This window comes from Halovenus carboxidivorans, from assembly GCF_009831575.1.
Classification (GTDB): domain Archaea; phylum Halobacteriota; class Halobacteria; order Halobacteriales; family Haloarculaceae; genus Halovenus; species Halovenus carboxidivorans.
Window position 1 is genome coordinate 111,847 of sequence record NZ_WUUT01000002.1, and the last position, 224,761, is coordinate 336,607.

The 224,761-nt window shown below is 63.2% G+C and carries 212 protein-coding genes, 3 tRNA genes and 4 pseudogenes (1 of these 219 cut by a window edge); 114 read left to right on the plus strand and 105 right to left on the minus strand.

Going from position 1 to position 224,761, the window contains the following annotated elements; genetic code table 11:
* The 8 genes and pseudogenes from GRX03_RS06050 to GRX03_RS06085 form a co-directional block, all read right to left on the minus strand.
* Nucleotides 1-1,681 (minus strand): annotated as a pseudogene (locus GRX03_RS06050) (phosphate acyltransferase); it reaches 431 nt to the left of the window's first position.
* Between the two features lie 78 nt (nucleotides 1,682-1,759).
* Nucleotides 1,760-3,613 carry an asparagine synthase (glutamine-hydrolyzing) gene (gene asnB / locus GRX03_RS06055; RefSeq protein ID WP_159763315.1) on the minus strand — a complete coding sequence of 618 codons (1,854 nt, stop codon included), beginning with the start codon at nucleotides 3,611-3,613 and terminating at the stop codon, nucleotides 1,760-1,762.
* Nucleotides 3,614-3,895: 282 nt separating this feature from the next.
* Nucleotides 3,896-5,110 carry a hypothetical protein gene (locus GRX03_RS06060; protein WP_159763316.1) on the minus strand — a complete coding sequence of 405 codons (1,215 nt, stop codon included), beginning with the start codon at nucleotides 5,108-5,110 and terminating at the stop codon, nucleotides 3,896-3,898.
* A 69-nt stretch (nucleotides 5,111-5,179) separates the two neighbouring features.
* Nucleotides 5,180-6,142 carry an NAD-dependent epimerase/dehydratase family protein gene (locus GRX03_RS06065; protein ID WP_159763317.1) on the minus strand — a complete coding sequence of 321 codons (963 nt, stop codon included), beginning with the start codon at nucleotides 6,140-6,142 and terminating at the stop codon, nucleotides 5,180-5,182.
* Between the two features lie 53 nt (nucleotides 6,143-6,195).
* A complete protein-coding gene (locus tag GRX03_RS06070) occupies nucleotides 6,196-7,476 on the minus strand; it encodes a nucleotide sugar dehydrogenase (protein WP_159763318.1) in 1,281 nt (426 codons plus the stop codon).
* Nucleotides 7,477-7,552: 76 nt separating this feature from the next.
* Nucleotides 7,553-9,124: an alkaline phosphatase family protein gene (locus tag GRX03_RS06075; protein ID WP_159763319.1), complete on the minus strand. Its 1,572-nt coding sequence runs from the start codon at nucleotides 9,122-9,124 to the stop codon at nucleotides 7,553-7,555.
* A 109-nt stretch (nucleotides 9,125-9,233) separates the two neighbouring features.
* Nucleotides 9,234-10,163 carry a hypothetical protein gene (locus tag GRX03_RS06080; RefSeq protein WP_159763320.1) on the minus strand — a complete coding sequence of 310 codons (930 nt, stop codon included), beginning with the start codon at nucleotides 10,161-10,163 and terminating at the stop codon, nucleotides 9,234-9,236.
* A 57-nt stretch (nucleotides 10,164-10,220) separates the two neighbouring features.
* A complete protein-coding gene (locus GRX03_RS06085) occupies nucleotides 10,221-11,630 on the minus strand; it encodes a flippase (RefSeq protein WP_159763321.1) in 1,410 nt (469 codons plus the stop codon).
* A 173-nt stretch (nucleotides 11,631-11,803) separates the two neighbouring features.
* Between GRX03_RS06085 and GRX03_RS06090 the strand changes: the two genes are divergently transcribed.
* On the plus strand, nucleotides 11,804-12,766 hold the full coding sequence (locus tag GRX03_RS06090) for a UDP-glucuronic acid decarboxylase family protein (protein WP_159763322.1): 963 nt from the start codon (nucleotides 11,804-11,806) through the stop codon (nucleotides 12,764-12,766).
* Nucleotides 12,767-12,776: 10 nt separating this feature from the next.
* On the opposite strand, the gene GRX03_RS06095 is transcribed toward GRX03_RS06090, so the two are convergent.
* From GRX03_RS06095 to GRX03_RS06120, 6 genes and pseudogenes are all read right to left on the minus strand, one after another.
* Nucleotides 12,777-13,868, minus strand: a complete 1,092-nt coding sequence (locus GRX03_RS06095; RefSeq protein WP_159763323.1) for a glycosyltransferase family 61 protein — start codon at nucleotides 13,866-13,868, stop codon at nucleotides 12,777-12,779.
* A gap of 179 nt (nucleotides 13,869-14,047) precedes the next feature.
* On the minus strand, nucleotides 14,048-15,412 hold the full coding sequence (locus GRX03_RS06100; protein WP_159763324.1) for a sulfatase-like hydrolase/transferase: 1,365 nt from the start codon (nucleotides 15,410-15,412) through the stop codon (nucleotides 14,048-14,050).
* Between the two features lie 174 nt (nucleotides 15,413-15,586).
* A complete protein-coding gene (locus tag GRX03_RS06105; protein ID WP_159763325.1) occupies nucleotides 15,587-16,867 on the minus strand; it encodes a sulfatase-like hydrolase/transferase in 1,281 nt (426 codons plus the stop codon).
* 52 nt (nucleotides 16,868-16,919) lie between these two features.
* Nucleotides 16,920-17,846, minus strand: coding sequence for a hypothetical protein (locus GRX03_RS06110; protein WP_159763326.1), 927 nt, complete (start codon nucleotides 17,844-17,846; stop codon nucleotides 16,920-16,922).
* 205 nt (nucleotides 17,847-18,051) lie between these two features.
* Nucleotides 18,052-18,345: pseudogene (locus GRX03_RS06115) on the minus strand (IS6 family transposase); the annotation flags it as partial.
* Nucleotides 18,339-18,408, minus strand: a tRNA-Gly gene (locus GRX03_RS06120). The pseudogene GRX03_RS06115 and the gene GRX03_RS06120, both read right to left, overlap by 7 nt.
* Nucleotides 18,409-18,871: 463 nt before the next feature.
* Between GRX03_RS06120 and GRX03_RS06125 the strand changes: the two genes are divergently transcribed.
* The 3 genes from GRX03_RS06125 (at nucleotide 18,872) to GRX03_RS06135 (ending at nucleotide 24,856) form a co-directional block, all read left to right on the plus strand.
* The gene (locus GRX03_RS06125; protein ID WP_233739858.1) at nucleotides 18,872-20,770 is read left to right on the plus strand and encodes an L-lactate permease; all 1,899 of its coding nucleotides are present in this window, start codon (nucleotides 18,872-18,874) and stop codon (nucleotides 20,768-20,770) included.
* A gap of 142 nt (nucleotides 20,771-20,912) precedes the next feature.
* Nucleotides 20,913-23,963, plus strand: coding sequence for an FAD-binding and (Fe-S)-binding domain-containing protein (locus GRX03_RS06130; protein ID WP_159763327.1), 3,051 nt, complete (start codon nucleotides 20,913-20,915; stop codon nucleotides 23,961-23,963).
* Nucleotides 23,964-24,010: 47 nt separating this feature from the next.
* Nucleotides 24,011-24,856 (plus strand): NAD+ synthase, encoded by an 846-nt coding sequence (locus tag GRX03_RS06135; protein WP_159763328.1) that lies wholly within the window; start codon nucleotides 24,011-24,013, stop codon nucleotides 24,854-24,856.
* A 42-nt stretch (nucleotides 24,857-24,898) separates the two neighbouring features.
* Here the strand turns inward: GRX03_RS06135 and GRX03_RS06140 are convergent, their stop codons facing one another.
* Genes GRX03_RS06140 through GRX03_RS06150 form a run of 3 tightly spaced genes read right to left on the minus strand, consistent with a single transcriptional unit; the run spans nucleotide 24,899 to nucleotide 26,305 of the window.
* Nucleotides 24,899-25,165 (minus strand): elongation factor 1-beta, encoded by a 267-nt coding sequence (locus GRX03_RS06140; RefSeq protein WP_159763329.1) that lies wholly within the window; start codon nucleotides 25,163-25,165, stop codon nucleotides 24,899-24,901.
* A gap of 2 nt (nucleotides 25,166-25,167) precedes the next feature.
* Nucleotides 25,168-25,341 carry an HVO_2753 family zinc finger protein gene (locus GRX03_RS06145; RefSeq protein ID WP_159763330.1) on the minus strand — a complete coding sequence of 58 codons (174 nt, stop codon included), beginning with the start codon at nucleotides 25,339-25,341 and terminating at the stop codon, nucleotides 25,168-25,170.
* A 58-nt stretch (nucleotides 25,342-25,399) separates the two neighbouring features.
* Entirely contained in the window at nucleotides 25,400-26,305 is a 906-nt protein-coding gene (locus tag GRX03_RS06150) for a 3-hydroxyacyl-CoA dehydrogenase family protein (protein WP_159763331.1), read from the minus strand.
* 208 nt (nucleotides 26,306-26,513) lie between these two features.
* Here GRX03_RS06150 and GRX03_RS06155 point away from each other — a divergent pair, with 208 nt between their 5' ends.
* The 3 genes from GRX03_RS06155 to GRX03_RS06165 all read left to right on the plus strand — a co-directional run bounded on the left by GRX03_RS06155 (nucleotide 26,514) and on the right by GRX03_RS06165 (nucleotide 33,083).
* Nucleotides 26,514-27,260, plus strand: a complete 747-nt coding sequence (locus GRX03_RS06155; protein ID WP_159763332.1) for a hypothetical protein — start codon at nucleotides 26,514-26,516, stop codon at nucleotides 27,258-27,260.
* Nucleotides 27,261-27,494: 234 nt separating this feature from the next.
* Nucleotides 27,495-32,042 (plus strand): glutamate synthase large subunit, encoded by a 4,548-nt coding sequence (gene gltB / locus GRX03_RS06160; RefSeq protein ID WP_159763333.1) that lies wholly within the window; start codon nucleotides 27,495-27,497, stop codon nucleotides 32,040-32,042.
* 69 nt (nucleotides 32,043-32,111) lie between these two features.
* Nucleotides 32,112-33,083: an NAD-dependent epimerase/dehydratase family protein gene (locus GRX03_RS06165; protein ID WP_159763334.1), complete on the plus strand. Its 972-nt coding sequence runs from the start codon at nucleotides 32,112-32,114 to the stop codon at nucleotides 33,081-33,083.
* A gap of 48 nt (nucleotides 33,084-33,131) precedes the next feature.
* On the opposite strand, the gene GRX03_RS06170 is transcribed toward GRX03_RS06165, so the two are convergent.
* Nucleotides 33,132-34,181 (minus strand): SMP-30/gluconolactonase/LRE family protein, encoded by a 1,050-nt coding sequence (locus GRX03_RS06170; protein WP_159763335.1) that lies wholly within the window; start codon nucleotides 34,179-34,181, stop codon nucleotides 33,132-33,134.
* A gap of 1,649 nt (nucleotides 34,182-35,830) precedes the next feature.
* Here GRX03_RS06170 and GRX03_RS06175 point away from each other — a divergent pair.
* Entirely contained in the window at nucleotides 35,831-36,238 is a 408-nt protein-coding gene (locus GRX03_RS06175) for a DUF5805 domain-containing protein (RefSeq protein WP_159763336.1), read from the plus strand.
* Complete coding sequence (locus tag GRX03_RS06180; RefSeq protein WP_159763337.1) at nucleotides 36,235-37,245, plus strand: tyrosine-type recombinase/integrase; 1,011 nt, start codon at nucleotides 36,235-36,237, stop codon at nucleotides 37,243-37,245. Before GRX03_RS06175 ends, GRX03_RS06180 begins: the two co-directional genes overlap by 4 nt.
* 13 nt (nucleotides 37,246-37,258) lie before the next feature.
* On the opposite strand, the gene GRX03_RS06185 is transcribed toward GRX03_RS06180, so the two are convergent.
* Nucleotides 37,259-39,697: a DUF5059 domain-containing protein gene (locus GRX03_RS06185; protein ID WP_159763338.1), complete on the minus strand. Its 2,439-nt coding sequence runs from the start codon at nucleotides 39,695-39,697 to the stop codon at nucleotides 37,259-37,261.
* 292 nt (nucleotides 39,698-39,989) lie between these two features.
* Nucleotides 39,990-40,385 (minus strand): CBS domain-containing protein, encoded by a 396-nt coding sequence (locus GRX03_RS06190; protein ID WP_159763339.1) that lies wholly within the window; start codon nucleotides 40,383-40,385, stop codon nucleotides 39,990-39,992.
* A 106-nt stretch (nucleotides 40,386-40,491) separates the two neighbouring features.
* Between GRX03_RS06190 and GRX03_RS06195 the strand changes: the two genes are divergently transcribed.
* Nucleotides 40,492-41,508, plus strand: coding sequence for an amidohydrolase family protein (locus tag GRX03_RS06195; protein WP_159763340.1), 1,017 nt, complete (start codon nucleotides 40,492-40,494; stop codon nucleotides 41,506-41,508).
* A 56-nt stretch (nucleotides 41,509-41,564) separates the two neighbouring features.
* The gene (locus GRX03_RS06200) at nucleotides 41,565-42,002 is read left to right on the plus strand and encodes a universal stress protein (protein WP_159763341.1); all 438 of its coding nucleotides are present in this window, start codon (nucleotides 41,565-41,567) and stop codon (nucleotides 42,000-42,002) included.
* Here GRX03_RS06200 and GRX03_RS06205 read toward each other — a convergent pair.
* Nucleotides 41,999-42,934 carry a biotin--[acetyl-CoA-carboxylase] ligase gene (locus tag GRX03_RS06205; protein ID WP_159763342.1) on the minus strand — a complete coding sequence of 312 codons (936 nt, stop codon included), beginning with the start codon at nucleotides 42,932-42,934 and terminating at the stop codon, nucleotides 41,999-42,001. The two genes, GRX03_RS06200 and GRX03_RS06205, sit on opposite strands and share 4 nt — an antisense overlap.
* 139 nt (nucleotides 42,935-43,073) lie before the next feature.
* Between GRX03_RS06205 and GRX03_RS06210 the strand changes: the two genes are divergently transcribed.
* Nucleotides 43,074-43,158: transfer RNA gene (locus tag GRX03_RS06210), tRNA-Leu, on the plus strand.
* Between the two features lie 127 nt (nucleotides 43,159-43,285).
* Here the strand turns inward: GRX03_RS06210 and GRX03_RS06215 are convergent.
* On the minus strand, nucleotides 43,286-43,666 hold the full coding sequence (locus GRX03_RS06215) for a hypothetical protein (protein WP_159763343.1): 381 nt from the start codon (nucleotides 43,664-43,666) through the stop codon (nucleotides 43,286-43,288).
* Nucleotides 43,667-43,713: 47 nt separating this feature from the next.
* Nucleotides 43,714-44,265 (minus strand): RNA 2',3'-cyclic phosphodiesterase, encoded by a 552-nt coding sequence (gene thpR / locus GRX03_RS06220; protein ID WP_159763344.1) that lies wholly within the window; start codon nucleotides 44,263-44,265, stop codon nucleotides 43,714-43,716.
* A 53-nt stretch (nucleotides 44,266-44,318) separates the two neighbouring features.
* Here thpR and GRX03_RS06225 point away from each other — a divergent pair, with 53 nt between their 5' ends.
* Together GRX03_RS06225 and GRX03_RS06230 are read left to right on the plus strand one after the other, a co-directional pair.
* Nucleotides 44,319-45,062 (plus strand): tetratricopeptide repeat protein, encoded by a 744-nt coding sequence (locus GRX03_RS06225; protein ID WP_159763345.1) that lies wholly within the window; start codon nucleotides 44,319-44,321, stop codon nucleotides 45,060-45,062.
* Nucleotides 45,063-45,065: 3 nt separating this feature from the next.
* Nucleotides 45,066-45,365 carry a DUF424 domain-containing protein gene (locus GRX03_RS06230; RefSeq protein ID WP_159763346.1) on the plus strand — a complete coding sequence of 100 codons (300 nt, stop codon included), beginning with the start codon at nucleotides 45,066-45,068 and terminating at the stop codon, nucleotides 45,363-45,365.
* Here GRX03_RS06230 and GRX03_RS06235 read toward each other — a convergent pair whose 3' ends face one another.
* Nucleotides 45,366-46,076, minus strand: coding sequence for an SDR family oxidoreductase (locus GRX03_RS06235; RefSeq protein ID WP_159763347.1), 711 nt, complete (start codon nucleotides 46,074-46,076; stop codon nucleotides 45,366-45,368).
* Nucleotides 46,077-46,182: 106 nt separating this feature from the next.
* Nucleotides 46,183-47,469: a 3-phosphoshikimate 1-carboxyvinyltransferase gene (gene aroA, locus GRX03_RS06240; RefSeq protein ID WP_159763348.1), complete on the minus strand. Its 1,287-nt coding sequence runs from the start codon at nucleotides 47,467-47,469 to the stop codon at nucleotides 46,183-46,185.
* An 88-nt stretch (nucleotides 47,470-47,557) separates the two neighbouring features.
* On the opposite strand from aroA, the gene GRX03_RS06245 reads away from it, so the two are divergent.
* Entirely contained in the window at nucleotides 47,558-48,064 is a 507-nt protein-coding gene (locus tag GRX03_RS06245; RefSeq protein ID WP_159763349.1) for a CinA family protein, read from the plus strand.
* 5 nt (nucleotides 48,065-48,069) lie between these two features.
* Here GRX03_RS06245 and GRX03_RS06250 read toward each other — a convergent pair whose 3' ends face one another.
* Nucleotides 48,070-49,431: a restriction endonuclease gene (locus GRX03_RS06250; protein ID WP_159763350.1), complete on the minus strand. Its 1,362-nt coding sequence runs from the start codon at nucleotides 49,429-49,431 to the stop codon at nucleotides 48,070-48,072.
* A 55-nt stretch (nucleotides 49,432-49,486) separates the two neighbouring features.
* On the opposite strand from GRX03_RS06250, the gene GRX03_RS06255 reads away from it, so the two are divergent.
* From GRX03_RS06255 to GRX03_RS06270, 4 genes are all read left to right on the plus strand, one after another.
* Complete coding sequence (locus tag GRX03_RS06255) at nucleotides 49,487-50,005, plus strand: DUF309 domain-containing protein (protein WP_159763351.1); 519 nt, start codon at nucleotides 49,487-49,489, stop codon at nucleotides 50,003-50,005.
* A 168-nt stretch (nucleotides 50,006-50,173) separates the two neighbouring features.
* On the plus strand, nucleotides 50,174-50,917 hold the full coding sequence (gene fabG, locus GRX03_RS06260) for a 3-oxoacyl-ACP reductase FabG (protein WP_159763352.1): 744 nt from the start codon (nucleotides 50,174-50,176) through the stop codon (nucleotides 50,915-50,917).
* Nucleotides 50,914-52,083: a thiolase domain-containing protein gene (locus GRX03_RS06265; protein WP_368278098.1), complete on the plus strand. Its 1,170-nt coding sequence runs from the start codon at nucleotides 50,914-50,916 to the stop codon at nucleotides 52,081-52,083. The genes fabG and GRX03_RS06265 overlap by 4 nt, the downstream gene beginning before the upstream one ends.
* Nucleotides 52,080-52,463, plus strand: coding sequence for a Zn-ribbon domain-containing OB-fold protein (locus GRX03_RS06270; RefSeq protein ID WP_159763353.1), 384 nt, complete (start codon nucleotides 52,080-52,082; stop codon nucleotides 52,461-52,463). The genes GRX03_RS06265 and GRX03_RS06270 overlap by 4 nt, the downstream gene beginning before the upstream one ends.
* Nucleotides 52,464-52,477: 14 nt before the next feature.
* Here GRX03_RS06270 and GRX03_RS06275 read toward each other — a convergent pair whose 3' ends face one another.
* From GRX03_RS06275 to GRX03_RS06295, 5 genes are all read right to left on the minus strand, one after another.
* On the minus strand, nucleotides 52,478-53,134 hold the full coding sequence (locus GRX03_RS06275) for a DUF6517 family protein (RefSeq protein ID WP_159763354.1): 657 nt from the start codon (nucleotides 53,132-53,134) through the stop codon (nucleotides 52,478-52,480).
* Between the two features lie 55 nt (nucleotides 53,135-53,189).
* Nucleotides 53,190-53,951 carry a fumarylacetoacetate hydrolase family protein gene (locus GRX03_RS06280; RefSeq protein ID WP_159763355.1) on the minus strand — a complete coding sequence of 254 codons (762 nt, stop codon included), beginning with the start codon at nucleotides 53,949-53,951 and terminating at the stop codon, nucleotides 53,190-53,192.
* A gap of 44 nt (nucleotides 53,952-53,995) precedes the next feature.
* On the minus strand, nucleotides 53,996-54,625 hold the full coding sequence (locus tag GRX03_RS06285; RefSeq protein ID WP_159763356.1) for an RAD55 family ATPase: 630 nt from the start codon (nucleotides 54,623-54,625) through the stop codon (nucleotides 53,996-53,998).
* A gap of 94 nt (nucleotides 54,626-54,719) precedes the next feature.
* On the minus strand, nucleotides 54,720-55,382 hold the full coding sequence (locus GRX03_RS06290) for a MinD/ParA family ATP-binding protein (protein WP_159763357.1): 663 nt from the start codon (nucleotides 55,380-55,382) through the stop codon (nucleotides 54,720-54,722).
* Nucleotides 55,383-55,415: 33 nt separating this feature from the next.
* Nucleotides 55,416-57,269, minus strand: a complete 1,854-nt coding sequence (locus tag GRX03_RS06295; RefSeq protein ID WP_159763358.1) for an ATP-binding protein — start codon at nucleotides 57,267-57,269, stop codon at nucleotides 55,416-55,418.
* 358 nt (nucleotides 57,270-57,627) lie between these two features.
* On the opposite strand from GRX03_RS06295, the gene GRX03_RS06300 reads away from it, so the two are divergent.
* The gene (locus GRX03_RS06300) at nucleotides 57,628-58,431 is read left to right on the plus strand and encodes a sulfite exporter TauE/SafE family protein (protein ID WP_159763359.1); all 804 of its coding nucleotides are present in this window, start codon (nucleotides 57,628-57,630) and stop codon (nucleotides 58,429-58,431) included.
* A gap of 42 nt (nucleotides 58,432-58,473) precedes the next feature.
* Here GRX03_RS06300 and GRX03_RS06305 read toward each other — a convergent pair whose 3' ends face one another.
* The 6 genes from GRX03_RS06305 to GRX03_RS06330 all read right to left on the minus strand — a co-directional run bounded on the left by GRX03_RS06305 (nucleotide 58,474) and on the right by GRX03_RS06330 (nucleotide 63,329).
* Nucleotides 58,474-59,025 carry a hypothetical protein gene (locus GRX03_RS06305; protein ID WP_159763360.1) on the minus strand — a complete coding sequence of 184 codons (552 nt, stop codon included), beginning with the start codon at nucleotides 59,023-59,025 and terminating at the stop codon, nucleotides 58,474-58,476.
* A 370-nt stretch (nucleotides 59,026-59,395) separates the two neighbouring features.
* Nucleotides 59,396-60,256: a translation initiation factor eIF-2B gene (locus GRX03_RS06310; RefSeq protein ID WP_159763361.1), complete on the minus strand. Its 861-nt coding sequence runs from the start codon at nucleotides 60,254-60,256 to the stop codon at nucleotides 59,396-59,398.
* A gap of 113 nt (nucleotides 60,257-60,369) precedes the next feature.
* Nucleotides 60,370-60,654, minus strand: a complete 285-nt coding sequence (locus tag GRX03_RS06315) for a translation initiation factor eIF-1A (RefSeq protein ID WP_368278101.1) — start codon at nucleotides 60,652-60,654, stop codon at nucleotides 60,370-60,372.
* A gap of 94 nt (nucleotides 60,655-60,748) precedes the next feature.
* Nucleotides 60,749-61,684, minus strand: coding sequence for a mechanosensitive ion channel family protein (locus tag GRX03_RS06320; protein WP_394351727.1), 936 nt, complete (start codon nucleotides 61,682-61,684; stop codon nucleotides 60,749-60,751).
* A 159-nt stretch (nucleotides 61,685-61,843) separates the two neighbouring features.
* Nucleotides 61,844-62,935 carry a 60S ribosomal export protein NMD3 gene (locus GRX03_RS06325; RefSeq protein WP_159763363.1) on the minus strand — a complete coding sequence of 364 codons (1,092 nt, stop codon included), beginning with the start codon at nucleotides 62,933-62,935 and terminating at the stop codon, nucleotides 61,844-61,846.
* 37 nt (nucleotides 62,936-62,972) lie between these two features.
* Nucleotides 62,973-63,329, minus strand: coding sequence for a hypothetical protein (locus tag GRX03_RS06330; protein ID WP_159763364.1), 357 nt, complete (start codon nucleotides 63,327-63,329; stop codon nucleotides 62,973-62,975).
* A gap of 91 nt (nucleotides 63,330-63,420) precedes the next feature.
* Here GRX03_RS06330 and pspAB point away from each other — a divergent pair, with 91 nt between their 5' ends.
* Both pspAB and GRX03_RS06340 read left to right on the plus strand, forming a co-directional pair.
* The gene (gene pspAB, locus GRX03_RS06335; protein ID WP_159763365.1) at nucleotides 63,421-64,041 is read left to right on the plus strand and encodes a PspA-associated protein PspAB; all 621 of its coding nucleotides are present in this window, start codon (nucleotides 63,421-63,423) and stop codon (nucleotides 64,039-64,041) included.
* Nucleotides 64,042-64,137: 96 nt separating this feature from the next.
* A complete protein-coding gene (locus GRX03_RS06340) occupies nucleotides 64,138-66,465 on the plus strand; it encodes a methyl-accepting chemotaxis protein (protein WP_159763366.1) in 2,328 nt (775 codons plus the stop codon).
* A gap of 29 nt (nucleotides 66,466-66,494) precedes the next feature.
* Here GRX03_RS06340 and GRX03_RS06345 read toward each other — a convergent pair whose 3' ends face one another.
* From GRX03_RS06345 to GRX03_RS06360, 4 genes are all read right to left on the minus strand, one after another.
* On the minus strand, nucleotides 66,495-67,460 hold the full coding sequence (locus tag GRX03_RS06345) for a hypothetical protein (protein ID WP_159763367.1): 966 nt from the start codon (nucleotides 67,458-67,460) through the stop codon (nucleotides 66,495-66,497).
* A gap of 169 nt (nucleotides 67,461-67,629) precedes the next feature.
* Nucleotides 67,630-68,586: an electron transfer flavoprotein subunit alpha/FixB family protein gene (locus tag GRX03_RS06350; protein ID WP_159763368.1), complete on the minus strand. Its 957-nt coding sequence runs from the start codon at nucleotides 68,584-68,586 to the stop codon at nucleotides 67,630-67,632.
* Complete coding sequence (locus GRX03_RS06355; protein WP_159763369.1) at nucleotides 68,583-69,368, minus strand: electron transfer flavoprotein subunit beta/FixA family protein; 786 nt, start codon at nucleotides 69,366-69,368, stop codon at nucleotides 68,583-68,585. The genes GRX03_RS06350 and GRX03_RS06355 overlap by 4 nt, the downstream gene beginning before the upstream one ends.
* 197 nt (nucleotides 69,369-69,565) lie before the next feature.
* Nucleotides 69,566-70,735 (minus strand): helix-turn-helix transcriptional regulator, encoded by a 1,170-nt coding sequence (locus GRX03_RS06360; RefSeq protein WP_159763370.1) that lies wholly within the window; start codon nucleotides 70,733-70,735, stop codon nucleotides 69,566-69,568.
* A gap of 175 nt (nucleotides 70,736-70,910) precedes the next feature.
* Between GRX03_RS06360 and GRX03_RS06365 the strand changes: the two genes are divergently transcribed.
* Nucleotides 70,911-71,570 (plus strand): DUF7096 domain-containing protein, encoded by a 660-nt coding sequence (locus GRX03_RS06365; RefSeq protein WP_159763371.1) that lies wholly within the window; start codon nucleotides 70,911-70,913, stop codon nucleotides 71,568-71,570.
* Nucleotides 71,571-71,601: 31 nt separating this feature from the next.
* The gene (locus GRX03_RS06370; protein ID WP_159763372.1) at nucleotides 71,602-72,057 is read left to right on the plus strand and encodes a type IV pilin N-terminal domain-containing protein; all 456 of its coding nucleotides are present in this window, start codon (nucleotides 71,602-71,604) and stop codon (nucleotides 72,055-72,057) included.
* 8 nt (nucleotides 72,058-72,065) lie between these two features.
* On the opposite strand, the gene GRX03_RS06375 is transcribed toward GRX03_RS06370, so the two are convergent.
* Together GRX03_RS06375 and GRX03_RS06380 are read right to left on the minus strand one after the other, a co-directional pair.
* Nucleotides 72,066-73,565 (minus strand): carboxypeptidase M32, encoded by a 1,500-nt coding sequence (locus tag GRX03_RS06375; RefSeq protein ID WP_159763373.1) that lies wholly within the window; start codon nucleotides 73,563-73,565, stop codon nucleotides 72,066-72,068.
* 63 nt (nucleotides 73,566-73,628) lie between these two features.
* Nucleotides 73,629-74,710 (minus strand): annotated as a pseudogene (locus GRX03_RS06380) (M20 family metallopeptidase).
* Between the two features lie 118 nt (nucleotides 74,711-74,828).
* Here GRX03_RS06380 and GRX03_RS06385 point away from each other — a divergent pair.
* From GRX03_RS06385 to GRX03_RS06395, 3 genes are read left to right on the plus strand one after another with little or no spacing between them, the layout of a single operon-like run.
* Nucleotides 74,829-76,319, plus strand: a complete 1,491-nt coding sequence (locus tag GRX03_RS06385) for a sensor histidine kinase (protein WP_159763374.1) — start codon at nucleotides 74,829-74,831, stop codon at nucleotides 76,317-76,319.
* 42 nt (nucleotides 76,320-76,361) lie between these two features.
* Nucleotides 76,362-77,105, plus strand: a complete 744-nt coding sequence (locus GRX03_RS06390; RefSeq protein ID WP_159763375.1) for a DNA polymerase sliding clamp — start codon at nucleotides 76,362-76,364, stop codon at nucleotides 77,103-77,105.
* 60 nt (nucleotides 77,106-77,165) lie between these two features.
* Nucleotides 77,166-77,729, plus strand: coding sequence for a DUF7139 domain-containing protein (locus tag GRX03_RS06395; RefSeq protein WP_159763376.1), 564 nt, complete (start codon nucleotides 77,166-77,168; stop codon nucleotides 77,727-77,729).
* A gap of 40 nt (nucleotides 77,730-77,769) precedes the next feature.
* On the opposite strand, the gene GRX03_RS06400 is transcribed toward GRX03_RS06395, so the two are convergent.
* Nucleotides 77,770-78,393 carry a hypothetical protein gene (locus GRX03_RS06400; RefSeq protein WP_159763377.1) on the minus strand — a complete coding sequence of 208 codons (624 nt, stop codon included), beginning with the start codon at nucleotides 78,391-78,393 and terminating at the stop codon, nucleotides 77,770-77,772.
* Between the two features lie 121 nt (nucleotides 78,394-78,514).
* Here GRX03_RS06400 and GRX03_RS06405 point away from each other — a divergent pair, with 121 nt between their 5' ends.
* From GRX03_RS06405 to GRX03_RS06430, 6 genes are all read left to right on the plus strand, one after another.
* Nucleotides 78,515-79,702, plus strand: a complete 1,188-nt coding sequence (locus tag GRX03_RS06405; RefSeq protein WP_159763378.1) for a redox-regulated ATPase YchF — start codon at nucleotides 78,515-78,517, stop codon at nucleotides 79,700-79,702.
* A 90-nt stretch (nucleotides 79,703-79,792) separates the two neighbouring features.
* On the plus strand, nucleotides 79,793-80,218 hold the full coding sequence (locus GRX03_RS06410) for a hypothetical protein (protein WP_159763379.1): 426 nt from the start codon (nucleotides 79,793-79,795) through the stop codon (nucleotides 80,216-80,218).
* Nucleotides 80,219-80,299: 81 nt separating this feature from the next.
* Complete coding sequence (locus tag GRX03_RS06415; protein WP_159763380.1) at nucleotides 80,300-80,986, plus strand: VOC family protein; 687 nt, start codon at nucleotides 80,300-80,302, stop codon at nucleotides 80,984-80,986.
* Between the two features lie 42 nt (nucleotides 80,987-81,028).
* Nucleotides 81,029-81,961 (plus strand): methenyltetrahydromethanopterin cyclohydrolase, encoded by a 933-nt coding sequence (gene mch, locus GRX03_RS06420; protein WP_159763381.1) that lies wholly within the window; start codon nucleotides 81,029-81,031, stop codon nucleotides 81,959-81,961.
* A 220-nt stretch (nucleotides 81,962-82,181) separates the two neighbouring features.
* Nucleotides 82,182-83,483 carry an MFS transporter gene (locus GRX03_RS06425; RefSeq protein WP_159763382.1) on the plus strand — a complete coding sequence of 434 codons (1,302 nt, stop codon included), beginning with the start codon at nucleotides 82,182-82,184 and terminating at the stop codon, nucleotides 83,481-83,483.
* Between the two features lie 70 nt (nucleotides 83,484-83,553).
* Nucleotides 83,554-85,278: a PAS domain-containing sensor histidine kinase gene (locus GRX03_RS06430; RefSeq protein WP_159763383.1), complete on the plus strand. Its 1,725-nt coding sequence runs from the start codon at nucleotides 83,554-83,556 to the stop codon at nucleotides 85,276-85,278.
* Nucleotides 85,279-85,296: 18 nt separating this feature from the next.
* On the opposite strand, the gene GRX03_RS06435 is transcribed toward GRX03_RS06430, so the two are convergent.
* Nucleotides 85,297-86,388 (minus strand): DNA topoisomerase IV subunit A, encoded by a 1,092-nt coding sequence (locus GRX03_RS06435; protein WP_159763384.1) that lies wholly within the window; start codon nucleotides 86,386-86,388, stop codon nucleotides 85,297-85,299.
* 2 nt (nucleotides 86,389-86,390) lie between these two features.
* A complete protein-coding gene (locus GRX03_RS06440) occupies nucleotides 86,391-88,772 on the minus strand; it encodes a DNA topoisomerase VI subunit B (protein ID WP_159763385.1) in 2,382 nt (793 codons plus the stop codon).
* A 163-nt stretch (nucleotides 88,773-88,935) separates the two neighbouring features.
* On the opposite strand from GRX03_RS06440, the gene GRX03_RS06445 reads away from it, so the two are divergent.
* Both GRX03_RS06445 and GRX03_RS06450 read left to right on the plus strand, forming a co-directional pair.
* On the plus strand, nucleotides 88,936-89,997 hold the full coding sequence (locus tag GRX03_RS06445) for a phosphotransferase family protein (protein ID WP_159763386.1): 1,062 nt from the start codon (nucleotides 88,936-88,938) through the stop codon (nucleotides 89,995-89,997).
* Complete coding sequence (locus tag GRX03_RS06450; protein WP_159763387.1) at nucleotides 89,978-90,667, plus strand: 2-phosphosulfolactate phosphatase; 690 nt, start codon at nucleotides 89,978-89,980, stop codon at nucleotides 90,665-90,667. The genes GRX03_RS06445 and GRX03_RS06450 overlap by 20 nt, the downstream gene beginning before the upstream one ends.
* Here GRX03_RS06450 and GRX03_RS06455 read toward each other — a convergent pair.
* Nucleotides 90,655-91,962, minus strand: a complete 1,308-nt coding sequence (locus tag GRX03_RS06455) for a M28 family peptidase (protein WP_159763388.1) — start codon at nucleotides 91,960-91,962, stop codon at nucleotides 90,655-90,657. The genes GRX03_RS06450 and GRX03_RS06455 overlap by 13 nt on opposite strands.
* A 126-nt stretch (nucleotides 91,963-92,088) precedes the next feature.
* On the opposite strand from GRX03_RS06455, the gene gyrB reads away from it, so the two are divergent.
* Nucleotides 92,089-94,029, plus strand: coding sequence for a DNA topoisomerase (ATP-hydrolyzing) subunit B (gyrB, locus tag GRX03_RS06460; protein ID WP_159763389.1), 1,941 nt, complete (start codon nucleotides 92,089-92,091; stop codon nucleotides 94,027-94,029).
* A gap of 3 nt (nucleotides 94,030-94,032) precedes the next feature.
* Entirely contained in the window at nucleotides 94,033-96,558 is a 2,526-nt protein-coding gene (gene gyrA / locus GRX03_RS06465) for a DNA gyrase subunit A (RefSeq protein WP_159763390.1), read from the plus strand.
* 7 nt (nucleotides 96,559-96,565) lie between these two features.
* Here gyrA and GRX03_RS06470 read toward each other — a convergent pair whose 3' ends face one another.
* Complete coding sequence (locus GRX03_RS06470; protein ID WP_159763391.1) at nucleotides 96,566-98,227, minus strand: ATP-binding protein; 1,662 nt, start codon at nucleotides 98,225-98,227, stop codon at nucleotides 96,566-96,568.
* A gap of 125 nt (nucleotides 98,228-98,352) precedes the next feature.
* Here GRX03_RS06470 and GRX03_RS06475 point away from each other — a divergent pair, with 125 nt between their 5' ends.
* Nucleotides 98,353-98,655 (plus strand): hypothetical protein, encoded by a 303-nt coding sequence (locus GRX03_RS06475; protein ID WP_159763392.1) that lies wholly within the window; start codon nucleotides 98,353-98,355, stop codon nucleotides 98,653-98,655.
* Nucleotides 98,656-98,657: 2 nt separating this feature from the next.
* On the opposite strand, the gene GRX03_RS06480 is transcribed toward GRX03_RS06475, so the two are convergent.
* From GRX03_RS06480 to rpl18a, 4 genes are read right to left on the minus strand one after another with little or no spacing between them, the layout of a single operon-like run.
* Nucleotides 98,658-99,095 carry a universal stress protein gene (locus tag GRX03_RS06480; RefSeq protein WP_159763393.1) on the minus strand — a complete coding sequence of 146 codons (438 nt, stop codon included), beginning with the start codon at nucleotides 99,093-99,095 and terminating at the stop codon, nucleotides 98,658-98,660.
* Between the two features lie 44 nt (nucleotides 99,096-99,139).
* Nucleotides 99,140-100,282, minus strand: a complete 1,143-nt coding sequence (gene ftsY / locus GRX03_RS06485) for a signal recognition particle-docking protein FtsY (RefSeq protein WP_159763394.1) — start codon at nucleotides 100,280-100,282, stop codon at nucleotides 99,140-99,142.
* A gap of 6 nt (nucleotides 100,283-100,288) precedes the next feature.
* Nucleotides 100,289-100,735: a prefoldin subunit alpha gene (pfdA, locus tag GRX03_RS06490; RefSeq protein ID WP_159763395.1), complete on the minus strand. Its 447-nt coding sequence runs from the start codon at nucleotides 100,733-100,735 to the stop codon at nucleotides 100,289-100,291.
* Nucleotides 100,732-100,905, minus strand: a complete 174-nt coding sequence (rpl18a, locus tag GRX03_RS06495; RefSeq protein WP_159763396.1) for a 50S ribosomal protein L18Ae — start codon at nucleotides 100,903-100,905, stop codon at nucleotides 100,732-100,734. Before rpl18a ends, pfdA begins: the two co-directional genes overlap by 4 nt.
* Before the next feature lie 117 nt (nucleotides 100,906-101,022).
* On the opposite strand from rpl18a, the gene GRX03_RS06500 reads away from it, so the two are divergent.
* Complete coding sequence (locus GRX03_RS06500; RefSeq protein WP_159763397.1) at nucleotides 101,023-102,402, plus strand: FAD-binding oxidoreductase; 1,380 nt, start codon at nucleotides 101,023-101,025, stop codon at nucleotides 102,400-102,402.
* A gap of 1 nt (nucleotide 102,403) precedes the next feature.
* On the opposite strand, the gene GRX03_RS06505 is transcribed toward GRX03_RS06500, so the two are convergent.
* Both GRX03_RS06505 and GRX03_RS06510 read right to left on the minus strand, forming a co-directional pair.
* Nucleotides 102,404-103,687 carry a hypothetical protein gene (locus GRX03_RS06505; RefSeq protein WP_159763398.1) on the minus strand — a complete coding sequence of 428 codons (1,284 nt, stop codon included), beginning with the start codon at nucleotides 103,685-103,687 and terminating at the stop codon, nucleotides 102,404-102,406.
* Between the two features lie 14 nt (nucleotides 103,688-103,701).
* Entirely contained in the window at nucleotides 103,702-104,616 is a 915-nt protein-coding gene (locus tag GRX03_RS06510; RefSeq protein ID WP_159763399.1) for an LppX_LprAFG lipoprotein, read from the minus strand.
* A gap of 111 nt (nucleotides 104,617-104,727) precedes the next feature.
* Between GRX03_RS06510 and GRX03_RS06515 the strand changes: the two genes are divergently transcribed.
* From GRX03_RS06515 to GRX03_RS06535, 5 genes are all read left to right on the plus strand, one after another.
* Nucleotides 104,728-106,113 carry an LVIVD repeat-containing protein gene (locus GRX03_RS06515; RefSeq protein WP_159763400.1) on the plus strand — a complete coding sequence of 462 codons (1,386 nt, stop codon included), beginning with the start codon at nucleotides 104,728-104,730 and terminating at the stop codon, nucleotides 106,111-106,113.
* A gap of 54 nt (nucleotides 106,114-106,167) precedes the next feature.
* Nucleotides 106,168-106,692: a Holliday junction resolvase Hjc gene (gene hjc, locus GRX03_RS06520; RefSeq protein WP_159763401.1), complete on the plus strand. Its 525-nt coding sequence runs from the start codon at nucleotides 106,168-106,170 to the stop codon at nucleotides 106,690-106,692.
* A 63-nt stretch (nucleotides 106,693-106,755) separates the two neighbouring features.
* The gene (locus GRX03_RS06525; RefSeq protein ID WP_159763402.1) at nucleotides 106,756-107,463 is read left to right on the plus strand and encodes a DUF1028 domain-containing protein; all 708 of its coding nucleotides are present in this window, start codon (nucleotides 106,756-106,758) and stop codon (nucleotides 107,461-107,463) included.
* 42 nt (nucleotides 107,464-107,505) lie between these two features.
* A complete protein-coding gene (locus GRX03_RS06530; protein ID WP_159763403.1) occupies nucleotides 107,506-107,883 on the plus strand; it encodes a DUF2237 family protein in 378 nt (125 codons plus the stop codon).
* A 96-nt stretch (nucleotides 107,884-107,979) separates the two neighbouring features.
* The gene (locus tag GRX03_RS06535) at nucleotides 107,980-108,789 is read left to right on the plus strand and encodes a succinylglutamate desuccinylase/aspartoacylase domain-containing protein (RefSeq protein WP_159763404.1); all 810 of its coding nucleotides are present in this window, start codon (nucleotides 107,980-107,982) and stop codon (nucleotides 108,787-108,789) included.
* Between the two features lie 115 nt (nucleotides 108,790-108,904).
* Here GRX03_RS06535 and GRX03_RS06540 read toward each other — a convergent pair whose 3' ends face one another.
* Nucleotides 108,905-109,351, minus strand: a complete 447-nt coding sequence (locus GRX03_RS06540) for a UPF0179 family protein (protein ID WP_159763405.1) — start codon at nucleotides 109,349-109,351, stop codon at nucleotides 108,905-108,907.
* An 81-nt stretch (nucleotides 109,352-109,432) separates the two neighbouring features.
* Here GRX03_RS06540 and purB point away from each other — a divergent pair, with 81 nt between their 5' ends.
* Complete coding sequence (gene purB, locus GRX03_RS06545; RefSeq protein ID WP_159763406.1) at nucleotides 109,433-110,818, plus strand: adenylosuccinate lyase; 1,386 nt, start codon at nucleotides 109,433-109,435, stop codon at nucleotides 110,816-110,818.
* Nucleotides 110,819-110,844: 26 nt separating this feature from the next.
* On the opposite strand, the gene GRX03_RS06550 is transcribed toward purB, so the two are convergent.
* On the minus strand, nucleotides 110,845-112,356 hold the full coding sequence (locus GRX03_RS06550) for a PH domain-containing protein (protein ID WP_159763407.1): 1,512 nt from the start codon (nucleotides 112,354-112,356) through the stop codon (nucleotides 110,845-110,847).
* A complete protein-coding gene (locus GRX03_RS17110; RefSeq protein WP_159763408.1) occupies nucleotides 112,353-113,108 on the minus strand; it encodes a PH domain-containing protein in 756 nt (251 codons plus the stop codon). The genes GRX03_RS06550 and GRX03_RS17110 overlap by 4 nt, the downstream gene beginning before the upstream one ends.
* Before the next feature lie 149 nt (nucleotides 113,109-113,257).
* On the opposite strand from GRX03_RS17110, the gene GRX03_RS06560 reads away from it, so the two are divergent.
* The 5 genes from GRX03_RS06560 (at nucleotide 113,258) to GRX03_RS06580 (ending at nucleotide 118,091) form a co-directional block, all read left to right on the plus strand.
* Nucleotides 113,258-113,527, plus strand: coding sequence for a DUF7553 family protein (locus GRX03_RS06560; RefSeq protein WP_159763409.1), 270 nt, complete (start codon nucleotides 113,258-113,260; stop codon nucleotides 113,525-113,527).
* Between the two features lie 99 nt (nucleotides 113,528-113,626).
* Entirely contained in the window at nucleotides 113,627-114,460 is an 834-nt protein-coding gene (locus GRX03_RS06565; RefSeq protein ID WP_159763410.1) for a proline dehydrogenase family protein, read from the plus strand.
* Nucleotides 114,461-114,537: 77 nt separating this feature from the next.
* A complete protein-coding gene (locus GRX03_RS06570) occupies nucleotides 114,538-116,061 on the plus strand; it encodes an aldehyde dehydrogenase family protein (protein WP_159763411.1) in 1,524 nt (507 codons plus the stop codon).
* 105 nt (nucleotides 116,062-116,166) lie between these two features.
* Entirely contained in the window at nucleotides 116,167-116,868 is a 702-nt protein-coding gene (locus GRX03_RS06575; RefSeq protein ID WP_159763412.1) for a TMEM165/GDT1 family protein, read from the plus strand.
* 269 nt (nucleotides 116,869-117,137) lie between these two features.
* A complete protein-coding gene (locus GRX03_RS06580; protein WP_368278112.1) occupies nucleotides 117,138-118,091 on the plus strand; it encodes an acetamidase/formamidase family protein in 954 nt (317 codons plus the stop codon).
* A 4-nt stretch (nucleotides 118,092-118,095) separates the two neighbouring features.
* On the opposite strand, the gene GRX03_RS06585 is transcribed toward GRX03_RS06580, so the two are convergent.
* The 3 genes from GRX03_RS06585 to GRX03_RS06595 all read right to left on the minus strand — a co-directional run bounded on the left by GRX03_RS06585 (nucleotide 118,096) and on the right by GRX03_RS06595 (nucleotide 122,019).
* Nucleotides 118,096-119,175 (minus strand): DUF2891 domain-containing protein, encoded by a 1,080-nt coding sequence (locus GRX03_RS06585; RefSeq protein WP_159763413.1) that lies wholly within the window; start codon nucleotides 119,173-119,175, stop codon nucleotides 118,096-118,098.
* A 46-nt stretch (nucleotides 119,176-119,221) separates the two neighbouring features.
* The gene (locus GRX03_RS06590) at nucleotides 119,222-121,339 is read right to left on the minus strand and encodes a hypothetical protein (RefSeq protein ID WP_159763414.1); all 2,118 of its coding nucleotides are present in this window, start codon (nucleotides 121,337-121,339) and stop codon (nucleotides 119,222-119,224) included.
* A 122-nt stretch (nucleotides 121,340-121,461) separates the two neighbouring features.
* Complete coding sequence (locus tag GRX03_RS06595) at nucleotides 121,462-122,019, minus strand: MaoC family dehydratase (protein ID WP_159763415.1); 558 nt, start codon at nucleotides 122,017-122,019, stop codon at nucleotides 121,462-121,464.
* 178 nt (nucleotides 122,020-122,197) lie between these two features.
* Here GRX03_RS06595 and GRX03_RS06600 point away from each other — a divergent pair, with 178 nt between their 5' ends.
* The 6 genes from GRX03_RS06600 to GRX03_RS06625 all read left to right on the plus strand — a co-directional run bounded on the left by GRX03_RS06600 (nucleotide 122,198) and on the right by GRX03_RS06625 (nucleotide 127,467).
* The gene (locus GRX03_RS06600) at nucleotides 122,198-123,523 is read left to right on the plus strand and encodes a hemolysin family protein (RefSeq protein WP_159763416.1); all 1,326 of its coding nucleotides are present in this window, start codon (nucleotides 122,198-122,200) and stop codon (nucleotides 123,521-123,523) included.
* 107 nt (nucleotides 123,524-123,630) lie between these two features.
* The gene (locus GRX03_RS06605) at nucleotides 123,631-123,819 is read left to right on the plus strand and encodes a hypothetical protein (protein WP_159763417.1); all 189 of its coding nucleotides are present in this window, start codon (nucleotides 123,631-123,633) and stop codon (nucleotides 123,817-123,819) included.
* 2 nt (nucleotides 123,820-123,821) lie between these two features.
* The gene (locus GRX03_RS06610; RefSeq protein ID WP_159763418.1) at nucleotides 123,822-124,610 is read left to right on the plus strand and encodes an acetoacetate decarboxylase family protein; all 789 of its coding nucleotides are present in this window, start codon (nucleotides 123,822-123,824) and stop codon (nucleotides 124,608-124,610) included.
* A gap of 49 nt (nucleotides 124,611-124,659) precedes the next feature.
* Nucleotides 124,660-125,742: an ABC transporter ATP-binding protein gene (locus GRX03_RS06615; protein ID WP_159763419.1), complete on the plus strand. Its 1,083-nt coding sequence runs from the start codon at nucleotides 124,660-124,662 to the stop codon at nucleotides 125,740-125,742.
* A complete protein-coding gene (locus GRX03_RS06620) occupies nucleotides 125,739-126,563 on the plus strand; it encodes an ABC transporter permease (RefSeq protein ID WP_368278116.1) in 825 nt (274 codons plus the stop codon). Before GRX03_RS06615 ends, GRX03_RS06620 begins: the two co-directional genes overlap by 4 nt.
* Nucleotides 126,564-126,705: 142 nt before the next feature.
* The gene (locus GRX03_RS06625; RefSeq protein ID WP_159763420.1) at nucleotides 126,706-127,467 is read left to right on the plus strand and encodes a DUF7001 family protein; all 762 of its coding nucleotides are present in this window, start codon (nucleotides 126,706-126,708) and stop codon (nucleotides 127,465-127,467) included.
* Here GRX03_RS06625 and GRX03_RS06630 read toward each other — a convergent pair.
* Genes GRX03_RS06630 through dcd form a run of 3 tightly spaced genes read right to left on the minus strand, consistent with a single transcriptional unit; the run spans nucleotide 127,458 to nucleotide 129,599 of the window.
* Nucleotides 127,458-128,123: a class I SAM-dependent methyltransferase gene (locus GRX03_RS06630; protein WP_159763421.1), complete on the minus strand. Its 666-nt coding sequence runs from the start codon at nucleotides 128,121-128,123 to the stop codon at nucleotides 127,458-127,460. The two genes, GRX03_RS06625 and GRX03_RS06630, sit on opposite strands and share 10 nt — an antisense overlap.
* Nucleotides 128,116-129,015, minus strand: a complete 900-nt coding sequence (locus GRX03_RS06635; protein ID WP_159763422.1) for a thiamine-phosphate synthase family protein — start codon at nucleotides 129,013-129,015, stop codon at nucleotides 128,116-128,118. Before GRX03_RS06635 ends, GRX03_RS06630 begins: the two co-directional genes overlap by 8 nt.
* A complete protein-coding gene (gene dcd, locus GRX03_RS06640) occupies nucleotides 129,012-129,599 on the minus strand; it encodes a dCTP deaminase (protein WP_159763423.1) in 588 nt (195 codons plus the stop codon). Before dcd ends, GRX03_RS06635 begins: the two co-directional genes overlap by 4 nt.
* Nucleotides 129,600-129,684: 85 nt before the next feature.
* Here dcd and pth2 point away from each other — a divergent pair, with 85 nt between their 5' ends.
* On the plus strand, nucleotides 129,685-130,023 hold the full coding sequence (gene pth2 / locus GRX03_RS06645) for a peptidyl-tRNA hydrolase Pth2 (RefSeq protein ID WP_159763424.1): 339 nt from the start codon (nucleotides 129,685-129,687) through the stop codon (nucleotides 130,021-130,023).
* A 3-nt stretch (nucleotides 130,024-130,026) separates the two neighbouring features.
* Here pth2 and GRX03_RS06650 read toward each other — a convergent pair whose 3' ends face one another.
* A complete protein-coding gene (locus tag GRX03_RS06650; RefSeq protein ID WP_159763425.1) occupies nucleotides 130,027-131,952 on the minus strand; it encodes a CheF family chemotaxis protein in 1,926 nt (641 codons plus the stop codon).
* A 114-nt stretch (nucleotides 131,953-132,066) separates the two neighbouring features.
* On the opposite strand from GRX03_RS06650, the gene GRX03_RS06655 reads away from it, so the two are divergent.
* Nucleotides 132,067-132,342 carry a hypothetical protein gene (locus GRX03_RS06655; RefSeq protein WP_159763426.1) on the plus strand — a complete coding sequence of 92 codons (276 nt, stop codon included), beginning with the start codon at nucleotides 132,067-132,069 and terminating at the stop codon, nucleotides 132,340-132,342.
* Between the two features lie 31 nt (nucleotides 132,343-132,373).
* Here the strand turns inward: GRX03_RS06655 and GRX03_RS06660 are convergent, their stop codons facing one another.
* Nucleotides 132,374-133,300 carry a CheF family chemotaxis protein gene (locus tag GRX03_RS06660; RefSeq protein ID WP_159763427.1) on the minus strand — a complete coding sequence of 309 codons (927 nt, stop codon included), beginning with the start codon at nucleotides 133,298-133,300 and terminating at the stop codon, nucleotides 132,374-132,376.
* Between the two features lie 366 nt (nucleotides 133,301-133,666).
* Here GRX03_RS06660 and psmA point away from each other — a divergent pair, with 366 nt between their 5' ends.
* The 7 genes from psmA to GRX03_RS06695 all read left to right on the plus strand — a co-directional run bounded on the left by psmA (nucleotide 133,667) and on the right by GRX03_RS06695 (nucleotide 139,895).
* Nucleotides 133,667-134,407 carry an archaeal proteasome endopeptidase complex subunit alpha gene (gene psmA / locus GRX03_RS06665; RefSeq protein ID WP_159763428.1) on the plus strand — a complete coding sequence of 247 codons (741 nt, stop codon included), beginning with the start codon at nucleotides 133,667-133,669 and terminating at the stop codon, nucleotides 134,405-134,407.
* Nucleotides 134,400-135,089, plus strand: a complete 690-nt coding sequence (locus tag GRX03_RS06670) for a proteasome subunit beta (RefSeq protein WP_159763429.1) — start codon at nucleotides 134,400-134,402, stop codon at nucleotides 135,087-135,089. Before psmA ends, GRX03_RS06670 begins: the two co-directional genes overlap by 8 nt.
* 74 nt (nucleotides 135,090-135,163) lie before the next feature.
* Nucleotides 135,164-136,501, plus strand: a complete 1,338-nt coding sequence (gene truD, locus GRX03_RS06675) for a tRNA pseudouridine(13) synthase TruD (protein WP_159763430.1) — start codon at nucleotides 135,164-135,166, stop codon at nucleotides 136,499-136,501.
* Between the two features lie 111 nt (nucleotides 136,502-136,612).
* On the plus strand, nucleotides 136,613-138,547 hold the full coding sequence (locus tag GRX03_RS06680; RefSeq protein ID WP_159763431.1) for an aldehyde ferredoxin oxidoreductase family protein: 1,935 nt from the start codon (nucleotides 136,613-136,615) through the stop codon (nucleotides 138,545-138,547).
* 24 nt (nucleotides 138,548-138,571) lie between these two features.
* A complete protein-coding gene (locus GRX03_RS06685) occupies nucleotides 138,572-138,949 on the plus strand; it encodes a hypothetical protein (RefSeq protein ID WP_159763432.1) in 378 nt (125 codons plus the stop codon).
* Between the two features lie 147 nt (nucleotides 138,950-139,096).
* Complete coding sequence (locus GRX03_RS06690) at nucleotides 139,097-139,684, plus strand: hypothetical protein (RefSeq protein ID WP_159763433.1); 588 nt, start codon at nucleotides 139,097-139,099, stop codon at nucleotides 139,682-139,684.
* A gap of 7 nt (nucleotides 139,685-139,691) precedes the next feature.
* Complete coding sequence (locus GRX03_RS06695; RefSeq protein WP_159763434.1) at nucleotides 139,692-139,895, plus strand: helix-turn-helix transcriptional regulator; 204 nt, start codon at nucleotides 139,692-139,694, stop codon at nucleotides 139,893-139,895.
* Nucleotides 139,896-139,965: 70 nt separating this feature from the next.
* On the opposite strand, the gene GRX03_RS06700 is transcribed toward GRX03_RS06695, so the two are convergent.
* The 3 genes from GRX03_RS06700 to GRX03_RS06710 are packed head-to-tail and all read right to left on the minus strand — an operon-like array spanning nucleotide 139,966 to nucleotide 141,026.
* Nucleotides 139,966-140,337 carry a hypothetical protein gene (locus tag GRX03_RS06700; RefSeq protein WP_159763435.1) on the minus strand — a complete coding sequence of 124 codons (372 nt, stop codon included), beginning with the start codon at nucleotides 140,335-140,337 and terminating at the stop codon, nucleotides 139,966-139,968.
* Between the two features lies 1 nt (nucleotide 140,338).
* Nucleotides 140,339-140,605 carry a hypothetical protein gene (locus GRX03_RS06705; RefSeq protein ID WP_368278121.1) on the minus strand — a complete coding sequence of 89 codons (267 nt, stop codon included), beginning with the start codon at nucleotides 140,603-140,605 and terminating at the stop codon, nucleotides 140,339-140,341.
* 34 nt (nucleotides 140,606-140,639) lie between these two features.
* The gene (locus tag GRX03_RS06710) at nucleotides 140,640-141,026 is read right to left on the minus strand and encodes a hypothetical protein (protein ID WP_368278124.1); all 387 of its coding nucleotides are present in this window, start codon (nucleotides 141,024-141,026) and stop codon (nucleotides 140,640-140,642) included.
* A gap of 110 nt (nucleotides 141,027-141,136) precedes the next feature.
* Here GRX03_RS06710 and GRX03_RS06715 point away from each other — a divergent pair, with 110 nt between their 5' ends.
* Nucleotides 141,137-141,553: a MoaD/ThiS family protein gene (locus GRX03_RS06715; protein WP_159763436.1), complete on the plus strand. Its 417-nt coding sequence runs from the start codon at nucleotides 141,137-141,139 to the stop codon at nucleotides 141,551-141,553.
* Between the two features lie 7 nt (nucleotides 141,554-141,560).
* Here the strand turns inward: GRX03_RS06715 and GRX03_RS06720 are convergent, their stop codons facing one another.
* Nucleotides 141,561-141,836 (minus strand): ubiquitin-like small modifier protein 1, encoded by a 276-nt coding sequence (locus GRX03_RS06720; RefSeq protein ID WP_159763437.1) that lies wholly within the window; start codon nucleotides 141,834-141,836, stop codon nucleotides 141,561-141,563.
* Nucleotides 141,837-141,976: 140 nt separating this feature from the next.
* Between GRX03_RS06720 and GRX03_RS06725 the strand changes: the two genes are divergently transcribed.
* A complete protein-coding gene (locus GRX03_RS06725) occupies nucleotides 141,977-142,831 on the plus strand; it encodes a hypothetical protein (RefSeq protein ID WP_159763438.1) in 855 nt (284 codons plus the stop codon).
* An 85-nt stretch (nucleotides 142,832-142,916) separates the two neighbouring features.
* Here GRX03_RS06725 and GRX03_RS06730 read toward each other — a convergent pair whose 3' ends face one another.
* From GRX03_RS06730 to GRX03_RS06750, 5 genes are all read right to left on the minus strand, one after another.
* Complete coding sequence (locus GRX03_RS06730; RefSeq protein WP_368278126.1) at nucleotides 142,917-144,809, minus strand: molybdopterin biosynthesis protein; 1,893 nt, start codon at nucleotides 144,807-144,809, stop codon at nucleotides 142,917-142,919.
* The gene (locus GRX03_RS06735; protein WP_159763439.1) at nucleotides 144,797-146,011 is read right to left on the minus strand and encodes a molybdopterin molybdotransferase MoeA; all 1,215 of its coding nucleotides are present in this window, start codon (nucleotides 146,009-146,011) and stop codon (nucleotides 144,797-144,799) included. Before GRX03_RS06735 ends, GRX03_RS06730 begins: the two co-directional genes overlap by 13 nt.
* Nucleotides 146,012-146,206: 195 nt before the next feature.
* The gene (locus GRX03_RS06740) at nucleotides 146,207-146,788 is read right to left on the minus strand and encodes a DUF2150 family protein (RefSeq protein WP_159763440.1); all 582 of its coding nucleotides are present in this window, start codon (nucleotides 146,786-146,788) and stop codon (nucleotides 146,207-146,209) included.
* A 55-nt stretch (nucleotides 146,789-146,843) separates the two neighbouring features.
* Nucleotides 146,844-147,881 (minus strand): saccharopine dehydrogenase family protein, encoded by a 1,038-nt coding sequence (locus GRX03_RS06745; RefSeq protein ID WP_159763441.1) that lies wholly within the window; start codon nucleotides 147,879-147,881, stop codon nucleotides 146,844-146,846.
* 63 nt (nucleotides 147,882-147,944) lie between these two features.
* Nucleotides 147,945-148,409, minus strand: coding sequence for a YbaK/EbsC family protein (locus GRX03_RS06750; RefSeq protein WP_159763442.1), 465 nt, complete (start codon nucleotides 148,407-148,409; stop codon nucleotides 147,945-147,947).
* A gap of 239 nt (nucleotides 148,410-148,648) precedes the next feature.
* Between GRX03_RS06750 and GRX03_RS06755 the strand changes: the two genes are divergently transcribed.
* Together GRX03_RS06755 and GRX03_RS06760 are read left to right on the plus strand one after the other, a co-directional pair.
* A complete protein-coding gene (locus GRX03_RS06755; RefSeq protein ID WP_159763443.1) occupies nucleotides 148,649-148,891 on the plus strand; it encodes a hypothetical protein in 243 nt (80 codons plus the stop codon).
* Nucleotides 148,888-151,152 carry a CDC48 family AAA ATPase gene (locus GRX03_RS06760; protein ID WP_159763444.1) on the plus strand — a complete coding sequence of 755 codons (2,265 nt, stop codon included), beginning with the start codon at nucleotides 148,888-148,890 and terminating at the stop codon, nucleotides 151,150-151,152. The genes GRX03_RS06755 and GRX03_RS06760 overlap by 4 nt, the downstream gene beginning before the upstream one ends.
* Here the strand turns inward: GRX03_RS06760 and GRX03_RS06765 are convergent, their stop codons facing one another.
* The 4 genes from GRX03_RS06765 to GRX03_RS06780 all read right to left on the minus strand — a co-directional run bounded on the left by GRX03_RS06765 (nucleotide 151,153) and on the right by GRX03_RS06780 (nucleotide 152,639).
* Nucleotides 151,153-151,332 (minus strand): hypothetical protein, encoded by a 180-nt coding sequence (locus GRX03_RS06765; protein WP_159763445.1) that lies wholly within the window; start codon nucleotides 151,330-151,332, stop codon nucleotides 151,153-151,155.
* Nucleotides 151,333-151,407: 75 nt separating this feature from the next.
* Complete coding sequence (locus GRX03_RS06770) at nucleotides 151,408-151,872, minus strand: GNAT family N-acetyltransferase (protein ID WP_159763446.1); 465 nt, start codon at nucleotides 151,870-151,872, stop codon at nucleotides 151,408-151,410.
* A gap of 27 nt (nucleotides 151,873-151,899) precedes the next feature.
* On the minus strand, nucleotides 151,900-152,097 hold the full coding sequence (locus tag GRX03_RS06775; RefSeq protein ID WP_159763447.1) for a hypothetical protein: 198 nt from the start codon (nucleotides 152,095-152,097) through the stop codon (nucleotides 151,900-151,902).
* Between the two features lie 131 nt (nucleotides 152,098-152,228).
* Nucleotides 152,229-152,639, minus strand: a complete 411-nt coding sequence (locus GRX03_RS06780) for a hypothetical protein (protein WP_159763448.1) — start codon at nucleotides 152,637-152,639, stop codon at nucleotides 152,229-152,231.
* 256 nt (nucleotides 152,640-152,895) lie between these two features.
* Between GRX03_RS06780 and GRX03_RS06785 the strand changes: the two genes are divergently transcribed.
* A complete protein-coding gene (locus tag GRX03_RS06785; protein ID WP_159763449.1) occupies nucleotides 152,896-153,090 on the plus strand; it encodes a cold-shock protein in 195 nt (64 codons plus the stop codon).
* A 41-nt stretch (nucleotides 153,091-153,131) separates the two neighbouring features.
* Here GRX03_RS06785 and GRX03_RS06790 read toward each other — a convergent pair whose 3' ends face one another.
* Together GRX03_RS06790 and GRX03_RS06795 are read right to left on the minus strand one after the other, a co-directional pair.
* On the minus strand, nucleotides 153,132-154,262 hold the full coding sequence (locus tag GRX03_RS06790) for a serine hydrolase domain-containing protein (protein WP_159763450.1): 1,131 nt from the start codon (nucleotides 154,260-154,262) through the stop codon (nucleotides 153,132-153,134).
* A 46-nt stretch (nucleotides 154,263-154,308) separates the two neighbouring features.
* A complete protein-coding gene (locus tag GRX03_RS06795; RefSeq protein WP_368278130.1) occupies nucleotides 154,309-154,764 on the minus strand; it encodes a DUF5814 domain-containing protein in 456 nt (151 codons plus the stop codon).
* An 84-nt stretch (nucleotides 154,765-154,848) separates the two neighbouring features.
* Between GRX03_RS06795 and GRX03_RS06800 the strand changes: the two genes are divergently transcribed.
* On the plus strand, nucleotides 154,849-155,583 hold the full coding sequence (locus GRX03_RS06800; protein ID WP_159763451.1) for an SDR family oxidoreductase: 735 nt from the start codon (nucleotides 154,849-154,851) through the stop codon (nucleotides 155,581-155,583).
* 16 nt (nucleotides 155,584-155,599) lie between these two features.
* Here the strand turns inward: GRX03_RS06800 and GRX03_RS06805 are convergent, their stop codons facing one another.
* From GRX03_RS06805 to GRX03_RS06815, 3 genes are all read right to left on the minus strand, one after another.
* A complete protein-coding gene (locus GRX03_RS06805) occupies nucleotides 155,600-156,739 on the minus strand; it encodes an acyl-CoA dehydrogenase family protein (RefSeq protein ID WP_159763452.1) in 1,140 nt (379 codons plus the stop codon).
* A 47-nt stretch (nucleotides 156,740-156,786) separates the two neighbouring features.
* The gene (locus tag GRX03_RS06810; RefSeq protein WP_368278132.1) at nucleotides 156,787-157,431 is read right to left on the minus strand and encodes a ribonuclease HI family protein; all 645 of its coding nucleotides are present in this window, start codon (nucleotides 157,429-157,431) and stop codon (nucleotides 156,787-156,789) included.
* 114 nt (nucleotides 157,432-157,545) lie between these two features.
* On the minus strand, nucleotides 157,546-158,193 hold the full coding sequence (locus GRX03_RS06815) for a class I SAM-dependent methyltransferase (RefSeq protein WP_368278134.1): 648 nt from the start codon (nucleotides 158,191-158,193) through the stop codon (nucleotides 157,546-157,548).
* 135 nt (nucleotides 158,194-158,328) lie between these two features.
* On the opposite strand from GRX03_RS06815, the gene GRX03_RS06820 reads away from it, so the two are divergent.
* From GRX03_RS06820 to GRX03_RS06840, 5 genes are all read left to right on the plus strand, one after another.
* Complete coding sequence (locus GRX03_RS06820; protein ID WP_159763453.1) at nucleotides 158,329-159,636, plus strand: acetamidase/formamidase family protein; 1,308 nt, start codon at nucleotides 158,329-158,331, stop codon at nucleotides 159,634-159,636.
* 101 nt (nucleotides 159,637-159,737) lie between these two features.
* A complete protein-coding gene (locus tag GRX03_RS06825) occupies nucleotides 159,738-160,766 on the plus strand; it encodes an LLM class flavin-dependent oxidoreductase (protein ID WP_159763454.1) in 1,029 nt (342 codons plus the stop codon).
* 48 nt (nucleotides 160,767-160,814) lie between these two features.
* Nucleotides 160,815-163,490: a DNA mismatch repair protein MutS gene (gene mutS / locus GRX03_RS06830; protein ID WP_159763455.1), complete on the plus strand. Its 2,676-nt coding sequence runs from the start codon at nucleotides 160,815-160,817 to the stop codon at nucleotides 163,488-163,490.
* 50 nt (nucleotides 163,491-163,540) lie between these two features.
* Nucleotides 163,541-164,206, plus strand: coding sequence for a hypothetical protein (locus tag GRX03_RS06835; protein ID WP_159763456.1), 666 nt, complete (start codon nucleotides 163,541-163,543; stop codon nucleotides 164,204-164,206).
* 62 nt (nucleotides 164,207-164,268) lie between these two features.
* Nucleotides 164,269-165,222: an alpha/beta fold hydrolase gene (locus GRX03_RS06840; protein ID WP_159763457.1), complete on the plus strand. Its 954-nt coding sequence runs from the start codon at nucleotides 164,269-164,271 to the stop codon at nucleotides 165,220-165,222.
* A gap of 46 nt (nucleotides 165,223-165,268) precedes the next feature.
* Here GRX03_RS06840 and GRX03_RS06845 read toward each other — a convergent pair whose 3' ends face one another.
* Nucleotides 165,269-165,907 (minus strand): HD domain-containing protein, encoded by a 639-nt coding sequence (locus GRX03_RS06845; RefSeq protein ID WP_201289193.1) that lies wholly within the window; start codon nucleotides 165,905-165,907, stop codon nucleotides 165,269-165,271.
* Nucleotides 165,908-166,004: 97 nt separating this feature from the next.
* Between GRX03_RS06845 and GRX03_RS06850 the strand changes: the two genes are divergently transcribed.
* Nucleotides 166,005-167,045 (plus strand): NAD(P)-dependent alcohol dehydrogenase, encoded by a 1,041-nt coding sequence (locus GRX03_RS06850; protein ID WP_159763458.1) that lies wholly within the window; start codon nucleotides 166,005-166,007, stop codon nucleotides 167,043-167,045.
* A gap of 4 nt (nucleotides 167,046-167,049) precedes the next feature.
* Here the strand turns inward: GRX03_RS06850 and epsC are convergent, their stop codons facing one another.
* A complete protein-coding gene (gene epsC / locus GRX03_RS06855) occupies nucleotides 167,050-167,922 on the minus strand; it encodes a serine O-acetyltransferase EpsC (RefSeq protein ID WP_159763459.1) in 873 nt (290 codons plus the stop codon).
* Between the two features lie 232 nt (nucleotides 167,923-168,154).
* On the minus strand, nucleotides 168,155-168,967 hold the full coding sequence (locus GRX03_RS06860; RefSeq protein WP_159763460.1) for a carbon-nitrogen family hydrolase: 813 nt from the start codon (nucleotides 168,965-168,967) through the stop codon (nucleotides 168,155-168,157).
* Nucleotides 168,968-169,121: 154 nt separating this feature from the next.
* Here GRX03_RS06860 and GRX03_RS06865 point away from each other — a divergent pair, with 154 nt between their 5' ends.
* From GRX03_RS06865 to GRX03_RS06880, 4 genes are read left to right on the plus strand one after another with little or no spacing between them, the layout of a single operon-like run.
* Complete coding sequence (locus GRX03_RS06865; RefSeq protein ID WP_201289194.1) at nucleotides 169,122-170,036, plus strand: DMT family transporter; 915 nt, start codon at nucleotides 169,122-169,124, stop codon at nucleotides 170,034-170,036.
* 44 nt (nucleotides 170,037-170,080) lie between these two features.
* A complete protein-coding gene (locus GRX03_RS06870; RefSeq protein ID WP_159763462.1) occupies nucleotides 170,081-170,518 on the plus strand; it encodes a DUF5810 domain-containing protein in 438 nt (145 codons plus the stop codon).
* A 23-nt stretch (nucleotides 170,519-170,541) separates the two neighbouring features.
* A complete protein-coding gene (locus GRX03_RS06875) occupies nucleotides 170,542-170,973 on the plus strand; it encodes a DUF5809 family protein (RefSeq protein ID WP_159763463.1) in 432 nt (143 codons plus the stop codon).
* Nucleotides 170,970-171,515, plus strand: coding sequence for an NUDIX hydrolase (locus GRX03_RS06880; protein ID WP_159763464.1), 546 nt, complete (start codon nucleotides 170,970-170,972; stop codon nucleotides 171,513-171,515). Before GRX03_RS06875 ends, GRX03_RS06880 begins: the two co-directional genes overlap by 4 nt.
* Here GRX03_RS06880 and GRX03_RS06885 read toward each other — a convergent pair.
* From GRX03_RS06885 to GRX03_RS06895, 3 genes are read right to left on the minus strand one after another with little or no spacing between them, the layout of a single operon-like run.
* Entirely contained in the window at nucleotides 171,512-172,567 is a 1,056-nt protein-coding gene (locus GRX03_RS06885; RefSeq protein ID WP_159763465.1) for a sensor histidine kinase, read from the minus strand. The two genes, GRX03_RS06880 and GRX03_RS06885, sit on opposite strands and share 4 nt — an antisense overlap.
* 7 nt (nucleotides 172,568-172,574) lie before the next feature.
* Nucleotides 172,575-172,934 carry a hypothetical protein gene (locus GRX03_RS06890; RefSeq protein WP_159763466.1) on the minus strand — a complete coding sequence of 120 codons (360 nt, stop codon included), beginning with the start codon at nucleotides 172,932-172,934 and terminating at the stop codon, nucleotides 172,575-172,577.
* Nucleotides 172,927-174,384, minus strand: a complete 1,458-nt coding sequence (locus GRX03_RS06895) for an ATPase domain-containing protein (RefSeq protein WP_159763467.1) — start codon at nucleotides 174,382-174,384, stop codon at nucleotides 172,927-172,929. Before GRX03_RS06895 ends, GRX03_RS06890 begins: the two co-directional genes overlap by 8 nt.
* Before the next feature lie 99 nt (nucleotides 174,385-174,483).
* Here GRX03_RS06895 and GRX03_RS06900 point away from each other — a divergent pair, with 99 nt between their 5' ends.
* The 3 genes from GRX03_RS06900 to GRX03_RS06910 all read left to right on the plus strand — a co-directional run bounded on the left by GRX03_RS06900 (nucleotide 174,484) and on the right by GRX03_RS06910 (nucleotide 178,333).
* Nucleotides 174,484-174,834 (plus strand): rhodanese-like domain-containing protein, encoded by a 351-nt coding sequence (locus GRX03_RS06900; protein WP_159763468.1) that lies wholly within the window; start codon nucleotides 174,484-174,486, stop codon nucleotides 174,832-174,834.
* A 189-nt stretch (nucleotides 174,835-175,023) separates the two neighbouring features.
* A complete protein-coding gene (locus GRX03_RS06905; protein ID WP_159763469.1) occupies nucleotides 175,024-177,225 on the plus strand; it encodes a heterodisulfide reductase-related iron-sulfur binding cluster in 2,202 nt (733 codons plus the stop codon).
* 109 nt (nucleotides 177,226-177,334) lie between these two features.
* The gene (locus GRX03_RS06910; RefSeq protein WP_159763470.1) at nucleotides 177,335-178,333 is read left to right on the plus strand and encodes a phosphate uptake regulator PhoU; all 999 of its coding nucleotides are present in this window, start codon (nucleotides 177,335-177,337) and stop codon (nucleotides 178,331-178,333) included.
* Here GRX03_RS06910 and GRX03_RS06915 read toward each other — a convergent pair.
* A complete protein-coding gene (locus GRX03_RS06915) occupies nucleotides 178,330-178,701 on the minus strand; it encodes a 30S ribosomal protein S8e (RefSeq protein ID WP_159763471.1) in 372 nt (123 codons plus the stop codon). The genes GRX03_RS06910 and GRX03_RS06915 overlap by 4 nt on opposite strands.
* Nucleotides 178,702-178,843: 142 nt before the next feature.
* On the opposite strand from GRX03_RS06915, the gene GRX03_RS06920 reads away from it, so the two are divergent.
* Genes GRX03_RS06920 through pyrF form a run of 3 tightly spaced genes read left to right on the plus strand, consistent with a single transcriptional unit; the run spans nucleotide 178,844 to nucleotide 180,475 of the window.
* Nucleotides 178,844-179,293: a DUF2240 family protein gene (locus GRX03_RS06920; protein WP_159763472.1), complete on the plus strand. Its 450-nt coding sequence runs from the start codon at nucleotides 178,844-178,846 to the stop codon at nucleotides 179,291-179,293.
* Nucleotides 179,286-179,636, plus strand: coding sequence for a hypothetical protein (locus GRX03_RS06925; RefSeq protein WP_159763473.1), 351 nt, complete (start codon nucleotides 179,286-179,288; stop codon nucleotides 179,634-179,636). The genes GRX03_RS06920 and GRX03_RS06925 overlap by 8 nt, the downstream gene beginning before the upstream one ends.
* A 35-nt stretch (nucleotides 179,637-179,671) precedes the next feature.
* Nucleotides 179,672-180,475, plus strand: a complete 804-nt coding sequence (pyrF, locus tag GRX03_RS06930; RefSeq protein WP_159763474.1) for an orotidine-5'-phosphate decarboxylase — start codon at nucleotides 179,672-179,674, stop codon at nucleotides 180,473-180,475.
* Here the strand turns inward: pyrF and GRX03_RS06935 are convergent.
* The gene (locus GRX03_RS06935) at nucleotides 180,472-180,669 is read right to left on the minus strand and encodes a hypothetical protein (RefSeq protein WP_159763475.1); all 198 of its coding nucleotides are present in this window, start codon (nucleotides 180,667-180,669) and stop codon (nucleotides 180,472-180,474) included. The genes pyrF and GRX03_RS06935 overlap by 4 nt on opposite strands.
* A 98-nt stretch (nucleotides 180,670-180,767) precedes the next feature.
* On the opposite strand from GRX03_RS06935, the gene GRX03_RS06940 reads away from it, so the two are divergent.
* The gene (locus GRX03_RS06940; RefSeq protein WP_159763476.1) at nucleotides 180,768-181,556 is read left to right on the plus strand and encodes an enoyl-CoA hydratase/isomerase family protein; all 789 of its coding nucleotides are present in this window, start codon (nucleotides 180,768-180,770) and stop codon (nucleotides 181,554-181,556) included.
* A gap of 47 nt (nucleotides 181,557-181,603) precedes the next feature.
* On the opposite strand, the gene GRX03_RS06945 is transcribed toward GRX03_RS06940, so the two are convergent.
* Together GRX03_RS06945 and GRX03_RS06950 are read right to left on the minus strand one after the other, a co-directional pair.
* A complete protein-coding gene (locus tag GRX03_RS06945) occupies nucleotides 181,604-181,882 on the minus strand; it encodes a UPF0058 family protein (RefSeq protein ID WP_159763477.1) in 279 nt (92 codons plus the stop codon).
* Between the two features lie 123 nt (nucleotides 181,883-182,005).
* Complete coding sequence (locus GRX03_RS06950; protein ID WP_159763478.1) at nucleotides 182,006-182,224, minus strand: ribbon-helix-helix domain-containing protein; 219 nt, start codon at nucleotides 182,222-182,224, stop codon at nucleotides 182,006-182,008.
* A 205-nt stretch (nucleotides 182,225-182,429) separates the two neighbouring features.
* On the opposite strand from GRX03_RS06950, the gene GRX03_RS06955 reads away from it, so the two are divergent.
* Nucleotides 182,430-183,764 (plus strand): isochorismate synthase, encoded by a 1,335-nt coding sequence (locus tag GRX03_RS06955; RefSeq protein WP_159763479.1) that lies wholly within the window; start codon nucleotides 182,430-182,432, stop codon nucleotides 183,762-183,764.
* Nucleotides 183,761-185,509, plus strand: coding sequence for a 2-succinyl-5-enolpyruvyl-6-hydroxy-3-cyclohexene-1-carboxylic-acid synthase (gene menD / locus GRX03_RS06960; protein WP_159763480.1), 1,749 nt, complete (start codon nucleotides 183,761-183,763; stop codon nucleotides 185,507-185,509). The genes GRX03_RS06955 and menD overlap by 4 nt, the downstream gene beginning before the upstream one ends.
* Before the next feature lies 1 nt (nucleotide 185,510).
* Here the strand turns inward: menD and GRX03_RS06965 are convergent, their stop codons facing one another.
* Nucleotides 185,511-186,389: a DnaJ domain-containing protein gene (locus GRX03_RS06965; RefSeq protein WP_159763481.1), complete on the minus strand. Its 879-nt coding sequence runs from the start codon at nucleotides 186,387-186,389 to the stop codon at nucleotides 185,511-185,513.
* 42 nt (nucleotides 186,390-186,431) lie between these two features.
* Nucleotides 186,432-186,788, minus strand: a complete 357-nt coding sequence (locus GRX03_RS06970; protein WP_159763482.1) for a hypothetical protein — start codon at nucleotides 186,786-186,788, stop codon at nucleotides 186,432-186,434.
* Between the two features lie 346 nt (nucleotides 186,789-187,134).
* Here GRX03_RS06970 and dinB point away from each other — a divergent pair, with 346 nt between their 5' ends.
* The 3 genes from dinB to GRX03_RS06985 all read left to right on the plus strand — a co-directional run bounded on the left by dinB (nucleotide 187,135) and on the right by GRX03_RS06985 (nucleotide 189,469).
* The gene (gene dinB / locus GRX03_RS06975) at nucleotides 187,135-188,340 is read left to right on the plus strand and encodes a DNA polymerase IV (RefSeq protein ID WP_159763483.1); all 1,206 of its coding nucleotides are present in this window, start codon (nucleotides 187,135-187,137) and stop codon (nucleotides 188,338-188,340) included.
* 71 nt (nucleotides 188,341-188,411) lie between these two features.
* Complete coding sequence (locus GRX03_RS06980) at nucleotides 188,412-188,933, plus strand: helix-turn-helix domain-containing protein (protein WP_159763484.1); 522 nt, start codon at nucleotides 188,412-188,414, stop codon at nucleotides 188,931-188,933.
* Between the two features lie 41 nt (nucleotides 188,934-188,974).
* Nucleotides 188,975-189,469, plus strand: coding sequence for a phosphopantetheine adenylyltransferase (locus GRX03_RS06985; RefSeq protein WP_159763485.1), 495 nt, complete (start codon nucleotides 188,975-188,977; stop codon nucleotides 189,467-189,469).
* Here GRX03_RS06985 and GRX03_RS06990 read toward each other — a convergent pair whose 3' ends face one another.
* Nucleotides 189,470-189,778: a transcription initiation factor IIB family protein gene (locus tag GRX03_RS06990; RefSeq protein ID WP_368278141.1), complete on the minus strand. Its 309-nt coding sequence runs from the start codon at nucleotides 189,776-189,778 to the stop codon at nucleotides 189,470-189,472.
* A gap of 84 nt (nucleotides 189,779-189,862) precedes the next feature.
* Between GRX03_RS06990 and GRX03_RS06995 the strand changes: the two genes are divergently transcribed.
* From GRX03_RS06995 to GRX03_RS07015, 5 genes are all read left to right on the plus strand, one after another.
* Nucleotides 189,863-189,947, plus strand: a tRNA-Leu gene (locus GRX03_RS06995).
* A gap of 98 nt (nucleotides 189,948-190,045) precedes the next feature.
* Nucleotides 190,046-191,170: a tyrosine-type recombinase/integrase gene (locus tag GRX03_RS07000; protein ID WP_233739861.1), complete on the plus strand. Its 1,125-nt coding sequence runs from the start codon at nucleotides 190,046-190,048 to the stop codon at nucleotides 191,168-191,170.
* 163 nt (nucleotides 191,171-191,333) lie between these two features.
* On the plus strand, nucleotides 191,334-191,801 hold the full coding sequence (locus GRX03_RS07005) for a hypothetical protein (protein ID WP_159763488.1): 468 nt from the start codon (nucleotides 191,334-191,336) through the stop codon (nucleotides 191,799-191,801).
* 136 nt (nucleotides 191,802-191,937) lie between these two features.
* Nucleotides 191,938-192,663: a hypothetical protein gene (locus GRX03_RS07010; RefSeq protein WP_159763489.1), complete on the plus strand. Its 726-nt coding sequence runs from the start codon at nucleotides 191,938-191,940 to the stop codon at nucleotides 192,661-192,663.
* A gap of 582 nt (nucleotides 192,664-193,245) precedes the next feature.
* Entirely contained in the window at nucleotides 193,246-196,104 is a 2,859-nt protein-coding gene (locus tag GRX03_RS07015) for a hypothetical protein (RefSeq protein ID WP_159763490.1), read from the plus strand.
* 263 nt (nucleotides 196,105-196,367) lie between these two features.
* On the opposite strand, the gene GRX03_RS16530 is transcribed toward GRX03_RS07015, so the two are convergent.
* Complete coding sequence (locus GRX03_RS16530; RefSeq protein ID WP_201289195.1) at nucleotides 196,368-200,252, minus strand: PAS domain S-box protein; 3,885 nt, start codon at nucleotides 200,250-200,252, stop codon at nucleotides 196,368-196,370.
* 510 nt (nucleotides 200,253-200,762) lie between these two features.
* Here GRX03_RS16530 and GRX03_RS07045 point away from each other — a divergent pair.
* The 7 genes from GRX03_RS07045 (at nucleotide 200,763) to GRX03_RS07070 (ending at nucleotide 203,197) form a co-directional block, all read left to right on the plus strand.
* Entirely contained in the window at nucleotides 200,763-201,011 is a 249-nt protein-coding gene (locus GRX03_RS07045; protein WP_159763491.1) for a hypothetical protein, read from the plus strand.
* Entirely contained in the window at nucleotides 201,008-201,499 is a 492-nt protein-coding gene (locus tag GRX03_RS07050) for a hypothetical protein (protein ID WP_159763492.1), read from the plus strand. The genes GRX03_RS07045 and GRX03_RS07050 overlap by 4 nt, the downstream gene beginning before the upstream one ends.
* A complete protein-coding gene (locus tag GRX03_RS07055) occupies nucleotides 201,499-201,900 on the plus strand; it encodes an SWIM zinc finger family protein (protein WP_159763493.1) in 402 nt (133 codons plus the stop codon). The genes GRX03_RS07050 and GRX03_RS07055 overlap by 1 nt, the downstream gene beginning before the upstream one ends.
* Before the next feature lie 147 nt (nucleotides 201,901-202,047).
* Nucleotides 202,048-202,209: a hypothetical protein gene (locus tag GRX03_RS07060; RefSeq protein WP_159763494.1), complete on the plus strand. Its 162-nt coding sequence runs from the start codon at nucleotides 202,048-202,050 to the stop codon at nucleotides 202,207-202,209.
* Between the two features lie 277 nt (nucleotides 202,210-202,486).
* Nucleotides 202,487-202,711: a hypothetical protein gene (locus GRX03_RS16735; protein ID WP_233739863.1), complete on the plus strand. Its 225-nt coding sequence runs from the start codon at nucleotides 202,487-202,489 to the stop codon at nucleotides 202,709-202,711.
* Between the two features lie 34 nt (nucleotides 202,712-202,745).
* Nucleotides 202,746-202,970 (plus strand): hypothetical protein, encoded by a 225-nt coding sequence (locus GRX03_RS07065; RefSeq protein WP_159763495.1) that lies wholly within the window; start codon nucleotides 202,746-202,748, stop codon nucleotides 202,968-202,970.
* Nucleotides 202,971-202,972: 2 nt separating this feature from the next.
* Complete coding sequence (locus GRX03_RS07070) at nucleotides 202,973-203,197, plus strand: hypothetical protein (protein ID WP_159763496.1); 225 nt, start codon at nucleotides 202,973-202,975, stop codon at nucleotides 203,195-203,197.
* Here GRX03_RS07070 and GRX03_RS07075 read toward each other — a convergent pair whose 3' ends face one another.
* On the minus strand, nucleotides 203,198-203,461 hold the full coding sequence (locus GRX03_RS07075; protein ID WP_159763497.1) for a helix-turn-helix transcriptional regulator: 264 nt from the start codon (nucleotides 203,459-203,461) through the stop codon (nucleotides 203,198-203,200).
* 112 nt (nucleotides 203,462-203,573) lie between these two features.
* Between GRX03_RS07075 and GRX03_RS07080 the strand changes: the two genes are divergently transcribed.
* The 4 genes from GRX03_RS07080 (at nucleotide 203,574) to GRX03_RS07095 (ending at nucleotide 212,956) form a co-directional block, all read left to right on the plus strand.
* Nucleotides 203,574-204,671 (plus strand): endonuclease NucS domain-containing protein, encoded by a 1,098-nt coding sequence (locus GRX03_RS07080; protein WP_159763498.1) that lies wholly within the window; start codon nucleotides 203,574-203,576, stop codon nucleotides 204,669-204,671.
* Nucleotides 204,672-204,799: 128 nt separating this feature from the next.
* Entirely contained in the window at nucleotides 204,800-205,345 is a 546-nt protein-coding gene (locus GRX03_RS07085; RefSeq protein ID WP_159763499.1) for a hypothetical protein, read from the plus strand.
* Nucleotides 205,346-205,464: 119 nt separating this feature from the next.
* The gene (locus GRX03_RS07090; RefSeq protein ID WP_159763500.1) at nucleotides 205,465-209,601 is read left to right on the plus strand and encodes an Eco57I restriction-modification methylase domain-containing protein; all 4,137 of its coding nucleotides are present in this window, start codon (nucleotides 205,465-205,467) and stop codon (nucleotides 209,599-209,601) included.
* Entirely contained in the window at nucleotides 209,594-212,956 is a 3,363-nt protein-coding gene (locus tag GRX03_RS07095) for a helicase-related protein (protein ID WP_159763501.1), read from the plus strand. The genes GRX03_RS07090 and GRX03_RS07095 overlap by 8 nt, the downstream gene beginning before the upstream one ends.
* Nucleotides 212,957-213,291: 335 nt before the next feature.
* On the opposite strand, the gene GRX03_RS07100 is transcribed toward GRX03_RS07095, so the two are convergent.
* From GRX03_RS07100 to GRX03_RS07115, 4 genes are read right to left on the minus strand one after another with little or no spacing between them, the layout of a single operon-like run.
* Nucleotides 213,292-214,002 (minus strand): hypothetical protein, encoded by a 711-nt coding sequence (locus GRX03_RS07100; RefSeq protein WP_159763502.1) that lies wholly within the window; start codon nucleotides 214,000-214,002, stop codon nucleotides 213,292-213,294.
* A gap of 42 nt (nucleotides 214,003-214,044) precedes the next feature.
* Nucleotides 214,045-214,485, minus strand: a complete 441-nt coding sequence (locus GRX03_RS07105) for a DUF6884 domain-containing protein (RefSeq protein ID WP_159763503.1) — start codon at nucleotides 214,483-214,485, stop codon at nucleotides 214,045-214,047.
* A 22-nt stretch (nucleotides 214,486-214,507) separates the two neighbouring features.
* Complete coding sequence (locus GRX03_RS07110; protein ID WP_159763504.1) at nucleotides 214,508-215,047, minus strand: hypothetical protein; 540 nt, start codon at nucleotides 215,045-215,047, stop codon at nucleotides 214,508-214,510.
* A complete protein-coding gene (locus GRX03_RS07115; protein ID WP_159763505.1) occupies nucleotides 215,034-215,924 on the minus strand; it encodes a hypothetical protein in 891 nt (296 codons plus the stop codon). The genes GRX03_RS07110 and GRX03_RS07115 overlap by 14 nt, the downstream gene beginning before the upstream one ends.
* A 365-nt stretch (nucleotides 215,925-216,289) precedes the next feature.
* Here GRX03_RS07115 and GRX03_RS07120 point away from each other — a divergent pair.
* The 4 genes and pseudogenes from GRX03_RS07120 to GRX03_RS07135 all read left to right on the plus strand — a co-directional run bounded on the left by GRX03_RS07120 (nucleotide 216,290) and on the right by GRX03_RS07135 (nucleotide 219,526).
* Nucleotides 216,290-217,288: pseudogene (locus GRX03_RS07120) on the plus strand (hypothetical protein).
* 50 nt (nucleotides 217,289-217,338) lie between these two features.
* Nucleotides 217,339-217,857, plus strand: a complete 519-nt coding sequence (locus GRX03_RS07125) for a hypothetical protein (RefSeq protein WP_159763506.1) — start codon at nucleotides 217,339-217,341, stop codon at nucleotides 217,855-217,857.
* 620 nt (nucleotides 217,858-218,477) lie between these two features.
* Entirely contained in the window at nucleotides 218,478-219,203 is a 726-nt protein-coding gene (locus GRX03_RS07130) for an AzlC family ABC transporter permease (protein ID WP_159763507.1), read from the plus strand.
* The gene (locus GRX03_RS07135; RefSeq protein ID WP_159763508.1) at nucleotides 219,200-219,526 is read left to right on the plus strand and encodes an AzlD domain-containing protein; all 327 of its coding nucleotides are present in this window, start codon (nucleotides 219,200-219,202) and stop codon (nucleotides 219,524-219,526) included. The genes GRX03_RS07130 and GRX03_RS07135 overlap by 4 nt, the downstream gene beginning before the upstream one ends.
* A gap of 68 nt (nucleotides 219,527-219,594) precedes the next feature.
* Here GRX03_RS07135 and GRX03_RS07140 read toward each other — a convergent pair whose 3' ends face one another.
* The 3 genes from GRX03_RS07140 to GRX03_RS07150 all read right to left on the minus strand — a co-directional run bounded on the left by GRX03_RS07140 (nucleotide 219,595) and on the right by GRX03_RS07150 (nucleotide 223,199).
* Entirely contained in the window at nucleotides 219,595-220,842 is a 1,248-nt protein-coding gene (locus GRX03_RS07140; RefSeq protein WP_159763509.1) for an MFS transporter, read from the minus strand.
* Between the two features lie 227 nt (nucleotides 220,843-221,069).
* Nucleotides 221,070-222,785, minus strand: coding sequence for a methyl-accepting chemotaxis protein (locus GRX03_RS07145; RefSeq protein WP_159763510.1), 1,716 nt, complete (start codon nucleotides 222,783-222,785; stop codon nucleotides 221,070-221,072).
* A 147-nt stretch (nucleotides 222,786-222,932) separates the two neighbouring features.
* A complete protein-coding gene (locus GRX03_RS07150; protein WP_159763511.1) occupies nucleotides 222,933-223,199 on the minus strand; it encodes an MCP four helix bundle domain-containing protein in 267 nt (88 codons plus the stop codon).
* A gap of 180 nt (nucleotides 223,200-223,379) precedes the next feature.
* Between GRX03_RS07150 and GRX03_RS07155 the strand changes: the two genes are divergently transcribed.
* A complete protein-coding gene (locus GRX03_RS07155; RefSeq protein WP_159763512.1) occupies nucleotides 223,380-224,750 on the plus strand; it encodes a cryptochrome/photolyase family protein in 1,371 nt (456 codons plus the stop codon).
* Nucleotides 224,751-224,761 lie beyond the last annotated feature (11 nt).

The following is a 224,761-nucleotide window of genomic DNA, read 5'->3' on the forward strand; positions in this document are numbered from 1 at the left end:
CTTCGTCCAACACGTCTGCCGTTGGGTTCTGGTTCACAGTGGCGTCGGCACAGAACACCACGCGGTTTTGGAAAGTGAGCATGTAGACGCCGGCCGCGTAATTGTCGTCAGGAGCGGTTCCGATCACCTGCAGCGGCGGCCGGAGTGCGGAGGGGTAGTGATGAGTCAGGGCGGTCAGCAGCGCGTCGGCGTCAGCGGTCTCCACCATCGCACTGCCGAGGTAGTTGCTGGCCTGAATCAGATCGTCGGCTTCACGGCGGGTCACACCCTTTCGCTTGCGGAGTTCGTACAAGCGGTCGGTGTACGCATCGAAGTTGTCTTCACCCGGATCGACGATTTCGGGGTTGTAACTCAGCCCGAGTCGCTCCATCTGCGCACATATTTCCCTCCGCTCGCCGACGAGCACAGCCGATGAGCACAGGGTCGGCGATGCCTATCAACTGGTAGGCGGCCCGGATCATCTTCTCGTCGTCGCCCTCCGCGAGCACGACTTGCTTCGGATCACTTTTCGCTTTGTTGAGGAAGACGCGTTTCATCTCGCGGGATTTGCCGAGGCGAGCTTCGAGTTCCTCGACCTAAGCATCGATGTTGATCGATCTGCGGGCGGCGCCGGGAACGTCTTTCATAGGGAGTTTGGCCAGCGCCTCGGTCCTGGCGACTTTCATCTCTTCGTTGATCTCGGTGGCTCGAACGTCCAGCGCACCGCAGGACGGAACGGAAAGCCCACACGTTGTTGACTTGATTCGGGTAATCTGACCGACCCGTCGCCGTGATCACGCCGTCGCGGGCCGCCTTCGCCTGCCCGTAGCCAATCTCCGGTTCAGGGTTCGCCATCGCGAAGATGATCGGATTGTCGGCCATCGAGCGGACCATCTCCTCGTCGACGATCTTACCGACGGTCCAACGAAGACGTTTGCGCCCGATATGGCGTCGGCGAGATCACTGGGCGGTCGATTACTGGCGAACTCGCGGGTGAATTCGTTCAGATCTCCCGTCTCAGCCCGCTGCTCTGTCAGGATCCTGTCGATGTCACACGTCGTGATGTTCTCCCGTTGGACCCCCAGCGAGACGTAGAATCTGGCGGTAGCGGTCGCGGCAGCACCGGCCCCGGCGAAGGCCACATCGAGATTCGACACATCCTTCTCAGCGAGATCGACCGCGTTGAGCAGCGCGGCGTCGGAGATGATTGCAGTGTCGTGCTGATCATCGTGGGACACGAGGATATCTAACTGGTCGGAGAGACACCGTTCGACTTCGAAACACTCGGGGGGCGCGGTGTCCTTGAGGTTGATTCCGCCGAACGTCGGCTCCGACGTCGCAGTCAAACGGACCATTTCGTCAGCGTCGTCCGCTTCTATTTCTACTCGAACATGTCGATATCGGCGAATTATTTGAAGAGCACGCCTTTACCCTCCATCATAGGCTTAGATGCTTCGGGTCCGATGTCGCCCAGCCCCAACACTGCTGAACCGTTCGAGACGACGCCGACGGGGTCGCCTCTGGCAGTATACGTGAACGCCTGTTCCGTGTCGTCGGCGATTCGCTCACAGGGGGCGGCGACGCCGGAGGAATACGTCAGCGAGAGGTCTCACTGGGTGTCCGTCGGCTTGGTCGTCGAAATCTCTATCTTTCCTGGTAGATCACTGCTATGAAACCCTAACGCGCCTTCTTTCAGTTCCATAGCGGAGTATCCACTCCTGTGATAATAAAGCGACACCCGTTTTGCTTGAGTGGAGCCGCTGAGTTCGTTCTGGGAGATTCACTCGGAAAAAAACTGCCGGAACCATTCGTCGAGCACGAACAGATCCCAGAGGACGAACCCTCGGTCCCGCTCACCGGAAGCGTGCTCATCGTGGAGTCGGCGAAGCGCTGTGGTGTCAAAAATTTCGCGGGTCCCGAGCCGCTCCAGCGCGTCCCGTGCATCTTCACGTAACTCTCCACGGAACCACTCGTCGACAGGCACGGAGAACCCCTGCTTCGAGCGCCCCCAGACGCGCTCGGGAATCTGCTCTCGGAAGGCGCGTTTCAGGAGCCACTTTTTCGTTCCGCGTCGCCACTTGTACTTCGCCGGGATCCGGGCGGCAAACTCGACGAACTCGTGGTCGAGAAACGGCGAGCGTACCTCCAGCGAGTGAGCCATACTGGCCCGGTCGACTTTCAGGAGCACGTCCTCGGGCAAGTACGTCTGCATATCGACGTCCATCAGCCGATCCATACGCGTCGGGCCGTCGGCACGGTCGAACGCCGCCCGCAGGTGTTTCAGTTCGTCGTCTGGTTCTGGCCCGTCCCACAGTGCTGTGGCATCGTCGCCGAGGGTGTGACAGATATACGTGGCATACCGCTCGACTGCGTCGCCGTCGGCGTTTGCTAACAGCCGCTTCCCCCGACGGAGCGTCTCCTCGCGAGGGGCCACTGAGGCGGCCTGAGCCAGGACCTGCTTGCCGAGCGAGCGCGCCGGACGGGGGATTCGGGCGGCGAGTTCGGTCGCGCGGTCGAACGTGTATCGGTCGTACCCCGCGAAGTTCTCGTCGCCGGCGTCACCGCCGACCGCGACGGTGACATCTTCGGCGGCGGCCTGCGAGACGTAGTAGGTCGGCACCGCGGACGGATCACCGAAGGGCATCTCGTAGTGACGGACGAGTTCGGGAAGCACGTCCATTGCGTCCGGCGTCACGGTGTACTCATGGTGGTTCGTCCCGTACTCTTCGGCGACGGCGTTTGCGAACTCCAGTTCGTCGTACTCGTCGAAACCGATAGAGTAGGTGTTGACTGGTTCGTCTGCGATGTCGGCCATCAGTGCCGTCACGATTGTCGAGTCGATGCCGCCGGAGAGGAACACGCCGACGGGGACATCGCTGCGCATACGCAGTCGCGTCGATTCGCGCAGTTTTGAGCAGAGGCGGTCGGCAAGCGTCGATGGCCCGGCCTCGAACTGGTCTCGATACGAGAGGTCCCAGTAGGAATCAATCGTTAACTCGCCGTCCTCGACGAGAGCGTACTCCGCCGGTCCCAGTCTCCGAATGTCCTCGAAGCCGGTTTTCGGGTGGGGGACGTACTGGTAGGTCAGATACGATCGCAACGCTTCGTAATCGGGGGCCGTGTCGACGGCGTCGTCAGTGAGGATGGCGGCGATAGTCGAGGCGAACCAGAAGCCCTCGTCGGTGTGGTGATAGTACAGCGGCTTCTGTCCGAGACGGTCTCGTGCGAGGAACAGGCGATCTTTTCGTTCGTCGTAGATGGCGAACGCGTACATCCCTCGGAGGTAGTCGAGGCAGTCGACACCGTACTCTTCGTAGAGGTGCAACAGAACCTCGGTGTCCGTCTCTGACCGAAACGAGTAGTCGTCGACGCGCCGACGGAGTTCCCGGTAGTTGTATATCTCGCCGTTGAACACGATTCGGACCGACCCGTCCTCGTTGGGCATCGGTTGACGGCCCGCGTCCGAGAGGTCGATGATACTGAGTCTCCGGTGGGACAGCATCGCGTCCCCGTCGACGTACACGTCGTGGGCGTCCGGGCCGCGGTGGGCCATCTGTTCGACCATCGCCTCGCCTACATCTGCCGCGGAGGTCCCCACTCCACTCGACAGACGCCCGCCGATTCCACACATCATCTGAGTCGGAAGCACCCGCAGAATAAAACCCCTCTGCTCCGACGGGTCCGCAACACCCGTGGACGGACTTCACCTCGGTCTTGGTCTTCGAGAGGTCCCACGTCGACGCTTCCGTTTGCGCCAATTCGGTGAGGCCATGGGACAGATGCTCCCGAACTGGGCGCACGTCGATCTCGACAGGTGCTTCCGGCTTCTCATCGACAGGTGGTTCGAGACCCGTGGTGGCGACGAGTACGACTGCTCGCATATCCGCACGTCCGCTTATTCAACTGCAAATTCTCTCTATCGGGATAGTTGGTCAACGATAGACTCAAACCGAGGTCGCTGGGCCTCTGGCGTGACCTGACGGGCTGCTTGCTCCGCATTCGTCTGTAGCTCCGCAAGCTGGTCCTCGTTTGATAGAAGTTCCACGAGGAGATCTGCCAAGTGATCAGCATTGTCGTATGTCTCGGTGAACGGTTCGAGGCGATCATCGACAGGGAACAGTTCCGGGACGACCAACGGCCGGGCGTACCGGAGTGCGTCGAATATCGGCCCGGTTCCGTTGGTTCGTCCAGTCCACATGTCCGACCGGAAGGGGTGCGATATCGTTCTGCGGACGTGAAGGGGATTGACGATAATGTCTCCCGCCCGGAGACTTGCGGCGAACTCGTCGTACGGGATCCAGTTCTCACGGTACCGAACGTCGTACCCGCGGTCTTTGAGTGACTCGATTCGTGCAAGTGCGGTTTCGTAGTCACCGGTTAGTCTCCCCACGAAGTCGAGGGTAAGGTCGCCTCTGTACCGTTCGAACACCGCGTCCATCGCATCGAGCAGTAGCTCGACGTTCCGTATCTGCTGAGAGATGCGACCGGGGACGACGATGCGCGGTCCGTCTTTTTGCCCCACCGCAGGTAATTTCGACTCCTCGAACACGACCGGCGGGAACTCGAGGAACGGTTGTTCCCACTCCACCTCGTTCTCGATGAACCGAAGCATTGGCGGGTATTCGATGTGGATTGCATCGAACGTGTCCCGGATGGCTGGTTGCATCAGATATCTCAGATGATCGAAAACTGTGCTTGTTCGCTCGGCATCAACTCGGTCTCTGAGCAGTGGCGTTACAGTGTTGACGATTTTATAAGTCCAGTTGGGGAATGGATTGTATGTCCAGTCGTTGAGGTTGGTGATACCCGCGAACACTGGCGGATCCGGGTCGAAGTCGACGAGGTTCGGAGGGACGCGTTCGGTCCCCCAAGCGAGCACCGTCCAGAGAAGATCTAGCTCGGTGCTGTTCGCCTCTACGCGGTTGAAGAACTCGTCGATTGATTCGGACTCACGACCGAGGACCCAACTGATTTGGCTATGTTCAGCCTCGGTGTACAGTTCCTCGATGTCGTCGTGGACCCTCTCGGGAGCGTATATTCGGATGTCGTGTTTCGACTCGATACCCACCCGAGAGAGATAGTACAGGAAGAAAGAATGATGCTGTGGTGTGAACAGTCCGACGCGTGCCATTAGAAGAATAGGAGCCACAGGAGATAATGTATCTTTCCTTCGCTTCACAAGACTACGATGCTGGGCAACTCAGAGAGCCGTCTGGTACCACTCGATGTACTCGTCGAGTGACTCGCCCAGACTCACTGTCGGCTCCCAGCCGAGAATCTCCGCGGCCTTCGACGAGTCCGGAACTCGTTTTTTCACATCGTGGTCGAACGCGTCCTCTTTTTCGACTTCGAACGGTTCTGAGCGCCCGCAACGCTCCCATATCATCTCGGCTAGTTCGAGCATTGTCACGCCTTCCGAAGATCCGAGGTTGAAACCATCGTTCGCTGCTGCGGGGGAGTGTGCACACTCGTAAACACCTGCAGCAATGTCGCGGACGTTGGTGAATGCACGGATCTGCTTTCCGCTCCCAAGTATCTTGAGAGGATGCTGACGTTCATCGTTGATCTTCTTCACGAAGTCAGGGATGACGTGGGCCTCGCCCACCTCCTCACCCGGTGGTTCCCGCGGTCCGACCGCGTTGAATGGGCGGAAAATACTGTATTCGACATCATACTGGTCGTGATAGGCCTCGCAGTAGTACTCTCCAGCGAGTTTCTGGAATCCATATGCACTGTCTGGCGGTGGAATCTCGCCGAGTTGTGTTTCGGTTACGGGGAACTCTGTCGCGTTCTCGTAAACCATCGAAGAGGAGGCATAACAGACTCGGTCAATGTCGTGTTCGACCGCTGCGTCGAACACACTTCGGTTCATCGCGTCGTTCATCGCGATGATGTCTGCTGGGACATCGTGGAAGTAGCCGATACCGCCAATCTTCGCTGCCAGATGAACGACGATATCGATATCTTTGAGAGCATCGGAGGTCGTTTCACCGTCGCGAAGATCAACCTCTCGGACCTCTACCTGTGACTCCGACTCAGAGAGATTTGCCCGCTTTCCGTCACTAAAGTCGTCGACTACGACCACCTGGTCGCCTTGTTTGACGAAGTGGTCGACGATGTGGGATCCGAGAAAGCCGGCGCCGCCCGTGATTGCAGTAGTCATCTTTGGATTGACACAGTTCCTTTGGCGTAATAAGGATTTAGTGTCGCGCGTCGTCAGGTCGCTTCTGTCTGTTTGTCTCGCGGTCGAAGCTCCTCTAATCGGAACCAGCCGTTCTGGTCGGTCTCGTAGCTCACGTCCCAGAGGCCCCACGAATCACTGACAACACAGTCTGGGTTATCGACGTACTGTGCAATTTGATTGAGATCTTTGAACTCGTCGTGGGGAGTCATCAACACGAGCCAATCCACTCCCTCCAGGTCTTCCCAGTCGTCGAACCCCTCGCAGTTCGGTTCGATCTCGACCACGTCGTCGTAGCCGTTCATCCGAAGTTGCTTCCGGAACTTGAACGCGACGGAGTTTCTGGTGTCGTCCGAGTTGGCTTTGAACGTCATCCCGAGGACCCCGACCCGATCCGGGTCGGGAGCTATCGTCGAGAGTTTGTCGATGAGTTGGGCGGGCATCCCCTCGTTTATCTGGAACGCTGCCGAGACGAGTTCGTTGTACGGGATGTTATCGACGAGGAACCAGCCGTCTTTCGTCAGGCAGGGACCGCCGACGTTCGCACCGGGAGAGGGCACGTCGAACCGGGGGTAGTTTTCGCTCGTCTTCTCGATAATCCGGTGGATGTTCACCTCGTGGTGGGTCGAGAACGAGTCCGCAATCAGGTAGAACTCGTTCGCCGCGGCGAAGGTGAGATATCGCCACATATTCGTGAATAGCTTTCCGAGTTCCGCCTCCGCGGGAGTCAGTCGGTGGCAATCGGCCTCGATAACGCTCTCGAACAGGGCCTCTGCGCGGTCGCCGCTGGCCTCGTCGAAGGCGCCGACGAGTTGTGGCAGCGAGACGATCTCGTCGAGCGCCCTGTGCTGGGTCACGCGTTCCGGAACGAACGCGAGGAAGATATCTTCGCCGACCGTGAACCCGATTTCTTCGAGACGGTTCCGGACTAACTTGGTCGTCCCGGGGTAGATGGTCGAGCGCAGCAGAACCAACTGGTCCTCAGACAGGTGCGGTTCCATCGCGTCGACGACGCCGAGGAGGTTCTCCATCTCGGGGTTGTGATGCTCGTCTATCGGCGTTCCGATGACGATCATCACGACATCGCACTCCGCGATTGCTTCGACATCAGTCGTGGTCGAGAGCCGTCCTGCGTCCAGAACCGACGTGAGCATCTCTTCGCCCCCTTCTTCGGTGAACGGCATCACGCCGTCCTCGATGGTTTCCAGGCGCTCGGCGTCCGTGTCGATGAGTGTGACGGAGAATCCCGATTCGGCCAACACGAGTCCAGTCGGAAGGCCGACGTGACCGCCGCCACCGATGATCCCAACGTCCATGCCTAAATCAGCGAATCTAGCGCGGATAACTCTTGTGGGCTTACCGTAACGCCGACAGCTAGCCTCCGGGCCTTCCCTACAGCATATCAGTGTCTAGGTTGGCCACCGCCTTGTCGATGCGGATTCGTTCGACCGGGTACCGTTCGGTCCGCAGGCTATCGGTGGCGAGTTCCGGCGGCACCTCGCCATCGACGCGTGTCGGGACCGCCAGTCCCATGCGATGGAGGAGCGTCGGCGCCAAGTCCCAGATGTTGACGTCGCCGACCTCCGCGGACGGATCGATCCCCTCGCCAGCGGCCATGAACACAGCGTCACGGGCCGAATCGTGAGCACCGACGTAGTTCCCCGGTTCCATGTCGCTGAACAGTTGGCCGAACACTGATGGTCGCGGCCGAACCCGGTCGTCTGCCAGGATGACGATATCCGGGACCTGGTCGACGTACCGCCCCGGGTAGAACTCCTCGCCGAACCAGGCGTCCTTGATCACCGGGTCACCGTCGGGAGTCTCGATGGCTTCCAGCGAGGCGATGATCTCTCGTCGCAGTGTGTCGACGTCCGTGGCCGCCGGGTCGACGTTCAGATTGATTCCCCATCCCTTCCTCGTGGAGGCGTGGGCGACTGAGTCCTCCCAGTCGATACCGGGCAGGTCGTCGAACGGCGTCACCACCAAATCCGGGGTCCCGTCGGTGTCGTCCTCCTCACGAGTCGTTCCGCTGACTGCACGGACGCGGTCGAAGACGCCGAGCGCCGCCCGTTTGAGCGCGTCACTCATGAACTTCTCAGAGATCCAGTAGGAGGCCTTCGTGAGTGTCTGCCGAACCGGTCCGCCTGCGAGCGTGAGATAGCCCTCTCGCCGGAGTGCCTCGTTGAGATGAAACTGGTACTCCCGGGTCGGGCCGAAGCCGTGGTCGCCGACGACGAGTACGTCCCCCTCCCTCGCGTCGAGAATCTCTGCGAGGTAAGGATCGAAGGCCTCGAAGAACTCGTAGAGCGATTCGCGGTCGTCCCAGAAATAGTGCTGGACGCCATCTGCCAGCCCGAACCACAGGAGTGCAAAGGTCGGGTCCTGTTCGTCGAGGAGTTCGAGCATCACTTCGGCTCGTTCACCGTTCATCTCGATGAACGTCTGCAAGAGGTCGTCGTCCAGCCCCGTCTTCTTCTGCCGTTCGAGTTCGTCCCGGAGCTGGTGGAACCGTTCACCTCGCGGCCGTTCCTCGGCTGGTGTGACGAACGACGACTCCTGGGTCGGTGAGAGCACGTCGCTGATGAACACGCCGTCCACGTCTGGCGCAGGGTGGGTCGTTCGCATGGCCGCAACGACGGCGTCCTCGTCGACTGTCGAGAGGTAATCCCAGACGGCTGGGTACGTGATGTCCTCGTACGTGACGATGTCGCCGTTGGGCTTGATGAACTCGAATATCCCCAGATTGCCGGGATTGACGCCGGTGTACATCGCCGGCAGTGCCGGACAGGTCAGGCAGGGGACGGTCGACTTTGTCACGCCGCGTGCCGACCGGTCGACGAGTCCCTTCAGTGTCGGAACGTCGGCATTCTCGACGAGTTCCTCGACGAACGGCCACGAGACGCCGTCGAGGCCGAGTAGCGTTACCGGGCGCGGCTCCGCGGCGACGAACGCGTCGTCGCTCATCGCCGGGATGCCCGCTTCCCGCAGTCGGCTTCCGAGATACGTCTATACATATGCGCTTCGGTATCGGTGGTCGGAATAAATACTTTCGTGTTCGACAGTCGGTGCGCTCTCACGTCCGGTAGCCGAGGTCGCGCAACCGTTGGTCGATGGCGTCGTCGGAAGCCACGGACGCTGAGTGGATGCCGTCGTCCACGATACGGCGGCGGTCTCCGTCGACGATAGCCCACGGAACCGATACCAGCCCGTCGTACCGGAGGCCGTTCGGATGACAGTACAGGCGTACCGGGAACGGGAGCGCGAACTCGCCGAAGAGGTTGCCGTGATCGGCGGTGATCACGGTTTTGCCGTCGAGGTCTTCCACGAGTGACCACGCGACATCTATCACGTACTCTAGCGTCTCGCGGTAGGCGCGCCACATCTCCTCGCGGGTCAACTCCCCGCGTTCGAATCGCTCCCACTCTTCGTGGGGGCCAGCATCCAGCCAGTCGGAGACGAGAAACGGAGCGTGGGGCTGCATGAAGTGGACGATCAGCCGTTTGTTCGGGTAGTCGGCGTTCGCCTGTTTCGCAGCCTCCATAACGGGTTCCGCACGCACCTGTCCGATGTCCTCGTCGAAGTGATCCTCGTGGACCTCGATGAGTTCGTGGAACCTGTCGCCCGCAACTTTCGAGGTGTACGGGTTCGAGGTGACGTAGACGATGTCTCCGAACCCGTCCGACCGGCCCCCAAACCGCTCGTCGACGAAATTCTTCTCCGTCCACTCTTCGGAGCCACTGCCGAGACTGGTCACCCGCCGGTAGTCGTCGAACCGGGAGCGGTCGACCGTCTCCTCGAAGAGGTCCGCTCGACAACCGTCGAGTATCAGAAGGTTGTCCCAGTCTTCCTCAACGACGTGGGTGCTACCGGCGTAGGTCGGGTAGACCCCCGCCTGGAGAGGGTGGAGGACGCGGCGCTGGAACCGGTTTTTCAACCACCCTCTGTCGCCGAGATTTTCGGTCAACTCCCCGACGGCGTGGGACAGGTGACCGACGAGACTCATACGGCCGTATGACGGGGAGGGTAGCTAATCAATCTTTATGTCCTTCAGCATCCGCCGTCACGAGAACGAACCGACGACGCCGAACAGTTTCCGGCGGAACCGACCGGAGATGCCTATCAGAGATACGGTATAGATGGCTGCTCCCACGAACACCAGCACGACTGTGGTGACAGAACTGGTCGGGACGACAGTTGTCAGAATATAGATAGCCCCACCCATTACGAGGCTCGCCAGGGTCTGTTTGGCAATTTCTCCGCTCGGGAGAGTGATCGTTCCGAGGAGATACCGAAGAACAGCGTAACTCAGAACGAGATTCACGACGCCGGTGATGGCTGTCGCGATAGCCGCCCCGTACCAGCCGATCTGACTGATCAGGACGACGTTCAGAATCAGGTTCGTGAGAATAACGGGTATCACGATGCGAAACGCAAGATCAGGACGGTCCAGTGCGTAGGTCGACGTGTAGAACACCTTCCCGAAGGAGTTGGCCATCCTCGCGACGATGAGAATCAACAGAACGAGGCTCCCTTCCGTGAACTCCGGACTGTAGATACGGAGCAAGTCGGTGCCCAGGATGGCCGCGCCGACCAGTCCAGGTAGTACGACGATTCCGGAGAATGCCATCGCCTCTTCGAGGTGTTGACGGATGGTCGTGTGATCATCCTGTTCGTTGAGTTCACTCAGTTCGGGAAACAGCGTCTGTCCGATAGAATTGTTCACGAGGATGAGTGTTGAGGCCAGCGACCACGCGACCTCGTAGATACCGATCAGTGATGCAGAGACGAACACTCCCAACACGATCGTGTCGAGCCAGCCGTAGGCCTGGCCTTTGATACTCGACGCCCACGCGTACTTCGCGTAGGCGAGTGAGTCTCTGAGTTGGTCGAGTGTCGGTAGTTCGAGCCCAATCTCGTAGAACAGCAAGCACACAGCCGCAGCCACCAGTAGTGAGAGGGCGTGACCGACGACGAGTCCCACCACTGCATAGCTCGCGATGATGAGAACGAACTGAAATCCGGTCCGAAGGAACCGCTCGACCCCTCTCAACAGGCCGCTAACTCCAACCCGCTTCTGCGCTTGGAGACCACTGATTAGCGTCCCGAACGTGACATTCGCCGCGAATAGAACCACCAGAAACAGCGCGAGGTCGGCGCCGAGATACGCGTTGACCGCGTCTTCGGCAACCAAAACCGTGATTCCGACGACGGCAACGAGACAGGCGTTTAGTAGGACACCCACCGTGAAGTACTGTTCGCGGTCGGTCCCTTCGCTCACCCGTTTCATTATCGTCTGTTGGATACCCGTCGTCGGAAGGTCGAGCCAGAACAGCAGCGCTATCGCGAGTGAGTAGATTCCGAGTGCTTCGGCACCGAGGAGTCGAGCGATGACGATGGTGCCGAGAAATCCTGCGATGGAGGTCCCAACAGAACCGACGAAGTGAATGAGTGTTTCTCGTGCGAGTCGCATAGGTGGAGGACCGCTGTCGGTGCCGCAGACCGGCTTATTCGGCGATAGCTACATCTACACAGCCGTCGGTCACGGGACAAAACATCTTCGACTTTGCCCTCCCCGGTTTCCGACACATACGCGGAGTTGAGAGATACCGATTGTTTGATAGCGCTCCGGCTAAACAACAACACATGTCCAAATCCGTTCTCGTTACCGGTGGCGCAGGGTTTCTCGGCAGTCACCTCTGTGAGCGACTCCTCGACGAGGGACACCGGGTCATCTGTCTCGACAACTTCGGAAGCGGTCAGCGTGCCAACGTCGAACGGTTACTGGACGACCCGTTGTTCGAGATTATCGACAGCGACGTCCGGATGCCAGGAGCACTCCCGCCGGTCGACCGAATCTACCACCTCGCTTCGCGCGCTTCTCCAGACGACTTCACCGACTTCCCGGTCAATATCGCGCTCTCGAACACCCAGGGAACCAGGCGACTGCTCGACCACGCCCGGGCCTGCGACGCTCGCATGGTGTTCGCCTCCACGAGCGAAGTGTACGGTGATCCTGAAGTCCACCCGCAGCCAGAGACCTACTCCGGAAACGTCAACATCCGCGGCGTTCGCGGCTGTTACGACGAATCGAAGCGGTTCGGCGAGACGCTGACTGTGGCCTACAATCGCGAGTACGACCTCGACGTTCGGACGATCCGAATTTTCAACACCTACGGGCCTCGAATGCGCCCCAACGACGGGCGCGTCATCCCCACGTTCGTCTCTCAGGCGCTCCGTGGGGACAACCTCACGGTGTACGGTGACGGCCAGCAAACCCGGAGTTTCTGCTACGTCGACGATCTCATCGAGGGACTCGTGACGCTCATGCGCTTCGATGATCTCCCCCACAGCGTCTACAACATCGGGAGAGAAAACGAACGGACCATCGAACAGCTCGCTCACGATATCATCGACCTCACAGATACCGAGTCAGAGATCGTCTACGAACCGCTCCCCGAAGACGACCCGAGTCGGCGGAAACCGGATATCAGTCGTGCGAAATCGGAACTGGGCTGGGAGCCCGAGATTCCCCTTCGAGAGGGTCTGAACGAAACGATTGCGTACTTCGATTCTGTCCTCGAGACGACTCGACAGTCCGCGGAGTGACTGAGAACACTCAATCGAGCATCTTCTGGAGTTGTGTGGTGACCCGGTCGACATCCACTGCGACATTCTCGTCAACCGACGGCGCCGCTATCGCCCCGTACCCCAGTCCGAGTCCCGACGCCATGTGGTAGTAGACGGTCGAACGGACCCTCGATCCGAACAGTTCCACGACTGTCGCGTCCTCCGCGAAGAGAATGTTCGTGAACCCCGACCCGTGGAGGCCGAACACCGCGTCGGCCTGTGAGAATAGCGATATCTGCTCGTCCACACTCAGATTCTCAAGGACGTACGACTCAAATCCGAGCGAGGAGAGGCCGTCGACGAGCGCCGATTCGTTCAACACCTCTCTACTGTTCGCCTCGCTTCGGGAGATGTACACACGCGATGCCCAGTCTCTCTCGACGGAGTCGGCGTTGGCCAGCATCCGCCGCCGGAGCCACCGGAGCGCGTTGATCGAGACGGCGTCGACCTCACGGCGAAGTGACGGAACCACGACCCGCTCGAAACTCCGCGTCGAGCCGTCCCAGCGAATACAATCGTCTCGGTCGTATCCCGCGAGTTCGAGAGAGCGCTCCATCCACGACGGAAGCCGCTGTGGCACCACTAACTGAGGGACATCACCGGTCTCGGCGACGTACCGTTCGACCGCCTGGAGTTTCGGAAGCGCGTCAACGATCCAGTGGAAGTACGTCCGTGCCCAGGAGTCGACGAGCGGACAGACGATGCGGTCGTCAACGTCGCCCGACCGCTGGCGATATCCGGAGACGAGATTTCGGAAGAGGTTGCGCTTGCAGTTGCCGTCACGAGCTGTCTCGTCACCGTGAGCGGTCGCCTCGAGAACGATATCGTTCTCTTGAGTTCGGACGACTGCGTCGGGACCGAACAGCGTCGCGTTCGGGAGATCACAGACGAACGGTCGGTCCAAACTGACCGTCCGATCCGTGCGCTGGATCGCTTTCGGCGGTGACCCACCGGGGAGCGGTTCGACCAGTTCGTAGGTCTCAGACTCGTCGACCGGCCAGAGTCGGCCCCGTTGGCTCGCTCTCTCTACCAGTTCCTTGCGGTCGATCCAGTCGACGACTGCCGAGTTGAACACTGTCATATCTAGCGTGGCATGAGCCGCCTGATATAACCACCAGCCCATTCGCGAACGAGCGGCACTGGGAAGCCGCGCTCGCAGTTCGGGAGAACTCAGTATCCTGCGGACATCTTCCATACCTGAACACGGCCAACCCGTCAGAAAAACATTCTGGTGCTCTGGGACTCAGACCGCGCCACGGCTCAGTCGAGGTACCCCAGGCTTTCGAGTCGCTGGCGAGTCGACCCGTCGTAATCTATCGACCCGTCCGCCCCGGCCACGTTCGACTGCCTGAGTGTCGCGATAGTCTCTCGAAGATCCTCTTCGTACTCGGGGTCAGGTCTGGCGACAGTGACGTTCTCGCCGTCGAAGTCCACCCGTCCATCGCCCTGAATGGCTGCGATCTGATACACAATCTCCTCGTCGACACCGAGCTTGCCGGACGGCGTCACCGGGACACCAGTTTCCGCGTCGTTGTGGATGAACTCGGTGATCGAACACTGGTGGTCGTCTACCTGCAGGAGTGACGTTCCCGAGAACGTCCCCGCATTGGGGTGGTCAAGCGCATCGAGTGTCGTCCGCGGGAGTGACCGGAGATTGACCGTCTTGTCGACCGTCCGCGGAGCGGACTCGTGGCCGAACACGAGCAGTGGGACGTGGATTCGTTCCTCGTCCAGGTCGTGGTCCCGACGGAACCAGTTGCCGTGGTCGGCGGTGACGACGACGAGGGTGTCCTGGTCGAGGAGTTCTCGAACGAGTGGTGCTACCTTGCGGTCGATGTCCCAGATTGCCGCCAGGTAGAGGGCATACATATCCTCCCCCTCATAGTCCGGTTCGTCTTTGATACGCTGGTGGATGTGTTCGCCTTTGACATCTATCGGGAGGGACTCACGATCCCACTCAGCGGCGAAGCGGTCGATTGCCTCGTCGCTGGCGTCGAGCGGTGCGTGCACCTCCATGAAGTTCGTGACTGCGAACGCGTCCTCGTCAGTGGAACTAACGAACTCGCTGACCCGTTCGCAGATGGTCTCCGCAAATCGACATTCCGTCGGGTCACGCTGCCGACCGCGAAGTTTGTAATCGATGCCGTTGGCCAGCGAGCGAATGGGCTTACCGTCGTCGAGAAGGTACGAACGTACTTTGGCGAGTCCGGAGTCGCTGTCGACGTGGTTGAAGGTGATGGGATCGGTCGCCTCGGGGAACGGCGACTCGTTCGTGAACTTGAGATCCTCTATCTCGTCGAATCCACGGTAGAGTCCGTTGAAGATGAAGGGGTTCGCCGAGATCATGTACGACTGGTGGGTGTCGGCTAGAGCCTCCGCGATGGTCGGATACCGGCCATCGAAGTACGGGTGCGCCTCGTGCATCCCCGTCGAGGAGGGTAGTTCGCCGGTGAAGAACGATCCGTGAGAGGAGGGACTCGTTGGCCCTGGCGCGTACGCATTCGTGAACGATATCGCTTCTTCCTCCGCAAGCGCTGCGAGTTGTGGCATCGTGTCGGGCCCATCCTCGGCAAACGGGGTCGCACTGAAAGAGAGTGAATCGATGATAAGCCAAGCGACGTTCATTGTCCTCTCTATTTATTGAACTCGTTAATAAAGTTTCGTTCTTCTGTAATAGATTGTTAGTGATTCTAAGATTTGCCGTGTGTTCGGAGAGCGCACCGAGGCGCTGTAGCGGAGTTCTGTGAGAACTCCGTCCCACGTTCACCGACGAAACCGGCACGAAGTCCGTACGAGGTGTCAGCGATAGCCGAGTTCTTCCAGTCGTCGCTCGACGTTTCCGTCGACCCCTACGTTGCCGGACGTGTTGTACTGGTCGAGGCCGTACGTGATGTCGTCGAGGAACTGGTGGAGTTCGTCACGGGCGTCTCTGGCGGCAGCGTCCGGTTCGGAGAGGGAATTTCTCTCTTCAGGGTCGGTGTCGAGGTTGTAGTACTCGACGGATTCCACCCTCGCTGGATTGTCCAGTGGCCGGCGTTCGATGACTTTCCGATCTGCCGTTCGAATCCCGGTGAAAACCGACTCTAGTTCGCCAGTGGACGGTTCGACCAAGAACGAAGTTTCGGTGGCGTCCGACTTCGCGGTACCCGCCCAGTCGTCTGGAACCGACAGCCCGAGTTCCGAGAGTATCGCAGGTGCGATGTCGATGTGTCGGACCGGATTGGCGTCGACGTCGAGGTTTCGAGCGTAAAGCGGTACTGTGACACACTCGTCGTAAAGACGGGTGTGTTCTAACCAGCCGTGATTGAATTCCTCGCCGTGGTCTCCGACGAGAACCACTATGGCGTCGTCGGGAACGAACGACAACACGGTCGAGAGTTGTTCGTCTAGTCGTTCGACGGTCTTGTAGTAAAGCGCTTCCAGTACGTCGACAACCCTGTCGGCGTCCGGAGAATCCAACAGACTGCGTTTCGACCCCCTCGTTAGTCGACGGTTGGCGCGGTACGCATCCAGTAGCCCCACGTCCAGCGCTTTTCGGAGACCCGGATAGTAGGGTGAGTGCAGTTCCATGAGGTGCAGCCAGCAGAACCGCGGCCCTGAACGGCTCTCGAACCACTTTCGTGCGAGTTGCGCGACTTCTGTCGCGGCCACGCGTGGCCGCTGTGCGAGGAGGTGAGAGTAGTAGTCGAGTTCGTAGACGACAGAACTGGCGTCCGGAAACCGCTCCAGGTCGCTGTTCCGCCACGTGTCGAAGTACTCTTGCCAAACGTCCAGGTTTGGGTTCGATGCGGCGAACGCACCGGTCTCGTAGCCCTCGTCTGCGAGACGTTCTGGGAGGAGCGAGACGTCGTCGTCGACGTGGACATTTTCGACGGTGACCGGACCGTCGACCCGGAGCACATCGCTGTGGTAGTTAGCCGCCAGTATCCCTGGAAACGTCCAGAGCGTCGACGCCGCTTGCGTGACAGCATCGCCCACCGTCCAACCGTCGGCCGCCGTCTGCTCCCGAAGTGCCGACATCTGGTTCGGGGTGTCCGACCGCCAACAGTCGACCGTTATCAGGACTATGTCCCGCTGCACGTCCCCAACTGAGGACCGAAGAGAGTAATAAGGCTACCGACACGGTGGGTTGTCAGTGACTGTCCCCGGTGTCGCCATCATCGACGAAGGTGCCGTCACGGAGTTGGGATGGATAGTCGTCCGCATCGAGCAGTTCGGTATATATCTCGTTCATCGACGCTTCGGATCTCCCCTTCCGTACGGGCACACTGTCGTAGCAGTCCGGTTCATCATCGTCACCCAGGGTGTCGCCGACGAGCGTTTGCAATCCCGACAGGATCTCCCAGAGGGTGGTGTCTTCCGTATTCAGACGGATCGACTTTTTCACTCGATCAACGGTCGACCTGTCGTCGTCGAGAAACGCCTCGATCAGCCGCAGGTCCCGGTTGAACGACTCCATAGACAGCCCGTACCGTGATAGTCTGCTGTCGACTGATTCGCAGTAGTCGGCGAGTTCCCGCTGCAACTGTCGGTCCGAGATGCCGTAGTCGTCGAGGAACTGCTCGACGGTCCCCCCCTCGGTGATGTCGTGGCGGCGCAAGTAGCTAGCCTGAAGCTGTCGTCCGAGGCTATTCGAGAAGTCTTCTGCCGCGATGTGTAGCTGTCCGTACTCGGGGTTGTACATCATCGGTCGCACGGGATTCGACCCGGTGCCGCTGTGGTAGTCCATCGTCGGTTCTCCGTCCCAGTACTCTTCTTCCTGTCGCGTCGAGTACTGGTACATGTCGTTCCAGCCGAACGCAGAGACCCAGATTGCCATCAGCGTCTCGTGAGGAGAGATCGGCGGCGGAAAGTCCAGCGGCGAGCGCTTGAACACTTCGGCCGATCTCGCCCGCTCGGCGTCGAGGACGAAGAACTGATCCATGACGCTTCCCGGTGGGTGTCGCTGGATGAAGTTTCGTGTCGACGATTTGTACGCGACGGCGGCATCGAACTCCGTCATTTCGGTTCTGATTTCCTCGAACCCCTCCTCGGACAGTTGCCAAGCGTCGGCGTGCATATGCATGACACTATCGACAGAATCGTTTCGGATCGCCGGTCTGCACGCCTCTCTAATCGTGTCGTATATGCGATAGCCCCTGTTCGCATCGTGGCGCAGTCCGGCCATATCGGGGTCGAAGGTAATCTGGTGGCCGTGCTGGAACGAATCGATATCGAGGTCCGCGACGTGCTGTTCTGCGTCAGGATGGTTCGAACCATAGTGTTCAGATAAGCTGATTCCACGCGAAGGCAAATTTTCGTAACCACTCGTCAGCAGTTTCTGCTTCGGCGTTGCTGAAACAGTTTGAAAACGAAGAGGTTCGTCGTTTTACTTCTCGAAAGACACGTTCAGCGCTGTTGCGATCTCCGTGACGTTCGACGCGGAGATCGAGGCCGTGACGAGAACAAGCGTCTTTCAACGAATGCGAGCCGTCGATGAGAAACACAGCGTCGTCAACGTCGTGTTTCGCGCGGAGTGTCGCAAGAAATTGTTGTGCGAGAACGCTATTTGTGGCCGGCCGGGAATTGAACCCGGGCTATGAGCTTGGGAAGCTCATGTCCTACCACTAGACCACCGGCGCTCGCCCCATGCGAAACATCCGTGGCAACGCTTACAAATCCTGTGGATTGTGATCCGATGAGTCCGAAGCGATAACTCGAACTGACACATCCGTTGACCTCTCCCAGCGGTGACACCGCTGTGACAAGTACCACACCCTCTGAAACCCAAGTCGACACGGCGAAGGGTCGTCGCTCTCGTCGAGCCAGGACACAACTTGAATTTATACTGGTGTGTTTATAATCGAAATTTAAAACATTCAGCAACTTTTGGATAGATTTTAATCCCCGGTGTTTCAATGTGGACCGGGGCACGGTGTGGAATCGGGTCACAAGCGTGTCAGTGACACGGAGTAATCGGTGTCCCTAAGTCGTCAAGAGTGCATCCGCACACCACGCGGGGGATCAACGTATGCACGGATACCACTATCAGACCGAAGAGAGTACAGTTGTCGAACGACGCACGGGAACTGAGGTCGGTCAGCGATGATCGACGCGATGACGCTGTCGACGGTCCTGTTACAGGCCGGTGACGGCGCGATTCCCGGTGCGAGCGAAGCAGGACCGACGCAGTTGTTGCTCGCGGCGGTACCGCTGCTCATTACCGCGGTGTTGCTCGTCGGCTTCCTGTGGTCCGCGACGAGAGCGATGCCGATTGCGTGGGCGGCGGCGGTCGTAATCGCGCTGCTTGTCTGGGACGTCCCGCTCGATTGGGTCGCGGCGTCCTCAATCGTCGGTGTCATGACAGCCCTGGAGATTCTGTTCATCGTCGCTGGCGCGTTGATTCTGCTGTATACGATGTTGCAGGCCGGGGCGCTGGATCGGATCAACAAAGGGTTCGCCCGCGTCTCGGAGGATCGACGCGTCCAGATCGTCCTGCTGGGCTTTTTCATGGCGACGTTCATCGAGGGAGCCGCGGGATTCGGGACGCCCGCGGCGGTCGTCGCACCGCTGCTGCTGGGGCTCGGCTTCCCGGCGCTTGCGGCCGTCATCGCGGCGATCATCGGTCACATCATCGCGGTGACCTACGGCGCGGTCGGAACCCCGATCATCGTGGGGATCGAATCGCCGCTGTCCAGCGGTCGCTATCCGGCCGCAATCGCGGAAGGCGGCTTTGACAACGCCGCCGAGTACGCCGTCGAGGTGGCGGCGTGGGCGGCGACCTATCACGCGCTGGTCGGCTTCATGATGCCGCTGATCGCCGTTGCGATGGTGACGTACTTCTTCGGCGAGGAGCGCTCGCTCGAACCGACCCGGGAGATGATCCCGCTGTGTCTGGTCGCGGGCATCTCCTTCGCCATCCCGTACTGGATCTCGGCGTGGTTCATCACCGCTGAGTTCCCGTCGCTGATCGGATCGATGGTCGGCGGTGCCTTCACTGTCAGTCTACTGCGTGCGGGCTACCTGCTGCCTGACGACGAGTGGACCTTCCCCGACCGAGACAGTTGGGCCGACCACTGGGTCGGTGACATCGAACCCGGCGGCGAGGAGATGGCCCAGGACGGAAGCGAGGAGATGTCGCTGCTGAAGGCCTGGTCCCCGTACATCCTGCTGGTCGTGCTGCTGGTCATCACGCGGGCAGTCGACGCAATCTCGAACCCGATCGGCAACCCCGAGAACGCCGTCGAGTTCACGATTTCGGGGCTCGGAACCTTCCAGGTGGGTGTCGTCCTGAACTGGAACGACATCCTCGGCTTCGGCGCTCTCGACGCTGGAATCGGACTCGTCAGTGTCCCCGGATTCTGGCTGCTCGTCTCCGGTATCGCCGCAATCGGCATCTTCAACATGTCCGGCGAGCAGGTCCGAGACGCCTGGGCCGAGGCGGGTCAGAAACTCGTCGCGCCGTTCATCGCGCTGATTTTCGTCATCGCGATGGTCCAGGTGATGCTCAACACCGGGACGTACTACGGCGTCGAGGGTCTCGCCGAGCAGACCGGCGAGGTTTCACTCTCCCCGGACAGCGACACCATCTGGCGCAACGCCAACATGATCGAGGTGCTCGCGGTCGCCACCGCCGATGCGCTGGGTGACGTGTATCCGTTCTTCGCCTCGCTGATCGGTGCGCTCGGGGCCGCGATGACCGGGTCGAACACCGTCTCGAACATCACCTTCGCGCAGTTCCAGTTCACCGCCGCACAGCAGATCGGCGTGCCGACACAGATCGTCGTCGGCGCACAGGCTGTCGGCGGTGCGATCGGTAACCTGATCGCGATTCACAACCTCGTCGCCGCGCTGGCGACGGTCGGCCTCGTCGGGCAGGAAGGCCGCGTGATCAGGCTGAACCTGATCCCGGTTGCCTACTACGCCTTCTTCGTCGGGATCCTGGCGATGCTGTTCTCCTTCGTCGTGTTCCCGGATCTGTTCACCATCCTGCCGCTGATCTGACGGGAACGAACCGCCGTCTCACCGACGGTTCTCGACGCTTTTTTGACGAGAATCGAAGCAACACAGAAGTGTGTACACGAGTAAAGCCAGCAAATGTCATGGGGAACGTACCTGTCGACGATGAGCGCGGAGGAGAGACGGTATGAGTGACGCGAGAGATCCGGGGACCGACCCGGCCGCGGATCCCCGAAGCGAGTACGAGTACACGAGTGACGAGGTCGAACGACCGGGGCTACTCGCAGACCTGCGGCGCCGCGTCGACGGCGAGGTCCGGTTCGACACGTATACACGGAATCTCTACGCGACCGACGCCAGCGCGTACCAGCAACTTCCCGTCGGCGTCGTCGCGCCTGTTTCGACCGCGGACGTACAGGCCGTGATGGAGTACTGCGCCGCGGAGGGCATCCCCGTCTTGCCCCGCGGCGGCGGCACCAGTCTCGCCGGGCAGGCGGTCAACGAAGCGGTCGTGCTGGATTTCAAGAAACGCATGCACGCCGTCGTCGACGTGGACCCCGACGCGGGCCTCGCCCGCGCCCAGCCCGGAATCACCCTCGCTCAACTCAACCAGACCCTCGAACCCCACGGGCTGAAGTACGCACCCGATCCGGCGTGGGGCGACAAGAGCGTCCTCGGCGGCTGTATCGGGAACAACTCGACCGGGGCACACTCGCTGAAATACCAGAAGGCCGACGGCTACCTCGAAGAGGTCGAGGTGGTCCTCGCGGACGGAACGGTGACGAGGTTCGGCTGGATGGATGTCGAGGAACTGCACGACCGGGCCGCAGACGTCACGGACGACGATCCCATCGAGGAACAGATCTACGCCGAGGTGTCGAGCATCCTCCGCGAAGAGAGCGAGGAGATCGAACGGCAGTATCCCGACCTCACCCGGAACGTCTCGGGATACAACCTGGACAAGTTGGTCGAGGATGCCCGCGAGCGCGGTGAGGTCAACGTCGGCCGCCTCATGGCCGGCAGTGAGGGCACCCTCGGGATCGTCACCGAGGCGGAAGTCTCGCTGGAGCCGATTCCGGCCGAGAAGTCGGTGGTGTTGCTCACCTACGACGACGTGCTCGACGCGATGCGGGACGTGGCACCGATCCTGGAGCACGATCCGGCGGCCGTGGAGGTGATGGACGACGTACTGCTCGATCTCGCGAGGGAGACGGCGGAGTTCTCCGAGCTGGTCGAGACGCTTCCCGAGGGGACCGACTCGACCCTTCTGGTCGAGTTCTACGCGGACTCTCCGGAAGCGGGCCAGCAGAAAGTCGCCGACCTCCTGGCTGATCGGCTGCCGAGTGCCACTCCCGAGAGCGGCCTCGCACCGACCGAAGGGGCGGCCGAGCGGAGCGGTGCAGACGTTCACGCGGTCGATGCGCTGGAGGCTTACGACGAAACCCGCCAGGAGAAGTTCTGGAAGATGCGCAAAGCGGGGCTCCCGATCCTGCTCTCCCGGACCGGCGACGACAAGCACTGGCCGTTCGTGGAGGACACCGCAGTGCCGGCGGAGAACCTCCCGGAGTACGTCGCGGACATCCAGGAGCTATTCGACGAACACGACACCTTCGCCTCATACTACGCCCACGCCGGGCCGGGCGTGTTGCACATCCGGCCGCTGCTCAACCTCAAGGACGAGGACGGCGTCGAGACGATGCTTTCGATCTCGGAGTCGATCACCGACCTGGTGATCGAGTACGGCGGCTCGGTCTCGGGCGAACACGGGGACGGTCGGGCCCGCACCCGCTGGAACCGGAAACTCTACGGCGACCGGCTCTGGGAGCGGTTCCAGCGACTCAAGGACACGTTCGACCCCCAGGGGCTGTTGAACCCCGGGAACGTCTGCGGCGACCACGACCCCGCCGACCACCTCCGGTACGACGCCGACTACGAGTTCGACGCGGGCTTCGAGCCGGATCTACACTGGGACAACGAGAACGGCTTTCAGGGGATGGTCGAACTCTGTCACGGCTGTGGCGGCTGTACGGGTCATCAGGAGACGACGGGCGACATCATGTGCCCGACCTACCGCGCGACCGAACAGGAGGAGATCACCTCCACTCGCGGCCGAGCGAACATGCTCCGCCGGGCGATGAGCGGCGAGTTGCCCGAGGATCCGACCTCCGAGGAGTTCATGACCGAGGTGCTGGATCTCTGTATCGGTTGCAAAGGATGCAAGCGCAACTGCCCGAGCGGCGTCGACCTCGCCAAACTCAAAACCGAGGTGGCCCACGAGCAGCACGACCGCGAGGGGATTCCGCTGCGGGATCGGCTGTTCGCCAACGTCGAGACGCTGTACAGTCTCGGGAGCACGTTTGCCCCCCTGTCGAACTGGGCGACGAGTCTCCCGGGGTCGGATCTCCTGATGGAGAAGGCGCTCGGAATCGCCCGCGAGCGGGACCTCCCGGAGTTCAAGCGCCGGAGCTTCCAGTCGTGGGCCGCGGACCGCAGCCCGCAGGTTCCGGCCGACCTCGCCGACCGGAAGGTGCTGGTGCTCGCGGACCCGTACACCAACTACACTCAGCCGGAGGTCGGGAAAGCCGCCGTCCACGCCCTCGAAGCCGCCGGCGTCCACGTCGAGGTGTCGACGACGGTGACCGACAGCGGTCGGCCCGCACACTCGAAAGGGATGATCGACCACGCCCGGGAGACCGCCCGCGAGAACGTCGCTGCCCTCGCTCCGCGAATCGAAGACGGCTGGGACGTCGTCAGCGTCGAACCCTCGGACGCGACGATGTACCGCTCGGATTACCTGGATCTGCTCTCCGGGCCGGCTGTCGAGACCGTCGCCGCGAACACCTACGACGTGATGGAGTATCTCGACCGGTTCGATCTGGTAGACGGCGTCGAGACCGACTCGGCGGAACGGCTCGCGTACCACGGCCACTGCCACCAGACTGCGATCAAACGGGACCACCACGCCGTCTCCGTGCTCGAAACTGCCGGCTACGATGTCGAGGAAGTCGATTCGACCTGTTGCGGGATGGCCGGTAGTTTCGGTTACGAGGCCGAACACTACTCGATGAGCATGGCCGTCGGGGAGATGCTGTTCGAGCAGTTGCGCGACGTCGAAGCCGACGCCGTCGTCGCGCCGGGGACCTCCTGTCGCTCGCAGTTACTCGCCGAGGAGGGCCGGGACGGGAAACCGCCGCACCCGATCCAGAAGGTCGCCGCGGCCCTGCCCGGCGGGAACTGAGCCGGACCGGACGGGCCATTTTTTATCGGTCCTCCCGAAGATCCAGTATGACCGAGACAGCCAGCGCCGACGCCCCGCTCGATTTGCGCCTCTCGGAGGCCGAACTCGAACAGCACCGCGGCCACATCACCTCGTTCATCACCGACCAGTACGAGGCCGCCGGTGCCGACGTGGCCGTCATCGCGCTCTCCGGGGGTATCGACAGTACACTCACGTCACATCTCGCCGTCGAGGCGCTCGGGACCGCGAACGTCTACGGACTCGTCCTCCCGAGTACGGTCAACCGCGAGCAGAACATGAGCGACGCCGAACGCGTGGCGAGCGAACTGCTTGATATCGAGTACGACGTGATCGAGATTCAGCCGCTCGTCGAGGCCGTCCTCGAAGCGAACCCGAACGTCTCGATCGACGCGGGCGAGGACGACCAGACCCGGGTCGCCGTCGGGAATCTCCGGGCTCGGCTGCGCGCAGTCACGTCGTATTTCGAGGCCAACCGACGCAACGGGATCGTACTCGGGACGGGCAACAGAAGCGAGGCCGCCGTCGGCTACTTCACCAAGTACGGTGACGGAGCCGTCGACTGCCATCCGATTGCGAACCTCTACAAGGGGCAGGTCCGCCAGCTCGCCCGTCACGTCGGCGTCCCCGAGGATCTGGCGGCAAAGACGGCCAGCGCCGAACTCTGGGCGGATCAGACCGACGAGGACGAACTCGGACTCGATTACGAGACGCTGGATTCGATTCTCGCCTTGCACGTCGACGGACCGCTCTCCGCGACGGCCACCGCGCGGGAAATCGGCGTCGATACGGCGCTGGTCGAGGACGTGCGTGCGCTGTACGAGACCAGCGCTCACAAGCGGCAGGCACCGCCCGGGCCGGAACCGCTGTACTGAGCCGTCGCTACCGGAGCGAAAAACCCGCAGAAACCGTCTCGTTCAGAGGCGACCCACGTCTTCGACGGAGACGCTCTCGACGCCCTCGACGCCCTGGAAGGCCTCTTCGACGGCCTCGGTTCCGCCGGCTTCGTCCGGGACGATGACCGTCGGGATGAGCGCGGTCAGACCGAAGGCGACCTCGTCGCGGTCGAAGCCGTTGATCTTCGCGCCTTCGGGGAGGTTCTGTTCGAGTCGTTCCTGCAACTGATCCAGATCGATCTCCGGATCCTGCGGCATGACCTTGATTGCGGCTGCTACTTTTCCCATGGTTATGGTCCTGTAAACCCACAGTCGGGGCACTGATAGAGGTTACTCTGTTTGCGACACGTTGCACAGCGGTGGATCTCGTGGCCGCACTCCGGGCATGCGAACGAGGCCGCATTGGTCCCGGCAATGCGGATGCCACAGGAGATGCACTTCTGCTCCTGATCTGTCTGGCTCATGTACCTCTTTACCGTAGCCCCGGTTTTAACCCTTGCCAAGTCACTCGCAGAGGTACGGTCACCGCCGCGGCGACTCCTCGGAGTCGCCCCCGTCGCCGGGCCGTACCCCGACGGCCGGTTCGACCGGTTCGCCGCGTTCCCAGCGGTAGAACCCCTCACCGACGTTCGCGCCCGTCTTGCCCGCTTCGACGAGGGATTCGAGAATCTCCGGCGGCTCGAAACGCGGTCCGAGCGCCTCCGCGAGTTCCGCAAGTTCCTCTAACCGTCGGTCGAGGCCGGCGCGGTCGGCCTGAACGAGCGGCCCGTCCGAGTGGTCGTACCCCTCCTCCAGAATCGTGTCCACACTTTCGACGTCGGTGATCCCGTCGTCGATGGCCCGCATCGCCTCCACTTCGGCGGCGAGTCGTAGCCGCCGGGAGGCCATCCCGGGCGTGTCTCGGATCCGAACCGGGGTCGCCCCGAGTTCCGCGATGAACGACTCCGCCCGTTCGGTCGGCTCCGCCCCGGTCTGCTCGGGAACGAGCAGTTCGACGACCTCTGCGCCGGGCGCGTCGACGAAGTGCATCCCGAAGGCACGGTCGGGCTGTCGCAACCCCGCCGCCGCGGCCGTCACCGGGACCGCCGGCTGGCTGGTCACGATCAGCGTGTCTCGGTCGACCGCGGACTCGACATCCGCGAACAGTTCCTGCAGTTGTTCGGTGTCGGCGGTCGCTGTCTCGATCACGATATCCGCGTCGGAGACCGCACCGCCGAGGTCCGTCGTTGCCTGTAGTTCGGAGAGCGCCTCCGCTCTGCGGTCCTCGCTCAGCTCTCCGGCATCGACGGCGTCGATGAGCAGTCCCTCGATATCGTCGACCCTGTCCGTCGCGTCGTCTGCCTGAAGGCTCACCGCGTGTCCGGCGCGCGCACACCGGGCCGCGATGTCCCGCCCCGCCCTTCCGGATCCGAGCACTGCAACGTTCATACTCGCTCAGATCTGCCCGAGCACTGTAAGCCTTCGTGGCCGTTTCTGATTGCTGATAGTTTCGGCGGCCGCGCAGAGATTCCCTCGCTCTGATAGGTCCGCCCAAACATAAAAGCGGCTCCGCGGAGAAGCATCCGGTATCGCACGGACGGCGCGGGCTCCCGTCGGAGATGCGAGCGTCGGACACCCACACGGAGGTTAGATGAGAATGACTGATGCTGGATCGATCGCGTTGTCGGTGGAGTTCGGGGTCCATCTCGTCGAAGGCGACCCGACGCTGACCTTCATCACGTTTCTCGGCGTCTCGTTGCTCGCCGCCCTCGGCCTGCGGTTTTCGTACTACGCCAACCAGAACCGGCGACAGAGCCAGATCGAGTCACAGCGGGAGATCTGGCGGTATCTCCAGTTTATCGGAGCTCTCGGTGCGGTCTACGCCTCGGCCTGGCTTCTCGAAATCGTGAGTTCGATCCGGATCGGGCCGAAAAACGGGATCTGGCTGGCGATGATCCTCTTTCTCGTCCTCTCGTTGCGCCAGATCTCCGTGACCGCCGCCGGGGACGTCGGCGCGAACGCGACACAGATCGACCAGGCCGTGCGGCTCGGATTTATCGGCGGCATCGCCCTCTACGTCGTGCTGACGGTGGTGTTCGGCGAGTCCGGGCTCTCGGCTGTTATCCAGGGGCTCACCGGCGTCGGCTTTCTCGCGTACGGCGTCTTTTTCTTCCGACGGCAGATTTCGAGCACGCGACTCCAGGGGACGATGCTCGACTCGCTGGTCCGGCATCTGCTCCCGGTGCTCACGTTCGGTGCGCTGGTCAGCGTCGCCGCGCTCGCGATTCCGCTGGGAACCAACCGGACGATCGTCCTGCACGTCCAACTGGTCTTTCTGATTATGACCGCGACGGCACTGATGACGGCGACGATCAAACTTCGGCAGAATCTCGCGGGGCTGTGAGTCCCCTCGACAACACTGTGGAGGGTGACTCTTCACCCCGTACTGCCATATCACCCGACGGGACCCAAATCCCTAGCCATTCTGATAAACAGTCTCCGCGAGAACGTCTGAAACGGCCGACAGCCGGCGGCACGGAGATATATTAGTGGCATAATACCACCTTATTTCGGTATAAGATAGGAGAGGGATTTCAGGAATAGCCTGATATGGCTGCGGCCCATGTATACTGGTGATATGACAGACCGACGCATGGAGACTGGTCAGGACGGTCTCGCAGATCCCACGGACGCTCGGTCTAACTGTGGGGTCGGCGTCGTGATGGACCTCGACGGCGGGAGCAGCCACGAGGTCGTACGCGACGGACTCGAACTTGTAGAGTGTATGGAGCACCGCGGCACGACCGGTGCAGAGAAGGAGACCGGAGACGGTGCGGGTATTCTTCTGCAGATCCCCCACGAGTTCTTCGCTGGTGAACTCGACGTCGATCTCCCGGACCCCGGCGAGTACGCCGTCGGGTCGCTCTTTCTCCCACAGGACGACGACGCCCGTGCGGACCTGAAATCTCGTATCGAGGATCTCTTCGACGAGGAAGGGCTCGACGTGCTCGCCTGGCGTTCAGTTCCGACGAACAACGACGGTCTCGGCCAGACGGCTCTGGACTCCGAGCCGGAGATCGAACAGGTCTTCGTCACGTCCCGGGAGGGGCTGAGCGGCGACGAGTTCAGCCGCCAGCTCTACGTCGGTCGAAGCGTCGTCGAAAACACGATCGAAGAGGAACAGCCCGAGGGCAGCGAGCGCTTCTACATCGTTTCCCTCGATCACAAGACGGTCGTCTACAAGGGACTGCTGAAAGCCGAACAGGTCGAGGACTACTATCCGGATCTGTCCGACGAGCGGATGCACTCGACCTTCGCGATGGTGCACGCTCGCTTCTCGACGAACACCCTCGGTGCGTGGCATCTCGCACACCCCTATCGGAACATCATCCACAACGGGGAGTTCAACACCATCCAGGGGAACATCAACTGGATGCGCGCCCGGGAGACGGACATCGAACACGAGGCCTTCGGCGAGGACATCGAGAAGATCAAGCCGATCATCGACGATCCGGAGCAGTCAGACACCGCGAGCGTCGACAACGCCCTCGAACTGCTGATGGAGTCCGGGCGCTCGCTTCCGCACGCGCTCCGAACGCTCATTCCCGAGGCCTGGCGCGGCGAGCAGAACAACGTCTCCGGCAAGCGCCGGGAGTTCTACGACTACCACGCCTCGCTGGTCGAGCCTTGGGACGGTCCGGCACTGGTCGCCGCCACTGACGGCGAACGCGTCGGCGCGGTGCTCGACCGAAACGGTCTCCGCCCCTGCCGGTACGACGTGCTCGAAGACAACACGCTCGTGATGTCCTCGGAAGTCGGCGCGCTCGATTACGACGAGAGCGAGATCCGCGAGCGCGGCCGTCTCCAGCCCGGTCAGTGTTTCCTCGCAGACCCCGAGGAGGGCCGAGTCGTTCCGGACGAGGAGGTCTTCGATGACCTCGTCGACGACAAGTACGGCGAGTGGGTCGACCAAGAGCAGGTCCGGATCGACGACATCTCCGAGAGCGACGACAACACGCCACAACACAGCGTCGACGAACTGCGCGCACACCAGGCCACCTACGGCTACACCTACGACGAGATCGATCACCTGCTGGAGCCGATGGCCGAGAAAGGGAAGGATCCGATCGGCTCGATGGGCGACGACACGCCGCTGTCGGTGCTATCGCAGTTCAACCGACCGCTGTTCACCTACTTCAAACAGCTGTTCGCGCAGGTCTCGAACCCGCCGCTGGATTACATCCGCGAGGAACTGGTCACGAGTCTCGAAACCCGACTGGGCAACCAGCGTAATCTCCTCGACGAGACGCCCGAACACGCCCGGCAACTCGTGCTCGACTCGCCGATCCTGACCGACCAAGAGATGGCCGACATCAAGGACCTCGGTGAGAACGGGATGTCGACGGGAGTCGTCGACATCACCTACGACCCGGACGAACACGACCTCGAATCCGCCGTCGAGCGCGTCCGAGCGGACGCCTCCGAGGCGGCCGAGGAACACGATGTCGTCGTCCTCTCTGACCGGACGAACGCCGAAAAGCGCGTCCCGATCCCGTCGCTGCTGGCGGTCGGCGGCGTCCATCACCACCTCGTCCGCAACGGCCAGCGCAACCACATCGGGCTGGTGCTCGAATCCGGCGACCCGCGTGCGGTCCATCACTTCGCGACGCTGATCGGCTACGGTGCGGGCGCCGTCAATCCGTACCTCGCTTACCAGACCATCACCGACCTCGTCGCCGGACCGGACGGCGCGGACCCGAGCAAGGCCATCGACGCCTACATCAACGCCGTCGAAGACGGCCTGCTCAAGACGATGTCGAAGATGGGAATCTCGACCGTCGAGAGCTACCAGGGCGCACAGATCTTCGAGGCGGTCGGCCTCTCCTCGGATCTCATCGACGAGTACTTCGAGGGGACGGAGAACCGGACGGAGGGAATCGGTCTCGACGAGATCGAGTCCGACCTGCTCGACCGCCACGAGGTCGCCTGGTCCGACGACGCCGACATGGAGCGGGTCGGCGAGTACGAGAACCGGACCGGCGGCATCTACCACCAGTGGAACCCCGAGACGGTGAGCACCATCCAGCAGGCCGTCCGGCAGGGCGACTACGAGACCTACAAGGAGTTCGCCGAACTCGTCAACGACCAGCAAGAACAGCTCGCGACCCTGCGCGGACTGCTCGAGTTCGACGGCGAGGACCGCGAGCCGGTGCCGATCGAGGAGGTCGAATCCGTCGACTCCATCGTCGAACGCTTCGAGACGGCGGCGATGTCGCTTGGGTCGCTGTCGCCGGAGATGCACGAGAACAACGCCATCGCGATGAACCGCATCGGCGGCAAGTCCAACACCGGCGAGGGCGGCGAACCGCCCGAACGGTTCGGGACCGAGAAGGAGTCGCACACGAAGCAGGTCGCGTCGGGACGGTTCGGTGTCACCTCGACGTATCTGACCGCCGCGGACGAACTCCAGATCAAGATGGCACAGGGCTCGAAGCCGGGCGAGGGCGGCCACCTGCCCGGCAAGAAGGTCAACGAGATGATCGCACACGTCCGGTACTCCACCCCCGGCGTGGGACTCATCTCGCCGCCGCCCCTGCACGACATCTACTCCATCGAGGACCTCAAACAGCTGATTCACGATTTGAAGGCCTCGAATCCGGAGGCGGACATCAACGTCAAACTCGTCGCGGAAGCCGGCGTCGGCATCATCGCCGCCGGTGTCGCGAAGGCCAACGCCGACGTGGTCCACATCTCGGGCGATTCCGGCGGCACGGGTGCCTCGCCGAAGACGAGCATCAAAAACGCCGGCGTCCCGTGGGAACTCGGCGTCGCGGAGGCCAACCAACTCCTCTGTGAGACTGGTCTCCGCGACCGGATCCGCGTGACGACCGACGGCGGCATGAAGACCGGCCGTGACGTGGCCATCGCGGCGCTGCTCGGTGCCGAGGGCTACACCTTCGGGACCGCGTCGATGGTCACCTCGGGCTGTGTGATGGCCCGGCAGTGTCACGAGAACACCTGTCCGGTGGGCATCGCGACCCAAAACGAGAAGCTCCGCGAGCGCTTCCCCGGCCAGCCACAGCACGTCATCAACTACATGACCTTCATCGCGCAGGAACTGCGCGAGATCATGGCCGACCTCGGCTTCCGCTCGCTCGAGGAGATGATCGGCCGGGTCGACGTGCTCGACCAGCGCGACGACATCAAACAGGAGAAAGCGAAGAAACTCGATCTCTCCTCGCTGCTGGTCGAGCCGGATCGACCGGACGGTGTCGACCGCTACAAGACCCAGGAACAGGATCACGAGGTCGACGAGCAACTCGACTGGGAGATCATCGAGGAGGCCAGCAGTGCGCTCGAACACGGCGAACCGACGACGCTCACCAAGGAGATCGAGAACGTCAACCGCGCCGTCGGTGCGACGCTGTCGAACGAGATCTCCGAGCGCCACGGCGTCGAGGGGCTGCCGGAGGACACCTTGACCGTCCGATTCGACGGGACGGCCGGACAGAGCTTCGGTGCCTTTACCCAGGACGGCGTGACGATGGAACTGGTCGGCTCCGCGAACGACTACCTGGGCAAGGGCCTCTCCGGAGGCAAACTGATCGTCCGCCCGCCTGAGGAGGCCAGCTACGACGCGAGCGAGAACATCATCACCGGCAACGTCGCGCTGTACGGCGCGACCCAGGGCGAGTGCTACGTCAACGGTGCCGCCGGCGAGCGCTTCGCCGTGCGGAACTCTGGGGTGAAAGGCGTCGTCGAGTCCGTCGGCGACCACGGCTGTGAGTACATGACCGGCGGTGCAATCGCCGTCCTCGGCGAGACGGGCAAGAACTTCGGTGCCGGGATGTCCGGCGGCGTCGCCTACGTCTACGACCCCGACGGCTCCTTCGCCGACCGTGCCAACACCGGGATGGTCTCGCTGTCGGGTACCCTCGAAGAGAAAGACCGGGAGATGCTGACCCGCTTAGTCGAGAACCACGCCGCCTACACCGACTCGGCACGGGCCGAGGAACTGCTGGCGAACTGGGAGGAGGAGATCGAGAACTTCACGCGAGTGATGCCCGACGCGTACGCGGAGGTCATCGAGGACCGCGAGCGCGACGACGTTCGCAACGAACTCCCCGAACCCGCGACGCTCGAAGCGGGCGAACTCTCCCCGACGATGCACTCGAACGCGGATTAACTGCCAGCGATCGGACAGATCTCCGTCGGAATCGGAGCGTTTTCACCCCTGTCGGTCGATGTCGTCAGTATGGACGACGCACTCATTATCGGTGGCACCCGCTTTATCGGCCGCCATCTCGTCGACGAACTGCTCGATGCGGAGTACGACGTGACGCTGTTCAACCGCGGCACCCGGGAGAACCCCTTCGCGGACCACAACCGCGTCGACCACTACACGGGCGACCGGACCAGCGGCGCGGCGCTGAAAGAGGCCAACGAAGCCGTCGAACCGGATCTCGTCGTCGATTGTGTGGCGTACTACCCCGGCGAGGTGAAACTGGCGGTCGAGGCCTTCGAGGACGTCGAGGCGTACGTCTACGTCTCCAGCGGTGCGGTCTACGAACCCGACGTCATCCCGAAACGGGAGGGCGAGACGCCGCTGGAACCCTGCTCGGGCGAACAGGCCGTCGACGACAGCCACGAGAGCTACGGGCCGCGGAAGGCCGAGGGCGATCGGATCGTCTTCGAGGCCGCCGAGAACGGGGTGAACGCGATGAGCGTGCGTCCGACCATCGTCTACGGCCCGCACGACTACACCGGCCGCTACCAGTACTGGGTCGACAGAATCAGCGAGTACGACCGCGTCCTCGTTCCCGGAGACGGGACGAACATCCATCACCTCGTCTCCGTGTACAACACGGTCCGGGCGATTCGGGCCGTCGGTGAGAACGGCACGCCCGGCGAAGCGTACAACGCCGGCGACCACCGGGTGCTCACACTTCAGGATCTACTCGAGGAGACCGCCGAGGCGGTCGGCACCGACCCCGAGTTCGTCGAGGTCAACGACCGCGAACTCGCAACCGCCGGCTTGGAGTCGACGGAGTTCCCGCTGTACAACCCCGACGTGCACGTGCTCTCGACGGCGAAGTTGGCGGACATCGGCTGGGAGCCCCTCTCACCGCGTGAGGCGATCGAACGGACCGTCGCGTGGTCCGGAGAACCGGAACGCGATCCGGGCCCCGACCGGGAGACAGAAGAGCAGGTTCTGGACTCGCTGTGAACGGCACCGTTCAGACGGATCTGGAAGGCGCGCGAACTCGCGTCCGGGTCAGTCCAGGTCGTATCTGACGACGCGTTCTCCGAACAGCGAGCCGAGATACAGCGACCCGTCCCGCGGCGTCGCCGAGGTGATACCAAACACGTCGGCGTCGGGGTCGTGGAGGCTGTCGAGTATCTCGCCGTCGGCGTCTAGCTGGAGGACGAGCCCGTACGGCTCCAGCGGCGCGGCCTCGATAACCGACTCCGGGAGCTTTCCGAGTTGCCGCTTGACCAGCGGGTGGGCGTGCAACGCTTCGAGGGCTTCCTGGCGGCGCGTCGGCACGGCGAGCCAGAAGGTGTCGTCCGCTCCCGCCTCGATGTTGTCCGGGTAGCCCGGCAGGTTGTCGGCGAACAGTTCCGACTCACCCTCGCGGTCGCCGTCGTAGTAGTACCGCGTCACCCGCGCCCGGGAGGTCTCGGTCACGAGCACCGACTCACCGTCCGGGTGGGGGCAGATTCCGTTCGCGAAGCCGAGGTCGGACAGCACGACCCTCGTCTCCGCTGTCTCGGGATCGTACGCGAGCAGACGCCCCGTGTCCTGAAGTTCCAGTAGTTCGTCCTGGAAGATGTCGTGGACAGTCGCGTCGGTGAAGTAAATCGTCTCGTCCGGTGCAACGTACAGGTCGTCCGCGAAGGCAATCTCCCGACCGCCGGCCTCTTCGGTCAGCGTCCGGACCGTGCCGTCGGGGCTGATCGACAGTAACCCGGCATCTTCCGCACAGACGAACAGGTCTTCGCCGTCGAACTCCATACCGAGGGGTCGCCCGTCGGTTTCGGCAAACGTTTCCAGTTGCATCTCCCGGCCGTCCTCGACGGGATCGACCGTTCGGAGCACCGCGCCGTCCTCCACTCCGGTGTACAGCCGTCCCCGGTCGTCGAAGGCGACATCCTCCGGCCCGTCACAGCGAACGACCGTTTCCGCGGCGCCCAACTTCCAGTTCTGCGCCAGTGCCCCGGTCAGTTCCGGGGGGTCCGGCGGATGCCACTCCCGGGGGTCGGTACGGGAGTCGACTCGACTCAGCGCGACCGCTACCGTCCCGAGTATTGCGCTGACACTCAATAGCGGACGTCGCCGGATGAAGCGAACTACCATACGTCCCTTCGTGTGAAGGCTGGACCAAGAGCATTTCCCCGGTCACGGCGTCCGCGTTGGACGCCCGAAACGGCCAGCACGGGAGACGCGAAATTCCGGTCCCGAATCGCTCGCTGAACCCCGGTGACCGGACTCGGACTTGATATAGTGATATATGGTTTATTTGTTCGACAAGGCCCACCAGTTGTGGGAACGTAACATCTTCATAACAATATCCTATCAACAAAAATGTAAAGATATTTGAACAGATATGCGAGTTGTTTCGGACTATCGTGTGTTCTACAGACAGACGACAGCAGCGGACGATCCGAGCGAACGCATCGAAATAGATCCCCTCGAATCCCAGTTTGTCGAATCACACTTCGATAATGAGCCGTCAGTCGTGTTCTTCCGGGGAAGGTACTGTCGTCCCGGTTCTCCACGGAGTTGGTTCCGAGTTTCCGGGAGGGCCTTACGCTACCGCGACGGAATTCAGGGTTCGGGGAGTCAGAGCACCAGAAGATCGATGCGACCCGTGGTCTGCGGGGTATCGTCGACGAAGTGGTCGGTTTCGATACTCGATCTCGGAAGTACCACCGGCCGATGAAGAAGGGGCTCACGCTCAGATATAACACTCGGCTGACGTCGAGTCGTTCGGACAGTCATTACCATTCGGATACAACGAAGTCCGACCGATCCCTCGCTCATCCGGTTACGCCGGAATCGGCGGCGGGCCGACCGACGACAGGTTCGTCTAGCCACCTGTGAGACGGACCGAGCGAGCAGCGAGAGATCACCCCGTCCTCGCGCGTGACGGTATCACAGCGGAACCTCGACCGAAACCGACGACGCTGATGCGATCCTCGAGACAGGACTCGGTAACACCCATTAGTTAGGCGACGTGGAGTCATCAGATTATTGCCCGGGAACGGTGGGGATATCAGTGATGTCAACAGAGCATTCTTTCCGAGCCCCTGCTTCGCCGGAGTTGGTCCGGTCGTGCCGGTCTGTTGAATCCGCCGGCCCGAAAATCCGGTTATCGCTGATGTGTCGCTGCCTCACACGGAGTGTCTGTGAGGGGGTGACGAATTGTTAGACCGGATGGAAGCGAGTCTCTCCCCGCAGTCGATGACCACCACAGCCGCGGGATACACAGACGACGAACCAACTGGTAATTCACACGGGAAATCCATCACCGACGGTGTGGGCACTCGCCGCATGTCGAGCGGTCTGTCGAAATCCCTCGAACCGCATCAACCAATTGCTGTGATCGAGTACGGAGCTGGCGACCATTCCGATATAGCCGCCCGGATATAAAACGCCTGTTTGGTCGCCATTCTCTTGTTGTTTCCAGGGGTTCGAGCGTGATATGGCTACGCGTCTTCGTTCGGATTATCAACACCAATCGTACGGATTGCAGTAGGTAGTGTTCGTCCCCTATCGTGACCCCTGCCAGCCACTGAGTGCGCAGCGAGCGATGGCACTTCGCCCGCCCGAATTTTTTAGCTGTGAACACGAAGTCGGTAAGCGTAATAGAACGATATTGTGTACTACATAGGATAGCAGACACACAAATAAGGGCATTTAGCTGTGAGTCTGACAGTAGATTAATGTGGCCGGGGTGTGAGAGGGCGAATATGAGCGGTGACGGCGAAGTCGATACCTCTCGAACGGTCGTCCAGACGTACGTTCCGGCCTACCAGCGTGATCTGTGGGACGACCACGCTGATCGGCTGGACATGTCACGCAGCGAGTTCGTCAAGACGATGGTCCAGGCCGGGCGACGAGAGATCGGAGACGATCCGGATCTACTCCCGGACGACGACCTGGCGGCGGAGTCGACCGAAGGAGAGGGCAAATCTCTCTCGGCGGAGATCACGTCGCTTCTCGACGACGAGGACGCACTGTCGTGGGACGAACTGCTGGCGGCGCTCACAGACGATATCGAGGCCCGACTGGACGACACGCTCCAGGAGCTACAGGACAGGAATCAGGTGCGGTACAGCGGTCGTGAAGATGGCTACGTGCTGGTGGACGAATCATGAGTGAACTCGACCGTTCGGCCCAGAGCCACCTCGAGTACTTCATCGAAGATATCGCATACCAGGGGAAGACGGAACGGACGCAGGAGGCCTACGAGCGCGTGTTAGCGGATTTCGAGGCGTATCTCGACTCGCGGGGGTTGAGTGTCGAGGAGGCAAATCACAGAGACTGTATGGCGTATATCCATCAGCTCAGAGGAGATGTCGGCGAGAGCACGGTCGCCACCTACGCCTCCTACCTGAACCGGTTTTACGACTACATGGTTCGCGTCGCCGAGTTCGACGACAACCCGATGTCCGTCGTCGTCGAAGAGATGGACGAACAGATCAACACTGACCCCGCACGCCGGGATATCTCGGTGCCTGCCATGCGGGGGTTCGTCGCGGAACTCTCCCATCCGCTGGAGCGTGCAGTGATCGTCACGCTTCTGAAAACGGGGATGCGGGCCGGTGAACTCTGTAATCTCGATCTACGGGATCTCTCGCTCGCGGACCGAGACGGCGAGCACAGACCCCGTCTCGACGGCCGGCCGAACTCGATATTCGTCGACGACACGCCCGCGGCAGGGTCCGTCTACAACGGCGAGCGGCGGACGGCCTCGAACAAGCGCAAGCGGGCGACGACACTCCCCGTCGACGGGGAACTCGCAGATGTGCTCGATACGTGGCTCCGGATCCGGCCCGACGCGACAACCGACGCTGATCCGCTGTTCGTCTCGACGAGCGATAGCTGGGGACGGCGGCTGACTCCCGATATGGTCCATCACATGGTCGAACGCCGCGCACGGGAGCACGGCTGGTATCACGACGACGGCGGGCCGGAGGAAAACGTCACACCCCACTACTTCAGACACTTTTTCACCACACATCTCCGGGATCGAACGGGTGACCGCGGCGTGGTCAAGTACCTGCGCGGCGATGTCGCAACCGACGTGATCGATACGTACACCCACGACTGGGGCGACCGCATCCGGACGGTATATCAGGACAATATCTACTCGCTACTGTAACTCTGCGTTCGCCCTACTCTTCGACGACGATCGTCCCGACCATGCCGGCGGCCTCGTGAGGCACGCAGAAGTAGTTGTGCTCGCCCGGAGTATCGAAGGTTCTCACGTAGGACTGCCCGGACTGGACGGCACCGACTCCGTTCTCCCAGCCCTCACGAGCGGCGCTCTCGCTGTCGAAATCGCCCGACGCCCAGTACTCCGCGTCGCTCGGGATCGCCCCCTCGTAGGCGACGACGTTGTGCGGTTCGCCCGCCGCGTGCCGCCAGGCGACGGTGTCGCCCTGCCGGACCGTGAGTTCCTCGGGATCGAACGCGACCGCCCGCATGTCGACGACGTGATCTGCGTCGTCTGGCACGCCCTCGACGACGTTCGGGCCCCCTTCGAGTTCTGGTTCTGACTCCTCCTCGCCCCCGCTACTCTCGGGATTTGCGGGAGCCTTGTCGGGTGCACCCGCGACCGCGAACTGCGCCTGGAGGCACGCCTCGGCGTAGGCCCTGACGTGTTCACTCGGGTTCTCGCCGCTTTCGAGCGCGCTGATGTACGATTCGAGTGCGCTCTCGTAGCTCTCGTAGCTTTCCTGGTCTGCCTCCTCGACGAGGTCATGTACGCGGGCCTCCTCGAAGTGTGCGAAGACGTCGCTGACGATCGATCCAGCGCCACCCGTCGCGCCGGCGCTTGCCGAAACGACCGCGTAGATCGCGTCGACACCGAGGCCGACCGCGGACTCCGCGCCGCTCGGGCCGGCTTCGATCTGTCCCTCGAAGTTCTCGTAGAGTCGGTGATCCGCCTCTTCGAGGGCTTCGTGGAAGCCGGCCGCACCGCTCTCGAAGTAGCCCAGAGCGTCGGTCATGACCGTCGACGCGCGCTCTGATTCACCCAGGGCTTCGAGAGCGGCGCCGTCCAGCGCGCGGCCGATGAGGTATCCGGCCTCTGCACCGCTTGCTGCTGCCGTCGAGGCGAGTTGCCGTTCGAAGGTTGCGAGCGTCTCGTGGACGCCAGCGACGTGTGAGGCCACTGCTTCGTCGTCTCCGTTTTCGATCGCCGTCGACAGCCCTTCGAGGTGGTCGTGCTCGAATGTGTCATAGAGCCCTTCGTCGGTTTCTTCGAGAGTTTCGTGGAAGCCGCCGGCGTCGGCCTCGAAGTCCGCGAAGACGTTCTGAACGAGTTCGAGCGCCCGATCCCGGCGCCCGAGGCGGTACTGTTCGTGGGCGTCAGCGACGCGAATCCGGGTGTAACTGGCCTCCAGCAAGGCCGACATGCTCCCCGACACGAGCGCGGCGATACCGGATCTGAGCGCCGAGTCGAGCGTCTCCAGTGCCGCCGTCGCGGCCTCGCTATCTCCGTTCTCGAAGGCCGTGACGAGATCTTCGAGCGCCCCCTCGAAGCTCTCGTAGCTCTCGTGGTCGGTTTCTTCGAGGGCGTCGTGCGCCCGAGCGGTCTCGAACCGTTCGAGGCCCGTCTGGACGGTCTCTACCGCCGCCTCTGTTGCGCCGTTTTCGGACAGAAGCACCGCATCGCGGGCTCTGGCCCGGTACTCGTTCAGCGAAGCGGCGTGAGCGAACGCTTGGGTGGGACCACCCGCTGCTGCAGCCGCCGCGCCGTCCCAGCCCCGAGCCTGCAGAGCAGCCATGTGAATCGCGCCCGCGACAGACTCGTCTTCTGCCGCGTACAGGGCCTGCAGTGCTGCCCCGAAAGCGTCGTGTGCCGCCTGCGTCGCGGCCTCCCGGTCTTCGCTCTCAGCGGCACTCGACGCCTGACGAGCCGCGCTGACGAAGCTATCAGCGGCCCCTCGATCGACCTCTGCGACACCGTCGTAGAGATTTTCCTCGAACCGAGCGGCGATCTGATCGAACTCCTGGGCCGCCGCGCCGTATTCGCCGAGTGAGAGCAAGATCAAGCCGTCCTCGACGTGAGCTCCCATGACCAGAAGCGTCAGCGACGGTAGCAGGGATTCGTCGGCGAGCGTCGCCTGTGCGGAACGGAGGTTCTCGTCCGCCGTCCGCATCGCCTCGTGGGCGGCCTCTAGCTCCTCGTTTGCCACCGTTTCCCTGAGTCGTCCGAGAGCCTCCTCGAAGCCGTGGTAACTCGACTCCTCGGTCTGTTCGAGGGTTTCGTGGGCGTTGTTCTCTCCGGACGCGTTCTCGAACCGCTCGAAAATATCGGAGGCGACCGTCGCGGCGGAGTCGTACGCGCCCGCATGACCCAGGATCACCGGATCGCGTAGTCGTGTCCGGATCGCGTTCCACTCCGACACAACGCCGACGTCGGCCGCCGCATAGGACGGTTCTGCCCCGGTCTGCTCGGATTCGCTATCCGACTGCTCGGTGGTCGATTCCGATGGCTGTTCCGACTGATTGTCCCCGTCGTCGGAGCTGCCCGAACAGCCTGCGAGTGATACGCCTGCGAGCGCGCTCCCCGATGCGAGGAGCAGTTGCCGTCTCGTCTGCTGCATGTTTTAGGCTTGCCTAAATAGAATATATGTGTTTCGAAGTTTAGGCGGCCCTAAAACCGGCAAAACTCTCTGTCCTCCGGCGGTCCGGTATCGAGTGACCCTGTTCCCGGGGCGAGTAGTAGCAACTGTACCGTAATCGAACCGTTGGGACTGTCGGATAACTACTTCGTAAACCACATAACGATATATCGAATCGCCAGCGTCGAGTGAATCGTTGGGTGTTACTCGAACTGTTCGAGGGGTACAGGTGCCAGGGCCGTTGTGGGCCAGTAATGCATCCGCCGGGAGTCGATCAGTTCGGTTCCGGAAGATCCGGTCGGCCGGCCACGATGTCGGTCATCGAGAGAATTCCGACGACCTCTCTGTCGTCCACGACGGGGAGATGGCTGATCCCTTCGGTAATCATCAACTCCGCTGCGGCCTCGACCTGCTTGTCTGTCGAGACGGTGTAGATGTCGGTCGTCATGCGATCGGCAACTGATTCGTTCGTCGCCTCCGGGCCGTCAGTCGCGATTTCGATGAAATCCGTCGAAGTGAGAATTCCTTCCGGACGGCACTGGTCGTCGATCACGACGACCGACTTGATCCCCTGCTGTAACATCGCCTCCCCCACGTCTCCAACTCGGTCACCCGGGTTGACTGTCAACACCGGTTCTGTCATGAGTTGCTCGACAGGAGTGTCACCCATGTTGTCTATTCACGAACTCCGGGGGTAAAACAACTACCCTCGTCTCTGGCCGAGACAGGTGGCTCGCCTCCGGTGCGTTGAAGCCAGCAGACGCCGAAGGTCGAGTATGATTGTCGAAGGGACGATCCTCCGTGGTCGGGAGTTCGAGCCCGTGGAGGGCCGGGTCGTCGTCGAGGACGGCGAGATCCTAGAGATCGACCGGCGGTCAGCCCACAGCGATGATATCGTCCTGCCCGCCTTCGTCAACGCGCACACGCATATCGGTGACTCGGTTGCGAAGGAGGCGGGGGAAGGGCTGAGCCTCGAAGAACTGGTCGCACCTCCCGACGGACTCAAACACAGACTGCTGAGAGCGGCCAGCCGCGAGGAACTGGTCGAAGCCATGTCTCGGACGCTGTCGTACATGCAACGGGCCGGTACCAGCGCGTTCGTCGAGTTCCGGGAAGGGGGCGTGGAAGGGGTGCGAGCGATCGAAGCGGCCCTCGATGAATACGAGATCGACGGTGTGATTCTCGGCCGCGGGACGACAGACGTGATAGCGGAGTCGGACGGGTTCGGTGCCAGCGGTGCCAACGACCGTGAGTTCAGCCACGAGCGGGCACAGACGGACGCGGCCGGGAAACTGTTCGGTATCCACGCCGGCGAGGCCGACAGCAGTGATATCAACCCTGCCCTCGACCTCGCTCCCGATTTCCTCGTCCACATGGTACACCCGGAACCGCTGCATCTCGAACGTCTCGCAGACAGCGAGATTCCGGTCGTCGTCTGTCCGCGGTCGAACGCCGTGACGGACGTGGGACTACCGCCAGTTCGGGATCTGCTCGACAGAACGACGGTCGCTCTCGGAACGGACAACGTCTTCCTGAACAGTCCGTCGATGTTCCGTGAGATGGCGTTCACTGCCAAACTGATGGACGTGTCGACGGTCGAGGTGCTGCAGATGGCGACGGTCAACGGCGCGGAGATCGCCGGGTTGAACGCCGGGGTGATCGAACCGGGACGGGACAGCGAGTTGCTCGTACTCGACGGCGACTCGGACAATCTCGCGGGCGCACGAGACCCCCGTCGCGCAGTCGTCCGCAGAGCCGGCATCGACGACGTAAAACGTGTAATCAGAAGCTAACGGCGGCCTGGAACTGTCACCCACTATTAAGTCCGCGCACGGTGACCGTTCAACCAATGTACGACAATATCCTCCTGCCGACGGACGGTTCCGAGGGGATGGCGGCCGTCGTCGACCACGCCAGCGAACTGGCGGCGATCCACGACGCGACCCTCCACGCCCTCTACGTCGCGAACACGGCGTCGATGTCGGACCTCCCGATGGAGTCATCCTGGGAGGGAGTCAGCAGCGCGCTCCGCAAGCAGGGTGAACGCGCCGTCGAATCAGTCGAGGAGACGGTCGACGACCAGCCGGTCGAGACGCACATCTCCGACGGGTCGCCGTCCAAGGAAATCGTCTCCTACGCGGAGGAAAACGACTGTGACGTGATCGCGATGGGAACGCACGGCCGGTCTGGCGTCGACAGACTGTTGCTGGGAAGCGTTGCGGAACGGGTCGTTCGGTCGTCACCGGTTCCTGTGCTGACGATCAGAGTCGGTGACGCCGACTCCTAACTGTCTGCCGGCCGGAGGTGTTCACAGTCGCCCGCCGAAACCTCCCGGGTTCCGGTGTCGGTCTCGACGATCAGGGTTCCGGGCACCGTGATATCGACCGCTTCCCCCACGATACGCCCGTCGGGCGTATCGACGCGGACCCGTTTGCCCAGCGTCGAGGAGAGGTCACGCCAGCCGTCCATCACCGTCTCCGGGCGTGCAGTCGAGAGTGTCCAGAACTCCTCGAGGAGGTGTTGTGTCACCGCTCGTCGGTCGACCGTGCCGACCTCGGACTGGAGCGATGTCGCCGGTTGGTCGCCCGGGAGGTCGGCGGGGTCGACGTTCGCGTTGAGACCGATACCGACGACGAGCCAGGAGATGCGGTCTGCCTCTCCCTCCATCTCGGTGAGAATACCCGCGAGTTTCCGCCCCCCGACTCGTACGTCGTTGGGCCACTTGATCGTCGCGTCAGCGCCACAGTGTCGGGCCGCGCGGGCAGTTGCGACGGCGGCCACCAGCGTGTACAACGGTGCGCGGGCGGGCGGCACCTCGGGCCGGATCAGGATCGACGCCCAGATCCCGCCGCTCGGGGAGACCCACTCTCGGTCCAGTCGCGCCCTGCCGCCGGTTTGGCGGTCCGCGACGACGACGGTATCTGACCGACCCGCCGCCGCGAGTTCGCGCGCACGCTCGTTCGTGCTTCCGATCTCATCGTGGTACTCGACATCCAGCGGTGCGTCCAACCCGTACTCGATCGCCGGACCGCCAAACTCCGGAACGGCTTCGAGCGTGTACCCGTCGGGACCGCTGTCGATCGTGAACCCCTCCTCCCGGAGCGCTTCGATGTGATTCCAGACTGCCGCACGAGAGATATCCAGATCGGCGGCGAGATCCGGCCCGCTGACCGGCCCGTCAGCGACCGCATCGAGAACCTGCTTGCGCGTCGAGTGCATACTCCCGGTATTCGCCCCACCCTTACAGGCGTTTCTCTACGTTGGTCTCTCTCGTCGGCTGATAGGTCTCCGGGAGCGACCGACTGGAAAGGAAAGTCCTTTTATTCACCCGGGCAGAACGGTGGAATGCACACGGAGTGCGTGGGTAGCCAAGCCAGGCCAACGGCGCAGCGTTGAGGGCGCTGTCCCGTAGGGGTCCGCCGGTTCAAATCCGGTCCCACGCACTGGTCGTTCGCCGTTCCGACGCGAGATGCGTTGTACGGACGGCGGACAAAAGTGCGGGTGCACATCCCTTCAGGGATCAGCACCCACGCAACTTTTCACGGAGCTACTCCCCGAGAGAGCGCTCTGTCACTCCTGGTAGACCGCCTCGGCGGAAGTCCGGTTCGTCCCGAACGAGGTGATCGTGGCGTCGATACGGTCACCGACCGCGCTGTCCGGCGGACAGTCCTCGACGAAGATCACGAACCCCTCCTTCTTGCAGACGGCCTGTTTGCCGCCGGAGTGGTGGCTCCGAAACTCCGTGATGCCGACGGTCACGGAGTCGCCAATCTCGACCGGCGGTTCGCGGTCGACGGCCGCGGCGTGGGCCTCCCGAGACTGTTCGCGCTCGATTTCGGATTTCAGCTCCGATTTCTCGACCGCGTGGCCGCGCCGCTTCCCGATCGTGTAGAACAGAACAGCACCGGACAGAAACGAGCCGACTCCCACGGCGAGCACAATCGTCTGCATATCGGTCAAACAGTATCCGCCCTGTTAGTTGTCACGGCCACGGGCGCTCACAGCGGGAACCGCTCGACGGTCGAGTACACCGGCCCGTCGTCGGTGAGTTCACTCTCCGTAAGCCGAATCTCCTCGAAACGGACCGTCCCGACGTCCGGGTCGCGGCTCTCGACGACATCCTGGACGAGAGCCTTGCCGCCGGCGTGGTCCATCCGGGCAATCGTGGCGTGGGGGGTAAACTCGTGGTCTTCCGGGTCGAACCCGATGGCCGTCGTCGCGTTCTCGATCGATTCGTGCAGGCGGGTGAGTCGGTCGCCGCCGTCGCGAACCCCGACCCAGACGACGCTGATGTAATCGAGGTGCGGAAAGACCCCGAGTCCGCCGATTTCGGCCTCGAACGGACCCACGTCGGCGTCTGCGACGGCCTCCGAGAGGGCATCGGTGAGTTCGCCGAGGCGGTCGGGATCGGTGTCACCGAGAAACTTCAGGGTGATGTGAGCCTGTTGGGGGTCCGTGAACCGCAGGCCGTCGGCGTCCTCGAACAGCGATTGGACCGCCGCCACCCCCGAGGCGAGGCCGTCGAGATCGGCACTGACGAACAGTCGCATACTCGCAGTACGGTGACGCAGGTCTTAATGCCTACCCAACCGAAGCAGTAGGTATGACTGACGAACCGGAGGATCACGAGTTCTCGGAGGGACAGGGGTTCGACGATCCCTACGAGGGCTTCGATATCGATCCCCCAGAACTCACCGTCGACACCGACGAGGTCGACCCGGTCGACTCCCGGGTCGTCGCGGATCTCCTCGACGACGACAACCTCGCGAAAGACGAGGTCGACGCCGCGAAACTGATCGACGTCGGACTGGACTATATTCGGATCAACCGCCACGAACAGGCGACAGAGACCTTCGAGCGGGCGGCGCGGTACGCCGACGACGACCGCGTCGAACAGGAGGCCTGGGTGAACAAAGGCGTTGCACACGCCGAACTGGAGGAGTACGACGCGGCAATCGGTGCCTACAAGGAAGCGATCCAGATGGACGAGGACTCCGAGCACGCGGCGACGGCCGAGACCAACCTCGCGTACGCGCTGTGGGAGTTCGGCCGCACCGAGGAGGCTCTGGAACACGCGGAGCGGGCCGTCGAGATCGATCCGCGGTTCGGCCAGGCCTGGTACAACCGCGGCTTTTTCCTCAACGAGCGCGGACTTGCCGAAGACGCTCTCAACGCCTTCAACAACGCGATTCGACTGGGATACCGGAGTGCCGATCTGCTCGAAGAGAAGGCGATCGCTCTCGAGAAGATGGGCGAGGACGAGCGCGCCGAAGAGGTCGCCGAGGAGGCCGAACAGATGCGCGCCGACAACGAGGAAGAGGTCATCGGGGACCAACTGACGGAGTGAGCGATGGGCGAGCTACTGTTGAACGAGCGTGAGACCGGAAAGGGCCGGCTCGTGTCGGTCTGTGACGCCGGATTGATCGGGGAGACCTTCGAGAACGACGACCTCTCGCTGACGGTCAACGCCGAGTTCTACGAGGGCGAACCCGCAGACGAAGAGGCTATTATCGGCAGCCTCGCGAAGTGCTCGGTCGCGAATCTCGTCGGCACGGAGGCGGTGGCGCTCGCCGTCGAACACGGGTTCGTCGAGGAGGAGAACGTCCTCGATATCGACGGGACGCGACACGCCCAACTGTTGTGGATGTAGTCAGGCCTCGCCGTAGACCGGGACTGCTGCGCCGCTGGTGACCGACGACGCCTCGCTGCAGAGAAACAGGAACACGGCAGCGATATCTTTCGGATCGACCCACTTCGAGAAGTCGCTGCCGGACATCATCTCCCGGTTCATCGGCGTGTCGATAACGCTCGGCATCACGGCGTTTGCCCGTACCGTGCCGAGATTCTCTTCGGCAATCGTCTCCGTGAGAATCCGGACGCCTGCCTTGGTCGCCCGATAGATGCCGTCGCCTTCGCCGCCTTCCAGCGACGAGCGCGCCGAGACGCTGACGATTGCCCCCTCGCTGTCCCGGAGATGCGGCAACGCGTGTTTCGAGGCCAGAAACATCGTCTTGAGATTGACATCGAACAGAAAGTCGAACGTGTCTACGTCGGTCTCGTGGATCGGGTCGCCGCCGCGCCAGGTCCCGGCGACGTTCGCGAGGTAATCCAGTCCGCCGTGTGTGTCGACGATCTCCTCGATAGTCGACTCGACGGTCGACTCCTCGGTGAAATCGCCCTGGTAGAAGTCGATGCGGTCCGGATCGTCCAGCAAGAAGTCGTCGCTGTCCGGGCCGACGAGGTCGGCCCCGCAGACTGTCGCGCCCGTTTCGAGATACGCCTCGGCGATTGCGCTGCCGAGCGCACCGCCGACACCTGTGACCAGTACGACATCGCCGCTGAAGTCAAACTCGACTGACATACGAACCAGTTCGGGCGCGTCTCACATAGTCACTGGGGCGGTGTCGGTCTCTCGGGTCGGCCGAGTTCGACTCTGATCGAAGCGGCCGGCCTCTCTGCCGGCGAACTCACTTCGAGACGGTCGCGCCGAGTTGGCTCAGCCTCTCGAAGAAGTCGGGGAAGGAGACGTCGACGTGTTCCGCGCCGGTAATCGTCGTCTCGCCGTCGGCGATCAGGCCGGCGATTGCCAGCGACATGATGATACGGTGATCCGCGCGCCCGTCCAGTGTCGCGCCGGAGAGTGTCGACGCCGAACCGTCGATTACGAGCGTTTCCCGTTCCTCGGTGACGCTCGCTCCCATCTTCCGGAGTGTCTCGGCCATCGCACTCACGCGGTCGGTCTCCTTGTAGCGGACGTGCTCGCAGTCGGTGATCGTGGTCGTCCCGTCGGCCGCGGCACCCAACACCGCAATCGTCGGCAACAGATCGGGAGTATCGGCCACACTGACTTCCACGCCCGAGAGCGAACTCTCCGCGGCGGTGAGTTCGCCGGCGTCCTCGTCCCAGGAGACATCTCCACCCATCTCGCGGATAATCTCGACAATGGCCTGATCGCCCTGTGCGCTCGGATACGCTCCCGTGATCGTCAGCCCGTCCCGGGCGGCGAGCACCCCGGCCGCGAGGAGATAGGAGATCGAGGAGAAGTCCCCGGGGACGGTGTAGCCGTCGCCAGCGTCGTACTCCTGGTAGCCGCTGACAGTGAAGCCGTTTTTGCTCTTGCGGGCAGAGACGCCGAACTCGTCGAGGACTTCCAGCGTGATGTCGACGTAGGGAGCAGATTTGAGTTCGGTCTGCAGCGTGAGATCGATGCCGGCGTCAGTGACCGCGCCGGCCATCAGCAACGCGGTGATGAACTGCGAGGACACGTCACCCGGGATGGCCGCGCTGCCGCCGGTGATCGGTCCGCCGACCACGAGCGGGGCCTGCCCGTTCGAGCGGGTGCTTTCCGCTCGTCCGCCGAGTTGATCGATAGCTCGCAGCAGCGGGCCTTGCGGGCGCGAGCGAAGCGACTCGTCGCCAGTCAGCACAGTCAGTCCGTTCGCGAGACTGGCGGCGGCCGTCGTCAGCCGGATCGTCGTCCCGCTGTTGGCGCAGTCGATCACGTCCGCCGGGGTCTCCGGATCGCCGCCGAATCCCTCGATGTCGAGCCGATTCGCGGACTCGTCGTGGTCGACACTGCCGCCGAAGGCCTCGACGGCGCGCATCGTCGCACGGGTGTCGGCGCTGATCAGCGGATCCGAGACCGTCGCCCCCTCCGCGTACCCGGCCGCCAGAATCGCCCGATGCGTGTAGCTTTTCGACGGCGGCGCCTGCGTTCGGCCGCCGACCGTCGACTGCGAGAGTGTCACGTCCATAGCTGTCGAGTTGTCGGCAGGGCTCTTGAGGCTGCCGGACCCGCCGGAGACCGCCGGTTTCATTTCGGTGACTCCCGAATGATCGATTATGACAGACGACGACGACCACGAGCTCGCCCGGCGAGCCGGGTCGGTACTCACCGAGGACGGCGCAATGGTCGCAGTCGCCGAATCGAGCACCGGCGGACTCGTCGGATCGAAGTTCACCGACGTGCCCGGTGCGAGCAGTTTCTTCGAGCGCTCGATTGTGACCTACTCCAACGATGCGAAACTGGATCTGCTGAACGTCGATCTCGGGACCCTGGAGAAAACGGGGGCCGTCTCCGCGGAAATCGCCCGCCAGATGGCGAGCGGCGTCCGCGAGAACGCGGGGACGAAGTGGGGGGTCTCGACGACCGGTATCGCCGGCCCGAGCGGCGGCACCCCGGAGAAACCGGTCGGAACGGTGTTCATCGGAACCGCCTGCCTCGAGGACGGCGAGGAAATCGTCTCCGCGACTCGCTACGAGTTCGACGGCGACCGACTCGAAAACAAAAACCAGTTCGCCCGGCAGGCGCTGCAGGATCTCATCGAGGCCGTCGAATCCCGAGAGTGAGACGGTCAGACGACGCCCTGGCTCACGAGCGCGAACAAGATGGTGACTAGTACTGTGACGGCGACGGCGCCCAGTAGCGGCTTGTTCTCCGCAGCCTTGCGATGGGGCGGCATCGCCTCGTACTCGGCGCGGAACTGCGCCAGGTTCGATTCGTCGAAGAAGTACTTCTCGCTGTAGAAGAACCGTTCGGTGACCGCACAGCCCGTACAGACCGGCTCTCCCGTGACTCGTTCCGTCTGGATGTGGTCGGGACAGTCGATGCTCCCGCAGTTCTCACAGTAGGTGAACGGTCCCTCGTCGCTCTCGCCGCACTGCTGGCAGCGATGGATACCGTCGTCGACGGTGAACCGCGACGGGCCGGCGGCGTAGTAGCCGTAGTGGTAACTGTACGCGCCCAAATCGACGTTCGCCCGGATTCGAGGGACGTACACCGGCGTGATCGACTCGACGGAGATATCGGACTGGTTCGGCTCGCACGTTTTGGTGTAGGTGACGTTGTTGTCGCCGGTGTACTGCACCGTCGTCGTGTGCTCGCGCTGCAGTCGGTCGAGCGACCACTCCTTGTACTCGGTTTCTGTCCGACCGAACCGGCCCACGTCGAACTCGTCGAACGTGGGCGAGAGACGCTGCTCGTCCAACTCGATTCGGTGGTCGAGGTTGGACCCCACGAGGCGGCCCAGGGGCCGCGGGACTCGCTCGGGGCCGTCCCGTGAGGCGTCGACGACGATCTGATCGCGCTCGCGAATCTGGTGTACGATCCCCACGCTCGTCTCGAAGGTGGCGTCGACGCTGGCGGTCACCGACACGACAGGGTGGAACCGCACCCACAACTCGGGATCCGGGACCGCGCTCGGTTCGATGTTCTCGATGTCTCGAAACGCGTCTTCGACGGCCGCCTCGGGACCGCGGGCGGAGTCGTACGGCCGAAGCGTCTCCTCACAGAGGATTTCGATCCGGCCGTTGTACAGGTCCAGTCCGACCTCGTCAGCGAGCGACCGGAGGTCGGTACCGTCGAGCAAGTCGATGGGATACGGGTCGCCGGAGGCCGCCAGTTCCGCGACGTACTCCTCGGCCGGGCCGGTGAACCGCCCGGTCGTGGCGACGATGCCTCGCTTCGGGCCGTCGTAGTCGTAGGTCGCCACCGCCGAGTGAAGCTTCTGGACGACCGGTCTGCCCACGGTGTCCGTGTGTTTGCACTCGACGACCACCGCTCTGGCCTCTCCGTCGACGTGTTCTTCCATCAGGATATCTCTGCCTTCGTCGGCCGTCCGGGCGGCCTGCCTGACGTTCTCGTATCCGAGGTTCCGGAAGACGTCCTCCATCACGTCCTCGAACTCGAACCCCGAGAGGTCGTCGAGCAGCGTCATCCGGTAGCCGACTCGGGGCGAACCCACAAATAACTGTCCGACCTACGGACCGTCGATGGACGAACACACCGACGCCGAGGGAGTCGACCCGCCGGCAGAGAACGTCCCGGGGTGGCTGCCGGACCGAAACAGGTGGGAGCACGCCACGCTGCGGCGGGCGACTCTCCACGGCGTTGCCCTGTTCAACGACGCCGCGTACCACGAGGCCCACGACTGTTTCGAGGCCGAGTGGTACAACTACGGTCGAGGGACTGTCGAGAGCGCGTACGCACGCGGGATGGTGCAGGTCGCCGCCGGCGCGTACAAACACTTCGATTTTCGGGGCGAAACCGCGTCGAGCGATGGGGCACAGTCCGGTGACGACGCCGGCATGCGTAGTCTCTTCCGGACGGCACTCCAGTATCTCCGCGCACCGCCGAACCGCTTCTACGGCGTCGACCTGCTCGACGTCCGAACGACAGTGACGAACGCACTCGATTCGCCTCAGGTCCTCGACGGATGGCGAATCACTCTCGATGGAGCGACTCCCGTCGCCGGAAGAGAATCGTACGAGTACGCCGACTCACTGGAGTGACGACACAGGTTGATATAAAGATTCAGGCGGCCGGGACCAATTATTCATATATTCATGGGTTTACCAGTAATACTGTTTGATCGTCTGATCGGTTGCCCTGGATGGTCAAAATAGTTGAATAAACTACTTTTATGTCGGTGCGAGTTGAACAGTGTACTGAGGGGAACAATGTTACTGGAAGATAAGACTTGTTTGGTAACTGGCGGATCACGCGGGATCGGCCGTGGGATTGCGGAGGAACTGGGCGAACACGGCGCGAACGTGGTCATTAACTACCGTTCCTCGGAGGATGCGGCATACGCCGCGCGGGACGTGATCGAGGACGGTCCGGGGACCGCCGTCGTGGCCCAGGCTGACGTGTCGAACCTCGACGAGGTCGAAGCGATGTACGAGGCGGTGCACAACGAGTTCGGCAACGTCGACGTGCTGGTCAACAACGCCGGTATCACGATGGATACGACCTTCGACAAGATGACCAGAGAGCAGTGGGAGCAGGTCATCGACGTGAATCTCGGAGGAGTGTTTAACTGCACGAAGGTCTGTTACGATGACCTGTGCGAAGCCGATGAAGGGCGGCTGATCAACGTTTCGAGCGTCGTCGGCCAGCAGGGGAACTACGGACAGGCGAACTACGCGACGACCAAGAGCGGACTGTTCGGATTTACGCGAACGATTGCGCTGGAGATGGCACAGGACGGCTCGACCGCAAACTGTGTCGCCCCGGGATTCGTCGAGACGGATATGCTCGCTGACGTGCCGGATCGCGTGCGCGAACAGATTCTCGAACGGATCCCGCTGGATCGCTTCGCCGAGGTGGAGGATATCACCGGTATCGTTCGGTTCCTCGCCAGCTCCGAATCCAGCTACATGACCGGACAGATCCTCGGCGTCAACGGAGGGATGGAGTGGTGAGCGACGTTCATATTGCCGGCGTCGGGATGACGAAGTTCGGAGCCTCGCCCGAGCGGACTGCCAGGGATCTGTTCGCGCAGGCGGCCGGCGAGGCCTTCGACGACTCGGGACTGGATCCCGATGCTGTCGAGGAACTGTTCTACGGCAACTTCATGGGGGAGTTCGCCGAAACGCAGGGCCATCAGGGACCGCTGATGGCCGATGCCGCCAGCGTCTCCGCGCCCGCGACCCGGATCGAATCCGCGTGTGCATCCAGCGGCGTCGCCGTCCGGTACGGCGTCAACCACATCCGCAGCGGCGCGGCAGATGTCGTCCTGGTCGGCGGCGCGGAGCGGATGAAAAACCTCTCGACCCCCGAGGGGACACGGGCGCTCTCGGCGGCCGCCGACGCGCTCTACGAGGTCAAGGCCGGCGTCACCTTCCCCGGCGCGTACTCGCTGATGGCGAACAAGTACTTCGACGAGTTCGGCGGAACGCGGGAGGACCTCGCTCACGTGGCCGTCAAGAACCACGAACACGCCGTCGAGAACGACCTCGCACAGTTCAACCGCGCGATCAGCGTCGAGGACGTACTCGAAGCGCCGACGGTCAGCGCTCCCTTCGGACTGTACGACTGCTCGCCGATGAGCGACGGCGCGGCCGCCGCCGTCCTCGTCAGCGAGGCGTTCGCCGAGGACCACGGAATGGAGACGGACGTGAAGATCACCGGGGTCGGCCAGGCGTCGGACTCGCTGGCCCTGCAGGATCGAGTTTCGATTCCCGAGACCCCCGCCGCCGTCGAGGCCGGTGAGACCGCCTACGAGGACGCCGGCATCGAGCCATCGGACGTCGATGTCGCGGAGGTCCACGACTGCTTCACGATTGCCGAGGTGCTCGCGCTGGAATCGCTGGGCTTCTACGAACCCGGCGAGGCAATCACGGCGGCCCGCGACGGCGAGACGGCAATCGACGGCGAGCTACCGGTGAACCTCTCGGGCGGGCTGAAGGCGAAAGGTCACCCGGTCGGCGCGACCGGTTGTGCGCAGATATCGGAACTGACGAAACTGCTCCGGGGTGACCACGTCAACAGCGACGCGGTCAGTGACGCCGAAATCGGCCTGACGCACAACGCGGGTGGCACCGTCGCGAGCTGTGTCGTCCACGTTCTCGAGGAGGTGGATGCATGAGCGACGCGCGCGACGAGGGGTACGACGACTTCCTCGACGCCGTCGAGGACGACGAGCCGTACTACCTCGAAGGGCCGGACGGCGACGGCTCACTGCCGCCGAAACGCATCGACCCGGCGACCGGGTCACAGGAGCTGACCGAACAGCCGCTCCCGGAGACGGGCGAGATCGAAACGTACACCCAGACACACGTCGCCGCGCCGGATTTCGCGGACGACGCGCCGTTCGTCGTCGCGGTTGCGGACTTCGGGCCGGTCAGCGTGACCGGCCAGATCCGGGGCATGGAGCCGAGTGATGTCGAAATCGGACAGGAAGTGCAGATCGGTGTCGACCGGACAGAGACGACAGACGAGCGGATCCTAGTCTTCGAGCCGGTCTGATCGGCTCGCTCTATTTATTCGCTGGCCGGGTGAGTCGTTCCCCGCGCGAGGGTGTAGATGTTCTCCGCCTCCCCGGAGAGGCTGAACTGCGACGGATCGGGGTACGAACCGAGAACGGCGATGAGATCACCCTCGTTCGTCAGCGTGCCGACGTGGATTCGAACGTCGACAGACTGTCCCGAAATTGTCTGGGTCGTCTCGTACTCCGTGAGATCGACCGACTGATCGAGCATCTGGACCGTCTCCGTCCCGACCTCGACGAGTCCCCCCTGCGGGTCGCCTCGGGCCGAGCGTTTGACCACCTCGCGGATCAGCTGTTTCTCACCGAACTGGTCGAACGGGTTCGCAGACTGCCCGGCGACGCTGACTGTCGGCGTGGTGAACAGCAGGAATCCAGCGGCCCCGTCCGGCGCCGTTCCGGGCGTTTTGCTGTACTCGCTCAGCCAGTTCGTCAGCGAGATGTCTCGCTCCTGGTCGCCGAGGTTGACCGTCTGTTCGATGACCTGCTCGGCCGTGCGCTGGTGCGTGTATCCGGTCTGTGACTGTGCCGGTTCGAGTACCCGAGCAGGCTCTGCCTCACCTTCGATCGGGCCGCCGAACAGCGAACAGCCGGCGAGCGCGGCTGTCACGGCCCCCCCAGTCGTTGCTAATAGCTGCCGTCGAGTCCACATGTCGGGTACGTGGCTGTTCAGGAGTTTATCTCTTTGCCTTCTTGCAACTGCGCCGTCAGTTCGGCACTGTCACCGTGTGCTCCAGTCGACCGACGCCCCCGATTTCGACAGTCACGGTATCGCCGTCCGAGAGCGGACCCACGCCTTCCGGCGTCCCCGTCGCGATCACGTCGCCCGGTTCGAGCGTGAGATAGCTGGTTATCTCGGCGATCAGTTCGGGAATCGAGAAGATGAGATGCTCTCGGGTCGAGGACTGTCGGTTCTCCCCGTTGAGCCACAGGTCGATACTCGCGTCGGCGGGAACGTGCTCAGGATCCGCGACGACCGGTCCGAGCGGCGCGGCGTTGTCGAAGGCCTTGCCGCGCACCCAGTTCTGCTCCTTTCGCTGGTCGTCTCGGTTCGAGAGGTCGACCACGCAGGTGAAGCCGTCGACGTACTCCATGGCCTCGCTCTGGTCGACGTTGCGACACTGCTGGCCGATCACGACGCCGAGTTCGGCCTCGTAGTCGATACGGTCCTTTCCCTCCGGCAGTCGCACGTCGCTGCCGTGGCTGGCCACGGCGTTCGGTGGCTTGAGAAACAGTAGCGGTCGGTCCGGAACCTCCGACCCCATCTCGTCCGCGTGGTCCGCGTAGTTACGACCGATACAGACGATTTTCGAGGGGTCGACCGGCGGGAGAATGTCGACATCGGCCGGGTCGTACTCCCTGTCGGCGAAGGTGAGGACACCGCCGTCGCCGGCGGTCTCGCCCTCGCGTTCGAGCCACTGGCCGGTTCTGACGCTCCCCGACGGATCGCGGAATCTGACGCGTTTCATACCCGCCGGTTCAGGCGGCTCCAAATAATCTGTTGTGGTTCCGCTCAGGCGATGTCTCGGCTCGTGTCGATAGAGACCTCCTCGACCAGATCGAGCTTGATCGTATCGGAGGGAGCGCGGCCGCCGCGGAACTTGGGGATGGCCATCCGGTTTTCGACCTCGTCGCCGGAGACGTCCGTCTCCAAGTGAAAGACGACATCAGCGAAGTGTTCGGTGGTGTCCCGAAGCGGCGGAATGTCTCGGCCTTCGAGACAGTGGAGAATAGCCAGACTGTTCGTGTTGAAAATGTGGTTCTGGAGGTCGTTCATGAACGAGCGGAACCGCGACGGCGGCTCCTGGGACTCCAGTACGTCCAGCGGATCGACGATGAGATTCGAGGTCTCCGGGAGTGCGCTGATTAGCTTGCTCGCGTTGTCAAGCGGTGCCTCTCCGGAGATATGCCGGACCGTCGGATCACCGGTCTCCGTCGGCGTGTTCTCGATGCTGTCCGTGACGGCCTCTGCCGTCCGGTTCAGCGACAGCCACAGCGTTCCGCGGGTTGCGGTGAGCTCGTACAGAAACAGCTCCGCCTGGCTCGACGGCGGCGCGGACAGGGCGACCATGCTCCCCGCGGGGATCCCCCCGTCGAGCTTTCTGTCGAGAACGTCAATTCCCGTCCGCAACCGATCGGTCATCAATACCTTCCTATTCATTACCGACCGTTAAAGATTCCGACTCCCAGAGTATCAACAGCGAAAGTACCGCTGTGAGTACATCACGAGCGGCTTTTTACGGGTCTGATGAAATCCCGCCGCGGCGAGAACGTCCCCGTCGAGGGGGGCCGGAGGTGAGGTGACCGGCCACCCTGGTCCAGGCCTGCCGGATCTGTGGATCCTCCAGCGGGGAGTCGACGGATCGGACGGTAACCAGGACTCGCCTGTCGGCGTGTGGGGCCGGTTCTGCGGGGGAGTCGGTCTCTCTGAGTACCGTCCCGACAACGTCCGTTCCGAGTTCGCGCGCCGTCCGCGCAGTCGTGTCGGCGTCGGCCAGTGACGCAGGCTGGTCCGTCGAGACGACGACGGCTCGGCTGGCGTGGCGCAACGGCCGAACAGCGTCGGGGCCGACTCCCGGCGGACAGTCGAGGATGACGGGGTCGTGCCAGTCGGCCAGGCGGGCGAGGGCCGTGTCGACGTTCGAGCGGTCGCCGGCAGTGAGACACCGCACCCCCGGTGCGGCGGTCGAGAACTGCCAGGCGCGTTCGAGAGCGGTCCCGCTCGCCAGGTCGTCGATACCTCCGGGAGCCTCGATACCGAGGAGGTGATGCAGGTCCGGCATATCGGTGTCACAGTCGACGAGAATCGGATCGCGTCCCTGTCGGGCCAGCGCGCGGGCGACGCCGACCGCCGTGGTTGTCTTGCCGCTGCCGCCCTTCCCGCCCGCGATTGCGAACATGGAGTGGCGTGGTCGCCCGCTGGTATTTGAACCTCAGTCCCGGCCGTGGCGAGTGAGACAGTGCGGGAGCCCGATCAACTCCACCGGTTCGGAGTTGTCCGGCGAGTAGACCACCATCTGTCCTTTCTCCATGTACGGCACCTTGGATTCGAGGTTGGCGGGGATGTTGACCGCGCTGATCGCGTCCTCGTCGCCGAGGTTGAGCACGATGGTCGTGTTGATCTGCTTGAACACGGGGTCGGCGATATCCTGTGGATCCTGGGTGATGAGAAAGAGACCGAGTCGTTCCTTGCGGCCCTGTTTGGCCGCGTCGGTGAACTTCCCGATGACGCGCTTGGCCTGTACCGTGTCCGCGTCGGTCAGGAAGTTGTGCGCCTCGTCCATTCCGACGATCAGCGGCGTCTCCTTGATCCGGTCGTACTGCGGATCGTTCGAGAGTTTCTGATCGACCAGCAGCGAGGACAGCGCCAACACGACGGTCTCGGCCGCTCGGCTGTCGGTGATGTGATAGGTCGGGACGACGCTCAGTCTGCCCGGCCGGACGAACTCGTGGATCATCTCCGTGATCGGACGGGCGTCGCCGTCGAAGACACCGCCGAACCCGCGGGCGCGACGGGAGACGGCATCGAAGGTCGCCTCGTGGACTCGGCCGCTCTCGTCGAGTTCCTCCTTGAGCGCGGGGTCGTCGAGAAACGAGAGGAACTGGTCGTACGTTCCGCCCTGGCCGTAGTTCTCGCGGAACCTGTCGAGTAACACGTGGACCAGGGCGTTGTACTGGTTCTCGTTGAGGCCGCTCCCGGCGATCAGCCAGGGGTTGTCGTGGACCATCGAGAACGGAATGGTGAACTCGACCTGTTCGGCGCGGTGGTGGCTCGCGGAGTACGACGCAGATCCGACCTTCGGAACGAAGGCAACGGTGTCGTCGTGGCCGCCGTGTGCGATTCCCTGGGTATCGAACTCGCGGGCGACCTCGTCGTCGTACTCCCCGTCGTCGTGCATCTGGGCGTACTCGTCCTGCGGGTCGAACTGGACGATGGCCGGCCGGACCGTTCGGTCACCGCCGCTCTCGATCGGATATCGCCGCTCGTCGTCGAGATACTGCCGCAGGATGTTCTTCGCGGCGTGGGTCTTCCCGGAGCCAGTCCCGCCGGCGATGAGAGTGTGTCGGAAGATGAGCGGATCCCCGGCCTCGTAGTCGTCTTTCAGTCGGTAGTCGATCGTCGGCGGCTCTGCCGCGGTTCTGACTTTCTGGCCGCCGACAGCGAGATGACCCAGAAACACGCCGTCTTCGGGCATCTTCAGGCCGGTCTTGATCTCCGCCTTGTCGGCCGCCTGTTCGATCACCGTCTCCGGTTTCGGCACGCGGTCGGTCATCCGCCGTTTCAGTTCACCGCCTTCCTCGTAGAGCACGGCGACGGGGTCGAGCGTCGCCATCAGTTTGAAGTCCTCCTCGTCGATGCCGTCGCTTCGCATCGCGCGGCGGGCGTGAATCTCCGTCGCGTCGTCGGCGCGGTACTCCTGGCTGTACGCCAGCGCCTCGATCCGACAGAAGAGCCGTTCGCCGTCGGGATACGGGGCGAGGAGATACGATCCGATCCGGACGTTCGAGCGATTGCCCGCAGTGATGTACGCACGCAGATCCGTGTCCTCCTCGTCTTCGCTGATCCGAAGACCCGTCGACGCCGAGAGCACGCCGATACCGCGGTCGGTCCCGGCCGGCGTCGCCTCGTACGTCCGGAACTCGTCGTCAGTTGTCGAATCCGGCCCGCCGGTCGGCGTCGTCCTCTCCTCGGGGCCGTCGCCGGTGGCGGACGGGTCCGTTTCGGTGTCGTCGTCCGCCGTCGAGTCGTCAGTCAAATCGCTGCTGAAATCGCCGAGATCGGTCATTACTCCCACTAAACACCGCCACTGACAAACCCGTTTCCCCGCCGCCACCGCCGGCGGAGCCTGCCACCAACTCCGGGACGAGTTCGACACATGTCGTATATAGATTTAAGTTTTGTCGTAACATAATCATACGTGATGACACCACAACCGTACGAGGGCGGCGGCGGAGCGGACCAGACAGACGGCACGGTACAGTTCGCTTGCCCGGATTGTTCGGAAGACCTCACGAGACGGGGAGCGGCGATTCCCTGCCCGGAATGCGGATACGTTCCCCGACAAGGCGCCGACTGACCAACGCTGATATCTGTCCACAGCCGTAAGGTACGGCCATGACCACAGGTTCCGGGGGGTGGCGGTGATGGTTGCTCTGTTCGGGACAGATGTTCTGCTCTTTCTGCTGATCGGACTGCTGGCGGGAGCACACTGTATCGGGATGTGCGGGCCGCTGGTGACGATCTACGCGAAACAGATGGGCGGGACGCGAACGGACGGCGGTGAGCCGGCGGCGGCGACCCCCGGCGGCCGCCGACGGGCCCATCTCACGCTGTACGAGGTCCGACAGCACGCGCTGTTCAACCTCGGCCGGACACTGAGTTACACCGTTATCGGGGCGCTCGTCGGGGCTCTCGGCGGCGCGGTTTTTCTCGGTGCGGGCGAACTCGCGGCGACAGCGAACACGGTCAGGGGGGTGTTCGGCGTCGTCATCGGCGCGTTCGTGATTCTCACAGGCGGCGTCTACGTGCTGGGCCGAGTCTCCGTCGGTGTCGGTCTCCCGGGGACCGAGCGCATCACGGCCTACCTGACGGGGGCCGTCGACCGTCTCGCGAACGGTCCCGGCATCGTCGGTCTCGGCGCAGTCCACGGCCTGCTCCCCTGTCCGATCCTGTATCCGGCGTATCTGTACGCGTTCTCGACCGGATCGCCGGTCGCCGGCGGCATCGCCCTGTTCGCGCTGGGCGTGGGAACGGTGCCGACGGTGTTCGCCTACGGGACGATCATCGAGAGCGTCGGTGCAACGCACCGCCAGCGACTCCACCGTGTCCTCGGTGGTCTGTTCGTCGTCCTCGGGTACGTCCTGTTCGCTCACGGGCTGATGGCGCTGGGGGTCCACATCCCCCACCCGCGGCTCCCGTTCTGGGATCCGCTCGGTGCGCCGATCTAACGGGCCGGAGATCCGCTGACGCGGTGGCTACGGCCGACCGAGTCAGGCTTCGACCGACTCCGTGGCCTCCTCGGAAACGTCCTGTACCTGTTCCTGGAACTCCTCGGCCTGCTCCTGCATCTCCTCGATCTGGGTGCCGATTTCGTCGACGGTTTCGACGGACTGATCTTCGAGTTCCTCGTGCGCGTCGTACAGCAGATCGAGTTGTTCGTCCAACATCTCCAGGTACTCCTGATTCATTTCGTCCGCCGCGCTCACCGCCTCGTCGAACTCCTCCGTCACGTTCTCGAACAGCTCCTCGTGGTTGTCCAGCAGTGTTTCGTACTGCTCGTCGACGGTCGTCCGCAGTTCAGCTATCGTATCCTCCATTCCCGGGACGTTCGTCTCCAGCGCATCGAGAATGCCGTGAAGCAGGTCTCGGTTGACCTCGACCGCGTTTCGTTGGATCGACCGGGTTGCTTCCATGCTGTCCAGGGCCGTCTCACCGACACGCTGTTGTAGATCGAACGTCTGTTCGATTGCGGTCTGTCCCTGCTCGATGGATGTTCGTTGCAGTTCGAACGTCGTCTTGAGCGGCTGTGTGTAATCAACCATCGCTACAAGTGTTGTTTAGTTAACACTCACTATAAATTTTCCCCACACAGAGTCAGGGAAAACCAACTGATGGTGATAGGCGGGAATGCGATAACTACACGCCACGTAGCAGTAGGTATCCCGTCTGCATCGCGTGACCGTCGGGACGCAGATAGAGCAGAGCGAATAGAGTTCGATACTGTGTGAAACAGTCGTCCCCGGTGGACACAGACGCCGATCCGATTTTCCCCGCACAACCGATTGTCGTTGGGACTCTGCCGACTCGACGCCGAGTAGTTAGCCGTCCCGACTTCGACGACACGCGTCGATTGAGTTCGTGCGTCTGCAGAGTTCACCGCGTGCCGCGGACGGGCGAGTCGGGTCAGACTGATTACCGCTCGTCCGCCGATTTGATTCCTTCGTCAGTGATGATACTGTCGAGGAGTCTGGTCGGTGTCGCGTCGTAGGCGGGGTTTTCGATCTCGAAGCCCTCCGCCGGTTCGCGCATCACTTCACTCGCCACGCGGTGTTCGTTCTGGAAGGCGAACCCGCCGTCGACTAGTTTCGCTGACGAGCCGACGATGTCGACCGGGACTCCGGCATCGGCGGCCGCCGCCGCGATGGGATAGGTGCCCACTCGATTGTACAGCGTATCCTCGACCACGCAGGTCATCCCGAGCAGAACCCGGTCGACCGAGGAGAGCGCGTGGCCGCAGGCGCTGTCGACGATCAGCGTGGTGTCGACCGACTCGTACTCCGCGAGGCGTCGAGCCATCTTCCGCCCGATAAATCGCGGTCGCGCCTCCGTCACGTAGACGTCGAACGATTTCCCCTCCTCGACGGCACGAGTCACCGCGGAGAGCACCGTCGTCGAGTAATCGTGCGTGAGCAGAGTCTCCCCGTCCTCTAACTGTTCGGCCGCCAACTCGGCGGCGTTGCGCTTACCGGCCTCGACCTGTTCGATCACCTCGTCGATGATCGCGTTCGTCTCCGCCTGTGCCTGTTCGACAGTTTCGAAATCGAGTTCGGCGACGTGTTCGACGATCCGACGCTGGGTGTTGTGCAGGGACGCGTGGGAGGGATTCGCTCGCTGGAGGGCTCTACTGTTCCGTTCGAGCGCGCGCTGATACTCCGCCACGGTCGGAAACTCCCGGTCGGTGATCTCTCGGAGCGCCCGGGCCGCTTTGACGGCCACGACGGAGGAACTGTGAGTCTGCATGTCCGCAATTTCGCCCGCAGTCTCGTCGATCATGTCTCACCATTCGAAGGGGCGCATAAAGTGGTTTCTGCCCTGGTGTGTCTCGGCGGAGACGGCGGCCGGGGGGCTCGCGACGCACAAGTAACCCGGAAAATCAGAGCGAGCGATCAGTCGATGTGGCCTTCTCGCCGGAGCTGATCGGCGGCCTGGCTGTCGTAGCGCCACTCGATGTCGCCTTTCTCGTCCTGCCAGTCCCACGGGTCGACGAGGACGACATCGCCTTTTTCGATCCAGACGCGGTATTTCATCCGCCCTGGGATTCGTCCCATCCGTCGCTCGCCGTCTTCACACTGGAGGCTCACGTGATTTCCGCCGTCGTGGCTTTCGACCACAGCGAATAGCTCGTCGTCGTTGGGCATTCGGAGATTCTTGTGCCCTCGTTCTTCTGTCACACCTCTAGTAGGCCCCCCACGTATGTAAACCCCCGCGAGGTCGGTGGTACCCTTCCCCACGCCGTCGGTGCGTTCGATCGGTGACACGGCTACCTCATTCCGAGCGATCAGGATCGGTCTCGTCCGTCCGCTGGGGCCGCCCGCCCGGTTCGATGTCGGGAGTTCCACCGCGGACGCGCGGTGTCGGACTCCCACGGTATCCTCCGGGCTGTGATCCGTCCATATCGACCTGTAGCTCCCCGCTGGTGTCGTCGAAGAACAGGTGGGAGTGGGGGTAGGCAATCTCGACGTCCGTCCCCTCGAACGCCTCCCAGACGTTCGTCTGGACCTTCGACTTGACGGTCTGTATCCGGTACGGCTCCGTCGCCCAGTACCGGAGCCGGAGCAGGACACCGTGGTCTCCGAACTCGCTGATCAGGCAGTCCGGTCCAGCGGGGTAGCGAGCGTTCCCGACTCTGATTCGCGGTCCGCCGGAGATGACGTCTTCGACGGCTCGGGCGCTGTCCTCGATTTTCTCCCGGGCCGCCGACAGATTACTCTCGTAGGTAATCAGGATGTCGAGGGACAGGCGGACCCGGGTATCCTCCGCGGAGTAGTTCATCACGTCCCGCGACCGCATCTCGCCGTTGGGCACGACCAGAAAGGTGTTGTCGAGTGTGAATATTTTCGTGTACCGGAGCGTGATGTCCTCGACGAACCCCCGAGTACCGCGATCGGTCAACTCGATCATATCTCCGATCTCGTAGGGCTGATCGGCGAGCAGGAAGATGCCGCTGATGACGCTCCCGACGATCGGGGCGAGAATGACACCAACCACCGCCGAGAAGACCGTCACCGACAGGGCGATGTTCCCGAGATCGAGGCCGTTGATCCGCAGGAGGGTGAGTAGCCCGAAGATGTAGACGCCGACTCTGATTCCCGCCAGGGAAACGCGAGTCAGACTCGGTCGGTCCACGTACTGCGCGATTCGGCGGCTGAACACGCGGACGAGTAGCCGCGCTATCGCCCAGGTAAGCACGATGACCAGCATCGAGGCGACGAGATCGACCGCAACGTCAGGGACCTGACTCGGAAGCCAGCTCGGGCGCCCCACGGGGCCGATGCGACCCGAGAATATCCCCACTATCTGTCCCAGCAGAGCCATGCCCGTCCAGAGATTGTCCCCGTAAAAAAGGGTTGTGTCCCGGTCTCAGTCCTCGGGGAGAATGTACAGTTCGTCGTCGCCGCGGAAGACACGGACCGTCTCCGCGGTCGTATCCACGAACGGCGGCCGAGGGACGGATTTCGTCTCGTAGGTCTCGGGATCGAGCACCTGTACGGCGTGTTCGTCCTCGACCGCGACGAGCGTCGTCTCCTCGGCCTCCGCTGCCCACCCGAGTCGCGTCGCATCGGGGGCGCTGCCGTCCTCGAAGGGCGTCTCGTACTGCTCGCCGTCTTTGAGTCGGGTTCCGCGCATCATCTCCCGGGCGCTCTCGACGAGCACCGGCCCGTCGCCGTCACCGGGGTCGACCACCTCGCCGGGTCGGTACGGCGGCAGGCGAACGGCGAAGGTCACCCGATAGAGTTCGTTGCCGTCCTCGTCTTCGGTCACCAGCGTCTCGTGGTCGGTGAACTCGCCCCCGAGTTCGTCGGTCACCCGGCGGGCGATCTGTTCACCCAGCCGTGTCGTCGACAGCCGCATGTCGAGACCGCCTTCGACCTCGCTCACCTCGGTGATGAACGCCTCGCGGTCCCCTTTGTCTTCGAGTTCCTCGACCAGCGCGTGTGCGATCTCCTGGGCCCGTGCCTGCTCGTCCTCGGTCGGATCGCGGTCGACGGCTCGGAGCTGCACGACCCCGGCGTAAGAGCCGCCGGCGATGCGGCCACACCGCGTGCAGGTCTCGCGACCGATCTTCACCGGCACCGTCAGTTCCTCAGAGAGTGCCGTCTCCCGGAGCACGCCCGAAAACTGTACGTGCATCTTGATCGTCGTCTGGTCGACCTGTTCGGGGGCGACCTGCCAGGAGATGCCCGTCGCGTCGACGTGAACCGACAGCGCGTCGGTCAGTTCGTCGATAGCGATGTCGGTGTAATCCTCCGCGCCGACGTCGACCCAGCGATTCCCCCGGTGGACCGCACCACACTGTGCGCAGACGCTGATCTCGATCCGGTCGGGAGCGTCCACGAGGTCGTATTCGTCGATATAACAGGCGTCGCAGAGTCGGTCCTCGCCCCGTCGGGGCTCTGTTTGTCGGTCGATCTGCTCCCCGCACCGCGGACAGAACGCCCCAGATCGGCTCATACAGACGATTCGCCGCTCGCGTTTGTAAACACCACGTTCACAGGTCGAGGTCGTCGGTCGTATCCAGCACGTCACCGCCGTCGACGGCATCGGAGAGGGACTCTTCGAGCAAATCCAGCCGATCCAGCATCTCCTCGCGCTGAGACGCCGCGACGGCCGCGGGGTCCGGCAGGCTGTCGCTCTCTCGGATCTCCGTTTCGCGCTCCTCGTCGAAGAAATCGTCCGCCTCCAGCGCGGCAATCCGGTCTCGCCAGGCGCTCAGTTCGTCCCGACGGGCTTCGAGGGTATCGCGCTCGCGCGAGCGAACGGGTTCCAACTGCTCGACGCCGTCGGGCTCGTACACCTCGACGAGCTGGTTGAATTTCTTGATGTGTTTATTGCTCCGAGTGGGCATATGCCTCTGTCATCGGACCGGACTCGTTTCAAGGTTGCGTGCGGACCGACCGGGGGCAGGTTCTTTTAACCGTACGAGCGAACTATCCGGTATGGGACTGCTCAGCTCGGTCCGACAACTGCTGGGGATCACCGCCGAGAGGACGGCCACGCAGGGGGCCGACCCCGACGGTCTCTTCGAGATGAGCACCGCGACGCTGACGATGGAGGCGAACCTGGGCTTCGTTCCGACGGGGGAGGCGGCGCTCTGTTTCGGGGATGTCGATTCGACGGCGTTTCGTGACGCCGTCGAGGAGGTCCGGGAGATTCTAACCGTCGGTGAGTCGGGGACCGTCTCCGAGTTCGGAGAGGACGAGTACGGCTATCAGTGGATCGTACTCCGGGCCGAGGAGTTCGAGGAACTCGTCACTGGGATCCACTTCACTTCGGATACGCTGATCGAACGCCAGTACGGATCCCGGCTGCAAGCGGCAGTCTTCCCCTTCGAGGCGTCCGAGCGGGCGTCGCTCCCCTCCGGCGACCTCGCCTACTGGATCTACTCGTTTCGTCGCGGGGAGTTCTACCCCTTCGTCCCCGACGGCGCGCAGTCACGGGACCGGTCGACGGAACTGAAACTAGCGAGCGTTCTCGACGGCGAACTCACGGTTGAAGACGACCGCGAGTACTGGTATCCGCTCTGGCCGGACACGCCCGGCGGACGCCCCTGGGAGTGAGCTGACTTTCCAGCAGTAACGAAACCCCCGGCTGTAGTTATCATTGTTGATTATCAGAACTTACGTTTATGTATCGGTCAAGAATAGTGTGGCGTAATGTCACGGGTTGATCGAGGACGGAAGCGGCTACGGGGGCTGTACGACCGGGTACGGGGGAGATACGCGTTCAAGATCGGGCTCTCTATTCTGGTCGTCACCGTCTTGCTCGCCGGGGTCGGCTACGTCACCGTCACGACAGTCCAGGCGAACATCGAGGACGACGCCGAACAGCGACTCGCGGACTCCGCGGAGCGTGAGGCCGCGGGAATAGACGGCTTCATCGAGCAACGCGGCGGGGACGCACTCCGGCTCTCCTCCGTCGAGGGAATCGCGAGCTGGGACGAGCAGCGTCGACAGCGGGAACTCAACAGCGAACTCGAACGGCTTCCGGATACCGTCAAGGCGATCCATTACGTCGACCTCGAAAACACCCGAGTCGAAACGAGCACCGACGAGGAGTGGGACGACCGGGAGTTCGACCGGGGGGAGTATCCGTGGGCGGTCGATCCGGTGACGCTGACCCCCGGGGAGACGAGGCCGTTCCAGCCCTACGAAGCGGACGGGGAGAAAGAACTCGGATTCACGTCGCTGGTCAACGAACAGCAGTCTCACGCGATTGTCCTCGTGGTCGATCTGCGCGACCGGAGTGAACTGCTCCGCTCGCCCGTCGAGGGCGGGAACATCCAGGTCGTCACTCACGAAGATGGCTCGGTCGTCCTCTCTCAGGATTTCGACGAGATCAACAGCCAACACTTCCTGACGGACGAACTGGACTTTCTGACCCGTGCGAACACGCGGACGCGGATCGACGAGGTTTCGACTGAGACCGATCAGGTCAACGGCTCGGAGATGATCGTCGCCTCCGCGCCGGTCGACGGCGCCCGGTGGTCGGTCGTCGCCGCCGGACCGCGGAATACGATCTTCTCGACCGCTCAAGATGTCTCCCGGAACCTGCTGATTCTGATCGGTATCGCCGTCTTCGGCCTCGTCGCGGTCGGTGCCGGAATCACTCGCGACATCAACAGATCTCTCTCGCAGATGTCGACGTACGCGACGGAAATCGAACGCGGGAATCTCGATGTCGATATCGACCAGTCCCGGACTGACGAGTTCGGCGGGTTAGCCGGCGCGTTCGCACGTATCCGAGACACGCTCAGCGAGCAACTCAGCGAGGTCGAAGAACAGGCGGCCGAGGCCGAACGCGCCCGGGAAGAGGCCGAACAGGCCGAACTCGACGCCCAGCGAGCGAAAGAGGAAGCCGAGGCGCTCAGTTCGCATCTCGAAGCGAAGGCCCAGGAGTACCGCGAGGAGATCCAGGCCGCCGCCGATGGAGACCTCACGCGACGACTCGATACCGACAGCGAGAGCGAAGCGATGGCCGAGATCGGCCGGTCGGTCAACGAGATGTTATCCGATATCGAGGATCTGGTCGTGCAGATTCAGGATCTCGCGACCGAGGTCGACGGCCGGAGCACGGAGGTCACGGAATCGACGGCGGAGATCCGTCGCTCCAGCACCGAAGTCGCGGACAGCATCGAGGAGATTTCCGCGGGAGCGGACTCCCAAAGCGAGAAACTCACCCGGGCCGCGGCCGAGATGAACGACCTCTCGGCGACGGTCGAGGAGATCGCCTCCTCCTCGCGGGAGGTCGCACAGCGGTCGAGGGAGGCCGCCGAGGAGGGTGAACAGAGCATGGAAACGGCAACCGAAACCGTCGGCAAGATGGAAGCGATCGAGGCGAAGGCTGTCGACACCGCGACCGAGATGGAATCGCTACAGGCGGAGGTCCAGCGGATCGGTGAGATCGTCGACGTGATCGACGAGATTGCCGAACAGACGAATATGCTCGCGCTGAACGCCTCCATCGAGGCCGCACGGGCCGGCGAGGCGGGCGACGGGTTCGGGGTCGTGGCCGACGAGATCAAATCGCTCGCCGAGGAGACCGCCGCGGCGACCCAGGAAGTCGAAGATGTCGTCACGTCTGTCGAGCAGTCGACCGAATCGGTTGCCGAGGATATGTTCGCGATGCGCGAGGAGGTCGAGGACGGTCGGCGGGCGGTCGACGATACGGTACGCACGCTCGAATCGATCGCCAAGAAGATCGAATCGGCCAACTCCGGGATCCAGTCGATCAACGACGCCACCGACGAGCAGGCGACCTCGACACAGAACGTCGTGCAGATGGTCGAGGAGGCGAACGAAGTCAGCGACAGGACGGCCGAGGAATCGCAGAACGTCTCGGCCGCGGCCGAGGAGCAGACCAGCGCGATTCAGCAGATCTCGAACAGCGCCGACTCGCTCTCACAGCGGGCAGAACGACTCGGAGAGATCGCTGACCAGTTCGAGACCGAGGTGACGGCATCGGCCACGGCCGACGACGACTGAGACGTGGCCGTCGTTCGCCCGCCGGCGGTTCACTCCAGTATCTCCGGGGCTCCGGAGACAAACGGCGAGCGATACGTCACCTGTGAGAGCACGCCGAGAGCCGTGGCCCCCACCAGCGTGGCTGTCTGTATCGAATCGAGCGTGAGTCCGAAGGAGATGCCGAAGATGAAGAGCATTCCGCCGAACATGACCGAGAGAAATCGGCCGTGCGGTGAGATCAAGAGACCGAACCGCGTTCGCATCGAAGCGGGGGTCGTCTCCACGAGTCGGGCAATCCGTTCGACGTCGACCGGTTCGTCGAGGTGCTCTGATACCCGTCCGGCGAGCCTGTACTGCACGCACGCGTCAGCGAGTTCTGTCGTCTCGATGCGTATCTCCCCGCCGTCTCGACGTGGCGCGATGCTTTCTGTCCCCCGGACCGGGAGTGACGAACGGAGAGCGAGATAGGTCTGAAGTCGCTCCTCGGAGAACGTCGGGCGGAGATACATCTGCAGCGTGACGAGTACGCCCAGCGTACTCCAGGCGCTCCCGACGAGTACCAGCCCGATCACGACCCCTCCGGTCGCCGTATGATCTGCCGATACCGTCCACCCGGGAACCACCTCCGCGACGGCCTCGGTCGCGTACCCGAGTGTTCCCGTAATCGGTAACCCCCAGACGACGACCGGGAGGACGATCGCCGCGTTGAGCCAGAGGACAGTCCGATTTCTGATCGAGCCCCAGCAGACCCCGGTCTCGTCGGTCTCGTCGGTCTGCTCCTCGAAGCGAAGGAGTACGTCCTGTATCACTCCCGCAGGGAGAGCGAGCGTGAGGTAGACAAGGACCGGCACACCGACGAGCACGACGAGCGGGTGGCGGGCCGACACGAGATCACTCCACCGAAGGGCGCCCAGACTGACGAGAACGACTGCCGCCTGTATCCCGACGAGTAACGGCACTGTCAGCCGTCTGTTGAGTCGTCGAGCGGCGGGTTCGAGGGCGGTGTCACGACTCATTTGTGATCGGCGGAGCCGGCTGCGAGTTCTGCTTACACTTGGTTTTGAGCCATATGAGCATTTCCCAGCGGCTCGTGGAGACCGCGAGCGCGGCGCTCGATGCGGTCGGGGTTCGCGGACGACGGGGTACCAATCGACCGTGGTGTAAAAAAGGCGTAATCGGCGTGAGTTAGCCGCCGAACTCCTCGGTCAGGGCCGGAACAACGTCGAACAGGTCGTCGACGATGCCGTAGTCGGCGATGTCGTAGATCGGAGCGCTCGGGTCGTTGTTGATCGCGATGATCGTGTCAGCGCCTTTCATCCCGGCGACGTGCTGGACGGCACCGGAGATGCCGATTGCGATGTAGATGTCGGGCGTGACCTTCTTGCCGGACTGGCCGACCTGTCGCTCCTGGCCGAGCCAACCGTTGTCGACGATCGGTCGGGAGGCCGAGACGGTCGCGCCCAGGGCGTCGGCGAGTTCGTGGATGATCGGGAGGTTGTCCTCCTCCTCGATGCCACGGCCGACGGAGACGAGCACGTCGGCCTCGGTGATGTCGACATCGCCCGAACCGACCTCCTCGAAGCCGTTGACGGTGGTATCGAGTTCGCTCTCGTCGATGTCGGCGTCGAAGGCCTCGATGGCGGCGTCGCCGGTGCCTTCCGCGGCGGGCCACTCGCCGGGTCGGACCGTCACGAAGGCCTCCTCTGAGTCCACCTCAACGGTTCCTTCGGTCTTGCCGGAGTAGAGTTCGCGGATGACCGAGAGACCGTCACCGGTCTCGAAGGCGACGGCGTCGGTGACCAGCGGGAGGTCGAGTCGCTCGGCGACGGCCGGGACGAAATCCAGACCGTTGACGGTGTTGCCCGCGACGACGTACTGCGCGTCGATCTCGTCGGCGAGCTGTTCGACCGCCTGCGTGTAGACGCCGTGGTTGAACTCCTCGCCGTACTCGACGGTGTGGACGGCGTCGACGCCCTCGCGGTTGAGGTCCTCGGCGTAGCTGTCGACGTCGCCGCTGATGACGGCGGCGTGAACGTCGCCGCCCGTGGAGTCGGCGAGCTCTCGGCCAGCCGTCAGCAGCTCGTAGCTCACGTCCCGGAGTTCGCCGCGGCGGTGCTCCGCGACGACGAGCACGTCGCTCATGCTCCCACCCCCTGCTCGCGCAGGAATTCAGCGAGCTGCCCGGCGGTCTCCTCGGGGCTGCCCTCGAACAGCTCGGTGTCGCTCTCGCTTTCGGGCTCGACGAGCTCGGTCAGCTCGATTGCCGACTCCTCGAGTTCGACGCCGAGGTCGTCCGGACTCACGACGTCGAGGGGTTTGCTCTGGGCCTGGCGGATGCCGCGCAGGCTGGCGTAGCGCGGCTCGTTGATACCCGTCTGGATCGTCAGCACGGCCGGAGGCTCGACGTCGGTGAGCTCCTCGACGCCGCCCTCCAGTTCGCGGTGGACGCTCGCGACGCCGCTGTCGCGGTCCAGGTCGAGCTGGTTGACGACGGCCGCCCACTCGTAGCCGATCTTCTCGGCCAGGGCGACGCCCGTCGCGCCGATGGCGACGTCACCGGACTGGACACCCGACAGCACGAGGTCGGGCTCCTCTTCCTCGACGACGCCGGCCAGCAGTTCGGCCTTCTGGGAGGGATCGAGAATCGTCTTGCCCTCGAAGGAGTCGTCCCAGACACGGATGGCGCGGTCGGCTCCTTTCGCCAGGGCCGTCCGGATCGTCTCTTCGACGCGCTCGGCCCCGAACGTTACTGTGACGACCTCGATGTCGTCGTGCTCTTCGCTGAGTTGGACGGCCTCCTCGATGGCGTAGTCGTCCCACTCGTTGAGGTCGTAGGTGAGGTACTGATCGGCGATCGAGGTCCCGCTGATCTCGAACTCGTCGTCCGCATCGGCGACCTCTGTTACTGTTACGAGGATCTTCATACAGTATGGGTATTTTCGTACATCAGGTAAACATTTTCGATACGGCTGGAAACCGACGAGCAGTTTGTTTTTACCATGGTAATTGTGATCCGGGTCGCGGCTTACACGAAACGGGATACTGTCGTTACGCGTGGTCGTTGCAAACCTTTCGAGGAGGAGACTTCTCTAACTCCGGGCCGGCGTCGGCGGACCGGGGATCATTCCTCGGACTCGGTAATATCTTCCTCCGGGAACGAGATGAGGTTCTCGCGGCCGATCCGGAGTTTGTCGATGCGTCCCTCCTCCTCCATCGAGGACAGGAGTTGTGACACCTTCGCGTTCGACCAGTCGGTCTCCTTGACGATATCCGCCTGTTTCATCCGTCCCCCGTTCGAGGCTAACAGCCGCTCGACACGTTCTTCGTCGCTCAGCAGTTCCGTGTCGACATCTGTCGGAGGGTGTGTGCCCGCGGTGTTAGCCGATTCCGAATCCCCCGTCTCTTCCTCCGCTGGGTCTGTCGTGTCCCCCGTGGGAAGCAGCCCCCCCGCGCTCAGATCGGTCGGGAGTTCGATCTGGAGCTGGTCCCCGCGCGTCAGGAGAACCGCCACCGCGATACCAATCGCAGCGACCGGGATGAGAATCCACGGGAAGACCCCCGAGCGTTCGGTCGGTCCGACTGTGCTGTTGTTCGTTCCGTTCCCGTTCACACCATTCCCGCCGTTCGTCCCGATGAACGTCGCTTGCAGTGAGGTCTCGTCGAACTGCGTCGGCCCCTCCCACATCAGCACTCCGTTTCTGGCCGGGACGGTCGAATCCCGGACGCCGTAGCCGGGCGGTGCGGAGATTCGCAGCGTCTGTGCCTCGCTCAGTTCGGACAACCAGAGTTCCCCGTTTTCCATCACCAGCACGTCACGGTCGATCAGCAGCTGGTCGTTCCGTTTGAGCATGAAGTTTTCCCAGGTGAACACGACCGTAAACCGCCCGACGCCGTTCCGGATCTCGCTCTCCGTCGAGGTTTCACGGGCGAACCCCGTGATCTCCATGTCCCGGGCGGTCTGGCCGTCGACGCCGGCGATCCCGCGCTCGAAGGTACTGAACCCGAGCGGGGGAAGTTCGCCGGCCCTGAACTGCTCGGCGGTCGCTCGATACGCGTCTTTCTCGGCCTCCGTGTCGAGTGACACCGTCGTCGTGATGTTCCATCGGGCGTCGCCGTCTTCCTGTAGCTGGGCGGCAAAGTGCACCGGCGGCTCCCCACCGAAACTGTCGGTGGGCTCCTGATCGACGGAATCCTCTTGTGCGGCGGCTAGCCCCGCGACCGGGGCAGATGTGGCTAACGCCACGCTGACGAGGAGGAGGGCGACCACGGCAGCACGTGACGGCGGAGACATACTCGGCAACTCGGCCCCTGTCGGGAAAACCCTTTCCATAAAACGTCATACGGCTTTATGAACTGTCTCGGGGGCGTTCGTGGCGTCTGAGCCGTTCGGCGTCTCCGGAAGAAACCACGGGATAATCGGGGGAGCCACTGGGTTTTTATACGTATGCAGAAAACTGTACTGTGAGATGAACTCGGCCCTCCGGTGTGTGAGCGCGCTGCTGGCGATCTGTCTGCTCTGCGGTGGTGGGGCACCCGTCGGGGGTGAGTTGGCCGCCCAGGAGTCGACTGCGAATCAGGGGACGATTACCCCGAACTCGAACGGCACCAACTACCTCTCACCCATCACTCCCGTCTCTGAGTCCTACGAACGAGTTCGTGCCGACGCATCCAGCGCCGCCGGCATCAGCGCCCAGATGATCCACAGCGAATTCGACAGGCGGACGTTCGACGAACAGCTGTCCGCAGCGAACCAGAGCCGATCCGAGGCGATTGCGGACGCGCAACTGGATCGCATCGAAACCCGGTTCGAGCAACTCGCCCAGCGCCAGGAGGAACTCCACGAGAATCAGGTCGGTGATGCGGGCCAGCGTTCGATCGCCGGGACGGTGACGAACGCCTCGGAGTCCCTCGAAGTCACCCTCGGGCTGACGCACGCGTCCGGGCCGCTACGCGTGACGGTGACGGACGACAGCGGGGCCGTCAGCAACGCGACCGTCAGAATCGACGGGGCGTTCGTCGGGACAACTGACAGCGACGGCAGACTGTGGACGATTCAGCCGCGGAACGGATTCGAGGTGACGGCCGAAACGGGCGACGGCGAGGCGGTCTCGATCTCGTTCCCGTAGGTTGAAATACTGGTTCGGGTCCACCCACCGTATGGAACGGGCCGCGAGTTCGGTCGTCGGCGTCGTCTTGCTGTTGGGAATCACAGTCGTCGGGGCCGCGACCGTCGGGTTGGCCGTGAATTCGACGACCGAGACTGCCCCGACGATGGCCTCGTTCGATCTCGCGGTGGACGCCGAGACGAACTCGCTCACGCTCACACACCGGGGCGGCGATCCGGTCGACCTGACGCAGGCGGAGTTTCACGTCACGGTCGATGGCGTACCGTTAGAGAGTGACCCGCCGATCCCCTTTTTCGCTGCTGTTGGGTTCCGTTCCGGTCCGGACGGACCGTTCAACGCCGCGAGCCCGAACACGTGGCACTCGGGCGAAACCGGACGGTTCCGGATCGCAGGGACGAACGATCCGACAATCGCTCCGGGGTCGGCGGTCACCGTACGGGTCGTCGTCGACGGAACAGAAATCGCCAAGGTAACTGCGACGGCCTGACGGGCCGATTAGAAGCCGTACAGGTCGCCGTATTTGTCTTCGGCGTACTCGAGGAAGTGGCTCGCGGAGAGTTCCTCGCCGGTCGCGCGCTCGATCAGTTCGGGCGTGGTGTACCGGCAGCCGTGCTGGTGGATCTCCTCGGTGAGCCAGCCGGCGATCGGATCGAACTCGCCGCGTTCGATCATCCCGTCGAGGTCGTCGAACTCCGAGCGGATGGTGGCGTCGATCTGCGCGGCCAGCAGTGATCCGAGCGAGTAGGTCGGGAAGTAGCCGAAGTTGCCGTAGGTCCAGTGGATGTCCTGCAGACAGCCGTTTCTGTCCTCCTCGGGAACGACGCCGAGGTACTCTTCCATCTTCTCGTTCCAGACCTGCGGAACCTCGCTCACTTCGAGATCGCCCCGGATCAGATCGCGCTCGATCTCGAATCGGAGGACGATGTGCATGTGGTAGGTGAGTTCGTCGGCTTCGACCCGGATGAGATTGTCCTCGTAGACCTCGTTTGCGGCCTCGTAGAACTCCCGGGCGCTGGCGTCGACGCCGAGGTGATCCTCGACGGCCGATCCGAAGTACCGCCAGAACGGCAGGGTTCGACCGACGTGGTTCTCCCAGAAGCGGGACTGCGACTCGTGGACGGTCATGTCCCGACTCTCGCCCAGCGGGGTGCCGTACTCCTCGTCGGGGAGACCGAGCGTGTACCTCGCGTGGCCGAACTCGTGGATCGTCGAGCCGACGGCGTCGAGCGGGTCGTCGGGTGAGAACCGGGTCGTGACGCGAGCGTCGAACTGCGTCCCGGTCGAGAAGGGATGCGGCGCGGTGTCGAGACGGCCGCGACTCCAGTCGTAGCCCAGTTCGTCAAGCGCCTCTCTGACGAGCGCCTCCTGATCGCTCTCGTCGTACTCGCCGTCGAAGGGGTCTGCGAGTTCGGCGTCGCTCTCGCTGACCTGTTCGATCAGCGCGGGGAGTTCGGACTTGAGTTCGCCGAGAATCTCCTCGATGGTCTCGATGTCGAGATACGGTTCGTAGTCCTCGACGAGCACCTCGTAGGGGTCGCGGTCGGGATCGATCTCCGCGGCGTACTCGCGGCGGAGTTCGACGAGTTCTTCGAGCGGTTCCTCGAACTTCGAGAAGTCGGACTCGGCTTTTGCCTCCTCCCAGACGGGCATAGCGTTCGAGCTGACCTCCGAGAGCTGTTCGACAAGCGCCTCGGGGACCTCGCTCGCACGCTCGTGTTCGCGTTTGATCTCGCGAACGACCGCTTGACGCTCCCCGGAGACCGAGCCGTCGAGTTCGTCCAGCCACTCCGCGAGCTGGTCGTCGGTGAGTAGCTCGTGTTCCAGCGTCGATAGCGTCGACGACTGCTTCGAGCGGGCGGGAGTCCCCTCGTCGGGCATCATCACCTGCTGGTCCCAGCTCAACACCCCGGCGGCGTCGCCGACGTAGTTGTACTGCCGTACGTGATCGAGAAACGCCTCGTAGGCCTCCGAATCTGTCGTCTCTTTGCTGGCCATACACGTCGTTCGATCCGCCAGCCCATCAACGCATCGCCAGCGGAACTTCGTCCCAGCAGACACTCAGAGCAACCGACTCCCGAACCGCTCGGCGCTCTCGCGGTATATCTCGTAACACCGTTCGAGAACGGCAACCGAGACGCTCTCGTCTGCGGTGTGGGCTTGCCCGGGTTCGGCGGGACCGCAGACAACACAGGTTGTCCCCGCGTCGGCCAGCCACCCGGCATCGGTCGCGTGCGGCTTGCTGACTCGCTGTGGCTGGGCCTGCTGGGCAGTCGCCGCCGCGTCGACGACCAGATCCGCGAAGTCGGGATCGTCGCAGGCCATCGGCGGGAGGTCCTGCTCCACCTCGACCGAGATGCCCTGTCGATCAGCCAGGTTCGAGAGCGGAACCCGTTCGCCGGGAACCGTCCGTTCGTCGACGGTGATCGAACACGAGTCGGGAACGACGTTCCAGGCCGTCCCGCCCTCAATCTCCGTGACGGCCAGCGATCCGGAGACGCTCCGTCCGAGTACCGTCGTCTCCGGGACAGCCAACTCGCGGATCGCCTCGACGGCCTCGACACCACGGTAGATCGCGTTCGTGCCGGCGTCCGGTTCGCTCGCGTGCGCTCGCACCCCCGCCGCGTGTACGGTGCTCGCCCGTCGCCCCTTGTGGGCAACGGCGACATCAGTGACCCCCTCTGCGGAGTACCCCGTCGATCCCTCACCGACGATGGCGTACGCCGGACAGAACCCGTCGTCGATTGCACCGCGTGCCCCGCGGCCGCCGGTCTCCTCGCCGACGAACGAGGCGAAGACGAGTTCGCCGCCGGAGAGCGTTGCGTCCCGGAACGCACACATCGCGGCGGCGACAGCCCCTTTCATATCGGCAGTCCCGCGGCCGTAGAGACGCCCCCCCGCCGGTCGACGGCGTATCGCCCGTCGTCCAGTTGTTCGCCGGCCGGCGGCACCACGTCGTGGTGGCCGACGAGCGCGAGTTGCCGGCCGGAGCCGCGACTCGCGAGCACGTTTCCGTGGCGGTCCCGGGTGACGCTCCCGTCGGTGTGGTCCCGGAGCCATCGCTCGATGTAGTCGCCCGCCTCGGTTTCGTCGTCGTGGCTCGGAATCTCGACGAGAGAGCGGGTGAGTTCGGGGAGATCCATATCGGCGTTCACTCGCGACGCCGGCTAAAGCCCTCCGGTCGTCGTAGGCGCTCGCTCTCCGCGCGGATCGCTCGGGGAAAACAGTCATACGTGAACCGTACCAACGACACGCAACGGAATGGAGGGCGAGTTGCTCGGGCAGATGGTGGAGGCCGTCGGCGTCGGAGTCGGCGCTTACGACGAGACCGGCGCCTACGTCTACGTCAACCAGGCCTACGCCGACATGCTCGACACAGACAGAGACTCGCTGATCGGGACACGTATCTGGGAGGTCAACGACGCCGTCGACCCGGACCGGTTCGAGGAGTACTGGAACTCCTACGACGACGGGGAGACCCGGACCGCCGAGGCCGTCCACGAGTTCGGATCGACGGCGCTCGACGTGCAGACGATCACGACTCGCATCGAGACGCCCGACGGCCGGTTCAACGTCGGAACGATCCAGGACATCTCGATTCAGAAACGGCGGGAACGACAGCTGAGTCGGCTACATGCGGTGACTGACGAGCTGATCGAAGCCGGATCAGTCGACGAGATTGCGAGGGTAATCACCGAGACCGCGGAACAGATTCTCGATTTCAACCGGACGGTCGTGAGGGTGGCGACAGACACCGGTGAACTCGAACCGGTACTGGTGACCGACGGAGCGCGGACGGATTTCGGAGACTGCTGGGCATACGACGCCGACGAGGAGACGGCCGCTGTCCGCGCCTTCGAGGAGGGTGAAACGGTCGTCGTCGAGGATGTCACCACCCTCGACGACGGCTACGACCGCGGGGATACCGCGGCGGTTCTGTACGTCCCAATCGGGTCGTACGGGCTGATCAGTATCACCCATCACGAGCCCGGTGCCTTCGACGAGACCGACCTCGACCTCGCGTCGATCCCGGCCTCGAACGCCGAGACGGCGTTCAGACGGCTCGAAAACGAGCGCGATCTCAGGCGGCAGAACGAGCGTCTGGAAGCGTTCGTGGATGTCATAACCCACGACATCCCGAACCACCTCACCGTCGCCACGACTCGGGTCGACCTCGCCCGACAGACCGGCGACCTCTCGCATCTCGATCAGGTGGCGAACGCCCACGACCGCATCGAATCGGTCATCTCGGACATGCATACGCTGGTCAACTACGGCGACCGGATCGAGTCAGCAACGTGGGTGCGACTGTCCGATATCGTCACCGGCTGCTGGGAGAACTGCCGAGAGGAGGAGTCGAACGGGACCCTCGAGTTCGACGGGGCCGGATACATCCGGGCCGACGAGAGCCGGCTCAAACAGCTCCTCGAAAATCTGTTCTGGAACGCGCTCAGCCACGCCGGACCCGATCCGACGGTCCGGGTCGGCCTGCTCCCCGATGGCTTTTTCGTCGAGGACGACGGACCCGGGATTCCGGAGTCACAGCGGGAGAAGGTGCTCTCTCCCGGCTTCAGCGAGGCAGACGACGGCGACCACTCCGGGTTCGGCCTCGCTATCGTTCAGGAGATAACCCGGGCACACGACTGGGAAGTCAGTATCACCGACAGCGAACTCGGTGACGGCACGCCCGGCGCGCGGTTCGAGTTCACCGGCGTGACAGTAAACCGGGAGAACACCGCTGACGGGGCGTAATGACGTGCCTTTTTAACCGAAGGCAACGTAGCCCGGCACAAGATGTTCAAGGCGATAGTGCGAGCGGAACGGTTGCAGTCGACGCTTGACTCCGTGGGCGTGCTGGTGGACGAGTGTAAGATCCACCTCGACGAGGGCGGGATCGAAATCCGGGCCGTCGATCCCGCAAACGTCGGGATGGTCGATCTCTCGCTGGATGCGGACGCCTTCGAGTCCTACGAGGCAGACGGGGGACTGATCGGCGTGAATCTCGTCCGGCTACAGGATATCGCCGGGATGGCCGACAGCGACCAACTGGTCGAACTCGAACTCGACGAGGAGACCCGCAAACTGCACATCTCCATCGACGGACTCGAATACACCCTCGCGCTGATCGACCCCGAATCGATCCGCGAGGAGCCCGACCTTCCGGATCTGGATCTCTCTTCGACCATCGTTATCGAGGGTCGCGACATCGACCGGGCGGTGACCGCCGCGGATATGGTCAGCGACCACATCGAACTCGGTGTCGACGAGGCCGACGGGGTGTTCTACGTCAAGGCGGAAGGCGACACCGACGACGTCCATCTCGAACTCGACGGGGACGATTTGATCGATCTCGTCGCCGGCGAGGCCTCGTCGCTGTTCTCGCTCGATTACCTGCAGGACATGAACAAGGCTATCCCGAAAGACGCCGAGGTCACGATGGAACTCGGAGAGGAGTTCCCGGTGAAACTGCACTTCGACATCGCCGAGGGCGAGGGTGCCGTGACATACATGCTGGCGCCCCGGATCCAGAGCAACTGATCGGCCCGTCATACCTCTGTCTGACGCACAGTTTTGTGTGGCCGCCGGCAACAGAGTTACATGACCAGTCTCGACGAGGCGTACACGCGGGATTCTCCGGTGTCGAGACCGCGGCAGGCCGCCGTCGGTGGAACTCTCGTCGGTGTCGGTGTCCTCGCGATCATCGGCGCAGTGGCCGCCGTCTGGACCGGCGGGGAGAGCACGGCTGCGAAACTGTACGCGGGAATCGCCGCCGGCGTCGGGATTCCGCTCATGTTCTCGGGAATCGTGGTCGTCCTGCCCGCGAGCAGGCGGACCCGGATCGGTGTGCTGTTCGGGACGCTCCTGTCCGGCGGTGGCGTCTGGCTGTTCCAGTACGCCTACCCGGATCGGTGGACGCGCACGGCCGATCCACTCGCCTTCGAGACGCTGTTTTTGTACGGCATCGGCTGTGCGATCGCCGTCTGGTTCGTCTTCACCGCGATTGCGAACACCCGGCTGCGGAACAACCCACAGGGCACCGTCTCGCTCGAAGTCATCACCCAGGGAGAGACGAAGACGGTCGAGGTGAGCCACCGCGAGTACCGCGAAATCGTCAGCGACGGCGGGAATCCGAGCGATTACATCGACGACCTCGACGAGTAATCAGCTCCGTTCGTTCCGAACGAACGGCTGACCCTCTCGTCTACGCCGTCTGTAATGCTTCCTGCAATCGGTCGCCTCCGTCTTCGTAGATGCTCTCGCCGTGGCCGACGAGAATCCGCTCGGGGTCCCAGTCACCGAGGCGAGTCGGTGGCTCATCGAGCACCGGGTGGACGCCGAGGACCTCCCCGTCCGGCGTGAACCCCGGCGAGGTGCCGACCGCTTCGGGGACGACCATCGTCCCGGCTGACTCGTCGACGAGAACCGCCTCCTCCCAGTCGTCGGTGTCGAACAGTTCGTGGGATTCATAGCCCGTCTCGGAAAGCGCCGAACCGAGCGGTTCGGGCTCTCCGTCCAGTTTCTCGGCACCCAGGTCCATCCACTCCGGCATGAACACGGACACGTCGTGACGCTCGGCTACGGCCGTCGCATCCCGGGTGTGGCGGTCCTGGAGAACGACGACGCCCGCCACCGTGCCGAGGTCCGAGAGGTGCCCGTCCAGCCCCTCGGCGTCGACCGGATCGACGACCAAGACCCCCGTTTCGGTGGCGAGGGCGTGACTCGCCCGTCGCGGCTTCTCGTCGGGATCGGCGATCCAGCTGACTCCGTCGCTCCACTCGGTCACTCCGTCCAGTTCTGGTCGGTCCTGAGCGCCGTCGTCGGACATGTACCCACGTACGACCCCCCGGGATAAGCATCTATCCCGTGAACCGGTCCGTGGGAAGCCTTCTCTGGCACACGACGAGCGGATAACTCAGTTTTTATTCGCTCGGCGACTCGTTCGGCCAATGAGTTACCGAATCGGTCTCGTCGGCAAGCCCTCGGTCGGGAAGTCGACGTTTTTCAACGCGGCGACGATAAACGACGTGCCCGAGGGGGCCTATCCCTTCACGACCATCGACCCGAGTCTCGGTGAGGCGTACGTCCGGACGGACTGTGCCGCCCCGGAGTTCGGCCGAACCTGCCAGCCCTCGGTCGGCAAGTGCGCGGACGGAACGCGGTTCGTGCCGGTCAAACTCGTCGATATCGCCGGGCTGGTCCCCGGCGCACACGAGGGCCGCGGCCTCGGCAACCAGTTTCTCACCGACCTGAACGAGACGGACGTGCTGGTCCACGTCGTCGACTTCTCCGGAACGACCGACGCCGAGGGCGAGGCCACCGAGGGACACGACCCCCGCGAAGACATCGACTTCCTCGAGGAGGAACTGGACGCGTGGTATCTCGACATCCTCCGGAAGGGGATCAGACGCTACGAGGACAAGGAACTCTCAGATCCCGACCCGGAGGACGTGCTGGGCGAACAGCTCTCTGCGTTCGGGATCAGCCCCGCAGAGATCAAACAGGTCATCCTCTCGGTCGACCTGCCGGTCGAGCCACCGGCGTGGGACGAGCAGGACCAGCGGACACTCGCTCAGGAGATCCGCAAGCGCACCAAGCCGATGGTGATCGCGGCGAACAAGATGGACGTGCCGGCGGCCCAGGAGAACTGGGCGGAGATAACCGACGATCCGGCCTACGACCACCTCACGTTCGTCCCCGTCTCGGCACACGCCGAGAAGGCGCTCAAAAACGGTGCCGAGCAGGGCGTTCTCGAATACACGCCCGGCAGCGACGAGTTCGAGATCACCGCCGACCTGCCCAGAGCGAAGAAGACCGGACTGGAACAGATCCGGACGTTCGTCGAGGAGTACGGCGGCACCGGCGTCCAGCAAGCCCTGGAGACCGCCGTCTTCGACGTGCTGGATCTGAAGGCCGTCTTTCCCGGGTCCGCCTCCGGCGACTGGACGAACGGCCCGTTTCGGGACTGTTTTCTGCTCCCTTCCGACGCGACCGCCGAGGACTTCGCCTACCACCTGCACAGCGACATCGGAGACGGCTTCCTGCACGGGATCGACTGCCGAAACGACCGACAGGTCGGTGCCGATACGGTGCTCGACCACCGCGCCGTCGTCGAAGTTGTCTCGACGACTCAGTAGCGAGCGCCGGAAAGAACCGTTAAGTCGTCGAGTCTCGGCCCCAACCGACCGGAGAAAGACACTTACCGAACGTGTGACCAGTAACGAGCGATGGAACGACGACAGTTCGTGTTCACGTTGTTGCTCGCGGTTCTCGGCTCCGGCTGTGCCCGCAGCTCGCTGTCCGACAACGAAGACGGCGACTCGGAGAGTGACGAACGGCCAGACCCGAGTGAGGACATCTTCGTCACCGTGTCGAACCGGCGTTCCCAGCGGGTGGTCGCCGGTGTTGTCGTGCTGGAAAGCAGGGGCAGGGGTTCCGTCATCACCGAGCGGAGCGTACTGCTCGACCCCGGGGAGTCGACGGCGATATACACGGGAATAACGAGCCCCGGCGATTACCCGTACGAGATCTATCTCGACGGCGAACTGGCGTTCGAGGCCACGTACAACGTCGGGGAGTTCGACGTAGAGACCGGTTCGAACATCGACATCGGGATAGAGCCCGACGAGTTGGACATCGGTGCAGAGGACTAGCTGTCCCGGAGGCCGATCGTTCTGAGACGAGCACAGCACGCTGACACAACAGTCATTTGCCGCGCGGTAGTACGGCCGGCTATGCTGGATGGACTCCGCTGGCTCGCGCTCGAAGTCAAGTATCTCGACCGGGCACAGTCGTTTTACGAGGCGTTTCTGGACCTGGAGGTGCGCTCGGAGAGCGATCACGAGGTGGCCTTCGCGGCCGGCGACACCGACCTGGTCCTCAGGCGACCGCACTCGGTCCCGCGCGGGGGGTTGCACACCCACTACGCGCTGTCGATCCCTCGCGGCGAGTACGACTCGTGGTACGAGCGACTCGACGAGCGGTTCGATCTCGTCGAGCACACCTTCGGGGACTCGAAGTCGCTGTACTTCTACGACACCGAGGTCAACTGCGTCGAACTCGGGCAGTCAGACGTGGCGGGGCCGGGCGTCGACGGCGTCTTCGAGGTCGTCTTCGAGGTCGAGGATCTCGACCGAGCACAGGCGCTGTACGGAGAGTTGGGCTTCGAGACCGTCGACGAGGGCGACGACCGCAAACGCGTCCGGATGACCGCCGGTTCGTTCGACATCGAACTGTGGGAGCCACACCTCGGGCTGGCGGACGCCCGCGGCGGCGTCCACGTCGACGTTGGAATCGAGGCCGACGACCCCGGAGCGGTCGTCGATTCCGCCCGGGAGCAACTGGCCGCAGTCGAGGAGACAGAGCGGGGGTATCGGCTCCGCGATCCAGACGGACACTACCTGACGGTGGTCGAACCGTAGAAACCCCACGCTTTTCTATCGGCGGGCGCAGAAGTGGGGAACATGGAGAGTCTCAACAGGATGGCGACGGAGTTGGTCGACGAGGCAATCGAGTTCGCGGACGAACTGACCGTCGACGTCCACCAGCTAACGGGCGATTCCGCCGTCCTCGATTTCGGCGTGGAAGCGCCGGGCGCGATTGAGGCCGGACTGCTGCTCGTCGAGATCCAGACCGCCGGGCTGGCGACCGTTCAGGCCCGAAGCGGAACCGTGGGTGGAACGCCGCGCACGCACGTCGAACTCTCGACCGATCAGCCGGCACTGTCGCTGCTCTGTGCCGGAAAAGGGGGCTGGGAACTCGTCACCGACTCCTTCGAGGGGCTGGGAAGCGGCCCCGCGCGCGCCCTCGTGGCCGAGGAAGACATCTTCGACCGCGTCGGATACGCCGAGTCGTTCGACTTCGCCGTCCTCGCAGTCGAGTCCGACCAGTTGCCCGACGAGGCAGTCGCCCAGCGGGTTGCCGACCGCACCGGCGTCCCCGAGAGCGGGGTCTTTCTGCCGACCTACGCCGCGGCCAGTATCACCGGGAGCGTCGTCGGCGCGGCCCGGGCCGCGGAACTGGCCGTCTACCGACTCACCGAACTCGGCTACGACCCGTTGGATGTGCTCTCCGCGACGGGGTCTGCCCCGGTCGCACCCGTCGCCGGAGACGAATCGACCGCGATGGCGTACACGAACGACGCTGTCATGTACGGCGGCGAAGTCCATCTCGTGGTCGAAGAGCCGTTCGACCGCTTCGACGAAGTCGCCTCGACCGCCCGCAGTGAGTACGGCGACCCGTTCGCCGACATCTTCGAGGCCGTCGATCACGACTACGCCGAACTCGACCGCGAACTGTTCGCACCGGCACAGGTGACCGTCGACGTGGTCGGCGGTGAGACCCACACCGTCGGTGAGACCGCCGAGGACGTACTCGTAGAGAGCTACGGGCTCTGAGAGGGGCCGTAGGTTCGCGACTTTCTGTAGTTACGGGGCTCCCGAGAGACCGTTCGCTGTAGAACCGGGACTCGGGTGGAAACAGAAATAGTCAAGTACTGACTGACCATTCAGTCAATGTGGTCAGAGGCAGACACTCACGCGATGCGCGTCGCCGCCGTCCCCTGGTCAGAGGATCGCGGCGGCGTCGATTCGACACCCGCGCAGGTGGTGGTTCGCGATGAGCGACGCCGAAGAGCCCGAGCAATCCGGTCTGAGTCGCGAGCAGTACGTCATCGTCGGTTCCGTCATCGCCAGTACGTTCTTCGTCGGCTTCGGCGGCGGCGTCATCTTTCCGATCCTGCCGAACCTGGGTCAGGTACTCGGCATCTCACCGTTTTTCGTCGGTCTGATTCTCAGCGCGAACCGGTTCTCGCGGCTGGTTGCGAACGCTCCGGCGGGCAGCGTCGTCGACCGGGTCGGAACCCGGACACCCTTCATCGTCGGCCTGTTCATCCAGGCCGTCTCTACGTTCGGCTACGTCATCGCGTATCTCTCGCCGACTCCGGAGCCGTGGTTCCTGCTCGTCAGGATCCTCTGGGGTGTCGGCAGCGCACTCGTGTTCGCGACGGCGTACACCATCGCCGCGGACATCAGCCAGAGCGGCTCTCGGGGGACCAGTATGGGACTCATCCGGGGCGGCACCATCTTCGGCTTTCCCTCCGGACTGGTCGTCGGCGGCGTCGTCAGCGACGTCGCTGACGGTGTCTTCGCGGGGGTTCCCGGTGATGTCGTGGCCTTCATCGTCGCGACGATATTCGCGCTGTTTGCGACGCTTCTGGCGTATCTGTTCGTCCCGGAGACCCACGTCGCGAGCGACTCGAACGAGTCGGTCAAACCCTGGGAGATCGACCGCAGCGCCACGACGCTGACGGTCGGGCTGGTGAACTTCACCATCCTGTTCGGCTACATCGGCGCGCTGTTCTCGACGCTCGTGCTCTTCCTCAACGAGCGCAATCTCAGCCTCTTCGGCTTCGCCCCGCAGGGCACCTCGGGCATCTTCATGGCGATTACGGTGCTCTCGGCGGCGGTGTTCATGCTCGGCGGCGGCTACCTGAGCGACCACCGCGAGTCCCGCGTCCCGACGCTTCTGTTGTTCGTCGGAGTCGCGTCGGTCGGATTCCTTGTGCTTGCGGTCGCGAACTCGGTGCCGGTGTTGGTGATCGCCTGCATCCTCATCGGAAGCGGCCAGGGCGGAACGAGCGGCCCTCTCGTCGCACTCCTCGCGGACCTCACCCCCGCCGAGAAGATGGGCCGGGCGTCCGGAACGAACAACGTTCTCGGCGATGTCGGCGGTGGGCTGGGTCCGCTCGTCTCGCTCCCGCTGATCAACCTCGTCGGGTTCACGCCGGTGTACGCGGCGTGTGCGTTGCTGCCGCTCTCTGCCGGTGTGATCCTCCTCGTTGGGATCAGGTACGAGACCGGACGGCTCTTCCCCGAGACGGACTACATCGACGTCTCGACCGAATCCACGGCCGACTGACCGGCCGCTGATCGACACTCTCTCGGGATGCGGCACAACAATCAAACCGTGGGAGCACGAATCACCGTCGATGAAAGCGGGTGATTTCGTCGGCCCAGTGGTCGTCCACGACTCCGGAACGATCCGGTACGGAAACGAGGAGTTCGCGGGGCTGGTCGGTATCGAGAACTCCGCGGAACTGGCAGGTCACTCGCTTCGCTCGTATCTCTCCGACCCACACTGGCGGTCACTCTCCGAACAGATCGACCGGATTGAGGAGGGGGAACCGGCGCTCGGGGTGCGGGTCGGCCTCGAAGGGACGAACGGGACTCACAGGGAGGTGATCGCGGTCAGTTCGCCCGTCGAATGGGAGGAGACGCCACAGGTCCAGACGACCTTTCTCGACCTCACACAGGGTGAGTTAGCGGCCTCGCTCAGGGAGAACGCGATGCACGAGGCACCGGTCGGCATCACGATTGCGGACGCGACGGCGGAGGACACCCCGCTGGTGTACGTCAACGACCAGTTCGTCGAGATGACCGGCTACCGGCGCGAGGAGGTGCTCGGTCGGAACTGTCGGTTTCTTCAGGGGGCGAACACCCGTCCCGAGCCAGTGGCACGGCTGCGCGAAGCGATTGCCGACGAGGAGTCGGTCACAGTCGAACTGCGGAACTACCGGAAGGACGGCTCGCTGTTCTGGAACCGAGTGAGCATCTCGCCGGTCCGTGACGAGACCGGAACCGTGACACAGTTCCTGGGATTCCAACAGGACATCTCGGACGCGAAGGTGTACGAGCGCGAGAAGACGCTGTTCGAGAGCCACGCCGAGGCGTCGGATCAGGTGATGTACGTCACCGACACCGAGGGACGGATCGAGTACGTCAACCCGGCGTTCGAGGTGACGACCGGCTACGACGCCGACGCGGTGCTCGGAGAGACGCCGGCGCTGTTCTGTACGGACAGCGACGGACCGATCCTGGGTTCGGGTTCACCCCCTCGCGGAGAGAGCTACCAGGACGAACGCACGAACACGACGAAGACGGGCGAACTGTACCGCGTTCGTCGAACGGTCGTTCCGATTATCGACGACAGAGGCGAGACGACACACTACACCGTCATCGAGCGGAGCGTGACCGAAGAACAACTCACGACCCAGGTTCTCGGCGTCCTCGACAGAGTGCTCCGACACAACGTCCGCACCGCGGTCAACGTGATCGACGGCTACGCGGAGTATCTGGAGTCCAACGTCGAAGGAGAGAAGCGGGAGGCCGCGACGGCGTCGATTCGGAGGCGTTCGCGGGAGCTTCGAGAGATCAGCGAGAAAGTGAGCGTCATTCGTCAGCTACTCGAAACCGAAGAGCCGTCACCGCTGGAACTCACACACCTCGACAGCGTCGTCACCCGATTGCGACGCCAACACCCGAGCGCGGAGATTGACCTCCAGGTTCCGACCGACACGCGCCGTGCAATCGCGAAGGGGAACATGTTCCAGTGTGCACTGGAGATGGCGGTCGAGCACGCGGTCGAACACAACGACAGCGACCCCGCTGTGGTCGAAATCACGGTTGCTGCCTGTGAGAGCGACAACACTGTCGAGGTCGAAATTGCCGACAACGGGACCGAAATTCCCGACTCGGAGTGGGAGATCATCGAGGGTGGGGCCGAGACCCCGCTCAGACACACGAGCGGCATCGGTCTCTGGGTGATGTACTGGGCGGTCGTGGCACTCGGCGGTGCAGTCGAACGCGAGCGCAACGACCGCACGGGGACGACGCTCACGTTTCAGGTTCCGCTCGCGGCGACCAGTCCCGACTGACGTCAGCCAGCCGGCATCTCACAGCACGCCCATCTCGTCGAGTCGCTCCGGGAGGTACGTATCGGTCACGAAGTCCAGACCGCGGGAGGCGAGTGACTGCTGTTCGGATTTCTTCTCGATGTCGAGTTGGAGTTCGATCTGTTCCTCCCAGAAGTCGGTCTGAAAGCGCGGATCCTCCAGTTCGGACTCTAAGGCGTTGATGTCTGAGTCGCTCAGCGGATCGGTCGGGAGGTCGTACTCGACGATGTCCTGCGGTCTGATCCCGATGAAGTCGGCCTCGGGCGTCGCCAGATACTCCGAGAGGTGTGCGCTTTTGATCGATCCGTAGGCGACCGAGCCGTAGATCCGGTAGCTCCACGGGTCACCGTCAGTGAACACCACCGTCGGGAGGTCGAGTTCGTCGTGCAGCCGTTTGGTGATCCGGCGGGTCGCCCGCGCGGGCTGGCCTTTGAGGTGGACGACGATAGCGTTGTACTCCTCGTCGAAGCCGTTTTCGACCAGCCGATCACGCATACCACCGGTCTCGACACAGAGAACGAAGTCGGCGTCGTTGTCGAGAAAGTCGATGGTGTCCGGGTTGTTCGGAATCTGGTAGCCCCCTTCTCCGACATCCTTCTGGCAGTGGATCTCTCGCTCGCCGCGGCGGGTCTGCTCGCGCAGTCTGAGCGGCCCCATGATCGTCGCCCCGGACTCCTCGGGCCGCATGTGGAAGTCCTCTCGGGTCGCCCCGGAGACGATTTCGAGATCCTCGATCAGCGAGTTCGACTCGTCCTGACTGCCGAACTGCGCCTCGTCGAGATCCCACGATTCCGAGAGATAATACAGCTCTCGCAGCGTCGAGGAGCGCCCTTCCTCGATCTGCTGGAGGAGGAAATCGATGGTGTAGGTGGCTTTCAGTAGCTTCTCGGCCCCGCTGACGGTCTTGGCGGTCCGGGTCGACGTCCGGTCGCCGTAGACCCAGACGTGCTTGTCCTCGTCGTACTCGATGTTCGTCTTGGTCCGGGTCGGGACCTGCATCCGGGGCACGTCGCCGTCCTCGAACTGGTCGTAGAACTGTTCTGCAAGGGCCATCAACTGCTCGCGCGGGTCGGGTGTGTCTTCTGTGCTCATTGTTAGGCGTCGATCGTGAGTTTCTCCTCTTCGATTCCTTCGACGGCGACCTCTGCGTCGGCCGACTCGGAGACCTCGTAGGTCAGGGTCCGCTCGTCGCCGCTGTCGACGGTCGGATTCCACTTGATGAACCACTCGCCGTCCATCTCGACGACCTGGGCCTCTCCGTCGGGATCCGGCTCGTCGGTGACGATTTCGGTGATCTCCAGGTCGGCGTTGGTGTCGGCGTTGTTCTCGACGGTGAGTTCGACGGCCCCGTTCTCGCGGTGGCGCTCGACCAGCACGTCGTTCATGATCCGGGCCAGCGTGCCGTCGATGTCGAGGTCGTCGTTCCCGGTGACGTTGGCGAGTTTCTCGGCCATCTCCGGCAAGATGGTCGCCAACTTGTCCTGCTTCTGGCGGCGCTGTTCCATCGAGCGGCGCTTCTTGAGGAAGCTTTTCAGTTCGCGGGCCGCCTCCCGGACCGCGAGTTCGATCTCGTGTTCGATCTCGGGGACGTTGGCGACGGCGTCTTTCGACTCGCTGGTGAAGGGCACGTTCGTCGACGCGATGTGGACCATGATCACGGCCGGGCCGTCCGGGAGGCCGCTCCCGCCGGGCTGGTCCAGCCCGTAATTCCGCCAGCCGATGTCTTTCAGCACGTCCGTCGTCGCGCAGGCTCCGCGCTGGTAGACCAGCGGGACGCGGTTCGCGAACCGCATCACGTCGGCCTTCCCGCCGTCTTCGAGTTCTCCGCCGTAGGCGATACCGGCCTCGACGATGAACGGATCACCGCCGTGGACCGAAGCGTCCCGCGTCGACGCGGCGTAAAAGTCCGCGTCGTACTCCTTTCGCAGCCCCGCCTCGACCAACTCCGCGGTGATCGGAGCCAGACAGTCCGTCGGCGGGGAGATGATGTCGGTCTCGCGCATCGCTTCGAGCAGTTCGGACGCGGCGTCCCGGTCGGCCGCAACCTCCGTGATCTGCGGCGGGTCGTCCGGCACCCGCGCGGCCGCCTCCCACAGCGCTTCGGTGATGTTCTCGCGGGCCGTGTCGCCGAAGGTCGCGTCGTCGCGCTCCTCCGTCATGTCGGCGGCCCGGTCGACCAGCCGTCTGAGTTCCTCCTCGGTGAACCGGTGGGACTCGCCGGGCTCGAACTTCTCCGCCAGTCGCTCGGCCATCCCCCGAACCACGGCGTCGTCCTTTCTGGTCGTCGTCGCGTCGTCGACCAGTTCGTAGAGGTCCGCCTCGCGCTCTTCGGAGATTGCCGCCCACGCGGCGTCGCGGGCCTTCTCGCGGACCGTCGATCCGAACGTCGTTCCGTGGCCGGTCTGGATCGTATCGGCCGTCTCCTCGACGATTGTGGTGAGTTCGTGGTGAGCCAGTCGCTCGTGCTCGGCGATACGGTCGACGACCTCGGCGGCGAACTCGGCGGTCACCTCCGCGCTCTTGTTGGCGACGGCCTCGACGATTTCGCTCTCCGTGTCGAGGTCTTCGTGCGCCTGCGGCGGCCGCCACCGGAGTTCGCGGCCGTAGTATCGGTCGTTGAAGGCGTCGATGACCGAATCAGCGGTCTTCTGACCCACGCGGGTGAACTCGCCCTGCATGAAGCCGGACAGCGAGTACGAGTCCGTCTCCTCGGCCATCTTGATGAGCGTCCCGAGTTCGACGCCGTGAGGGTGCGGGCGGATTTCCTCGGTTTCGGCCGGCAGTTGGTCGGTCGCGCGCTCGAATTTGAACTCCGCCTGTGGCTCCCGAAGCTCCAGGCGGGCGTGTGGGTTGACCACCGCCGTGTGTTTGATGTAATCGTGGAGCTGCTGGCGGGCGCGCATGTTCGCCTCCATTTCGAGTTCGATCCGCGTTCCGTGGGGCCGATCCCACTCGGTCGGCTTCTCGGTGCTGATCTCCGGCTCGTTGGTCTCGGTGTCGACGATCAACTCGAAGTACTGCGCCTGTTCGCCGTTTTCCGTGCGAGAGGTGATCTTCGCCGGCTTGCCGGAGGTCAACTGCGAGTACAACACCGCCGCGGAGATACCGATCCCCTGCTGTCCGCGGTTCTGTTCGCGTTTGTGAAAGCGGGAACCGTACAGGAGTTTCCCGAAGACTTTCGGGATCTGCTCTTTCGTGATCCCGGGGCCGTTGTCCTCGATCACGAGCGTGTAGTAGTCCCGGCCCTCCTGGATTTCGACGTAGATATCGGGGAGAATACCGGCCTCCTCGCAGGCGTCCAGGGAGTTGTCGACCCCCTCCTTGACGGCGGTCACGAGCCCTCGGGCCCCCGAGTCGAACCCGAGCATGTGCTTGTTCTTCTCGAAGAACTCGGCAATGGAGATAGAGCGCTGGCTCTCGGCCAGTTCCTCGGCGATCCCCTCGTCCTCGCCGAGCTGGGACTGGTACGTTGTCATCGGCTCTCTCTACCCGGCCAATCCTTAAATGTTGTACGCAAGCGGGGTGAAACTGAAACTAGTCGCGACACGACGGGTCGGCTCTCCCGTTAGTTTCCAACAGTAACCACAATCCGTCGTTAGCTTAGCAAACTATTTACTCGTCACCGGAAAATGGGGAGCCATGCCAATCGAGTCGGATCTCGTCGACCGCGATCAGTTGCGGTCGTTTCTGCGCGAACACTTGGGCCCAGCCGAGACGTTCGACGTACAGCGCCACGATCAAGGGTTCTCGAACGAGACACTGTTCGTCTCCTGGGACGAGACGGATCTCGTCGTCCGACGGCCGCCGGTCGGGGAAACCGCCGACACCGCCCACGACGTGCTCCGCGAGTACGAGGTTGTCGACGCGCTGCAGGAGACGGACGTTCCGGTGCCGGAGACCGTCGCTGCGACGGAGGACAGCGAGATCATCGGCGCGCCCTTCTACGTGATGAAGCGGCTAGACGGCGACGTGTTGCGGTACTCCGAGCCGGACCGCTTCCAGAACTCGGAGGCCCGCGCCGGGATCGGTCGGGAGATGATCGACACCCTCGCGGCGATTCACTCCGTCGATTACGGCGCCGTCGGTCTCGGTGAGTTCGGCACTCCCGAGGGGTTCACCGAGCGACAGGTCGAGCGGTGGGGCGAGCAGTTCGAGTGGGCCTTTCAGGAGACGACGGAATCGCGCGAGGTGCCCGAGATCGCAGAGATCGGCGAGTGGCTCGGAGCCAACGTTCCCGAGGAACCCGCACACACGCTCGTCCACGGCGATTACAAACTCGACAACGTCATCTTCGGACCCGATCCTGACCCCGAACTCGCGGGCGTCCTCGACTGGGAGATGAGCACGCTCGGCGACCCGCTGACGGATCTGGGCTGGGTTCTGTTCTTCTGGCTCGACCCGGTCGAAGGCGAGTTGTCGCCGCTGATGCAGACGATGGCGCCGACGTTCCTGACCGAGGAGGCGTATCACACGCGAGGAGAACTGCTCGACCGCTACGAACGACAGACCGGCGTCGAGGTCCGGAACCTGAAATTCTACCGCGTGCTCGCGGTCTACAAGATGGCCGCGCTGGGTGAGATGTTCTACGCCCGCTATCTCATGGGCAACAGCGACAGCACGTTTTACGCGATGATGGAAGACGGCGTCCCGCAACTGGCCGAGCACGCACTGGAGATCATCGATGACGAACGACCGATCTGAGCGCTCGACCGTCCGGCGAGTCGACCGCCTGGAGGAGATTCCCGATCCCACGCCGTCAGTGGAGTTTGCGGTCGTCGACGTGATCATCTCCTCGACGAGCATCATCAGACTGCTGGAACAGGGCGCGGCCTACGTCAGGCCGTTCAGCGATCCCGAGGCCGCGCTGTCGTTCAAACAGCGGGAAGACGCCGTGCTCGTGGGTGAGGACGGGGGCGGAGCGATCGAGGGGTTCGATCTCTCGCCGCTGCCGTCGATCATCGCTGACGCGGACATCGAGGGCCGGCCCGTCGGCATCAGGACCACGAACGGCACCCGGGCGATGGAGCGGGTCGGTTTCCCCGACGGACTGGTCGTCGGCAGCACGATCAACGCCGCCGCCGTCGCCGAGGAACTTGCCGGGCGACAGCGGGACGCGATGATCGTCGCGGCCGGCCGGCAGGGTGAGCCGGTGCCGGAGGATACGGTCGGTGCCGAACTGATCGAGGCGCGGTACACCGGCGTCGACGTCGACGAAGAACACCTCCGCGAGCGGGTGCGGGACTGCTCGACGGCCGAGTGGCTACGGGAGATCGGATACGGGAACGAACTCGACGACCTGCTCGCCTTCGACTCGACGACGGTGGTTCCGACCCTCGAAGACGGCCGGTTCGTCGACGGCTACACGTCGTAGCCCTCCTCGCGGGCGCGTTCGAGAACCGTGTCGGGAGAGACGCGCTCCGTCGAGCGCTCCCCGGACGCGAGTTCGAGAACGGCCTCCGCGATTGGGACCGCGAGCGCACGAAGATCACGGCTGTCGAGTTTGTCCAGCGTGTCGCCGTGGGTGTGCCCCCAGCCGCGTCGATCCGAGCCGCCGGTGGAGTACGCCATCGCCGCCGGCACTCCCTCCCGTGCGAACGGCCAGTGATCGCTGTGTGTGTTGACACGCTCCCGGATCTCGACGGGGACGTCGTGGCTGTCCGCGGCCTGCTCGAACGCCTCCGCAATCGCGGGGAAGCCGTGCGTATCGACGGCGAGATTGCGCGTGCTTCCGATGCCGTCGAGGTTCAGTACGGCCGTGATCTCCGACAGCGCGTGTTCCTCGGCCGCCCGTGTCGACCCCAACAGCCCGACCTCCTCGGCGCCGAAGGTCGTCAGTCGGACGGCCGTCTCGAGGTCGTCTTCGACGGTCGCGAGCAGTCGAGCGACCTCAGTGACGAGCGCACAGCCACAGCCGTTGTCGAGCGCGCCGTCCGCGATGTCGTGGGCGTCGTGGTGTGCCGTCAGCCACAGTTCACGGTCGGTGTCGGGGCCGAGTCGGGCAGAGACGTTCCCCGAGGTTCCCGGCTCGGTCCCGCAGTCGACGGTGAGTTCCGCCTCGGTGGTTCCGTCGCTGGCGTAGCGGGCGAGACGCCGGCCGACCTCACGGGAAATACCGACACCTGGAATCTCGCCGGGCGGGTCGCCGTCACCGATATCTCCCGTCGGCGGGAGACAGCCGTCTCGACGGCTCTGGAAGAGAAAGCCGTCCGCACCGCGCTCGACGGCGAGTTCGTACTTCTCGCGGCGGTGAAACCAGCGGTCGTACGACTCGGGGGTTCCGCCGGCGACGATCACGAGCGCACCCTCGACCGACTGCTCGTCGAATTCCGCCGGGGTCCCGTGACCGACGTCGACGACCCGACCGGAGACCGTCCCCGACGGCGTTCCGGGGAGGCCGATGACCTGATGGTCGCCGTCGTACTCCGCCGAGCGCTCCGGAACCGAGAGCGTCGACTCTCCCCGTTCCCACGCCGCAATCTCGAAGGAATCGACCGACACGTCGCGAGCGCCGAGCGCGCGAAAGCGCTCCGCGAGTTCGTCCATCGCGGCCCGTTCGCCCGCACTTCCGGCCATCCGCGGTGCGCAGTCGACCAGCGCCGTGAGCGTCTCCCAGGAGATCGGATCTGTCTGTGCCGTGCCGACAGTGCTGTCCGGTAATCGTCCCATACGCCTCGTTTCGCCCGGAGCCGCCTGAATGTACGGGCCGGGGCAAACGAGTGCGAGCGTGTGCGCTCGCGCTCGCGCGTGCGTGGAATTTAAGTCAGGTGGGACACAACGGATACGTACGATTTCATGTCTGAGGATAGTGAGTACGGAGCAGGACAGATACAGGTACTCGAAGGGCTGCAGGCCGTCCAGAAGCGCCCGGCGATGTACATCGGATCGACGGACACGCGCGGCCTCCATCACCTCGTGTACGAGGTCGTCGACAACTCCATCGACGAGGCGCTTGCGGGCCACTGTGACAGTATCGAAGTGACGATCCACGAGGACAACTCTGTCTCTGTTCAGGACGACGGGCGGGGGATTCCGGTCGACACCCACGAGGAGCACGGTCGACCGGCAGTCGAAGTGATTATGACCGTCCTCCACGCCGGCGGGAAGTTCGACAACAAGTCCTACCAGGTGTCCGGAGGGCTCCACGGGGTCGGCGTCTCGGTCGTGAACGCGCTCTCGAAGTGGTTGGAGGTGACAGTCAAGCGCGACGGGGCCGTCTGGCAGCAGCGATTCGACCACGGCGAACCCGAGTACGAACTCGAACGGGTCCGCGATATGGAACCCGACGAAGAGACGGGCACCAAGATCCAGTTCTGGCCCGACGGCGAGATTTTCGAGACGACCGATTTCGTCTTCTCGACGCTCGAATCCCGCCTGCGCGAACTCGCTTTCCTCAACTCCGGTGTCGAGATTACGCTGACAGACGAACGCGAAGACCGCTCGGAGACCTTCCGGTACGAGGGCGGCATCCGGGAGTTCGTCCAGTTCCTCAACGAGACCAAGACGGCGCTTCACGAGGAGGTCATCTACTTCGACGAGGACGAACCGATCGGCGACGAAACCGACGCGGACGGCGTCGTGGCCGTCGAGGTCGCGATGCAGGCGACCGACGAACTGCAGGGCTCGCTTCATGCGTTCGCGAACAACATCAACACCCGCGAAGGCGGGACGCACATGACCGGGTTCAAGACCGCGCTGACCCGGGTCGTCAACGACTACGCGAAGGAGAACGGACTGCTGAAAGACCTCGACGACACGCTGAAAGGCGAGGACATCCGCGAGGGGCTGACGGCTGTGCTGTCGATCAAACACCCCGACCCGCAGTTCGAGGGCCAGACCAAGACCAAACTCGGCAACAGCGAGGTCCGAGGTATCGTCGAATCGGCCGTCCACGAACATCTCGGGACATACTTCGAGGAGAACCCGGACACCGCGGAGACGATCGTCTCGAAGGCCGTCGAGGCCGCGAAGGCGCGGAAGGCGGCGAAGAAGGCCGAAGAACTGACGCGCCGCAAGAGCGCGCTCGATTCGACCGCCCTGCCCGGCAAACTCTCGGACTGCCAGACGCGGGACCCGAGCGAGGCGGAACTGTTCATCACCGAGGGCGACTCCGCCGGCGGAAGCGCCAAGCAGGGCCGTGATCCCGAGTTCCAGGCCGTACTCCCGATCAAGGGGAAGATTCTCAACGTGGAGAAACACCGCCTGGACCGGATTCTCGAAAACGACGAGATCCGGAACCTCATCACCGCGCTCGGAACCGGGATCGGCGACGAGTTCGACATCGACGACCTGCGCTACGAGAAGATATTCTTCATGGTCGACGCCGATGTCGACGGCGCGCACATTCGAACGCTCCTGTTGACGCTGTTTTACCGACACATGAAGCCGTTGCTGGAGCGCGGACACGTCTACGCGACCCAGCCACCGCTGTACCGGGTCCGGTATCACGGCGAGACCTACGACGCGATGACGGACGAGGAGCGCGACCGGATCATCGAGGAGAAGTGCAACGGTAACCCCGATCAGGTCCAGCGGTTCAAGGGACTCGGTGAGATGAATCCCGACCAGTTGTGGGAGACGACGATGAACCCGGAGACGCGGTATCTCAAGCAGATCACCGTCGAGGACGCCGCCGCCGCGGACAAGATGTTCTCGGTGCTGATGGGCGACGCCGTCGAACCGCGCAAGGAGTTCATCAAGGAACACGCGCCGGAAGCCGAGTGGGTCGACATCTAAACCATGAGCTCGGATCTACCTGACGACCCCGAAGACGTCGAGGCACCGGCCGCGAACATCGAGCACGTCCGTATCGAGGACGAGATGGAGCAGAGCTACATCGACTACGCGATGAGCGTCATCGCAGGTCGTGCGCTCCCGGACGTGCGAGACGGACTCAAACCCGTCCACCGACGGATCCTGTACGCGATGAACGAACTCGGCGTGAGTTCGGGATCGAGCCACCGCAAGTCCTCCTCCATCGTCGGGGAGACGATGGGTGATTACCACCCACACGGCGACTCGGCAATCTACGATACGCTCGTCCGCATGGCACAGGATTTCTCCTTGCGTTATCCGCTGGTCGACGGCCAGGGGAACTTCGGTTCGATGGACGGCGATCCGGCCGCCGCGATGCGGTACACCGAGGCCCGGATGGCACCCATCGCCGAGGAGATGCTCGAAGACCTCGAGAAGGATACCGTCGACTTCCAGCCGAACTACGACGACCGGCTGACGGAACCGGAGGTCCTGCCGGCGAAGCTCCCGAATCTCCTGTTGAACGGCTCCTCGGGAATCGCCGTCGGGATGTCGACGAACATCCCGCCGCACAACCTCGGCGAAGTCGTCGACGCCACCGTCCACCTGATCGACAACCCCGACTGCACCACCGAGGACCTGATGGAACACATCAAGGGGCCGGACTTCCCGACGGGCGGAAACATCGTCGGCAAGGATCCGATCTACTCGGCCTACGAGACCGGTCGGGGGCGGATCCGGATGCGCGCCGAGTACGAGATTCAGAGCAACGACTCCGGATCCGATCAGATCGTCATCACCGAACTCCCCTTCCAGGAGAACAAGGCACGGATCGTCAAGCGCATCGCCGAGGACGTCAACGAGGGGACGATCGAGGGGGTCTCCGACCTGCGCGACGAGTCCGACCGCGACGGCGTGCGGATCGTCATCGACCTCAAACGCGACGCCAACGCCGACGTTGTCGAGAACCAACTGCTGGAGCACCACCTGGAGTCGACCTTCGGCGTCATCAACCTCGCGCTGGTCGACGGACAACCGCAGGTGCTCTCGCTGAAGGAGACCCTGGAACACTACGTCGAGCACCGCAAGGAGGTCGTCCGGCGGCGCTCGGAACACGACCTCGCGGAGGCAGAGGACCGCGCGCACATCCTCGAAGGCCGGCTGAAGGCCGTCGACAACGCCGAGGCAATTGTCAACCTCATCACGGAGTCCGAGGACCGCGAGCAGGCTCAGCGGGCGCTCGAAGGTGATCTCGATCTCGACGAGTTGGACGTCGACCTGGAGTACACCGACGTGCAGTCGGAATTTGACTTCTCCGAGCGCCAGGCCGAACACATCCTTCGGATGCAGATCGGCTCGCTCACGTCGATGGAGGCCGGCGAGATCGAAGAGGAGTACGAGGAGGTCCAGGAGCGCATCGACTACCTCGAATCCGTTCTCGAATCCGAGGAGACGCTTCTGGCGGTGATCAAGGAGGAACTCCAGGAGTTGAAAGAGCAGTACGACGACGACCGGCGGACGAAGATCCTCGAAGACGAGGGGCAGGTGACTCACGAGGACCTGATCCCCGAGGAGGACTGTCTGGTCGTCATCACCGAGCAGGATTACATCAAGCGGATGCCCGCCGACGCCTTCGATCCCCAGCGCCGCGGCGGGAAGGGGATCATCGGTTCCGATCCCAAGGAGGGCGACCGCGTCTCGAAGGTCTTCCGGGCGAACACCCACGACTACCTGCTCTGTTTCACCAACAGGGGACAGGTCTACCGCCTGAAGACCTACGAGATCCCGGAGATGTCCCGCACCGCCCGCGGCAAATCCGCCGTCAACATCGTCGACCTCGACGACGGCGAGGAGATCACCGCGGTCGTCGACACCGACGAGTTCACCGAGGACGAGTGCCTGACGATGGTCACCCGGCAGGGCTACGTCAAACGGACCTGTGCGGACCAGTTCGACAACATCCTCTCGACCGGGATCATCGCGGCCGAGGTCGAGGAGGGCGACGAACTGGTCGACGTGGAGGTGACCGACGGTACCGGCGACCTCGTGATCGCGACCGAGCAGGGGATGACGATCCGGTTCGACGAGACGGAGGCCCGCGAGATGGGCCGCACCGCCCGCGGCGTCCGGGGGATCGATCTCGAAGGCGACGACCGCGTCGCGGGGATGGTCCAGACGACCGACGACGACCAGCGCGCGCTGTTGACGGTCACCCGCCGCGGCTACGGCAAGCGCACGCCGCTGACCGAGTACCGCCCGCAGTCGCGATACGGAAAGGGACTGGTCGATATCAAGACCGACGAGCGAAACGGGCCGGTCGCGACGGTCAAGGCCGTCGACGCGGACGATCACATCGTCGTCATGAGCGACGGGGGCCAGATCATGCGCTGTCCGGTCGAGGAGATCTCGACGGTCGGCCGGAACACGAAAGGGGTCAACGTCATGGAAGTCGAAGAGGGCGACCGCGTCGCGAGCGTCACCGTCATCCCCGGCGCGACGATCGACGACTGAACAGGGGTCAGCGGTCGAGAACAACCGTGACCTCCGTTCCGGTCGGTTCGCGGTCGGCAAAGTGTAGCTCCCCGCCGAGTTGCGTGACTCCCCAACGGACGAGCCACAGGCCCAGTCCGGTGCTGTGGCTGTGTTGGCTCTCCACGCCGGACTCGATCACCGCCCGCTCGTGTTCGGGGAGTCCCGGGCCGTCGTCGGTGATCGTCAGTTCGACGCCCGACGCGGACTCGACCAGCGTGACCGTCACGGTCGGCGGCGTCGCGGCGTGAACGACCGCGTTGTCGAGTACCTCGTCGAGTACCATCCTGACGACCGACCCGTACGTTCGGACCCGCAGCGTCTCCGGCGTCGACACCGACAGTTCCGCAGTCCGGTCGCGGAACTCGGCTGTTCTCTCCCGGACGACGGCACTCAGATCGACCCCGCTCGGCCCCTCTTCGACGGCCGCCATCACCTGCTCGGCGCGACGGGCCTTCTCGCTCAGCGCCTCCAGATCCTCGGCCGTCTCCCGGATCGGTTCGCGGATCTCCGGATCGGTGATTTCGCCGGTGTAAGCGTACATCACGTCCAGGCTGTTGCGGAGGTTGTGCCGGAGGACGCGGCTGAACACGTCGAGGCGCTGTTCGCGGACGCGCTGTTCGGTGACATCGCGGAGCAACAGCGCCCGTGCGATGGCCTCTCCCGAGGGAGTGACACCGACCGGGGAGACGCTGAACTGAAACTGCCGGCGACCGTCGCTGGTCGGTAGCCACGCCGTCCCCGTGGCCCCGGGGGTGAGATCCAGCGCTGCCAGATCCGGCGCGACGGTCGAACACTCCCGGCCAGTCGTGTCCGGCGCCAACCCGAAGGTCTCGGCTGCGCTCGCGTTTACGTCGAGTACGTAGCCGTCGTAATCGAGGATCACGACCGGTTCGCGGAGATCACGGACGACGGTCGCCCTCGCGACGGCATCCGCCCGGGGGAAACTCCCGAGGACCGGGTACCGCCGAACCGCGACGACGGCGAGCAACCCCGCCGCGAGAAAGCCGGCCGGCACCTCTCCGAGCGGAATCGCTGCGAGCGTCTGCTCCGGCGGCCTCTCGGCAAACGCAAACTGGAGCGACGCCCAGATAAGCACCGCAAACCGGACCAGGTGGGTGGCGGCGACGAGACCGGCGAGGAGCAGAACCTGCAGTGGCGCGACGCGGCGGTGGCGACGCGAGAGGCCGTACAGGAGCCAGGTTCCGTAACAGAACGCGACGACGGAGCCGACCAGCGCGGAGAGACCCACCAGCCCGTCGACGAACTGGAGGAGTCTCCACTCCGGCAGCGGGAGGTTCGTAAGCGCGACCGACAGCGCGGCGAGGACCGCGAGCGCGGTGACCGCCGGCGTCCGCCACTCCGTGTGACCGGTGTAACTGCGCGCGTAGACGAGCCACGCGACCGGGAGAGAGTAACTCCCGACGCCAGCGAGCGCTTCCCAGAGCCACGCCGATCTGACCGCCGCCGGGAGCACCGCGAGATTCGAGCAGAGACTCGCCAGAAGCCACACCAACAGCGAGCAGAGCAGCGCCGCGAACGGTCGGGCGCTCGGCCGGTCCGACTGGACAGCGGTCGACAGAGCGTACCCGAAGGCACCAACTGCGAGTGCGCCCATCACGACACCGGCCACCGTAGGTGGAGTGAGCACGTTCGCCCACTTTCGGTCGGACGTGAAAACTCCCCGGGCGGCGTTTCTGACCGGCGAACGTGTTGGCGGTCGACCCGGGCGGAGGTCGGCGGTGGTATTTTTTATTTCGTCTTCGAAGCGCGGGTATGAACGACCGGCGACGGTTTCGAACCGGTATCGGTGGCCTCTGTCTCGGAAACGGACTGCTCGCTGTCGGGTTCGTCTTCGACCAGTCCCTCCCCGGGATCGTCAGGCTGGCCGTCGTAGCTGGCGCGACACTCGGCGTCGTTGGGCCCGTGATCATCCTCTACGCGTCACTATCTGACTCCGAACAGTTCGGGTTCGCCGGCTCGGGCGTCAAGCGGCGAGCGCCGACCGGCGTGCTCGTGAGTGGTCTGCTGACGGTGGTTGCCGGGTCGCTCAACCTCGCGCGTGTGCTCGTGGGCTGAGGTTAGTCCCGCCCCCGGACGACAGTCACCGGCATCGGGGCGCGACGGACGACTTTCTCGCCGACGCTGCCGAGCAGTACCCGCGAGACACCCGAGCGGCCGTGGTTGCCGATCACGATCTGGTCGATATCGTTCGCTTCGGCGTACGCGACGATTTCGCGGGCTGGCTCGCCGAACACGATCTCGGTCTCGTACTCGATACCCGCCTCCTCGAACAGGTCGGCCGTCTGTCGGCCGACCTCCTGTCTGGCCTCCTTTTTCACCTTCTCCGGCTTCTCGCGGAAGCGCTCCTGGATGATGTTGATCCCGGCGTCGGTCATGCCGCTGGCGACCTCGATGACGCGCAGGAGGACGATCTCCTTGTCTGCGTGTTCCTCGATTGCGTATTTCACGGCGGCCTGTGCGGGGTCCGATCCGTCGTAAGCGACGAGGACGGTCATACCTGTACGGACGGCTGGGGGGTACAAAAAGGCGGGTGCGGCGACTACTCCGGACCGAGCAGTTCGTTGACGATCCGTTCGGGCTCGAACCGTTCGAGGTCGTCGTAATCCTGGCCGGTCCCGAGAAACAGGATGGGCTTGCCGGTGACGTGTGCGACCGAGATCGCGGCACCGCCGTCCTGATCGGCGTCGGCCTTGGTCAGAATCGAGGCGTCGATCGTCGCCGCCTTGTCGAACTCCTCGGCGCGGTTGACCGCGTCCTGGCCCGCGACGGCCTCGTCGACGAACACCGTCATGTCGGGCTCGATCACGCGGTCGATCTTTTCGAGTTGGTCCATCAGGTCGTCGCTCGTGTGGAGTCGTCCCGCCGTATCACCGAGCACGACGTCGACGTCGTTAGCCTCGGCGTACTCGACGGCGTCGTAGATGACAGCCGCCGGGTCCGAGCCCTGTTCGTGGGTGATGAGTTTGCGGTCGAGCGCGTCGGCGTGTTCCTGCAGTTGCTCGTTCGCGCCGGCCCGGTAGGTGTCGCCGTTGGCCAACACCGTCGAGTAGCCCTGCTTCTCCAGGTATCGCGAGAGCTTGGCGATCGAGGTGGTCTTACCGACGCCGTTGACGCCGGTGAACACCATCACGAACGGCTTGTCGGCCTCCGCGACGCGCTGGTCGAAGTCGAACTGCCCGACACTGATAACGTCGTACAGCGACTCGCGGAGCGCGTCCTCGACGACGCTGCCGGTGCTCTCCAGGCGACCGCGTGCCTGGCCGGTCAGGTTCTCCTCGATGCCGTTCAGAATCTCGATTGCCACTTCGAGTTCGACGTTGCTGTCGAGCAGGGCGACCTCGAGTTCGTCGAGGTGCGGCTGGAGATCCTCCTGTTCGATGATCGTCTTCCCGGTCGCTATCGCCTTGGCCTTGCCTGTCAGGCCGAGACCACCCCCTTCGGATTCGGCGTCGTCCGCGTCCTCTTCGGCCGTTTCCTCGGTCGAAGGATTCTCCTGGCTCTCCGCCGGTGACTGCTCGTCTGGTCGTTCGACGGACTCGCCGCGTTCGGGCTCGCTATCGGTGTCACCGGCACTCGCCGTATCGGCGGTCTCGGCGTCCTCTTCGGGTTCGTCTTCGATCTCCGCGTCTTCCTCGACGTCCTCGGTGAACCCCTTGAGCTTGTCTTTTAATCCATCGAACATCGCGCCTTACTCGTCTTGCTGCTGTTGCTGGAGCTGCTGGAGCTGTTGGGCCTGCATCTGCTCGGCCTGCTCTTCGAGTTCCTGGGTCTCGGTCTCGACCTGCGCGATCTCCTCGCGGAACTCCTCGATCTGCTCGTCGATTTTCTCCTTTTTCGTTTCGAGCGAACTGGTCGCGCCGTCCTTGTCGCGCTCGGCGGAGTAGTCCGCCCCGAGGTCGACGATGATCTCGTCCATGTCCTGCACTTCGGCACGGACGTACGCGCCGCCGCCGATCGGGACCTGAACGGTCGAACCGTCTTCGAGTTCCTCGATGGCGTCGATGGCCTCGTCGATCTCTCGTTTCTCCTCTTGGAGCTGTTCGATCTCGGCTTCGATGGCCTGTTTCGTCTGTTCGAGCTGTTCGATCTGCTGGGTGATCTGCTGCATCTCACCGCCGCCGCCACCGAGGCTCATGCCGCCACCTCCTCGATCTCGATCTGCGTGCGCTTCAGCCCGTGCTTGGAGCCGAACTCGGCGTAGGTGTGTTCGACCGCGACGTCCTCGTTCTCGGCTTCGAGTTCCTTCTCGAAGCGCTGCCATCCATCCCGGGCTTTCCACTTGCCGGAAACCGTGTATTCGTCCATGTCCTTTGATGGGACACCAACGGGGAAGAATCTTCCTACTCGGCAAGCCACCGCTGTCGGCCGACCGCCCCCGGTGGAGGAGATATCTTTTTGCGAGGGGGTCGCAAAGTGGGTGACATGACGCTGGATACCACGTTTCTCACCGAGTCACTCGGGGACGGGCAGGTGACGACAGGCCAGGACGCGCTCGAGGAACACGCGACGGACTGGGGGACTGCGACCGGGACGGAACCGGAGGCGGTCGTCTATCCGACGACGACCGAGGAGGTCGCGACGGTGCTCGAGGCCGCCAACGAACGGGGGATCCCGGTCACGCCGTACGCCGCCGGAACGGGACTCGAAGGCAACGCGGTCCCGGCCGAGGGGGGAATCAGCATGGACCTGACGCGGATGAACGAGGTGCTCGACGTGCGCCCCGAGGACTTCCAGATCGACCTGCAACCCGGCGTGATGGGTCCGACCATCGAGGAGACCGCCGGCGAGCACGGTCTCTTCTTCCCGCCGCTGCCCTCCTCGGGGGACATCTCGACTATCGGGGGGATGATCGCCAACGCCGCCAGCGGGATGCAGACGGTCAAGTACGGAGAGGTCGCGGACTGGGTGCTCGAACTCGAAGTCGTCCTCGCCGACGGGTCGGTCATCACCGCCGGCTCGAAGGCCGTCAAAACCTCCTCGGGGTACAACCTCCGGGATCTGCTGATCGGCAGCGAGGGGACGCTCGGGGTCGTCACGCGCGCGACGCTCGAACTCGCCGGTCGACCCGAACAGATCAAGGGGGGTCGGGCGCTGTTTCCGGATCTCGATCACGCCGCCGCGGCCGTCACCGACGCGATCCAGTCCGGCGTCGACGTGGCGAAAATCGAGCTGATCGACGAGGAATCCGCGATGATGTCGAACGCCTACACCGGGGCGGATCTGCCGGACTCGCCGATGGTCTTTCTCGAGTTCCACGCCAACCACGGCATCGACGAGGAGATCGAGTTCTGTCGGTCGATCCTCGAGACACACGATCTGATCGAGTTCGAGATCGCAGACGAGGAGCGAATGGGTGATCTCTGGCAGGCGCGGAAGGATCTGGCCTTCGCCGTTCGCTCGTACGACCCCGACCGCCAACCGCTGCATCCCGGCGACATCACCGTCCCGATCAGCAAGTACGGCGATCTCGTCAAGGAGATCAAAGATCTGGGCGAGCAGTACGACCTGCTGACGCCCTGTTTCGGCCACGCCGGAGACGGCAACATCCACTACACGGTGCTGGTCGACACGGACGACGAGGAGCAACTCCGACGCGGCGAGCAACTGTACTCGGAGGTTGTCGACCGCGCGATCGAAGTCGGCGGCACCGCCACCGGAGAGCACGGCATCGGCCAGGGCAAACGCAAGTACCTGCTCGACGAACACGGGAGCGAAACCGTCGCGGCGATGCGGTCGATCAAGGACGCACTCGACCCCAACGGAATCCTCAACCCGGGAAAGATCTTCCCGGAGACCGAGTAACTCAGCCGCCGGTCGGTGTGAGCGTGACTTCGCCGCCCGATCCGCTCGCGTCGACCCCGGAGACGAACGACGCCGACCCGAACAGGAGGACGACCGTGTCCGCGGTCGCCCGTCGGCGTTGCACGGTCAGGTCCGGGTCGGTGAGCGACCAGCCGTCGGCCGTTCGGTTCCCCCGGGCGTCGAAGTACGCTCCGACGGCGCTCGCGAATTCGTCGGCAGCGGCCTCGCTCTCCCAGCGGGTCACCCAGGCGTAGTTGGCGTAGGTGTCCCGGTCCGAACGGAACTGTCGCAGCGCGTCGGTGCCGAAGCCGTCAGCGACGGAGCGGGCGCGGTCGGGGTCGACGTGGCTCTCCAGCCCGTACCGGACGAAGGCCATCCCCAGCCGATTCGTCGAGATCACGTCGCGGTCGAGGGTGTTGGTGACCGACAGCGACGGCCGCGGGGGTGCGTCGGGGTCGAACAGGCGCCGACTGGTCGTCGGCGGATCGCTGTATATCTCCGGGGTTTCGCTGGGGTCGTCCAGCCGCTGTGTGACGTACTGCGAGCCGATCTGGTAGCGGCTGTTCGCCCATCGGCCGATATGCCCCGGCGGGTACAGCCGCTGTTCCTCGTCGTAGTACGGGCTGTTCAGCGTCCCGTTCTCACCGAACTGGCGGAGATACTCGTCGGTCGTGTAGACGGCCGCACCCTCGATCAGACTGCGGACGACGTACCGTCCGTCGACGGTCTGGCTACCGACCGCTTCCGCGAGTTGGGCTCGGCGGCTGTTCTGGAACTGGATGTAGTGGGTGAGTTCGTGCGCCAGCAGCATCTCCTCCTCGTCGCGCGTCGCGTTCGGCTGTGCGTACACGACGACTGAGCCCGCGCTGAGGGTGTAGCCGTTGCCGACTCGTTCGATGAACCGCTTCCCCGAGACGGACCCGGTCTCGAAGCCGATGACATCGAAAAACCGGGGCTGACCGGCACCAAGTCCACTGCCCGGAGCCGAGTCGGCAAACTCGTCGCTCGAATTGAACGCCCGAATTCGCTCGGGAGACGGCTGGTCGGTCCCCAGAAGGACTTCCAACCGCTCGTAGACGAGGCCGGGATCGGTCCGGAGGTGTGCGCCCTCGACAGTGATATTCGCGGGGTCGGTGATCGGGAAGGGATCTCCCGTTCCGTTGTCGGCACCCCCGGGAGCCGGTTCGCTCGCGGACGGTGTCTGCGTCACACCCGGAGCCTGGCAGCCGCCGAGAACGAGCGCGACGGCGACGACGAGCACCGCGAGGACGCGTCGGGTGGACATCGACATACCTGCCGTTACTGGGTCACGTTACCGGAGAACGGCGCGTCCTTGGCCGCGTCGGGGAGCGTGATATCGACACTGCCGTAGTCGTAGCGATACGAGCGGTCCGCCTCCTGCGGGAGATTACCCTGGATGCTCGACTCGGTGAACGCCGAGTCCTCGACGATCCGCAGCGGGAGCGACGTGTCCGTCGATATCCAGAGGCTGAGTTCGACCCGCTCGGTCTCGACGACCGTCGGTCGCACGTCGGTCGCCGTCGCCGGATCGACCGTCGCGTTCACGGCGTAGACCTCCCGACCGTCGAGTTCCGTGCGTCCTTCGAGGGTGGCGGAGGAGTTTTCGAGGAGTTGCCTGAGCCGGGCTATCTGGTCGAGTTGCCGGAACTGCTGGTCGAAGGAGTCGGAGACGTTGGTTCGGAGCCACTCCGTGCCGTACTGGCGTGCGATCTGTGCGCTCCGCTGATAGAAGGTTCCGTTCTGGAGATACTGCTCGGTCTCCGCGGTTCGGCCCTGGGTCTCCGTCGTCGCCGCCACGGTCAACCGCTCCGCCGATCGGTCGACGCGGATCGTCCGGTTGATTTGGACGGTCAACTGCTGGTTGTTCTGCTCCGCGACGAACGTTCCCGCCTCGGTGACGGTGTAGCCATCGACCTCCCCGAGCGCGTCGGTCGTCTGGGAGAGTACCTCGTCACCGGTCAGGTCGCTCTCGACCGGGTCCAACTGCCCGAACGGTGAACTGCCGTCCGAGCCGTCGGTCCCGTCTGTCGAGTTACTGTCCGTTCCGTCGCTCGGGTCCGTCGTGTTTGCGGTATCGGGCTCTGTACCCCCGTCGTCCGCGCCGAGTCCCGCACAGCCCGCGCTCACGACGAGAACGAGGACGCCGAGCACCGCCAGATATCGTCTGGATAGCGGCCACCTGAAGGAATCCATACGTGATCGTATCAATATCTGGGAGATAAATGCTTCCGTCTCTATGCACCGTTTCTGTCACAGAAACCGTGGCCGCCATCTTATTATCCGCTCCGTCCGTGACGGTTGGGTATGAACCGACGACGGTTTCTGACGGCGAGTGCCGGATTCGTTGCCGGGGGAGTCGCTGCCGGGGTAACGGCGGGTCAGACCGACGGGCAACCCGACCCGTTCGAGCCGGCCGGCAGCGTCGACATCTCGGGGGCGACCGACGCCACCGTTCAGGGCGAGTTCGCATACGTCGCCGTCGGTACCGGTTTCGCCGTCGTCGACGTCTCGACGCCGGACGCTCCGACCGTCGTCGCCGAACGGCGTTCGATCCCGAACCCGACCGGTAAACCGTTCGTCGGCGCACTGGACTGCTGGAGTTGGGAGGACCGATTCGTGATCGGCGGTCCGGGGAACCCGAACGCGAACGCGGCCCACGGGTTCGCACTGTACGATATCACCGATCCGACCGATCCCCGACAGCTCTCTTTCTACGAGACGAACCACTACATCCACAATCTCTACGTGGACGATGGGATCGTCTACCTCACGGGCAGCGGCGACCCGGAGAATCCGCTGGTCATGGTCGACATCTCCGGAGCGGACCCACGGGAAGTCGGCCGCTGGTCGCTCACTGAGTACGACTCCGGGTACGCGAACGTGTCAGTGGCCTCCCGGAGCCTCCACGACGTGACCGTCCGCGATGGAATCGCGTACGTCCCCTGCTGGGACGCCGGAACCTGGATCGTCGACGTGAGCGATCCGGCGAACCCGAGTACGCTCGCACAGATCAGCCCGTACGACCGCTCCGAACTGCAGGCGTTCACTAGGACACAGGCGATTCGGGAGTCGATCAGACCGCCCGGAAACGCACACTACACGATGGTCGACGACGACGGGACGCTATTAGCCGTCGGTCAGGAAGGGTGGGCGCTCGGGGAGACCGGCGGTCCGGGCGGCGTCGACCTCTACGACGTGAGCACGACGACCGAACCCGAACATTTGGCCAGAATCGACGCCCCGCCGAGCGAAGACCAGAGCCGTAGCGGGACGTTCACCACCGCGCACAACCTCGATTTCGGCGGTGATCGGCTGTACACCTCCTGGTACTACGGGGGCGTGAAAGTCCACGACATCAGCGATCCGTCGGCACCCAGAGAGATCGCACACTGGCGAGACGACACGGAGGCGAGTTTCTGGACCGCGGAAGCGGGCGAGGACGTGTTCATCGCGACGAGCGCGGACGTGTCACAGATTCTCGGGACGAATCCTCCGTCTGTGCGGGAAGCGCTGTACGTCTTCCCGTCATTGCGCGATACGGAGCGCGTACGGCCCGAGGACTCGGAAACCACTCGGAGCGAGGAAAACGCACGGGACCCCTCCGACGGCTCGGGCCCCGGATTCGGCGTTGTGGCGGCAGTCGGCGGAGCGGTCGGCGGCTACTGTCTCCGGCGTCGGGGCGGTGACTGAGCCGAGGGCCGTCGAGGGCCGCATTTAAGAGGGTCGACCGCCGATACCGATGCGATGTCGAACGCGAAAGGGGACCGTCGGGAGCGAGAACTCGTCAACAAACTCGACGAGGCCGGCTTTGCGGTGATGCGAGCGCCGGCCAGCGGCAGCGCGACCGAGCGCGAACTGCCGGACGTGCTCGCCGGCGACAGCGAGGATTTCTACGCCATCGAGGCCAAGTCGTCGGCGGGCGACCCCATCTATCTCGACGGCGAGGAGGTGTACGCGCTGGTCTACTTCTCGCGGAACTTCGGCGCGAAGCCGCGAATCGGCGTCCGGTTCGACCGCGAGGACTGGTACTTTTTCCACCCCGACGACCTCTACCAGACTGACGGCGGCAACTACCGCGTCAAAAAGGAGACGGCGCTGTCGGACGGGGCGGACTTCGCCGAACTGACCGGCCACTCCGAGAAGGTCACGCTCGACGAGGTCGGAACAGACGACGACTCCGCAGACCGGTCAGACGTCCGACCCGTACTCGAAGCGATCGAGCGGGGCGACCTCTCCGTCGAGGAGGGCGTCGAGATGCTCGACTCGTAGGACGACTGAAAATTTCCGGCGCTGACAGCCGGATTTTTTGTGCTGGCCTCCCAGAACGAAGATATGACGTTCAGCATCTGCGTCCGCGAACAGTACGAGGACGATTCCGGGACCGAACAGACGAGATTCGGCGTGGCCGTGACGACGCGACTGGCAGGGGTCGGGAACCTCTGTCCGTTCGTCAACGAGTACGGAGCGGTAGCCACCCAGAGTTTCGTCAACACGGAACTCGGGGAGAAGGGCGTCGAGTATCTGGCCGACGGTCTCGGCGTCGAGGACGCCCTCGAAGCGCTGTTGAACGCCGACGACGGCAGCCCGCAGCGGCAACTTCACGGCGTCGGCCGCGAAGGGGAGTTCGCGTTCTCCGGCGACGAGTGCAAGGACTGGTACGGCGACATCGTGGGCGAGAACTACACCGTCGCCGGGAATCTGCTGACCGGCGAGGCGGTCGTGGAGTCGGTCGCGGAGACGTACGAGGAGACCAGAGACGACGACCTGCCGCTCGCGAAACGCCTGCTCGACTGTCTCGCCGCCGGCCAGGCGGAAGGCGGGGACAAGCGCGAGGAACTGCACGTCCAGAGCGCCGCGATCCGCGTCGCGAAGACCGAAGACGAACCGGTCGAACCGGCGTACAACGACATCCGCGTCGACGCGACCGAGACGCCCATCGTCGACCTGCGCGAGACGATCAAACTCGCGACCGAGAGCTACGAGATGGCGCTGGAACGGTACGAGGAGGCCTACGAGGAAGACGAGGAGAGCGGTCTGTAGCCCGCCGCGAACAGTCTTGTATCTCCGGTCCCGAGGACGGGTATGTCACAACAGACGGACCAGAGGAACGTGCTCGGAACGGAGTTGCAGCCCTGTAGCACCGATCCGGAGACCGGCTTTCTCCGGGACGGATACTGCCACGAACACCCCCAGGACCGGGGCTGTCACGAGATCTGTGCGGTCGTCACCGAAGAGTTTCTGCAGTACAGTAAGGCCCGAGGTAACGACCTGATCACGCCGCGGCCGGAGTTCGACTTTCCCGGACTGGAACCGGGAGACCGGTGGTGTCTCTGCGTCGGTCGGTGGCTCGAAGCCGAGCGCGAGGGTGTCGCGCCGCCGATCATCCTCGAAGCGACCAACGAGTCCGTCCTCTCCGACGTCGAGACGGAGCTACTGAAATCCCACGAGTACGAGCACTGATGGGGCGCGTGTCGGCTGTGCGTCGTGCTACCGGTCGGCAATCGCCGCGTCGGAAATTACAGCATTGATTACCCTCCGTCACGTAGCCGCGAGTGAATGCGGATCGAGTGTCTCGGTGGTGACGACCCCGAACTGGCAGTCGTCGGCGGAATTCACGGCGACGAACCCTGTGGTATCAACGCGGTCGAACGCGTCCTCGACGACCCCCCGGAACTGGACCGGCCCGTGAAGTTTATCGTCGCGAACGAGGAGGCAATCGCGGCCGGCGAGCGGTATCTCGAAGAGGATCTCAACCGGGCCTTCCCTGGCGACCCCGACGGACCGACCCACGAGTCCCGCCTGGCGGCCCGACTGACCGAGGAACTGGACGGCTGTCTCGTCTTCTCGATGCACTCCACGCAGTCGTACGACGGCACCTTCGCGCTCATCCACGAACCGGACGCTCGTGTGCGACCCGTCCTGAAACACCTCTCGGTGGATGCGGTCGTGGACGTCGGGAGCCACTCGGACGGTCGGCTCTTCGACGCCGTCCCGACGACTATCGAAGTCGAGTGTGGCTACCAGGGCTCGGATCAGGCGACGGAGAACGCCAGTCGTCTCCTCCGGGAGTTTCTCGGCGCGACCGGCGCGCTCCCACAGGAGCGGACGCCGGAGGCGGATTCGGTGCCGCTGTTCCGTCTCGACCGACAGATCCCAAAGGACGAGGCGAGTAGCTACGCGGTCTACGCCTCGAACTTCGAGCAGGTGGCCGAGGGCGAGCCGTTCGCCGCGGCCGACGATCGAGAGGTGACCGCCGACGAACCGTTCTACCCTGTCCTCATGTCACCGTACGGCTACGAGACCGTCTTCGGGTACACCGCCCAGCGGCTCGGAACCGTCGAGGAGTTCGATCAGTTGGCCGAGTAGCGAGTCGAGCGGGACCTGCGGAGACGGTTATGGCGGTACGGACGGAGCGTCACTAGCGAGGAGCGACCACTCACAACGTCCTCGAACCACCGAACGGGACGGGACATCGAGACGGCTACTCCTGTGGCTCGAACTCGACGAGGGTGAGATCACGGTCCAGCCGACAGTACTCGTGTGGCGGCTCACCCTCCACCGAGGCGATCCGGTACTGCTCGTCTTGGTCGGCGCCCAGCGGCTCGCAGTACTCGTGGCTCGGACAGCCCGTGTGTGGACACGGGCCGGCGAGCGCTGATTTGCTCCCGGTGTATGCGTTCCCGCTCGGAACGTTCGCCTTCACTCCGACCGGCTCGACCTCGACGGCGGTCACGCCGGTGTCGTGGACCGCACAGTCGAGCGTGCTCGCGTTCTCCCGGAGGTCGGTGACCTGGTACCGGCGCCCCTCGGTGAGCGTGAGACACTGATCGCGGTACGGACAGCCCTCACACGCGTCGGCCTCGCCCCGGTAGACGAACTCCTCGCCCTCGGTCGCGAGCCTGGTTCCGATCAGTGTCAGCGTTCCCATACCTGTATCGACGCCGGCCAGCCGATTAAGTCTCCCGGGAGAGACCGGCAGGCTTTTTCCAGCCGGTACGGACCAACAGGTATGACTGACCGCGGGCCACTCACGGCAGTATCGCCGCTGGACGGACGATACGCCCGGTACACCGAGCCACTCACGCCGTACGCCAGCGAGTGTGCGCTGATGCGAGCGCGAACCCAGGTCGAAGTCGAGTACCTGATCGCGCTCGCCGATCTAGATGCCGTCTCCCTGTCGCTGACAGACGAGCAACAGCAGGCGCTCCGAGAGATATACGAACAGTTCGACGACGGGGACGCGGAGATCATCAAGCAACTCGAAACCGAGGGCTACGGCGAGTACGCCGCGACGAATCACGACGTCAAGGCCGTCGAGTACTTCATCCGGCTCCGGACCCCCGAGGATCTGTCTGTCGAGCAGTGGATCCACTTCGGGCTGACCAGCGAGGACGTGAACAACCTCGCTCACCGCCTTTTGATCGACGGCGCCGTCGAGGAGGTGCTGCTGCCGGCGCTCACCCAGCGCAGAGACGACCTCGTGGAGTTGGCCCAGCGGTACCGCGGCGTTCCGATGCTCGCTCGGACCCACGGCCAGCCCGCGACGCCGACGACCTTCGGCAAGGAGATGGCGGTCTACGCCTCTCGGCTCGGCCAACAGATCGCCCGGATCGAGCAGGCCCGCCAGGGGCTGTCCGGGAAACTCGCCGGCGCGAGCGGAACCTACGCCGCCCATCACGCCGCCTTTCCGGACGTCGACTGGCCCGCTTTCGCCCGCGAGTTCGTGACCGAGTTGGGCTTCGAGCACGAACCGCTGAGCACGCAGGTCAACCCCTGCGACGACCTCGCGGAGCTGTTCGACGGCCTGCGAGGGGCGAACAACGTCCTGCTCGATCTGGATCTGGACGCCTGGCTGTACATCTCCGACCGGTATCTCGGCCAGGAGGCCGTCGAGGGCGAGACCGGTTCCTCGACGATGCCCCACAAGGTGAACCCAATCGACTTCGAGAACAGCGAGGGCAACCTCTCGAAGGCGAACTCGGATCTGACCTTCCTCGCGGACTACGTCACCAACTCCCGGCTCCAGCGTGATCTCTCTGACTCGACAGTCAAACGCAATATCGGCGGGGCCTTCGCCCACTGTCTGATCGGCTACGAGAAACTCGGCAACGGCCTGGGGAAGGTCGTCCCCAACGAGCAGGTCATGCGCGAGGAACTGGAAGCGACTCCGGAGATCATCGGTGAAGCCGTCCAGACGATTCTCCGCCGAGAGGGCCACACCGACGCCTACGAGCAGGTCAAGGAACTCACCCGCGGCGAGCGGGTCGAACTTGCGGACTTCCAGGCGCTGTTTGCAGACCTCGACGTGCCGGAATCGGTCCGTACGGAGTTGCAGGCGCTGACGCCGAGCGGGTACACCGGCATCGCCGACGAACTGGTCGACGACCTGGAGTGAGCAAACCACAGCTGGCTTTTTGAGGCTTATTCTGCCGGGCTCGCTCGCCTGTCGGGCTCGGTCTCGCTGGTGGCCCGTCGCGGTTCGACCCGTTCGCGCTCGCCGCGGAGCAGTCGAAGCCGGCGCTGTTCGAGCGAGCGCTGGAATCGGTCGTGAGTCTGCTCCCGTAGCTCCTCCGCCTCCTCGATGTCGATATCGAGCGCGACGGCGTCACCGCCCCAGAACCCGCCGGAGGTCGCCGTATCGACGACGAGCGTTCCGAGGTCGCGGCGGCGCTGAAACACCGACTGCGCGGTCGAGACTGTCTGGACGCGGTAGTACGGCACGATGGTCGTCCGACGCGTCCAGAAGCCCGACTGGGTGATGATGTAGTTCTCGTCGGCGGTGTAGCCGATATTCTTCCACTTCAGGTGGGCCGCCGGCGGGACGAGGATCCACAGCCCGGCGGTGAGAAACCAGAGGGGGACGGCGTCGGTAAACAGGTGGACGCCGCCCGCGATAGCTGTGAGAAGCCCGACGATGATGGTGTAGCGGGCGACGTACCGCGTCCGGGCGCGTTTCGGCGCTCGCTCGAACTCCGGATCACCGATGTCCTCGATCGTCCGCGCGAGTTCGAGGACGCGTTCACGCTTTGCGATGGGGACCGCGGACTCGACGCTGTCGCTCTGTCCGGGCGCGTAGCCGGCCGTCTCGATGGCGAGACTGCCGTAGCCGACAGAACGCGCCAGCAGGTTCTCGCGGATCATCAGCGTCTGGATCTTCGACAGCGGAATCGTTCCGTCGTACTGCTGGAGCAGGCCGCGCTTGTACCGGAGTTCCTCGTCGTGTCGGTACAGCCGGAAGCCGTAGTACCGCAGCACGGCCTGGACGCCGCTGGCGATCCAGAGCAGGATCAACCCGGCGACGGCAAAGGCCGGGCCCAGAAGAAGGAGGATGCTCAGCCGCGGCGAGATCTGGTCGGCCGCGACCGGCGATGCGATGACGAACAGTCCGCCGAGCAGTCCGAGCAGGCGCACGTTCGCGGAGGTGACCCCGAGAATGCCGAGTTCGCGCCGGTCCAACTCGAAGAGGATGTCGTTTCTCGCCCCGGGGTCGCGCTCGCTCACATCGCCCTGTTTGCGTTTGCTGATCAGTTCCTGCAGTCTGTTGGCCTCCTGTCGGCTCACGTACTGGAGGCGGGCCTCGGAGTCGCCGCCGCCGCCGGCCGTTTCGAGTCGCACCTCGGCGATACCGAGCGCTCGCTGGACGACGTTCTGCGCGATGTCGACGTTCTGGATCCGGTCGAAGGGAATCTCCCGCTCGCGCCGGGAGACGACACCCGAGTAGATGTCGAAGGTGTCGGCGTCGATCCGGTACTCGTAGGCCTGCACCTCCGCGGCCTCCCAGATGCCGACCAGTACCATCCCGACGAGGAGCAGCCCCGCGAGCGAGGTGACACTTCTGCTGCCGCCGCTGAAGGCCCCGATAATCAGGAAGCCGACGATCCGCGTCGCGTTCTCTAAGATGCGGTAGGGAACGGAGCGATAATCGAGATTCATAGTGCGTCGTCGCCGTCGGCCTCGATTGCGAGTTCCTTGAGTCGCTGCTGGAGGTCGCGTGCCTCGTCGGGTTTCAGCCCCGGGACCGAGACATCCGCCCCGCGCGAGCCAGCGGTGTAGACCACGAGCGTCGACAGACCGAGTGCACGTTCCAGCGCGCTTCTGCTCGTGTCGACGTGCTGGATCCGAACGTACGGAACGATCGTTCGCACGTGGGTGACGACGCCGCGTTCGAGATACAGCGAGTCGTCGCGAATCTGGTAACACCAGATCCGATAGCTCATCACGACCCAGACGACCGAGAGTGCGACCAGCACGCCGATTCCGACCAGTCCGAACTGGACCGGCGCGTCGAGTCCGGCTAACGCTCCCGTGAGAATCGCACCGAGCACGGCCGCGAGTATCACGGCCCGACTCGCCCACTGGATCTGCACCGCACTGTCGAGCGAGCGCCGCTCCGTCGTGTACTCGGAGATCGGGCCCCGTTCGAGGCCTGTCGCCCGCGCCTGCTCTCTGGCTAGCCGTCCGCGAGTCGGTTCCGCCAGCGGCGACTCGGGTGCGGCGTTGCTGTTCGACAGTCGGTCGGTCGAGGAGTCTGGTGTGGAGTGGTCCGCGGGCCGCTGGGTACCTTGAGACTCGCTTCCAGTCGAGTCGACGCGAGGGGTGGGAGACTGCGGTGCAGTCCGTTCACCTCGGTCCTCGGAGAGCCGATCTGGACCGTCGCCAGAGACACCGTCACCTCCGTCAGTCATCGTTACTCATTCACGGCGGTAGGCTGTTAAGTCCCCGGGTGCCGGCCTCCCGCGTCCCGCTCGGTCGCCCGCAGTCTCCGCCGTGAATCGACTCCCGCGACTGTGGAACAACCGCAATGTATTTTCACGATCCCATCCGAGAGTCAGGTATGAGCACGGAACTCGAAGACGCGAGCGAGCGACTCGAATCGGCAGCGACAGACGCGAGCGACGAGGACGCGAGCGAGCGGCTCTCGGAGCTTGCCGGCCAGGTATCGAGTCTCGCGGCGGACGACTCGAAGGCGGATCACGGCCGGATCGCTCGGATCCAGGCCGCGCTCGACGAACTCCAGCCGTCCGTCGACGACGACGTGGCCGTCACGATAGACACCGCCCGCGACGAACTCAGTTCCTACCGCGAAGGGCTCGACGGGGTCTGACGACGCTGGCCGTTCTCTCCTCAGCACTATCCGAGGCCGTCGGTCCGCCCGTCGTCGCCCGCAACGAGACTTATGTGAACACGCCCGCTACTGTCGGGTATGCTCCCGCCGATTGCCAGCAACTTCGTCGCCGGAGAGAGCCAGGAGGCGGCACTCGAGTACGTCGAACAACTCAACGAGCGGGGGATCGGGGGAATTCTCAATCTGCTCGGAGAGCACTACGAGGGGTACGACGAGCCGATTGCCGATACCGACGCCTACGTCGAACTACTCGACGGGATCGAACGCCGCGACCTGGACGCCTGTATTTCGGTGAAGCCGAGCCAACTCGGCGTCGACGTGAGCGACAGCCTGTTCGAGCGCAACTTCGCCCGCATCGTCGACGCCAGTGACACGTTCGTCTGGCTCGACATGGAAGATCACACGACGACGGATGTCACCCTCGACTGCTTCGAGCGTCACGCCGGCGAGACGGACGGAAACGTCGGTGTCTGCGTTCAGGCGAATCTCCACAGAACCGGTGAGGATCTCCAGCGGTTGGCCGAACTGCCGGGGAAGGTCCGCCTCGTCAAGGGCGCGTACAACGAACCCGCGGAGATTTCGTACACGGACGACGCGACTGTCGACGCCGTGTACCGGGATACGCTCGAGTACATGTTCCGAGAGTTCGAGGACGGAATCGCCGTGGGAACTCACGACCCGGAGATGATCGATCACGCCCGGTCGTTGTACGACGAGTACGGCACGCCCTACGAGATCCAGATGCTCATGGGGGTCCGCGAGAGCGCCCAATTCGACCTCGTCGAGGAGACAGAGGCGGACGTCTACCAGTACATCCCGTACGGCACCAAGTGGCTGTCGTACTTCTACCGGCGCCTGCGCGAACGCAAGAAGAACGTCTCCTTCGCTGCCCGAGCGATCGTCGGCTCCTGACCGCTCGGCGGTCTCGCGGTGAGTCGCCGCACGTCCGGCAGGAGGACTTTAGTCGTCGGGAAGTGTTAGTCCCACTCATGGCAGAGACTCACAATCACTACATAGACGGAGCGTGGACCGACGGGGGCGGCCGAGAGACGTTCGCGAGTTACAATCCGGCGACCGGGGAGCGACTCGGGGAGTTCCAGCGCGGGGAAGAGGGGGATGTCGAGGATGCCATCGCGGCCGCCGAGGCGGCGTTTCCGGAGTGGCGGGCGCTGTCTCGGATCGACCGCGCGGAGTATCTCTGGGACGTGTACCACGAACTTCGGGACCGCCACGAGGAACTCGGGACAATCGTGACCAAGGAATGCGGCAAGGAGATTTCGGAGGGAAAAGCCGACGTGACCGAGGCCTGGCACATGGTCGAGTGGGCTGCCGGCGACGCCCGCCACCCGAAAGGAGATGTCGTTCCGAGCGAAGTGCCGGCGAAAGACGCCTACATGCGGCGGAAACCGCGCGGCGTTGTCGGCTGTATCACCCCGTGGAACTTCCCGGTCGCCATCCCGTTCTGGCACATGGCCGTCGCGCTGGTCGAGGGGAACACGGTCGTCTGGAAGCCGGCCGAGCAGACGCCGCTGTGCGGCCAGATCGTCGCCGAGATGATGGTCGATGCCGGCGTTCCCGACGGGGTGTTCAACCTCGTGCAGGGGTTCGGCGACGCCGGGGCGCGGATCGTCGACGACGACCGCGTCGACACCGTGTTGTTCACCGGGTCGGCAGAGGTCGGGCACGAAGTCTCCGAGAAGGTGGCCAACGACGCCGGGAAGCGAGCGGCCTGCGAGATGGGCGGGAAGAACGGCATCGTCATCACGGAGCACGCGGATCTGGATATCGCGGTCCATGCGGCCGTAATGTCCTCGTTCAAGACCACCGGCCAGCGCTGCGTGTCGAGCGAGCGGTTGATCGTCCACACCGACGTGTACGACGAGTTCAGGCGACGCTTCGTAGACGTCGCCGAGGACGTGGCCGTCGGTGATCCGCTCGACGAGGGGACGTTCATGGGACCGCTGATCGAGGTCGACCACGTCGAGAAAGTAACCGGGTACAACGACCTCGCACGCGAGGAGGGGGTGAACGTCCTCGTCGACCGGACGGAGTTACCTGAGAGTGAGATTCCAGACGGTCACGACGAGGGTCACTGGGTCGGACCGTTCGTCTACGAGGCCGATCCGGACGCCGATCTGCGGTGTACCTCCGAGGAGGTGTTCGGGCCACACGTCGCTCTCCTCGAATACGACGGAGACATCGAACGAGCCGTCGAGATTCACAACGACACCGAGTACGGACTCGCGGGGGCGGTGATCTCCGAGGATTACCGCCAGATCAACTACTACCGCGACCACGCCGAGGTGGGTCTGGCGTACGGGAATCTCCCGTGTATCGGCGCAGAGGTGCAACTCCCGTTCGGCGGCGTGAAGCGGTCGGGCAACGGCTATCCCTCGGCGCGGGAGGTCATCGAAGCCGTCACCGACCGCACGGCCTGGACGCTCAACAACGACAAGGAGATCCGGATGGCGCAGGGGCTCTCGGCGGATATCAAAACCAGCGACGAGACGTAGAACAACTGGAGGCGCCGCCGCTGTTTTCGACACCGAAGGGTTTACAAATTAGATACGTCTAATTTCACCCAGTGAGCGCTGGGGCCCCCGCACGGGTGAGTCGAGATGGCTGATCTACTGACTGTTCTCATCGTCGCGGCAGGCGCACAGTTGGCGGTGCTTCCCGGTGAGAAAGTCCAGTTGATCATCGCGAGTCTCTCGACGCGGTACCACCCACTGTTGGTCGTCTCCGCCGCTGGAACGGCTTTTGCGGGGTGGACCGTGCTCGAAATTCTGTTCGGCGAGGCCATTCAGCGGGTCGTCCCCGGCCTGTATCTCGACCTCGTGACGGCCGTGTTGTTCGCCGTCTTCGCGGTGTTGCTCTGGCGGTCGATGCCGGCCCACAGCGACGGCCAGCCGGCGACGACCGACGGCGCGGGCGTGTCTGCCGTCGATGATCTCGACCCGACGCTGTTCGGACGAGCGGTGCCGAACGTCCTCGGCGGGTTCGTCCCGATTTTTGCGATGATGACCGCCGGCGAGTTCGGTGACAAGACACAGCTCATCACGATCACGCTCGCGGCCCGGTTCGGCGCACACCCCGGGATCTGGCTCGGCGAGATGCTCGTGATTATCCCGGTGAGCCTGGCGAACGCCTACTTCTTCCACACGTTCTCGCACAGATTCGACGTGCGGAAAGCACACATGTTCGGTGCCGTGCTGTTCGCCTTCTTCGCCGCCGACACGCTACTCGCGGTCACCACCGGATTTTCGGTCTGGGAGACGGCCGTCGGCGCTGTCGCCGGGTGGATCGGATCGCTGTTCTGACGGTGGGCGGAACACTCATTGGGATCTCTCGTGTAGATCCGACCGGCCGATGACGAGACACTCCCGGTCCGACGACGCGGGGCTGGACGGGCTTGCCCCGTTCCCCGCGTCGAGATGACGAACCCTATGAGTGCTGAGGCCTTCGACTCTGCTGTGGCACTTGGTAGTACCGAGGATTTTGACGGAACTCCCGACACCACTCTGGTACCACGCCGTGGTCGAGAGTCGGCGGTAGCGCTTAAGCGGGTCAGGTCCGTTGGTCGGTCGTAGTGACAGATCACGACATCGACTATCGACTGAGCGACGACGACGAGAACGTCCACGTCGGCGTCTGGGACAACGCCCTCGACCCTGCGCTCTCGGTGGAGTCGGGTGCAGTCGTCGAGTTCGACTGTCGCGGCGCACCGAACGGGACGTTCGACGAGGACTCGACCGCCGCCGACCTCGAAGACATGTCCTTCGAGGGGCACCCGCTGACAGGCCCCGTGTTCGTCGACGGGGCCGAACCCGGAGATGTCCTCGAAATCGAACTGCTCGGGTTCGAACACGAGGGATTCGGCGTGACCTACTTCTACCCCCGAGAGGAGGAGAAAGGCCTCGTTCCCGAGGAGTTCGACGAACCCGGCGTCCACATCTGGGACTTGGACGGCGACATCGGCCACTTCGTCGACGGGATCGAGGTGCCGCTGGATCCGTTTCCGGGAATCGCCGGCGTCGCGCCCGCAGAGGCCGGCGAGCACAGCACGACTCCGCCGCGTCGCGTGGGCGGGAATCTGGACATCAAACACCTCACGGCCGGCTCGACGCTGTATCTGCCCGTCGAAGTCCCGGGGGCGCTGTTCAGCATCGGGGACTGCCACGCCGCACAGGGCGACGGCGAGGTCTGTATCACCGGTATCGAAGCGCCGATGTCGGTCACCGCGCGACTCTCCGTCCGCCCGGAGATGGAGATCGAACACCCCCAGTTCGAGACGGCGGGCCCGTTCTCGCTCAGTGGCGTCGACGAGCCAGCGTACGGGACGACCGGTGTCGCACCCGAGATGCGCGAGGCGGCGAAGACCGCGATTCGACAGATGATCGATCACCTGCACGCCGAGCGCGGGCTCTCGCGAACCGACGCCTACCTCCTCTGCTCGGTGGCGGTCGATCTGAAGATCAATCAGGCCGTCAACGAACCGAACTGGACCGTCTCGGCGTATCTCCCCGAACGGCTGTTCGAGTGAGGGCTCAGCAGCCCGGCGCGATACCGCCGTCCGACCGAGTCAGCAGATAGAGGACGAACGACGAGAGCCAGTGTGAACCGGCATACGCGTCGGTGAAGGCCGCGCTGACACCCGCCTCGGCGTGGTGTCGCGCACTCGCTTCGAGACGGTCACGGTCGTACTGTTCCGGGACAGTCTCGGCGAGGCCAGCGAGACACCACGCCTTGGAGAGATTCAGGCCGACCAGATGCAGTTCGAGGCCGTCTTCGGACTCCGAGTCTACGTCGACCGGGTCGAGGATAGCGTCGTACGGGGATTGGCTGAGGTCGGGCAGGAAGGTATCGAGCCACTCGACGAACTCGGTGCCGTCGAGCACCCGTCGCATCAGATCGGCCTCCGTAAGCGCCGGCGAGAGGAAGTCCCAGCCGAGCGGCTCGTATTCGACCGGGTAGCGCTCGTCGTCACCGAAAAACCGGATTGCGGTGTCCCGTGTCGACCGTCGAAGCGAGTCCGCGCCCGTAACTGTCGCGTAATCCCAGACGGCGGCCAGCGCGAACGCGGTGTTGTCGTGGGTGCCGACCCTGAACGGCCGGTCCCCGTTCAGAAACTCCGATTCGACCAGCTCGGCGATTCTCGATTCCAGCGGTCGCAGACACTCCCGGTACTCCTCGGCCTGCTCGTCGTCCCACAGCGCGAGTTCCGCCGCGAGTCGGAGCAGCCAGGCCCACCCGTACGGACACTCGAAGGTCGGGTTCTCCTCGAAGTACTCGACTTCGCCGCGGACGTTCGCGGGGGTGAATCGCTCGTCGATTTCGCTGATGATCTCCTCGCGGCGAGGGTGGCTCTCGGAGAGCCTGAGCTGTCGGAGCAGACACCAGTGGCTGTGCACCGCCGAGTGCCAGTCGAAACACCCGAAAAACACCGGATGACGTTCGCTCGGTTCGATCTGGGCGTCGGGGCCGTCGACCGAGCCCTGGTAGTGCGGGTACTCCGTCCCGATAGCGTCGAGCGGGTACTCGGCGAGCGCCGACTGTAGCTCGGCGTCCGGGTCGTCGAACGTCCCCGAGAGCAGTCGATCCGCATCGAGATGGCTCAGAGGATCCATGACTCGGGGATTCACGGCCCCGGCGTTTCAGTATATCGACCGAGAGTCAGAGCTTGTCCGCCTGCCGCGCCTGCTCGGAGCGGCGGCGTGCCTGTGCGAGCCTGTTTTCGGCGGCGTTACCGATACCGGGCGGCAGCGAGTCCCGGGCGGCGGCGAGCCGTGACCCGACGCGTTCGAGCCGGGTCGCGACTGCCGCGAGCTGCTGGTCGGTGTTCGCTCTGTCGTTCGCTCGCGCGCGCTCGGCCGCTCGTTCGGCCGCCTCGACGACGGCTTCGAGCGCCTGTGTGAGCCCCTGGACCGCGTTTTCCTGCCCCCCGGTGTCGTCGCCTCCTCCGTCGGCGCCGGGAGACTGATCGCCGTCGCTGTCGCCCACGTCGTCGTCACCCGCAGCGGCGGCGACCTGTGCACGCGTTTCCTCGGCAATATCGGCGAGATAGGACGCGAGCGACTCCTTCCCGGTTTCGGGGCGCTCGATCCGGACCGCCTCGCCGGGGTCCGGATTGACGCGAATCGCACCGATCTCGTCGTCGGTGTCGCGGACTTCGGCAGTGAAGGCACCGCCCTCGTGAACGTAGACCGCGTCCGGGCCGGACAGCGGCGCGTCGTACAGCCGTCCCGCGAAGTCGTCTTCGACGGCGAACTGTCGCAGCTCCGCCTCGGAGTCGCGCGGATCGACTTCGAGTTTCGTCGCGTTCTCGTTCGCCACCGCGGGAATCTCGCCGTCGGCGCCGGCGAGTGTCGTCTCCCCGTCGCCGGAGACGGTCACGGTTTCGCTGTGGGGTGCGACGCCGGCGCCGTTGACCGTCAGCGTGTGTTCGCCCTCCGGAACGTCTTGCAGTACCGCGAGGCCCTGGAAGGTGGGCACCGCTTTCGGTTCGCTCTGGAACAGGGCGAACAGCTCGAGCGGCGAGGACACGCTCGCCAGTCCCTCCCCCTCCGGTGCCTCCTCTGCGGAGACGACGTTGGTCACCTTCGCGATCACCTGATTGGCCTGCGAGGGCGGAGCGATGTCGTCGTAGCGGTTGGCGAGAGCCTGTCGGTGGTCGGTCTCCGTGATGTCGGTCGCCGGCTGCTCGTAGCGGGGGTCGTTCCACGGGACGCCGGTCGTCGTGATGTGATCGGCGACGAGATCCTCGCCGAACTCGGGAACGGCGAACGGGAAGCTCAGCTGTTCGCCGGTGAACGACTCGATGTGCTCCAGTTCAGCGGTCGGGACGAGCCGGTAGCGCTCGTCGGCGTCGGGCTGGTCTCGCCCCTCGTACTCGAACTGCAGGCCGGTCTCTCGCTCCGGGAGGTTCGTCGGCGGAGAGCGTAGCTCCTCGAACGACTGGATCGTGAGTTCCTCGGAGACGAGATCCGATTCGGCCACCGCGGGGAGATCCGGATGCTCGTAGACCGGTTCGCCGTCCAGTTCCGGCACCAGATACGGGAGCGCGAGTCCCTCGTCCCGCGGTAGACCGTACGCGAGCGGGATGGCGGCGATGTCCTCGATGCCGTCGACGACGCTGTTGGTGATGTCTGCTAGCTCGCCGTTCTCCGGCAATCGCTGAAATCCCGTCGGGTCGTCGTTGACCGAGAGGCCGCTGGAGTGCGAGCCGAGTTCCGACAGCAGGCGCGGTCGCCGCTGGGGGTCGGGGTCGAGATGCTCGTTGTTCGGCGCCGACCTCGAATGTGCGCTGGCGACGTAGAGCTGCGGGTCGCCGCTGTCCGTGTCGACGAAGACCTGAAGCAGTTCCCAGTCGTGCCAGTGGAAGTTGGTCGCGAACTGATCGAACGCGGAGTACAGCCAGAACTGGACGACCGCAAGCGGCGACTGCTCGTACTCGACGACGTTGTAGAAGACGCTGGGCTCGGGAACGTCCGAACTCCCGCCCGCCTCGACGTAGCCGTTGAACGCGTCGAACCCGTCGACCACCGTCTGACCGTCGCGCTCGCTCTCGTACGGGCGGGGGTCGGTCGGGAACCACTTCTCGTTGCGGTCGAAGTACAGCGCCGGCGCGAACTGTTCGGCCAACTGCCGTGCCCGTTCCCCCTCGACGGCCGTGGTCTCGCCGTCGTCGCCGCGGTCGAAAAACGAACAGCCCGCAAGCGTCGCTGCGGCACCGCCGGAGACCCCCCGGAGGATATCTCGGCGGTTAAACTCCGTCTCCGACGGGTCACTCATCGTCGGTCCCCCTTCGGCGGCGTCCGCTCGGCTCGGGGAAGCGGTCGCGTGTTCGGACGAGCGCGCATAATTCCAGAAACATATCGGCGGGAGACGAATAGGCTTTCTGGCAGCCCGACCAGTCAGTCGAGGTCATCCGGTTGCGTGCCGACGCCGTCGGGCCAGCCGGTCGGCTGTGCCGGCGTCGGCTCGGCGTACTCCCGTTTGAGCACCATCGGCGTCCGTTCGAGCGAGAGCACCCGGTCGTCGTGCTGGTTGTACGCCCGCAGTTCCGTCGTGACGATACCGACGTGCTCTCGCGAGTCGCTCTCGCGTTTCGAGAGGACTTCCGACTCGGCGAAGATGGTGTCGCCGTGATAGACCGGCTCGTGGTGGCGGATGTCGTCGTAGCCGAGGTTCGCGGTCGCGTTCGCGGAGACGTCGATCACGCTCATGCCGACCGCGAGCGCGATGACGAACGTCCCGTCGACGAGGCGCTCGTCGAACTCCGTGTCGGCGGCGTAGGCCTCGTTGAAGTGCACGGGGTTGAGGTTCATCGTCAGGTTGGTGAACCAGACGTTGTCCGTCTCCGTGACGGTGCGACCGTACGGGTGTTTGTAGATGTCGCCGACGGTGAAATCCTCGAAATATCGTCCCTCCCAGCCGGAGACGAGCCGACGATCCGCGGTCTCCTCACTCATGACCACTCCCTCCGTGTCGAGACGGTTCGTGACGCATCAGGTCGGGGTAGGACCGCTCGCCTCTCAAAGGTTTGCGCCGAAACTGACCCGACTGGTCGATGGGTCAACCATTTCAGTGCACGGTTTGAACTGGGACTATGTTACCACCGTCGAGCACCGGACGTGGGGGGACAGTCGGATGGTAGATCTCGTGCTCTCGGCCACGCAGTTACTCCTGGCTCTGTTTCTGGTCGTCCTCAACGGCTTCTTCGTCGCCTCGGAGTTCGCGTTCGTCCGGATCCGGTCGACCTCTGTCGAGCAACTCGCGGCGGAGGGCCGCGCCGGAGCCGGGGTGTTGCAGGACGTGATGGCCAACCTCGACGACTACCTGGCCGTGACGCAGTTGGGGATCACCATCGCCTCGCTCGGACTGGGGTGGGTCGGTGAACCCGCCGTCGCGGCCCTACTCGAACCGGCCTTAGAGGGCGTGCTCCCGGCCGGACTGATCCACCTCGTCGCCTTCGCCGTCGGGTTCAGCGTCATCACGTTCCTGCACGTCGTTTTCGGGGAGCTGGCACCGAAGACCATCGCCATCGCGCAGGCCGAGAAACTGTCGCTGTTCGTCGCGGCCCCGATGAAGTTCTTCTATTACGTCTTCTATCCCGGCCTGATCGTGTTCAACGGGACGGCGAACGCCTTCACGCGGATGCTCGGAGTCCCGCCGGCGTCGGAGACCGACGAGACGCTGGGTGAGCGGGAGATCCGGCGCGTGCTGGCCAGGTCCGGCGAAGAGGGCCACATCGACACCGACGAGGTCGAGATGATCGAACGAGTCTTCGACCTCGATGACACCATCGCCCGCGAGGTGATGATTCCCCGACCCGACGTGGTGAGTATCGCCGCGGATGCCTCGCTGTCGGAGATCCGAACCGTCGCAACCGACACCAAGCACACGCGCTATCCCGTCGTCGAGGCGGGCAACGCCGATCAGGTGATCGGGTTTATCGACGTGAAAGACGTGATGGAGGCGGCCGACGAGGACTCGGCCGGGACGACGGCCGGCGACCTGGCCCGCGAGATCATCGTCGTCCCCGAGACGGTGCCGATCAACGAACTGCTCGTGCAGTTCCGAACGGAACACCAGCAGATGGCCGCGGTGATCGACGAGTGGGGCGCCTTCGAGGGGATCGTCACCGTCGAAGATGTCGTCGAGGCAGTCGTCGGGAATCTCCGCGACGAGTTCGACGCCGAGGAGTACGAACCGACGATCCAGCGCCGCGAGGACGGCGCGCTCGATATCGACGGCGGTGTCCCACTCTCGACCGCGAGCGAGACGCTCGGAGCCGATCTGGAGACGGACGGGTTCGATACCGTCGGCGGGATGGTTCTCGAACGGATCAACCGCGCCCCCGAGGTCGGTGACGCCGTCGAGGAGGACGGCTACCGGTTCGAGGTGACCGAGATAGACGGCACCCGGATCGTCGCTGTCGAGGCCGATCGAACAGACGGGGCCGACGGTGAATAATCGCTGGCTCGGGGCCGAACCGTCGATCTGTTGCCGGCGGTGACTTTATGCGTCCGCCGGGTGACTCCAGTGGATGGTACGATACCGTACCGCATAGAGGAAGACACATGACAGATACGACACTCGCAAGCGACGAGTGGTGGGAAGAGTATCGCGCGGTCGTCAACGAGGACACCGAGCTGACCCGCTACCTGAGGAGGCTGAGGCCAGTGCTTGCGAATAGCACGAGCGAACCCTCGGAGCCGCTGGCGGAGGTGTTCCGGCCAGCGGACTTCGGGTCCGAGCCGAACCAGTGACAATGTCGGACGCACCCACGCCACCGACGTACGACGGGATGCCGCCGGGCGAGCAGATACCGGCACCGCAGTTGGTCCGGGATGCGCGCGCGCTGGTCGTCGGCTACGAGGCCGATCCGGACGCCCTGGAGTCGGTCCTGCCGCCGGGGCTTGAACCACACCCCAACAACCGGATCCAGATGAACATGTACCGGGTGGAGACGGCGACACAGACCAGCCACCTCCCGCCGTATTCGCTGACCTATCTCTGCGTGGAGGTCGCAGGTCACGACAGCACCGCGCTGAGCGAGTCGGGCGGGGAGATGGACATTCCTGGCCGGTACTGGGTGGGCTACTGGAACGACTCCCCCCGGATGCAGTCGTTCGTCCGGGAGACGATGGGTATCCCCTGCATGCCCGGCGTCTGTCGGTGGGAGCGAGACGGCGACGAACTCACCTCGACGCTCTCGGTCGACGGCGACCCGGTCATCACGGCGACGGCGTCGGTCGACGACGAGCAGATCGACACGCTGTCCGGACACCTCAACTACTACAGCCGCCGCCAGATTCCGGACCCGAGCGGTGCTGGGGCGCAGATCGACGAACTCGTCGAGATTCCGATCCCCTTTACCTGTGATCTGGCGACGGCACAGGTCTCCGAGGTAGAGTTCGCGTTCCCGGACGGCTCCTCGTTCCAGCGGTTCGCGCCGGTCGAACCGATATCCACCCCCTCCGTCCTGTACGGCGACATCACGATCACCTACTCACAGGGACGACAGGTTCGGGACTATCGGGCCGCGCGAGCGGAGTGAACGGCTGCCGCTCCGACGGTTTATTTCGCTCGAAGCCCAACCGTGGGTAATGGGACAGCGCGCGTCGACTGGTCGTCGCTCCTCTTCCGAGACGGACCCACTGAGCGAAGGAAGCGACGAGCGAGGCCAGTCGTCAGAGAGCGGACAGGACAACGCCGACCCGGCGCTGGTCGTCGACGGGATCTCGAAGCGGTTCGGTGGCGACGACGGCGTCCTCGCAGTCGACGACGTGAGCTTTCGCGTCGACCGCGGCTCCGTCGTCGGTCTGCTCGGGCCGAACGGAGCCGGCAAGACGACGCTGATCAAGTCCGTCCTCGGGATGGTGCTTCCGGACGACGGGTCGGTACAGGTGTTCGGCTCCGACGTGACCGACGGCCGCCGGACGGCCTACGCGGACGTCGACGCGATGCTCGAAGGCGCTCGCAACGACTACTGGCGGCTCACGGTCCGGGAGAACCTCCGGTATTTCGCGACGATCAGCGGCGTCGACCCGGACTCCGTCGCGGACCGACACGAGCGCCTCCTCGACCGCCTCGATCTGTCGGAGTACGCCGATACGCCCGTTCGGAACCTCTCCCGGGGGATGAAACAGAAAGTGTCGCTTGCGAGCGTCCTCGCCGGCGGTGCGGAACTGGTCTTTCTCGACGAGCCGACGCTCGGCCTCGATATCGAGAGTTCGCGGACGCTCCGGACCGAACTCAAGCGACTCGCTCGGGAGGAGGGGCTGACGATCTTCGTCAGCAGCCACAACATGAGCGTCATCGAGGACGTCTGTGACCGAGTGATCGTCATGTCCGACGGACAGGTCGTCGCCGACGACAGCGTCGACGCGCTGTTGACGGAGGCGGATCGCGACCTCGTCCGAATCGAGAGCAGCGATCTGGATGCGGCGACCGTCCAGACGCTCAGATCGCAGTTCGAGGTGACTGAGACGGCGGAGTCGGGCCAGCGGGTCCGCGTCGATGTCCGGGCCGGCGGACGAGACCTCTACGCGGTGATGGATGTACTGCGCGAGGCGGACGTGAGAATCGAGCGGATCGAGACGATCGATCCCACGCTCGAAGACGTGTTCGTCGATCTGACCGGCGACGGGAGCGGACTCAGCGCGGACAGCCCGGAGGGGTCACCGTGAGCGACGCCGATGCGACACCGCGGCGGTCAGCGGGTTCCGAGCCGAAGCCAGCGACGTATTACCACCTGGCACGGGCGGTGTTGTACCGCGAATTTCTGATCTTCGTCCGGTATCCCGCCAACGCGATCGGCGGAATCGTCGTCGCCGTCCTGTTTTTCGGGATGCTGTTTTACGGCGGTCGTCTGCTCGCCGGTCAAGCGCTGACCGATTCGCTGGACGGAATCATCGTCGGGTACTTCCTCTGGACCCTCTCGGTCGGCGCGTACTCGGCGGTCTCGAACGACATCGGCAGCGAGGTCCAGTGGGGAACGCTCGAACGACACATCACGACGCCGTTCGGATTCGCGCCCGTCGCGTTGCTGAAAGGCGTCGCGAAACTCGTCAGAACCTTCCTCACCTCCGCGGTCGTGTTGGCCGTCATGCTGCTCGTCACGGGCCGGTCGTTGCGGCTCGACCCGTTCACGGTCGTCCCGATCGCCGCGCTGTCGATCACCTCGGTGCTCGGACTCGGGTTCGCCGCCGGCGGGGTGACCGTGCTCTACAAGCGGATCGGAAACTGGCTCAACCTCCTGCAGTTCGGCTTCGTCGTGCTCATCTCCGCGCCCGTCTTCGACGTTCCGTGGACCCGGGCGCTCCCGCTGGCACACGGCAGCGCGCTCCTCCAGCGCGCGATGATCGACGGGGTGAGACTCTGGCAGTTCGGACCGGTCGACCTCGCGATCCTCGTCGCCGTGCCGGCAGCCTATCTCTTCGGCGGCTACCTCGTCTTCCAGATGGCGACGCGGCGAGCGCGGCGCCTCGGTGTCCTCGGTGATTACTGAGCAAGTCACCGGTCAGGTCGTCCGCGCCCTCGCGACTCTCGACTCGTCTGCTCCTCGATAGATCGATCCGGTGCGGTGTACGCTTCGACTGTGAGAGGGTCGAGATGGGAAACGTTCACTGTTCGGGCCTCGAAGGGGCAGTATGGTCGAGCAGGTTTCGATATACCGGGCACCGACGACCGTTGCCGACGCCGAGGAGATCGCCCGATGGCTCCGAGAGCGGATCGACGCCGCCGTCGACGTTCGTGATCGGTTTACCGCGGCGCACGCCGACGAACAGTTGGCCGAGGAGTTCGCCGAGACGCGCGTGCTCTCGCCGTACGAGCGCGAGACCGGCAACACGATGCTCGGCATCGTCCGCTACGAGGAACGCGCACTGGAGTCCCCGGAGCAGGCCGGCGGCGTCATCTACGACGGACTGGCTGTGCAACGGCTGTTCGGTGACCGACTCCCGGCGGACGAACGGGGTCTCGATCACCTCCACATAGTGCTCACGAGTCGCGTGCTGGGGACCTGGGGCGATCACGACGGGCGCTGGCACAAACGCGTCAACGTCCTCGGACAGCCAGCGCTGATCTCGGTCCCCGGCCTGTACGAGGCGCCGGCCAAGCCCGAGTCCTACTACAAGGAAAAGCAGAAACACGCGCTGGTCTCCGGAGATACGCCGCCCCGGGAGGTCCTCGAATCGCAGGTCGACGGCGACTTCCTCGTCGAGGACGACCCCCGGACGACGGACGCGCTGAAGGGCTACGCGCTACAGGCGGTCCACTACCTCGACACGGGCGAGGCGTTCTGTGAGCAGGACGGCTGTCGACTCGCCAACCCGCACCGCCAGCCCGGCGTGATCGACTCCCAACTCAGGGAGCCGGCATTCTGTGCGGAGCACGCCGACCGCTACGAGTGATCCGCCGGACGCCGACCCCGAGCGCACCGGACGAATCCGAGGCCGATGCGCTCGGTCCCGAACGCCGTCGTCTCTGCCCGGAGCGTGTCGCTGGCGTCGCGCCACCGCGATTCGAGCGCGGCCGCGGGCGATTTGCGGCTCAGCCGACCGCCGGGGCTGGAGGCTCTGACGAACAGCCGAAAGAGCAGGTTCAGCGGCGCCGCGAGGCGACGGTCGCTCCGTCCGGCGTTCATGATCGCGATCCGACCGCCGGGGGCGAGGTGGTCGATCCACCCCGAGACGGCCTCGCCGGGGTCGCGTAGCATACCGACGAGAAACGTCGCGATGATCGCGTCGGCCCGCTCGATCGGCGGTCGGGTAGCGTCGCCGCGAACGACGCCGACGTTCTCCCAGCCCCGTTCGTCGATGCGGTCGCGTGCGCTGGCAAGCATCGCCTCGACCACGTCGAGACCGACGACTCGTCCCCGCGGTCCGACGGCGTCGCGCAGGTACGGGAAGTTCGCACCGGTGCCACAGCCCATCTCGACGACGGTATCACCGGGCGAGAGCGAGAGCGTATCGACGACGTGCTCGCGCCAGGAGCGGACCCCGGGAGCCGTGGCGATGTAGTCGTAGAGCTGTGCCCACCGCGTGTAGAAACCCTGAACGTCAGTCATCGAGATCACGGACCGTCGTCGCGACGGCCGGCGCGTCGGAGCCGAGGATGTAGAGGACGGGTTCGACCCCGTAGCCGCCGGTCTGGTAGAGCACCGACGCGTCCGGCTGCTCCGAGAGGGCGGTTTCGATCGCCGTGTCGAGGTCAGCCTCCGCGTCGAACTCGACGGCGACCTGCCCCTCGTCGGTGAGCGTCTCGACCAACTGTTCGTCGTAGCTCACGTTCAGCGTCGCTCGGGCGTCGCTGCCGGCAGCCCGCGCGGCCAGAAGTACGCTCGCGACGTGCTGGCTCACGCCGAACTCCGGTTCGCCGGGGACGGTTAGCTGGCCGCGGATCGAGAGCAGTCTCCCCGGGACGCCGACCACGTCGTCTATCGTCTCCGCGTCCGGGAGGCACTCGACGAGATTCGAGCCGACAGCGGGAATTCGTCGCGGGAAGCCCGGCGTGTTCTGCAGGATCCGGAGTCCGCGCCGGACGGACGCGCGGGCGCGGTTGGCCTCCCGCAGTCTGCTGTCGGGGTCGTGGATGGCGAACTCGCCGTCGTAGGCGTCGATCTCCGGAACGGCCTCGGCGTGCAGGTCGGCCAGCACGCCGCCGCGCTCCAGTTCGCGGATGCAGATCTCGGCCTCGATCAGCGCCTCCGCCGTCGTCATCTCGCCGGTCGCGAGTCCGTCGGCCAGGCGGTCGACCAGTTCTCTGACGCGGTCGGTCTCCATGATCGCCTCGTTGCGCGCCACGTCGCCGTGGACGTACTTCGAGACGGCGCTTTGGCTGATGCCGAGTTGATCCGCGACCTCGATCTGCGTGAGACCGCGCTCGCGCAGCGCCTCGGCGAGCAGCGAGCGAAACGTCGGGAGAAACTCCTCGACGACGAGTTCCTCGACGAATTTCATTGTTCACCGCCGAACTCGCGGTCGCCGCCGATGCGTGAGGCCTGCGGGCCGGTCTGGTTCTGGTACTTCGAGCCACGCTCGCTCCCGTACGGCCGGTCGGCCGGACTCTTGAGTTCGGTAAAAGTGAGCTGTGAGATCCGCATGTCGGGATCGAGCGCCACCGGCGCGGCCCCGAGGTTCGAGAGTTCGAGGGTGATCTGGCCCTTGTAACCGGGATCGCACAGGCCCGCTGTTGCGTGGACGACGACTGCGAGACGGCCGAGCGAGGACCGCCCCTCGACGTGGGCGATCAGATCCCGCGGGATCTCGACGCGCTCTTTGGTCGTCCCGAGGACGAAATCCCCCGGGTGGAGGACGAACTCGTCGTCCTCGTCGATGACCGTCTCCTCGACGTAGTCCTCGACTTCCTGCTCGGAGTTGGGGTGGATGCAGGGGATGTTCGTTCGCTGGAACTCGAGAAAGGTCCGGCCGAGGCGCAGATCGACGCTCGCGGGCTGAATCTGGATCTCCGGGTCGTCGAGCGGTTCGATGACGAGATCGCCGTCTTCGAGGCGGTCGAGAATGTCGCCGTCGGAGAGTATCATACCTGGTAGGCGGGCCAGAGAGAGTTAAAATCCCCCGATCCGCGGTCCGCGTGGCTTTTTGTAGCCGGCTCACCGAACCCGAGACATGAAGCAGGCAATCGTCGCGCGTGCAGATCTGGGCATGGGTGAGGGGAAACTCGCCGCGCAGGTGGCTCACGCCTCCCTGCAAGCCTACGAGGAAGCGGACGGGGCCGCCCAGCGGGAGTGGAAAGGCGACGGCCAGAAGAAGATCGTCCTCCGGGCCGACAGCGAGGCCGACCTGTTCGAGATCAACGAGCAGGCCGACGTGGAGGGGCTGCCACACGCCCTGATCCGGGACGCCGGACACACCCAACTCGACCCCGGGACGGCGACCGCCGTCGCCGTCGGTCCAGCCAGCGACCGCGCCGTCGACGCCGTGACCGGCGACCTCGCTCTGTACTGACCGTCAGTCTGCGGACTCGTACAGCAGCGATCCGCCGCTGGTCACGAGATAGCCCGTCCCCGTCAGCGCGACGCCGGTTCGGCTATCCCGGACGAGACCGAGTTCCTTCAGCGAGGCGACGACACTCGCCACCCGACCGGTGTTCATATCGACGAGTGCCGGGAGGTTTCGGCCGTCGCCCGCGGAGTGCAGCGCATCCAGCACCTCCCGCTGTTCGTTCGACAGCGAGGCGTTGCGGGCCTTCCGTAGCTGTCGCTCGTGGTACTCGGTGAGGTACCGCGAGAGGATCTGCTTGTCGACCTCGTCGGTGGGACGGAGTTCCACCGTGACGACGTTCGCGTTCACCCGGAGGTGGTGGATCGTCAGCCCCATCTCGTAGCCGACTTCCGACTCCATCGGCTTCTCTTCGAGTCCGACAATCGTCGAGAGCCGGATCCGAACGGGCAGGCCCTCCGAATCGGGGTCTTCGAGTGTGAGCGTCCTCGGGGTCGTCGAGAGAATCCGCCGCTCGGGTTCGATCTCCTCGGGGTCTTCGAGCCCTTCGGAGAGGTTCGCGGTGACTGTCTCGACGTCCTCGAGCAACGACGCGAACAGCGTCTCCTGGAACTCCCAGCCGATGTCGCGGGGCAGTTCGCAGACGACGATCTTCCGGTCGTCGTGTTCGTCGTTGTAGGCGATCCCGACCGTCTCGTCGAAGACACCCTTGAGCGGGTCCGGGACGTATCCCGGGGCGACGTCGACAATCGAGTCGAAGGGGATCCGGAGCGTGTCGGCGACGCCAGTCTGGTCGCGCGAGACGAGCACGACCTCGCGCTGTCCGAGCACGACCGATCCGCCAGTGGGGCGGCCGCTCTCGATCCCCTGACCGGCGAACCGCGTCGAGACCGACACCTGAACCGGCGAGGTGACCTGATCGCGGTACTCCGTCGCCGTCTCCTCGGACCCGACCCCGGCCTCGCCGGTTTCGGCGTACTGGTGGCGCTGGGACTCGCGTCTCCGAACCCAGTCCGACAGCGACGCGCTGACCAGTTGTGAGCCGCTGTCGGCCGCCAGTTCGCGGAGGTCGATCCGGGCGGGATCGAAGGTGCTGTCGGCGGGCGGTTCGATCGGCCGCGGGTTGCGCCCGAGCGTGTCGACCTCCTCGGCGCGGTTGCCGCGCCAGCGAGCGTCGTACTCGGTGGGGTCGAACGGTTCGCGCTCGAAGGGGTTGGGATCGCAGACCAGCCGGTACTGCGAGTTCTCACCGCAGATGTCCGGTGCGGCGTCCGGACCGAGCGAGCGGTACATGTACTCCCGGAGTTCGCCGCCCCCGACGCGGGCGAACGCACCGGCGGTCTCCTCGTCGATTGCGAGGAGGTCTGCCAGCCGACGCGGGCCGAAGCCAGCCGTCGCGAGAAACTCCGCGGCCGAGGCACGGAGCGCCTCGGTGCTGATCGCCTCGGTGTCCAGTTCCCAGGCGTTCTCGGCGGCTTCGGTGACGATCCGTTCGATCCCCGCAACGTCGGTATCGAGATAGGGCCGCTCGCCGAGGACGCCGTAGAGCGCGGCGGTCAGCCGTCGCGACCAGCCGAACGGGATCGTTCGCGCTCCGTCGGCCCCGTCGGGCGGGGACCAGCAGGTCTCCGCGACAATCTCCTCGACGCTGCGGTCGCTTCCGGCCTCGGTTTTGCGCCGCCGGGCAGTCGCGAAACAGTACCGACACGCGCAGGGGTCCCGGGCGGGGACGTGTACCTCCCCGCGCTCCCAGTCTACCCAGTCCTCGTGGAGGTGAGTGATCTCCTCGGGGCGGAGTCCGAGTCGTCCCATCAACAGGAGTACGTAACAGGCGTCGCGTCGACGAGTTTCGTCTTCGATCGTCAGCCCGCCGAGATAGAGGCTATACAGCCCCTCAGCAGAGAGCGCCTCCGCGGGCGACAGCGATGAGGCCATTGGTGGCAGTGGGACCTGCCAGAATGAAAATCTATCCCTGCCGGCCGAGCACCCGTTCTCTCGGCGGCGAAAACCGGCGAGACGTATTTGTTCGAGATCGTTCTACTCGTAAATATGGCAGACGAGACAGTTCGGGTCTGGCTGGTCGAGCGGACCTACTCGGACGACGAGCAGAACCTGATCATCCTCACGTACGCGACGCCCGACGGGGAGCAGTATTTCCGCAAGGAGCGAGCGCTGACCTCCTACACCGACACGCGCGGGACGACCGCGGCAGTCGACGCCGACCCCGAGAATCTCGGCGCGGTCGATGACGAGCGACTCCGACGGCGGTACGCCGCCGAGGCCGAGCGGATGGCCAGCGTCCACGACCCCGACGACGAGATCTGACGACCGCAGCCGAGAATTGGACGGCCTCGGATCAGATCATCTCGTGGGTGAACAGCATATGCCCCGTCTGTGTGAGTTCGAGTTTCGTTCCGGTTTCCTTGACCAGACCCCGCTGTTTGAGCGTCTCGAGAATCGTTGCGAGTTCCTCCGGTGTCTTGTCGAGAGCCGCGATCAGGGCCCGGTCGCGGCCGTCGTGAGAGTTCTGGAGAGCCCGTAGTACGTCCTCCTGGTCCGGATTCAGCGTGAGCCGCTTGATCTTCTCGACGCGGCGGTTGTACTCCCACATCAGGATCCGGCGAACCAGCGTGTGCTCGCGGTCCGAAACGAGCCGTATCTCCGTCGTCAACGGCGGCCCGATGAGTTGGAGATACCGAACCGACAGCGCCGGGACGTGCTCGCCTTCGTAGTACATCTGTACGTCTTCGAGGTGGATGATCGAGGAGAACTTGATCGTCGTCCCCGTCCCTCGGTCCCCCGTCCCGCCGAATTCGAGTTCGTAGGGGTGGGCATACAGCGTCTCGACCTCCGGTTCCTCGTCGGTCTCCTGTTGGCCCCGCTCGACCGGGTGGGCAATCGCCGCCGGAACGCCGTCGAGGATCGCAGAGAGCAGCCCCGTCAGAAACCGGCGAGTCGACATCTCGATCGGTTCGATAATGAGGATCCCTTTGTTCCGCGAGCCAGCGTACGAGAACATGACACTGGTATCGAAGACATCACTGTAGGCCTGCGGGGCGTATCCGGGTGCGATATCAGTCAGTGAATCGAGATCCAACTCGATGCTGGCGTCGCCGCTTTCGATGACGAACCGGTCGGTGCCGAGCGTGATCCGTCCGCTCGTGGGTTCGTGTTCGGAACTGCTCTCGACGACGAACGCGATGTCCGCCGAGATTACCGGCTTCTCGACGGTACCGCCGTCTGCCCGGATGGCCTGCTCGTCTCCCGAACCCACCTCACGCATAGCTTGGCGATTCACACCCGGTCGTAAAATTCCCACCTATAGATATCACGTTTGATAATTGGAGGGGAATCAGGCGGTTCGTGAGACAGACGCGCCCGCGAGCGCCAGTTGTCGGGGACGGAGACGGCCGATATCGAGGGAACGAACCTCCGAGAAATCGCCCGAACGAAGCGCGAAGAGCGGTATTTTCCGGTGGCAGAAGGGCTTTACTTCCAAGTCACCAACCGTCTAATAGCGGTTATACCCCCTTTCAGGCGCCTCTTCGGGATATCGTGTCGTTGCGGTTGGTGCGTATGCTACCGCAAAGCACCAATTTATATACGAGAGGCACTAACGAAAGGTAAACACAACCAGTGTGAATATCCAATGCAAGGAAACCAACAACAGCAAGCCTACGACAGAGGAATAACGATCTTCTCGCCGGACGGTCGGCTCTACCAGGTCGAGTACGCCCGCGAGGCGGTCAAGCGGGGCAGCGCGAGCGTCGGTATCAGGACGGCGGACGGAGTCGTTCTCGCGGCGGACCGACAGACTCGCTCGCCGCTGATCGAGGAGGAGAGCATCGAGAAGATCCACGAGGCGGACGAACACGCCGGGATTGCGAGCGCGGGTCACGTCGCAGACGCGCGCCAGCTCGTCGACTTCGCTCGCCGCCAGTCTCAGGTCGAGCGTCTGCGCTACGACGAGCCGATCGGGATCGAGACGCTGACCAAACGGACGACCGATCACATCCAGCAGTACACCCAGACGGGCGGCGCGCGGCCGTTCGGTGTCGCGCTGCTGATCGGTGGTATCGAGGACGGCGAGCCCCGGCTGTTCGAGGCCGACCCCTCGGGCACGCCCTACGAGTGGCAGGCAGTCGCCATCGGCGGCGGCCGCGAGGACATTCAGGACTACCTGGAAGAGGAGTACACGCCCGAGATGGATCTCGACGGCGGCGTGACCCTGGCGCTTGAGGCGCTCGCAGAGGGCACCGACGAGCTCGACGCCGAGAGCGTCGACATCGCGACCGTCGACACGGAGTCCGAACAACTACAGTCACTCTCCGGCGAGGAAGTGACCGACTACGCGGCCGAGGCCGACCTCGGAGGTGAAGACGATGAATGAACCAACTGACTTCCCACAGAACCCATACGAACCGGAACTCGGATCGTTCGAGGAGACCAGCGAACAGGACAGCGATGCCGTCGTCAAGACCGGCACCACCACGGTCGGTGTCAGCACCGACGACGGCGTCGTAATCGGCACGGACCGACGAGCCAGCCTTGGGGGCCGGTTCGTCTCGAACAAGAACGTCACCAAGGTCGAACAGGTCCACCCGACGGCGGCGCTGACGCTGGTCGGCTCCGTCGGCGGCGCGCAGTCGTTCATCCGGACGCTCCGGTCGGAGTCGAATCTCTACGACAGCCGACGGGGCGAACCGATGTCGATTCACGCGCTGGCGACGCTGGCCGGGAACTTCGCCCGCGGCGGCCCGTTCCTGGCGATCAACCCGATCCTGGGCGGCGTCGACGACGAGGGCAGCCACGTCTACAGCATCGACCCCGCCGGCGGCGTCATGAAAGACGACTACACCGTCACCGGCAGCGGAATGCAGCTCGCACACGGTGCTCTGGAGGGCGAGTACGACTCCGACCTCTCGATCGAGGAGGCAGAAGTGCTCACTGCCCGCGCGGTCCAGGCCGCGACCGAACGCGACACCGGGTCCGGTAACGGACTCGTCACCGCGACGGTGACCGACGACGGCGTCGACATCCAGGAGTACGACGCCGCCACTGACCTGCTGTAATCGGCAGGTCTACGGTTGTCACGTCTGCGCCGACACCTCTTTCTTTCCGCGCCTCACACCGGTAGCCACGGCTAATGCGGCAGGCACATCCAGTCGAGCGCGAGGTCGGCATCGAGTACTACGTCACCGACAGCGACGGGACCGGCGGTCGGCTCCGGGTCGAACCCGAGGATTTCCGCGTTCGGGAACTCGAACAGTTCGCGTCCGAACCCATCGACGCGTCGGCGGAGAAATACCCCCACCTGCTCGTTCGGGCGACGCTGCGCCGCTGGGATACCAACGACTTCGCCCGAGAGCTGTCGAACCGGCTCGGAATCTCCCGGGAACGCGTCTCCTGGGCCGGGACGAAGGACAAACACGCAGTGACCACTCAGTTGTTCTCTATCGAGGGGATCACCTTCGAGGCGTTGCCGGAGATCTCCGGCGTGGAGTTCGAGCCAGTCGGACGAACCGGACGGGCGATCCTGTTCGGCGACCTCGCGGGCAACGCCTTCGAGATCAGAGTCCGCGACGCCGACAACCCCGAGCGCGCCACCGAGATCACGGCGGATCTACGAGCCTTCGGCGGCGGCGATCGGGTCACAGTTCCGAACTTCTTCGGCCAACAGCGGTTCGGCAGCAAGCGGCCGGTGAGCCACGAGATCGGACTGGCGATGGTTCGCGAGCAGTGGGACCAAGCAGTTATGACCTACGTAGGTAATGCCTCGGAACGGGAACCAGAGGAGACCCAGCAGGCACGGCGGTTCGTCGAGGAGACGCGCGAGTGGGGCGAAGCGCTCGACCGGATGCCGGAGTATCTCGGCTACGAGCGGTCGATCATTCACGAACTCGACCGTCGGACCGACGGCGGTGCTCGGACGGCCGAGGAGGCCGACTTCCGTGCGGCACTTGCGGAGTTGCCCGACAATCTCACCCAACTGTTCGTCAACGCCGCCCAGTCGTACCTGTTCAATCAGATGCTCTCGAAACGGCTGGATCGGGGGCTGCCGTTCGACGAACCGGTCGAGGGGGATGTCGTCTGTTTCGCCGACAGCGACGCGCCGTCGGGACTCGAACTCCCGGATCAGGACCGGACCCAGCGCGTGACGGAAAGTCGGCTCCGGTCGGTTCGCCGGCACTGCGAGCGCGGCCGTGCGTTCGTGACCGCTCCGCTCGTCGGAACGGAGACGGAGTTCGCCGAGGGGGAACCGGGGGAGATCGAACGCGAGGTACTCGCGGATGCGGAGCTCGAACCCGGGGACTTCGAGATTCCCGACGAGTACACCTCGACGGGAACGCGCCGGGCAGTCCTCGTTCGGACGACACTGGACGTCGAGACCGACCCGCTCGAACTGTCGTTTTCGCTCCCCCGCGGGTCGTACGCGACGGTGATGTTACGGGAGTATCTGAAAACAGATCCCGCGAACCTGTGACATCCGCTTCCGTCTCCGCCGACGCTTAAAAGTCGCGAACGGTACGGTAACTGATTGCGGTTCCACAGAATCATTAAGTGGCTGGTAGCCCAGTATATGCAATAGAGATTCATGACTGATCTTGGCGGATTCCACGACAACGTAGCGAGGATCGATCTCAGCGAGGGAGAGATTGCCTACGAGGGAATTGACGACGAGGATGCAAAGAAGTACATCGGTGCTCGCGGACTGGGGGTAAAGTACGTCTTCGACCAGGGGCCAGACGTCGATCCGCTGGGGCCGGACAACCTGCTGGCGTTCATGAACGGGCCGCTCACGGGGACTCAGGTCACAATGAGTGGGCGGATCGCCATCTGTACGAAGTCTCCGCTGGCCGGTCAGGTCACCGACTCCCACCACGGGGGATGGAGCGGTGCACGGCTCAAGTGGGCCGGCTTCGACGGGCTGTTGTTCGAGGGGCAGGCCGACGAACCGGTGTACGCCTACATCGAGGACGGCGAAGTCGAACTCCGCGATGCCTCCCACCTGTGGGGCAAGGGCGTCCACGAGACCCGCGACGCCATCGAGGAGGAGATCGACGGCCAGTACGGCAAGAACCTCTCGATGATGGCGATCGGTCCGGGCGGCGAGAACGAGGTCCGGTACGCCTGTATCGTCAACGAGGACGACCGTGCCTCCGGCCGAGGCGGAACGGGCTGCGTGATGGGCAACAAGAACCTGAAGGCCGTCGTCATCAAGTCCTCGACGAAGATGCAGAAGCCGGCCGATCAGGAGACCTTCCGCGAGGGGCACAAGCAGGCGATGCAACTCATTCAGGAGTCGGAGGTCACCGCGCCGAACGAGGGCGGCCTCTCGATGTACGGGACGAACGTCCTGATGAACGTCACGGAGGAGATGGACGGTCTGCCGGTTAAAAACGGCAAGTACTCCTCGACGCGATCGATGCGGGAGTCCGAGGGCGGCGACATCGACGCCGAGGGCGTCTCCGGGGAGTACGTCCGTGAGAACATCCTCGTCGACGAGCCGACCTGTCACTCCTGTCCGGTCGCCTGTAAGAAGGAGGTCGAAGTGCAGGCGATGCACAAAGGCGAGGAGATGAACGTCCGGATGGAGTCTTTCGAGTACGAGTCCGCGTGGGCGCTGGGTCCCAACTCGGGGCACACCGACCTCGACAAGTCGGTGCTGATGGTCGACAAGTGTAACAACCTCGGTATCGACACCATCGACGCCGGGAACACCCTGGCGATGGCCATGGAGATGACCGAGGAAGGGAAGTTCGACGGTCTCGGCGACGGCATCGACTGGGGCGACGCCGACGCGATGGTCGAGATGCTCGAACGGATCGCCCACCGCGAGGACGAACTCGCGGACCACCTCGCCAACGGTCCGAAACACCTCGAAGAGGAGTTCGACGCGCAGTCGAACTCCCTGGCCGTGAAGGGACAGACGATGGCCGCCTACGACCCGCGAGCGATGAAGGGAATGGCCATCGGCTACGCCACCTCGAACCGTGGTGCCTGTCACCTCCGGGGCTACACCCCGGCGGCCGAACTGCTCGGCATTCCGGAGCAGGTCGACCCTCACGAGCACGAGGGCAAGGGTGAGCTGTGTGCCACCTTCCAGGACCTGCACGCGATCAGCGACTCCTTCGATATCTGCAAGTTCAACGCCTTCGCGGAGGGAATCGAGGAGTACGTCCTCCAGTACAACGGTATGACCGGCCGCGACGTGACCGAGGAGGAACTGATCGAGGCCGGCGAGCGCATCTACAACCTCGAACGGTACTACAACAACCTCGCCGGCTTCGACGGCGACGACGACACCCTCCCGAACCGCTTCATCGAGGGCCACGAGGAGGCGATTCCGGCCCAGGGCGGTAGCGAGGGCGAACTCGCCGAACTCGACGAGATGAAAGAGGAGTACTACGAGGTCCGTGGCTGGGTCGACGGCGTCGTGCCAGACGAGAAACTCGACGAACTCGACATCGACATCGGCCCGGGAACCGGTGTCTCCAGCGGCGACTCGGCGGCACCTGCCGACGACTGATCGCGCACTACCTTCCAATTTTTTATGAGTGACGAACACGACTTCGAGTTCCGAGTAGAGTCTCGTCTGACCAGCCACGGCGTCTACGTCGACGAGGTGGTCGACGAGGGCGACGGCTACAGTCTCACCTACGAGTCGGTCAACGTCGAGAACCAGGGGATGATCCCCCACCGCGAGGTGGGCCGAGTAATCAACGTCTTCCGGGACCTGCACGACGACGACTGGTCCGGTGCACGCATCGAGGCGGAGGTGATGGATTTCGACGGCAACGAACTCGGCACCTGGCACGTCGAGGCCGAGTGGATCGACCGCCTGCACAACGGCGACCTGTCGGAGATCGAGTTCTCGCAGAAGGTCATCGAGACCATCGAGCCAGTCGAGGAGCCACCTGAGGGAGAGTAGCCGGGCTGGTGTCAAACCCCAGTACAACCCGGGCCGTCAGTATGTGCTCGCGCGCGGAGACGGTTGCGAGGGTACTGATGGGAGCGTGTCCAGCCCGGAGTCCGTGGAAAATACTTATTACGATGTGTAAAGATATCTTTACACAACATGGCAGCGAAAAGCAACGTTGCCGCTGTGAGCCTCTTCGCGTTCGGCTTCGTACTGCTATTTGTCGGTGCGTCGGGTAGTTTAACCGGAGCCCTCGCAACTGTGCTCTCTGTTGGCGGGATTGCTCTGCTGTTCGTCGCCGCGGTGTGGATCGACGTGTTCGACGCTGGCTCGATCCTGGAGCCCGAACTCGACCGTCGCAAACTCCTCCGGAACGCGGTTTCAGTGCTCGGAGCCCTCCTGTTCATGGCGGTGCTGTTCCGGGAGACGATTCCAGAGAGACTCAGGATCACGCTCGGAGCGATTGGACTCGTCGTTCTCCTCGGGTCGGCCTACTGGTACCGATGGCGCTCGCCGGTCGACGAGTACGACGAACGAGAGCGACAGATTCGGTACCGGGCGGCGTCTACGGCATTTCTCGTCCTGAACGGGATGTTGTTCGCGGCGCTGTTCGTCGCGTACGCGGCTGGGAGAGCAGCCACTGAATTGACGGGGGCGACGGCGGTACCCATCGGCGCGGCGTTGATGATAGTCGGCGGCGGCGTCGTATTCAAACTCTCGGAGGGGTGGTATCGCGCGCAGATGTAAGGGGCCGATGAAGAATAACCTGAAGGTGTGGCGGGCGAAGCAGGACGTAACCCAGGCCGAGTTAGCCGAGGCTGTCGATGTCTCACGGCAGACGATCAACGCCATCGAGCGGGGACGGTACGACCCGAGCCTGTCGCTTGCCTTCGAACTCGCAGACTATTTCGACTGTTCTGTCGAGGACATCTTCACGTACGATCCGGAGACCGAGTAAACGCCTGAAGTGGGCTGGACCTACGCTCATCGGCGTCGGGTGTCTGAGAAGCCATCCGAAATCTGTCGAGTTACTCCACGGGATTCACCGCGAGCACGTCTCGGATCTCCAGTGAAGTCTCGAACTCCTCCCTGCGGTCCATCCGGCGGCCGTCGCGTTTGAACTGTTCGGCGTGCGTTCGCGCGACGGCCTCGGTCTCGCGCTCGGTGAGCCCGACCGCCTCGCCGACGGTCTCCCAGCGGCCCTCCTCAGCGAGGAAATAGACGCCGTCTCTGTCGGTGTCGATCCGCTCGAACCGGCGGTCGTACTCCTCGACGCGTCCGACGAGATGTTCCTGCACGTCCGCCAGGAGATCGGAGAGCCGAGCGAGCGAGACGCTGGCTTTCGCACCGGCCAGCAACACGACCTGTCCCTCGATGGGATGGCTCGGCTCCTCGATCATCTCATCCACCGGCACGGATGGCCTTCTGTGAGAATCTCTCGATGACCGGGTCGAGCGTCTCGGCGCTCTCGCCCTCGAATTCGACGGTCACCTCGGTCAACTTCATCGACGGGCCCACAGAGACCTTCTCGGAGGAGAGCGTCGCGGACCAGCCGTCGCCCTCGACGCGGTCCTGTCCGTCGACTCGCTCGCCGCCGACGTTCTCCAGATAGCCGAGTGCGGCGCGGACCGAGATGCCCCGATACGAGCGGGTCCGTTCGACGCTCACCGTCGCTCACCCCCGCGACCCAGCCGGACCGACATCAGGAGCCACCACCCGGGCGGATGCCGTCCTGGAAGATACGGGCGTGGCGCTCGCGGTCGATCCGGTCGGCCAGATCCTCGTGATCGTAGATCTGCTGGATCACGGCGGCGTGCAGATCTCGCCACGCCATCGCGTAGATTGGAGACTGGCCCCAGGCGCGGAGTTCGACGACGTAGCCGTCGTACTCCTCCCACCGGGTCTCGAAATGCTGGATGTGATCGACGACGGTGCTGACCGCCTCCTCGTCGTCTTCGACGGTGAGCGCGGCGTTGAGCTCTCGCTCCCAGCCCTGGATGGCCTTGCCCATATCCTGCTTGGTATCGTCGCTATCCGGCGGCAGCGATTCGATAATCCCTTCGGGTATGTAGAGTTCGATTTCGTCCACACCACCCTTTGGGCAGGCGGACCAATAAAGCTGTACGCGTCCGTCGGATGCCCGGATCGACGAACGTGTTCGGGTAAAGATTCTCGGGGGGGAATCACATACCATCGACTATGCAGACGAAGGCAGAACTGGAGGCCGAGAAAACAGAACAGACCCCGGATGTCGAGACGACGGTGACGGTCCGCTGTACGGGCCACGTCAGGACCGAAATCGGAGTCGGGCGGTTCGACTACACCTTCGAGGGCGACACGCTCCGGGAGTTCCTCGCCGAGTTCTTCGAGGAGTACGACGTGAAGGACATGTTGATCGCCGAGACCGAGGAGGAGGCGATGACGGAGGGATGGGCACCGGAGTTCGGTGAACTCCCCGGCGAGAACTACAACAAGAATCCCGAGGGCGAACAGAGCCGACGGTTCGCGCGCGTCCTCGTCAACGGGACGTTCAACGAGCACATCGACGGCCTCGACACGGAACTCGGCGACGAGGACCGCGTGACGCTTATCTATCCGTTCATCTACTGCTGTTGAACGCTGGCTACCCGCCGGCAACCGGGGGGAAGACGCTCACGGTGTCGTCGCTCTCGAGTCGCGTCTCGGGGCCGTCCATGTAGGTGATGTCGCGGCCGTTTTTCATAATACTCAAAAACTCTCGGACCTCCCCGTCCTCGTTGAAGATATCGACCTCCGGATACTCGGCCTCGACATCTCGGAGGACGCTTCCGACCGTCGCGTCCCCGTCGACTTCCCACCCGATCTCTTTCTGTCCGACAGCCTCCCGGAAGTTCGCGAAAAATCGCAACTCGACGTTCATACCCGTATACAAGGGACTGCGCGTTATAAAACACACCGGAGCCGATGCCGACGACCACGGGCGGTGGACATCCGGTTACGCCACCGGAAGTTCCGAAATACTATCAAAAATCTAATATTACTTCACTCCGGTTCCGAAATATGTCACCGGATACGTTGACACGGCGACAGTTCGCGGCCGTGGTCGCCGGAGCGAGCGTCGGACTCGCCGGGTGTTCGAGCGGGTCCGACGACGGATCGAACGGCGGAACAAGTGGCCCGCCCGGCTACACAGACTGGCTTCCGAGCGCGGACGCGCTCGGATACGCGCGTTACTCGTTCAACGCCGTCAGTTACGACGACATCCGCGAGAACGAGGAGGCGTTGCACGAGGATGTCTATCAGGGGTTCGTCGAGGACACGAACAACTCCTTCGCCGGCGAACTCGGACTCTCGTTTTCGGATCTGTCTTCGGTCGTCTCGGCTGCCGAGGTCGAACACCTGAGTGGAACGTTCGGCCGGTCGACGATCGTCGACGCGCTCTCCGGGACCGAGATGGAAGAGCGGACCGACTACTCCGGGTTCACCCTCTACGCGAGCGGGTATCAGGGTGTCGGGGTGCGAGACGGGGAGGCCGTCGTCACGCAGCAGGCGTTCGGAACCGGCAGCGATCAGATCGTCGAGACCCTGCAGACGATGGTCGACGCCGGCGCGGGCGAAACACAGCGCCGGGTCGAAGCCAACGACGATTTCGAGTTACTCGTCTCGAAACTCGGAGACGGATCCTTCGTCAGAGGCGAGACGAGACCGAAGGTAGAGTCGGCCGACCCCGAGGAGGGACTGTTCTCCGGCGTCGTCGCTCGCGGCACGAGCGTCACGATCAACGGCGACCGGTCGACGGCGGTCTACGCCGATGTCTTCGAGCAGGAAAGCGACGTGAGCATGGACGAGATCGAGACGTGGCGGGAGTCCTCACGGCGGTTCCGACGGGTCGCGCAGGAGACCGAGACGAACTGAGACGGCCGAGCGACGACAGTCAGGGCACAGTTCCGGACCGACCTCTCCGGGTTCCGTCTCCTCTTCGAGCACAGCTAAGACGCTGTCAGTGCTCGCCGGCCTCGATACCGGCGAGTCCGTCAGCGAGATCCGCCGGGGGTAACAGCGCCTCCAGCGCCTCGACGCCCGGTTTCTCCGCCCGGTCCGGCGCGGCGAGCACGCGAACCGACTGCGTGCCGAGGGAGACGAACGCCAGTCCAAGCGGTTCGGCGGAGGCTCTGAGTCCGAGTGCAACATCCGCCTTGCCGGCCAAGACCCGCCGCGGTGGGCTCTCGTAGGCCTGTGCAGTCAGCGTATAGCCCGAGATGTCCTCGGTCAGCGACGCGCGGTCGGTCCCGCGTTCGTCCGCCAGCCGCTCGACGGCGTCGTCGAAGGACCGACGCAGCCCCGACTGGCGGCCCCTGTTGACGAACCGAAGCTCCGAGTCGACCAGATCGGCGACGCCGGCGACGCCGTCGGGGTTGTCTGCCGGGACGAGTAGCCCCCACTCCCGCGACCAGCCGCCGAGTTCGACCGTCTCGACCTCTCGGTCGGTCGGGCCGGCGACGACGGCGACATCGGAGATGCCGTTGCGGAGCCGTCGGAGTCCTTCACGGCTTCCCAGCGAGAGATACCGGGGACTGTCGAGGCGGTCGAGCAACCGCGAGAGCAGCGGGTCGTCCTCGCCGATACCGAGCAGTTCCGGCGGGCGCACGTCCGCCGAAAACAGCGTGACCTCGACCGTCTGGCCGGCGTCGAGTTGTTCGGTCTCGGGAGCGAGTTCGACGGTGCCGTCGGCGTCGACGAGACTCGTCGTCGCCCCGCTACCCTTGTCGACGGGGTAGACGAGCAACTCTCCGTCGCCGTCCTCGACCAGTCCGACCGGCATCAGCCGCGTTCGTCCCTCCTTGTACCGTTCGGTGACGGCCATCTCGCCGGTGATCCGCTCGCGCTCGCGCGGGGGTTTCCCGGCCGCGTCTCTGATCTTCGGCGCGACGAAGTGTCTGAAGATTGTCAGCGCCGATACCGGGAATCCGGGGAGGCCGATGTACGGCGTGTTCTCGAACCGGCCGACGAGCATCGGTTTGCCCGGTTTGACCGCAACGCCGTGACGCAGCAAGTCGCCGTGTTCGTCGATCAACTGGTAGATGTGATCGGCCGCGCCGGCGCTGGTCGACCCCGACGACAGCACCAGATCACACTCCTCGGCGGCCGCGGTGAGCACGCGTTTCATCTCCGGGAAGTCGTCGCCGACGATCGGATACACCTCGGGGGACCCACCCGCCTCCTCGATGCTCGCCGCAATCGTCTGGCTGTTTACGTCGTAGATCTGGCCGGCGTCGCTGTCGAGGGCGTTCCCGGGCGCGACCAGTTCGTCCCCCGTCGAGAGCACGCCGACCGTCGGCGGCGAGCGGACCGGCACGGAGTCGACCCCGAGCGCAGAGAGCAGTCCGATCTCCCGTGCGGTCAGTTCCGTTCCCGGCCCGAGGGTTCGTTCACCGGCGGCCACGTCCGACCCGGCGACCATGATACCGTCTCCGGGCGCGACTGCCGTTCTGACGGTCACCGTCTCGTCTTCGCGGGCGGTGCGTTCGACCATCACGACCGCGTCCGCACCCGGCGGGACGACGGCCCCGGTCGCGATTTCGACGACCGTTCCGGGCTCGACCGTTACCGCTGGCTGTTCGCCTGCGTCGACGCGGCCGACCTGTTCGAGTTCGACCGGATCGGCCTCGGTCGCCCCGAAGGTGTCCTCGGCCCGGACCGCGTAGCCGTCCACGTTCGAGCGGTCGAATCCCGGCACGTCGATCCCCGCGTCGATCCGCTCCGCGAGCACGCGACCGCGCGCCTGTGCGAGCGGCACGGTCTCCGTCCCCGTGTTGATCTCTAACTCGGCGATGAGCGCGTGCACGTCCTCGGGGTCAGCGAGGTCGCGAAACTGCTTTCTCACGGCGACCACTCCCAGTTCTGGACCGGAACAGTCTCGCCCTCCGCGAGTCCTTCACGCTCCTCGGGGACGACCACCCACCCGTCGGAGAGGGCGACGCTCGACAGCACACCCGCCCCGCTGGCGCGGACGGTCGTGGCGACCCGACGGCCGTCCTCCTCGTCGACCCGGACCCGGGCGAAGGTCCGCAACCCTGGCTCGCTGTAGACCTTCTCGGTGAGTTCGGCCTCGACTGTCGGTGGCTCGTCGAGCGGCATCGACCCGACCCACTTGATCGCCGGCCGAAGGAACTGGACGGCGTTGATCAGACAGGAGACCGGATAGCCCGGCAGCATGAGGACGGGCGTCCCCTCGACGGTCCCGAACGCGAACGGGTGGCCCGGCTTGATCCCGACGCCGTGGACGTGGATCTCCCCGAGTTCGGAGACGACCTCCGGCAACAGGTCGCGTTTGCCGACCGAGGAACCACCGGTAGTCGCGATCAGGTCGTGATCGAGGCTGTCCGTGATCGCGGCATCGAGTTTCCCCGTGTCGTCGGTGACCACGTCGTGATAGGTCGCCTCCGCACCCCAGGATTCGGCCAGTTTCGAGACGGTGAGTCCGTTCGTCTCGATGATCTCACCGGGGTCGGGGTCCGACTGCACGAGTTCCTCGCCGGTCGGGATGACCGCCACACGCGGACGCTCGAAGGCCGTCACCTCGGTGTTGCCGACCGATCTGAGCAGTCCGACGTCCGACGGCCGGAGCCGGTGGCCCGGGTCGTACAGTTTCTGGCCCGCCTCGACATCCTCGCCGACGGGGCCGACGTTTTCGCCTTCGCTGACGCCGTCGAACACCTCTATCTCCTCGCCCACCTCGTCGACGTGTTCGATCATGACGACCGCGTCCGCTCCGTCCGGGAGCTTACTTCCGGTGTGAACCTGGCTGGCCTGGCGGGGCCCGACCGGTTCGTCGGTCGCGTCCAGGATCTGCGGTGAGCGATCCGACGCGCCGAAGGTGTCTTCCGCTCGGACGGCGTAGCCGTCCATCGCCGCCCGCGGATAGTGCGGGACGTTTCGCTGTGCAGTGATCGATTCCGCGACCGTCCGCCCGACCGCCGCGCCGAGGGCGACCTGTTCGGTCCTGTCGTGTGCGCTGACCTGCTCGCGCAAGGCCTCTCGCGCGTCGGTCAACGACGCTCGGTCCTTGAAGGGGCTGTGTGAGTGTCCTGTCATAGGTGGTATCTGTGACCGCTCACCCTCCGGAGATGAGCGGGGCTGGTTGCTCGTTTGCGATGTGGAACGCGACGGGCAAAAGCCGTCGGGCTCGAACGTCCGAGAGATCGAAGCGGTTCGTAGAGTCGTCATCGGACAGCGCCTGACGTGCGAGGAGACGGTGTCCTATCGGGCGGGAGAAAGAGCGCGCGGGAGTTATTCGTCTTCTTCCTCGACGACTTCGGGGTCTCGCATCGCCGTCTGGAGGCTATCGATGCCGTTGACCCACTCCGCGACGAGGCCGAACTCGAGTTCGTCGGCCATCCCGATGTCCATCTCCTCGCCCGCGATGACGAGCGTGCCGGCCTGCACGCAGTAGCCGAGCGCCGCGTCGAGTTCCTCCTCCTGTTCGGCCTCGGCGGCGGCCTCGACGTACTCCTCGATGGTGCCCTCCTCTGCCGGGCCGCCGACGACGTACTCCTGGGCGGAGTGGAAGACACACATCAGCGAGGTCTGGACGCCGTCGATCAGCATGGCCTTCTCCTCGTCCTCGAACTCGACCTCCGAGAGGACGACCTGCTGGATGTCCTCCAGTTCCGACAGCGCGGTCTCCTCGTCGAGTTCCCCCTCGTCGAAGTCGGTGATGATCTTCGCGACCGCGATGGCGGTATCGTCCTGTAGATTCAACAGCAGGCGCGCGGAGTCCTCGTCTTCGGGGTCGATCTCCTCCTCGCGTAATCGCTCGATCCAGTTTTGCCACCGTTCGTCCGTGTAGTACTCCCGCGGCTCGTTGCTCATACTCATCGGTACGTCCCTCTTGGGTTATTACTTTCGACCCGCTGACTCGACAGAATCACTCGTCGACGAACCCCTCGATGTCGTCGAGTTCCAGCACGAAGTTCGGATCGAACGCCGACGCCGGCGTGTGGTATCCGGGCGGGGCCGTCCCGTCCTCGAACCGGGAGAGTGCAGTCGTCGCGGCGTCGACAGTGAGTGTGTACGGTTCCGGGGTTTCGAGCCGGGAGACCACCGTCTCCTCGCCGTTCGTGGCTTCGCCCCAGACGTACGCGCGGTCGGAGCCGCGCTGCTGTTCGGTCGGGCCGTCGAAGAGTCCGCGCGCGAGCGCCTGTAGTCCGCGTTTGATCGGACCGACGCCGAGAACCCCCATCGCGGGAGCGGTCACTCGGAGGAGTCGGGCGACACCTTCGGGCATCGGCGTGTACACCTCGATGTTTTCGATTCCCGTCGTGTAGTACGCCGTCGACACGTCTCCCCACGGGATGGTGACAGCGTGGCGCGGCCCGCGGCCGAAATCGATGGTTCGCTCCGCGGATGCGACCGGCACGTCGACAATTCGCCCGTCTCGGCGGACCTTCCCGCCGCCGCTCGCGTGTTCGAGCGCCGACGCGACCGTGCCTCCCGAGACCGCGCTCAGCGCGTCGAACCCCAGACGTAACTCAGTCGCGTCGGGTAGTCGCTCGTGGAGGTGGCCGGCGAGACAATCGGTCGGGACGACATCGAATCCGGCCCCCGGGAGGAGACAGATGCCCGCTTTCTCCGCCTCGCGGTCGCGCTCGGCAAGCGCCTCGAACACCTCGAACTCGCCGGTGATGTCCAGATAGTGTGTCTCCGTATCGAGACAGGCCTCGACCAGTGGCTCGTAGGTCCGTGCGAACGGCCCGGCGCAGTTGAGCAGCGCGTCTACGCCGTCGAGGTGGTCGGCGGCGTCGTCGGTATCGAACACGCGCGCGTCCGCTCCGACCATCGTCGCCAGTCCGCGGGTCTTCGTCCCGTTGCGGCCGGCGACGACGATGTCCAGGCCCCTGTCGCGTGCCTCCTCGACGATCAGTTCCCCGGTGTAGCCGTACGCGCCGTAGACGAGGGTTGTCATGGCACTCGGTTCGGCCCACCCGATGAAAAACCCCCGCGCAATCTGGTCGTGTGTCGGGAGCGCTCACTCGACGACGTCGACGGCGGTCGCGTCCGCGCACGCGAGCAGGTCGTCGGGGTCGATAGGGAAGACCGCAGTCGGCGCGCCAGCGGCCGCCCAGACGGCGTCGTACTCGGTGAGCGTCTCGTCGAGGTAGACCGGGACGGTGGTGTCGTGGCAGAACGGCGGGACACCGCCGACTTCGTAGCCGAGGGTCTCCTCGACCTCGTCGGGGGTCGCCATCCGGGCGGTGTGGACGCCCCGAACTGTCGCCAGTTTCCGCGTGTCGACGCGGTTCGCCCCGCTCGTGACGACGACGACCATCTCGTCTGCGATCAGGGCAATCGAACTGGCGATCTGTGCGCGGTCACAGCCGATTGCCGCCGCGGCGTCTGCGGCCGTCTCGGTTCCGGCGGGAAAGTGTTCGATGTCGGCGTCGATGCCGTGTTGTTCGTGGAGACACTCGGCAAAGCGGTCAGCATCGCTCATACCCGATCCACGAGCGCCAGCTACGTATACTCTCAGAGAGACCCCCAATCAGATCGCCACTCACCGCCGCTTCGCCGTCTCCTCGAACGCGGACGGTACGCGGGGCTCGGATGTCGTTTTGCGATAATTTTATATATAGCCATTCTGAACCGCAATCAGTCCAGTCTGAAAACAGTATATAACAGTTCCGCCGAATTTGCGACAACTTTATATACTTTGGTCAATTACTTGTAGTTAGTATGAGAGTGAAAGAAGAGCTGGAACAGCGAGGGATCGAAGTCGTCTCCCGCGAGTACGGGGACCACCGCGAACTGATCGCAGATTTCGGCCCGACAGAGGATATCTCCGTCGACGTCGTCGGGGACACTGTCATCGTCGTCACCGAGGATGAGACCTACGACGTCGAAGTCGACGGTTCCGCACAAGCGTTTATCAAAAATGGAATCCTTACCATCGAACTGAATGAGGAGGGTCAAGCATGAAACTAACCGTCAAACCACTGAAACAGAAGGACGCGGGCAGAGGGCTCGCCGCGATCGACCGCCAGGCGATGGCCGAAATGGAACTGGAAAACGGCGACTACATCATCATCAAAGGTGACTCGGGCCGCACCGTCGCCCGCGTCTGGCCGGGTTACCCGGAAGACAAGGGCAAGGGGATCGTCCGGATCGACGGGCGACTCCGCAAGGAGACCGGCACCGGGATCGACGACACCGTCACCGTCGAGAAGGCGGACGTTCAGCCCGCGACCGCGGTGACGGTCGCGCTACCCCAGAACCTCCGGGTTCGGGGTAACGTCGGCCCGATGATCCGGCAGAACCTCAGCGGGCAGGCGGTCACCCAGGGCCAGACGGTTCCCGTCTCCTTCGGCCTCGGACCGCTGTCGTCGATGTCCGGCCAGCAGATTCCGCTGAAAATTGCCGAGACCGAGCCAAGCGGCACGGTCGTCATCACCGACTCGACCGAAGTCGAAATCAGCGAACAGCCGGCCGAACAGCTCTCGGAGGAGACCGCGGAGGAACGCGAGACGCCCGACGTGACCTACGAGGACATCGGCGGCCTGGACGACGAACTCGAGCAGGTCCGGGAGATGATCGAGCTCCCGATGCGTCACCCCGAACTGTTCCAGCAGTTGGGTATCGAGCCGCCGAAAGGCGTCTTGCTACACGGCCCGCCGGGCACCGGGAAGACGCTGATGGCCCGTGCCGTCGCGAACGAGATCGACGCGTACTTCACCGACATCTCCGGGCCGGAGATCATGTCGAAGTACTACGGCGAGAGCGAGGAGCAACTCCGTGAGGTCTTCGACGAAGCCTCCGAGAACTCCCCGGCCGTGATCTTCATCGACGAGATCGACTCCATCGCGCCCAAGCGCGGCGAGACTTCCGGCGACGTCGAGCGTCGGGTCGTCGCTCAGCTGCTCAGCCTGATGGACGGCCTCGAAGAACGGGGTCAGGTGATCGTTATCGGCGCGACCAACCGCGTCGACGCCATCGATCCGGCGCTGCGCCGCGGCGGCCGCTTCGACCGCGAGATCGAGGTCGGCGTCCCGGACAAGGAAGGCCGCAAGGAGATCCTGCAGGTCCACACCCGCGGGATGCCCCTGGTCGACGGGATCGACCTCGACCAGTACGCCGAGAGCACCCACGGCTTCGTCGGCGCGGACATCGCCCAGCTCAGCAAGGAAGCGGCGATGAACGCGCTGCGACGTATCCGTCCCGAACTCGACCTCGAAGAGGACGAGATCGACGCCGAAACCCTGGAGAAACTGCAGGTCACCGAAGAGGACTTCAAGCAGGCGATGAAGGGCATCGAGCCCTCCGCCCTGCGCGAGGTATTCGTCGAGGTCCCGGACATCACCTGGGAGGACGTCGGCGGACTCGAAGACACCAAGGAACGGCTCCGGGAGGCCATCCAGTGGCCCCTGGAGTACCCGGAGGTCTTCGACCAGATGGATATGCAGGCCGCCAAAGGCGTGCTCATGTACGGTCCGCCGGGCACCGGGAAGACCCTGCTCGCGAAGGCAATCGCCAACGAATCACAGAGCAACTTCATCTCGATCAAGGGACCGGAGCTGCTCAACAAGTACGTCGGTGAATCCGAGAAGGGCGTCCGCGAGGTCTTCGAGAAGGCCCGCGCGAACGCACCGACGGTGGTGTTCTTCGACGAAATCGACTCCATCGCGGGCGAGCGAGGCCAGCACAGCGGCGATTCCGGCGTCGGCGAACGCGTCGTCTCGCAGCTACTGACCGAACTCGACGGCCTCGAAGAGCTGGAAGACGTGGTCGTGATCGCCACGACCAACCGGCCGGACCTGATCGACCCCGCCCTCGTGCGGCCGGGTCGACTCGACCGACACATCCACGTGCCGGTGCCCGACGAGGAGGCTCGCCGGAAGATCCTCGAAGTGCACACCCGCAACAAACCGCTCGCGGACGATGTCGACCTCGACGACCTCGCGCGCAAGACGGACAGCTACGTCGGTGCCGACCTCGAAGCCCTGGCCCGTGAAGCCTCGATGGCTGCCACCAGGGAGTTCATCGGCAGCGTCGACCCCGAAGACGTCGACGACTCCGTCGGCAACGTCCGCATCACCGCGGAGCACTTCGACAAAGCGCTGTCGGAGGTCTCCGCGAGCGTCGACGAGTCCACCCGCGAGCGCTACGAGCAACTCGAAGAGCAGTTCGGAAGCCGCGAGCCCGACAGCCCCGACGAGGGGACGGTCAGCCGCACCTTCCAGTAACTACTCCCCGGGTTCGACTACCCGTTTGGTGATCTGCTCGCTGACGTACAGTCCGATGCCCGCGAAGACCGTCGCGACGACGAGTTCGACCGGCCCTGGGGGCTGGCCCAGCAGCGTCACGATCACGGCGTAGACGACCATCAGAATCGACATCGACACGAGAAAGCGCCACGCTTCCATACGTGTGCTGTGGTGGCCGCACGGATTGATTTTTGGATTTCCGGCCTCGCCCCGACCGCCGGGGCGGGCTGACGATCAGAGCGATTTCTCCAGGACGATTTCGTCGTACTCGCGGTACGAGAGCGGATACTCGCCGACCTGTTCGTAGCCTCGGTCCCGGTAGAACGACGGCAAAAACGGGTGATTTTCCGGCGTCGTCAGCCGCACCGCAGAGTGGTCGCGTTCGGCGGCGACCTCTTCGGCGCGTTCCAGCAGTCGGCTCCCGATTCCCTCTCCCTTCCGCTCCTCGTGGACGGCGAGCCGGCTGATTTTGACGTGATCCTCGTTCGTTTCGAGGCGAACGCCCCCGACAATCTGCCCGTCGACGGTCCCTACCAGAAGCTCGTACCCTTCGAGCCAGCCCTCGACAGTGTCGGCCGTGGCTGTCTCGGCCTTCGCGGGGAACCCCAGCTCCCGGTTTGCCGCGTACGCGCTCCGATAGACGGACGCGAGAGCGTCGGTATCAGTGGGCTCCGCCCAGCGGATGCTGAGAGCGGTCATGAGAGTTCGTTCAGCGTGAGCCGCGGGCTATCGGTCGCTTCCCTCACCGGTCATCAGGTCGACATCTGCGTCGCGCTCGTCGTTCAGAAATTCGGGGCCGCTGTCGGTGTCTGTCTCCTCCGTCGCGCTCGGTCGCCACTGGTAGTTCTCGTCGATAAAGTCGCCGTACAGCTCCTCGACTGGCTCCTCTTCGAGATGCTCCGTCGACATGTACACACAGTACATATACCACCGATATGTTGGACTAGAGACGCTTAACTGTTCCTCCCAGAGAGTTCCCCGGCCCCGTCATCCGAGGGACGAAGGCTCGGAAAGTCCGTACAACGGGACAGCAGATTCCGGTCTCGGCCGGAACGTTACTGCGGATTCGTCGTTCGGCCCCTGTGCTTGCCATACAGATAGACCGGGAACAGAATCGTGAGCAGTCCGAGGATCGACAGAAAGTTGAGACCGCCGGCGAAGAAGCCGAGGCCGATAGCATCTCGCAGCGAGCGACCGGCAGCGAGATTGCCCACGACGCCGATACCGACCAAACCGAGGAACAGGCCCCGGAGGAGGCGAATCTGACTGGGCGTGCCGAGGATCACCGCCAGGAACAGCGTCGAGACGACGAGGAACATCGGAACGCCTCCGATCACGCCGTAGTAGAGCCCCGTCAGGGGTGACCCGGTTCTGAGCGCACCCATCACAGTCGCCACGCCGACGACGAGCAGAAACAACACGGCGAGTTCGCGGCGGAGGGCGAGTAGCTTCTGTTTCGGGCCCATATATGTAGATCACACACCACTGGAAAATATATTTCGCTCGACAGCTACGGTCCGGCATCGAGTAGCACCGATGGCGCGTTCCGGTGATACCACACAAAAACAGGCGTATGTCTTGGGTACCATTTGAAATCGAGAGGTAATCAGGCCAAATTTTTAGTTTTGTCTCGTATTTAGAGTTATCTGGGTTATCCTACTCCCACAGACTGAATACTCATTCAAAACTCTTAAGTACTAACCTGACGTTTGTCTATTCGCAATGGTAAACGGTAAGGTGGATTTCTTCCACGACACAGGCGGTTACGGTTTCATCGATACGGACGATTCCGACGAAGACGTTTTCTTCCACATGGAGGACGTTGGCGGCGAGGATCTAAGTGAAGGTACAGAGATCGAATTCGAGATCGAAGACGCACCGAAGGGTCCGCGCGCGACCAACGTCGTTCGACTCTAATTCGGGATTTTCTCGTCGCCTGACGGCGACACCTAATTCAACTACTCGATCACTAACCGAACAGCGTCGCTCATGGCGTTGACCCTGGCGGCGTGTTCGTACGATTCCTCGCGGATCCCGTTGGTCACGTACGCGAAGCCGACGTTGAGATCGGGATCCGCCCAGCCGAAGTTGCTCCCGAGTCCAGCGTGCCCGAAGGTCGACTCCGTACTCACCGTCCCGAACATGTCGTTCGCGAGGCCGCCGACCCAGACGCCGAGGCCGTACCGGGCGGGCCGACTCAGGGTGCCGTCGGAGTCGGTCTCGGCGTGGACCTCGCCGGCGTGTTCGATTGTCTCCTCCTCGAGTAGGTCGACACCGTCGAGGCTGCCGCCGTTGGCGAGACAGCCGTAAAAGCGGGCCATGTCCCGGGCCGTGCTGATCCCGTTCGCTGCGGGGATGACCGCCCGCTGCAGGGCGGGGTCGTTGAACTGCGCGGCCGAATCCGAGGCCGGGATACCGAGTCCCTCGCCGGGGCTCCGGCAGCGGTCGAACTCCTCGAAGCCCGACAGCGTCGCGACCTCGTCGGGGTCGCCGTCCTCACCGAGCCCGATCGAGGTATCGTCCATGCCAAGCGGCTCGAACACCCGTTCTGCGACGACATCCCGGACGTTGTCGCCGGTGACGCGGTTGATCAGTTCGCCTGCCAGCCAGCCGTAGTTCGTCGTGTGGTAGGCGGGCTGTTCGCCCGGCGGGAAGACCGGCTCTATCTCCTCCATCGCCTCGACGACGGCGTCCCAGTCGGTCCACTTCTCCGGCTGTTCGTCGAGTTCGCCGAACGGAACCCCGGCCGTGTGCGAGAGGACGTGTTCGACCATGATCTCGGCTTTCTGCGTGCCTTCGTCGGCAAACTCCGGCCAGTACTCGATCAGTCGGTCGTCGTAGGCCAGTTCGCCCTCCTCGACGAGCTGGTGGACCGCGACACCGACGTACGGCTTCGTACAGGAGAAAATAATGTGTCGCTGGTCCTCTGTCGTCTCCTCGCCGTCGGGGCCGGTCGTTCCGCCCGCGAAACTGGCGACCAGTTCGCCGTCGGCGTAGACCGCAAGTTGTGCGCCGTGATGGAGGCCGACATCCAGTTGTCGCCGGAAGGCCCCTCGCAGTCGCTCGCGTTCGTCGTCTGTGAGTGACATACCGCATACTCCGCAGGACGTGAGTTAAAAGTACGGACGCCGGCAGCTATCGAACAAGATTCTCCCGGACGGCGCGGATCTGCTCGCTTGCCTCCGTCTGTCCGTCCACGTCGGCGAGCGTTTCGGCGGCTTCGAGCGTCCGGACGGAGCTATCCAGAAAGGAGAGAATGTCGCCCGGGTAGGCGTACAGCATGTAATCGTCGCCCATCACGTCGACGATGGCGTCGGGACCGAGCCCCTGTTCGCGGAGTTCGAGCAGGTAGCGGGTGAACTTCCGTTCGGGACAGCCACAGTGGGGGTTCGACTCGCAGTCACAGTCGAGGAAATCCTCCGCGAAGTCGAGAATCCGATCCCGCGTCGCGTCGTCGAGTTCGGCGAGTCCGTCGCCCTGATAGAGAATATCCATCGTCGCGCCGTTGAACGCGCCTTTGGGAAAGGAGGTCTCCATCTGGGAGACGATCTGCTGGTGGTTTTTCAGATAGATTTTGTCGGTGATCGCCACGGGTAGACGACAGTAGTCGTCCGGGGCGCAAAAACAGTCCGATTCCGCACAGCATACAAATCACCCGGGGTCGAATAGGGGTGTATGACGACGCTGGAGGGAGAGACGGTTATCGTAACGGGTGCAAGCGCGGGACTGGGCGAGTCGATGGCCAAACGATTCGCACGCGAGGGTGCGAACGTGGTGTTGACGGCCCGTAGCGAGGAGAAACTACACGCGGTGGCCGAGGAGGCCGACGGTGAGACGCTCGTCGCGCCCGCGGACGTGACCGAGGAATCCGAGGTCCGAGCCGTCGTCGATGCGGCCGCCGAGGAGTACGGAGAGATCACCGGTCTCGTAAACAACGCCGGAATCGGGCTGTTGAGTATGTACGGCGGGGGGATGCCGCTGCACGAGGTCGACACCGAGGACTTCAGAAAAATCGTCGACGTGAACATCACGGGCGTGTTCCTCTTCTCGAAGCACGTCGTCCCCGAACTGATCGACGCCGGGCGCGGCAATATTATCAATATCTCCTCCGGATTCGGCCGGCGGGCGGCCCCCAATTTCGGCCCCTACGTGGGGACGAAGTGGGCGCTCGAAGGAATCCTCCGGACGCAGTCGATGGAACTAGAAGACGAGGCGATCAACGTCAACGGCCTCGATCCGGGCGGACGAGTGGATACCGGTTTCTGGGATCAACTCCCCGAGGAGGAGCGCGAGGGGATTCTCGACCCGGACGTGATGGACGACGCCGCAGTCGCGCTACTCGCGCAGGGACCCGACGGGATCACCGGCGAGTCCCTCTCGGCGCAAGATTGGGAGACGAAACTGCTGTGAGCGGGTAGGCTCTCCCCTACCCCGGGTGATCCTGGTAGACGGCCTCGCCGAGCGTGTCCTTGTGGCCCTCGTTCGGACCGCCGGCGATGGTCAGTAGCTTCGCGTCGCGGAGATACCGCTCGACGTGGTGTTCGCTCGTGTAGCCGATACCGCCGTGCAGTTGCGTCGCCGTGTTGGCGTTGTCGACGGCTGCCTGCGTCGCGGAGATTTTCGCCATGCTGAACTCCCTGGTCGTATCGAGATCCCTGTCGGCGCGGTCGGCCGCGCGCAGTGTCAACAGCCGTGCCGTGTCGACGCGCTCTGCCATCTCCCCGACCTCCCACCTGACGCCTTGGTGGTCCGAGATGGGCCGGCCGCCCTGCTCGCGCTGGCTGGTGTACGCGACGGTATCGTCGAGGGCCGCGCGAGCGATGCCGACGCCACGGGCGGGGACGTTGATCCCCGTCTGTAGTCGACCGCGCTGCACGTAGCCCTCACCGACCGGTCCGATCCGATTGTCGTCGGGGACTCGAACGTCCGAGAGGGTCGCCCGCGGTGACTTGACCGTTCGGGCGCCGAGCGTGTCCCAGACCTCCTCGACCTCGAACGCCTCCGTCGGGACGAGGAACGCGGTGACGTTGTTCGGACGCTGGCCGTCCGGGCCGGTCTTCGCGTACGTGAGCACGTAGTCACCGTGTAGGAAATTCGTCAACCACTGTTTGTGGCCGTTCAGAATCCACTCGTCGCCGTCTCGCTCCGCGGTGGTCTCCATATCGAGTTTGTTGCTCCCGGCGTGTTCCTCGCTCAGTCCGAGCACACCGACCGTCTCGTAGGCGGCCATCGACGGCAGGAACCGCTCGCGCTGGTCGTCGGTGCCGAACCGCTGGATGGCCTCCGCGACGCCGAGATGGAGTGCGAGCGCACTGGCGACGGGCATCAGGGCAGCGGCCAGTTCCTCGGTCAGAACCGCGAGTTCGACCATCCCCTCTCCCTGTCCTCCGTAGCGCTCCGGAAGGGTCAGTCCCGCGTAGCCCCGGTCCCCGAGTTCGTCGAGAATCTCGGTCGGATGCTCGCCGGCCCGATCCAGTTCGATAGCCTCGGGCTTGATCCGCTCCTGTGCGTACGTCCGGACCTCTTCGCGGAGTTGTCGCTGGTCCGCTGTTAGCTGGAATCGCATCTACGACAACCCTGCGGGAGGAGCGGCAAAGAACTTTGCCGGCCCGATCAGCCCGGGCCGAGCGCGGCGATATCGGCTCCGACCGTGGCGCGGGCGTCGGCCGGGTTGGGATCGCTGTCGACCAGATGGGTCCACTCGTGTGCGGAGAGCGCCGAGAGGTGATCGCTGATCGCCGCGCCGTACGGTTCGATTGGCTCGCCCTCCTCGCCCCAGATGGCGTCGACGACCGTCATCGAATCGATCCGAACCTCGACCGAGGCCGGATCGTGGGGAGCCAGCGCGTCCAACCCGAGTTGGAGGGCCGCGTACTCGGCGATGTTGTTGTCCGCCCGGGTGCCGACGGGACGACCGAGTGTGGCGACCGTCGTCTCGTCGACGATTATCACCGCGCCGGCACCGGCCGGGCCCGGGTTTCCGCGCGAACTGCCGTCGACGTACAGGACCACCTCTCGGCCGGCCGCCTCTGCTCCGGCGGTCGATTCCGGTGGGCCGCCAGCGAGCACGTCCTCGATAGCGGCGCGAATCTCTCCGTCCGTCGTGTCGGGCCCGAACAGGCCGCCGTGGCCGTCGACGGCGTCGTCAATCGCGTCGATAGCCGGGGCCATCTCGTAGCCGTACAGCGCCAACACCGCGTCGACGCGCTCGGCCAGCGGCGAGAGCGTCTCCGCCGGTAGTCGGTTCGGTCCGCTCACGACCGATCCCTCCGACGCCGTTCGGTCATTGCACGAGTAGTTGTGGTCGAGCGAATAAAAACCCAGTCCGAAGGAACACGTGTCCGTCTCTCTTCCCGAACGCCGACCTGCATTCTAGCGATCAGTGACGGTCGGACGCTCTCCACGGGCGACGTATATCGAGCCCAGATGGTACTCCTCGACCGTCGCCTTCTCGAAGGCAGAATCCATCGCCGCGGGAACGTCGATTTCGGGCCGCCAGTCGGTGAGAGCCCTAAATGCCGGTTTCACGATGGGGTTGGACAGCGATAGCGGGAGTCGCTGGAACGGCCGGGCGTCGAGGACGGCGAGTCGTCCCGCCGGCCCGAGGCTGGCCGCCGCCGCCTCGACCGCCGCCGCCGGGTCGTCCATCGCGCTGAGTGACATCGCGGCGTAGGCGGCATCGAACGACTCCGCGGCGACGCCTGGACGCGTCGCCTCCCCCCGGATCACGTCGACGTTCTCCCAGCCCGCGGCTGCCACGCGCCCTGCGGCCTGGTCGACCATTCCGTCGCTGTAGTCGACGGCGACGACACGGCCTTCCGCCCCAACAGCCTGGCGCAACGGCGCCAGGGAGTTCCCGGGACCGCAGCCGAGTTCCAGCACGCTGTCGCCGGCCTCCAGATCCAGCGCCGCGATGCTCCGCCGTCGGAAAGTCCGTTCGCGGCCGAGGAAGACGAACCCGTACAACCCTCGCAGCGCCCACTGGTTGCGGCTCCACCAGTCGTAGGTCCCCCGCGTCACGTTCCGCTCCACCGAGCCTGAGTGCTCATCGGTCTGTATTGGGGCCACCCCGGTTTAGTTCACCCTGGTCGAAGCCTGGTTCTGGATTCCGCCAGCGGCAGGATTATTGGGACGACGCCCCAGTTATGACGTGTTATGTCACAACAAAGTGTCCAAGACGAACTGTACGTCGATCAGTACACGCTCGGGCTGGTCGGTCCGGACCAGGAGTGGGCCGGTACCGTCGCGGACGGGGGGACGATCAAAACGTACACGCCGCCGGGCTGTTGGGGCCCGATGGTCACGCCGTCGTTCAGAGGCGGCCACGAGGTGACGCGGCCGATCCGGGTCGAAGGGGCATCGGTCGGGGACGCAATCGCCATCCACATCCGCGACGTCGAGGTGACGAGCATGGCCACCAGTACGGGGTCGATGGACGAACGCGACGAGGCCTTCGGCGACGACCCCTTTGTCGACCATCAGTGTCCGGAGTGCGGGACGACCTGGCCGGATTCGGTCGTCGAGGGGACCGGCGAGGACGCGATCAAGTGCGCGGAGTGTGGGGCGAACGCCTCCTCCTTCGGCTTCGAGTACGGCTACACGGTGGCGTTCGACCACGAGAACGCGGTCGGCCTCACGCTCGACAAGGAGGGTGCCCACGAACTCGCGACCGACGCCGAGGAGGTGATGGACATCCCCGAAAACGCCCGCCAGCACCCCATTCTGCTGTACGAACCCGACGGCATGCCGGGGACGCTCGGCCGACTCCGCCCCTTCATCGGAAACATCGGGACGACGCCGTCGGTGACGATGCCGGACTCGCACAACGCGGGCGACTTCGGACAGAACCTCATCGGTGCCGACCACGAGTACGGGGTCGAGACCGAGGAGGACCTCGAAAAGCGCACCGACGGCCACATGGACATCCCTGAGGTCCGTCCGGGCGCGACGCTGATCTGCCCCGTCGACGTCGAGGGCGGCGGAATCTACGTCGGCGACCTCCACGCCAACCAGGGCGACGGCGAACTCTCGCTGCACACGACAGACGTGAGCGGCAACGTGACCCTCGATGTCGAGGTCATCGAGGACCTCGAACTCGACGGGCCGGTCCTGCTCCCGAACGAGGAGGATCTGCCGTTCATCAGCAAGCCGTACAGCGACGAGGAGCGCGAAGCGGGCCGAAATCTCGGGGAGGAACACGGCGTTTCGGTCAAGGAGGACATGGGTCCGATCCAGGTGGTCGGGTCCGGTGCGACGGTCAACGACGCCACTCAGAACGCCTTCGACCGGGCCTGCGAGTTGCTCGACATGAGCGAAGGTGAAGTCCGCGGCCGGTGTACGTTCACGGGCGGCGTACAGATCGGACGGCTCCCGGGCGTCGTCCAACTCGACATGCTCGCTCCGCTCGACGTGCTGGAAGACCGCGGTTTCGCTCACCTGGTGCGCGACCAGTACGATCTGTAAGGGCGCGGTCTCGGGCGTCCTCGCCACGATGTCCGGCATCCGCTGGGGATTCTGAGGACTATCTTCGGAGCATCTATCACCGGCGGACACCGAACAGACGTATGAAACTCTCCGCTGTCGACCTCTCTCCGGTCCCCGAAGGGGGGACGGCAACAGAGGCCTACGAGCAGACCGTCGAGGCGGCACAGCAGGCCGAACGGCTCGGGTTCGAGCGGTTCTGGGTGGCCGAGCACCACGGGATGGCCGAGACGCTGGCCGGGACGACGCCCGAGGTTCTGCTGGGCTCTCTCGCCGCCGAGACCGAGTCGATCCGACTCGGCTCCGGGGCCGTGCTGCTCAACCACTACAGCCCGTTCAAGGTCGCCGAGCAGTTCGGTACGCTCGACGGACTCGCCCCCGGCCGGATCGACGCGGGTCTCGGGCGGGCCAACGGCTCGCCGGCCGCGGACAGAGCGCTGGGGACGAGCAGACGGGTCGCCAACCCGGACGAGGACCACGCCGAGAAAATCGAGGCGGTCGTCTCCCACCTCTACGACGAGTATCCGGACGGACACGCGTACAGCGACCTGGAGGTTCCCAGTTCGGACGCGGAACCGCCGGTTCCGTGGGTGCTCGGATCGAGTCCCGCCAGCGCCTCCATCGCCGCCGAACTCGGCCTGCGCTTCTGCTTTGCGGCGTTCATCCGCCCGGAGATGGCCGTCCGCTCGTTCGAGACCTACCGCGAGCAGTTCCGGCCCTCGGAACTCGGCGGGGGTATCGACGAACCCGAGGGCATCGTCGCGGTCAACGCCGTCTGTGCCGACTCCGACGAGGCGGCGGCCAGGTTGCGAGCGGTGGCCGAGGCCTCATACAAGCGGATGCAACGCGGCGTCGTCGGCACGACCCCGTCGGTCGAGGAAGCAATCGACGAACTGGGATCGGTGCCCGAACCGACGCCGTCGCGACTGGACGACGGCGAGTGGCCGCGGGCAATCTCCGGAAGCCCGGAGACGCTGTCGGGGCTGCTCGGTCAACTGACCGACCGCGTCGGCGTCGACGAGGTGATGATCCAGCACGTCCTCGGCGACCACGAAGACGCGCTCCGGTCGCACGAACTGCTCGCGGAGGGCGTCGGACTCGGCGGCCGGTAGAGCCCGGGAGATGAAAGGTATTAGTCCCCGGAAGACGGCCACATAGCTATGGATCGAGCACTGGGTCCACCGGAGAAGATGGCCGAACGGCGGGAGGATCTGACGCCGATGATGGCCCAGTACTTCGAACTCTGCGCGCAGTACGACCAGGCGCTGGTACTCTTTCAGGTGGGAGATTTCTACGAGGCGTTCTGCGAGGCCGCCGAAGTTGTCGCCCGCAGGTGTGAGATCACGCTCACTCAGCGGGAGGACTCCACCGGGGAGTACGCGATGGCCGGGATCCCTATCGACAACGCCGAGTCCTACATCGACCGACTGCTCGACGCGGGCTACCGCGTCGCCGTCGCCGATCAGGTCCAAGAGCCTGAGGAGACGACGGGCGTGGTCGACCGAGCGGTCACGCGGATCATCACGCCCGGCACCCTCACCGAGGACGAACTGCTCGACGGCGAGCGCAACAACTACCTCGCGGCGGTCGCCGCCGGCGAGCGGATCGGCTGTGCCGTACTCGACATCTCGACGGGAGATTTCTACGCGACGAGCGCGAACGACCCCGAGACCGTGGCCGACGAACTCGGCCGATTCGATCCCGCCGAGGTGATCGCCGGCCCGGACGTGCCCGCCGAGTTGGTCGAGGGGTACACCGTCAGCCCGTTCGAGGAGGAGGCTTTCGGAATCGAGCGCGCCCGCGAGACGGTAGCCGACTACTTCCAGGCGCCGGACCGACTGCTCGCCTCCGACGCGGAGATCAGCGCCTGCGGTGCCGTGCTCGCGTACGCCGAGTACGCCCGCGGCGGCACCGAGGACCGCCTGGACTATCTGAACCACCTGACGCGGTACGACCCCAGGGAGTACATGCTGTTGGACGCGGTCGCTATCGAGAGCCTGGAACTGTTCGAGCGCCGGACGGTCCACGGCCACGGGGAGGCGACGCTTTCGGGCGTCGTCGACGAGACCGCCTCGGCGCTGGGCCGGCGCGAACTCGACGAGTGGCTTCGGCGGCCGCTGATCGATCCCGACGAGATTGCCGCACGTCACGACGCCGTCGGGGAACTCCGGGACGACGTACGGACGCGCGAGCAAGTGCACGAGCAACTGCGGGATATCTACGACATCGAGCGCCTCGTCTCCCGGATCGGCCGTGGTCGGGCGAACGCGCGGGACCTCCGCTCGCTGAAGGCGACGCTGGACGTGATTCCGCGGGTCCGGGAGCTACTCGACGATCCGGAGTGTGAGAAGCTACGGTCGGTTCGCGAGCGACTCGACCCGCTCGCGGACGTGCGGACGCTGATCGACGACGCGATTCGGGAGGACCCCGACCGAGAGATCACCGAGGGCGGGATCATCAACCCGAGTTTCGACGAGGAACTGGCCGAACTGCGCGAGACCGAGCGGGCGGGCAAGGAGTGGATCGAGTCGCTGGAGGCGAGCGAGCGCGAGCGGACTGGTATCGACTCGCTGAAGGTCGGTCACAACTCCGTCCACGGCTACTACATCGAAGTGACCGACGCCAACCTCGACCGGGTGCCCGAGGACTACGAGCGCCGTCAGACGCTGAAGAACGCCGAGCGGTACTACACGCCCGAACTCAAGGCCCGCGAGGACGAGATCATCCGAGCCGAGGCCCGGGCGGACGACCTCGAATACGAACTGTTCTCGGAGGTGCGTTCGACCGTCGCAGACCGCTCTGCGGACCTCCAGGCGCTGGCCGCCGTCCTGGCCGAACTAGACGTGCTCGTCTCCTTCGCGACGGTGGCCGCCGAGCACGAGTACAGCCGACCGGTCGTCGTCGGCCCCGACGACCCCGCTGTCGATGGCATCTACGTCGAAGACGGCCGACACCCGGTCGTCGAACAAACCCAGTCGTCGTTCGTCCCGAACGACACACGCCTGAGTAGCGACGAGCGGGTCGCAGTCATCACCGGACCGAACATGAGCGGCAAGTCGACGTACATGCGACAGGTCGCGCTGATCGTGATCCTCGCCCAGGCCGGGGGCTTCGTACCGGCGAAACAGGCGCGGATCGAACTCGTCGACAGGATCTTCACGCGGGTCGGAGCGAGCGACGACATCGCGGGCGGTCGGTCGACGTTCATGGTCGAGATGACCGAACTGGCGGACATCCTGGACCACGCGACCGAGCAGTCGCTCGTCCTACTCGACGAGGTCGGTCGCGGAACGAGCACGGCGGACGGGTTCGCCATCGCCCAGGCGGTGACGGAGTTCCTCCACGACGAGGTGGGTGCACTCACGCTGTTTGCCACCCATCACCACGATCTGACGGCGGTCGCGGCGGAGTTGGAGGCGGCGACGAACCGCTACTTCGAGACCACACAGACAGCGGAGGGTGTCGTCTTCGAGCACGACCTGCTCACCGGGACCGCCGACGCCTCATACGGCGTCGAGGTGGCGGCGACGGCGGGAATCGAACAGGCGGTCGTCGACCGCGCTCGCGAGGTGTTAGCCGACGACACGCCGGACGCCCGGCCGGCCGGTGACAGGACCAACGGGCAGGCGAACCCCGACGATCCGACCGAACCTGATGCTGGTCTCGGCGCGTCTCGACCCGGCAGCGAGTCGGGGACACGTCAGCAGGCGGCCCCCGAATCGGAGGGTGGAGCGGTCGCCGAGGAGATCAGGGACGCAGATGTCGCGACGATGACACCGCTGGAGGCGATGAACCTCCTCGCGAGCCTGCAACGACGGCTGGAATCGCGGGACTGACCGGCCGGGATCCCCGGGTATTTTGAGGGCGTGCGTACAGGGTGAGAACGATGGACGACTGGCGTCGGGTCACTGGCACGCAGTTCTTGCAGGCGATCTGGACGATTCTACTGCTCGCTGTCGGGGCCGGCATCCAACTCCTCCAGCCGGTCGTCGGCGGCCTTCTGCGGCCGACGGTGTTTCTCTCGCTGAGCGCCGTGTGGATCGGCGGTCTGGTGGTTATCGCGCTGTACGACCGTCGGCACTGGAACCGGATGGTCGAGGCCTCCTCGTTCAAACCGAACACCGGGACGACGCTGGCCGACCTCGAAACGATCAAGGCCGGACGGTCGGTGACCGTCGAGACCGGGATTCCCGACGTGCTCTCACAGGCACACATGACGGTACACACCCCCGTCGAGGGCGTCAGCGCCTCTTTCACCGTGCAACTTCGGTACGTCGGTTCCGGGGGCGCCGAGGAGGGGATCCAAACCGGCACTGACGAACTCGACGACTCCTTTGTCATCCGGGGGACCAGAGAGAACGTCGGGCAGTTGCTCTCCCCGGAGATCCAGGCGATGCTGATGGACATCGACACCGTCGGCACCTGCACGATCACGGGGAGCGCGGTCGAGTACGATATTCCGTTCACGCGGCTCGAGGCGGCGGAGATCGAACAGATCGCGACGACCGTCGTCGCGCTTGCCGAGCGCGTCGAGGAACTCGCAAACGCCTGACCGGGCGGGGACGGCTCTCGCAGAAGGCTACTTATATATCCGCGTCGCCCCAAACGTGTGATATGAAACTGCGTAATATCGTGCTCGGCGCGGCCGGTGCCGTGGGTGCAACCGCGCTCTGCAACCGCGTGCTCGAATCGCGGGCCGAGGAGTTCGAGCCGTATCTCGACGGGGACCAGGGAACCTACCGGTGGCGCGGGTTCGGCGTCAGCTACACCGAACTCGGCGATCCCGCCGACGACGACCTGCTGCTGTTGCACGGTACCAACGCGGCGGCCTCGAGCCACGAGTACCGGGCGGTCGTCGAGGATCTCTCCGAGAGCTACCACCTGATCGTCCCCGACCTGCCGGGATACGGCCACTCCGACCGCCCGCCGCTTCTGTACTCCGCGTCGCTGTACGAGGCGTTCGTCGAGGACATCGTCGAGGACTTGACCGACGACCCGACGGTGGTAGCCTCCTCGCTGAGCAGTTCCTACGCGGCCGCCGCCGCCCGGAACGTCGAGATGGACCGGCTGATCTGCATCTGTCCGACGGACACCTCGATGGGGAGCCGGCAGGTCTGGTTGCGCGCGCTGCTGCGCTCACCCGTGATCGGAACCGGGCTGTACAACCTGATCGTCAGCAAACCCTCGCTGCGGTACTTCAACGCCGACCACGGCTACTACGACCCCGACAACGTCTCCGAGGAGGTCATCGACTACGAGTGGACCACCGGCCACCAGCCCGGGGCGCGGTTCGCGCCGGCGTCGTTCGTCAGCGGCTTTCTCAACCCCGAAGGATCGCTCGAAGAGCACCTCTCGAACACCGACGTGCCGACGACGTTCGTCTGGGGACGGAACGCCGACGTGACGCCGCTCTCCGAGGGGCGAGAACTCGCCGAACACGTCGGCGCGGGGCTGGTCGTCGTGGATCAGGCGAAACTGCTCCCGCACGTCGAACACCCCGAGCGGTTCGTCGAAGTCGTCGAGGGCGAACTCGACGCCGACGAGCGCGAGCAGACCGAACAGGCCTGACACCTGAAACGGTCGCGTCCGACGGCCGAAAGCGGGCGGGGCCGACTCAGCGCCGCCCGGAGACCTCAGCGTCGAACCGGGCGATAAACGAGTCGACGAACTCCCGGCGATCCGCGGCGATCTCCCGGCCGGCCTCCGTGTACATCCGGTCCGGCAGATCGAGGATCTTCTTGTGGAGGTGGTTGTACTGGGTGGAGCCGTCGGGGCGTTCGTCCTCGCCGGGTGGATTGTCGGGGTCGTAGATCACGCCGCCGCGCTCACCGCCGTAGGTGAAACAGCGAGCGATTCCGACCGCCCCCAGCGCGTCGAGATTGTCCGCGTCACAGAGTAGCTTCGCCTCTATCGTCTCCGGTCGTCGGTCGTTCGAGTAGCGGTGGACCCGTATCGCGTGGCAGATGTCTTCGGTACGGTCCGCGAGCGCGTGGCCGGCGAGCAGGTCGCGGGCCTCGCGCGCGCCCCACCGCGCGTGGTCGTCGATCTCGCCCCGATCCTCCCGAGAGCGACCGATATCGTGGAGCAACACGGCCGCTCGGAGCGTTCGCTCGTCGGCGTCGGGATACGCCGAGAGCAGTCGGTCCGCCAGCGCCTCGACGCGCTGGACGTGATGCCAGTCGTGGGCGGGGCTGGCTGTTCCGTCGAAGTACGACCGCGCGGTCGACCGGAGCGTCGCCATCTCGTCGCTCATCTGTCTACCCTCTGGACAGGAGCCGCTTCAATCGTTCGGCCGGCGGGCAAAGGGACCCGGACCCACCTTTATACAGGTCGCGGCCGATGCTGAACGTATGCGCGCGGCACGACTACACGAGTACACGGACGAGATGGGGGATGGACTCACAATCGAGGAAATCGACGCGCCGCAGGTGACGGCAAGCGACGACGTCGTCGTCGAAGTCGAGGGCGCGGGCTGGTGTCAGACTGACAACCACATCATCGAGGGGATGTGGGCCGACTACGTGCCACAGGAGTTGCCGATGACGCTCGGCCACGAGAACACCGGCACGGTCGTCGAGACCGGCGAGGAGGTCACGATCGTCTCGGAGGGGGATCAGGTGATCTGTCATCCGGTCCAGACCTGCGGCACCTGTCGGCCCTGCCGGCAGGGCGAGACGATGTACTGCGAGAACGCGGCGTTCAACGGGCTCACCACCGACGGCGGGTTCGCCGAGGAACTGCTCACGAACGAACGGGCGGTCATCCCGCTGCCGGACGGGGTAGATCCGACCGACATCGCTCCCCACGCCGACGCGGGGATCACTGCCTACCACGCCGTCAAGAAGGCAGTCGACGAACTCAACCCCGGAGACACCGCCGTCGTCATCGGCGTCGGCGGACTGGGCCACATCGGACTCCAGTGTCTCGACGCGATGAGCGCCGCCGAGATCGTCGCGCTCGATATCAAGCAGTCGGCACGGGATCTCGCGAGCGACCTCGGTGCGACACACACGCTCGACCCCGAGACACAGGACATCCCCAGCGAGATCGCGGCGCTCACGGACGACCGCGGCGCCGTCCAGGTACTCGATTTCGTCGGCGCGGACGAGACGACGGCGCTGGCCCCGGAGATCACGGCCGCGGGTGGCGACCACCACATCATCGGCTACGGCGGCCACATCCACGAGCCCTCACAGGCGCTGGTCGACGGCGAGTTCTCCTTCGTCGGCAACATCGTCGGCCGGTACGCGGAGCTACAGGAGCTGGTCGCGCTGGTCGAGGACGGCTACGTCGACCTGCACACCAGCCGGTACGAACTGGACGAGATCAACAGCGTCGCGGAGAAGTTGGAACACGGTGAGATCGACGGCCGAGCCGTGATCACGCCCTGAACAGTCACTCGGGCGGCGATTCGATCGGCTTTCGTTCCTGTTTGGGGTGTTCCGAGACGTAGACTTTCGTGTGGTCCGGGATGTCCTCGGTGACCCAGGAGTTCGCGCCGATGCTGACGTGATCACCGATAGAGATCGCGCCGAGGATCTTGCTCCCCGCCCCGATGACGACGTTACTCCCGATGTCCGGGTGGCGTTTGTACCCCTTCTTCAGCGTGTGTTCGTCGTCCTCTTCTTGCTCGAAGTGGAGCGCGCCGAGGGTCACGTCCTGGTAGATCCGCACCCAGTCGCCGATGGTGGTCGTCTCACCGATCACGACGCCGGTGCCGTGATCGATGAAGAAGTGATCGCCGATCTCGGCACCGGGGTGGATGTCGATGCCGCTTTCGGTCTTGGCGGCCTCGGTGAGTTCCCGGGCGTAGATCTCGCCGCCGCGCTCGTAGAGTTCGTGGGCGACCCGTTGGACCATGATCGCGTGAAACCCCGGATAGGCGCGGATGATCTCGATGTAGCTCTTGGCGGCGGGGTCGCCCTTGTAGGCGGCCTCGATGTCGCGTTTCAGCCGCTCGCGAATGTCGGGGAGCGCCTCGAGGACGCCGGTGATCATCTGACTCGGATAGTTGACGTACGGACAGAGGCCGCGGTAGAACAGCCGACCGATCTCGTCGAGTCGTTCCTCGACGGTCGTCTCGTCGTCGAGTAACGACCTCGCGTTCCAGCAGCGCGGGAAGAACAGTTGCTTGAGGAGATCGATCTCCTCGCACTGGTAGCGACGCCGCGGAAAGTCCGGGCAGTCCCGGGTCGGGAACTGGTCCCCGTCACGGTCGTACGAATCGAGAAACCTCGCTGCGGCGTCACCGCTGTATTCGTACTCCATATCCGATGTTGCCGGGGCACGGGTTTATGGATTCCGTCAGAAAGGCGGCGGTGGTTGGAGATGAGCAGAGATCGTGGCTGTCCGGACAGCCACGGATCCGTCCCGCGGCGGCCGAGAGTGGTGCGAGGCCGAGAGAGCCCTGGTTACCGGTCGTGACGTGAAAAGCGCCTAAACCGGCAACTGTGCGTTACGAATCCACGTAAATAAATGTCCCGGCGTGGGAGCCGACGACTCACCCGGTGCGCCGGTCACGGAGCGCCGGAAACTCCTCGCGGCGCTGGTCGACCACGTCGGGGTCGATATCTGCGACGACCAACTGCTCGCGTTCGCCCGCGCTCGCGACGGCCGTCCCCCACGGATCGTACACCGTCGACCGCCCGAGTAGCGACGCGGTCTCGAACTCACCGACGCCGTTGACGGCACCGACGTAGAAGAGGTTCTCGACCGCACGGGCCTGGGGGAGCAGTCGCCAGTGCTCGACGCGCGGGTACGGCCACGCGCTCGGGACGAGCACCAGCGTCGCCCCCTCGTCGACGAGCCGGCGGTACAACTGCGGAAACCGGAGGTCGTAACACGTCGTCATGCCGACGGTGAATCCGAGGTCGTCGACGGTGGCCACCGACTCACCCGGGACCAGCAGTTCCTGTTCGGCCGACTCGTAGCCGAACAGATGCCGTTTCCGATAGACCGCTCGTCTTGTTCCGGAGTCGTCGATGTACACCGACGTGTTCGCGTACCCCTCCTCGGCGGGCGTCTCGAATCCCCGGTCGGTCGACTCCGCCAGATCCTCGACGATAGATCCCGCACAGATCGCAATCTCGCGGTCGGCGGCGAGGGTCTGCAACTCGGTGATCGTCTCCCCGTCGAGCGGTTCGGCCTCCCGCGGGTAGCTATCGAAGGCGAAATAGCCGACGTTGAAAATCTCCGGCAGCGCGACGAGATCACAGCCTCGGGCGGCGGCGTCCTCGATCAACTCCCGGGCGCGTCGCGTGTTCGCTGTCGGCTTGCCCCCCGTAATCTCGAACTGTGCGAGCGCGAGTTTCATACCCGGCCTGTGGCGTGCCGGAGCAAAGTATGCCGGGGTTTCGCCCCACACGCGCTGTCAGCCGGGCCGAAAGTGTTCGGTTCCGGCAGCGCTGAAGCCAGAGACGGGCCGCAGGATCGTCAGACATTTTATCGATACGGACGGAATGGCTCCCGTGTCACGGCTTCGAGACGCGGGGCTGTTCTGTACCCTGGCGACGTTCTGGGGGCTGTCGTTTCCGGTCATCACCGTCGGGCTGGAGTATCTCCCGCCGCTTCTGTTCGCTGCGTTGCGGTACGACGTCGCCGCCGTGTTGCTGTTGGGGTACGCGGTCGTCCGGGGAGACGGCTGGCGGCCGGTCGGGCGGAACAACCACCTCGCGATCGCCGGCGGGGGGCTCTTTCTGGTCGCTGGCAACGGCTTTCTGTTCCTCGGCCAGCAGACCGTCCCGAGCGGCGTCGCGGCGATTCTCCAGGCGCTGGTTCCGATCGCGACGGCCGTCTGGGCGCTGTTTCTGCTCGGTGAGCGGCTCTCCGTGACGGGGGCAGTCGGCGTCGGAATCGGTTTTCTCGGTATCTCGCTGGTCGTCCAGCCCGATCCGACCAACCTGCTCGGCGGCGACACCGCCGGACGGTTGCTGATCGTGGGGCAGGTGATCAGCGTCGCCCTCGGCGGCGTGATCGTCCAGCACGCGGAGCCGTCGATTAATCGGGTCCCGTTGACTGGCTGGTCGATGCTACTAGGGGCTGTCGTCCTCCACGTGGCCAGTCTCGGCATCGGTGAACTCCCGGCCACGAGTGCCTTCCTCCCGACCGCCGTCGGGTCCGTGCTGTATCTCGGCGTGTTCTCGACGGCGATCGCCTTCTACATCTACTTCTATATCATCGAGGTCCACGGCGCCTTCGAGGTCTCGCTGGTCACCTATCTCGTCCCGGTCGTCGCGACTCTCGTTAGCGTCTTCGTCCTTCAGGAGACGATCAGCGTCCTGACCTACGCCGGGTTCGGACTCGTCGCGGTCGGGTTCGTCTTCCTGAAGCGGGACGCGCTCGCGGACGTGATCGACGGGGTACCCGTGGCGGTCCGCCCGTAGGCCGAGACCTGAATCCTCTTTGCTCTCAGGACCGAACGGGAGGTATGGGATATAGCTGTCCGATCTGTGGAGACCCGCAGGCCGATGGGGTCCACCTCGCGAACCACCTCGCGATCACTGCGATGGCCCGCGGGGGCGAACACGAGGAGTTTCTCGACGAAACAGTTCCCGGCTGGCAGGAACTCGGCGAAGAGGAACTCGCGGCGGAACTGACCGACGCCGCGGAGGAGACGGAGTATCCGCAGGTGTTCGAGGACACGACCGGTCCGGACCACGAGCACGACCACGACCACGGGACCGACCCGGCGCACGTCGGCGGAACTGATCCGGCCGGGTCGATTCCGTTCGAGACCGACATGCCGGACGATCCGGCGGACGGAGAGACAGAGGACATCGTGGAGGAAGCGATGGAGATGACCCGAAAGCGGCGAGCGAACGCGGCGGAACCGGACGACAGCGACGAGGAACCCGAAACCGAGTAATGAGTGCCGGGCGAACAGTGGGTATGGAGACCGAGGGTTCGTTTCTGCCCGAGACGGCGGCGGCGGCGCGAGCGCGGTACGGCCGCCTCGAATCGACCGCCAAGGGAATCGTCCGAGAGGTGACGCGGGCGATGGAGTTCGACGGCGACGAGTACGACCGCCGCGTCACCGACGACGTGATCGAGACGGCGCAGGACGCGCTGTTCGCCTCGCAACTGGAGGTGACCGTCGGGAGCCGCGAGGAGTACGAGCAGTGGCGGGCGGAGACCGACCACGAGGTCGTCGAAGTCGGCAGCGAGAACGTCGACCACGTCGCCTGGCACGCCCCGCCCGCGACGGGGACCGCGGTCGCGGCGACCTTTCAGGACAAGCGCGAGGCCGCCGTCGAGACACTGCGGCGACAGGCCTTCGGACGATGTTACCGCGAACTGCTCGCGGAGGAGACAGAGCAATGACAGAGGACTACGCAGACCACGACTGGCCCGTCATCGAATCGAACACTGAATACGAAACCGGCTGGTACGACGGCGGCTACGACCTGGTCGAACAGCCGGACGGATCGGAGAAAGCGTACTACTGGGCCGCGCTCGACCCAGCGGTCGTCATCGTCGCGACGACCGGTGACGAACTGCTCATGGTCGAGCAGTACCGGCCGGCGATCGGCGAGCACTGTCTGGAACTGCCCGCCGGACTCGTCGAGGACGGGGAGTCGTTCACCACCGCGGGCGCGCGCGAGTTGCGCGAGGAAACCGGATTCGACCCGGCAGGCATCTCGCTGATCGAGGACTTCTGGTGTGCGACCGGCGTGTTGCGGCACCGGCGTGGAATCGTCTTCGCGGAGGGGTTAGAACCCGTCGAGGTCGACCGCGACTCGAACGAGTTCCTCTCGGTGACGACCGTGCCGGTCGAAGAGGCCCTCGCACGCGCACGGACTGAGCCAGCGAACGACGCGACGATCGAGGGGATTCTGCTGGCGCAGGCCGACGGCCTGCTCTAATCGACCTCGGGCGGGCGGTTCGGGACCGACACGATCACCGTGGTTCCGTCGTCGGACACCTCTGTCTCGATCTCGCCGCCGTGATCGGTGACCACCCAGTAGACGAGCCAGTGACCGATCCCCTGTCCGTGAGAGAGCGTTCGTTCGACCCCGGATTCGAGGACGCGGCGCTCGTCGTCGGAGAGTCCGGGTCCGTCGTCGTCGACCCGAATGTTCGTCTCCGACGCCGTCTGGGTCGCCGTGATCCGTACCTCTCGGGACCCCGCTCCGTGTTTCGCGGCGTTTTCGAGCAGTTCCAGGACGGCACGCTCGAAGCTCGGACGGAGGAGAATCGACCGCTCGACCCCGGAGTAGTCGAGATCCACCGACACGTCCTCGTAGCGGTCTCGGACCCGGTCGACGAGTCGTTCGAGTAACACCGCCGGGTCGGTCTCGCTCGCGGTTTCGTCGCTGTTGACAATCTCCTCCAGGGTCCGCGCCTTGTCCGCGAGTCGTGTGAGTCGCTGCGTGGTCGAGACGATCTGATCCGCGGAGTCACCCTCCGTCTCGGAGCGAAGTTGCTCGCCGAACCCCTGGATGATGTTGAGTTCGTTCCGGAGGTTGTGCCGGAGGATCCGCTGGAGGACGAGCGTCAGTTGGCGGCGGCGGTCGAGATCGACCGAGAGGGCCCGCCGCGCGAGCAGGTTCTCGATCCGTCCTTCGATCTCGAAACGGAACTGGCGGCTCTGCTCCATCGAGAGGTCGTTCGGGTCCCGCCAGATGATGTCGTCGGCTTGGTCCCAGACGAGATCGCTGAGCCGCTGACCCTCCCGTCGATCGATCATCAACAGCACCGGGAGAAACCGGGGACTCGCCTTCGCAGTCGCGCCCTCGAGTGCCTCGGTGTATTCACGCAGACAGAACCCGTCGACGAGGCACAGATCGAACGTCGTCTCGGGAAGTGTTCGCGGGTCCTCGATCAGGACCGGATCGTGGTCGGTGTACTCCCGGATCCACCCGGCGAACAGGTCGCGGTTCCGCTCGTTCCGAAAGAGAATTGCGATCAGTGCCATCGGTAGATCAGTCCGTCATCGAGTCGATGAGACCCAGTAGATCCGCCTTCTGGATCGGCTTCTCCAGAACGGGTTGGTTCGTCTCGGCCTCCGAGCCGGCGGACACCTGATCCGGGTTCAGCGAGAGCACCAGAAAGGGAACCGCCGCCCGCTGTAACTGCTCGCACCGCTCCCAGACTGCGGGGGGAAAGCCGTCCGCGTCGACCAGCGCGAAGTCGAACTGCTCGGGTGCAGAGAGTTGTGCGTCGAAGGCCGACAGCGACGAGACACCCGTGACGGCGTACCCCTGGTCGCCGAGAAACCCTCCGAGGAGGTCGGCGTCTTTCTCGTTGTACGTGACGACGAGCGCGGATTTTACGTCAGTCATTGTCGCTCCGTCCCTGGTTCGGCTCGTGCGCTGCCGTCAGCGCAGTCGGCCCGTCGAGCGGTGATTCGGCGACATCGATTCCGTCGACCGTGATCTCGAACTCCCGGAACGAGCGCAGGTGGTCACCGGTCCGCTTTTTTAACACACCGACGGTCTTCGTCAGTTCACCGCCCGTCTCGACGTGCTGTTGGAGAATGATCGTGTCGACGAGATACGAGCCGTTGAACGCCGTCGGAGAACCCATCTCACGGGCCGACGATGCGGATGTCAGAAAGACCGTGACGCCGGCGCTTTTGAGATACCGAACGAGTCGATGGAGTTCCGTCAACAGATCCTCCTCCGGTTCGTCGACGATTGACTGCCGGTACCCCTGGACGCCGTCGATGAGGACAGTCGATAGCTCCTGCTGTTCGACCTCCTCACGGACGTGATTCGCGAACTCGAGTGCGGAGATGTCCAGCGCGTCGATTTCCGTGATGGACAGCGATTCGGCGGATTCCATCTCCGCGATGTCGAGCCCGACTGCGGCGGAGCGCTTGCGGAAGGTGTCGCTCGTCTCGTCGAAGAGGTAGATCGCGGAGCTCTCGCCGCGCTCCGCCGCCGCCTCGATGAACGAGGTCCCGAGGGTCGTTTTCCCGACGCCGCTCGGACCGGTCAGCAGCACAGAAGTCTTGCGTTCGACGCCGCCGCGTAGAAGGGCATCGAGTTCCGAAATTCCGGAAGAGAGCGTCTCCTCCGGGAAGGTGTCCGGAGCGTCCTCGCTCTGAAACCGCGGGTACAGCTCGAATCCTCCGTCCGTGATGCGGTACGTGTGCCGGCCGTCGACGAACCCGGAGCTACGGAACTTCGTCACTTCGAGTTTCCGGACGGGACCGCTCGTATCGAGCGTGAGCGTCCCGTCGCTCAGAAACTGTAAGTCGAGGTCCGACCGTTCCGGCGTCTCCTGCGAGGTGAACAACACGGTCGCCCCGTTCGCGGTGAGATACTCGAAAAACGAGAGCAACTGCTGGCGGAACTGGTGTTCGCCGGGCGTGAGATGGCGGAACTGGGTGATCGGATCGACGACGATCCGGTCGAACTCCGCCCCGTCGAGGGCGGCGGTCACCGCCGCGGTGAACGTCTCCCGTTCGACTTCAGCGGGCGAGAAGATGCTGTAGGTGTCGTCTTCGGTAAACCGGTCGGAGGTCGGACTGAGATCCAGAAATTCGATGTCTTCCAGCGAGAATCCGAACTGCTCGGCCGAGCGCCGAATCGCGTCGAAGTTCTCGCCGAGGTTGATGTACAGACAGGACTCGCCCTGCCGGGCCCCCTCACACAGGAACTCGATACCGAGGATCGTCTTTCCCGCACCGGGGTCACCGCTCAGCAGGTAACACTGCTCTCCGACGAGTCCGCCGCGAAGCACCTCGTCCAGGCGTTCGACGCCGGTGCTAACCCGTGGCACGACCATGCAGTTTCATTCGGGCGAGACAGTAAAAAATTTCACCCGGCTGTCCAGTCCGGCGGTGGTACCGTCAGGCGTTTATTCGGGACCGCCCGATATACGGGTATGGACGGCGAGATTTCCGGCCCGGAACTCGAGGCCGAACTCGACGACGACGACCGACCGCTGATCGTTGACATCCGGAACAGCCGACAGTTCGAGCGCCTTCGGATCCCGGGGAGTGTGAACATTCCGCTGGCGAAACTCCCCCAGCGAGTCGAAGAGGTCCGCGACGCGGAGCACGTCGTGACCGTCTGTCCGCACGGCAAGGCCAGCGTGAAAGCCGCCAGGCTGATCACCTCCTTCGAGGGGTTCGACGGCACCGTCGAGAGCCTGAGCTGTGGACTCTCCGGGTGGGACGGGCCGGTCGAAGGAGAGGATGTCGCTACCGAGGAGTCACAGGACGCGCCGTTTTAAACGGTGGCTCGGGAAAGGCTCTCATCACAAGGGGCTGAGCGGGGGTAACGTCTCGTCATCGCCACCGGGTGACCCTCCGAGAGCGACGGGCAAAAATCTCCCGACCCCGGCCGCCCCGCCGCGGGTACGGAATAAAGTCCGTCACTGAACAACGGAAGGATTTTTATTCGCGTACACAATCCACAAGGTATGAGATTACCATTGGAAACCACAACCCGCACGCGAGAGGTCTACGAGCCACTCAGCAGTAGTGTGGAAGTGTACCTCTTTTATTTCCTAGCGGCGATTGCGGTGGGCGTCCTCGCATTCGGTCTCTACCGTCGACTGCAGGGCTACACGGACGGCCCCGATGACGAGTTCACCCGTCTGGACAACCTCGGCGGGCGGATCAGATCGGCCGCCCGAATCGCCTTCTCGAACGAGAAACAGTTCAACCGGGACATCTACGCCGGAGTGATGCACTCGTTCATTATCTGGGGCTTTCTGACGCTGTTTATCGCGACATCGATTCTCGCACTCGACCTGTACTTCTTCAAAAAGGCACTCGGGGCGTCGTTCTGGAAGGGTACCTTCTACGTCTCCTACCAGTTCGCCGTCGACGCCCTCGGTCTGCTGTTCGTCATCGGCATCGGGATGGCGATGTACCGCCGATACTGGGTCCGCAACGAGCGGCTGTTTAGCCGCCACTCCTCGCTCGAAGACCACATGTTCGTCTGGATCCTGTTCCTGCTGGGCATCGGCGGGTTCCTGCTCGAAGGGATTCGGATTCTCGTCAACGACTACCCCTCCTTCGAGATTGTGAGCTTCGTCGGCTGGGCGATTGCGCTCAGTTTCGACGGGATCTTCAGTCTCCTCGGTGTCTCCGAGACGACCACAGCCGCGGCGCAACTGCACTGGGGGTTGTGGTGGAGCCACGCGCTGCTCTCGCTGTTTTTCATCGCCTGGATTCCCTACGCGAAAGGGATGCACATGTTCTCGTCGTTCGCCAACGTCGTCGCACGCGACGAGAAAGCCGGGACGCGGCTCCCCAACGTCCCTTCGGATCTCGACGCGACCAACGCCGAGTCGATGGACGACTTCTCCTGGAAGGACCGACTCGACCAGGACGCCTGTACGAAGTGTGGTCGGTGTTCGTCGGTCTGTCCGGCGAACAACTCCGGACGCCCGCTCGACCCGAAAAACGTGATCCTCGATCTGAAGGAGTACCGAGAGGACCTCGCCGACGGCGGCGAGGAAGTCGACATCATCGCAGACGGCGGCACGTCGGTCATCGACGCGGAGACGATGGAGTCCTGTATGGCCTGTATGGCCTGTATGGACGCCTGTCCCGTCGAGATCGAACACCTCAAGAGCTTCACGAAGATGAACCGACAGCTCGTCGACCAGGGCGATGTCGACACCAACATCCAGGACGTGTTCCAGAACGTCATGCAGAACGGCAACACCTTCGGTGACTCGCCGCGTGACCGCGGCGCCTGGGCGGACGACCTGGGGTTCGACATCACCGACGCCCGCGAGGAAGAAGTCGAGTACCTCTGGTACGTCGGTGACTTCCCGAGCTACGACGAGCGCAACAAGAAAGTCGCCCGGTCGCTCGCCAAACTCCTCGAGGAAAGCGGCGTGAGCTTCGGGATCCTCTTCGACGACGAGAAGTACGACGGCAACGACATCCGCCGGATCGGTGAGGAGTTCCTCTTTATCGAACTCGCCGGCCACCACGTCGAGACGTGGGAGGACTGTGAGTTCGAGAAGCTCATCTGCACCGACCCACACTCCTACAACACCTTCAAAAACGAGTATCCGGAGGTCGACTTCGAGGAGTTCGCCGACGACCCGATGATGCCCTTCGAGTACGAAGAGCAGTGGAACGGCGACGGCGACATCGAGGTCCTGCACTGGACCCAGGCCGTCGAGGAACTGGTCGAAGACGGCGCGCTCGACCTCGACGGGACCGAACTCGATTACACTGTCACCTACCACGATCCGTGCCATCTCGGCCGGTTCAACGACGAGTACGAGGCTCCGCGAGAACTCATCCGCGCGACCGGCGCAGAGCTACACGAGATGCCCCGCAACCGCGCCGACTCGTACTGCTGCGGCGGCGGTGGTGGTGGCCTCTGGCTGGACAACGAGCAGGAGGAGAAACCGAGCGAGGAGCGCATCCGCGAGGCACTCGAAGACACCGAAGCCGGCGACGCCGTCGAGAAGTTCGTCGTCGCGTGCCCGATGTGTATGACGATGTACGAGGACGGCCGCAAGACCGGCGATTACGAGGACGACATCGAAATCGTCGACGTGGCCGAACTACTCGTCGAGGCCGTCGAGACGAACGAGGGTGAGATCACCGCGGGCGTCGACGACGCCTCCGAAACTCCGGCGTCGGCCGACTGAACCCCTCGACACTGTTTTTTCGATCCGAGCCGACCGTTCGACTTGTTACCAATCTAACACAGTATATAGAGGGGAGAGGATTAATATATTCGCGCATCAATCTCCATATATGGAAACGCGGAAGGTCCAGGTCACCGGTGGATCGACGTACACAGTTTCGTTACCGAAAGAGTGGGCGACAGAGAACGACGTGAGTTCGGGGACGAACGTGGAGTTTCACTCGGAGCAGGATCTGCTCCTGTTGACGCCACAGACCGAGGAGGAGCACACCCGCGGCACGCTCGACGTGACCGACCTGACCGACGAGAACGAACTCACCCGGGCGGTGATGACGATGTACGTCAGCGGATTCGACGTGATCAGTCTGGAGACCGACCAGATGACCGCCGGACAGCGCCGGACGATCCGGGACGCCACGCAGGGACTCGTCGGACTGGAAGTCATCGAGGAGATGCCGGACAAGATGGTGCTACAGGATCTGCTCGATTCCTCCGAACTCTCCATCGAAAACGCCGTGACGCGGATGCGGTTGGTCTCGCTGACGATGCTCGAAGACGCCGTCGAGGCACTGATCACCGACGACGACCAACTCGCCCAGGACGTGATGGAACGGGACGACGATGTCGACCGACTCTGGTACATGGTCTCTCGGGTGTTCCGGACGGTGCTCCGAAATCCGACCGCGGCGAACGAAATCGGGTTCACGAGGGAGACCTGTTTCGATTACCAGTCCAGCGCCCGCCAACTCGAACGGATCGCAGATCACGCGACGAAGATTGCGGAACTCGCGCTCGAACTGGGTGAGATTCCGGACTCGGCGGTCGAGCCGCTACGCAAACTCCACGAGGAGGCCGCGACGGTCCCGGACACCGCGATGGACGCGCTGCTCGCCGAGGACTCCGAGGAGGCGGTCGAGTTGGCGAGCGAAGCCCGCCAGCACATCGAAATTGTCGACGAGATGGTCCGGAACGTCGACGAGGAGATCCACGAGTACGACCCGCAGGTCGCACAGATCCTCGGTCTCGTCATCGACTCGCTGTCCCGGACCGCCGACTACGGGACGAACATCGCCGAGAGCGCACTGCAGAAATCAGCGCCGCGACCTTAATCGAGCAGCACTGCGTTGACCTGGCCGTCCTGGCCGGGTCGGGAAGTCACGCGTGCCTCGCCCTCGCTGGTCTCGATGACCGCACCGCGGGTGATGATGTTTCGCCGGGCGTAGTTCGGATCTGCCGGATTCTCGACAACGTCGAGAATCTCCGCCGCGACGGTTCCATCGTCGGTCGCGACCGTCGCGGTGTCGGTCGTGATCGCTCGCACTTTGGTCTGGGTGCCACGGGCGTCGACCGTCTTCAGTTTCTGGTCGCCGACCTGCGTCTCGGTCGGCTGGTTGCCGAGTTCGTGTTTGCGTCGGTCACGGTTCGGGCGTCGTCGCCCGCCGGTTCGCTTTCGGAGAGAGCGTCCTTGGTCTGTCATAGTTCAACCGTGGCGGAGCCGACACTTGAAGCTCTCGACTCCGAGTGCTCACGCCAAGCCGCCGCGGGAGCCACTCGACGACGTAGGGGGCCGCGCTCGTGGCCCGACAGATTTACCAGCGGAGCGACCGCCAGTTCGTACGATGAGTCTCCGACGAGCCGTCGCCGTCCCGTTTCGACAGCGCGGGGTCGAGCGGATGACCGAAAGCGAGTTCGTCGTCGCGCTGTCGCTGGATCGGGACTGGTTCTCGCCGGATCAGGCCAAACGCGTCGTCACCGTCGGCGCAGGAGAGGGGTTGCTCGAACGGACCGACGACGACGTGATCGTCGAGTTCGATCCCGCGTCGGTCGACATCCCCGAGGATTTCGAGCCGACCGAGGAGATTCTCAGGCAGCGGACGACCTTCGAGCGGATCCTCGAAGCCGTCGTCGACAGCGGGATCGACAAACAGACGGCAGTCGCGGAGATCAATCAGCTCCAGTCGGAGTTGGCGGTGACGATCGAGGCCGCCGCAGTGCTGTACGGACGCCGAAACGGCCTCGAACTACCAGAACTCGCCCAACAGGCGCGTCAGGAACTCGACCATGGTTGAGGACGCTATCACCGACGGAAAACGTATCGCACAACTTCTCGCCTCCGAACTGACCGGCCTGGAGACCGGTCCGTTCGACCGCGTCACCGTCACCGACGCGGACGCGGAGGCGATGCCATCCGACAGCGGCACCCTCGCGTACCGAATCTCGGTCGCGGGGTCCGACCTCGCGGCCGTCACGCTGTATCCCGAGTACGTCCAACTCGAGTTCGATGTCGAACCGACAGTGCCCGAGTCTGCGGGAGAGTTACTCACCGAGGACCCGACAGTGCTCACCGTGACCAGCGGCGCAGAGGTCAAACGCGCCGTCGATCTGCTCCGAGCGACTGCCGAACAGGAGTAACAACATTCATTATATCGGCGGGCCGCTACCGCAGTATGACCTTCTTCGAGGAGTTAGGTGAGCGGATCTCCGAAATCGACAGCATCGTCTCGGTCGGCCTCGATCCCGATCCCAGCCGACTACCCGAGTCCGTCCGGGACGCAGATCTACCGCGGTGGGCGTTCAACAGGCGGATCATCGACGCCACGCACGAACACGCCGCCTGCTACAAACCGAACGCCGCCTTCTACGAGGACAGCGACGGCTGGCGCGCGCTGCGCGAGACCGTCGCGTACGCCCACGGCAAGGGGGTCCCGGTCCTGCTCGACGCCAAGCGCGGCGACATCGGGAACACGGCCCGACAGTACGCCACCGTCCTCGACGAGGTGGACGCGATCACCGTCAACCCCTATCTGGGCGGCGACGCCCTCCAGCCGTTTCTGGATCGCGAGGACAAGGGGATCATCGTCCTCTGTCGCACCTCGAACGCCGGCGGGAGCGATCTCCAGGATCTCGAACTCGCCTCCGGCGAGACGGTCTACGAACGAGTCGCCGACCTCGCCGACGCCTGGAACACGGACGACAACGTCGGGCTGGTGGTCGGCGCAACGGCGCCCGAGGAACTCGAAGCGATCCGCGAACAGGTCCCGGACCTGCCCTTCCTCGTCCCCGGTGTCGGCGCACAGGGCGGCGACAAGGAAGCGGCCGTCGAGTACGGACTGGCCGACGGAGTCGGACTGGTCAACTCCTCGCGGGGCATCATCTTCGCCGGCGAGGGCGGACCCGGTGGCGAGGAGTTCTTCCGCGCGGCCGGGGCGGCCGCCCGGGAACTCAAAACCGACCTGAATCGATACCGCTAGAAGCGGTAGGTGTCGACGCCGTCGGGGAGGTCCTCGCCGCCCCGGGTCGGATCAGTGCCGCCCTCTACGGTGCACTCGACGCACTGTTCTACCGACCGTTCGTAGTGACGGTCACAGACCAGTTTGCCGCAGCGCCGACAGCTATCCTCGGCCTCCGCGTTCGTACAGATCTGACAGAGTCCGGTGACGCTCATATCTACTAGTAGGTAACAGAACCTTTTCAGGGCACCGCCGGCGGCGTTCACGGACCGAGCATCGTACTGTTTATGTCATCTGTTACCGTGGGTGGGGTATGGAGTACATCGACTACGACGTTGTCGGAGAGACGGCGACAATCACGCTCAGGAACCCGGAACTGCGGAATGCGCTGACGCTCGATATGGCCAAAGAGATCACCGAGGCGGTCGAGCGCGCCGAGGACGGCGACGCGCGCTGTCTCGTCTTGCAGGGCTCGGAGGGGCACTTCTGTGCCGGCGGCGACATCAAGTCGATGCTGGAGAACATCTCCGACGACCGCGACGTCGAGGAGTTGATCGAGGAGTCTGCACTGCCGGTGAATCGGTCGGTCCAGCACGTCTACGAGTGTGCGCTCCCGACAATCGCGAAAGTGGACGGGCCGGCCTTCGGGGCCGGTGCGACGCTGGCACTCGCCTGTGACGTGGTTCTCGCGAGCGAGCGCGCCGAGATGAGTTTCGGGTTCCGTCGAATCGGGCTGTCGGTCGACTCGGGCACCTCCTATCTGCTACCCCGTGTCGTCGGGCAGAAGACGGCGATGGATCTGGTCTACTCGGGCGAACTACTCGACGCCGACCGCGCAGAGCAACTCGGACTAATCAGCCGCGTCTTCCCGACCGAAGCGTTCGAGCAACGCAGCCAGGAGTACATCGAGACCGTCGCGACCGGACCGACGGTCGCGCTCTCACACTCCAAGGAACTGCTGCAGCACGGCGGCGACCGAACCTTCGACGAGGTCATCGAGGCCGAAGCCGACGGGCTACGGGCCTGTTTCGACAGTGAGGACTTCGAGACCGGCGTGCAGGCGTTTGTCAACAAACAACGCCCGGAGTTCGACGGGGAGTAACCCGGCCGAATCGAGACACTGTCCGCAGAAGCGAAGAGATTCGTTCGTTACAGTTTGCTCTCGGCGTCCTCGGCGAGTTCCTTCATGCGCTTGCCGACTCGGCCGGCGTCGGAGAACTCGTCTTCGCTCATCGCGTTCGCCAGCGCGTTACCGAGAACGAAGACGGCGTGTTTGTGCTCGCTTTTGGACATGTGCACGTCGTCCGGCGTCACGTCGATTTCGTCGTACTGCTCGAAGAGGCTGTCGTCGACGTGTTCGAGGTCCTTGAAGTACTCCATGATGAGGACCATCTGTTCGTGTAATTCGAGTAGTTCGTCCTTATGCATACCTGTACCTACAGTCAGGCTCTCATAAGTGTGTTTGGGAGCCGTAGGCGGTGCTGGATTCGCACGCAGGGGTAAAAGGGGTAGTTCGGGGGCGGTCCACAACCATTGCTCGGAGAGCCAGGGTCAGAAGACGTATTCGTCGTCGTGTCCCATCATACCGTCGTCTTCGTAACCGCCCGGTTCCTCTTCGTCGTCGATGGGGCCGCTGGTCTTGTAGGCCTTGAGTCCCGTTGACAACAGATCCTCGATGGCCTCCTCGCGGTTGAGAAACTCGCCCTGCTCGACGAGCTGGGCGATCTGCATCTCGAGATGTTCGGGGATAGTGATCTCTACCTTTGGCATCGCAACGTGGATGGTTTCGACTGAGGGGTATTTAAACCTGACGGGGAATATTCCACGCTGCGCAAAATCCTCTTCGCGACGAGTGAAAATATTTTTTCGTTATCCGAGTGATACGCTACTAATAGTGAAGCTCAGTCGGCGGAAACCGACGAGAGAGCCTATGAGATAGTCAGCCTCAAGCCCCCGGAGTCACTAGGGGTAAGAGATGGAATCAACGGGCGACGAGCACGCGGCGCAGACGGGACGGCCGGTCGCTGTTCGGAACTGTCGGGTCGAGGCGCCACCGACTCGGGACCTGCTCGCAGCGATCGAGACTCCACGGCTCGTGTGGACTGATCGCTCCGAACGGATCGTCGCCGGCGGCGCGGCCGCGACGGTGACGGCGGACGGCTCCGAGCGGTTCGAGACGGTCCGACAGCAAGCGACGGCGCTTTTCGAGACCGTCTCGGTCGACTCCCCGGAAGCCGCTCGACCCCGGCTGTACGGCGGATTCGCCTTCACCGATGCACACACCGACCCCGGTGGGGACGCGACCTGGGCGGGATTTCCCGGTGCGCAGTTCGTGCTGCCGGCAATACAGGTCGTCGAGGCGGACCCGGGAGCGTGGCTGACGACGGCCGCGACAGGGGCGGATGCGACACAGCGCGCCGAAACGCGGCTCGACCACTGGCGTGACCGACTCGAAGAGCTTCCGGCGGTCGAGTCGACGGGTCCGCCCGGGATAAGCGAGAAGACCTACGCGCCGCCGCGTGCGGACTGGCAGCGGGAGATCCAGGAGGCGACGGCCCGCATCGAGCAGGGCCATCTCCAGAAGGTGGTTCTCGCGCAGGCACTGACTGCGAGGCTGTCCGAGCCGGTTACCCCGAGTGACGTGCTGGTTCGGCTCGGGGAGTCGTATCCGGACTGTTTTCAGTTCCTGTTCGAGCCCGAGACCGGCGGGAGTTTCTTCGGCGCGACGCCGGAACGACTCGTCTCCGTCGACGGGACGACGGTCGAGACGGAGGCACTGGCCGGATCGATCGGGCGAGGAGAGACGACGGAGGAAGACGAGTGGCTCGCCAGTCAACTGCGCGACAGCGACAAGAACACCCACGAACACGATATCGTCGTCGAGACGATTCTCGATCAACTCGCCCCCTTCGCCGACGACATCACGACAGGCGCGCGACAGATCCGAAAGCTCGCCAACGTCCAACACCTCCAGACGCCGATCAGGGCCGATCTCGGCGAGGAGTACCACGTGCTCGATCTGGTCGAGGCGCTGCACCCGACGCCGGCCGTCGGTGGGCTGCCGCCGGAGCGGGCGCTCGAAACGATCCGGGAGACGGAGGTCTTCGACCGCGGCTGGTACGCGGCGCCGGTCGGCTGGTTCGACGCCGACGGTGACGGGACGTTCTCGGTCGCGATTCGCTCCGCGGTCGCCTGCGAGCGCCAGGCGACGCTGTTCGCCGGCGCGGGTATCGTCGCCGACAGCGATCCAGATCAGGAGTACGACGAGTTACAGCTCAAGTACCGACCGATTCTCGACGAACTAGTATGACTGCGCCGAACCGGAACACGCTCTGGGCGGAGATTCTCGTCGACGAATTAGTCGAGGGGGGCGTCTCCGCGGTCTGTGTCTCTCCAGGGAGTCGCTCGACGCCGCTGACAGTTGCCGCTGCCGACCACGACGGGCTGACGGTGTACTCCCACCTCGACGAGCGCTCGAGCGCATTTTTCGCGCTGGGCCGGAGCCGCCGGATCGAGGAGCCGACGGCGCTGGTCTGTACCTCCGGAACCGCCGCGGCGAACTACCACCCCGCGGTCATGGAGGCCTCGGAAAGCCGAGTGCCGCTGATCGCGCTGACCGCCGACCGACCGCCGGAACTGCAGGACAGCGGGGCGAACCAGACGACCGATCAGGAGAAGTTGTACGGCGGTGCTGTCCGGTACTACCGGACGCTTCCCGAACCCGAACCCACCGCACGCAAGCTCAGATCGCTTCGGGTGACCGCCTCCCGTGCAGTAAGCGAAGCCGTCGGAACGCCGTCGGGACCAGTCCATCTCAACGTCCCCTTCAGAAAGCCTCTCGAACCGATCGAAGTCGAGGGCGACGTACCGGAGGATATCGACACGCGGGCCCCACTGGGGGCCGCTGGTCGGAACGGTCCCTTCCTCAGACGGCGTCGCGGGCGTCTCGAACTGTCCGCCACCGAGGTGAGTGAACTTGCAGAGGAACTGACAGAGACCGAGCGCGGACTGATCGTCTGCGGTCCGGCCAACCGCCCGACCCCCGAGCGAGACGCGTTGGCCGCGCTCGCTGAGGCGACCGGGTTCCCGGTGCTCGCCGATCCGCTCTCGGGCCATCGCTTCGGCTCCCACACTGCGGAGACGGCGATCTGTGGCGGGTACGACTCCTATCTCGACTGGGTCGAGTGGCCGGATCCGGCAGTCGTCCTCCGGTTCGGTGCCTCACCGACCTCCAAGGTGTTACGGAAGTATCTGGGAGACAGCGCCGAGCGACAGTATCTCGTCGACCCGGCCGGGGAGTTCCGCGAGGCCGAGTTCACCGCGACGGACCACATCACCGCGGATCCGACCGCAGTGGCCGAATCACTCGCCGCGGCTATCGACGGGTCGGCGGATACCAGCTACCGCGAGCGGTTCGTCGAGGCCGAACGAGCCTACTGGGACCACGTCGAAGACGCCTGTGCGTCGACGTGGTTCGAGGGCGGCGTACTGGCGGCCGTGGCCGAGAGCCTTCCGGACCCCGCGACCTGTTTCGTCTCGAACAGTATGCCCGTTCGGGATCTCGACCGGTTCGGTCGGCCCCGGACGGGCGATATCTCGGTGCTCGGAAACCGGGGCGTGAGCGGAATCGACGGCATCGCCTCCTCCGGACTCGGGGCCGGGGCCGCGACGACGGATCCGCTGGTGCTCGTCCTCGGTGATCTGGCTTTCTACCACGATATGAACGGACTGCTCGCGCTCACGCGGTGTGACGTAGATGCGACGATCGTCCTGATCGACAACGACGGCGGCGGTATCTTCCACAAGCTACCGATCGAGCAGTTCGAGCCGCCCTTTACCGAACAGTTCAAGACACCCCACGGCCTCGATTTCGCTCCGACGGGCGATCTGTACGACTTCTCGTTCGAGCAGGTGGGCGGGCGAGACGAGTTCCAGACCGCCTTCGAGGAGTCCATCGGGAGCCAGGGGACGCAACTGCTCTCCGTCGAGTTCGACAGCGAACAGAGCCATCGGTTCCGCGAACAGGTGCACGAAGAGGTCTCCGAAATCCTCTGACTCAGCGGCTCGTCGGACGAATCGCGACCCAGGTCAACACGGAGAGTCCGAGGGGGAACAGAACCGCCGCGAGCGAGAGGATACCGCGAAGACTGAGTACGGAAACACCGACGACTCCGAAGAGAAGAATCGGAAGCAAAACTGTCCAGATCCCGAAGACGAGAACGCCGACCTGCGGGACGCTCTGCATGAACGCGATCACCAGAACGATACACATCGCGACGGTGAGATTGACGGCGGTCGGAAAGGCCGGAAAGAGCGCACCGAACAGGAGCACTGGATAGATGACGAAGGTCGTCCCGAGGAGAACGATCATCCGCTGTGAGTTGAGCAGTCTCCGCGGCGAGAACATCCCCGGGCCGTCTCCGACCGCGTATGAACTGTCCGTGTTCCAGACCTGATACTCCCCGTCGGTCGACCGCGTCCGTTGCTCGCGACGACGGGTGTCGTACCAGTCGGCGGTGCCCGCCGGGTCGCTGGCGGTCGTCGTCTCTCCCGCTCGGGGCTCGTTGGTAGCCGTACTCCAGCGATGCGCGCTGGTCTGTTGATCGGAGTTCGACGGGCCGGGCTCGCCCTCCGGCGTGGCCGTCTGTCGTGACCGAGACCCATCGCCGTCTGTCTGCGTGGAATCGCTGGAGGGTGTGCTTCCGGGCGTCCGGCTGACGTAGGCTTCGTGGCCGAGTCGGTCGTACCGTTCGCGTTCGGCCGCGTCGGTGAGCACGTCCTTGGCTTCGAGCAGCCGTTTCGTCCGATCCGACGCCGCGTCGTCGTCGCTGACATCCGGATGCGTCTCCTTGATCCGCTCGCGGAACGCTCGCTTGATCTCGGACTCGGAGGCGTCCCGGTCGACGCCGAGGCGTTCGTAGTAATCCTCTGTCACGGCCGTACAGCCCCTAGACGTGTCTGTCGAATAAAAAGACGACTACTCCCGCTCAGATACATCGTCGCCGACGACGGCATCGACAATCTCGTCGGTCTCGGGATCGATCAACAGCCAGAGTTCGTCGTCGGCGATGTCGTCCGCGCGGGCGCGAAACTCCTCCTCGACGGACGTTGCCGGCGGTCTGATGTCGCTGCTGGCGAGTGGCTTCTCGATGCGCATGAGATACTCCTTCTCGCTCACGTCGACGGAGTCCTCGTACCCCTCCCGCTTGGAAGCGATGTACCCGCAGTTCGGACAGGCCCACCCGGAGACGGACTGTTTCAGTTCCGTCACGTAGATGATCTGCAGGTTCGTCCCGCAGTCCGGGCAAGCGATATCGCTCTGTTCGATGGTCATACTCTCACCGGAGGGGATCGACCCAGGGACGGGGTCGCGCCAGCCCCCAGACAGACGAACCTGGTCGGCGTACGCTCGTCCGTCGGTCCGTCGCGTGCCATCTGTGTTCCCGCCACCTCGTGTCGATTACTACTCGATTCGGGACGGTGAAAAGGTTTAAGTGTGGCAAATGTTAACACACACCTGAAGCCCTGGTGAGTGGGGCTTCCGGCGGGAACGACCGCCGAACGGCACGGCCATTGGCACCGCAGTCAAGACAGCGGGCCGCGGCGCTGACCGGCCGGCAGTGCCGCGGTAAGTCTTCGTCTCCGAGAGTCTTTAACCGCACAGCGACGAATAGACCCGTATGGAGCGGGGCCGACTGCCCGGCGTTTCGGCGCCCGAGCAGATTGTCTGTCACGCCGACATGGACTGCTTTTACGCCGCCTGCGAGCGGCTTCGCGAGCCCGCGCTGCGCGGCGAACCCGTCGTGGTCGGCATGGGCTACGAGCCCGGGACGACAAACGGTGCGGTCGCAACGGCCAGTTACGAGGCCCGGGAGTTCGGTGTCGAGAGCGCGCAGGCGATTTCGGAGGCGCTCGAACTGCTCCCCCGGAAGATCGACGCCGCCCGCAACGGCGATTCGGTGGCGGAGGCCGGCTTCTATCGACCGGTCGACATGGAGTACTACGAGTCAGTCGCGGCGGACGTTCGCGAGATTCTCCACGAGCACGCCGAGACGGTCCGCGAGGTCAGTATCGACGAGGCGTACCTGGATCTCACCGACCGGGTCGACTGGGCGGACGTCGAGGAGTTCGGCCGACGGCTCAAAGCCACAATCGAGTCGGAAGTCGGCGTCACGGCGAGTCTCGGTATCGCGCCGACGATGAGCGCGGCGAAAGTCGCGAGCGATCACGACAAGCCCGACGGGCTGGTCGTGGTCGAGCCCGGGGAAGTCCGTGCCTTCCTCGCGGACCTTCCGGTCGAGGACGTTCACGGCGTCGGTCCGGTGACGGCCGCACGCATGCGCGAACTCGGCATCGACGCGGCCGGTGACCTCGCGGCGGCTGATCCGGCCACGCTGGAGTCGGAGTTCGGCGAGCGGGGCCGTCGCGTCCACCGGTTCGCGCGTGGAGAGGACGAACGCGCTGTCGAACCGAAGGGCCGCCCCAAGAGCTTCTCCCGGGAATCCGCGTTTCACGAGCCGACTGACGACGAGACAGCGCAGTACGACCGGATCGAACGGCTGGCGACCGCAGTCGCTCAACGGGCCGAACGGCGGGACGTACTCTACCAGACGATCGGTATCAAGGCGGTCGCGCCGCCGTTCGAGGTGCGGACCCGGGCGAGGTCGTTACCCGGACCCGTCGCGGACGAGGCCCTGCTACAGGAGGTGGCGGCGGAGCTGTTCGGCGAATTTGCCGGCCAGCGACTCAGAAAGGTCGGTGTCCGGGTCTCGAATCTCTCCTTCGGTGCGGACGAACAGCCCTCGCTGTCCGCATTCGGCGGGGACGACGGGGAGGACCCCGACCCGGACGGGCAGCGTCAGCGGTCGTTGACCGAGTTCGAGTGATCGCCCGCTCGCTCCGACCGCGAGACTGAGGCGAGGATTTTTATTAGGGAATCGCGTTCCTCCTACGAGGAATGTCTGCCGACGACACACCAGATGACGATCACGACGCCGACGGAGCGAGGCAGGACGGCTCCGGAGACATGCGCGAAAAGCTCGAAGCGGAAGCGGATCGGGCAATCGAGCAGTTCGACGAGGGCGTCGTTGACTTGCTCTCCTGGATTCTCGAAACTGAGACACGCGCACGCATCTACATTCACCTCCGACAGCACCCAAACAGCACGAGCGACGAAATCGCCGAGGGAACCGGACTGTACCCGAGTACGGTACGGGAGGCGTTGGCGGCGCTCCACGAGGACGACACCGTCCAGCGCTCGAAACGAGAGAGCGACGGAGCCGGAAACAACCCCTACGAGTACAGCGCGGTCCCGCCGAGTGATCTGATCGGCGGCATCGTCGACGACGTACAGGAGCACATGAACGCGGTGTTCAACCTCGACCAGTATCTCGACGGCGACGGTACCGACGACGAACCGATACGGATCACCGTCACCGAGGAAGGTGACGATGCGGAAGACGACGGAGCCGAGACGTAGAATCCGAAGCCACTAAACGTCGAGCTACCGTGCCAGGAGATATGAACGTCGCACTCGGTGGGACGTTCGATCCGGTGCACGACGGGCATCGCGCGCTGTTCCACCGTGCGTTCGAACTCGGTAGTGTGACGGTCGGACTCACCAGTGACGACCTCGCGCCGCGGACCCGTCACGAGGACCGGCCGATCCGGTCGTTCGACCGCCGCAGGCGCGCTCTCGAAGCGGAACTGCGCGAGTTCGCCGCGGAGTACGGCCGCGAGTACACCGTCCGGAAGCTCACGGAGCCGACGGGCATCGCGACCGAACCGCAGTTCGACGTGCTCGTCGTCTCGCCCGAGACGAAAACCGGGGGCAAGCGGATCAACGAGATCCGACGCGACCGGGGTCACGACCCGCTGGAACTCGAAGTGGTCGATCACGTCTACGCCGAGGACGGCGAGATTATCTCCTCGACGCGGATCGTCAACGGCGAAATCGACGAACACGGGAATCTGACGCCGGAACGGGACGGGCGAACGAGCGCCGACCTCCGGTAGTCACCAGCCCGGCGGTTCCAGCCCCGTCGCCTCTAGCTGGTCTTTCCAGTGTTGCTGGACTGCCAGTCGTGAGACGCCGACAGCCTCGGCGACGGCGGTCTGTGAGCGTTGCTCGCCGGCGATGAGCGCGCCGACGTACAGCGACGAGGCGACCCGCGCCCGTTTCGAGCGTTCCGACTCCGGCACCGTCGAGAGGAAGACATCGCGGGCCTGCGTCCGGGCGTCAGTGCCGAGGTCGAGGCTGTCAGCGGCGGTTTCGAGGGCATCCAGCCACTCCGCGTTATCGAGTTCGTCGCTGGCGCGGTACACACCCGGTCTGTTGGGTACGGGGAGATATAAATACTCGCCGGCAAGCGACACGTTCATTTGGCGGGGGTCAGAATGAGAGCATGCGCGCGGGTAACCGAGCCAGGCCAAAGGTGCAGCGCTTAGGACGCTGTCCCGTAGGGGTCCGCCGGTTCAAATCCGGTCCCGCGCACTCAGATCGGGTGTTTCAGACGCCCTTCGGCCTGTTTTCACCTCGGCTGGTAAGAAATGGAACATGAGTTACCCCTGACACTCTCGCGCTGTCCAGAGATGGAGGGTGCGGAGATCGACCTTGATCGTGGTATAGTGGTAATTCCGAAATCGCATGAAGGCTGGCTTAACGACAAGCAACTCATCAACTATAGACAACACAGAGTCCAATTCCTGTCATGGCTGTGGAACGTTGGGAAGGACCCAGAGAGTGCTACCGGCTACTCAGAGTACACAGTGTACGGTAGCGCCTATCGAACCGCGCGTTTCGATAAGTGGCGCTGGGAGCATTGTGGCGGGTACTCGATGCCCCCTTCCGAGGAGGAAGCCCAGGCGTTTGTCGAGTGGCTCGCCTACGAATACGATCAATCGGAAACAGCGAAAGGGAAGCTCCAGGAAGGGGCTATGCGCTACAACAAGTGGCTCCAGCATGAGAAGGGCTACGACGAATGGGAGTACGACTACAAGTTCGATAGCTCCGGTGGGAATCACCAGCCCCAAGACTTCCTGAGCAGAGAAGAACGCCAAAAGATCAGACAGGCGGTCCTCACTATCGGCGAAGTTCCGTCTCCAGGGAACGTGCAAGGTGAGGAACGCGAGGGTTGGCTAACACATCTCGGTCACTTGCTGAACAAACCGAGAGACGCGATTGATGATAGCGATTGGGAGGTGGTCGAAGGTTGGAAAGAGCCATCGCTTGTGAGCGTGAGCCTTGATGCTGGTCTCCGGCCCGCTGAAGTTCGAAAGGCATCTACCCAGTGGGTCGATCTACAGAATGGTGTTCTACGTATTCCGAAAGAGGACTCATCGAAGAACGTCGGAAACTGGACAGTCAGCCTGAAAGACGAAACCACGGCCTATATTGAACGCTGGCTGGATGAACGCGAACGATACGAGAGATACGAAGATACGGATGCTCTCTGGCTCACTGCTCGGGGTAATCGCTACGGGTCCAAGAGCCTACGTCGATTACTTCACCGCCTGTGCGACGAAGCAGGAATAGAAACTGCGAACCGGAAGATGAGTTGGTACACCATCCGTCACAGTGTCGGGACGTATATGGCAAAAGAACGTGGATTAGCGGCGGCAAAAGCACAACTCCGCCATCGTAATCCGATGACGACTATGAAGTATGACCAAGTTCCAGTAGAGGATCGACGAGACGCACTCGACCGGATGGGATAAGAGCAGTTCCTTCGCTTTTCTCATTTTTCTTGTCTCCTAAACAACGGGACTGACAGCACCCGGTGCGGCGCAGAGATGACTCCCCAGCCACGCTACCTTTGTCCACGAAGCTCTCGTTTCAACACTCCCGAAAGTTCTGCTCCTCGGAAAGCTCCTCGAATACATGGTTCTCCAGGCCGTATACGCCAGTATGAGTGTATTCGAGAGCGATGAGCGAACGGACAACCCGACAGTCATCACAGACAGCCTACTCATCCATCCAGAGGATCATGCGGAGTGGATGGACGGGATGCGGACGATCTTCCGCTTACACACGCTGTTGGTTGTTCAGAATCTGGCCACGAAACAGGGAGATCGTGTGAACGGCCGAATGGTCTACCGAGAACTCAACCGGATCTACGAGGACGAGGAGATCTATCGTCAGCGCGTGTACGACGCTCTCGACTGGCACGTTGAGCACAACCTCCTCACCCGGCGAGACATCGGTCCCGGCGGAAAGGTCGTCCACTCGTACCAGTTGACACCCCACGGGAAGGGCGTCTTGAAGCGCCACGCCGAACTGATACTCGGCATGATCAACGGTGAAGACTACGAAACCATCGTCCATGAAGGGCTGGACCTGTCTGAATGACGTAGCAGTCTCCTTGGTTGTTATCAAAGTTCTTATACTATTTCCCGTGCTAACATAACTCACAAAATCGGGGAACATAGCACACCGTGAGCCACAGGTATCGCCTACAGAACAGCCCTGACGAAACCAGCGAACGATGGGAAACGATACGAATCGGACAGACACAGGAGCACCGACAGACCAGTACGAGACGAAGGGGTCACTGAACATGTACCTGGTAGGGTCTACCCTCCAGAAAGCGATCCGGCGAGGTGACCGGGAGCTTGCGGCCTTCTCAGCGTTTGAGCTCCTTCGAAGCGGGATGGACGGATTCTTCCACTCAAGAGTGTCCACCATCCTGCTTGAGGATCTACGTCTGCGGCCAGCAGAGGCGCACCTCCTACCAGCGATCAAGCGCCTCCAGGATATGATGAACGGCGTGTTCGAGGACAACGAAGGGATGCGGATCTCAGCAGGGATGCGAATCGCCTCGCTGATGGCGGAAGCCGAGTCGTCGAGGGAGCTACTCCCGATGAAGAACTGGTGGATCGCCCTCGCGGAAGACCGGCTGGAGGCTATCGAGAACGGTGACGTACCCGAACATAGCTTCCCAATAGACGACAAGCTGGATGAGATCGAGTACGTCGTAGCGGACCAACATACGGCTCGCGGCTCACGCGCGGGCCGAGGGACGGCACACTACCTGATCGAGGCGGCAAGGACGAGCGACCCCTCCAACCTGGAGACTCGGTACAAGCGACTGCTCTTGGAACACGAACTCGGAAAGAACGTTTCGGATGAACAGGTAGAACACTCGATTGAACCCGTTCCAGACGACGAGCCGTGGGAGCACTCGCGGGAGGTTGGCTTCCCAAGGCACTGAATAGCTACGGGGTTGACCCCCCTCGAAATCCGCCCCACTAAAGGATGGTTGCGGCCCGCTGTCGCGTTGGAGCCACTTCTATACACACTCCATTTTGTACGGTCGGTCGTCCCGATGACTCATACAGTCGAAACAGGATAACAAATCGAAAGGCGTGAGAGGGGTAGAGTCTGAGGAATCGATAATTACATGGGTCGGACGGGCCGTTTGCTCTCTCACTTCCAGATCACTGCGCCGAGCCGACCTGAGCGTGAAAACTGGTATTAATAGTCCGTCCCCTTCGTACAGATATGGATACTACCGTGAGCCTAAACGAATCCACACGGGATGCCCTCCAAGCGGTAAAAGAGGAACAGTCACTCCCGCACTACGATGCGACTGTCTCGTGGCTCATCGAGGAGGTGAACAGTAACAACTGATCGGTAGGCTGGAAGCCGCCGAGCATAAGGGAGGGTGCTCGGCGTTCGGAGGCCGATGGGCCAGGCCGTCCGTACTCAATTTTTGGGTCCGGATGGTCTTTGAGGTTTCGCCTCGAACCACGGTTGCTCCGTTCCCAGCCTGTGCTGATTAAATCTATCTACGATGACTGTTCAGAGTTTCAAGAAATATCCATACGAGTGCGAGATTGCCGGAGATCTTTCACTCGTCGTTTCGGCGAAGAATGATGCCGATTGTGTGCTGTCACTCTACAAAGGCGACGAGATGGTAGCAACCAGAGAATGTGATCCAGAGTTCTTCGATCCAGATACTGGATTCGATCGTCAACAGATCCACGCTCTCGGAAAAGAACTGGCACAGTCAGCCGGTATTGGCGAAGAAACCATATTAGAAGGGTTCTCTGGCGCGATTTTTGAAGTCCAGGCGATGCGTGGCTTCCCCGGCCCCCGCCTGGCTCCTATTATCGAACACAAACACCCCGTCGCGTCATGCCCTGCTCCGGGGTGGACAGTAACGCCACTCGATCCTGCTACAAAATGGGAGGAGCTCGAATCCCGCTTCGACGACTGGCTTGATCGCAATGACCTGGAGATTTGGGAAGACGACCCCGGCACGGGGAAAACAACCTCAGCCGCCAAAGCGGCGTCTAACTCTGACCACTCGGTCGTGTTCTATCTCCCGACTCATCGGAACTGTCAGGAATTTCTCGATGAAGACGAGATCCCGAGTGACTACTATCATCTCAAAGGCGCGGGACAACCACGACACAAGTGCTGTATGCGGGCGAAGGTGAATGAGAGCCAGTGTTCAGAACATGACGAGCCTGAAGCGATGTGTCCGATATATGATTTCCCCGAGGAGCACGAAATTCGCCGTGAATACGAGCGGTTGGAACGAGAAGTCGGCGGGATACAAGCTCACCGGGAACTGAATTTGTTTGAGAAGGACTGGCATGGTGATGCGGTCGAGAAATCGCAGACCGATGAAGAACTCGTTGGGAAGTGCAAATGGTTAGAACAGTTCGACGAGCTTGATCGTCTCTCCCACGTTGTCACAGTCCATGCGTATCTCGGCTTGGGACTGCTTGACGAGTTCGAGTGCCACATCATCGATGATCTCCAGAACGAGCCGAGTATCGAACGACAAGTCAGACCGTCACACCTGGAGGAAGTGAGCGAGATATTGAACAGTCTGGCGAAAGACACACAGTCCCCCCTCAGTCCGGTATACGAAGCACTCTATCAGCTCGCCACAGAGATCGAAAACACGTTCGTACAGCGAGGCGGATCGTTGGGGGATCTGTCTCCGGTCTCCTTCGAGATCCCACCGATTGCGAGGAGACATGAGTCATTTAATCATGACCGGCAAGTCGCGGAAGCACTCGCATGGGCAAAACGGGGCTACCTCAAAGACGTGTTCGGGAACCGAAACAACAAAAACTGGGGTCACGTTCCAACGTCGCTTGATTTTCTGCTGATGGCCGCAGGCGAAGTTGATGGTGGCGTGACGAAATCAGCGGCTCGACGAGCGATTGCCAGTTTTCGTGGGCTCACCGACTGTCCCCGATGCGGTGAATCAGCCATTACGCGTCCGGATAGATCACCACCCGACTCAGAGCGGTCCGACATAGACCTTTCCGGACCGGAGCATCGATGTGCCGAGTGTGGATGGGACGAGAATCAAGATCCCCTCATAACCTCGGATACGGATCAAGCCCGAGCTACCGCGTGGCTTCAGCATCCCGATACGGACTCATCTGGTACGCGCTCGTATCTTCAGTTCAGGCAACTCCGCCGACCCGACGAACTTCCTCCGCCTGAGAACACGTTGCTCTTGGACGCAACGCCAACTGTGGCGATGTACAAGCACCTCTTCGATGTCAAGGATGTCCATCAAGAAGGGACCGAGCGGATCGAGTCGAACGCAAACATCACGCAGATCGTCGATGGACAGTATCACCGAGGAACGATCTGTCAGACAGATACTGCTGGGCGAGGAAAGCGAAGACGGCAACGAATCCAGGAGTTTATCGACCGGGAGTGCGAGGAGCACGAAGGCGCGAACGAGGATGGTCCAGATGTTATTTTGGTCGGTCACCAGCGAGCCCGAGAGGAGGGATTCTTCCAGATTCCGTCTAATGCCGAGTGGATCGACTTCTACACAGGCCGTGGTCTCGACCGAAAAAATGCCAAGGCACTAATCGTTATCGGAGCACCGTATCCGAACCCACAAGCACTCTCTCGACTCGCGGAAATGCTGACCGTCGGCAAAGACATCGACCTCGGTAAGGTTGTCCACGATACGGACGAACAAGTCATCGATAAGATGATCCCGACCCATCGTCGCTACCTCTACGATGACGGTGAAGGCAACGGCTATCAGGTAGAGATTAAGCCTCGGTGGGGGCTTCTCGGCGAGCTACTTGAAGATAAACGTGAGCGTGAGATTCACCAGATGCTCCATCGGATTCGACCAGTCCTCGCGGATGACCCGAAGGACATCTATCTCCTAACCAACGTCCCGATTGACGTGCCGATTACGACACTGACTACGATGGAACAACTTCTCAGATGGCGACGAGAGGAGCCGATTACGATCCTCAGGCCCAAGGCACGGGAGATTCTGGATCTCGTCTCGGATCTATATGACTCTCCTCCTCAATCGGAACCGCTGAGCGAGCTCTGGCACATCGACGAGGAGGAGATCAAGACAACAATCAGTGACCTGTATACTCTGTACTGTGAGCGAATCGAAGCGGTGTCGGAGCAATCGATCCGAAACGGGATGAACGACCTCGAAGCGATCGGTCTTGCTGAGCAATCAAGACCAGGTCGATCCTACGTCTACACTCTTCCACGAACTCGCGTCACTCGCATCCAGACCGTCCTCGACAGATCGACTGACCTTTCACTCAAAGAGCGCCAGCAGTTACGCGCAGTCGTTCCCGAGGAAGCCGAATCAGCCGACTGGCTCACCGAAGCTCTCGATTTTGTCAACCGATAATGAGTGAGTCAAACATCCGTTATTAAAAATTCTAATAACGTCTATTTGGTTCAAACCGCTCTGTGGGGGAGGACGGTCTCCATGTGCCAGAGATCTGAATACGGAACCACCGCGCACCTGCTGTCAGGACCGTCTGCTCGGGTAGCGGAGTGCTCGGCTGACGTGTGCGGGGCCGCCGTCGCTGACAGCAGGGTCGGGTGCGAGTTCGGCCTATTCTTCCGTTCGTAAGCCACTCTGGCACGACGGAACCCCGCTTGGAACGGCTATTCGTCGGTGAACTCGACGCCGGTGATCTCGAATCGTGCGCCGCCTTCAGAGCCGTCGGTCACGCGAACGTCCCACCCGTGCGCTTGTGCAACCTGTTTCACGATGCTCAGCCCAAAACCGGTTCCGTCCTCCGAGGTCGAGTAGCCCGCCTCGAACACGTCGTCCCGTTCGTCTTCGGGGATGCCAGGGCCGTCGTCTTCGACGTAGAAGCCGTTGTCCAACTCTCCGACGGTTACAGTCACGTCCTTGCCACCGTGTTCGACCGCGTTCCGCATGAGGTTCTCAAGGAGTTGCCCGAGACGACTCTGGTCGGCCTGAATCCGCCGATCAGTCTCAATCATGAGTGTCGCGTGGTCAGTCGCCACGTTTTGCCAGCAATTCTTTGTGAGGAACCCCAGATTAACCGGCTCCAGGTCACCCACCTGATCCCCTTCACGGGCAAGTGTGAGGAGATCATCAATCAGGGTGTTCATTCGCTCGTGAGCACGACCGACGGCGTCGAGATGCTCGCTGTCGCACTCCTCGCGGGCCAGTTCCAATCGCCCTTCGGCAACGTTCAGCGGATTCCGGAGATCGTGAGAAACGATACTGGCGAACTCTTCGAGCCGTTCGTTCTGACGTTCCAGATCGCTCGTTGCCTGTTTACGTTCGAGTTCGTAACTCACCAACTGACTCATGAGCCGCACGAACGTTCGCTCAGCGTCCGTGAATGGTTCATCACGTGAGCTGTCCGCGGCCAAAAAGACCGTCCCGTAGAGTTCGTCGTTGACTGTGATCTTGGTGCCGATGTAACATCCCAGATCGAATATCCCATAGGCTGGATCGTCAGCCCAGCCCGCCGCGGGTGCGTCCTGAATCTCCAGCAATCCGTCCTGGTCAATCGTTTTGCGACAGTACGACTGCGAGAGCGGGCACGAATCGCCCGGCTGTAATAGCTCGTGATCACCGCTTGCTTCGATGATCGTCTGCGTTCCGTGCTCCTGTCCGCCTCCGGGACGTTCGATGCGAGTCAGGTGCCCATAGGGGAGGTCGAGTTTTTCTGGCCCGAGTTCCAGAACCCGCGTGATTTTCTCGTCCGTGGTCAGCTCCTGATCGGTTGCGACATCGTAGAGACTCTGGAGAAATTCTATTGTCGCCGCGCGTTCCTGTTCCTGTTCTTTGCGCTCGGTGATGTCCCGATAGATCCACAGGTGCCCCTCTCCACCAGGGAGTTCAATCGGTCGGTAACTCCGTTCGAACGTCCGACCATCTGTGAGTGCGAGTTCCTCATTGTCGGTTGACTCTCGCTTCACTACAAGCTCGTTGATCCGTGCAACGAAGTCCTCAGAATCGGTGAACATGTCACTGACCTGCTCGGCCATTTGTTCACAATCCGCGCCAATCACCTCGTCTGGGGCACCGGGTATCTCGAACAACTCGAACAGCCGGTCGTTCACTGCGAGGACGTTCCGCGAGGCGTCTTCAGCAAGGACACCAACGGGAAGTGTCTCGAACAGCGTCGAAAGGAGCGTGTTGGCCTCTTCAAGTTCCTGCTCGCGGGCGCGAAGCTGGCCTGTCCGCTCGACTTGTTCCAGTGCCGCAGTGATGGCATCAGCCAGAATCTCGGCAAACACGACATCTTGCTGATCAAAGGCGGCGGGCGTCTCCGAGCCAGCCAGCAGGATACCATGCTCGCCAAGCGGAACCAAGAGTTCGCTTCTGACTGGTGACTCCGGATTGTAGCGATCAGGATCGTCGTGGACATCGTCAATCGCGAGCGTCTCTCCCTGCTCGTAGACACGCCACGCGATACTGTCACCCTCGGTAAACGTCGGAATCTCGCCGATGAGATCGCGGGTAGCGTCCGTTGCCGCGTCCGGGACGAGCGCCTCCTGGTCGTCGTACAGGTGAATCGCGTTCGCCTCCAGTCTCAGCACGTCACGCGCCGCTTCGACGCCGATCTCGCTGATTTGCTTACGCGTATCAGCGGCAATCAGGTTGTGCATCGTCTGGTTGAGGCCGTTGAGACGGGATTCACGCTCTCTGCGCTCGGTGATGTCCCGGAAGAGACCAACTATCCGGTCAGGCTCGTCTTCCTCCTCGATAATGAGCCCCCGGGCCTCCGCCCAAACTGTCTCCCCCTCGTCGTTGATCATTCTGAACTCCGCATGATAGGGTTCGTCGGTTTCGATGGCTCGGTCAATTGCCGCTTCGACCTGGGGGATGTCATCCGGATGGACGCGTTTGGCGAAGGCTTCGTATGTGCCTTCAAATGACCCGGGCTCAAGTCCAAACGCTCGTTCCAGCGTTTCGTTCCACTCGACTTCGTTAGTGCCTATTTTCCACTCCCAGATCCCCGTTTCTGTCCCCTCAAGCACGAGATCGAGTCGTCGTTTCGTCTCGCGAAGCTCCTGCTCTCGGGCTCTCAACTCGGTGAGGTCGCGGCCGATCCCGGCAATCCCGATGAGTTCTCCCTCGGAATCCGTTAACCGTCGGCTACGGAACTGGTAGGGAATCCGGGTCCCGTCGGCTGTGCGAAGCTCGGCCTCAACCTGGTCCGTTCCAGTCTCGACAGTTGTTTCAATAGAGGCCGTAATCCGTTCGCGTTCGTCTTCGGGGAAGAAATCGAGTGCGTTCATCGCCTCAATCTCTGTCTCCGAATATCCCGTGACTTCCTCCACACGCTCGTTCCACCGCTGGAGATCACCGTCCGGGTTGACTACATAGAAGACATCATCCAACGTATCGAGTGCCTGGGAAATGAACCTCTGCTCCGCTTCGAGTTCGTCCTGTCGTTCGCGTTGTTCCGTGACTTCGACGAAATAAAACGCGATCCCCCCATCGTCTTTCGGATAGACTTCAATGTCGAACCAGCCATCCAGTTGGGAGAAGTACTCGACGAACGATGTCGGCTCTCTGGTTTCCATGACCTCTCGGTACTTCTCCTCGAAGCGGGTCCCTTTCGCTTCCTCGAACACGTCCCAGAAGTCCCGACCGAGGAGGTCATCCTCAGTCATGTCGTAGAGATCTTCAGCTTGCTCGTTGACGAGCGTGAACCGCCAATCAGCATCGACCTCGACGATTGCATCGGTCACCCGCTCGATGATTTCCTCGCGTTTCTGTTTGAGTCGCTGTTGGTCAGTAATATCCTGAAACTGTGAGAAGACGGCGAGGACCTCGCCATCGTCGTCGGTGATGACTCGGTTGTGCCATTCACAGACGATTCGTTCGCCATCTTCTCTAACATTCTCGTTGATACTGTGATAGCCGCCCGCGTTTTCGAGCAGATCAGAGACAACGTCACGTACCGCCGGTCGGTCAGATTCAGGAACAATAGTCTCCCATGATTCTCCAGCCAATGTCTGTTGTTCATACCCGAGAATGTCCTCAGCGGCATCGTTCATGCGGCAGAGTTCGAAGTTGTCATTCCACTCAATGACTCCGAGAGCAGACTGCTCAAAAAACAGATTGAGCCGTTGTTCCCTCTCGGCGAGAGCGGTCTGGGTATGGTATTGTTCGACCGCATTACGGATGCGGTTTGCGAGCACCGTATACTGGCTTGTTCCACTTCCCTTCTGTAGGTAGTCCGTAACACCGGCCGAAATGGCGTCACTGGCAATTTCCTCACTACCCTTGCCCGTATAGAGAATAAACGGTAGATCCGGATGTTCGTCCCGGACGGCTTCGAGGAACTCGATCCCGTTCTGGCCCGGCATGTCGTAGTCAGAGACGATACAGTCGAACTCGTTGTCACGGAGACGGTCCAGCCCTTCGTCAGCACTGGTGGCGGTTTCGATGACGAACCGCTCGTCCTCGCGTTCAATGAAGGTAGCGGCCATGTCCGCGAAATCCGGTTCGTCATCGACGTGTAGTACGCGGGTTGTATCAGGGACTGTACTCATGGTGCCATCAGTTCTCTGACGGTTGTAACGCCCGAGGTATAAGCGTTGACTGGATGGAGATCACGAAACCACGGTCGAAGGTCAGGAAGTAGGTGCTGTGAGTCTGATAAGATCGTGAGTCTCCAACTACAGACACAGGGTACTGGAATGAACTGTTTCGAGAGGTGGAAACGAGAGCACAACTCGACTTTGGGGAGCGTTGCTGAAGCGGTCTCTCCGGGCGTGAATATACATACACAGGCGTTCGTCACTCTGCTGGGTGCGAGAGCAGGGGGCATGAGGACGGAAGCCGCGGCGCACCTGCTGTCAGCGACGTGTGAATTTTTACTATAATCACAGTACATAGAAGGTTAAAGTAATATCATCCGTCTTAGATACTATTATCCCTCTCCCCCTCCTAATATCTAATACAGGGAACCCATAGCTACAGCTCTCGGAGCTACGGTTCCAGAGCAAAACCCGGTGTAGTGGCACCGGGACGCTGTCGGGTTCTCTCGGAGGTTGAACCCAATGCCAGATAGCGACAGCTACAGCAAAAGAGCATCGGCACCACAACACCCCGACGCAGAACAGGTCGGCGAGCACCTCGTCATCGACAAGACCCAGTGGTGTCCGGGACCGCACCCGGACCCGCACCGACAACGTGACGGCCAGACCGAGTACCTGGAGCGATACCTTCGGTGCGTCCAGTGTGGAGTCGAAGTCCTCCGTGAGGACGATCTTCCCGAGACGTGCGACCCGGAGGGTAAGACGCGATGAGCGGAAATCTCCCTCCTGGCGTTACTCCTGCGGACATTGACCGGCATTACGGCCCCTCGTTGCCGGATCACGACCACGAGTGGGAGCCGGTCCAAGGATTGTCACCAGTCCTCGAAGACATGGCGGCCATCTTCCACGAGCAGTGCCGGTTCGTCGAGGTCGTGGACAGCTACACCGACTACCAGCGAGACGAGACGTACTACGAGACAGGCGCGGAGTGCGAGGCCGAGCGCCACTACCGCTTCGAGCTCGCATACGTGGAGACCGAGGAGGAACGGCTGGACCGCGACGACATCGACCGGTTGGAGGAGAACGGAGACGGTCAGTTCGAGGCGGCACTTGAGGCCGTCATCGAGGCGGAGCAAGCGTTCCCGGACGAGACGGAGATCATCGAGATCGATCCCGATCAGCAACATGGCCAGGTAATCATCCGCCACGACGGCGTCGAGATCGGCTACGGTCCCGGTGTCAACGGAGGTGACGCCTAATGTCCTCAGAGACGACCGAGCAAGACATTGGACCGGAACCCCGGACGTTGCGGGCGCTCACCGAGCCGATGTCGGTACTCCCAGAGATGGGACGAGCAAAAGGAGCCGAGGACCTGTACCTCGTGGTGAGTTCCAGCGGCAAGGAGTACCTCGTGGACGCCCGCGACTGGTCCTGTGACTGCCCGGATGCCACTCACCGCGATGTCCGGTGCAAGCACCAGCGGGCCGTGGCCATTCGCACGGGCCGCCTCGATCCGGACGAACTCGAAGAAGAACTTGCAACGACGGCTCGGGACTTGGAGACCAGTGCCGAGCGACTCCATGAGAAAGCCCACGATCTCGAATCCTCCGCCGAGGAACTCCGTGACGCGATGGACCGGCTTCAGGAGGTGGCTCAATGAGTCGAAACCCCCAGGGTCAGACCGGAGAACCTCCCAAGGAACGACCCGATGAGTGTGCTTGTGACGACCTGAACGAGTTCATCGATCTCCCGTGTTGGCCCTGCTACCGTGACGGATTCGAAACCCCCGCAAGCGAGGTGATCGGCGATGCTTGAGTGGTACTTTCGGCTGATGCGGTGGTGGCTACGCAAATGGTATCCGGTGTTGCGGTGGATCGGGCGAGTCACCGGCCAAGAGGAGTACGCTGAGCGGGCCATCGACGTTACCGAGGACAACTTCAATCGGATTCTGGAGGGCGAAGACGAATGAGCCGACCCGATCCAGCAAATACACTCAACGGTGTCCCGAGTGGCCCATGGTGCGACCGGTGTAATAAGCGGATTCAGCACGGTGACAAGGCCGGGATGTACGTGACCTGGTACGAGGAAGGTGGATGGACTCCCAGACGCACCTACTGTTTCGGGTGCTGTCCAGAGGAGGTGGACCTCGGTACTGAGGGAGCCGACGAAGCGATATTGGTCGGCGTGTTCTTCAGCCATCGCCTCGCTGGTGTCCGAGTTCGAGACCGGAGCCGTCCAGAGGAACCATGATCACCTTCAGGAAGCACGACACAGCAACATGTCCCGACTGCGGATCATCGCTGGTCTACGGGACGAAGGAAGAATCGTCGGGGTGGAAAGTATTCTACGAGTGCAACGACCGGTGCGGATTCGAACAGATGACGGGCTGGGTGAAGCTGTCCGAGGTAGACCATCGAGACGAATTACAGAAACACGCCCGCGAGATGGGTGAGCGGTGGGCTGGACCGTAACGAACAGGAAGCCAGCCCATCGACTGTTCCGATAATGAGACGTTTCGAAGCCGGGGACCGGGTTCGCATTGACATCCCCGATAGAGACGATCCTGACTTCGACCGCTACCACGGACGAACCGGGACGGTCGTCGAGGTGATCGAAGACGATGCTGGCGAGGCGACGGGCGACGAACGCGATTCGTACCTCTTCAGTGTAGAGTTCGAGAACGGTGACAGCGATCACTTCCGCTGGCGCGATCTTCGACCCGAGGGATAGACATGGAACTCACGGATCGAGAGTACGAGGTCGTGACCAACGTCTATGGCGAGGCAATCCCTCGTGATCTCCGCGAAGTCGAGACTGAGCAGTTAGTGGCGATGCACGAACGGGTATCGAAAGCCGTGCAAGCCTGCTACGAAGAGACGGACGTAGACAGAGATAGCCTCGGTATCCTTCTCCCGTTGGAGGGCAAGATAGTCCAGGTGCTTCACGCACGGCTGTAGTCAAGAATCGATCTTGTCCAGTGCTTCGAGAAGGAGTCGCCCATTCTCCGTGAGCTGGTAGTGAACTCGTTTCCGGCCCTCGGATTCCCGCTCAGCCACCTCGATCATCCCTTCATCTGCTAATTCGCCAAGTACATCGTAGATGTAGCTCTGGGTATATTCGATGTCGTTGTCATCATCGGTGGCGATCTTATATCCCGTGACCGGTTCGTTGTCGTAGATGTATTTGAGCACCTGGATCTTCCGTTCATCGACGAGTGCCATCACTCGACTGTAACAGAGGGGTCGGGATAGCCTATGTAAGCAAATTGATAGACCGGTCTAAAAATTAGACTTGTTCAGTAATTTGATATGGGTCGCGATGGATGTGCGGCGCATGGAAGTGTATCTCGTGGAACGTGACAATATGAAACGAGTACCCGAATCCGAACTGGACACGGAAGCGAACCTCGAACAGCGACTGGTGCGAACGGATGGAGCCAAGATCGGAGAAGTGGAAGTCCTCTACGTCGGTCGCCAGGGAAGCCCCGGTGAAGGCGGGATCTTCGACATCCTCGGTGTTGACGAGCGGGGAGACACCGTTATCGTCGAACTCAAGCGGGACCGCGCACCGCGAGACATCGTCGCCCAAGCACTCGAATACGCTTCTGAGATTCGGAACGTGGACTACGAGTATCTCAACGACCAGTACCGTGAGTTCCTCCGAGAGGAGCAGGGCTACACCGACCCGAGCGAAATGCCGACGCTCCGAGAAGCCCATCGTGAGTATTTCGACCTGGATGACGCACTCTCGAAACGAGAGTTCAACGACGAACAACGGCTCGTGGTCGTCGGCACCGACTTCCAGGATGTCTCGCTCAATATGGCCGACTTCCTGCGTGAGCACGGCGTCGATGTCGTAGCTGTCGAGTACAGCACCTACCGCGACGAGGAGGAAGGCATCGAACTGCTGACGACGGATGGTATCCGCCGCCCGCTGAGCGAAGAGCCGACCACCGTGTCGAGCAGTACCTCAACCAGCGGGATAGACTATACAGAGTTCATCACGAGGGTTCGTGATCGGCTATATCACAAGGTCGGATCAACACTTCAGGCTGAGAGCCCGGAAGATCTCTCCGGCGCATCAAGCAGACGGTTCGGCTGTCGAAGTAATCATCCTGACCATCCTCAGCCCCTGCTTTACGGATTTGTTCCACGGATGGAGGAAGAAGGTACGATCACAATCCGATTGGGTGTGCATGGCGGGAGTGACGAGGAGAAACAGCGGATCTACGAGGGGATCGTTAGCCACGTTGACGATCTGGATGGGTTCGAACAAGTCGCTGAGACACCGAAGGCAACGATCGTCGCCGAAGAGATGGAGGTGACAAAGGAAGATCCATACTCCGATGAAATCGTCGAAGAGACAGCGTCTGAGTTAGCGCGGCTCATCGAGTTTTATCATCCGAAATTCGTCGAAGAGGTTCCTGAGTAAGCATATAGACCAGAACACGGGAATTAGCTGGGTGGATGGTAACCACGGTAACTCTCTAACTCACTCACTTTTTAACTTAGAGTAAGAATTATATACTCAGAGTGAGTACATGAGTGTGGTGAGAGCTAATGGATGAACTCATCCTCCGCGAAGACGGCGTCCACCTGACCAAGCAGATCGAGGTAATGGGATCGCCCAAGGAGTTCGAGGAGGAGTTGAGCTACGAGGAACTGAACGAGAACCATGACCTGCGTCTCGACATCGAGAAAATAACCCCTGATACAGACGAGAACGGAGAGTTCATCGTTCACATACAGCTAAACTCTGGCGGGACTAAGTCTCGCTCGGGAGCGACCGACACCCCGGATGACCTTCCGGAAGTACCGGAGATCCCACTCGACGAGATTCAAGAGAGTCGCCAACCGTTCTACAGTCGTCTGTCGAATCCTGAGCGGCAACCCTATACCACACGTCAAATAATCTACGAGGCTGGTGAACTCACGGAACGTGAGCTGAAACAGCGGTTGCACGAGAACGGCCATCCAGGTGTTGAACCGGGTAAGCAGAATGGGAGTGTCGCCTCAACGCTGGTTGTTCTCGATGAGGTAACAGGCGAAATCGAACGGGAAGGCCGAGGAGAAGATAAGACAATTCGGTGGGTTGGCGAGTCGTAATCCACCTGCGAAGGGGCGATTTGTTCCCTCGTTACCGGTAATCGATCCTTAGTACAGATCCCGGAAGCGATGTCGTTCGCCACCAACATATTTGACCCCCCGACTCAACGGATTTTTGTATGGCATCTGGATTTCTCTCCTCCCGAAGCGGACGACCCTGGAACTACGATAGGGAGGGGAACGACTACGAATACTACCAAGGAAACGGTGCGAGTCAACTCGAAATCGCAGTTACTGATCACGGCGAACGACCGACCAAGGAGTTTCTCCAGAAGACCTACTCGGATCGTCGCGGTGGACGCGTCAACCCGATTCTCGTCGTTGCTATCTACGGAGACAGAGTCGGCCTCTGTGGTCCGAGTGGGGAGGAGCCCCCCGTCTATCGAGATGTAGATCGCGGTCAGGCGGAGCGCGTTTGTGAAGCCGCACTCGATCAGCCCGACCGGCACGCGGCCCAACAGTTCCTCAGCGAGATGCTTCCACAGCTCGACGAGGAACTCACCGGCCTCCGCAATCAGGGACTGCTCTCCACGCACGAACTTCGTGTGGGTGTCCCTGAGCGTGACGACTGGGAAGACGCCGCCGAACAAGCGCGGCGTGCCCTCGACGACGACCCGCGAGAGCTCATCAAGGGCCTGAACTACGAGATCGATCGGCTCACCGACCAGAGCTACGTCCTGAAAGACACCAGCGACGGACACGAGCGGGCGGTCGCGGTGTTCCTCCAGGAAGACGAATCGTTCGACCACGCGCAGGATCGCTTCGTCGGTCAGTCGCCGGTGGCCTATGCGCTCAACGAGGCGGACAAACGCAACCTCGAATACGTCATCGGGAACAGTGGCGATACACTCCGCCTGTACACGACGAACCCGGACGCTGGCTTCGGCTCGCGCGGACGGACGGACACATACGTTGAGGTGAACACGACACTGCTCGCTGACGAGAAAGCGGCGTACCTCTGGCTGTTGTTCTCTGCGAACGCCCTCCGCGACGACGGGACGCTCCACGACATCATGGAGCGGTCGAAGGATTACGCCGCCGATCTTGGGGCGCGGCTCCGCGAGCGCATCTACGACGATGTGATTCCCGACCTCGCGGAAGCCATCGCCAAAGCACGTGATCTCGACGATCCGACGAAGGACGAACTCGACGAAACCTATCGGATGACGCTGGTTCTCCTCTATCGGCTCCTCTTCATCGCCTACGCCGAAGACGAGGAGTTCCTTCCACGGCGTCGGAACGCCCGGTACGACGAGAACTCGCTCAAGCGTAAGGCCAAGAACCTCCACGAGTTCATTCAGGACGGCGGCAAGTTCGACGATTCGTTTTACGACCACTGGGACGACGTGATGCACCTCACGCGGGCGGTTCACCACGGCCACGACGAACTCGGGCTCCCCGCCTACGACGGGACACTCCTCTCCGAGGACCCCGACATATCCGACGCCGGAGCAATGTTGGCGGATCTCCGGCTAAACAACGCCGAGTTCGGCCCCGTGCTGTTCCGGCTTCTCGTAGACGAAACCGAGGACGGCTTCCAGGGACCGGTAGACTTCCGCAACATCGGCGTCCGTGAGTTCGGCGTGATCTATGAGGGACTGCTGGAGTCGGAGCTGTCCGTTGCCGATCAGCCGCTCACGCTTGACGACGAAGGTCACTACGAACCGGTTGATACTGACGGCCAGCAGACGCTTGGTGACGAAGACGTGGTCGTCGAAGAGGGCGAGGTCTACCTCCACGGTCAGTCTGGAGAGCGAAAGGCGACCGGCACGTACTACACGAAAACCCGGTTTGTTGAGCACCTGCTGGATCACTCACTGGAGCCCGCATTGGAAGACCACATCGACCGAATCGACCGGCTCCGTGAAGAGGAAGGCGAGAACGCCGCCGCAGATGTGTTCTTCGACATTCGCGTGTCTGACATCGCCATGGGCTCTGGACACTTCCTCGTGGGTGCTGTTGATCGGATTGAATCTCGACTCTACAAATACCTGACCGAAAACCCGCTACCGCCGGTGGAAGAGGAACTCGACAATCTGGAAGACGCCGCACTGGAGGCGTTCGAGGACGAGGAGTATGCGCCCCCTGTCGAGCGCGGTCAGCTTCTCCGGCGTCAGGTTGCCCGACGGTGTGTCTACGGTGTGGATCTGAACCCTCTTGCCACGGAGCTTGCACGGCTATCGATTTGGGTTCACACTTTTGTTCCGGGACTTCCGCTGACGTTCCTCGACTACAACCTCGTGACCGGGGACTCGCTGGCGGGGATTGGGACGCTGGACGAGGTGACCGAAATTCTCGACGTAGAGCAGTCATCACTGGGAATGTTCGCGGGAGGCCAGAGTGTAATGAATGAGATCCGCGAAGAGATTGAGCAGTTAGGAAGCTTCGCTGATGCCAGTGCCGAACAGGTCGAAGAGGCCCGAGAGACGCGGGAAGAGATCGAGGAGAAACTGGAAGAGGTTCGAGCGCGCTTCGACGTGTTGGCGGCTTCACGGATCAACGACGAGATCGATACTGATCCCGTCTCAGATACCGGTATTGACATCAGAGAAGAGGCGTGTTACGAGCAAGCTCAAGAAGTACTGGAATCGACCGACCCGTTACACTTCCCCGCCGCATTTCCCGAGGTTTTCGATGGCGACGGCTCGGGGTTCGATGTTCTACTCGGTAATCCTCCTTGGGAGGAAGCTACCTTGGAAGAGGACGAGTTCTGGATGCGCTACGAGCCTGGGCTTCAAGCGAAACCTCAGTCCGAACAAGAACGTATCAAAGATAGACTCCGTGAAGAACGTCCAGATCTTGTTGAACAGTACAAGGAAGAACTGGCGGAGCAAGAAAAGCGTCGAGCACTCCTTCGGAACGGTCCATTCCCTGGGATGGGAACTGGCGACCCGGATACCTACAAGGCGTTCTCTTGGAGATTCTGGGCTCTCACAAAGAACGGAGGTCGTTCAGGGGTTGTGCTCCCAAGGAGTGTATTCAGCGCGGCTGGTTCCGAAGAAATTAGAAGACGACTCCTTAACAAGAGTGTGGTTAGAGATCTAACATTTCTCGTGAACAATCGAAACTGGGTATTCTCAGCTGTACATCCACAATATACCATCGCACTCCTGAGCTTTGAAAAATCAGAACCGGCGGACGACGATGTACTCTCAATACGTGGTCCATTCCCAAGTGCGGAAAGCTTTGATGAAGGTCGGGACCAGCCTCCGCACACGTTCCCAGTTGAAAGGGCAAAGAACTGGACAGGGACTGCGGCTTTCCCGCTTCTCCCACCAACTCCCGAAGCAGGGGATGTGTTTGGAGTCTTGACGGAGTCCCCTCCCCTAAACAGAGACGACCCAGACGAGTGGCGTGCAAGACCCAATACAGAACTCCACGCTACAAATGACAAAAAGAAGGATGATGGTACTGTTCTTATGCACTTTTTCGAGGAGGAAGAGACGCCTCCGGATGGTTACTGGCCAATCTTCAAAGGCGGATCATTTGATATTTGGACGCCTGATACTGGCGAGCGGTATGCTTGGGCCGACCCAGACATCATGATTGACCACCTACAAGAAAGCAGAGAGAACTCCTATCAGTACGCTGGGAAACGATCTGCTTTCTATGAGATGCCCGAAGAGTGGGTTCATGATAAGGACACTCTATCGTGTTTCTACCCGCGGGTTGTGTTTCGGGATGTTACAAGAGCAACGGATAGCCGAACGGTGCGGTCGGCACTTGTCCCTCCGGAGATCTTTCTGACAAACAAAGCACCGTACTTCCTGTGGCCCCGGGGAGATGAGAAGGACGAAGCATACCTCCTCGGGATTCTTTGCTCAATACCCCTTGACTGGTATGCCCGAAGATTTGTAGAAACGACTCTCAATTACCACATCCTCAATGGTTTCCCGATACCACGTCCTGGCTCTGAGAATCCCCTCCGCCAGCGAGTCATAGAACTGTCAGGCCGTCTTGCCTCAGTAGATGACCGCTACGCGGACTGGGCCGACGCGGTTGGCGTAGAACACGGGCCACTTGACGAAGACACGAAGCAGGAGAAGATCTACGAACTGGATGCCGTCGTGGCACACCTCTATGGCCTCTCCCGCGAGCACGTTGAGGTGATCTTCGAGACGTTCCACAACGGCTGGGACTACGAAGAACGCCTGAATCGTGTCCTCGACTACTACGCTGACTGGGCTGACCGACTTGATCTCGATCATACCGACCGCGAAGAAGAACGCGCGGCGGGAACGCGAGACGATGACTGAGCGCCCACAGTTCGTCGATAACCGCAACGGGAACACGCTCGCCCGGGCGATCGACGAGTACCTCGACTACCTCGATGGCCGACTCCAAGATCAGCCCGACCTCGACGTGGTGACCGGCTACTTCAACCCGCGTGGGTACTTTTCGATTGCCGATGGTCTCGAACACGTCGGTCAGGTTCGTCTTCTAATCGGCGCACAACCCGACCAGGAGGGTATTGAACGCTGGCGACAGCCCGAAGAACCACGCGGCGAGGCATACGAGCGTAAGCGCATCGACGAGGCTCTCCAATCACTCGATGAGAATCTCGAACGCGACCGCAATCTCTTGGGTTTCTCCCGGGAGGTCGATCAGGGCCTACAGGAACTCGTTGACTTCTTGCGGAGTGATCGCGTTGAGGTCCGTCGCCACGAGGACAAGTTCGTCCACGGGAAGGCATACCTATTCTCCGACGCTGAGGGTGTCATCGCTGGCTCCTCGAACTTCACCGGTGCGGGCCTGAACTCGAACCTCGAACTGAACCTTGGCACCTATGACCCGCACGTCACTGACCGCGTCCACGAGTGGTTCGAGGAACTGTGGGCCGCCAGTGAACCGTACGATCTCGCCGCACTCTACGAACAGCGGTTTGAGCCCTATCGCCCGTACCTGATCTACCTCCGCGTGCTCTGGGAACGCTACGGCGAGGAACTGGCCGAAGAAGAGGACGAAGACGGCGGGATCAACCTCGTGAACTTCCAGGAGGACGCCGTCAGGCGAGCCAACCGCTTCCTCAAGCGACACGGTGGCGTCATCATCGCAGACGAGGTTGGCCTCGGGAAGACCTACATTGCCGGTGAACTGCTCCACCAGTACGTCCAGGAGAACCGCCAGCGTGCGCTCGTGATTTCGCCCGCCTACCTCCGAGACGGTATGTGGGAACAGAAGGGACCGGAGTGGGGCATCCAGTTCGAGACGGTCTCGTACGCCGAACTTCGAAATGAGAGCCAACTCGGTGGCGACCGGAACGTGCTTGATCTGGACGTGGACGAGTACCAGCTCGTCGTCATCGACGAGGCTCACGCCTTCCGTAACCCTGGCACACAACAGTCCCACGCGCTCCGTACCCTCCTCCGTGGCGATCCCCCGAAGGATGTGGTCATGCTCACGGCTACGCCGGTCAACAACTCGCTGTGGGACCTGTACTACCTGCTGAATTATTTCATCCGCAACGACGCCGCCTTCGCCAACGAGGGTATCCGGTCGCTCCGTGAGCGATTCAAAACGGCCCAGTCCGAAGACCCGTCGGATCTCAGCCCCGACATGCTGTTCGACGTGCTGGACGAGACGACTGTCCGCCGGACACGCCGGTTTATCAAAAACCACTACGAGGACGCGATGATGCCCGACGGCGAAGGCGGGTCTGTCCGCATCAACTTCCCCGACCCGAACCCCCAGCGCGTCGATTACACGTTCTCGGGCACGCTCGGTGACGACTACTTCCGCGATGTCGCACGCGGGCTGGCCGCTGGAGAACGCGAGGAGGCGGAGCTCACACTTGCCCGCTATCGGCCCTCGTATTACCTCGAAGGCGAAGAGGACGCGTCAGAACTCTCGCTGGTGGGTCTCCTCCGAACAGGCCTGCTCAAGCGGTTCGAGTCCTCCAGTCATGCCTTCGCTAACACACTCGACCGGATGATCCGACAAAATCGTGCCGCACTCCGGCTGATGGATCAAGGGTACTTCCCCGACCCTGACGCCATTGATGAGTGGGTCGAGATGGACAGCGACGAGGCGATGGATGAAGCACTCGGAGAAGCCGCCGATGGTCGGGTTCCACTGTCAGCCGCCGATCTCGATCCAATACGCCTCCAAGACGACTTGGAGAACGACATCGAGATACTCGAACGCTGGCGGGACGGCGCACGGAGTGTGAGCCGCGAGGACGACCAGAAGCTCCATGCCCTCCGTGAGACTCTCTCCGAGGTCGTTGAGCGAGCGCGGGATGATGCTGAGGCACGTGAACTCGAAGACGAGGACGTTGAGGCGGCGTTCCGACGCAACCGGAAGGTGCTGTTGTTCTCCTACTACGAGGATACCGTGGACTGGATCTACGAATATCTCCAGGAAGTCGTAGCGGAGGACGATGAACTGTCGTGCTACGAGGGTCGTATCGCGGCGGTTGTTGGTGATGGTGCGAAATACGGTGTGAGCCGCGAGGATGCTGTTCATGGATTCGCGCCGAACTCCGGGGACGCGCCACCGGACGCCACCGATGAGTACGACATCCTGATCGCTACGGACGTGCTTGGCCAGGGTGTCAATCTCCAGGAAGCACGGACAGTCATCAATTATGACCTACCCTGGAATCCGATGCGCGTTGTCCAGCGCAACGGACGGATCGACCGCGTGAACTCGCCGCACTCTGAGATCTATCCGATCACGTTCTTCCCCGAAGACCGCCTCGACGACTTGCTGGAACTCGAACACCGAGTGCGACAGAAGCTCACCCAGGCCGCCCGCTCGATTGGCGTCAGCGGTGGCGTAATCCCCGACATGGAGACGCTGAACCAGAACTTCGCAGAGAAGGTCGAGGACATTGGCTCGATCCAAGAAGGCGACACGGGCTTCTACGAAGAGGGCGGTCGGACGGCCGCCGCATACTCCGGTGAGGAATACCGTCAAGAACTTCGGAAGGGGCTGGAGACGCGCGAAGAACAGATCACCGGTCTTCCGTGGGCGGCGGGCTCAGGATTCCGTGGTGACAGCCCCGGCTATTTCTTCTGTGCGCGGATCGGCGACGAGGTGTTCATGCGGTTCCTCCCGGAGGACATGGACGACGAGGAGGACGTTGTCCAGGATACGCTCACCTGTCTCAAGCGGATCGAGTGTACAGAAGAAACCGAGCGTGTCCTTCCCGACGCGATGCGCGACGAGATCTATAGCGCGTGGGAAACAGCACGTGAGGACATCTACCGACAATGGCAAGAGCAAACCGACCCGCTGAACGTCCAGCCGGACATCCGGAAGCTGTTCCGCGAGGTCGGCCAGCACCTACGCGAGCACTGGCCCGACGACATGACCCAGGACAAGCTTCAGGAAACGGTCGAGGCTGTCGAGGCTCCGTGGGGACGCCGGTACGAACGGGAACTCCGCGAGATCTACGAGGATGAGTCCTTCGGCCCAGTCGAGAAATCCCGCCAGCTTGTCGAGAAGGTCGATGATCTGGGACTCCAGCCGTTCGAGGCTCCTGACCCACTCCCGCCTATTGAGGAGGACGAAGTGAAGCTGATCTGCTGGATGGTTGTGGCACCAGAAGAAGACGAAGAGGACGAGGATCGCCCACAACTGCTGTCGCAAGTGACGCTCAACACATAGCCATCTTTGTCTATTGAGGATTGAACTGGTGTGCCTGTTGAATAACTCCGTGAGCGAAGCTTCGAGGTGAATTTTAGATTGACCGCGCCAACCTGCTGTCAGAAACGCAGGACTGAGAGGGGTTGCATCAGTACGGATTCTGGCATACCGAGAGCCGGGGTAACCGTCTCTGACAGCAGGGTGCGTTCGATTCTGATTCTAATACCGTCTCTCAGGCCCCTCAAACTGATTAATTCGGCGGGATAGTCATTTCCCTATTACACTATGCAGAGCAGAAAGCCATTCTCGCAGAAATAAATGGTTTCAGACGTTGATACGGCTATTCTCGGAATATATTACGGTGAACTCGTCTCCTCAACGGCCGCTTCGAGGCGGTCGAGATACGCTGAGTCGTACTGTTCCTCGACGTGATTGACGTTCCATAGTCCGGACTGACGGATCTCCTCACATGGACTTTCGTTCCCTAACCATTCATCGTCTCGACTATCGATTAATTCCTTCGAGTAGTTGCTGACAAGAGCAATCGTGTTCCGCTCAAGATACGCACGATCACTCTCAGGCCCGGGCTCGTCGTCAACGCTGATCCACAGAAACGGTAGATCCCGAATGTAGTCGCTCACTTGTCGTTCCAGTTCGAGTTCGGCGAGCCTCCGTTCACGCCCCGCGCTGGAGCCTTCGCCCCAGTTCGGATATTCGTTGTGGATGTCGTGACGTTCGATCATCGCCTCTCCGACACGCTTTCGGAATACTGACCCACGATGGTTGCCCCCTCCCTCGTAAGTCCCACTCTTCGCGCCGCGATGGGTCCGGAGTCGATTCCAGAGAGATGTACCTGATCCAGAGGAGACAGCGTGTGTTCCAACGCGTGTGAGCCGAAGCTGATCGGTTGATTCTCGTGTCTCGTCCGCGGCGAAAAAGAAGTAGACACCGCGATCCGGCCAGTCCATGTGGCCAGTACATTCCCGCAAGCGTTGCATCCCACCGACTCTCTCTTCGAGAATCTCGAACAGATCGTAAAGTCGATCCATATCGTCTTGTCGTGACATTATCCGTCCTTCGATCAGGTGGTACAAAATATTCGGCTTCGATTAGAGTTGCTCGTTGTACCACGCGAGCGTTTCACCGTATTGGAGTCCATCTGTGGGGATCTCGATCTCAACAGGTGTGTTATCCAACAGCGGCCGAAGCTTGTCGTGATAATCTCGTCCGGCGTGGAACATCAGTCGATTTCCCTGGGTGAGGAGGCCTTCGTCTTGAAGCTGGTCATAGACTATCTGCGCCCACTGACGTTTCCGATCGACTGATGCACCGCTTAGAGTCTCGTCGTACGGTTCGATGGGCGGCCCGTACGGATCAAGAAGGTAGTGTTTCGCGGAGAGGATGTACCAGTCGTCGTGATTGGCTTCAGCGTACTCACGCGCTTTCCGGAAAAACGCCGATTCCATATACAGGTCCGCTGGCTGGGTAGCCTGCTTACGTTTGCTCTTGGTACAACTCACGAGTCCGATTTCAACATCGGATTGAGTCATCGCACTTGACCTCTTCCCAGCGTTATTCATTCGCTCGAATCGCTTTATTGAGCAAGACAAATATTTGAAGACACCTCCAGAGCCGTAGAATCACGAAAACGAAAGCAAAGATCGCAGTGAAGGCGAACACAGTCTGGACTTGCCGCTGAAACAGTGTATGGATCTCAAAGACTGTGATGCTAAACGTGTAAATCCAGACTACACCGATACTGGCGATTGAAAGCGTGAAGATCGAGAGAACATCATCGAACTTCCCGATCCGTTTTAATTCCTTGATAGCGCGGTTATCGTCCCGAAAAGCAAATGCGTAGATGATCGCCAACACAGGGAAGAGTAGACCGAGGATGGTGGTAATCGTCCGATTGATCGCATCTATATTTTCTAATGCTACCAGAGGTGTGCCCGCGTAGAACAGCAACAAAAGCCCAGCTACAGAAAGGACGACGGAGTAGACGACATCCCTCGTGAGGTCGCTAACTGGGCCTGAGCCCATAAAATCCCTCTCCGTTAGAGTACGGGGAGTTAACTTATGAAGTTTAGTCATGGTGTCAGATTCGATCACACAGTTCCTCACCAAGGCGTGGATCAAAGATCCCGTATCCACTCGTGTCGATCTCCTCCTTTTTGACGATGTCGGCGAGGTTATCTTCGACTTCTTCCTCGTCGGACTCTATGCCTTCAATACGGAAAGTGTGCATGATTCTGGGGAAGTCGATTTGAGAAATCGACTCCTCAGCACTATCCGCGTTCACTCCCAGAAGCGAACTGAATCTGGTTATGAACTCATCTACGGGAGTGCTGTCAGCATCTTTGTCTTGGTGTAGACTGGCAACGAACTCCAGCCGATAACTGTCGTCTATCAAGGTTCGAATCGCGTCGTCAGGGTCCAGTTCAGCGTAGGACTGAGGATTCTTTTTGAAACTGATCTCGACCTTTTTCAGGTGACTATCCAGTAACCGTTCCATCTTCTCGTCATCGAGGTCACGGATGTCGGTCTCATGTTTGAGTTCGTATTCTTCATCGAACTCGACATGGTCATCCAGATACTGCTTTAGCACCCCGATCCCAGGGGTCTGAAACCCAACTTCGATCAGCAGATCGATCCCCGTAGTCCCGAAGTCTATCGCAAAATCAACATAGTCGTAGTCTATATCACCAGCTTCTCCACTGTCTTCTGTAGCGTCTGAAAGTCGCCCAAGACGGCCATCCGACGAGAGTCTCACGAAGTCATCTTCGTCTTTTGTTCTGATAAGAACCCCGTGGTACTGACCGTTGGTAATTTCTTGAAACTGCGAATGGTAGTTCCTTTCACCAGCGTTCGATATTCTGTATAGATCCTCAGCAAGCACTTCGTCACTGAGGACATCAGATGGATCGAGCCTTCGACCGTCATCCCCTTCGATCCAGAGATTGTAGTGATAGAACTTTGTGAGACTCATAACCAAGTACTCCTCAATCGGATACTGTAAAGCTTTCTGTCATAAAATCCCAACCAGTAACAAATAGAATATTTATTTGTTCGTACAAGCGTTGTCAGGTGAAGCTAACTGGGTCGAATAGATTTGTCCGAGAAGACCGCACCCTGCTGTCAGGAACGTCCGCCCGGACACGATTTTCATCTTAATCCCCGGCTCAGCAAACCGGCAACCGTTCGTTAAAACACCCGTTATTAAGATTCCTAATAACACCCGTTTGAATGAATGAGTCGTTATCTTGTGATTCTCCGCAGACGGCCCTGACAGCAGGGCGCGATTTTTTCACACTGGCCCGCACGATTTTGTTCCCGCCGCTCGATAGTCGAAGTATGGCTTTCAGCGTCTCCTGGCACACGCTCTTGGACGAACTCGACGATCTCTCCGAGGAGGCCACGCTGATCACGCCACTCTCGCACGACCGATTCCGAGTGACAGACGTACAGGAGCAACGTGTTGTCATCGAGTTTCTCGACCGCGACATCGACGAGACGCGCCCGCTTCAGCGCAACCAGTTCGAGACGCTGTACCGGCGCATCACCGACGAGCTGGACGGGTTAGAACTCGACAGACTTCCACCCGACGCCGACCCGTAACCGGCGGTGTTGAGTCTTCACCCACGGTTCGAAATCGACGAAGATCGAGGCGTGATCATTGAGAAGGAAGGTCCGACCACGAGCCAGCTACTCGATTCCGGCGATGAATCCGAAGCGAGCGAGGAAGAACGTACTGAGCCTGATCTGGATGTCTATGCCGACGCTCTCCTGCTCGTAGACGCACTCGAACGCCACGGAGTGGAAGTCCTCGAAGAGATGGAGACGGACGCGCTGGTGAACCTCTACACGCTTCTCTCGGACGTACAACGGAACGCCAACGACCTCCGTCAGGATGTCGCTGACGTGCTTCTCAACCGGCTTCACCACGACCGTCCGGTGAATGGACCGTTCGGCTCCGTCCAGCGGACCACGCGGCGCAATCGGTCGCTGAAAGACGACGAGGAAGTTCTGGAGACGCTCGAAGAGGCTGGGATCGACCGCGAGCGCGTGCTGGGTGTGGACCGCGGCAAGGTTGACGACGCCCTCGAAGTCACGGAGCTGTCCGAGAGCGACGTGTACCAGGTCGAGGAGTCCGAGTACGTCCGCAAGGCCGAGGTGGACGAGGAGCGTAAGGAAACACGGCTCCAGGGGCTCAAAGATCAACTCGCGGCCGCTGAAGGTGACGAAGCCGAGGAGTTACGCGAGGAGATCGAGGAACTCGAAGATCGTATCGAGGAACTCACGGAGTTCAAGTCCGGGTCACAGTTCCACACTCGGGCGGGAAGTGAACCATAGACCTGGTCTTGTCGAAACCGTTGTGACCGGTGAGATTGAACTTGTGTGTAATGCCGGTCACGGTGGAAGTACCGCCCCGGTACGCTCGTCGTGCCCGTCAGTTAGCCGAAGAGCGAAATCAGTCGTTTGAGGACAACGAAGCATGGGACAACAACGCAGACTCGTGGGGTGTCGAGCCTGTCGAGCGGAACTACCGAGGTCTGATGGGTGAATTTGCCTTCGCAGAATACGCTGATCTTTCGATTGACACGTCGATAAATCGCTGGACTGATGGCGGACAGGATTTCGAGATTGAGCTTCGTGGACAGCCAGCAACCGTTGACGTGAAAGTCGCAAACAAGGAACCCAAGGCCCTCATGGTGAAGGAATACGCTGTGAACGCTGACTACTATGTGTTGGGGCATCTCGAAGAGAATGAGGTGATGTTCTATGGTGGGGCATGGGCTGAGCAAGTGACTGACGGAGTCAAGAAGGAATCACCGTTTGGTCATACGAACTACACGATTGGAGTGGACTATCTGGAGGAAATACCGACTCCTGATGAGATCGAGGAGATGAACCCTACGTAGTCACGACTTACGTTGTGGACGTAGGTTTTCGGACTAACACCGGAGTTGTACCGTGGTCTCCACTGTCGCTGTGACGTAGGTAATTTTTTAAATCTTGCCCCCAATTTGCACCCTGTCGAGGAGGAAAACGGCCTCTCAGGGCGTCTATAGTCCGTTTCCCGAGGGCAAGCTTAGGACGCTGTCCCGTAGGGGTCCGCCGGTTCAAATCCGGTCCCGCGCATGAGCGAACGAAGTGAGCGAAGAGCAGGCACGGATTTGAACCCTGGAAACCGAGCGAAGCGAGGTTTCATCCGGTTCAAATCCGGTCCCGCGTACTGACCGAGTTTTCGAGCGACGCGAGAAAACGACGGAAGGAGTAGGACCGATTTGAACTCTGGAAGTCGCGCGCAGCGAAGCGAGCACGTCTTTCTCCGGTTCACATCCGGTCCCACACACACTCTGTCCAAACGGTAGCGAAGACGAGTAGTGTACCGAGCGAAGATTGCGAACCGGGACGACTTCGATACGGAAGCCGCCTCAGTCCTCGTCGGAGAGACGCCTGTGCAAGTAGACGCCCGCTGTCGTGGCGGCCGAGACCCGAAACCGCAAGAAGTGTCACACCCGAGCGCGAACTCCGCTCAATGAGTCGTCGGGAGGATTTCATCGCCGGTGTACGGACGACGACGCCGGTAATGTTGGGAGTGATCCCGTTCGGACTGGTCGCCGGTGCGGCCGCCGTCGGGGCGGGGCTGTCGTTGCTGCAGGCAATCGCGCTGTCTGTCGTGGTGTTCGCCGGAGCCTCACAGCTCGCGATGATCGAGCTGCTGGGACAGGACGCGACGCTGCTGGTAGTCGTCGGGACGGCGCTGATAATCAACTCGCGGCTGGTGATGTACTCGGCATCGCTCGCGCCGCATTTCACCTCGGAGAGCCGCCGCTGGCGCGGGCTGATGGCGTATATCATGACCGACCAGGCCTTCGCGCTCTCGGTCACCCGGTACGCCGAGGGGATGGACGATGTCACTCGCCGGCGGTGGTACTATCTCGGGACCGCCGCTCCGCTGTGGGTCGTCTGGCAGATCTGTACGGTCGTCGGCGTCGCCGTGGGAGCGAGCGTGCCCGGCTGGCTACCGCTGCGGTTCGCGGTTCCGCTGACCTTCCTGGCGCTGCTCGTGCCGGCCGTGCAGACGCGGGCGCACGCGACGGCGGCCGTCGTCGGCGGTGGCGTCGCGACCGCCGGCGCGACGATTCCCTACAATCTCGGGCTGGTACTCGGTGCTCTGCTGGGCGTCGCCGCCGGGACGTTGGTCGCGCGAACTGCGTCGGAACCCGCAGGGGGCGTCGGGCCGGAGGAGGTGGGTGAATGACATCTCCGGATCCGGTCGTCTGGCTGGCAATCGTCTTCGCCGGGGTCGGAACGTATGCGCTACGCGCCTCGTTTCTCTTCCTGTTCGAGCGGTTTGGCGACGTTCCGGACGGGGTCGAGACCGCCCTGGAGATGGTTCCCGCCGCGGTGTTGTCGGCGCTGGTCGTCCCGGCCGTGGTCGCCCCGGAGGGAGCGATCGCCGTGATCGGAAACGGTCGGGTCCCGGCGGCACTCGTCGCGGCCGCAGTTGCGTGGTACACCGAGAGTATCCTCGCGACCATCCTGAGCGGACTGGTGGCGCTGATCGTCCTCGGCGCAGTATGAGTCGGCCGCTTCGAGATTGGGAGTGACGTGAGCGAGCCGATAGGCCGCGGTCCGCGGTCGGTGTGAACTCACTCTCGAACGATCAGCGAGAGCGCCAGCGCCAGCGCGATACCCTCGAATCCGGCGAGCAGGACGAACACCGCCGTCGTGGAGGCGTAGGTCAACACCGTGCCGACGATAGAGGCGCCGAGCGCACCGATACCGAAAATCGCCAGGTAGGTGTATCCGAACGACAGTCCGCGGCGCTCCGGCGGGGAGTACTTCGCAATCGTCGCCTGGCTGAGCGGCTGCATCGCGAAGAGGACGAACCCTAACGCGACACTCACTAGCAACAGCGTCGGCAGCGTCCCAGCGGCCGGGACGAACAGCAGCGCGATGACGCCGAGCAAGCCGAGCATCAGCGCCAGGCCCCGCTCGACGCTGACGGTATCGGTCAGGCGACCACCGACGTACTGGCCGCCGATTCCGACGGCCAGCAGTCCGGCGTAGAGATACTGCGCGAGGTCAAACTCCCGGGCGAGTCGGCCGTCGGGGATCGGTCCGATCCCTTCCTCCGGCGCGATGTCGACCAGCGGTTCGAGGAACTCACCCAACATTTCGGGGAGGAAGGTGAGCATTCCGCGATAGTACAGCCCGTTGAACAGCACGAGCGCGAACACCGTCGCGAAGCCGACGGTGAACAGCCCCCGAGACGCAGAGACGAACTCTCGGAAGGAGTCGATATCTGCGGTGTGTCGGCCTCCGTCAGTCGCAGCGACGGCCGCCGTCTCGTCGAACTCGACGGTCAACCCTGCGAGGGCCGCCAGCAACGCGGGCACCGCGAGGATGACCGCGGCCATCCGCCAGTCGACTGCAACGAGTAGTATGGCGGTGACGAACGGACCTGCGGCGATTCCGATGTTGCCCGCCATGCCGTGGTACGCGAACGCCGAGCCGCGCTGATCGACGGCCTTGCTGATCAGCGAGAGTCCGGCGGGGTGATAGACGCTCGCTGAGAGCCCCCAGAGTCCGAGAGCCAGCGTGATGCCGACGATTCCGGGGGCGATGCTCAACAGCAGGAAGGACAGGCCCATGCCAACGAGACAGGCGACGATGAGCCGCCGGGAACCGAAGCGGTCGACGAGCAGACCGCCCGGCAGTGCTCCGACCCCGAACAGCCCGTAGCCGACGGCGACGACCGTCCCGAGCGTCGCCGAGTTCGCCGCGAACTCGACTAACCAGACGGTCATCATGATCGGCACCGACAGCTCGTAGGTGTGGACCATCGCGTGCCCGGCCATCGTGAAGCCCGTGATCTTGCGGTCGTTCGCGTTCATCTGTACCGTCCTGTCACCCCCCGGACCGGATCGAGCGAATCAGTTACCATCGCTATGGGCCCGTAGAACCCCCTCGTTCAATGTAGTTTTTCTTCGTGAATCGAAATTAATTCACGAACAGAGGTATCGAAGTAAGGAACTACCGGAGTCGGACTTCTCGAAGGAAAGTGTAAGCCGCTCGTGCGGTGAGAACAGAGAGCGGTGATCCGGAGGGGTGCCGTGTCAGATTAGTCCTCAGAGCGGGTGCCGCCGTCGGAGACGGCCTCAGATCGACCGTCGCCGACCGTGATGTCGAGATCCAGATCCGACTGCTGTACGTCGTACTCGTTCAGGTACGCGGAGAGATCACGCGTGTTCGCAGTCAACGACTGGATCTGTTGAGTGATGTTCTCGACAGATGCCGTCTGCTGTTCCGTCGCCGCGGAGACGCTGCTGGCTTCGGTGTTCGTCTGTTCCGCGAGTTGTGTCACGTCGTCGACTAGTTCGACCGCTTCCGTCGTCGAACTCGCCTGGTCGTCGGTTGCGTTGCTGATCTCCTGGACACCGCTGTTGGCGTCTTCGATCATCCCGACAATCTCCTCCAGATCCCCGAGCGCGTCTTCGATGGTGTCGGTTCCGCTCTGGACGCGCTCGCCGAGTTCCTGCATGTCCTCGGTGGTGTTCGTCGTCGACTGCTGGATATCCGCGATTCGCTGTTCGATGTCGTCGGTCGCTTCGCTGACCTCGGTGGCCAGTCCCTTGATCTCGTCGGCGACGACTGCGAAGCCTTCGCCGGCCTCGCCCGCGCGTGCGGCCTCGATAGAGGCGTTCAGCGCGAGCATGTTCGTCTGCTCGGCGATGTCGGTGATGAGTTCGACAATCTCACCGATCTCGTCGATTTCGGCCGCCAGACTCTCAACCTCGTCGATGGTACGGTCCGCGGTCTCCTGGATCGCTTCGAGTTCCGTGACCGCCTCGGTCGCCGCCTCGCGGCCGGACTGCCCCCGCTCGGTCGCCCGACTCGTCGTCGACGCGACCTCGTTGGCGGAGGATGCGATCTCCTCGATACTGCCGGACAGCCCCTGAAGTTCTCCGCTGACCCGTTCGAGGTTCTCGTGTTGGTCCTCCGCGCTCGCCGCGATGTCCTGCACGGAGTCGCTCACCTCCTGACTCGCGGCCTGGATCTCGTTCGCGCCGGTCGAGAGCCGCTGGCTGGAGGCGTCGACCTCGGTCGTGAACTCCTGGACGGTCGCAACCATCCGTTCGATCTCGTCCATCATCGCGTTGAAGGCGGTTCCAATCTCCTGCATCGCGTCGCTGTCGGCGTCGGCGTCCATCCGCTGGGTGAAATCGCCCCCGGCGGCCAACTCCATCGTGCGGCTGTACTCGTCGGCTGTCGCCCGTAGCGACTCGTTCAGCCGTTCGACGTTGCGCCGGGCCTCCTCGGTCTCGGCCTGTGCCCGCTCGATGTCCTCGGCCATCCGGGTCATCACGTCGCCCAGCGTCCCGGGCACCTCCTCGTCCAGCACGTCGGCGTCGAAACGCTGGTCCGAGACCGCCTCCGCCTGCCGGCTGGCCGTCTGGAGGTTCGCTGTCATCTTTCCGAAGGAGGCGACGAGATCACCGATCTCGTCCTCCCGGTCGCTGGAGTCGACCTCGAAGTCGTATTCACCGGCAGCGATTCGATCGGCCGTGTCACGGAGTTGGCTCACTTCGGCCGCGATCCCACCGCCGACGCGGCGACCGATCCCCAGCGCGCCGAGGAACGCCCCGCCGGTAATCAGGAAGATCAGGATTCCGCTCCGGCGCTCGGTTTGCCGGGCGGACTCGACGTCTTTCTGGAGTTCGGATTTGGCCGTCTTTTCGAGCGTTTCTAACACCTCGTTCAACTCGCTCAGCGTGGACCGGTAGGCCATGAGATGTTCTTCCATGGCTTCGGTGTCCCCCCGGTCTTTGGCTTCCATCGCCGCCCGCGCTTCGCTGACTGCCTGCTCGTGTAGCTCTTTTGCCTGCGTGATCTGTGGCGTGTTCTCCGCGGAGAGGAGATCCGTCCGGACGAGTCGCTCCTGATGTATTCGGTTGTACTTGTCGACCGCCCCGTCGAACTCCTCCTACGTGTCGCTATCATTTCTGATATACGAGAGGGTCGCGGCACGCTCTCGCTGTGACTCGAGTTTGAGCATCATCACCCCGTCGACGGTCTCCGTGCCGTCGTTGGCAATCGTCTCCGATGTCGATGCCGTTTGCGATACCCCCACCATCCCGACGATGCCGACGATAGCGGTCAAAACGGCAATGCTGATGAACCCGACGATGAGTTTCCGTCGCAGTGTTCCGTTGTAGATTACCGACGTGATTGGATCGAGGACAGACCCCATGCCAAGTCCACGGGAATTTTCCCAGTTAACGATTTGCGACGAGTTATCACCGCTGAAAACGAAACTGTCACTGGTTCGTCCATCTATTCGAGAAGGTACGATAGTCGACCGAGAGAGCACTCCGCTTCAGCGGGTTGACCTGACCGACAGGCTCATATCGACGCCGTCGAAGGCCGCGGTATGAATCTGTTCTGGCATCGGCGTGACCTCCGTATTCCGGACAACCGCGGACTGGCACTCGCAGCCAACAACGGGCCGACGCTGCCGGTCTACGTCGTCGACACGGATATGCTCAAACAGATCGGGAAACGACAGCGGGCGTTTTTCATGGCCGGTGTCCGCGACCTCAAGCGACAGTACCGCAAGCGGGGCTCCGACCTCCTCGTCCGTGCGGGCACGCCCGAGGACGTGCTCGGTGATCTCTCCGAGGAGTACGACGCTGACCGCGTGTACTACAACCGCCACTACCGGCCTGCTCGACGGAACCGCGAGCGGGCGGTTGCTGACGCGCTCCCGAGCAAGTCCGTCACGGATCTGTTGCTGGTCGATCCCGACCGCCTGGAGCGGTCCTATCCCAACCACAGCCAGTTCTACGACGACTGGCAGACGGAACACAAACTGACCCCCTTCGACGCGCCCGGCGAGGACGACCTCGTATCACTCAGCGACGAAACGGGACCACCGGAGTTGTCCGCTGACATCGACCTGCCGGAAGCGGGGTACGGTGCCGCCCGCGACCGGTACGACCAGTTTCTCACCGCCGGGATCGAGAGCTACAACGACACCCGAGACGACATGCGGCGGGCCGTCGAACAGCCGGTTGGGGCCGTCTCCCGACTCTCGCCGTACATCGCCGCCGGGATGCTCGGAATCCGGGAGACCTGGGCCGCCGCGAGCGAACGCTACGACGCCGCGACGGGACGCGCCCGGAAGAACGTCGACAAGTTCCGGTACGAACTCTCCTGGCGCGAGCAGAACTACCATCTGCTGTACTACAACCCGACGCTTCTGACGGAGAACTACAAGGAGTTTCCAAACGAGATCGAGTGGCGGACCGACGACGAGGATCTGACGGCGTGGAAACGCGGCGAGACGGGGTACCCGTTCGTCGACGCCGGAATGCGCCAGCTAAACGAGGAGGGATACATCCACAACCGCCCCAGACAGATCGTCGCCTCCTTTCTGACGAAGCACCTGCTCATCGACTGGCGGGTCGGGGCGCGGTACTTCCAGAAGCAGTTGATCGATCACGACGCCGCGAACAACTACGGGAGTTGGCAGTGGATCGCCTCGACCGGGACCGACAGCGTCGACGTGCGGATCTTCGATCCGGTTTCGCAGGCGAGCAAGTACGACGACGGCGCGACCTACATCCGGGAGTACGTTCCGGAACTCGCGGACGTGCCGACCGAAGAGGTAATCGACTGGCCGACGCTGTCCCGCGAGCGCCGCGAGGAACTCGCACCGGAGTATCACCACCCGATCGTCGACCGGAACGAGGGCTACGAGCGGGCACAGCGGACCTTCGAGCGCGCGCTAGGTAAGCGGTAGCGGTTACATTC

Bases quoted from the DNA above. Each gene is read 5' to 3' on its own strand.
- asnB (WP_159763315.1), bottom strand. From the start codon at position 3,613: ATGATGTGTGGAATCGGCGGGCGTCTGTCGAGTGGAGTGGGGACCTCC.
- GRX03_RS06060 (WP_159763316.1), bottom strand. From the start codon at position 5,110: ATGGCACGCGTCGGACTGTTCACACCACAGCATCATTCTTTCTTCCTG.
- GRX03_RS06065 (WP_159763317.1), bottom strand. From the start codon at position 6,142: ATGACTACTGCAATCACGGGCGGCGCCGGCTTTCTCGGATCCCACATC.
- GRX03_RS06070 (WP_159763318.1), bottom strand. From the start codon at position 7,476: ATGGACGTTGGGATCATCGGTGGCGGCGGTCACGTCGGCCTTCCGACT.
- GRX03_RS06075 (WP_159763319.1), bottom strand. From the start codon at position 9,124: ATGAGCGACGACGCGTTCGTCGCCGCGGAGCCGCGCCCGGTAACGCTA.
- GRX03_RS06080 (WP_159763320.1), bottom strand. From the start codon at position 10,163: ATGAGTCTCGTCGGTCACCTGTCCCACGCCGTCGGGGAGTTGACCGAA.
- GRX03_RS06085 (WP_159763321.1), bottom strand. From the start codon at position 11,630: ATGCGACTCGCACGAGAAACACTCATTCACTTCGTCGGTTCTGTTGGG.
- GRX03_RS06090 (WP_159763322.1), top strand. From the start codon at position 11,804: ATGTCCAAATCCGTTCTCGTTACCGGTGGCGCAGGGTTTCTCGGCAGT.
- GRX03_RS06095 (WP_159763323.1), bottom strand. From the start codon at position 13,868: ATGACAGTGTTCAACTCGGCAGTCGTCGACTGGATCGACCGCAAGGAA.
- GRX03_RS06100 (WP_159763324.1), bottom strand. From the start codon at position 15,412: ATGAACGTCGCTTGGCTTATCATCGATTCACTCTCTTTCAGTGCGACC.
- GRX03_RS06110 (WP_159763326.1), bottom strand. From the start codon at position 17,846: ATGCACGCCGACGCTTGGCAACTGTCCGAGGAGGGGTTCGAGGAAATC.
- GRX03_RS06125 (WP_233739858.1), top strand. From the start codon at position 18,872: ATGATCGACGCGATGACGCTGTCGACGGTCCTGTTACAGGCCGGTGAC.
- GRX03_RS06130 (WP_159763327.1), top strand. From the start codon at position 20,913: ATGAGTGACGCGAGAGATCCGGGGACCGACCCGGCCGCGGATCCCCGA.
- GRX03_RS06135 (WP_159763328.1), top strand. From the start codon at position 24,011: ATGACCGAGACAGCCAGCGCCGACGCCCCGCTCGATTTGCGCCTCTCG.
- GRX03_RS06140 (WP_159763329.1), bottom strand. From the start codon at position 25,165: ATGGGAAAAGTAGCAGCCGCAATCAAGGTCATGCCGCAGGATCCGGAG.
- GRX03_RS06145 (WP_159763330.1), bottom strand. From the start codon at position 25,341: ATGAGCCAGACAGATCAGGAGCAGAAGTGCATCTCCTGTGGCATCCGC.
- GRX03_RS06150 (WP_159763331.1), bottom strand. From the start codon at position 26,305: ATGAACGTTGCAGTGCTCGGATCCGGAAGGGCGGGGCGGGACATCGCG.
- GRX03_RS06155 (WP_159763332.1), top strand. From the start codon at position 26,514: ATGACTGATGCTGGATCGATCGCGTTGTCGGTGGAGTTCGGGGTCCAT.
- gltB (WP_159763333.1), top strand. From the start codon at position 27,495: ATGACAGACCGACGCATGGAGACTGGTCAGGACGGTCTCGCAGATCCC.
- GRX03_RS06165 (WP_159763334.1), top strand. From the start codon at position 32,112: ATGGACGACGCACTCATTATCGGTGGCACCCGCTTTATCGGCCGCCAT.
- GRX03_RS06175 (WP_159763336.1), top strand. From the start codon at position 35,831: ATGAGCGGTGACGGCGAAGTCGATACCTCTCGAACGGTCGTCCAGACG.
- GRX03_RS06180 (WP_159763337.1), top strand. From the start codon at position 36,235: ATGAGTGAACTCGACCGTTCGGCCCAGAGCCACCTCGAGTACTTCATC.
- GRX03_RS06185 (WP_159763338.1), bottom strand. From the start codon at position 39,697: ATGCAGCAGACGAGACGGCAACTGCTCCTCGCATCGGGGAGCGCGCTC.
- GRX03_RS06190 (WP_159763339.1), bottom strand. From the start codon at position 40,385: ATGGGTGACACTCCTGTCGAGCAACTCATGACAGAACCGGTGTTGACA.
- GRX03_RS06195 (WP_159763340.1), top strand. From the start codon at position 40,492: ATGATTGTCGAAGGGACGATCCTCCGTGGTCGGGAGTTCGAGCCCGTG.
- GRX03_RS06200 (WP_159763341.1), top strand. From the start codon at position 41,565: ATGTACGACAATATCCTCCTGCCGACGGACGGTTCCGAGGGGATGGCG.
- GRX03_RS06205 (WP_159763342.1), bottom strand. From the start codon at position 42,934: ATGCACTCGACGCGCAAGCAGGTTCTCGATGCGGTCGCTGACGGGCCG.
- GRX03_RS06215 (WP_159763343.1), bottom strand. From the start codon at position 43,666: ATGCAGACGATTGTGCTCGCCGTGGGAGTCGGCTCGTTTCTGTCCGGT.
- thpR (WP_159763344.1), bottom strand. From the start codon at position 44,265: ATGCGACTGTTCGTCAGTGCCGATCTCGACGGCCTCGCCTCGGGGGTG.
- GRX03_RS06225 (WP_159763345.1), top strand. From the start codon at position 44,319: ATGACTGACGAACCGGAGGATCACGAGTTCTCGGAGGGACAGGGGTTC.
- GRX03_RS06230 (WP_159763346.1), top strand. From the start codon at position 45,066: ATGGGCGAGCTACTGTTGAACGAGCGTGAGACCGGAAAGGGCCGGCTC.
- GRX03_RS06235 (WP_159763347.1), bottom strand. From the start codon at position 46,076: ATGTCAGTCGAGTTTGACTTCAGCGGCGATGTCGTACTGGTCACAGGT.
- aroA (WP_159763348.1), bottom strand. From the start codon at position 47,469: ATGGACGTGACACTCTCGCAGTCGACGGTCGGCGGCCGAACGCAGGCG.
- GRX03_RS06245 (WP_159763349.1), top strand. From the start codon at position 47,558: ATGACAGACGACGACGACCACGAGCTCGCCCGGCGAGCCGGGTCGGTA.
- GRX03_RS06250 (WP_159763350.1), bottom strand. From the start codon at position 49,431: ATGACGCTGCTCGACGACCTCTCGGGGTTCGAGTTCGAGGACGTGATG.
- GRX03_RS06255 (WP_159763351.1), top strand. From the start codon at position 49,487: ATGGACGAACACACCGACGCCGAGGGAGTCGACCCGCCGGCAGAGAAC.
- fabG (WP_159763352.1), top strand. From the start codon at position 50,174: ATGTTACTGGAAGATAAGACTTGTTTGGTAACTGGCGGATCACGCGGG.
- GRX03_RS06270 (WP_159763353.1), top strand. From the start codon at position 52,080: ATGAGCGACGCGCGCGACGAGGGGTACGACGACTTCCTCGACGCCGTC.
- GRX03_RS06275 (WP_159763354.1), bottom strand. From the start codon at position 53,134: ATGTGGACTCGACGGCAGCTATTAGCAACGACTGGGGGGGCCGTGACA.
- GRX03_RS06280 (WP_159763355.1), bottom strand. From the start codon at position 53,951: ATGAAACGCGTCAGATTCCGCGATCCGTCGGGGAGCGTCAGAACCGGC.
- GRX03_RS06285 (WP_159763356.1), bottom strand. From the start codon at position 54,625: ATGACCGATCGGTTGCGGACGGGAATTGACGTTCTCGACAGAAAGCTC.
- GRX03_RS06290 (WP_159763357.1), bottom strand. From the start codon at position 55,382: ATGTTCGCAATCGCGGGCGGGAAGGGCGGCAGCGGCAAGACAACCACG.
- GRX03_RS06295 (WP_159763358.1), bottom strand. From the start codon at position 57,269: ATGACCGATCTCGGCGATTTCAGCAGCGATTTGACTGACGACTCGACG.
- GRX03_RS06300 (WP_159763359.1), top strand. From the start codon at position 57,628: ATGGTTGCTCTGTTCGGGACAGATGTTCTGCTCTTTCTGCTGATCGGA.
- GRX03_RS06305 (WP_159763360.1), bottom strand. From the start codon at position 59,025: ATGGTTGATTACACACAGCCGCTCAAGACGACGTTCGAACTGCAACGA.
- GRX03_RS06310 (WP_159763361.1), bottom strand. From the start codon at position 60,256: ATGATCGACGAGACTGCGGGCGAAATTGCGGACATGCAGACTCACAGT.
- GRX03_RS06320 (WP_394351727.1), bottom strand. From the start codon at position 61,684: ATGCTGGTCATCGTGCTTACCTGGGCGATAGCGCGGCTACTCGTCCGC.
- GRX03_RS06325 (WP_159763363.1), bottom strand. From the start codon at position 62,935: ATGAGCCGATCTGGGGCGTTCTGTCCGCGGTGCGGGGAGCAGATCGAC.
- GRX03_RS06330 (WP_159763364.1), bottom strand. From the start codon at position 63,329: ATGCCCACTCGGAGCAATAAACACATCAAGAAATTCAACCAGCTCGTC.
- pspAB (WP_159763365.1), top strand. From the start codon at position 63,421: ATGGGACTGCTCAGCTCGGTCCGACAACTGCTGGGGATCACCGCCGAG.
- GRX03_RS06340 (WP_159763366.1), top strand. From the start codon at position 64,138: ATGTCACGGGTTGATCGAGGACGGAAGCGGCTACGGGGGCTGTACGAC.
- GRX03_RS06345 (WP_159763367.1), bottom strand. From the start codon at position 67,460: ATGAGTCGTGACACCGCCCTCGAACCCGCCGCTCGACGACTCAACAGA.
- GRX03_RS06350 (WP_159763368.1), bottom strand. From the start codon at position 68,586: ATGAGCGACGTGCTCGTCGTCGCGGAGCACCGCCGCGGCGAACTCCGG.
- GRX03_RS06355 (WP_159763369.1), bottom strand. From the start codon at position 69,368: ATGAAGATCCTCGTAACAGTAACAGAGGTCGCCGATGCGGACGACGAG.
- GRX03_RS06360 (WP_159763370.1), bottom strand. From the start codon at position 70,735: ATGTCTCCGCCGTCACGTGCTGCCGTGGTCGCCCTCCTCCTCGTCAGC.
- GRX03_RS06365 (WP_159763371.1), top strand. From the start codon at position 70,911: ATGAACTCGGCCCTCCGGTGTGTGAGCGCGCTGCTGGCGATCTGTCTG.
- GRX03_RS06370 (WP_159763372.1), top strand. From the start codon at position 71,602: ATGGAACGGGCCGCGAGTTCGGTCGTCGGCGTCGTCTTGCTGTTGGGA.
- GRX03_RS06375 (WP_159763373.1), bottom strand. From the start codon at position 73,565: ATGGCCAGCAAAGAGACGACAGATTCGGAGGCCTACGAGGCGTTTCTC.
- GRX03_RS06385 (WP_159763374.1), top strand. From the start codon at position 74,829: ATGGAGGGCGAGTTGCTCGGGCAGATGGTGGAGGCCGTCGGCGTCGGA.
- GRX03_RS06390 (WP_159763375.1), top strand. From the start codon at position 76,362: ATGTTCAAGGCGATAGTGCGAGCGGAACGGTTGCAGTCGACGCTTGAC.
- GRX03_RS06395 (WP_159763376.1), top strand. From the start codon at position 77,166: ATGACCAGTCTCGACGAGGCGTACACGCGGGATTCTCCGGTGTCGAGA.
- GRX03_RS06400 (WP_159763377.1), bottom strand. From the start codon at position 78,393: ATGTCCGACGACGGCGCTCAGGACCGACCAGAACTGGACGGAGTGACC.
- GRX03_RS06405 (WP_159763378.1), top strand. From the start codon at position 78,515: ATGAGTTACCGAATCGGTCTCGTCGGCAAGCCCTCGGTCGGGAAGTCG.
- GRX03_RS06410 (WP_159763379.1), top strand. From the start codon at position 79,793: ATGGAACGACGACAGTTCGTGTTCACGTTGTTGCTCGCGGTTCTCGGC.
- GRX03_RS06415 (WP_159763380.1), top strand. From the start codon at position 80,300: ATGCTGGATGGACTCCGCTGGCTCGCGCTCGAAGTCAAGTATCTCGAC.
- mch (WP_159763381.1), top strand. From the start codon at position 81,029: ATGGAGAGTCTCAACAGGATGGCGACGGAGTTGGTCGACGAGGCAATC.
- GRX03_RS06425 (WP_159763382.1), top strand. From the start codon at position 82,182: ATGAGCGACGCCGAAGAGCCCGAGCAATCCGGTCTGAGTCGCGAGCAG.
- GRX03_RS06430 (WP_159763383.1), top strand. From the start codon at position 83,554: ATGAAAGCGGGTGATTTCGTCGGCCCAGTGGTCGTCCACGACTCCGGA.
- GRX03_RS06435 (WP_159763384.1), bottom strand. From the start codon at position 86,388: ATGAGCACAGAAGACACACCCGACCCGCGCGAGCAGTTGATGGCCCTT.
- GRX03_RS06440 (WP_159763385.1), bottom strand. From the start codon at position 88,772: ATGACAACGTACCAGTCCCAGCTCGGCGAGGACGAGGGGATCGCCGAG.
- GRX03_RS06445 (WP_159763386.1), top strand. From the start codon at position 88,936: ATGCCAATCGAGTCGGATCTCGTCGACCGCGATCAGTTGCGGTCGTTT.
- GRX03_RS06450 (WP_159763387.1), top strand. From the start codon at position 89,978: ATGACGAACGACCGATCTGAGCGCTCGACCGTCCGGCGAGTCGACCGC.
- GRX03_RS06455 (WP_159763388.1), bottom strand. From the start codon at position 91,962: ATGGGACGATTACCGGACAGCACTGTCGGCACGGCACAGACAGATCCG.
- gyrB (WP_159763389.1), top strand. From the start codon at position 92,089: ATGTCTGAGGATAGTGAGTACGGAGCAGGACAGATACAGGTACTCGAA.
- gyrA (WP_159763390.1), top strand. From the start codon at position 94,033: ATGAGCTCGGATCTACCTGACGACCCCGAAGACGTCGAGGCACCGGCC.
- GRX03_RS06475 (WP_159763392.1), top strand. From the start codon at position 98,353: ATGAACGACCGGCGACGGTTTCGAACCGGTATCGGTGGCCTCTGTCTC.
- GRX03_RS06480 (WP_159763393.1), bottom strand. From the start codon at position 99,095: ATGACCGTCCTCGTCGCTTACGACGGATCGGACCCCGCACAGGCCGCC.
- ftsY (WP_159763394.1), bottom strand. From the start codon at position 100,282: ATGTTCGATGGATTAAAAGACAAGCTCAAGGGGTTCACCGAGGACGTC.
- pfdA (WP_159763395.1), bottom strand. From the start codon at position 100,735: ATGAGCCTCGGTGGCGGCGGCGGTGAGATGCAGCAGATCACCCAGCAG.
- rpl18a (WP_159763396.1), bottom strand. From the start codon at position 100,905: ATGGACGAATACACGGTTTCCGGCAAGTGGAAAGCCCGGGATGGATGG.
- GRX03_RS06500 (WP_159763397.1), top strand. From the start codon at position 101,023: ATGACGCTGGATACCACGTTTCTCACCGAGTCACTCGGGGACGGGCAG.
- GRX03_RS06505 (WP_159763398.1), bottom strand. From the start codon at position 103,687: ATGTCCACCCGACGCGTCCTCGCGGTGCTCGTCGTCGCCGTCGCGCTC.
- GRX03_RS06510 (WP_159763399.1), bottom strand. From the start codon at position 104,616: ATGGATTCCTTCAGGTGGCCGCTATCCAGACGATATCTGGCGGTGCTC.
- GRX03_RS06515 (WP_159763400.1), top strand. From the start codon at position 104,728: ATGAACCGACGACGGTTTCTGACGGCGAGTGCCGGATTCGTTGCCGGG.
- hjc (WP_159763401.1), top strand. From the start codon at position 106,168: ATGTCGAACGCGAAAGGGGACCGTCGGGAGCGAGAACTCGTCAACAAA.
- GRX03_RS06525 (WP_159763402.1), top strand. From the start codon at position 106,756: ATGACGTTCAGCATCTGCGTCCGCGAACAGTACGAGGACGATTCCGGG.
- GRX03_RS06530 (WP_159763403.1), top strand. From the start codon at position 107,506: ATGTCACAACAGACGGACCAGAGGAACGTGCTCGGAACGGAGTTGCAG.
- GRX03_RS06535 (WP_159763404.1), top strand. From the start codon at position 107,980: ATGCGGATCGAGTGTCTCGGTGGTGACGACCCCGAACTGGCAGTCGTC.
- GRX03_RS06540 (WP_159763405.1), bottom strand. From the start codon at position 109,351: ATGGGAACGCTGACACTGATCGGAACCAGGCTCGCGACCGAGGGCGAG.
- purB (WP_159763406.1), top strand. From the start codon at position 109,433: ATGACTGACCGCGGGCCACTCACGGCAGTATCGCCGCTGGACGGACGA.
- GRX03_RS06550 (WP_159763407.1), bottom strand. From the start codon at position 112,356: ATGAATCTCGATTATCGCTCCGTTCCCTACCGCATCTTAGAGAACGCG.
- GRX03_RS17110 (WP_159763408.1), bottom strand. From the start codon at position 113,108: ATGACTGACGGAGGTGACGGTGTCTCTGGCGACGGTCCAGATCGGCTC.
- GRX03_RS06560 (WP_159763409.1), top strand. From the start codon at position 113,258: ATGAGCACGGAACTCGAAGACGCGAGCGAGCGACTCGAATCGGCAGCG.
- GRX03_RS06565 (WP_159763410.1), top strand. From the start codon at position 113,627: ATGCTCCCGCCGATTGCCAGCAACTTCGTCGCCGGAGAGAGCCAGGAG.
- GRX03_RS06570 (WP_159763411.1), top strand. From the start codon at position 114,538: ATGGCAGAGACTCACAATCACTACATAGACGGAGCGTGGACCGACGGG.
- GRX03_RS06575 (WP_159763412.1), top strand. From the start codon at position 116,167: ATGGCTGATCTACTGACTGTTCTCATCGTCGCGGCAGGCGCACAGTTG.
- GRX03_RS06585 (WP_159763413.1), bottom strand. From the start codon at position 119,175: ATGGATCCTCTGAGCCATCTCGATGCGGATCGACTGCTCTCGGGGACG.
- GRX03_RS06590 (WP_159763414.1), bottom strand. From the start codon at position 121,339: ATGAGTGACCCGTCGGAGACGGAGTTTAACCGCCGAGATATCCTCCGG.
- GRX03_RS06595 (WP_159763415.1), bottom strand. From the start codon at position 122,019: ATGAGTGAGGAGACCGCGGATCGTCGGCTCGTCTCCGGCTGGGAGGGA.
- GRX03_RS06600 (WP_159763416.1), top strand. From the start codon at position 122,198: ATGGTAGATCTCGTGCTCTCGGCCACGCAGTTACTCCTGGCTCTGTTT.
- GRX03_RS06605 (WP_159763417.1), top strand. From the start codon at position 123,631: ATGACAGATACGACACTCGCAAGCGACGAGTGGTGGGAAGAGTATCGC.
- GRX03_RS06610 (WP_159763418.1), top strand. From the start codon at position 123,822: ATGTCGGACGCACCCACGCCACCGACGTACGACGGGATGCCGCCGGGC.
- GRX03_RS06615 (WP_159763419.1), top strand. From the start codon at position 124,660: ATGGGACAGCGCGCGTCGACTGGTCGTCGCTCCTCTTCCGAGACGGAC.
- GRX03_RS06625 (WP_159763420.1), top strand. From the start codon at position 126,706: ATGGTCGAGCAGGTTTCGATATACCGGGCACCGACGACCGTTGCCGAC.
- GRX03_RS06630 (WP_159763421.1), bottom strand. From the start codon at position 128,123: ATGACTGACGTTCAGGGTTTCTACACGCGGTGGGCACAGCTCTACGAC.
- GRX03_RS06635 (WP_159763422.1), bottom strand. From the start codon at position 129,015: ATGAAATTCGTCGAGGAACTCGTCGTCGAGGAGTTTCTCCCGACGTTT.
- dcd (WP_159763423.1), bottom strand. From the start codon at position 129,599: ATGATACTCTCCGACGGCGACATTCTCGACCGCCTCGAAGACGGCGAT.
- pth2 (WP_159763424.1), top strand. From the start codon at position 129,685: ATGAAGCAGGCAATCGTCGCGCGTGCAGATCTGGGCATGGGTGAGGGG.
- GRX03_RS06650 (WP_159763425.1), bottom strand. From the start codon at position 131,952: ATGGCCTCATCGCTGTCGCCCGCGGAGGCGCTCTCTGCTGAGGGGCTG.
- GRX03_RS06655 (WP_159763426.1), top strand. From the start codon at position 132,067: ATGGCAGACGAGACAGTTCGGGTCTGGCTGGTCGAGCGGACCTACTCG.
- GRX03_RS06660 (WP_159763427.1), bottom strand. From the start codon at position 133,300: ATGCGTGAGGTGGGTTCGGGAGACGAGCAGGCCATCCGGGCAGACGGC.
- psmA (WP_159763428.1), top strand. From the start codon at position 133,667: ATGCAAGGAAACCAACAACAGCAAGCCTACGACAGAGGAATAACGATC.
- GRX03_RS06670 (WP_159763429.1), top strand. From the start codon at position 134,400: ATGAATGAACCAACTGACTTCCCACAGAACCCATACGAACCGGAACTC.
- truD (WP_159763430.1), top strand. From the start codon at position 135,164: ATGCGGCAGGCACATCCAGTCGAGCGCGAGGTCGGCATCGAGTACTAC.
- GRX03_RS06680 (WP_159763431.1), top strand. From the start codon at position 136,613: ATGACTGATCTTGGCGGATTCCACGACAACGTAGCGAGGATCGATCTC.
- GRX03_RS06685 (WP_159763432.1), top strand. From the start codon at position 138,572: ATGAGTGACGAACACGACTTCGAGTTCCGAGTAGAGTCTCGTCTGACC.
- GRX03_RS06690 (WP_159763433.1), top strand. From the start codon at position 139,097: ATGGCAGCGAAAAGCAACGTTGCCGCTGTGAGCCTCTTCGCGTTCGGC.
- GRX03_RS06695 (WP_159763434.1), top strand. From the start codon at position 139,692: ATGAAGAATAACCTGAAGGTGTGGCGGGCGAAGCAGGACGTAACCCAG.
- GRX03_RS06700 (WP_159763435.1), bottom strand. From the start codon at position 140,337: ATGATCGAGGAGCCGAGCCATCCCATCGAGGGACAGGTCGTGTTGCTG.
- GRX03_RS06715 (WP_159763436.1), top strand. From the start codon at position 141,137: ATGCAGACGAAGGCAGAACTGGAGGCCGAGAAAACAGAACAGACCCCG.
- GRX03_RS06720 (WP_159763437.1), bottom strand. From the start codon at position 141,836: ATGAACGTCGAGTTGCGATTTTTCGCGAACTTCCGGGAGGCTGTCGGA.
- GRX03_RS06725 (WP_159763438.1), top strand. From the start codon at position 141,977: ATGTCACCGGATACGTTGACACGGCGACAGTTCGCGGCCGTGGTCGCC.
- GRX03_RS06735 (WP_159763439.1), bottom strand. From the start codon at position 146,011: ATGACAGGACACTCACACAGCCCCTTCAAGGACCGAGCGTCGTTGACC.
- GRX03_RS06740 (WP_159763440.1), bottom strand. From the start codon at position 146,788: ATGAGCAACGAGCCGCGGGAGTACTACACGGACGAACGGTGGCAAAAC.
- GRX03_RS06745 (WP_159763441.1), bottom strand. From the start codon at position 147,881: ATGACAACCCTCGTCTACGGCGCGTACGGCTACACCGGGGAACTGATC.
- GRX03_RS06750 (WP_159763442.1), bottom strand. From the start codon at position 148,409: ATGAGCGATGCTGACCGCTTTGCCGAGTGTCTCCACGAACAACACGGC.
- GRX03_RS06755 (WP_159763443.1), top strand. From the start codon at position 148,649: ATGAGAGTGAAAGAAGAGCTGGAACAGCGAGGGATCGAAGTCGTCTCC.
- GRX03_RS06760 (WP_159763444.1), top strand. From the start codon at position 148,888: ATGAAACTAACCGTCAAACCACTGAAACAGAAGGACGCGGGCAGAGGG.
- GRX03_RS06765 (WP_159763445.1), bottom strand. From the start codon at position 151,332: ATGGAAGCGTGGCGCTTTCTCGTGTCGATGTCGATTCTGATGGTCGTC.
- GRX03_RS06770 (WP_159763446.1), bottom strand. From the start codon at position 151,872: ATGACCGCTCTCAGCATCCGCTGGGCGGAGCCCACTGATACCGACGCT.
- GRX03_RS06775 (WP_159763447.1), bottom strand. From the start codon at position 152,097: ATGTACTGTGTGTACATGTCGACGGAGCATCTCGAAGAGGAGCCAGTC.
- GRX03_RS06780 (WP_159763448.1), bottom strand. From the start codon at position 152,639: ATGGGCCCGAAACAGAAGCTACTCGCCCTCCGCCGCGAACTCGCCGTG.
- GRX03_RS06785 (WP_159763449.1), top strand. From the start codon at position 152,896: ATGGTAAACGGTAAGGTGGATTTCTTCCACGACACAGGCGGTTACGGT.
- GRX03_RS06790 (WP_159763450.1), bottom strand. From the start codon at position 154,262: ATGTCACTCACAGACGACGAACGCGAGCGACTGCGAGGGGCCTTCCGG.
- GRX03_RS06800 (WP_159763451.1), top strand. From the start codon at position 154,849: ATGACGACGCTGGAGGGAGAGACGGTTATCGTAACGGGTGCAAGCGCG.
- GRX03_RS06805 (WP_159763452.1), bottom strand. From the start codon at position 156,739: ATGCGATTCCAGCTAACAGCGGACCAGCGACAACTCCGCGAAGAGGTC.
- GRX03_RS06820 (WP_159763453.1), top strand. From the start codon at position 158,329: ATGTCACAACAAAGTGTCCAAGACGAACTGTACGTCGATCAGTACACG.
- GRX03_RS06825 (WP_159763454.1), top strand. From the start codon at position 159,738: ATGAAACTCTCCGCTGTCGACCTCTCTCCGGTCCCCGAAGGGGGGACG.
- mutS (WP_159763455.1), top strand. From the start codon at position 160,815: ATGGATCGAGCACTGGGTCCACCGGAGAAGATGGCCGAACGGCGGGAG.
- GRX03_RS06835 (WP_159763456.1), top strand. From the start codon at position 163,541: ATGGACGACTGGCGTCGGGTCACTGGCACGCAGTTCTTGCAGGCGATC.
- GRX03_RS06840 (WP_159763457.1), top strand. From the start codon at position 164,269: ATGAAACTGCGTAATATCGTGCTCGGCGCGGCCGGTGCCGTGGGTGCA.
- GRX03_RS06845 (WP_201289193.1), bottom strand. From the start codon at position 165,907: ATGAGCGACGAGATGGCGACGCTCCGGTCGACCGCGCGGTCGTACTTC.
- GRX03_RS06850 (WP_159763458.1), top strand. From the start codon at position 166,005: ATGCGCGCGGCACGACTACACGAGTACACGGACGAGATGGGGGATGGA.
- epsC (WP_159763459.1), bottom strand. From the start codon at position 167,922: ATGGAGTACGAATACAGCGGTGACGCCGCAGCGAGGTTTCTCGATTCG.
- GRX03_RS06860 (WP_159763460.1), bottom strand. From the start codon at position 168,967: ATGAAACTCGCGCTCGCACAGTTCGAGATTACGGGGGGCAAGCCGACA.
- GRX03_RS06870 (WP_159763462.1), top strand. From the start codon at position 170,081: ATGGGATATAGCTGTCCGATCTGTGGAGACCCGCAGGCCGATGGGGTC.
- GRX03_RS06875 (WP_159763463.1), top strand. From the start codon at position 170,542: ATGGAGACCGAGGGTTCGTTTCTGCCCGAGACGGCGGCGGCGGCGCGA.
- GRX03_RS06880 (WP_159763464.1), top strand. From the start codon at position 170,970: ATGACAGAGGACTACGCAGACCACGACTGGCCCGTCATCGAATCGAAC.
- GRX03_RS06885 (WP_159763465.1), bottom strand. From the start codon at position 172,567: ATGGCACTGATCGCAATTCTCTTTCGGAACGAGCGGAACCGCGACCTG.
- GRX03_RS06890 (WP_159763466.1), bottom strand. From the start codon at position 172,934: ATGACTGACGTAAAATCCGCGCTCGTCGTCACGTACAACGAGAAAGAC.
- GRX03_RS06895 (WP_159763467.1), bottom strand. From the start codon at position 174,384: ATGGTCGTGCCACGGGTTAGCACCGGCGTCGAACGCCTGGACGAGGTG.
- GRX03_RS06900 (WP_159763468.1), top strand. From the start codon at position 174,484: ATGGACGGCGAGATTTCCGGCCCGGAACTCGAGGCCGAACTCGACGAC.
- GRX03_RS06905 (WP_159763469.1), top strand. From the start codon at position 175,024: ATGAGATTACCATTGGAAACCACAACCCGCACGCGAGAGGTCTACGAG.
- GRX03_RS06910 (WP_159763470.1), top strand. From the start codon at position 177,335: ATGGAAACGCGGAAGGTCCAGGTCACCGGTGGATCGACGTACACAGTT.
- GRX03_RS06915 (WP_159763471.1), bottom strand. From the start codon at position 178,701: ATGACAGACCAAGGACGCTCTCTCCGAAAGCGAACCGGCGGGCGACGA.
- GRX03_RS06920 (WP_159763472.1), top strand. From the start codon at position 178,844: ATGAGTCTCCGACGAGCCGTCGCCGTCCCGTTTCGACAGCGCGGGGTC.
- GRX03_RS06925 (WP_159763473.1), top strand. From the start codon at position 179,286: ATGGTTGAGGACGCTATCACCGACGGAAAACGTATCGCACAACTTCTC.
- pyrF (WP_159763474.1), top strand. From the start codon at position 179,672: ATGACCTTCTTCGAGGAGTTAGGTGAGCGGATCTCCGAAATCGACAGC.
- GRX03_RS06935 (WP_159763475.1), bottom strand. From the start codon at position 180,669: ATGAGCGTCACCGGACTCTGTCAGATCTGTACGAACGCGGAGGCCGAG.
- GRX03_RS06940 (WP_159763476.1), top strand. From the start codon at position 180,768: ATGGAGTACATCGACTACGACGTTGTCGGAGAGACGGCGACAATCACG.
- GRX03_RS06945 (WP_159763477.1), bottom strand. From the start codon at position 181,882: ATGCATAAGGACGAACTACTCGAATTACACGAACAGATGGTCCTCATC.
- GRX03_RS06950 (WP_159763478.1), bottom strand. From the start codon at position 182,224: ATGCCAAAGGTAGAGATCACTATCCCCGAACATCTCGAGATGCAGATC.
- GRX03_RS06955 (WP_159763479.1), top strand. From the start codon at position 182,430: ATGGAATCAACGGGCGACGAGCACGCGGCGCAGACGGGACGGCCGGTC.
- menD (WP_159763480.1), top strand. From the start codon at position 183,761: ATGACTGCGCCGAACCGGAACACGCTCTGGGCGGAGATTCTCGTCGAC.
- GRX03_RS06970 (WP_159763482.1), bottom strand. From the start codon at position 186,788: ATGACCATCGAACAGAGCGATATCGCTTGCCCGGACTGCGGGACGAAC.
- dinB (WP_159763483.1), top strand. From the start codon at position 187,135: ATGGAGCGGGGCCGACTGCCCGGCGTTTCGGCGCCCGAGCAGATTGTC.
- GRX03_RS06980 (WP_159763484.1), top strand. From the start codon at position 188,412: ATGTCTGCCGACGACACACCAGATGACGATCACGACGCCGACGGAGCG.
- GRX03_RS06985 (WP_159763485.1), top strand. From the start codon at position 188,975: ATGAACGTCGCACTCGGTGGGACGTTCGATCCGGTGCACGACGGGCAT.
- GRX03_RS07000 (WP_233739861.1), top strand. From the start codon at position 190,046: ATGGAGGGTGCGGAGATCGACCTTGATCGTGGTATAGTGGTAATTCCG.
- GRX03_RS07005 (WP_159763488.1), top strand. From the start codon at position 191,334: ATGGTTCTCCAGGCCGTATACGCCAGTATGAGTGTATTCGAGAGCGAT.
- GRX03_RS07010 (WP_159763489.1), top strand. From the start codon at position 191,938: ATGGGAAACGATACGAATCGGACAGACACAGGAGCACCGACAGACCAG.
- GRX03_RS07015 (WP_159763490.1), top strand. From the start codon at position 193,246: ATGACTGTTCAGAGTTTCAAGAAATATCCATACGAGTGCGAGATTGCC.
- GRX03_RS16530 (WP_201289195.1), bottom strand. From the start codon at position 200,252: ATGAGTACAGTCCCTGATACAACCCGCGTACTACACGTCGATGACGAA.
- GRX03_RS07045 (WP_159763491.1), top strand. From the start codon at position 200,763: ATGCCAGATAGCGACAGCTACAGCAAAAGAGCATCGGCACCACAACAC.
- GRX03_RS07050 (WP_159763492.1), top strand. From the start codon at position 201,008: ATGAGCGGAAATCTCCCTCCTGGCGTTACTCCTGCGGACATTGACCGG.
- GRX03_RS07055 (WP_159763493.1), top strand. From the start codon at position 201,499: ATGTCCTCAGAGACGACCGAGCAAGACATTGGACCGGAACCCCGGACG.
- GRX03_RS07060 (WP_159763494.1), top strand. From the start codon at position 202,048: ATGCTTGAGTGGTACTTTCGGCTGATGCGGTGGTGGCTACGCAAATGG.
- GRX03_RS16735 (WP_233739863.1), top strand. From the start codon at position 202,487: ATGATCACCTTCAGGAAGCACGACACAGCAACATGTCCCGACTGCGGA.
- GRX03_RS07065 (WP_159763495.1), top strand. From the start codon at position 202,746: ATGAGACGTTTCGAAGCCGGGGACCGGGTTCGCATTGACATCCCCGAT.
- GRX03_RS07070 (WP_159763496.1), top strand. From the start codon at position 202,973: ATGGAACTCACGGATCGAGAGTACGAGGTCGTGACCAACGTCTATGGC.
- GRX03_RS07075 (WP_159763497.1), bottom strand. From the start codon at position 203,461: ATGGCACTCGTCGATGAACGGAAGATCCAGGTGCTCAAATACATCTAC.
- GRX03_RS07080 (WP_159763498.1), top strand. From the start codon at position 203,574: ATGGAAGTGTATCTCGTGGAACGTGACAATATGAAACGAGTACCCGAA.
- GRX03_RS07085 (WP_159763499.1), top strand. From the start codon at position 204,800: ATGGATGAACTCATCCTCCGCGAAGACGGCGTCCACCTGACCAAGCAG.
- GRX03_RS07090 (WP_159763500.1), top strand. From the start codon at position 205,465: ATGGCATCTGGATTTCTCTCCTCCCGAAGCGGACGACCCTGGAACTAC.
- GRX03_RS07095 (WP_159763501.1), top strand. From the start codon at position 209,594: ATGACTGAGCGCCCACAGTTCGTCGATAACCGCAACGGGAACACGCTC.
- GRX03_RS07100 (WP_159763502.1), bottom strand. From the start codon at position 214,002: ATGTCACGACAAGACGATATGGATCGACTTTACGATCTGTTCGAGATT.
- GRX03_RS07105 (WP_159763503.1), bottom strand. From the start codon at position 214,485: ATGACTCAATCCGATGTTGAAATCGGACTCGTGAGTTGTACCAAGAGC.
- GRX03_RS07115 (WP_159763505.1), bottom strand. From the start codon at position 215,924: ATGAGTCTCACAAAGTTCTATCACTACAATCTCTGGATCGAAGGGGAT.
- GRX03_RS07125 (WP_159763506.1), top strand. From the start codon at position 217,339: ATGCCGGTCACGGTGGAAGTACCGCCCCGGTACGCTCGTCGTGCCCGT.
- GRX03_RS07130 (WP_159763507.1), top strand. From the start codon at position 218,478: ATGAGTCGTCGGGAGGATTTCATCGCCGGTGTACGGACGACGACGCCG.
- GRX03_RS07135 (WP_159763508.1), top strand. From the start codon at position 219,200: ATGACATCTCCGGATCCGGTCGTCTGGCTGGCAATCGTCTTCGCCGGG.
- GRX03_RS07140 (WP_159763509.1), bottom strand. From the start codon at position 220,842: ATGAACGCGAACGACCGCAAGATCACGGGCTTCACGATGGCCGGGCAC.
- GRX03_RS07145 (WP_159763510.1), bottom strand. From the start codon at position 222,785: ATGGAAGCCAAAGACCGGGGGGACACCGAAGCCATGGAAGAACATCTC.
- GRX03_RS07150 (WP_159763511.1), bottom strand. From the start codon at position 223,199: ATGGGGTCTGTCCTCGATCCAATCACGTCGGTAATCTACAACGGAACA.
- GRX03_RS07155 (WP_159763512.1), top strand. From the start codon at position 223,380: ATGAATCTGTTCTGGCATCGGCGTGACCTCCGTATTCCGGACAACCGC.